Source organism: Streptomyces termitum (assembly GCF_014650175.1).
GTDB lineage: Bacteria > Actinomycetota > Actinomycetes > Streptomycetales > Streptomycetaceae > Streptomyces > Streptomyces termitum.
Map to the genome: position 1 here is coordinate 1 of NZ_BMUL01000013.1, position 189,206 is coordinate 189,206.

145 protein-coding genes, 1 pseudogene and 1 CRISPR repeat array are annotated in these 189,206 nt (G+C 73.7%); of the genes and pseudogenes, 104 read left to right on the forward strand and 42 right to left on the reverse strand.

The window, feature by feature from the left end:
• Both IE219_RS32310 and IE219_RS23055 read left to right on the forward strand, forming a co-directional pair.
• Nucleotides 1-3,684: RHS repeat-associated core domain-containing protein (locus tag IE219_RS32310; RefSeq protein ID WP_189980554.1), on the forward strand; the 3,684-nt coding region annotated here is incomplete at its 5' end.
• Between the two features lie 16 nt (nt 3,685-3,700).
• Nucleotides 3,701-4,513, forward strand: a complete 813-nt coding sequence (locus tag IE219_RS23055) for a DUF4253 domain-containing protein (protein ID WP_189980556.1) — start codon at nt 3,701-3,703, stop codon at nt 4,511-4,513.
• 122 nt (nt 4,514-4,635) lie between these two features.
• On the opposite strand, the gene IE219_RS23060 is transcribed toward IE219_RS23055, so the two are convergent.
• On the reverse strand, nt 4,636-6,021 hold the full coding sequence (locus IE219_RS23060) for an MFS transporter (protein ID WP_189980558.1): 1,386 nt from the start codon (nt 6,019-6,021) through the stop codon (nt 4,636-4,638).
• 186 nt (nt 6,022-6,207) lie between these two features.
• On the opposite strand from IE219_RS23060, the gene IE219_RS23065 reads away from it, so the two are divergent.
• Nucleotides 6,208-7,122, forward strand: a complete 915-nt coding sequence (locus IE219_RS23065; protein WP_189980560.1) for a LysR family transcriptional regulator — start codon at nt 6,208-6,210, stop codon at nt 7,120-7,122.
• A 238-nt stretch (nt 7,123-7,360) separates the two neighbouring features.
• Nucleotides 7,361-9,484, forward strand: a complete 2,124-nt coding sequence (locus IE219_RS23070; protein WP_189980562.1) for a tetratricopeptide repeat protein — start codon at nt 7,361-7,363, stop codon at nt 9,482-9,484.
• Nucleotides 9,485-9,525: 41 nt separating this feature from the next.
• Here the strand turns inward: IE219_RS23070 and IE219_RS23075 are convergent, their stop codons facing one another.
• On the reverse strand, nt 9,526-10,662 hold the full coding sequence (locus IE219_RS23075) for a hypothetical protein (RefSeq protein WP_308434040.1): 1,137 nt from the start codon (nt 10,660-10,662) through the stop codon (nt 9,526-9,528).
• 774 nt (nt 10,663-11,436) lie between these two features.
• Here IE219_RS23075 and IE219_RS32315 point away from each other — a divergent pair.
• The 12 genes from IE219_RS32315 (at nt 11,437) to IE219_RS23135 (ending at nt 27,451) form a co-directional block, all read left to right on the forward strand.
• Nucleotides 11,437-12,822 carry an FAD/NAD(P)-binding protein gene (locus tag IE219_RS32315; RefSeq protein ID WP_189980564.1) on the forward strand — a complete coding sequence of 462 codons (1,386 nt, stop codon included), beginning with the start codon at nt 11,437-11,439 and terminating at the stop codon, nt 12,820-12,822.
• 174 nt (nt 12,823-12,996) lie between these two features.
• Nucleotides 12,997-14,343 carry a salicylate synthase gene (locus IE219_RS23085; RefSeq protein ID WP_189980566.1) on the forward strand — a complete coding sequence of 449 codons (1,347 nt, stop codon included), beginning with the start codon at nt 12,997-12,999 and terminating at the stop codon, nt 14,341-14,343.
• Nucleotides 14,340-15,410 (forward strand): ketoacyl-ACP synthase III family protein, encoded by a 1,071-nt coding sequence (locus tag IE219_RS23090; RefSeq protein ID WP_189980568.1) that lies wholly within the window; start codon nt 14,340-14,342, stop codon nt 15,408-15,410. Before IE219_RS23085 ends, IE219_RS23090 begins: the two co-directional genes overlap by 4 nt.
• Entirely contained in the window at nt 15,410-17,194 is a 1,785-nt protein-coding gene (locus tag IE219_RS23095; RefSeq protein WP_229849956.1) for a (2,3-dihydroxybenzoyl)adenylate synthase, read from the forward strand. The genes IE219_RS23090 and IE219_RS23095 overlap by 1 nt, the downstream gene beginning before the upstream one ends.
• A 6-nt stretch (nt 17,195-17,200) precedes the next feature.
• The gene (locus IE219_RS23100; RefSeq protein WP_189980572.1) at nt 17,201-17,491 is read left to right on the forward strand and encodes a phosphopantetheine-binding protein; all 291 of its coding nucleotides are present in this window, start codon (nt 17,201-17,203) and stop codon (nt 17,489-17,491) included.
• Entirely contained in the window at nt 17,491-19,035 is a 1,545-nt protein-coding gene (locus tag IE219_RS23105) for an amidohydrolase family protein (RefSeq protein ID WP_189980582.1), read from the forward strand. Before IE219_RS23100 ends, IE219_RS23105 begins: the two co-directional genes overlap by 1 nt.
• Complete coding sequence (locus IE219_RS23110) at nt 19,032-19,802, forward strand: 2,3-dihydro-2,3-dihydroxybenzoate dehydrogenase (RefSeq protein ID WP_189980584.1); 771 nt, start codon at nt 19,032-19,034, stop codon at nt 19,800-19,802. Before IE219_RS23105 ends, IE219_RS23110 begins: the two co-directional genes overlap by 4 nt.
• Before the next feature lie 52 nt (nt 19,803-19,854).
• Nucleotides 19,855-20,517 (forward strand): isochorismatase family protein, encoded by a 663-nt coding sequence (locus IE219_RS23115; RefSeq protein WP_189980591.1) that lies wholly within the window; start codon nt 19,855-19,857, stop codon nt 20,515-20,517.
• Entirely contained in the window at nt 20,514-22,475 is a 1,962-nt protein-coding gene (locus IE219_RS23120) for an anthranilate synthase family protein (protein WP_189980594.1), read from the forward strand. Before IE219_RS23115 ends, IE219_RS23120 begins: the two co-directional genes overlap by 4 nt.
• A gap of 89 nt (nt 22,476-22,564) precedes the next feature.
• Nucleotides 22,565-23,587, forward strand: coding sequence for a ketoacyl-ACP synthase III family protein (locus IE219_RS23125; RefSeq protein WP_189980596.1), 1,023 nt, complete (start codon nt 22,565-22,567; stop codon nt 23,585-23,587).
• 356 nt (nt 23,588-23,943) lie between these two features.
• Nucleotides 23,944-25,047 (forward strand): 3-deoxy-7-phosphoheptulonate synthase, encoded by a 1,104-nt coding sequence (locus IE219_RS23130; protein WP_189980598.1) that lies wholly within the window; start codon nt 23,944-23,946, stop codon nt 25,045-25,047.
• A 52-nt stretch (nt 25,048-25,099) separates the two neighbouring features.
• The gene (locus IE219_RS23135) at nt 25,100-27,451 is read left to right on the forward strand and encodes a non-ribosomal peptide synthetase (protein WP_189980600.1); all 2,352 of its coding nucleotides are present in this window, start codon (nt 25,100-25,102) and stop codon (nt 27,449-27,451) included.
• A 90-nt stretch (nt 27,452-27,541) separates the two neighbouring features.
• Here IE219_RS23135 and IE219_RS23140 read toward each other — a convergent pair whose 3' ends face one another.
• Nucleotides 27,542-27,955 (reverse strand): VOC family protein, encoded by a 414-nt coding sequence (locus IE219_RS23140; RefSeq protein ID WP_189980603.1) that lies wholly within the window; start codon nt 27,953-27,955, stop codon nt 27,542-27,544.
• A gap of 92 nt (nt 27,956-28,047) precedes the next feature.
• On the opposite strand from IE219_RS23140, the gene IE219_RS23145 reads away from it, so the two are divergent.
• Nucleotides 28,048-29,004 (forward strand): helix-turn-helix transcriptional regulator, encoded by a 957-nt coding sequence (locus IE219_RS23145; RefSeq protein WP_189980605.1) that lies wholly within the window; start codon nt 28,048-28,050, stop codon nt 29,002-29,004.
• Nucleotides 29,005-29,068: 64 nt separating this feature from the next.
• Here IE219_RS23145 and IE219_RS23150 read toward each other — a convergent pair whose 3' ends face one another.
• Nucleotides 29,069-30,286 (reverse strand): FAD-dependent monooxygenase, encoded by a 1,218-nt coding sequence (locus tag IE219_RS23150; protein WP_189980607.1) that lies wholly within the window; start codon nt 30,284-30,286, stop codon nt 29,069-29,071.
• A 127-nt stretch (nt 30,287-30,413) separates the two neighbouring features.
• Nucleotides 30,414-31,871, reverse strand: coding sequence for an MFS transporter (locus tag IE219_RS23155; RefSeq protein WP_189980609.1), 1,458 nt, complete (start codon nt 31,869-31,871; stop codon nt 30,414-30,416).
• Between the two features lie 74 nt (nt 31,872-31,945).
• On the opposite strand from IE219_RS23155, the gene IE219_RS23160 reads away from it, so the two are divergent.
• Entirely contained in the window at nt 31,946-32,542 is a 597-nt protein-coding gene (locus IE219_RS23160; RefSeq protein ID WP_189980611.1) for a CGNR zinc finger domain-containing protein, read from the forward strand.
• A 74-nt stretch (nt 32,543-32,616) separates the two neighbouring features.
• Here IE219_RS23160 and IE219_RS23165 read toward each other — a convergent pair whose 3' ends face one another.
• From IE219_RS23165 to IE219_RS23200, 8 genes are all read right to left on the reverse strand, one after another.
• Entirely contained in the window at nt 32,617-33,762 is a 1,146-nt protein-coding gene (locus IE219_RS23165) for an acyl-CoA dehydrogenase family protein (protein WP_189980613.1), read from the reverse strand.
• Entirely contained in the window at nt 33,759-35,441 is a 1,683-nt protein-coding gene (locus IE219_RS23170) for an AMP-binding protein (RefSeq protein ID WP_189980614.1), read from the reverse strand. The genes IE219_RS23165 and IE219_RS23170 overlap by 4 nt, the downstream gene beginning before the upstream one ends.
• On the reverse strand, nt 35,438-36,406 hold the full coding sequence (locus IE219_RS23175) for a transketolase family protein (RefSeq protein ID WP_189980616.1): 969 nt from the start codon (nt 36,404-36,406) through the stop codon (nt 35,438-35,440). The genes IE219_RS23170 and IE219_RS23175 overlap by 4 nt, the downstream gene beginning before the upstream one ends.
• On the reverse strand, nt 36,406-37,332 hold the full coding sequence (locus tag IE219_RS23180; protein ID WP_189980618.1) for a transketolase: 927 nt from the start codon (nt 37,330-37,332) through the stop codon (nt 36,406-36,408). The genes IE219_RS23175 and IE219_RS23180 overlap by 1 nt, the downstream gene beginning before the upstream one ends.
• Before the next feature lie 49 nt (nt 37,333-37,381).
• On the reverse strand, nt 37,382-38,407 hold the full coding sequence (gene argC / locus IE219_RS23185; protein ID WP_189980620.1) for an N-acetyl-gamma-glutamyl-phosphate reductase: 1,026 nt from the start codon (nt 38,405-38,407) through the stop codon (nt 37,382-37,384).
• Entirely contained in the window at nt 38,404-39,267 is an 864-nt protein-coding gene (locus tag IE219_RS23190) for a RimK family alpha-L-glutamate ligase (RefSeq protein WP_189980622.1), read from the reverse strand. The genes argC and IE219_RS23190 overlap by 4 nt, the downstream gene beginning before the upstream one ends.
• 39 nt (nt 39,268-39,306) lie before the next feature.
• Complete coding sequence (gene lysW / locus IE219_RS23195; RefSeq protein WP_189980624.1) at nt 39,307-39,489, reverse strand: lysine biosynthesis protein LysW; 183 nt, start codon at nt 39,487-39,489, stop codon at nt 39,307-39,309.
• Between the two features lie 165 nt (nt 39,490-39,654).
• A complete protein-coding gene (locus tag IE219_RS23200) occupies nt 39,655-40,671 on the reverse strand; it encodes a LysR family transcriptional regulator (protein ID WP_229849957.1) in 1,017 nt (338 codons plus the stop codon).
• Between the two features lie 292 nt (nt 40,672-40,963).
• On the opposite strand from IE219_RS23200, the gene IE219_RS23205 reads away from it, so the two are divergent.
• From IE219_RS23205 to IE219_RS23250, 11 genes are all read left to right on the forward strand, one after another.
• Entirely contained in the window at nt 40,964-41,857 is an 894-nt protein-coding gene (locus IE219_RS23205) for a family 3 encapsulin nanocompartment shell protein (protein WP_189980626.1), read from the forward strand.
• A 61-nt stretch (nt 41,858-41,918) separates the two neighbouring features.
• Nucleotides 41,919-42,878 carry a sulfotransferase gene (locus IE219_RS23210; protein WP_189980628.1) on the forward strand — a complete coding sequence of 320 codons (960 nt, stop codon included), beginning with the start codon at nt 41,919-41,921 and terminating at the stop codon, nt 42,876-42,878.
• A gap of 4 nt (nt 42,879-42,882) precedes the next feature.
• Nucleotides 42,883-43,653, forward strand: coding sequence for an SDR family NAD(P)-dependent oxidoreductase (locus IE219_RS23215; RefSeq protein WP_189980630.1), 771 nt, complete (start codon nt 42,883-42,885; stop codon nt 43,651-43,653).
• A 232-nt stretch (nt 43,654-43,885) separates the two neighbouring features.
• A complete protein-coding gene (locus IE219_RS23220) occupies nt 43,886-45,745 on the forward strand; it encodes a M20/M25/M40 family metallo-hydrolase (protein ID WP_189980632.1) in 1,860 nt (619 codons plus the stop codon).
• Nucleotides 45,742-46,338 carry an adenylyl-sulfate kinase gene (gene cysC, locus IE219_RS23225; RefSeq protein ID WP_373298876.1) on the forward strand — a complete coding sequence of 199 codons (597 nt, stop codon included), beginning with the start codon at nt 45,742-45,744 and terminating at the stop codon, nt 46,336-46,338. The genes IE219_RS23220 and cysC overlap by 4 nt, the downstream gene beginning before the upstream one ends.
• Nucleotides 46,335-47,303, forward strand: a complete 969-nt coding sequence (cysD, locus tag IE219_RS23230; protein ID WP_189980636.1) for a sulfate adenylyltransferase subunit CysD — start codon at nt 46,335-46,337, stop codon at nt 47,301-47,303. Before cysC ends, cysD begins: the two co-directional genes overlap by 4 nt.
• Before the next feature lie 2 nt (nt 47,304-47,305).
• Complete coding sequence (locus IE219_RS23235; protein WP_229849958.1) at nt 47,306-48,637, forward strand: sulfate adenylyltransferase subunit 1; 1,332 nt, start codon at nt 47,306-47,308, stop codon at nt 48,635-48,637.
• A 125-nt stretch (nt 48,638-48,762) separates the two neighbouring features.
• Nucleotides 48,763-48,891 carry a hypothetical protein gene (locus tag IE219_RS32320; RefSeq protein WP_268256856.1) on the forward strand — a complete coding sequence of 43 codons (129 nt, stop codon included), beginning with the start codon at nt 48,763-48,765 and terminating at the stop codon, nt 48,889-48,891.
• A gap of 139 nt (nt 48,892-49,030) precedes the next feature.
• On the forward strand, nt 49,031-51,310 hold the full coding sequence (locus IE219_RS23240) for a TOMM precursor leader peptide-binding protein (RefSeq protein ID WP_189980639.1): 2,280 nt from the start codon (nt 49,031-49,033) through the stop codon (nt 51,308-51,310).
• A gap of 34 nt (nt 51,311-51,344) precedes the next feature.
• Nucleotides 51,345-52,826: a SagB family peptide dehydrogenase gene (locus IE219_RS23245; RefSeq protein WP_189980641.1), complete on the forward strand. Its 1,482-nt coding sequence runs from the start codon at nt 51,345-51,347 to the stop codon at nt 52,824-52,826.
• 143 nt (nt 52,827-52,969) lie between these two features.
• The gene (locus IE219_RS23250; protein ID WP_229849959.1) at nt 52,970-54,139 is read left to right on the forward strand and encodes a sensor histidine kinase; all 1,170 of its coding nucleotides are present in this window, start codon (nt 52,970-52,972) and stop codon (nt 54,137-54,139) included.
• 193 nt (nt 54,140-54,332) lie between these two features.
• Here the strand turns inward: IE219_RS23250 and IE219_RS23255 are convergent, their stop codons facing one another.
• The 6 genes from IE219_RS23255 to IE219_RS23280 form a co-directional block, all read right to left on the reverse strand.
• Complete coding sequence (locus tag IE219_RS23255) at nt 54,333-54,938, reverse strand: response regulator transcription factor (RefSeq protein WP_189980645.1); 606 nt, start codon at nt 54,936-54,938, stop codon at nt 54,333-54,335.
• 206 nt (nt 54,939-55,144) lie between these two features.
• The gene (locus IE219_RS23260; RefSeq protein ID WP_229849961.1) at nt 55,145-55,753 is read right to left on the reverse strand and encodes a YdeI/OmpD-associated family protein; all 609 of its coding nucleotides are present in this window, start codon (nt 55,751-55,753) and stop codon (nt 55,145-55,147) included.
• A complete protein-coding gene (locus IE219_RS23265; protein WP_189980647.1) occupies nt 55,750-57,636 on the reverse strand; it encodes an SRPBCC family protein in 1,887 nt (628 codons plus the stop codon). Before IE219_RS23265 ends, IE219_RS23260 begins: the two co-directional genes overlap by 4 nt.
• Nucleotides 57,637-57,693: 57 nt before the next feature.
• Nucleotides 57,694-58,182, reverse strand: coding sequence for an SRPBCC family protein (locus tag IE219_RS23270; protein WP_189980649.1), 489 nt, complete (start codon nt 58,180-58,182; stop codon nt 57,694-57,696).
• Entirely contained in the window at nt 58,179-59,768 is a 1,590-nt protein-coding gene (locus IE219_RS23275; RefSeq protein WP_189980651.1) for an aldehyde dehydrogenase family protein, read from the reverse strand. The genes IE219_RS23270 and IE219_RS23275 overlap by 4 nt, the downstream gene beginning before the upstream one ends.
• 166 nt (nt 59,769-59,934) lie before the next feature.
• Nucleotides 59,935-60,927 (reverse strand): LuxR C-terminal-related transcriptional regulator, encoded by a 993-nt coding sequence (locus tag IE219_RS23280; RefSeq protein WP_189980653.1) that lies wholly within the window; start codon nt 60,925-60,927, stop codon nt 59,935-59,937.
• Nucleotides 60,928-61,166: 239 nt separating this feature from the next.
• On the opposite strand from IE219_RS23280, the gene IE219_RS23285 reads away from it, so the two are divergent.
• The 15 genes from IE219_RS23285 (at nt 61,167) to IE219_RS23355 (ending at nt 77,686) form a co-directional block, all read left to right on the forward strand.
• Entirely contained in the window at nt 61,167-61,352 is a 186-nt protein-coding gene (locus IE219_RS23285; protein ID WP_189980655.1) for a hypothetical protein, read from the forward strand.
• Nucleotides 61,345-62,325 (forward strand): NAD(+) diphosphatase, encoded by a 981-nt coding sequence (gene nudC, locus IE219_RS23290; protein WP_189980657.1) that lies wholly within the window; start codon nt 61,345-61,347, stop codon nt 62,323-62,325. Before IE219_RS23285 ends, nudC begins: the two co-directional genes overlap by 8 nt.
• Nucleotides 62,326-62,499: 174 nt before the next feature.
• On the forward strand, nt 62,500-63,729 hold the full coding sequence (locus IE219_RS23295; RefSeq protein ID WP_189980659.1) for an ATP-grasp domain-containing protein: 1,230 nt from the start codon (nt 62,500-62,502) through the stop codon (nt 63,727-63,729).
• Nucleotides 63,726-65,024, forward strand: a complete 1,299-nt coding sequence (locus IE219_RS23300; protein ID WP_189980661.1) for an ATP-grasp domain-containing protein — start codon at nt 63,726-63,728, stop codon at nt 65,022-65,024. The genes IE219_RS23295 and IE219_RS23300 overlap by 4 nt, the downstream gene beginning before the upstream one ends.
• Nucleotides 65,025-65,131: 107 nt before the next feature.
• Complete coding sequence (locus IE219_RS23305; protein WP_189980663.1) at nt 65,132-66,424, forward strand: ATP-grasp domain-containing protein; 1,293 nt, start codon at nt 65,132-65,134, stop codon at nt 66,422-66,424.
• Nucleotides 66,425-66,450: 26 nt separating this feature from the next.
• Nucleotides 66,451-67,719: an ATP-grasp domain-containing protein gene (locus IE219_RS23310; RefSeq protein ID WP_189980664.1), complete on the forward strand. Its 1,269-nt coding sequence runs from the start codon at nt 66,451-66,453 to the stop codon at nt 67,717-67,719.
• Nucleotides 67,716-68,708: an asparagine synthetase A gene (locus IE219_RS23315; RefSeq protein WP_189980666.1), complete on the forward strand. Its 993-nt coding sequence runs from the start codon at nt 67,716-67,718 to the stop codon at nt 68,706-68,708. The genes IE219_RS23310 and IE219_RS23315 overlap by 4 nt, the downstream gene beginning before the upstream one ends.
• Before the next feature lie 89 nt (nt 68,709-68,797).
• On the forward strand, nt 68,798-70,075 hold the full coding sequence (locus IE219_RS23320; protein WP_229849975.1) for a glutamate synthase-related protein: 1,278 nt from the start codon (nt 68,798-68,800) through the stop codon (nt 70,073-70,075).
• Between the two features lie 22 nt (nt 70,076-70,097).
• Nucleotides 70,098-70,904 (forward strand): HalD/BesD family halogenase, encoded by an 807-nt coding sequence (locus IE219_RS23325; protein ID WP_189980669.1) that lies wholly within the window; start codon nt 70,098-70,100, stop codon nt 70,902-70,904.
• 29 nt (nt 70,905-70,933) lie between these two features.
• The gene (locus IE219_RS23330; RefSeq protein ID WP_189980671.1) at nt 70,934-72,112 is read left to right on the forward strand and encodes a fatty acid desaturase; all 1,179 of its coding nucleotides are present in this window, start codon (nt 70,934-70,936) and stop codon (nt 72,110-72,112) included.
• Nucleotides 72,109-73,458: a phosphoribosylamine--glycine ligase gene (gene purD / locus IE219_RS23335; protein ID WP_189980673.1), complete on the forward strand. Its 1,350-nt coding sequence runs from the start codon at nt 72,109-72,111 to the stop codon at nt 73,456-73,458. Before IE219_RS23330 ends, purD begins: the two co-directional genes overlap by 4 nt.
• A 61-nt stretch (nt 73,459-73,519) precedes the next feature.
• Nucleotides 73,520-74,884: an aspartate aminotransferase family protein gene (locus IE219_RS23340; protein WP_189980675.1), complete on the forward strand. Its 1,365-nt coding sequence runs from the start codon at nt 73,520-73,522 to the stop codon at nt 74,882-74,884.
• The gene (locus IE219_RS23345; RefSeq protein WP_189980676.1) at nt 74,881-75,498 is read left to right on the forward strand and encodes a rhodanese-like domain-containing protein; all 618 of its coding nucleotides are present in this window, start codon (nt 74,881-74,883) and stop codon (nt 75,496-75,498) included. Before IE219_RS23340 ends, IE219_RS23345 begins: the two co-directional genes overlap by 4 nt.
• A gap of 356 nt (nt 75,499-75,854) precedes the next feature.
• Nucleotides 75,855-76,325 (forward strand): cobalamin B12-binding domain-containing protein, encoded by a 471-nt coding sequence (locus IE219_RS23350; RefSeq protein ID WP_189980677.1) that lies wholly within the window; start codon nt 75,855-75,857, stop codon nt 76,323-76,325.
• Entirely contained in the window at nt 76,325-77,686 is a 1,362-nt protein-coding gene (locus IE219_RS23355) for a methylaspartate mutase (RefSeq protein WP_189980679.1), read from the forward strand. Before IE219_RS23350 ends, IE219_RS23355 begins: the two co-directional genes overlap by 1 nt.
• 73 nt (nt 77,687-77,759) lie before the next feature.
• Here IE219_RS23355 and IE219_RS23360 read toward each other — a convergent pair whose 3' ends face one another.
• Entirely contained in the window at nt 77,760-79,076 is a 1,317-nt protein-coding gene (locus IE219_RS23360; RefSeq protein WP_189980681.1) for an MFS transporter, read from the reverse strand.
• 581 nt (nt 79,077-79,657) lie between these two features.
• On the opposite strand from IE219_RS23360, the gene IE219_RS23365 reads away from it, so the two are divergent.
• The 14 genes and pseudogenes from IE219_RS23365 (at nt 79,658) to IE219_RS23430 (ending at nt 96,893) form a co-directional block, all read left to right on the forward strand.
• On the forward strand, nt 79,658-80,644 hold the full coding sequence (locus IE219_RS23365) for an ArsR/SmtB family transcription factor (RefSeq protein ID WP_189980684.1): 987 nt from the start codon (nt 79,658-79,660) through the stop codon (nt 80,642-80,644).
• A gap of 129 nt (nt 80,645-80,773) precedes the next feature.
• The gene (locus IE219_RS23370) at nt 80,774-81,862 is read left to right on the forward strand and encodes a GHMP family kinase ATP-binding protein (protein WP_229849962.1); all 1,089 of its coding nucleotides are present in this window, start codon (nt 80,774-80,776) and stop codon (nt 81,860-81,862) included.
• A 62-nt stretch (nt 81,863-81,924) separates the two neighbouring features.
• Nucleotides 81,925-83,163, forward strand: coding sequence for an aminotransferase-like domain-containing protein (locus IE219_RS23375; protein WP_189980686.1), 1,239 nt, complete (start codon nt 81,925-81,927; stop codon nt 83,161-83,163).
• Nucleotides 83,164-83,232: 69 nt separating this feature from the next.
• Entirely contained in the window at nt 83,233-83,676 is a 444-nt protein-coding gene (locus IE219_RS23380; RefSeq protein ID WP_189980688.1) for a cell division protein SepF, read from the forward strand.
• Nucleotides 83,677-84,181: 505 nt separating this feature from the next.
• Nucleotides 84,182-85,324, forward strand: a complete 1,143-nt coding sequence (locus IE219_RS23385) for an AAA family ATPase (RefSeq protein WP_189980690.1) — start codon at nt 84,182-84,184, stop codon at nt 85,322-85,324.
• Between the two features lie 137 nt (nt 85,325-85,461).
• The gene (locus IE219_RS23390; RefSeq protein ID WP_189980837.1) at nt 85,462-85,839 is read left to right on the forward strand and encodes a nucleotide pyrophosphohydrolase; all 378 of its coding nucleotides are present in this window, start codon (nt 85,462-85,464) and stop codon (nt 85,837-85,839) included.
• Nucleotides 85,840-85,965: 126 nt separating this feature from the next.
• Nucleotides 85,966-86,451 (forward strand): annotated as a pseudogene (locus tag IE219_RS23395) (DUF6099 family protein); the annotation flags it as partial.
• 343 nt (nt 86,452-86,794) lie between these two features.
• Nucleotides 86,795-87,718 carry an LLM class F420-dependent oxidoreductase gene (locus tag IE219_RS23400; RefSeq protein ID WP_189980692.1) on the forward strand — a complete coding sequence of 308 codons (924 nt, stop codon included), beginning with the start codon at nt 86,795-86,797 and terminating at the stop codon, nt 87,716-87,718.
• 4 nt (nt 87,719-87,722) lie between these two features.
• The gene (gene mmuM, locus IE219_RS23405; protein WP_189980695.1) at nt 87,723-88,652 is read left to right on the forward strand and encodes a homocysteine S-methyltransferase; all 930 of its coding nucleotides are present in this window, start codon (nt 87,723-87,725) and stop codon (nt 88,650-88,652) included.
• A 138-nt stretch (nt 88,653-88,790) separates the two neighbouring features.
• Entirely contained in the window at nt 88,791-90,341 is a 1,551-nt protein-coding gene (locus IE219_RS23410; protein WP_189980697.1) for a 3' terminal RNA ribose 2'-O-methyltransferase Hen1, read from the forward strand.
• On the forward strand, nt 90,338-92,896 hold the full coding sequence (locus tag IE219_RS23415; protein ID WP_189980699.1) for a polynucleotide kinase-phosphatase: 2,559 nt from the start codon (nt 90,338-90,340) through the stop codon (nt 92,894-92,896). The genes IE219_RS23410 and IE219_RS23415 overlap by 4 nt, the downstream gene beginning before the upstream one ends.
• A gap of 62 nt (nt 92,897-92,958) precedes the next feature.
• On the forward strand, nt 92,959-94,191 hold the full coding sequence (locus tag IE219_RS23420; RefSeq protein WP_189980701.1) for an arginine deiminase: 1,233 nt from the start codon (nt 92,959-92,961) through the stop codon (nt 94,189-94,191).
• A gap of 111 nt (nt 94,192-94,302) precedes the next feature.
• Nucleotides 94,303-95,316, forward strand: coding sequence for an ornithine carbamoyltransferase (gene argF / locus IE219_RS23425; protein WP_189980703.1), 1,014 nt, complete (start codon nt 94,303-94,305; stop codon nt 95,314-95,316).
• Between the two features lie 134 nt (nt 95,317-95,450).
• The gene (locus tag IE219_RS23430) at nt 95,451-96,893 is read left to right on the forward strand and encodes an amino acid permease (RefSeq protein ID WP_229849963.1); all 1,443 of its coding nucleotides are present in this window, start codon (nt 95,451-95,453) and stop codon (nt 96,891-96,893) included.
• On the opposite strand, the gene IE219_RS23435 is transcribed toward IE219_RS23430, so the two are convergent.
• The 3 genes from IE219_RS23435 to IE219_RS23445 form a co-directional block, all read right to left on the reverse strand.
• Nucleotides 96,853-97,386 carry an ATP-binding protein gene (locus IE219_RS23435; protein ID WP_189980707.1) on the reverse strand — a complete coding sequence of 178 codons (534 nt, stop codon included), beginning with the start codon at nt 97,384-97,386 and terminating at the stop codon, nt 96,853-96,855. The two genes, IE219_RS23430 and IE219_RS23435, sit on opposite strands and share 41 nt — an antisense overlap.
• Nucleotides 97,387-97,645: 259 nt before the next feature.
• Nucleotides 97,646-98,467 carry a PaaX family transcriptional regulator gene (locus IE219_RS23440; protein WP_189980709.1) on the reverse strand — a complete coding sequence of 274 codons (822 nt, stop codon included), beginning with the start codon at nt 98,465-98,467 and terminating at the stop codon, nt 97,646-97,648.
• 9 nt (nt 98,468-98,476) lie between these two features.
• A complete protein-coding gene (locus IE219_RS23445; RefSeq protein WP_189980711.1) occupies nt 98,477-100,177 on the reverse strand; it encodes an AMP-binding protein in 1,701 nt (566 codons plus the stop codon).
• 663 nt (nt 100,178-100,840) lie between these two features.
• Between IE219_RS23445 and IE219_RS23450 the strand changes: the two genes are divergently transcribed.
• From IE219_RS23450 to IE219_RS23495, 10 genes are all read left to right on the forward strand, one after another.
• Nucleotides 100,841-102,397, forward strand: a complete 1,557-nt coding sequence (locus tag IE219_RS23450; RefSeq protein WP_189980713.1) for an MFS transporter — start codon at nt 100,841-100,843, stop codon at nt 102,395-102,397.
• 390 nt (nt 102,398-102,787) lie between these two features.
• Nucleotides 102,788-102,955, forward strand: a complete 168-nt coding sequence (locus tag IE219_RS23455) for a plantaricin C family lantibiotic (protein WP_229849964.1) — start codon at nt 102,788-102,790, stop codon at nt 102,953-102,955.
• Between the two features lie 101 nt (nt 102,956-103,056).
• Nucleotides 103,057-106,032: a type 2 lanthipeptide synthetase LanM family protein gene (locus tag IE219_RS23460; protein ID WP_189980716.1), complete on the forward strand. Its 2,976-nt coding sequence runs from the start codon at nt 103,057-103,059 to the stop codon at nt 106,030-106,032.
• Complete coding sequence (locus tag IE219_RS23465) at nt 106,032-108,176, forward strand: peptidase domain-containing ABC transporter (RefSeq protein WP_189980717.1); 2,145 nt, start codon at nt 106,032-106,034, stop codon at nt 108,174-108,176. Before IE219_RS23460 ends, IE219_RS23465 begins: the two co-directional genes overlap by 1 nt.
• Nucleotides 108,177-108,226: 50 nt before the next feature.
• Nucleotides 108,227-109,144, forward strand: coding sequence for an ABC transporter ATP-binding protein (locus IE219_RS23470; protein ID WP_189980720.1), 918 nt, complete (start codon nt 108,227-108,229; stop codon nt 109,142-109,144).
• On the forward strand, nt 109,141-109,878 hold the full coding sequence (locus tag IE219_RS23475) for an ABC transporter permease (protein ID WP_189980722.1): 738 nt from the start codon (nt 109,141-109,143) through the stop codon (nt 109,876-109,878). Before IE219_RS23470 ends, IE219_RS23475 begins: the two co-directional genes overlap by 4 nt.
• 223 nt (nt 109,879-110,101) lie before the next feature.
• Nucleotides 110,102-110,275 carry a class II lanthipeptide, LchA2/BrtA2 family gene (locus tag IE219_RS23480; RefSeq protein ID WP_167346869.1) on the forward strand — a complete coding sequence of 58 codons (174 nt, stop codon included), beginning with the start codon at nt 110,102-110,104 and terminating at the stop codon, nt 110,273-110,275.
• A 245-nt stretch (nt 110,276-110,520) separates the two neighbouring features.
• The gene (locus tag IE219_RS23485) at nt 110,521-112,749 is read left to right on the forward strand and encodes a peptidase domain-containing ABC transporter (RefSeq protein WP_189980724.1); all 2,229 of its coding nucleotides are present in this window, start codon (nt 110,521-110,523) and stop codon (nt 112,747-112,749) included.
• Nucleotides 112,746-115,565 carry a type 2 lanthipeptide synthetase LanM gene (gene lanM / locus IE219_RS23490; RefSeq protein WP_189980726.1) on the forward strand — a complete coding sequence of 940 codons (2,820 nt, stop codon included), beginning with the start codon at nt 112,746-112,748 and terminating at the stop codon, nt 115,563-115,565. The genes IE219_RS23485 and lanM overlap by 4 nt, the downstream gene beginning before the upstream one ends.
• Before the next feature lie 41 nt (nt 115,566-115,606).
• Nucleotides 115,607-116,563, forward strand: a complete 957-nt coding sequence (locus tag IE219_RS23495; RefSeq protein WP_189980728.1) for an LLM class flavin-dependent oxidoreductase — start codon at nt 115,607-115,609, stop codon at nt 116,561-116,563.
• Here the strand turns inward: IE219_RS23495 and IE219_RS23500 are convergent.
• Both IE219_RS23500 and IE219_RS23505 read right to left on the reverse strand, forming a co-directional pair.
• A complete protein-coding gene (locus IE219_RS23500) occupies nt 116,536-117,072 on the reverse strand; it encodes a hypothetical protein (protein WP_229849965.1) in 537 nt (178 codons plus the stop codon). The genes IE219_RS23495 and IE219_RS23500 overlap by 28 nt on opposite strands.
• On the reverse strand, nt 117,069-117,854 hold the full coding sequence (locus tag IE219_RS23505; RefSeq protein WP_229849966.1) for an AfsR/SARP family transcriptional regulator: 786 nt from the start codon (nt 117,852-117,854) through the stop codon (nt 117,069-117,071). Before IE219_RS23505 ends, IE219_RS23500 begins: the two co-directional genes overlap by 4 nt.
• 350 nt (nt 117,855-118,204) lie before the next feature.
• Between IE219_RS23505 and IE219_RS23510 the strand changes: the two genes are divergently transcribed.
• The gene (locus tag IE219_RS23510) at nt 118,205-119,206 is read left to right on the forward strand and encodes a helix-turn-helix domain-containing protein (protein WP_229849967.1); all 1,002 of its coding nucleotides are present in this window, start codon (nt 118,205-118,207) and stop codon (nt 119,204-119,206) included.
• Nucleotides 119,207-119,219: 13 nt separating this feature from the next.
• On the opposite strand, the gene IE219_RS23515 is transcribed toward IE219_RS23510, so the two are convergent.
• From IE219_RS23515 to IE219_RS23530, 4 genes are all read right to left on the reverse strand, one after another.
• Nucleotides 119,220-120,011 (reverse strand): TrmB family transcriptional regulator, encoded by a 792-nt coding sequence (locus tag IE219_RS23515; protein WP_189980730.1) that lies wholly within the window; start codon nt 120,009-120,011, stop codon nt 119,220-119,222.
• A gap of 94 nt (nt 120,012-120,105) precedes the next feature.
• Nucleotides 120,106-120,288 (reverse strand): hypothetical protein, encoded by a 183-nt coding sequence (locus IE219_RS23520; protein WP_189980732.1) that lies wholly within the window; start codon nt 120,286-120,288, stop codon nt 120,106-120,108.
• A gap of 164 nt (nt 120,289-120,452) precedes the next feature.
• On the reverse strand, nt 120,453-121,982 hold the full coding sequence (locus IE219_RS23525; protein WP_189980734.1) for a helix-turn-helix domain-containing protein: 1,530 nt from the start codon (nt 121,980-121,982) through the stop codon (nt 120,453-120,455).
• A 79-nt stretch (nt 121,983-122,061) separates the two neighbouring features.
• The gene (locus IE219_RS23530; protein WP_189980736.1) at nt 122,062-122,439 is read right to left on the reverse strand and encodes a VOC family protein; all 378 of its coding nucleotides are present in this window, start codon (nt 122,437-122,439) and stop codon (nt 122,062-122,064) included.
• A 280-nt stretch (nt 122,440-122,719) separates the two neighbouring features.
• Between IE219_RS23530 and IE219_RS23535 the strand changes: the two genes are divergently transcribed.
• The 21 genes from IE219_RS23535 to IE219_RS23635 all read left to right on the forward strand — a co-directional run bounded on the left by IE219_RS23535 (nt 122,720) and on the right by IE219_RS23635 (nt 156,308).
• Entirely contained in the window at nt 122,720-123,595 is an 876-nt protein-coding gene (locus tag IE219_RS23535; protein ID WP_189980738.1) for an SDR family NAD(P)-dependent oxidoreductase, read from the forward strand.
• Nucleotides 123,596-123,714: 119 nt separating this feature from the next.
• On the forward strand, nt 123,715-124,710 hold the full coding sequence (locus tag IE219_RS23540; RefSeq protein WP_189980740.1) for a hypothetical protein: 996 nt from the start codon (nt 123,715-123,717) through the stop codon (nt 124,708-124,710).
• A 114-nt stretch (nt 124,711-124,824) separates the two neighbouring features.
• Nucleotides 124,825-125,376, forward strand: coding sequence for an NUDIX hydrolase (locus IE219_RS23545; protein WP_189980742.1), 552 nt, complete (start codon nt 124,825-124,827; stop codon nt 125,374-125,376).
• A gap of 171 nt (nt 125,377-125,547) precedes the next feature.
• Entirely contained in the window at nt 125,548-128,262 is a 2,715-nt protein-coding gene (gene acnA, locus IE219_RS23550) for an aconitate hydratase AcnA (protein ID WP_308434041.1), read from the forward strand.
• 1,385 nt (nt 128,263-129,647) lie between these two features.
• Nucleotides 129,648-134,261: a type I-E CRISPR-associated protein Cse1/CasA gene (casA, locus tag IE219_RS23555; protein WP_189980746.1), complete on the forward strand. Its 4,614-nt coding sequence runs from the start codon at nt 129,648-129,650 to the stop codon at nt 134,259-134,261.
• Between the two features lie 58 nt (nt 134,262-134,319).
• Complete coding sequence (gene casB, locus IE219_RS23560) at nt 134,320-135,081, forward strand: type I-E CRISPR-associated protein Cse2/CasB (protein ID WP_189980748.1); 762 nt, start codon at nt 134,320-134,322, stop codon at nt 135,079-135,081.
• Nucleotides 135,082-135,159: 78 nt separating this feature from the next.
• A complete protein-coding gene (cas7e, locus tag IE219_RS23565) occupies nt 135,160-136,386 on the forward strand; it encodes a type I-E CRISPR-associated protein Cas7/Cse4/CasC (protein ID WP_189980750.1) in 1,227 nt (408 codons plus the stop codon).
• On the forward strand, nt 136,383-137,117 hold the full coding sequence (gene cas5e / locus IE219_RS23570) for a type I-E CRISPR-associated protein Cas5/CasD (RefSeq protein WP_189980752.1): 735 nt from the start codon (nt 136,383-136,385) through the stop codon (nt 137,115-137,117). Before cas7e ends, cas5e begins: the two co-directional genes overlap by 4 nt.
• Nucleotides 137,117-137,833 carry a type I-E CRISPR-associated protein Cas6/Cse3/CasE gene (cas6e, locus tag IE219_RS23575; protein ID WP_189980754.1) on the forward strand — a complete coding sequence of 239 codons (717 nt, stop codon included), beginning with the start codon at nt 137,117-137,119 and terminating at the stop codon, nt 137,831-137,833. Before cas5e ends, cas6e begins: the two co-directional genes overlap by 1 nt.
• 3 nt (nt 137,834-137,836) lie before the next feature.
• Nucleotides 137,837-138,787, forward strand: a complete 951-nt coding sequence (gene cas1e / locus IE219_RS23580) for a type I-E CRISPR-associated endonuclease Cas1e (RefSeq protein ID WP_189980756.1) — start codon at nt 137,837-137,839, stop codon at nt 138,785-138,787.
• A complete protein-coding gene (cas2e, locus tag IE219_RS23585; RefSeq protein WP_189980758.1) occupies nt 138,784-139,146 on the forward strand; it encodes a type I-E CRISPR-associated endoribonuclease Cas2e in 363 nt (120 codons plus the stop codon). The genes cas1e and cas2e overlap by 4 nt, the downstream gene beginning before the upstream one ends.
• 156 nt (nt 139,147-139,302) lie before the next feature.
• Nucleotides 139,303-142,015: direct repeats of the CRISPR family, unit length 29 nt; unit sequence GTGATCCCCGCGCACGCGGGGTTGGACCC.
• A 948-nt stretch (nt 142,016-142,963) separates the two neighbouring features.
• A complete protein-coding gene (gene ngcE / locus IE219_RS23590; RefSeq protein ID WP_189980760.1) occupies nt 142,964-144,412 on the forward strand; it encodes an N-acetylglucosamine/diacetylchitobiose ABC transporter substrate-binding protein in 1,449 nt (482 codons plus the stop codon).
• A gap of 100 nt (nt 144,413-144,512) precedes the next feature.
• Nucleotides 144,513-145,442: a carbohydrate ABC transporter permease gene (locus tag IE219_RS23595; RefSeq protein ID WP_189980762.1), complete on the forward strand. Its 930-nt coding sequence runs from the start codon at nt 144,513-144,515 to the stop codon at nt 145,440-145,442.
• Between the two features lies 1 nt (nt 145,443).
• Nucleotides 145,444-146,376, forward strand: coding sequence for a carbohydrate ABC transporter permease (locus IE219_RS23600; protein WP_189980764.1), 933 nt, complete (start codon nt 145,444-145,446; stop codon nt 146,374-146,376).
• A 140-nt stretch (nt 146,377-146,516) separates the two neighbouring features.
• The gene (locus IE219_RS23605) at nt 146,517-147,728 is read left to right on the forward strand and encodes an ROK family transcriptional regulator (protein WP_189980766.1); all 1,212 of its coding nucleotides are present in this window, start codon (nt 146,517-146,519) and stop codon (nt 147,726-147,728) included.
• A 121-nt stretch (nt 147,729-147,849) separates the two neighbouring features.
• Nucleotides 147,850-148,914, forward strand: coding sequence for a sugar ABC transporter substrate-binding protein (locus IE219_RS23610; RefSeq protein ID WP_189980768.1), 1,065 nt, complete (start codon nt 147,850-147,852; stop codon nt 148,912-148,914).
• Nucleotides 148,915-149,214: 300 nt separating this feature from the next.
• Nucleotides 149,215-149,994 carry an ATP-binding cassette domain-containing protein gene (locus tag IE219_RS23615; protein WP_189980770.1) on the forward strand — a complete coding sequence of 260 codons (780 nt, stop codon included), beginning with the start codon at nt 149,215-149,217 and terminating at the stop codon, nt 149,992-149,994.
• Complete coding sequence (locus IE219_RS23620; protein WP_189980772.1) at nt 149,991-151,292, forward strand: sugar ABC transporter permease; 1,302 nt, start codon at nt 149,991-149,993, stop codon at nt 151,290-151,292. Before IE219_RS23615 ends, IE219_RS23620 begins: the two co-directional genes overlap by 4 nt.
• Nucleotides 151,293-151,522: 230 nt before the next feature.
• Complete coding sequence (gene dxs, locus IE219_RS23625; protein WP_189980774.1) at nt 151,523-153,442, forward strand: 1-deoxy-D-xylulose-5-phosphate synthase; 1,920 nt, start codon at nt 151,523-151,525, stop codon at nt 153,440-153,442.
• A gap of 212 nt (nt 153,443-153,654) precedes the next feature.
• Nucleotides 153,655-155,133 (forward strand): amino acid permease, encoded by a 1,479-nt coding sequence (locus tag IE219_RS23630; protein ID WP_189980776.1) that lies wholly within the window; start codon nt 153,655-153,657, stop codon nt 155,131-155,133.
• 98 nt (nt 155,134-155,231) lie between these two features.
• Nucleotides 155,232-156,308 (forward strand): PLL family lectin, encoded by a 1,077-nt coding sequence (locus tag IE219_RS23635; protein WP_189980778.1) that lies wholly within the window; start codon nt 155,232-155,234, stop codon nt 156,306-156,308.
• A gap of 97 nt (nt 156,309-156,405) precedes the next feature.
• Here IE219_RS23635 and IE219_RS23640 read toward each other — a convergent pair whose 3' ends face one another.
• Nucleotides 156,406-157,488, reverse strand: a complete 1,083-nt coding sequence (locus IE219_RS23640; RefSeq protein ID WP_189980780.1) for an LCP family protein — start codon at nt 157,486-157,488, stop codon at nt 156,406-156,408.
• Between the two features lie 237 nt (nt 157,489-157,725).
• Here IE219_RS23640 and IE219_RS23645 point away from each other — a divergent pair, with 237 nt between their 5' ends.
• From IE219_RS23645 to IE219_RS23670, 6 genes are all read left to right on the forward strand, one after another.
• Nucleotides 157,726-159,303, forward strand: coding sequence for a hypothetical protein (locus IE219_RS23645; protein WP_189980782.1), 1,578 nt, complete (start codon nt 157,726-157,728; stop codon nt 159,301-159,303).
• A 201-nt stretch (nt 159,304-159,504) separates the two neighbouring features.
• The gene (locus IE219_RS23650) at nt 159,505-160,947 is read left to right on the forward strand and encodes a CDP-alcohol phosphatidyltransferase family protein (RefSeq protein ID WP_189980784.1); all 1,443 of its coding nucleotides are present in this window, start codon (nt 159,505-159,507) and stop codon (nt 160,945-160,947) included.
• Complete coding sequence (locus IE219_RS23655; protein ID WP_189980786.1) at nt 160,944-165,383, forward strand: glycosyltransferase; 4,440 nt, start codon at nt 160,944-160,946, stop codon at nt 165,381-165,383. The genes IE219_RS23650 and IE219_RS23655 overlap by 4 nt, the downstream gene beginning before the upstream one ends.
• Nucleotides 165,384-165,414: 31 nt before the next feature.
• On the forward strand, nt 165,415-166,179 hold the full coding sequence (locus IE219_RS23660; protein WP_189980787.1) for a rhamnogalacturonan acetylesterase: 765 nt from the start codon (nt 165,415-165,417) through the stop codon (nt 166,177-166,179).
• Nucleotides 166,176-166,904, forward strand: coding sequence for a hypothetical protein (locus IE219_RS23665; protein WP_189980789.1), 729 nt, complete (start codon nt 166,176-166,178; stop codon nt 166,902-166,904). Before IE219_RS23660 ends, IE219_RS23665 begins: the two co-directional genes overlap by 4 nt.
• Entirely contained in the window at nt 166,897-168,177 is a 1,281-nt protein-coding gene (locus tag IE219_RS23670) for a phosphodiester glycosidase family protein (RefSeq protein ID WP_229849968.1), read from the forward strand. Before IE219_RS23665 ends, IE219_RS23670 begins: the two co-directional genes overlap by 8 nt.
• A 78-nt stretch (nt 168,178-168,255) precedes the next feature.
• Here the strand turns inward: IE219_RS23670 and IE219_RS23675 are convergent, their stop codons facing one another.
• The 5 genes from IE219_RS23675 to IE219_RS23695 all read right to left on the reverse strand — a co-directional run bounded on the left by IE219_RS23675 (nt 168,256) and on the right by IE219_RS23695 (nt 174,879).
• Entirely contained in the window at nt 168,256-170,394 is a 2,139-nt protein-coding gene (locus tag IE219_RS23675) for a 3-hydroxyacyl-CoA dehydrogenase NAD-binding domain-containing protein (protein ID WP_189980791.1), read from the reverse strand.
• Nucleotides 170,391-171,605 (reverse strand): thiolase family protein, encoded by a 1,215-nt coding sequence (locus IE219_RS23680; protein WP_189980793.1) that lies wholly within the window; start codon nt 171,603-171,605, stop codon nt 170,391-170,393. Before IE219_RS23680 ends, IE219_RS23675 begins: the two co-directional genes overlap by 4 nt.
• Before the next feature lie 201 nt (nt 171,606-171,806).
• A complete protein-coding gene (locus IE219_RS23685) occupies nt 171,807-173,090 on the reverse strand; it encodes an HRDC domain-containing protein (RefSeq protein WP_189980795.1) in 1,284 nt (427 codons plus the stop codon).
• An 81-nt stretch (nt 173,091-173,171) separates the two neighbouring features.
• Nucleotides 173,172-173,837 (reverse strand): response regulator transcription factor, encoded by a 666-nt coding sequence (locus IE219_RS23690; protein ID WP_015037008.1) that lies wholly within the window; start codon nt 173,835-173,837, stop codon nt 173,172-173,174.
• Nucleotides 173,838-174,177: 340 nt separating this feature from the next.
• Nucleotides 174,178-174,879, reverse strand: coding sequence for a DUF3000 domain-containing protein (locus IE219_RS23695; protein ID WP_189980797.1), 702 nt, complete (start codon nt 174,877-174,879; stop codon nt 174,178-174,180).
• Between the two features lie 90 nt (nt 174,880-174,969).
• Here IE219_RS23695 and hemE point away from each other — a divergent pair, with 90 nt between their 5' ends.
• Complete coding sequence (gene hemE / locus IE219_RS23700) at nt 174,970-176,046, forward strand: uroporphyrinogen decarboxylase (protein ID WP_373298877.1); 1,077 nt, start codon at nt 174,970-174,972, stop codon at nt 176,044-176,046.
• Nucleotides 176,047-176,064: 18 nt separating this feature from the next.
• On the opposite strand, the gene IE219_RS23705 is transcribed toward hemE, so the two are convergent.
• Nucleotides 176,065-177,438 carry an FAD-dependent oxidoreductase gene (locus tag IE219_RS23705; RefSeq protein WP_189980799.1) on the reverse strand — a complete coding sequence of 458 codons (1,374 nt, stop codon included), beginning with the start codon at nt 177,436-177,438 and terminating at the stop codon, nt 176,065-176,067.
• A 9-nt stretch (nt 177,439-177,447) separates the two neighbouring features.
• Nucleotides 177,448-178,494, reverse strand: a complete 1,047-nt coding sequence (locus IE219_RS23710; protein ID WP_229849969.1) for a DUF4349 domain-containing protein — start codon at nt 178,492-178,494, stop codon at nt 177,448-177,450.
• Nucleotides 178,495-178,629: 135 nt separating this feature from the next.
• On the opposite strand from IE219_RS23710, the gene hemG reads away from it, so the two are divergent.
• Together hemG and hemQ are read left to right on the forward strand one after the other, a co-directional pair.
• On the forward strand, nt 178,630-180,102 hold the full coding sequence (hemG, locus tag IE219_RS23715; protein ID WP_189980801.1) for a protoporphyrinogen oxidase: 1,473 nt from the start codon (nt 178,630-178,632) through the stop codon (nt 180,100-180,102).
• Nucleotides 180,103-180,119: 17 nt separating this feature from the next.
• Nucleotides 180,120-180,833, forward strand: a complete 714-nt coding sequence (gene hemQ, locus IE219_RS23720; RefSeq protein ID WP_189980803.1) for a hydrogen peroxide-dependent heme synthase — start codon at nt 180,120-180,122, stop codon at nt 180,831-180,833.
• 178 nt (nt 180,834-181,011) lie between these two features.
• Here the strand turns inward: hemQ and IE219_RS32325 are convergent, their stop codons facing one another.
• The 3 genes from IE219_RS32325 to IE219_RS23735 all read right to left on the reverse strand — a co-directional run bounded on the left by IE219_RS32325 (nt 181,012) and on the right by IE219_RS23735 (nt 184,294).
• Nucleotides 181,012-182,010, reverse strand: a complete 999-nt coding sequence (locus tag IE219_RS32325) for a TIGR04222 domain-containing membrane protein (RefSeq protein ID WP_189980805.1) — start codon at nt 182,008-182,010, stop codon at nt 181,012-181,014.
• 5 nt (nt 182,011-182,015) lie between these two features.
• A complete protein-coding gene (locus IE219_RS23730; RefSeq protein WP_189980807.1) occupies nt 182,016-183,518 on the reverse strand; it encodes an MbnB/TglH/ChrH family RiPP precursor modification enzyme in 1,503 nt (500 codons plus the stop codon).
• Between the two features lie 74 nt (nt 183,519-183,592).
• Nucleotides 183,593-184,294 carry a peptidyl-tRNA hydrolase gene (locus IE219_RS23735; RefSeq protein ID WP_229849970.1) on the reverse strand — a complete coding sequence of 234 codons (702 nt, stop codon included), beginning with the start codon at nt 184,292-184,294 and terminating at the stop codon, nt 183,593-183,595.
• Between the two features lie 133 nt (nt 184,295-184,427).
• Between IE219_RS23735 and IE219_RS23740 the strand changes: the two genes are divergently transcribed.
• Together IE219_RS23740 and IE219_RS23745 are read left to right on the forward strand one after the other, a co-directional pair.
• A complete protein-coding gene (locus IE219_RS23740; protein WP_189980811.1) occupies nt 184,428-184,607 on the forward strand; it encodes a hypothetical protein in 180 nt (59 codons plus the stop codon).
• A 64-nt stretch (nt 184,608-184,671) separates the two neighbouring features.
• On the forward strand, nt 184,672-185,373 hold the full coding sequence (locus IE219_RS23745) for a bleomycin resistance protein (RefSeq protein ID WP_189980813.1): 702 nt from the start codon (nt 184,672-184,674) through the stop codon (nt 185,371-185,373).
• A 7-nt stretch (nt 185,374-185,380) separates the two neighbouring features.
• Here IE219_RS23745 and IE219_RS23750 read toward each other — a convergent pair whose 3' ends face one another.
• Together IE219_RS23750 and IE219_RS23755 are read right to left on the reverse strand one after the other, a co-directional pair.
• The gene (locus IE219_RS23750) at nt 185,381-186,274 is read right to left on the reverse strand and encodes a polysaccharide deacetylase family protein (protein ID WP_189980815.1); all 894 of its coding nucleotides are present in this window, start codon (nt 186,272-186,274) and stop codon (nt 185,381-185,383) included.
• Between the two features lie 133 nt (nt 186,275-186,407).
• Nucleotides 186,408-187,433 (reverse strand): helix-turn-helix domain-containing protein, encoded by a 1,026-nt coding sequence (locus IE219_RS23755; RefSeq protein ID WP_189980817.1) that lies wholly within the window; start codon nt 187,431-187,433, stop codon nt 186,408-186,410.
• 171 nt (nt 187,434-187,604) lie between these two features.
• Between IE219_RS23755 and IE219_RS23760 the strand changes: the two genes are divergently transcribed.
• The 3 genes from IE219_RS23760 to IE219_RS23765 all read left to right on the forward strand — a co-directional run.
• On the forward strand, nt 187,605-187,898 hold the full coding sequence (locus IE219_RS23760) for a hypothetical protein (RefSeq protein ID WP_189980819.1): 294 nt from the start codon (nt 187,605-187,607) through the stop codon (nt 187,896-187,898).
• A gap of 358 nt (nt 187,899-188,256) precedes the next feature.
• Nucleotides 188,257-188,385, forward strand: coding sequence for a hypothetical protein (locus tag IE219_RS32330; protein WP_268256858.1), 129 nt, complete (start codon nt 188,257-188,259; stop codon nt 188,383-188,385).
• A gap of 32 nt (nt 188,386-188,417) precedes the next feature.
• Nucleotides 188,418-189,206, forward strand: a 789-nt coding sequence (locus IE219_RS23765) for an NlpC/P60 family protein (RefSeq protein ID WP_506004931.1), incomplete at its 3' end; no start/stop codon positions are given.

The following is a 189,206-nucleotide window of genomic DNA, read 5'->3' on the forward strand; positions in this document are numbered from 1 at the left end:
ACCGAGGTGAGCCGCGGTTTCGACGCGTACGGGATGGTCTCCACGGAGTCCTCCACCGGCGACACCGCCAAGCCCGGCGACGAACAGTGCGTCACCACCACCTACGCCCGCAACACCGGGGCGAACATCCTGACCCCGGTCAGCCGGGTCGAGACCGTCGCCGTCGCCTGCGGGGCCGCCGTCTCCCGCCCCGCCGACGTCATCGACGACACCCGCACCTCCTACGACGGCGGCACCTTCGGCGCCGCGCCCACCCGGGCCATGGTCACCCGCACCGAGCGGATCAACGGCAAGGGCGACGGCTACGACGTCGTCACCAGCGTGCCCAGCACCTGTGGCGCCGACGCCAAGCAGCTCTGCCTGGACGTCTATGGACGCACGCTGGCCTCCGCCGATGTCTATGGAAAGGTCACGACGACCTCCTACACCCCCGCCACCGGCGAGGTGCCGGTCAGCTCGGTGGTGACCAACCCCCGCGGCCAGGCCGTGACCACGACCGTCGAGCCCCTGCGCGGCCAGACCACGCAGACCTCCGACGCCAACGGCAAGGTCACCACCACCGCGTACGACCCGCTCGGCCGCACCACCAAGGTGTGGCTGCCGACCCGCTCGGCCGCCACCTACCCCGATTCCCCCAACTACGCCTTCGACTATCTGGTCCGCAAGGACGGCCCCGCCGTCACCACGACGAAGACCCTGGCCCACGACTCCACGTACCGCACGGCCTACACCTTCCAGGACGGCCTTCTGCGGACGCGGCAGACCCAGGAACCGTCGCCCGACGGTGCCGGGCGTCTGGTGACCGAGACCTTCTACGACACGCGCGGCCAGGCCTGGCGCAGCTCGGGCAGGTTCTTCGCGACCGGTGCCGCCGAGCCCGTCCTGGTCACCGGGCAGGACCTGAACTACCCGGCCTCGGCGGACACGGAGTTCGACGGCGCCGGCCGCGTCACGGCCGTGGTCAACAAGCGGTTCGGCGACGAGGTGTCCCGGATCACGACCACGTACACCGGTGACACCAAGACGGTCGTCCCCCCGCAGGGCGGCACCGTCGTCACCACGGTCGAGGACGCGCTGGGCCGTCCGGTGACCCAGCGGCAGTACACCAGCGCCGACCGCACCACCTCGCAGGCGACCTCGTTCGGCTACGACAAGCGCGGCCGGCTGTCCCAGGTGGAGGACCCCTCCGGGGCCGTCTGGAAGTTCACCTACGACGTCCGCGGACGCCAGGTCCAGGTGGACGACCCGGACAAGGGCACGTCGAAGTACACCTACGACCAGGGCGACCGGCTCACGGACCTCACCGACGCCCGCCTGGTGACCCTGCACACCGACTACGACGAGCTGGGCCGCAAGACGGCCGTGAAGAAGGGCTCGACCCTCCTCGCGACGTGGACGTACGACACCGCCACCAACGGCAAGGGCCTGGTCGGCAAGTCCGTGCGCTGGGTGAACGGCCAGCCGTACGAGACGGCCATCACCTCGTACAACAGCTTCTACCAGCCGGTGCTGCAGCAGGTGACGATCCCGGCCGCCGAGGGCCTGCTGGCCGGCACCTACAAGTGGACCAACTCCTACAACCTCAACACCGGCCAGGTGATGTGGACCATGCAGCCCGCCGTGGGCGGACTGCCGGCGGAGAAGGTCGCCAACACCTACCAGGCGGGCTCCGGCCTGCTCAACACCGTCGGCGCGGGCTCCGACCCGATCGTGTCGGCGAACACCTACGACCACTACGGCCGCAACACCCGCAGGGAGTACGGCGCCTTCGCCCAGCACCTCTGGGAGAGCAAGGAGTACGACGAGCACACCGGCCTGCTGGGCCGCTCGTACCTGGACCGTGAAGTGGCCCCGCAGCGCGTGGAGGACGTGAAGTACTCCTACGACGCGGTCGGCAACGTCACCTCGATCGCCTCGGCGTTCGGACAGGACGCGGGGCGGACCACGGACACCCAGTGCTTCGCGCTGGACGCCCTGCGCCGGATCACCGAGGCGTGGACCAACACCGGCACGACCTGTGCCGCGGCTCCCTCCGCCTCCGTGGTGGGCGGCCCGGACGCGTACTGGACCTCGTACACCTACGACGCCGTCGGCAACCGGAAGACCGAGACCAGGCACAAGACGCCCTCCGGTCCCACCGCCGACACCGTCCGCACCTACGCGGCCCCGGCCGCCGGTACGCACAACCTGCCCAAGGTCACCCAGACCGGCACCAGCCCGCACGAGGCGGTCTTCACCTACGACGCGGCGGGCAACACCAGGACCCGCCAGATCGGTACCGCCACGCCGCAGACCCTCACGTACGACGACGAGGGCCACCTCGCCTCGGTCGCCCAGGGGGCGAACACCAGCTCGTACGTGTACGACAGCGAGGGCGGCCGCCTGATCCGCAAGGACTCCACCGGCACCACTCTCTACCTGCCCGGCGGCAACGAGGTCAGGCTCAACAAGGCCGGCACCGCCGTCACCGGCACCCGCTACTACAAGATGGGCGGCGAGACCGTCGCCCTGCGCACCGGCGGCAAGCTGACCTTCGTGTTCAGCGACCGCCACGGCACCGGAACCACCCAGATCTCGGCCGACGCCGCCCAGACGGTCACCCGGCGCAAGACCGGCATCTTCGGTGACGAGCGCGGGCCCCAGCCGACGGGCTGGCTGGGGGAGAAGGGCTTCGTCGGCGGCACCAAGGACGCCGACACGGGCCTGACCCACCTCGGCGCCCGTGAGTACGACCCCGCCATCGGGCGCTTCGTCTCCGTCGACCCGATCATGAACCCGGCGGACGCCCAGCAGATGCAGGCGTACGCCTACGGGAACAACAACCCGGTCACCCAGAGCGACCCCTCGGGCCTGTACGGCGCCTGGTGCGTCACCCTGGCCTGTGTCGAGGGAACCGGCGGCACCGACACCGCACCGACCAGCAGCTGGGAGCAGATCAAGAAGGACACCTCGACCCAGGCGAACCAGCGGACCAAGGACAACAGCTCCTCCGACCGCACGCTCCGCAGCACCCACACGAGCAAGCCGCTGGCCAAGAAGCAGCGCGAGGTCCGCGTCAAGCAGATCATGGCCGGCAAGTTCTGGCTGGGCCGGATGATCGACAAGATCGACGACGCCAACGAGCGGGCGTGCAGGATGACCCCCGGCCCCGAGAAGGCCGGCTGCCAGTTCAACCGCATGGCCAACCGGGACGGGGTGAGCCTCTTCGGCCTGGAGTACGGCGGCATGGAAGGACAGGTCGAGAAGCTCCTGGAGCGCATCGACGAATCCTGGCTGTCCCGGGACTCCGAGGAGGTCGACGGGGTCCGGATGGGATTCAACAACGACGAGTTCGAGATCGCCCTCCGCCTCGCCTACGAGGGCAAGGAGGTCGTGGCCCAGGGCTCGAACACGGGTGTCGGCGGCGGCAGGAACGCCAAGGCCTTCGACGCCTGGGTCGACGGCGTACGGTCGGAGTTCAAGGCCCCGACCAGCGAGCGGGCCATCAAGACCCGCCTGAACAAGGCCGACCAGCAGGGCGCCGACGCCGTCTACCTCAAGATCAGCAACGTGAGCAGGGAGCAGGCGCTGTACAACGTCAAGACCAACGTCTGGAAGAACCCGAGCAATCTCACCATGGTCCGCGCCTTCGGCGGGGAGGACACCGAGCCGTGGTTCACCGTCGAGCGCCGGTTCGAGGACTAGGAGGACGAGCACCATCATGAGCAGCGATTCCGTCGTGCGGTTCATCGAGGACCGGATGGCCTCCAGCGGACTGACGGACCCCGTCGGCGTGACCTCCGTGGTCCTGCCCGGGGGCGCCCGCCTGAGCGGCTTCACCGTGCGGCCGCACCAGGCGGAGGCCGTCTGGCGGTACTGGCGCGCCCTGCGCCCGGTCACCGGCTGGACGCCCGTCGTCACCACCTGGACCGGTCACGAGAAGCTGGGCGACCTGCTCCGGGTGGAGGGCGCCGGCTCCGAGGCGGCCCCCGAGCCGGCCGGGACCGGCGCCCGGGTGGCCGCGACCGTGCGGCGGATCATCGAGGCGGTCGTCGCGGGGACACCCGAGCACGACCGGGAGGAGGAGCGGGAGGTGACGGACCCGCAGCGGCTCGTCCACCACCTGCGCGGCCCCTGGGGCGAAGTCCTCCCGGGCGACCCGCTGGCGTTCACCCGCCGGTGGAGCGGCCGCCTCACCCTGCTGCTGGCCGAGACGGAGGGCGGGTACCAGCTGCCCCTCTTCGTCCCCGGCCTCCTGCACAACACCAACAGCGCGGCCTCACCGACCGCCGTGGACCTCTCGCCCCGGGACCACCACGCCTTCCTGCGCCACTGGTACGACCGGTACGGCGCCGAGGTGTTCTTCATCAACGGGACCGAGGTCCAGCTCCTCGTCGACCGCCCGCCGGTCGATCCCCTGCCGGCCGCCCGGCTGGCGGTGGAGCACTACGCCTACGCCGACGAGCTGATGGACGTCGTGGAGCTCGGCGACCGACAGGTCCGGTCCGACGTGTGGTCCTTCTGGTGGGACTGACGGACGGCTGAGTCGCGAGGGACACCGGTGCCCCGGCGGACCATTCCGCCGGGGCACCGGTGCGTCCGCAGCCGCCGCGACGACGCGAGCGAGGCTTCCGGCCGTACGGAGAGCCCGCCCGGTCACCGCTTCCCGCGCGCCGGGCGGTCCAGGGACGTGGCCACCACGGCGGCCGCGGTGAGGAGGGCGAGCGCGGCGGTGAGGAGGGCGGTGGGGGTGGGGAGGGCGCCGAGGACGGCCACGCCCAGGGCGGCGCCGGTCTGGCGGGAGGCGTTCAGGGCGCCGGAGGCGGTGCCGGTCCGGTGTGCGGGGGCCGCGCCCAGGACCGCGGTCATCAGCGGGGGGAGGGCGAAGGAGACGCCGAAGCCGAGGAGGGCCAGGCCCGCACCCGTCGGCACCGGCGAGGTGGTGAAGGCCGGCACGAGGGTGCCCGCGCCCATCATCAGGAAGCCGGCGACGGCGGGGCCCCGGGCGCCGGTCCGGGCCACCAGGCGGCCGGTGAGGAGCGGGTTGAAGGCCGTCGGCAGGGTGAGCGGCAGGAAGGCGAGACCGGTGGCGAAGGCCGTGTGACCGCGCTCCTGCTGGAAGGAGAGGGAGAGGACGAACAGGACGCCGGAGAGGCCGAAGTTCGCCAGGAGCCCGGCCACCAGCCCGGCGGACAGGGTCCGTTCGCGGAACAGGGACAGCGGGAGCATGGGGGCGTACGCCTCCGACTCGGGGCGGCGCTCCGCGTACAGGAACAGCGCCCCCGCCGCCGCGAACACCGCGCCCCCGGCGAGGACAGGGGGCGACCACCAGCCCTCGGGGCGGCTCTCGACCAGGGCGTAGGTCAGCCCGGTGAGGGCCAGGGCGGCGGTGCACTGCCCGAACGGATCGAGGCCCTTGGCGGGGCCGGGCGGGTCGGACGGCGCGTACCGCGTGGTGAGGACGAGGCCGGCGAGCGCGACCGGGACGTTCAGCAGGAAGACGGACCGCCAGCCGAACGCGTCGGTGAGCACGCCGCCGGCCAGGGGGCCCGCCGCGAGCGCGGTGCCGGTGATCGCGGCCCACGCGCCCATGGCCCGTGCGCGGGCCGCCGGATCGGTGTGGACGCGGGCGACGATCGCCAGCGACGCCGGCAGGAGCAGCGCGCCCGCCGCGCCGAGCAGGACGCGCAGGAGGATCAGGGCGCCCATCGAACCGGCCGCCGCCGACAGCCCGGAGAGGACGGCGAACAGCCACAGCCCGGTCAGGAGGACCCTCCGGCCGCCGTAGCGGTCGGCGAGGGCGCCGGCGGTGAGGAGCAGGGCGGCGAAGGCGAGCGTGTACCCGTTCGACACCCATTGCAGTCCGCCCAGCGAACCCGACAGGTCCGCGCCGATGGCGGGCAGCGCCACCGTGACGACCGTGGTGTCCAGCAGGACCATGAAGTAGCCGAGGGACAGGCCCAGGAGCAGCGTGCCGCGCCCTTTCGGGCGGGCGGGTGGCGTATCCGTCGCGGGGGACGGGAGGAGGGGGAGGCGGGGCATGGCGGTGCTCCTCGGGGGAGTGCGCGGGCGGTGGGGGCGGGCGTCGGCGACCGGCGGCGCGGGACGTCGCCGGGGCCGGTTGTGGGGGAGCGGGGATGACTGGAATCCTCGCGGCGGGGAGCCGGCGGGGGAAGCGGGCTCTCCCGATGACGATGATCGGCGGGCCCGATCGGAAGGGCGGAAGCCGTGGAACTGCGCCATCTCCGGACGTTCAGCGCGGTGGCGCGCACGCTCAACTTCACCCGGGCCGCGGCCGAGTTGAACTACGCGCAGTCGAGCGTCACCGAGCAGATCCAGGCCCTGGAGGCCCGGCTCTCCGTCAAGCTGTTCGACCGCGCCCACCGGCGGCTGGCGCTCACCCCGGCCGGGGAGCGCCTCGTCGCGTACGCCGACCGGATGCTCCTCCTCGAACGCGAGGCGCTGGCCGCGGTGGAGGACGACGCCCGGGAGCCCGGCGGGCCGCTGACCGTCGGCGGCCTGGAGACCCTGTGCGCGCACCGGCTCCCGCCGGTCCTCGCCCGCTACCGGCGGCTCTTCCCGAAGGTCCGGATCACCCTGCGCGAGGGCGGGCGCGGCGAACTCCACGACGAGGTGCGGCGCGGCGGGATCGACGTGGCGCTCGCCTTCGGGACGGCGCCCGGCGACGGACTCCTCGCGAGCGAGACCCTGGCCCGCGAACGGCTCGTGGTCGTGACGCCCCCCGGGCACCGGCTCGCCGCGCACGCGCGGATCGACGGCCCCGAACTGCGCGGGGAGTCCTTCCTCGCCACGCCCCCGGGCTGCGGCTTCCGGGAGATGCTCGACGGCCTGATCGACTCGCTGGGGGCGGCCGCGCCGACCGTCGATGCCCAGGTCGCGAGCATGGCGGCGCTGTGCCGGTGCGCGGCGGCGGGCATGGGCTGCGCCCTGCTCCCCGAGACCGCGGCGTCCGGACCCGCGGCGCGCGGCGAGGTGGCCGCCGTGCCCCTGACGGGCGCCGCGGCACGGACCGGACTCACGATGACCTGGCGGCACGGGACGGAACAGCGGCCGAGCATACGGGAGTTCCTCGCCACGGCCCGCTCGGTGCTGGGGGAGGCGGGGGGCGGGGGAGACCTCTGACGGGTCCGTCCGGGACCTGGAGGCTCGGGGCAGGCGGTCGGCTCGGGTGGGTCGAGTGAGGTGACAGAGTCGGCGCGGGCGATGGCGTACCGCTCGCCTTTTCGAATCGAATGCGCCTCGGTGCCACATGTATCCGGTCACGCAGGGGAGTTGCCGGGGCGCGGGTGTTTCCATGATCTGGAGGCACGGCGATACAGTCCGGCAGGAACCGGGCCGGTGAGCAGGGGGAGGGGCCGACGTGTTGGAGGTCGTGGCGCTCAGTGCGCTGACCACGTTCCTGCTGGGGGTGGGGAACGGGGCCGCCGGGGAGATCGGCAAGAACCTGACCCTGTCGGCGGGCGCCCTGGTGCGGCGCACCCTCGGGCGGGAGACCCCGCTGCCGGACGGCGCGGAGGAGCGCCGGGAGCTGGCGGGGCGCGTCCACGCGGAGCTGGGCGGCGACGCCCGGCGGGCCGGCGAGTGGGCGCGGCTCCTGGAGGACTCCCCGTACGCGGAGGCCGAGCCGTCCCACGGGGTGATGCCCCCGGCGCCGTGGGCGTTCACGAACCAGGAGAAGGTGCTCAAGCAGCTGGTGCGGGAGGCCGACCGGCCCTGGGAGGGGCGGCCCCGGACGGTCCTGCTGTCGGGCCCGGCGGGCAGCGGTTCCACCTCGGTGGCGCTGCGGCTGGGCGCGGAGACCCGGGACCGGTTCCCCGACGGGCAGCACTACGTCGATCTGCGCGGCGCGGCCGGGGGGACCGGTCCTGACTCGGCGGGCGTCCTGCTGCGGCTGCTGCGCGAGATGGACGTGGACCCCGATCTGGTGCCGGCCACGGAGGCGGGCCGCGAGCGGCTGTACCGGCGGTTCACCTCGGGGCGGAAGGTGCTGGTGGTGATCGACCACGTCACCTCGGCGGCGCAGATCCGGGCCCTGGTGCCGTCGACGCCCGACGTGCTGCTGGTGGTGGTCGTGTCCGGGCCGCCGCCGCTGCTGGAGGCCGAGCGGGTGGCCGTGCCGCCGCTGGCCGACCGGCACGCGAAGCGGCTGGTGCGGAAGGTCGCCGGGCCGGAGCACGCGGCGCGGGTGAAGGCGGAGCTGCCCGGCGTGCTCGAACGCTGCCGGGGCAATCCGTTCGCCCTGCACGCGGAGGCCCGGCTGCTGACCCGGGCCGGGGCGGGACCCGTGTCCGGGGGACGGCCGGAGCATCCGGTGCGGGCCGCCGCGCACGCGGCGTCGCTCCGGCTCGGCCCGGAGGCGCTGCGCCTGTGCCGGCTGACGGCGCTCGGCGGCTGGCCCTCCGTCAGCGCGGGGCTCGCGGCGGCCGCCGCGGGTGTCGACGCGGCGACGGCGGCCCGGCTGCTCGACGAGGCGGTGGAGGTCGGCCTGCTGGAGCCGCTGCCCGATCTGCGGTACCGCTTCCGGCCCGAGGTCCGGCGGCAGCTCGCCGAGACGGCCACCGCCGCGTATGGGGTCGCGGCGTGCGCGGACGCGGTGGCCCGGGTCCTCGACGCGCTGCTCGCGCTCGTGCTGCCCGCGTCCCGCGCGGCCCTGCCGGAGAGCTGGCGGACCGAGGTGCCGGCGGAGCACCAGGAAGCCTCCGGGGCCGTTCCCGACGGGCTCGCGGTGCTGGCCGCCGAGGTCGCCAACGCGGCCCGGGGGGTCGTCGTGGCCGAGGAGCACGGGCGGATCGACACCGCGCTGTGGCTGGCCCGCGCGCTGTGGCCGCTCCAGCTGAAGGCGGGCCACTGGGACGAGGTGCTTCCGGCGCTGCGGGACGCGGCGCGGTGCGCGGAGGAGCGGCGGGCGGACGAGCGGACGGCGGCGGCCCTGCACTTCCAGCTGGCCCACTGCCTGGGCGAGACGGGCCGGTGGGAGCGGGCCGCGCGGGCGGCCCGCGCGGCCGTCACGTACGAGCGGGCGGCCGGCCACCTCCGGGGCGAGGCGTCGGCGGTCGAACTGCTGGGCCTGTTGAGCCTGAACCGGTGGGAGTACGAGGAGGCGTACGCGCGGTTCGCCGAGGCGGAGGCCGTCTACCGGCGGATCGGGCCCGGCGAGGAGGGCGCGGCGGACCTGCCGAGGGCCCTCGCGCTGATCGAGCGCCACAAGGGGCGGGCCCTGCGCGGCACGGGCCGGCTGGACGAGTCCCGCCGGTTCCTGGAGCGCGCGGTGGACTTCTTCGCCGGCCGCACCGGGGCGCCCCCGGAGGCGTACAACCGGGCCCGTGCCCTCACCGACCTGGCCGAGACCCTGCACGAGGCCGGGGACGACGCGGCGGCCCTGGACCGGATCGCCGAGGCGGAGCCGCTGCTGCCCGCCTCCGCCGCCCCGCACCGCGCCTACCTCGCCGGTCTGCGGCGTCGGTGCGCGGCGGACAGGGCCTAGGCGGCTGGGGGCCCGGTCGGGAGGGACCCGGTCGACCGGAGTCAGTCGGCCGGGACGGCCCGGAACGGGTGCGTGGTGCCGGCCGTGCGCATCCGCAGGACGGTGCCCCGGGCGGGGACCGTCCCGCCGTACGCCAGCCACGCGTGCAGGGCGGAGGCGTACGCGGCCGGGTCGGCGTCCGCCCCCGGCCCGGCCGCGAGCCGGAACGCGCCGTGCGTCCGGCTGCGGACGAAGCAGCCGTCCGGGTCCGTCACGTACACGGCCGTCGCGCAGTGCGGGTGCAGGCGCAGCACCTCGGCGGTCCACGCGCCGGGCCCGCCGAGGCGGGGGTCGTCGGCCGGGCCGTCCCGGGTGATCACGTCCGCCGTGTCGAGGTCGCCGGGGTGCCGGGTCTCCTCGTGGACGGCGAGGTGCGCGTCGCCCGCGGCCCCGGGCGGATGCCCGGCGGACCGCTCGACCACGAGCTCCGCCCCCTCCGCGCGGGTCCGCACGAAGAGGGGCGCCGTCGTCCTCCCCGGGGCGTACGGGGGGAGCGGGAGCGGCTCCAGGGAGGCGGGGCCGGGCGGTTCGGGCAGGTCCATCAGGGCGTAGAAGTGCCGCCGCAGCAGCGCGGCCGACCGGCCGGGATCCGAGGTGACGAACCCGGCGTGGGCGGGGTCCGGCCGGTGGGCGGCGATGCCCCGCTCCACCTGGGGCAGCAGCGGGCCGTGCGGGTCGAGGCGGGGCGCGTGCCGGACGAACCGGGCGAGCGGCGCCTCGTCGTCGAGCACCCCGGCCCCGTCGGCGGCCAGCAGGACCGGTGTGCCGAGGGCGGCGGCGTAGTAGGAGACCGCGCCGAAGTCGCCGAGGACGAGGTCGGCGGCGAGGAGGGCCTGCCGCCACGCGTGGACGGGGTCGATCAGGGCCAGTCCGTCGCGCCGGGCCCGGTCCAGCCAGGCGCGGACCTGGCCGGGGCCGTGCCCGTACCAGATGTTCGGATGGAGGACGGCGGCCAGGCGGTAGTCGTCGGCGGGCAGTTCGGCGGCGAGCCGGGGGAGGAGGCCGGGCAGGAGGTCCCCGCCGCCGCTGCCGAACAGGCCCTCGGGGTTCCAGGTGGAGTTCAGGACGACGAGCCGCTGCCCCCGGCGCACGCCCAGCGCGCGCCGGAACCTGTCCCGGTACGGGCGCGCGGCGAGCATGCGATCGAAGCAGGGGTCTCCGGCGAGGACGGCCGAGGGGAGCGCCTCCGGGCAGACCCGGCCGAGGCGTTCACGCTGCTCGGGGTGGGAGAGGACGAGCCCGTCGGCGAACGGCTTCCCGCCGGACAGGAGCCAGTCGGGCGACAGCCCGAACGTCGGCGTCCCGGCTCCCGGCTCCCGGCTCCCGGCTCCCGGCTCCCGGCTCCCGGCTCCCGGCTCCCGGCTCCCGGCTCCCGGCTCCCGGCTCCCGGCTTGCCCAGTTTCTTAGTGTATCCGACGCCGTGGGAGAGTACGGTCAATTTCCCCTGAATCATGGGGAGTTCGCCGCCGAAGCTGGCGGAGATCGCCAGGTCCACCGGGGTCGAGAGGGCCTGTTTCCAGGGGAGTTCGGGAATCTGGAGGTCGTGGAAGAGGGCGCGGGTGCCGTCCTGGAAGGCGGACGAGCCGGTCGAGGAGACCAGGAGCTGGACGCGGAAGTCGTCGTGGAACAGCGGCAGCAGATCCAGCAGGCGGCCGGCCGAGGTCACGTTGTGGACCACCAGGAGGACGCGCCGCCGGACGGTCCGGCTCGTCCACCGGTCGGACCCCTCCCCGACCGGTACGCGAATCGCCGGGGGTTCTGGCCCCACTCGTGACCTCCTGGGCGGGCATGGCGTCGTTGTGCCAACACCCTATCCGGGCCCGACGTGTTGCCGGACGGGCGCGGCGGCGGGGGACGTCCGGGAGGATGGGGCGGGTGGTCCGGGTGGCGGGCCGTGGACGGACGGGGGCTTCATGGGGCGGCGGCGGACGGTCGTGGTGGTCGGGGTCGGGGCGGCCGGGGCGATGGTCGCGGTGCGGATCTGCGAGGGGGCGGTGCGGCGGGGGCGGGCGCTGGACCTGGTGCTGGTGGAGCCGGGGGCCGTGGCGGGGCGGGGGGTGGCGTACGCGACGGACGATCCCCGGCACCGGCTGAACGTGCCCGCCGGGAACATGAGCTGCCGCGCCGAGGAGCCGGGGGACTTCGTGCGGTGGCTGTGCCGGCACGGGGTGCCGGAGGCGGCGGCCGCGGACTTCGTGGAGCGGCGGCGGTACGGGGCGTACCTCGCGGACACGCTCGGGCGGGCGATCATCGGCGCGCGCGGGACCGTCCGGGTGCGGCGGCTGCGGACCCGGGTGGCCGGGTGCCGGTGGCGGGGCGCGGGCGCGGGTGCGCGGGTGGAGCTGGCCGACGGCGGGACGCTGGACGCGGACTGCGTGGTGCTGGCGACCGGCGCGGGGCCGGTGGCCGTGCCGGGGTGGGCCTCGGAGGGGCTGCGGGCGAGCGGGCGGTTCGTGGTGGACCCGTGGGCGCCGGGGGCGCTGGACGCGGTGCGGGGGGACGTGCTGCTGGTGGGGAGCGGGCTGACCGCGGTGGACGTGGCGCTGCGCCTTGACCGGGTCGGGCGGACCGTGCACGCGGTGTCCCGGGGCGGCCGGCTGCCCCGGGCGCACGCCGAGCACCCCCGGCCGGCGGCGGTCTGCGAGGACCCGCTGGACGGGCTGCCGCTGGCGGGGCTGCGGGCCGCCGTCCGCCGGCACGTCGCGCGGGTGCTGCGCGCGCAGGGCGACTGGCGGCCCGCCGTGGACGGGCTGCGGCCGCTGACCGCGCGGCTGTGGGCGGCGCTGTCGGAGGAGGACCGGGCGGCGTTCGTGGAGCGGGACAGCGCGCTGTGGAACGTGCACCGGCACCGGATGCCGCCGGTGACCGCGCGGGCCGTGTCGCGGATGCGCCGGACGCGGCGGCTGCGGCTGCGGGCCGGCCGGGTCGAGGGGTTTTGGCCGGGGGCGGACGGGGGTGTCGTCGCCGCGCTGGCGACGGCCGGGGGCACGGAGGAGCTGGCGGTGGGGTGGGTGGTGAACTGCACCGGGACGCACCCGCCGGTGGCGGAGGGCCGCGACCCGCTGTGGCGGGGGCTGCTGGCGGACGGCGAGGCCGTCCCCGGCCCGCTCGGGATGGGCGTGGCCACCGACGGCGGGCGGCTGCGCGGCGCGGACGGGCGGGCCGCCCGCGCCCTGTGGACCCTCGGGGCGCCCCGGCGCGGCGAGTTGTGGGAGACCACCGCCGTCCCGGAGATCCGCGTCCAGGCGGCGGCCGTCGCCGAGGCCGTCCTCGACCACCTGGGGGAGGACGGGTCCTGAGGGCCCCCGACGCCTTCCCGTACGACTCCGAGCGCCACCTCAAGGGCCGCCTTCCGGGCGGCCCTTCGGCATGTTCGCACTTCGATCAGGAGGCGTAATCGATCGGCCCTGGGGCGACCGGTGTTACCTCCGTATCGTTTTTGAAGGTAACCGCCCTGGAGGAGGAGAACCCCGATGAGCCCCATCGCCCCGCGCCACTACTTCGAGACCCAGCTCCCGCTCACCGAGGACCCGCTGCTGGTCGCGGCGCGCCTCGCGGACTCCGGTCTGCACGAGTCGTACGTCGTCTACGAGAACGGCGGCAGCTGGTCCTACGCGGGCGGCGTGCGCGCCGAACTGACGCTCGACCGCACCGGTGCCCGGCTGACGCAGGAGGGCGGCGCGGACGCCTTCCGCCCCTGGGACGGGCAGCCGCTGCGGCTGGTCTCGGACCTGCTCGGCACCGTCGCCGTGCCCTACTGGCGGGCCTACGGCTGGGCCGCCTTCGAGCTGTCCTACGCCAAGGACGGCGACCTCGACGGCATCGGCGACGGCCGCCTCATGCACCTCATCGTGCCGCGCGCCGAGGTCCGCTTCGAGGCCGGCCACGCCCTGCTGCGCGCCGCCGACCAGGCCACCCTCGACGCCCTGCTCACCACCGTCTCCACCACCGCCCCGGCCGCCGCCGGACAGCCCCGGCCGCTGGACGTGCACGCCACCGGCGGCACCCAGTACCGCGAGGCGGTCCGCCGGGCCGTCGCCGAGATCAACGCCGGCGAGCTCCACAAGGTGATCCTGTCCCGCGTCGTCGAGGTCGACGAGGAGGTCGACCTGACCGGCACCTACGTCGCCGGCCGCCGGGGCAACAACCCGGCCCGCTCCTTCATGCTCAACCTCGGCGGCACCGAGGCCATCGGCTTCAGCCCCGAGATCGTCGTCCAGGTCTCCGAGGACGGCCGGGTCGTCAGCCAGCCGCTGGCCGGCACCCGCGCCCTCACCGGCGACCTGCTCACCGACGAGGGCCTGCGCGCCGACCTCTTCGGCTCCCCCAAGGAGGTCTACGAGCACGCCATCTCCGTCAAGGTCGGCGCCGACGAGCTGGTCGACGTCTGCGTCGCGGGCTCCGTCGAGGTCCCCGAGTTCATGGCGATCCGCGAGCGCGGCAGCGTGCAGCACCTCGCCTCCCGGGTGGCCGGCCGGCTCGCCCCGGGCCGCGAGGCGTGGGACGCCTTCGGCGCGGTCTTCCCCGCCGTCACCGCCTCCGGCGTGCCGAAGTCCGCCGCGTACGACTCCATACGCCGCCACGAGCCCGAGTCCCGCGGCCTCTACAGCGGCGCGGTCCTCACCGTCGACCACACCGGCTCCATGGACGCCGCCCTCGTGCTGCGCAGCGCCTACCGCAAGGACGGCCGCACCTGGCTCCGGGCCGGCGCGGGCATCGTCGGACACTCCACCCCCGAGCGCGAGTTCGAGGAGACCTGCGAGAAGCTCGACAGCGTCGCCCGGTTCCTCGTGCCCGCAGGCGCGGGCGGCGCCCGATGAAGGTGACCGCCGAGGTCCACCTCGCCGGGATCGGCGGCTGGCTGCCCCCCGAGGTGCCCACCGCCGACGCCGTCGCCGACGGCCGCTACGGGGAGGCGGACCGCAGGGCCTCCGGGATGCTCGCCGTCCGCGTCGCCGACGCGCTGCCCGCCCCCGACATGGCCGTACGGGCCGCCGCCACCGCCCTGCGCCGGGCCGCCCGCACCGGCCTCACCGCCGACGACTACGGCGCCCTGCTGCACTGCGCCACCTACCACCAGGGACCCGACGGCTGGTCCGCGCCCCACTACGTCCTGCGCCACACCCTCGACCGGCCGGTCGGCGCCGCCCAGATCGGCCCCGGCTGCCTGGGCATGCTCACCGCCCTGGAGATGGCCGTCCACCGGCTCGCCGCCGACGACGCCGCGGACGCCGTCCTGCTCACCGCCGCCGACAACTTCTCCCCGGCCGTGGTGGACCGCTGGAACGCCTCCCGGCTGTTCCTCCTCGCCGACGGCGCCGCCGCCGCGGTGGTCTCCCGGCGCGGCGGCTTCGCCCGGCTGCTGTCGGTCGGCTCCGTCTCCGCCCCCGCCATGGAGGAGCTGCACCGGGGCGGCGAGGAACTCTTCCCGCCGGGGATCACCGTCGGCCGCTCCCTCAACTTCGAGGAGCGCAGCGACCACTGGCGCCGCCGGTGGGCCGAGGGCGCCGCACCGCCGCGCACCCACCTCGGCGACGTGGTCGCCGCCGCCGTCGACCGGGCCCTGGAGGAGGCCGGCACCGGACTGGAGAAGATCGCCCGCATCTGCCACACCGGCTACTCCGAGGGCGCCCTCCACACCATCTACCTCGACCCGCTCGACGTCGAAGCGGCCGACGGCACCTGGGACTTCACCCGGCACATCGGGCACGTCGGCGCCGCCGACCCCTTCCTCGGCCTCGAACGGCTCTGGACCCGGGGCGAGGTCGTCCCCGGCGACCGCGTGCTGCTGCTCGCGGCCGGCCCCGGCATGGAGGTCGCCTGCGCCGTCGTCGAGATCACCGCGCCCTACCAGCCCGCCACCGCACGACAGGAGGAAGACCTGTGATGCTCGAAGGATGCACCCCCTGGCCGGCCGAGACGGCCGCGCGCTACCGCGCGCAAGGGGTGTGGAACGGCACCGACCTCGGCTCGCTGCCGCGCGCCTGGGCCGCCCGGTACGGCACCGCCACCGCCCTGGTCGCGGGCGAACGGCGGATCTCCTACGCCGAGTTCGCCGACCGCGTGGACCGCAGGGCCGCCGGCTTCGTCCGCGAGGGCGTGCTGCCCGGCGACCGGATCGTCCTCCAGCTCCCCAACGTCCCCGAGTTCGTCGAGGTCGCCTTCGCCCTCTTCCGGGCCGGCGCCAAGCCCGTCTTCTCCCTCACCTCGCACCGGGCCAACGAGATCCGCCACCTGTGCGCGCTGTCCGGCGCCTCCGGCTACGTCGTCCCCGGCGTCTTCCGCGGCTTCGACCACACCGCCCTCGCCCTGGAGATGGCCGCCGAACTCCCCGCCCTGCGCAGGATCTACGCCCAGGGAGCCACCGCCTCCGGCGCGGTCGTCCCGCTGGAGTCCGTCGACGCCGACCCGGTCGACCTGCCCGCCAACGACCCCGCCGACACCGCCTTCTTCCTGCTCTCCGGCGGCACCACCGCCCTGCCCAAGCTGATCCCGCGCACCCACGACGACTACGCCTACCAGACCCGCACCGTCGCCGCCCTCTCCGGCCTGACCCCCGACGACGTCTACCTGGCCGCGCTGCCCGTCGAGTTCAACTTCACCTGGGGCTGCCCCGGCGTCGTCGGCACCCTCTCCACGGGCGGGACCGTCGTCCTCGCCCCCGACCCCACCGCCGACGACTGCTTCCGGCTGATCGAGCGGGAGCGCGTCACCCTCACCTCCGTCGTCCCCACCGTCGCCCGGCTCTGGCTCGACGAGCGCGAGTGGTCCGACGCCGACCTGTCCAGCCTCCGCACCCTCCAGATCGGCGGCGCCCGCCTCGAACCCGAACTGGCCGCCCGCGTCGGACCCGAACTCGGCTGCCGGCTCCAGCAGGTCTTCGGCATGGCCGAGGGACTCCTCACCATGTCCCGCCCCGAGGACGGCCCCGACAGCGTCCTGCACACCCAGGGCCGGCCCGTCTCGCCCGCCGACGAGGTCAGGATCGTCGACGAGCGCGGCGACGAGGTGCCCGCCGGGACCACCGGAGAACTCCTCACCCGGGGGCCGTACACCCTGCGCGGCTACTACCGGGCCCCCGAGCACAACGCCCGCGCCTTCACCGAGGACGGCTTCTACCGCACCGGCGACCTGGCGAGCCTCACCGAGGACGGCCGGCTGGTGGTCCGGGGACGGCTCAAGGACGTCGTCATCCGCGGCGGCGACAAGATCGCGGCCGGCGAGGTGGAGGCACACCTGCTCGCCTGCCCGGGGATCGCCGCGGCGGCCGTGGTGCCGGTCCCGGACGAGTTCCTCGGCGAGCGGATCTACGCCTTCCTCGTCGCCCGCGCCGACCGCGAGGAACCCGGCACGGGAGCGGAGGCCGGTGCCGGAGCGGAGGCCGCCACGGGCGCGGAGCCCGTATCCCCGGCGTCTTCGGCCGCCCCGCCCGCGCTGGCCGAGCTCAAGGCGGCGCTGCACGCCCGGGGGCTCGCCGACTACAAGCTGCCCGACCGGGCCGAGTTCGTCACCGACCTGCCGCTCACCCCGCTCGGAAAGATCGACAAGAAGGTCCTCGCCGCCGCCGCGGCCGACCCCGCGCTGCCGCGCGACTGGAAGCCGGCCGAGAGCCCCGACGCCCCGCCCGTCCCCGCCCTGTCCGCCCCCCTCCCCTTCTCACCGCAGAGGTGAACCGCCATGGCCGCCACACGTGCCGCCCGTACCGCACCGCGCACCGCGCCGCTCTCCGCCGCCGAACTCCGGCAGGAGGTGGCCGCCGTCCTCGGCGCCCTCCCCGATGCGCTTCCGGCTGACGCGCACCTCGTCCACCTGGGCCTCGGCTCGCTGGAGATGATGCGCCTGGTCACCCGCTGGCGCCGGCAGGGACTGCCCGCCGACTTCGCCGAACTCGCCGCCGCGCCCACCCTCGACGACTGGCACCGCCACCTCACCCTTGCCTGGCACGCCCGGACCGGGGAGGTGGCCTGATGGACGAGCTGCTGGTCAAGGGCGGCTGCCTCTACCCCGCCGACGCCACCGAGCGGGTCGTCCCCGACGGGGCCGTCCTCGTCCGGGACGGCGTGGTCGCGGCCGTCGGGCCGACCGCCGAGGTCGAGGCCGGCATCGAGCCGGGACGGCGCGCCGGACTGCGGACCATCGACGCCCGGGGCCGGATGATCCTGCCCGGCTTCGTCAACCCGCACTGGCACGAGATGTTCGCGATGCGCTTCCCCTTCAAGGGAGCCCTGCGCGACCCCTCCGACCGGGACGACAAGCCGGTCTTCATGGCCCTGGGCGGCGACGTCCCGCAGATCTCCATGATCTTCGACTCCTTCCACGGCCAGGTCGACCGGCTCACCCCCGACGAGGCCCTCGCCATCGCCCGCTACTCGCTGTGGACCCAGCTCCGCTCGGGCGTCACCGCGCTCGGCGACGTCGGCTCCCTCAACAAGCCGGAGGCGCTCGCCCGCGCCGCCCGCGAACTCGGCATGCGGCTCACCGTCTCCACCTGGGCCTCCGACGCCGTCTGCGCGCCGGGCGACAGCCGCTTCCGCCGCACCCGGGACGCGGACGACGAGCTCCAGCGGATCGAGAAGCTCCTGATCGACTGCGAGGCCGACCCCGAGGGGCTGGTCCGGGCCTGGCCCACCGCCGTCTACGGCACCAACATGACCGACGAACTCGGCGCCGGATTCGCCGAACTGGTGGCCCGCTTCGATGTCCCCTTCGCCGCGCACGTCGGCGCGCTGCGCAACGAGGCCGAGGTGATGCTCGCGTACCACGGCTCGACCCCGGTCCGCCGCTTCGCCGACCTCGGACTGCTCTCCGAGCGGTTCATGGCCGTGCACTGCGCCTTCGCCGACCCCGGCGAGCGGGCCCTGCTGATCGGCGCCGGCGCCCACATCAGCCACTCGCCGGCCAAGTACGGCCCGGCGGGCGAGGCGTCCCTCACCGAGACCCGGCTGTTCCCCGAGTTCCGCCGGGCCGGACTCGACGTGTCGCTCTCCACCGACGGCGCCGCCATGCCCATCGGCGGCATGGCCGAGGCGATGCGCGCCGTCTGGCAGGTCTACAACGAGATGTACGCCGACCCCACCGAGGTGCTGCCCACCGACGCGCTCGCCATGGCGACCCGCATCCCCGCCCGCGGCCTCGGCCAGGGCGACCGGATCGGCAGCCTGGAGCCGGGCAAGCAGGGCGACCTGCTGCTGGTCCGGGCCGACGACTGGCGCTACCTGCTCAACCCCCGCCCGCTGGAGGGCTTCCTCGCCCTCGGCGGCTCCATGGACGTGGAGACCGTCGTCGTCGCGGGGCGGGTCCTCATCGACGACGGCCGGGCCGCCCACCTCGACGAAGAGGCCCTGGAGGCCGAATACCTGGAGGCCCTCGGCTCCTTCACCGTCCGCTGCCTCGGCGTGGACGCCGACGCGGTCGACGCCCGGCTGCGGCAGCGCACCGAGGCCCTCGCGGCCCGCCGCCTCGACCGGGCCCGCAGCACCCTCCTCTCCTCCGACCGGAAGGAACGGCGATGAACACGAAGACGGCCCTGGTCACCGGTGCCGCCGGCGGCATAGGAGCGGCGGTGGCGCGCGCCCTCGCCGCGGACGGCACCCGGGTCGCGCTCCTGGACGCCGACCCGGCCGCCCTGGAACCGCTCACGAAGGAGCTGCGGACCGAGGGCGCGGCGGTCCTCGCCCTCGGCGTGGACGTGCGCTCCAGCGGCGAGGTCGACGCCGCCGTCGACCGCACCGAGCGCGAACTCGGCCCCATCGACCACCTGGTGAACGCCGCCGGAGTGCTGCGCACCGGCGAGGTCGCGGGCTTCAGCGACGAGGACTGGGACACCACCTTCGCGGTCAACTCCACCGGCGTCTTCCACGTCAGCCGGGCCGTCGCCAACCGGATGGTGCCGCGCCGCTCCGGCGCCATCGTCACCGTCGCCTCGAACGCGGCGGGCATCCCGCGCTGGAACATGGCCGCCTACGCCGCGTCGAAGGCCGCCGCCACCAGCTTCACCAAGACGCTCGGGCTCGAACTGGCCCGGTTCGGCATCCGCTGCAACGTGGTCGCCCCCGGCTCCACCGAGACGCCCATGCTGACCTCGATGTACGCCGACGGCGACGCCACCCGCCCCTCCGTGGAGGGCTCGCCCGCCACGTACCGGCTCGGCATCCCGCTCGGCCGGCTCGCCCAGCCCGAGGACATCGCGCACGCCGTCCTCTTCCTCCTCTCCGACCGGGCCGCGCACATCACCCTGCACGGCCTGACCGTGGACGGCGGCGCCGCCCTCGGCGTCTGAACCGCCTTCCCCCGCACCCCCCTTCCCTCCGCCTCTTGTCAATGGAGCCACCATGGCGATCCCGCTGATCGACTCCTATCCGATGCCCGCCGAGGACGAACTGCCGCGCAACACGGCCCCCTGGACCGTGGACCCCGCCCGCGCGGTCCTCCTCGTCCACGACCTCCAGAACTACTTCCTCAGCCCCTTCGGCCACGGCGGCCCCGACACCGGCCGCCAGCCGCTGACCGACCTCATGGACCACACCGCCGCACTGCGCTCCGCCTTCGCCGAGGCGGGCGCCCCGGTCGTCTACACCGCCCAGCCCGGCGGCATGACGGACCGGCAGCGCGGCCTGCTCAAGGACTTCTGGGGCGCCGGGATGAGCGCCGACCCCGACCACCGGGCCATCCCCGAGCGGATCGCGCCGGCCCCCGGCGACCAGGTCTTCACCAAGTGGCGGCCCAGCGCCTTCTGCCGCACCGACCTGCTCGGCCTGCTCCGCCGCACCGGCCGCGACCAGCTCGTCATCTGCGGGGTGTACGCCCACGTCGGCATCCTGATGACCGCCCACGAGGGCTTCTCCCACGACATCCAGACCTTCGTGGTGGGCGACGCGGTCGCCGACTTCTCCGCCGAACGGCACCGCGAGACCCTGGAGTACGTCTCCACCCGCTGCTCCGTCACCGTCTCCACCCGCGCCGTGCTCGCCGCCCTGGACGGAGGCGCGCGATGAGCCCCCACCCGCTGCTCGACCGGATCCTCGGCGCCGACCCACCGCCCTTCGCGCTGCTGCACCGGCCCGGCGCCACCGGGCCCGACCGGATCGACCTGATCGTCGGCACCGCCGCCGAGCGGGAGCTGATCGCCGACATCCCGCTGCCGTCCGGCGGAGGGGACGGCACCGGGGACGGCGGCGGCGCCCGGCACGAGGTGCTCGCCCTGCTGCCCTACCGGCAGATCCGCGAACGCGGCTACGCCTGCCCCGACGACGGGGCGCCGCTGCTCACCCTCACCGTCGAGGACCAGGCCGTGCTGCCGCTCGGCGAGGTGCTGGCCGCCCTGCCCGACCTGCCGATCCGGATGGACGAGGGGCGCTTCGACGCCGACGACGAGGAGTACGCGGCCCGGGTGCGGCGGGTGCTCACCGAGGAGATCGGCCGGGGCGCCGGGGCCAACTTCGTCATCAAGCGCTCCTTCACCGCCCGGATCGACGACTGGTCCGCCGCCACCGCCCTGTCCTTCTTCCGCCGGCTCGCCGGCCGCGACCCCGGCGGCTACTGGACCTTCGTCGTCCACACCGGCGGCCGCACCTTCGTCGGCGCCTCCCCGGAGCGGCACATCAGCCTGGACGCGGGCCGGGTCGTCATGAACCCGATCAGCGGCACGTACCGCTACCCGGCCGGCGGACCCGATCCGGACGGGGTGCTCGCCTTCCTCGCCGACCCCAAGGAGGCCAACGAGCTGTACATGGTCCTCGACGAGGAGCTCAAGATGATGGGCCGGGTCTGCGACCGGGGCGGCCGGGTCACCGGCCCCACCCTCAAGCAGATGGCCCGCCTCGCCCACACCGAATACCACATCGAGGGCCACAGCTCCCTGGACGTCCGGGACATCCTGCGGGAGACCCTCTTCGCGCCCACCGTCACCGGCGGCCCGCTGGAGAGCGCCTGCGAGGTCATCAGCCGGCACGAGCCCGAGGGCCGCGGCCACTACGCCGGGGTCGCCGCGCTGATCGGGCGGGACGAGGACGGCGCCCGCCGCCTGGACTCCGCCATCCTCATCCGTACGGCCGAGATCTCGCCCGGCGGACGGGTCCGCATCCCGGTCGGCGCGACCCTGGTGCGCGACTCCGACCCGGCGGGCGAGGCGGCCGAGACCCGGGCCAAGGCGGCCGGGCTGATCGAGGCGCTGCGCTCCCCGGCGGGGGAGACGGCCGGACCGGTCCCGGTGGCCCGGCTGGCGGACCGGCCCGAGGTGCTGCGGGCGCTGGCCGCGCGCAACGAGCCGCTGGCCGACTTCTGGTTCCGGCCGCCCGAGGAGCGGGGCCGCCCGGTGCCGGCGCTGGCCGGCCGGCGGGTGCTGGTGATCGACGCGGAGGACACCTTCACGGCGATGGCCCGCCACCTGCTGGAGGCGCAGGGCCTGCGGATCGTGGTGAAACGATTCGACGAGGACTTCCGGCTGGACGCGCACGACCTCGTCATCGTCGGCCCCGGCCCCGGCGACCCGCGCGACGCCCTCGACCCCAAGATCGCCCGGATGCGCGAGGTGACCGCCGAACTGCTGCGGCGCGGCATCCCCTTCTTCTCCGTCTGCCTCGGCCACCAGGTCCTGAGCACCCTGCTCGGCCTCCCGCTGGTGCGCCACGCGCTGCCCACCCAGGGCGTCCGGCGCACCGTCGACTGCTTCGGCCGCCGCGAACCCGTCGGCTTCTACAACACCTTCGCCGCCCGCTCCGGGAGCGACCTGATCGACTGCCCGGCCCGCCCGGGGGCCGTCCGCGTCTTCCGCGAGGCCACCGGCGAGGTGCACGCGCTGCGCGGCCCCGGCTTCGCCTCCGTCCAGTTCCACCCGGCCTCGGTGCTGACCCGGCGCGGCGGCGAACTGCTCGCGGACATCGTCTCCGGGCTGCTCGGAGAGGTAACGGAGCTTTATCGGGAGGCCGTTGCCGCCACCGCGATACCTGCATAGCTTAATAACCGGTAACGGAAGTCCGGGCCCGCACCACGGCCGGCCGCCCCGCCCCACCCGCCCGCCCCCACCTGGAAAGGACCTGCCCGATGCGCTTCGACGACATCTGGATCGCCGGCACCGGAGGCACCCTCGGTGACCTCGTGCCGGTGGCCGAGGCGGTGGCCGACGGCTCCTACGCGGCCGACGCCGCCGCGAGCACCGGCATGATCAGCTACTCCCGCTCCGCCGAGGCGCCCCCGGAGATGGCCGTCACCGTCGGCCGCCAGGCCGTCAAGGAGGCCGCGGAGAAGGGTGCCCGGGTCGACGCCGACTCCCTCGTCCTGCACAGCCACGGCCACTTCCAGGGCATCGACATGTGGCCCGCCGCCTGCTGGATCGCCCGCGAACTCCTCGGCCCCACCCTCAACAGCATGCCGATGACCGTCGCCGCCTGGTCCAACGGCTCCCTCGCGAGCCTCGACGTCGCCGCCTCCACCCTCCTCGCCCGCCCCGACGTGCCGTCCGCCCTGCTCACCCTCGCCGACCGCTTCGCCCCGCCCAGCGACCGCTGGTACACCTCGCCCGGCATGGTCTTCGGCGACGGCGCCGCCGCCGCCGTCGTCACCCGCGGCTCCGGCCGGCTCCGCCTGCGCTCCCTGGTCAGCGAGACCGACACCGTCCTGGAAGGACTCTCCCGGGGCGCCGAACCCTTCCGCACCGCCCCCGGCGAGAAGCCCGACATGCGCCGCAGGACCCGCGAGTTCCTCGCCACCGGCGAGGTCTCCCTGCGCGACGTGCAGAACCGCTCGGTCGAGCGCACCCGCAGCGTCGTCGGCCGCGCCCTCGCCGAGGCGGACGTCGCGCCCGACGCCGTCGACTGGCTGGTCACCCCCTTCGTCGGCCGCACCCTGCACCGCGAGAGCTTCGTCCGCCACCTCGACATCGCCCCCCGCGACTCCCTGCACGAGCTGGGCCTGACCATCGGCCACCTCGGCCCCTGCGACCAGCTCTACGGCCTCGACCACCTGCTCAAGAACGACCTCCTGAACCCCGGCGACCGGATCCTCGTCATCGGCACCGGCATGGGCTTCACCTTCTCCGCCGCGGTCCTCACCGCCGACGGCGTCTGACCGGCCCGCGCCCCTCTTCGCGCCGCTCTTCGCGCCTTTCCTCACGCCGACCGCACGCCGCGCCACCCGCACCCCACGCGCCGGTCGCACCGACGCGCACCCCCTGAACCCCTGCGCCACTCGCACCACCTGCGTCCCGCACACCCCTAGTGCCCCACACGCCACCCGCACCACCCGCGCCCCCCTCCCGTACGGCCTCCGCACCCGCCGACGGCCCGCGCGTCCTCCGCGCCCCGCGCACGGCCCGTACCGCCGGGCACCGCACCCTCCGCACGCGCCCCTCGCGTGCCGTCGTGCCCCCGGACCGGACCCGCACCCACCGCCCGCCGCCACCCTCCAGGAAGGGACACCCACCCATGAGCACCGTCAGCGCACCGGCCACCTTCACCCTCCCCGCCACCGGGGCCACCGCCGCCGCCCGGCTGCCCACCCCCGCCGAGCTCCGCGAGGAGATCCCGCTCCCGCCGCTCGCCCGCAAGACCGCGCAGAGAGCCCGCCGCGAGATCGCCCGGATCCTCGAAGGCCGCGACGACCGCCTCGTGGTCATCGCGGGCCCCTGCTCCGTCCACGACCCGGCCGCCGCCCTCACCTACGCCGAGCGGCTCTCCGCGCTCGCCGCCGAGCAGCGCGACCGGCTCCTCGTCGTCATGCGGGTCTACGTCGAGAAGCCCCGCACCCGCACCGGCTGGAAGGGCCTGCTCAGCGACCCCCGCCTGGACGGCTCCCAGGACCTGCCCAGCGGACTGCGGCTGGCCCGCGGCCTGATGGCCCAGATCGCGGGCAGCGGCCTGCCCGTCGCCTGTGAGTTCCTCGACCCGCTGGTCCCGCACTACCTGGCCGACGCCGTCTCCTGGGGCGCGATCGGCGCCCGTACCGTCCAGAGCCAGGTGCACCGCCAGGTCACCAGCGGCCTCGGCATGCCGATCGGCTTCAAGAACGCCACCGGCGGCGGCGTCGAGGACGCGGTGGACGCCATCGTCTCCGCCTCCCACCCCCACGTCTACCCCGGCATCGGCGACGACGGCCGCGCCGCCGTGGTCAGCACCGCCGGCAACCCCGACGGGCACGTCGTGCTCCGGGGCGGCAGCGCCGGACCCAACTACGAGGCCGGGCCGGTCGCCGACGCCCTCGCCCAGCTCGCCGCCGCCGGCCTGCCGCAGCGACTGGTCGTCGACGCCAGCCACGGCAACAGCAACAAGGACCACGAGCGCCAGCCGCTCGTCATCGACGACATCGCCCGCCGCGTCGCCGACGGCGAGGAGGGCGTCGCCGGCGTCATGATCGAGAGCTTCCTGGCCGCCGGCCGGCAGGACCTCACCATCGGCCGCACCGACCTCCTCACCTACGGCCAGAGCGTCACCGACGCCTGCGTCGACTGGCAGGAGACCGCCCGCATGATCGAGAAGCTGGCCGCCGCGGTCGACGCGCGCCGCGCCCGCCCGCAGGGACCCCGGCACTGACCCCCGGACCCCCCGACCGACTTCGCGAACCACCCGAGAGGAATGAACAACCGTGGCAGTCAACACCAGTTCGACCCTGCCCCTGGCCCGCGTCCTCGACGGCGCGCGGACCGCCGCCCCGCACCGGCACGCCCTCGCCGTCCCCGCCGCCGCCGCGGCCCGCCCCGAGGCGTACGCCACCGCCGCCCTGGCCGCGCTCGTGCACCGCTACACCGGGGAGACCGAACTCCTCGTCGGCCGGCTCCGGCGCCCGGACGAGGACGGGACGGTCGCGATACGCGTGGCCGGCGACACCACCGCCGCCGCCCTCGTGGACGCCGCCGCCGGGGCCACCGCCCCCGAGGACGCCGGCACCGGCCGCCCGCCGCACGCCGCCGTCGCCACCGCGGGCCGGCCCGAGCGGGCCCCCGCCGCCCTCACCCTGCTCCTCTCCGCCGAAGGAGGCTTCGAACTCCACCTGGACAGCGAGGAGTTCGACGAGCGGGCCGCCCTCCAGTACGCCCGCCACCTGGAGCGCGTCCTCGCCGCCCTCGCCGCCGACCCGGACGGCACCGTCCACGACATCGCCCTGCTCACCGAGGAGGAGACCCACCGCACCCTCGTCGAGTGGAACGACACCGAGGGCCCCGTCCCGGCCCCCTACTTCCACGAGCGGGTCGCCGAGCACGCCCGCCGCACCCCCGACGCCCTCGCCGTCATCCTCCCCGGCGTCCGCCTCACCTACCGCGAGCTCGACGAGCGGGCCAACCAGCTCGCCCACCGGCTGACCGCCCGCGGCGTCCGGCCCGGCGACCGGGTCGGCGTCTGCTTCCCGCGCTCCGCCGAGAGCCTGATCGCCCAGCTCGCCTGCTTCAAGCTGGCCTGTGCCGCGATCCTGCTGGACAGCGACTTCCCGGCCGAGCGCATCCGCTTCATGATCGAGGACGCCGGGGCCGCCGCCGTCCTCACCCTGGCCGCGCACGAGCCGAAGGTCGAGGGCCTCGCCCCGGTCCTCTCCCTCGACACCGACGACTGGCGCGAGGAGCCCGTCACCGGGGTCAGCGAGCCGGTCGGCCCCGACGACCTCATCCACATCTGCTACACCTCCGGCTCCACCGGCGCCCCCAAGGCCGTCATGGTCCGCTTCGGCGCGGCCCGCAACCTCATCCACAGCATGGCCGAACTGTGCGGCATGGACGCCTCCTCGCAGGGCACCTGGCTGGCGGCCCCCGGCTACGGCATGATCGAGGTCGAGTGCTTCCCGGTCCTCGCCGTCGGCGGCACCGTGCACATCCCGGACGTCTCCGTCGTCGCCTCCGAGTACCGCCTCCAGGAGTGGTTCCTGCGCGAGGGCATCACCACCACCCTGCTCATGAAGCCGATGGCCGAGCGGCTGTGGCGGCTGGAGTGGCCCGAGGACACCCCGCTGGAGAACATCCGGGTCTGCGGCGAGCGCATCCAGTCCTGGCCGCCGGCCGGCCTGCCCTTCCGCCTGATCAACCTGTACGGCTCCGCCGAGGCGACCGTCGTCGCCGCCTGCGACATCACCGAACTGGGGGAGCGGCTCGGCGCCGAGGGCCGCGAGCGCCGGCTGCCGCCGATCGGCCGCCCCACCACCAACGTCACCATCTACGTCCTCGACGAGGACTTCCGGCCGCTGCCGCCCGGCGTGGTCGGCGAGATCGGCATCGCCGGCGTCAGCCTCTCGGCCGGTTACCTGGGCCGCCCGGAGGCCACCGCCGAGAAGTGGATCGCCAACCCGATCGACCCGGCCCGGCACCCGGTCATGTACCGCACCGGCGACCTCGCCCGGTACTGGCCCGACGGCAGCATCGAGATCGTCGGCCGCACCGACAACCAGGTCAAGGTGCGCGGCAACCGCGTCCACCTCGGCGAGATCGAGGTCGTCCTCACCACCCTGCCCGGCGTGCGGCAGGCCGCCGTGCTGGCCCGCCAGGACGGCCAGGGCGACGTCCAGCTCACCGCCTACATCGAGCCCGGCGCCGGAGCCGCGCCCTCGGTCCGCGACGTGCGGCGCGGCCTCGGCCGCCGCCTGCCGGCCTTCATGGTCCCGGCGGCGTACGTCATCGGCGGCCTGCCCACCACCACCAACGGCAAGATCGACCGCACCGCGCTCCCCGAGCCGCCGCGCTCCCGCCCCGAGGTGGACACCGCCTACCAGGCCCCCGCCGGCCCGCTGGAGGAGTCCCTGCACGGGCTGTGGACCAAGACCCTGGAGCTGGACGGGGTCGGCGTGCTCGACAACTTCTTCGACCTGGGCGGCGACTCGCTCCGGGCCGCCCGGCTGGCCGAACTGGTCCGCGAGCGGCACGGCGTGGAGCTCGAACTGGTCGACCTCTTCGACGAGCCGACGGTCCAGAAGATGGCCGAACTCGTCGCCCGGACGGTCGCCGCCGCCGGCTGAGCATCCCCCCTCGGCCCGCGACCGCGACCTGAGCAGTGGCCCCCACGCGCCCGTGGGGGCCACTGCCGTGTGCCGGGCGCGGGCCGTGCGTCAGGGGCGGGCCGCCAGCATCTCCAGGTAGTGCTCGTTGTGCATGATCCCCAGGACGTTGCCGAAGGGATCGGTCACCGAGGCCGTGACGAAGCCGGGGCCGTACTCGGTCAGCGGCGTGTACGGCTCCGCCCCCAGGGCGAGCAGCCGGTCCAGGGCGCCCTTCACGTCGTCCACGTGCCAGTGGCCGATCGCCCCGCCCGGGACGTCGGGCAGACCGGGCGGCGCGAACCGCCGGTCGATGAGGCCCAGCTCGGTCTGGTGGTCGCCGACCCGGAACTCGTAGTAGGCGACCGGGCCGCCCTCGGCCGGGCTCTGGAAGTACGGCTCCACGCCGAGCAGTTCCACGTACCAGTCCTTGGCTGCTTCCACATCGTCCGCGTAGAAGTTGACGGTGGCGAGTCCTCGCAGCATGGGGGGTTCCTTCCGTGCGTTCTCTGTACAGGTTCCATCTTCCGCTTCAAAGTGCTCACCTATGGAGCACTTTCCGAGAGAAGGCCGGAAACATGCGCGCTGACCGACTTGTCGCGGCCCTCATGCTGTTGCAGACCCGGGGCCGGACGACCGCCGCCGAGCTGGCCCGGGAGCTGGAGGTCTCCGTCGCCACCGCCCGCCGCGACCTGGAGGCGATGGCCGCCGCGGGCATACCGGTCTATCCGCAGCCGGGCCGGGGCGGCGGCTGGGCGCTGGTCGGCGGGGCCAGGACCGACCTCAGCGGCCTCTCCGCCACCGAGGCACAGGCGCTGTTCCTGCTGGTCGGCCCGGCCGCGGAGGTCTCCGGACCGGCCAAGGCGGCGCTGCGCAAGCTGCTGCGGGCGCTGCCGCGGACCTTCCGCGCCGACGCCGAGGCCGCGGCCGGCGCCACCGTGGTCGACCCCACCCCGTGGGGCGAGCGGGACCGGCGGCGGCCCGAGCTTGTCGACCGGCTCCAGCGGGCGGTGGTCCGCCGCCGCCGGGTCCGCCTCGTCTACACCGACGGCGCCCGGGAGCGAACCGAGCGGCTCGTCGACCCGTGGGGCCTGGTCGACAAGGACGACGCCTGGTACCTGATCGCCGGCACCGAGCGGGGCCGCCGCACCTTCCGCGTCGACCGCGTCGAGGAGGCCGAGGAGAACGGCGAACCGGCCGAGCGGCCCGACGACTTCACCCTGGCCGAGGCGTGGCGGGAGGTCGTCGGGGACGTCGAGCGGCGGCGCGCCCGGACCTGGGCGACGGTCCTCGTCGACCCCCGCCACCTGGCCGTCCTCGGCGACCGCTTCGGCCGGCACTGCCACCCCGACGGCACGGCCGCCGACGGCCGGGCCCGGGTCCGGCTCGCCGCCCCCACCCCGCTCGACCTGGCCCGGAACCTGGCGGGCTGGGGCGGCCTGGTCGAGGTCCTCGAACCCGCCCCGGTCCGTGCGGAGCTGGGCCGCATCGGCGCCGAACTGGCCGCCCGGTACGCCGCCGGGCCCCGCCCGTGACGACGGCCCCGCCCCTCCGGAGAGGGAACGGGGCCGTCGTCGGGCGCGGGGCCGGGGGAGCGGGTCACGCGAGGGCGGGCTCCGGGGCCGCGGGGACGGATTCCGGGGCCTCGGTGAAGGAGGTGCTGCCGTGCAGCCAGGCCACCGCCCCGCGCAGCTCCTCGGGGGAGAGCCCGGCGAGGAGCGCGTCGCGCTCGGCGGCCCCGGCCCCGGCCGGGTGGTAGAACCGCTCGCCCAGCATCCGCGCCGTCAGGGTGGTGCGGGCGGTGCGCTCCCGCCGCAGGGCGTTGTACTCCACCAGCCGCTCCGGGACCCGGCGCGGGTCGCCGTCCAGCAGCCGGCCCAGCACCACCGCGTCCTCCAGGGCCATGCAGGCGCCCTGGGCGGCGTACTGGAGCATCGGGTGCGCGGCGTCGCCGAGCAGCGCCACCCGCCCGTCGGTCCACTCCTCGACCGGGTCCCGGTCGCACAGCACCCAGATCCGCCAGTCCCGCCCCAGCTCCAGCAGCCGCCGGGCCTTGGGGCACAGCCCGGGGAACTCGCCGAGCACCCGGCCGCGTTCGGCCGCCGCCCCGGCGATCTCCTCGCGCGCCCCGTCGTCGCGGGTGGCCGCGAGGTTGAGGAAGGCGCCGCCGCCGATCGGATAGTGCACGAAGTGCCAGCCCGGCCCCGCCCACAGGGCGACGGCCTTCTGCCGCAGCTCCGGCGGCACCTCCGCCATCGGGATCACCGACCGGTAGATGGTGTGCCCCGAGACGCGCGGCCCGCCGTCGCCGACGAGCTGCGCCCGGACCGCCGAGCGCAGCCCGTCGGCGCCGACCAGCACGTCGGCGGAGAAGACCGCGCCGTCCTGGGTGAGCGCCGTCACCCGGTCCCCGGCCCGCCGGTAGCCGGACACCCGGTGCCCGGCCAGCAGCTCCACCCCCGCCTCGCGGCAGCCGTCGAGGAGCGCCCGGTGCAGGTCGCCCCGGTGGACCACGGCGTACGGGCCGCCGAACCGGGCCCGGTAGGCGCCGGCCAGCTCCAGGGCGGCCAGCCGCCGCCCCGACGTGCCGTCCAGGAGGCGCAGTTCGTCGATGAAGTCGGCCCGCTCCGCCACCCGGTCGCGGACGCCGAGCACGCCGAGGGCATGGAAGGCGTTGGGCGCCAGCTGGATGCCCGCGCCGATCTCCGAGAACTCCGGCCGGCCCTCCAGGACCGTCACCCGGTGTCCGGCCCGCGCCTGGGCCAGCGCGGCGGCGAGTCCGCCGATGCCGCCCCCCGCGACGAGTACGTGTGTCATCGCCTGCTCCTCTTCTCCTGGTTCCTGGTTCCTGTGCGGTGGTGGGTGCGGGCCGGGCCCGGGAAGCACCGCGGCGGCCGGCCCCGTCGCCACGGGGCCGGCCGCCGGGAGCCGGGCCGGGTGGTGCCTACTTGGCGGCGGCCGTCGCGGGGGCGGCGGCCGGAGCCTTCTGCGGGGCGGCGGCGGCCGGGGCCGCGGCGGCGACGGCGGTGCGCCGCAGACCGAGGACCGAGACCGCGACGATCGCGACGGAGAGGGCGGTGGTGAACCAGAAGGCGCCCTGGAAGCCGCCCACCGGGATGGCCGCGGCGGTGCCGTGGACCACACCGGCCAGGGCGACGCCGACGGCGAGGCAGAGGCCGACGCCGAGCTGGCGGCTGGAGTTGAACAGACCGGAGGCCAGACCCATCTGCGGGCCGCTGACGCCGCTGGTGCCGGCGATGGCGGTGGCGATCATCATGACGGTCACGCCGAGGCCGAGCAGCACGCCGCCGGGCAGCACGCCGAGCAGGTACGAGCTGTCCGCCGTCACCCGGGCCAGCAGGCCCGAACCGATCGCGAGCAGCACGCCGCCGGCGATGAGCACGTTGCGGGCGCCGAGCCGGTGGGTGAGCTTGACGACCGGCAGGCTGAACAGGAAGACCACGAACGCCTGCGGGAAGAAGCCCATGCTCGCCTTGAGCGCGGAGTACCCGAGCACCTGCTGCATGTACATGGTGATGAAGAAGGTGGACACCGACATCACGCCGCCGGACAGGAACGCGATCCCGTTGCCCGCCGACAGCGCCCGGTTGCGGAAGATGGAGAGCGGGACGAGCGGCTGGGCGACCTTGGTCTGCACGATCAGGAAGGCGATCAGCAGGACCGCGCCGCCGCCCAGGGCGGTGAGGACGGGGGTCGCGCCCCAGCCCTTGTCGGAGGCCGCGGTGAGACCGTAGGTGAGGGCGCACATCGCCGAGGTGACCAGGACCGCGCCGGGCAGGTCCAGGCTGGTGGAGCGGGTGGCCCGGTGGTCGGCGGTCAGGCGCTTGGCGGCCAGGGCGACGAGCAGGACGCCGACCGGGACGTTGACGAGCATGACGGCGCGCCAGGTGAGGTACTCGGTGAGCAGACCGCCCGCGACGACACCGCCGGTGAAGCCGGCCGAGGAGACCGCGCCGAAGACGCCCATCGCCTTCACGCGCTCCGGACCCTCCGGGAAGCCGCCGGCGATCATCGCCAGGACCGCCGGGGAGACCGCCGCCGCCGACAGGCCCTGCACGGCGCGCGCCAGGACGAGCAGCCACGGCTCGTGGGCGAGGCCGCCGGCCAGCGAGGCGAGGGTGAAGACGGCCAGGCCGCCCACGAACATCCGCTTGCGCCCGAAGACGTCACCGGCCCGCCCGCCCAGCAGCAGGAAGCCGCCGTAGAAGAGGGCGTAGGCGCCGACGACCCACTGGAGGCCGCCGGCCGAGAAGTCCAGGTCGCGCTGCATGGCGGCCAGGGCGACGTTCACGATGGCGAAGTCGAGCACGAGCATGAACTGCGCCGCGCACAGCAGGAGGAGCGGCGGCCGGGCGCCGGCCGCGGCGTTGGTGCTGGTCATGATGTTCCTTTCATGGGGGGTGTGATGAACGTGGGGGATACCGGCGCGTCCGATGGGCCGGTAGGGTCCGTGGGATGACCGAACCCCAGCGCGTGCGTCAGCCGGGCGACCGCGAGGTGGCCCCGGGCCGGCTCGCCCTGGTGCAGTCCTTCGTCAACAGCGTCAACGTCGAGTTCGGACCGGACGCGTTCGCGTCCGTGCCCGCCCTGGTCCGGTGGATGGAGCGGAACGGCTTCCCCGCGGGGGCCGGGGCCCCCACCGAGGCCGACCGCGCGGAGGCGGTCGCGGTACGGGAGGCGCTGCGCGCCCTGATGCGGGCGAACAACGGCGCCGGGGACGACCCGGAGGCCCGCGCCCTGATCGAGCGCGTCGCCGCCGGCTGCCCGCTGGTCCTGGGCTTCGGCGCGGACGGCGCCCCCGGACTCCGGCCGGCCGGCACCGGCACCCGCGGCATGATCGCCCGGGTCCTCGGCATCGTCGTCGAGGCCGTCCACGAGGGCACCTGGCCGCGGCTGAAGTCCTGCCACGAGCACCGCTGCGAATGGGCCTTCTACGACCGGGCCCGCAACCGCAGCGGCCGCTGGTGCTCCATGGCCGTCTGCGGCACCCGCTCCAAGATGCAGGTCTACCGCCAGGGGCGGCGCGCCGCCGCGTCCGCCGGCGCCCGCTGACAGCAGGGCCGCGACCGACCGGACGGCGTCCGCCGACCGTAACGCCCCCGCCGGGACCTCGGCCGCCGGGGCGGTCACGGCGCGTGCTCCTTGCCGAGCAGCAGCCGGGCCACGGTCAGCTTGGTGGCCGCCGCGGTGCCGTCCGCGAGCTGGAGGCCGATGACGTCCCGCAGCCGCTGGGCCACCGGACCGTCCTCGCTCCACCCCTGGTGGCCCAGGGTCAGCAGGGCCTGGTGCACGGCCTCCACCGCCGCCTTCGGGGCCCACCACTTGGCCATGTTCGACGGGATGCGGGGGTCCTCGCCCTCGTCCGCCCGCCACAGCGCCTCGAAGCACACCAGCCGCGCCGCGTGCATCAGGGTGGTGTGCTCCACCAGCGGGAAGACCACCGACTGGAAGCGGCTGATGGGCTGCCCGAAGGCGGTCCGCTCCGAGGCGTGCGCGTACGCCGCCGCCAGCGCCGCGTCCGCGACGCCGATGGCCATCAGCGCGATCAGCGCCCGGGACACCCCGAAGCCGCGCATCACCGCCGCGAAGCCGCCGCCGACCGCCCCGACCAGGTCCTGGGGGCCGACCCGCAGCCCGTCGAAGAGGAGCCGGCCCCGGCCGCCGGAGCGGCAGCCCAGGTCGGTCAGCCGCTCCTTGCGGACGTGCTCGCCGTCCACCCGGACGTAGAAGGCGCTGATGCCGTGCGCGCCCTCGCCGCCGGTCCGCGCGAAGACCAGCGCGTGGGTGGCGTACGCGGTCACCATGATCGAGGTCTTCTCGCCGGACAGGATCCAGCCGTCGCCGTCGGGCTCGGCCCGCATGCCGATGCCCGCCGCGTCCGTGCCGTGCCCCGGCTCGGTCAGGGCCAGCGCCACCAGCGCCTCGCCCCGCGCGATCGGCGGCAGCCACCGCTCCAGCTGCTCCGGGGCGCCGCTGGCGGCCAGCACCCCGCCGATGAGCGCCGCGTTGAGCACCGGGAAGCACACCGACAGGTCGGCCGCCGCCAGCTTCTCCAGCGCGATGCCCGCGCTCACGGCGTCCAGACCGAGACCGCCGTACGCCTCCGGGACGCGCAGCGCGAACAGGCCGGCCTCCGCCATGTCCCCGATCAGCTCCGGGTGGTAGGCCCCGCGCCGGTCGTTCTCCCGCCGGTGCGGCGCCACCCGCTCCTCGGCGAAGGCCCCTATGCGCTTGCCGAGCTCCTCCTGCTCCGCGGTGAAGCCGAAGTTCATGAGACCGTCTCTCCTTCCCGGGCCCGGAGCCGGTCCCGCAGCGCGAATTTCTGGATCTTTCCGGAGGGGGTGCGGGGCAGCGCCGGCACCAGTTCCAGCCGCTCGGGCCAGTACGTCCGGGCCATGCCGAGCCCCGCCAGGTGGGTGCGCACGTCTTCCAGGCCGGGGGCGTCGCCGGTGGTGACGAGGAAGGCGCAGGCCCGCTCGCCGAGCCGCGCGTCCGGGTAGCCGACCACCGCGACGTCCTTGACCGCGCGGTGCCGCAGCAGCGCCGCCTCGACCTCCAGGACCGGGATGTTCTCGGCGCCCCGCATGATCACGTCCTTGACCCGGCCGGTGATCCGTATCCCGCCCCGGCCGTCGTCGCGGGCCAGGTCGCCGGTGTCGAACCAGCCGTCGGCGGTCACCGAGGCGGCGTACACCTCCGGCCGCCGGAAGTAGCCCAGGCACTGGGCGGCGCCGCGCACCTGGAGCAGCCCGGGGGTGCCCGGCGCCACCGGCGTGCCGTCCTCCGCCACGATGCGGACCTCCATGCCGGGCACGGCGGTCCCGTCGCTCTCCGCCGCCCGCAGCACCGGCTGCCCGGGCCGGGTGACGGTGACGCAGCCGTTCTCCGTCATGCCCCACAGGGCGTACACCCGGCAGCCGAGGACCTCGTCGGCGTCCTCCACCAGCAGCGGCGCTATCGGCGCGCTGCCGGTGGCGAAGCTGTGCAGCGCCGACAGGTCGTGCGGGGTCTCGCGCTGGGCGTCGATCAGGTCGGACAGGAAGGTCGGGGCGCCCATGAAGAAGGTCACCCGCCGCTCCTGGAGCACCCGCAGCATCAGCCGCGGGTCCCAGCGGTCCACCTGCACGGCGGTCGCGCCGAGCAGCATCGGCATCACGAAGTTCCAGGTGAAGCCGGCCTGGTGGGTGGTGGGGGAGCCCATCGCGGTGACCTCGGAGCCGGTCAGGCCGAGGGTGTCGGCCTGCGCCCGGTTCATCGCGTACAGGGTGTTGTGGCTGTGCAGCACGCCCTTGGGCTCGCCGGTGGTGCCGGAGGTGAACATGACCTGCGCGGGGTCGTCGGGCCCGGCCTCCAGGGCGTCCAGCGAGGCCAGCAGCTCCGGCTCGGGCTCCGGCCCGTACAGATCGCGCACGAAGTCCAGCGCGCCGTCCGCCCCGTCCCCGCCCAGCAGCACCCGGTGGCGCAGCGTCGGGACCTCGGCGGCGACCTCCGCGCTCATCTCCGCGTAGGAGAAGCCGCGGAACTCGGCGGCCGCGATGTAGACCAGGCTCTGGGTGAGCCGGGTCATGAACGCGACCTCGCGGCGGCGCATCACCGGCACCACCGGGCCGGCGACCGCGCCGACCCGGGCGGCGGCCAGGCAGAGCGCCACCAGCTCCCAGGAGTTGGGCAGTTGCAGGGTGACCACGTCGCCGGGGCGGACCCCGAGGCGGAGCAGGCCGACCGCCAGCCGGTCGACCCGGCGGGCCAGTTCGGCGTAGCCGACGGTCTCGGCCTCCTCGCCCCGGTAGCAGACCAGGGCGGGCGTGTCGGGCCGCTCGCGGGCCCAGCGGCGCAGGTCGTGCAGGATCGTCGTGTCGCGCCACCAGCCGGCGGCGCGGTAGGTCTCCCCGGCGCCGGACCCGGTGCCCGGCGCGGCGGGGGAAGCGGTGGTGTCGTACGCGGTGCTCAACGGGGGCCTCCCGGGCCGGTCTCGACGGAGGCGCGGGCGCGCGCGGCGATCTCCCGGGCGCTGACCCCGCCCCGTTCCAGCAGATAGCGCTGGCTGCCGGCGACGGGGACGAACTCGTCCGGCAGCGCGATCCGGTGCACCCGCACCGGGCGGACGGCGCTCAGCGCCTCGGCGACCGCCGAGCCGAAGCCGCCGGACCGCCAGTGCTCCTCCACCGTGATCACCGTGTCCCGCACGCCGAGCGCGCTCAGCAGCGCCGGGGTGTCCAGCGGCTTGACGGTGTGCAGGTGCAGCACGGTCGCCGAGATCCCCTCGGCGGCCAGCAGGTCGGCGGCCTCCAGCGCGGCCAGCACCGGGTAGGGCCCGCACGCCGCCAGGGTGACGTCGGTGCCCTCCCGCAGCCGCTGCGCCCTGCCCAGCCGCAGCGGCGGCCCGGCTGGCAGGTCCGGGGTGGCGCCCCGGCCCATCCGCAGGTAGACGGGGCCGCCCAGGGTGAGCGCCTGGCGCAGCAGCTCCTCGGTGCCCGCCGCGTCGCCCGGGACGACCACGGTCATGTGGGGCAGCGCCCGCATCACCGCGATGTCCTCCAGGGCGTGGTGGGTCGGGCCCAGGTGGCCGGCCGAGACGCCGCAGTGGGTGGCCGCGATCAGCACCGGCAGGTTGCCCATCGCGATGTCGATCTTCACGGCCTCCACGGCGCGCGACGAGGCGAACGCCCCCATCGTGTTGACCAGCGGGATCCGGCCCTCCCGGGCGAGGCCGGCCGCCGCCCCCATCAGGGTGTGCTCGGCGATGCCCAGGTTCAGGTAGCGGTCGGCGGCGGACCCGAAGTCCACTCCGCCGAAGAGGCCGGTGTCGCTGTCCAGGACGACGAGCCGCGGCTCGCCGGGCAGCAGCGCGGCCACCGTGTCGCGGTACACCTCGCGGGCGGACCGGGCCGGGGCGGGCGCCAGGGCCGTCGCCATCACCGCTCACCGCCAGCCGAGGCGCGCACCGCGTTGAGCGCCCGCAGGTGCTGGCGCCCGCTCAGCCGCGCGTAGTGGCTGCGCGCCTGGCCCTCGATGAACGGCACGCCCTTGCCCTTGACGGTGCGGGCGAGGACCACCGTGGGCCGCACCGGGTCGGCCGGCCGGGTCAGCGCCCCGGTCAGCGCGGCGGCGTCGTGGCCGTCGACCTCCAGGACCCGCCAGCCGAAGGACCGCCAGCGGTCCGGCAGCGGCTCCAGCGAGTTGACCGTCTCGGTCCCGCCGGTGATCTGCAGGCCGTTGCGGTCCACGATCGCGGTGAGCCCGGCCAGCCGGTGCGCGGACGCCACCGAGGCCGCCTCCCACACCGAGCCCTCCTGGAGCTCGCCGTCGCCCATCACCACGAAGCAGCGGCGGTCCGAGCCGTCCAGCCGGTTGGCCAGGGCGTAGCCGACGCCGAGCGCCAGGCCGTGGCCGAGCGAACCGGAGGCGATCTCCACGCCGGGGATCTCCGGGTGCGGGTGGGCCATGAAGTGGCTGCCGGGGCGGGCGTACTCCTCCAGCGCCGAGGCCGGGAAGTAGCCGGCCTCGCAGAGCGTGGCGAACAGGGCGATGCCGCCGTGGCCCTTGCTGAGCAGCAGCACGTCGCGGTCGGGCAGGCCGGGGAAGCGCGGGTCGTGCCGCATCACCCGGAAGTAGAGGACGGACAGGATCTCGACGAGCGACATCGATCCGCCGAGGTGGCCGCCCTCCGGGCCGGCGCACATGGCGACGACGTGCTCCCTGATCCGCCCGGCGACCGCCGCGAGCTCCGCGGCGTCGAGGCCGCGCGGGGCGGGGCCGGCGAGGCCGGCGAGATCGGTGCGGGCGGGGCCGGTGAGGTCCGTGCGGGCGGGGGCGCCCCGCAGCAGAGGCGGGCTGCTCATGCCTGGGTCCTTTCGCTGGGTCCGTGGTGGAGGGGAGGGGCGGGGGCGGTCAGTTGGGGTGCAGGCCGGTGAACTCCAGGCCGCGCTCCTCGGGCTCCCCGAAGCGCACGTTCATGCACTGCACGGCGTTGCCCGCGCCGCCCTTGACGAGGTTGTCCAGCGCCGCGATCACGGTGACCGTGGAGGCGCCCCGGTCCAGGGCGAAGCCGATGTCGCAGAAGTTCGAGCCGGAGAGGATCTTGGCGTCGGGGAAGCGGTGCAGTCCGCGCCGGGCGGCGACGATCCGGACGAAGGGCTCGCCCGCGTACCGGCTGCGGTAGGCGGAGCGGATGGCCCGCTCGTCGACCCCCTCGGCGAGGTGCGCCCGGGAGAGCAGCTGCACGCCGCGTACCGCCTCGACGCCGGTCGCCGACATCCGTACGGTGTGCCCGGTGGCCTGGGCGATCTCCGCCTCGTGCCGGTGCCGGGTCGGGGCGAACACCCGCAGTGCGCCGCTGCGTTCGGCGTGCAGGTTCTCCGCGCCGGCCTTGGCGCCGGAGCCGCTGGAGCCGGTCCTCGCGTCGACCGTGACCTCGCCGGTGATCAGCCCGGCCTCGGCCAGCGGCACCAGGGACAGGATGCCCGCGGAGGCCATGCAGCCCGGCACGGAGATCCGGTCGGCGGTGCGCAGCCGCTCGCGGTGCAGCTCGGGCAGCCCCTGCACGAAGGAGTCGAGGAGGCCGGTGGCCTCGTGGGCGGTGCCGTAGTAGTCCTCGTAGACGTCCGGGTCGCTCAGCCGGAAGTCGCCCGACAGGTCGATGACCACGCCGGCCTTCTCCAGGAACTCCGGCATCCGCTGCATGGTCTCGCGGTGCGGGGTGGCCAGGAACAGGACGTCGCAGCGGCCCAGTTGGTCCTCGGCCGAGAAGGTCAGCTTGGTGCGGTGCCGCAGGTTGGGGTGGACGCCGTCCACCTGGCGGCCCTGGAGGGTGCGGGAGGTGGCGGCGACCACCTCGACCTGGGGGTGGCCGACGAGCAGCCGGAGCAGCTCCCCGCCGATGTAGCCGGCGGCCCCCACCACTGCTGCGCGGATCATGACTCTGCCTTCGCTGTCAGGAGGGCGGCGATGAGCTCCGCCACATCGAGGTCCGTTCCGTACGTCGACTGCAGGCCGCGGAACTCGACCCGGTCGTTGACCTCCAGGACGGTGAGCCGGCCGCCCGGCTCCTCCAGGAGGTCCACCCCCGCCAGGCAGGCGCCGACGGTCTCTGCCGCCGCCACCGCGAGGGCGGAGAGCTCCCCGGTCAGCGGGCAGCGCTCGCTGACCGCGCCGCGCGCCACGTTGGTGCGCCAGTCCTCGCTCCTGCGGTACGTCGCCCCGACCGCCCGGCCGTCGACCACGAGGACCCGGATGTCCCGGTCCGCCTTGGCGACCTCGCGCTGGAGGTAGACGACGTGCGACTGGGGGGAGGGCAGGGCGGCGACGTGTTCGAGCACCGCCTCCGCCATCGCCCGGTCGGTGACCCGGGTGACCAGCCGGCCCCAGGAGCCGACCAGCGGTTTGATGACGGCCGGATAGCCCAGCTCCTCCAGGGACTTGAGGGCCGCCTCCGGGGTCAGCGCCAGGAGCGTCTCGGGGGTGGGCACGCCCCCGGCGACCAGGGCCGCCGAGGTCTGCCACTTGTCCCCGCACAGGGCGGTGGCGGCGGCGCTGTTGAGCACCGTCACGCCCGCCGACTCCAGCGCGGCGGCCGCGTACAGGGCCCGGTAGTGGCCCACTTCGCGGTTGAGCACGGTCCGCGGCCCGTCCCAGGGCTCACCGGCCCGGACCGACAGGGTGCGGGGGTCGACGTGTTCGCAAGCGACGCCGCGCCTCTCCAGCGCGGTCAGGATGTTCTTCTCCTCGAACCTGACCCGGGAGGCGAGGACACCGAGTCGCGCGGCCGCAGGGCTCATCAGGGTGATCTCCTTATCGATCGGTGGTGACCGGGACCGCTACTCGCCCCAGTCCTCCTCGACCTCGGGCGCGAGGATCAGCTGCGGCGGCTCCACCGAGGCGATTTCCAGTTCCAGCCGGCATTCGGGGCACTCGACGATCTCGCTGACCCGGATGTCCTGTCCGAGCGAAATCTCGGCGTCGCACTCGGGGCACGCGGAGGCGATCAACGTTTCCTGCATGGCTATTTCCTCAATTCTTCCGTGGGATGGTGAATCGGGAATTACTGTAGTGCTGCATTTCGGCCCGGCCGGATCCGATTCCATGAATGCTCTGGATCGGAACCGGGGCCCGTGCTTATGGGGCGGGAGCGGCGGGGGAGCGGTACGGGACGGACCGGGCGGCCGTCAGGCGGGGACGCCCGCGAGGACGTGGCCGGGACGGGCGGCACCGCCGCCGTCGGCCGGGACCCCGTGCGCCGTGCCGGCGGCCTCCGTGCCGCCGGCCGCCGGAGCGCCGGGACCGGCCTCCGTACCGCCGGCGTCCGGGGCGACCAGCGGATACGGCCGCAGGGCCTGCCGGAACGCCTTCGCCGCGATCGCCGTGAACTCCTCCGGGACGGCCGCCCCGGACGCCACCGCCATCGACACCGGCAGCGGCTCGGGCGGCGCCGGGAGCCCGGGGCGCACCGCGGGGGTCAGCCCCCACAGCTCGTCCCCGTTGGCGATCAGGCAGGTCATGCCCAGCCCCGCCTTGGCGGCCGAGCGCAGCCCGATCAGCTCCCCGCTCTCGTAGGCGATCCGCCACGCGACCCCCGCCGCGTCGAGGCTCTCGCGGACCCGGCCGCGCAGGGTGCACGGCTCCGGGAAGAGCGCCAGCGGCAGGGCCTCCCGCTCGCCGTGGGCCGGCCGGCCGAACCAGGCCAGCCGCATCCTGCCCAGTTCCAGGCAGTCCGTGCCGGGGCCCGGCGGATCGGCCTGGAGCAGCAGCGCCGCGTCGAGCTGGCCGCCGGTCAGCTGCGCCGCCAGCTCCTCGCTCGCCCCGGTCCGCACGCTCAGCTGGACCTGGGGCATGCCCCGGTTCAGCACCCGGAGGAACTCCGGCAGCACCTCGCCGAGCTGGCTCGCCACGCCCACCGAGAGCATGACGTGCCCGGCCTGCGGGATGAACCGGTCGACCGCCTCGTCGTTGAGCGCCACCATCCGGCGGGCGTACCGCAGCAGCTCCTCGCCCCGCGGACTGAGCCGCAGGTTGCGTCCCGTGGAGGCGAACACGGGACTTCTGATGAGCCCGCTCAGCTGGCGTATCTGCTGGCTGACCGCGGGCTGGGTGATGTGCAGGGACTCCGCCGCCCGGCGGAAGCCGCCGAGTTCGACCACGGCGACCAGCGTCCTCAGCCTGTTGATCTGCAAGTCGTGATGCATGCTCCCACCCACATCGTCGGGGACGTTCCGTCTTCCGCGTTCCGTGTTCCGTACCGCGTGTTCCGTGAGGTCTGCGAGAAGCGTAGGACGGGCTCTTCGGCCACCGCCACGGATGGGGTCACGGACCCGATATGACATCGTCATGCCGCCGGTATGCACCCCTCAGGAAGGGGGAATCAAGCCGTCTTATGAGACCCATCAGAACGCGCCATGGCTTTTCCTCCCCACCATTCCCGCAGGTGCCTAATGTGAATGGCCCGACGAAAGATTCCACGGAACACGAGGAGACGTCATGCTGGCAGCAACCGCCGATTCCGCAGTGCAGCAGGGTGTGCAGATACAGCTGGCCGACCCGGCCCTCGCCACCCGCAGCCCCGGCGAGGAGTTCGCCTGGTCGGTGCGGACGGCCGGCCCGGACCAGGACCACACGGTGCCCTTCCGGGCCCACCTCCCCGCCGTCTTCCCGCTGTTCGCGACCCGCCCCCGCTACGCGGTCCGCCACCTCCTGAAGACCGCCTCGGTCGCCGACGCGCCGGTCACCTTCGTGCACGAGCCGCCCGCCGCCAAGCTGGCCGCCGCCGGCACCTCGTACCGGGCCACCCCCGAGGGCGCCTTCGCCCCCCGCCTGGAGGAGGCCGAGCTCACCGACCTCACCGTCCGCGTCCCGCTCCCCGACGGCCTCCTCGACCAGCCCGCGCTGCTCGCCTCCTTCGTCGACTACCGGGTCCTCGTCCGGCTCTCCGTCGTCGAGAACGAGACCCTCCTGCACGGCAGCGCCGACAAGGCGATCTCCGGCCTGCTCAACCTCCCGGAGATCCGGCGCGGCACCCTCGGCGAGGACGTGTACGCCTCCATCACCGAGGCCGCCGCCGAGGTCGAGGAGACCGGCGGCTCCTGCGACGGCATCGTCGTCCACCCCTTCACCTACTGGGAGCTGGTCCGCGCCGGCGTCCTCGGCCAGCTCGGCGCCGCCGGCATCACCGTCTCCCGCACCCGCATGATCCCGCGCGGCCAGGTCCTCCTCGGCGACTTCCGGGCCGCCGTCACCCTCCTCGTCCCCGGCGTCGCCTCGCTGGCGCTGCGCCGCGGCGCGGGCCCCGGCGGCTCCGACGCCATCGAGGCCACCAGCCGCATCGGCCTCGCCGTCCACCTGCCCCAGCACTTCCTGCTGCTGACCCGCGACTGACGCGCGACCGACCCGCCGGCCGCGGACGACCGCGCCCACGGCACCACGAAGGGACCCCACCATGACCGGCCCCGCCCCGGCAGGCCGCCCCCCGCGCGTCCTCTACATCACCGGATGGATGCGCAGCGGCAGCACCCTGCTCGGCAACGTCCTCAACGAGATCCCCGGCGTCCGCCACGTCGGCGAGCTGTACTACCTCTGGCGCAACGGCGTCCTCGGCGCCGGCACCAACTCCAGCTGCGGCTGCGGCAGTCCGGTCCGCTCCTGCCCGCTCTGGTCGGAGGTCCTCGGGGAGCTGCCCGAGGGCACCGTCGAGGCCACCGCGCACCGCGTCACCACCCTCCAGCAGGCCCTGCTGCGCACCCGGCACACCGCCGCCCGGCTCGCCGAGGCGCGCGGCGAGCGGGCCCCCGCCCCCGGCGTGACCGAACTCCTCGACCGGTCCGCCGCCGTCTACCGGCGGGTCGCCGCCCTCGGCGCCGACCGCCTCGTCGTCGACGGCTCCAAGTACCCGGCGGAGGCGGCGGCCCTCCTCGGCCGCCGCGACCTCGACGTGCGGGTCCTGCACATCGTGCGGGACCCGCGCGCCACCGCCCTCTCCTACCGCAGCGCCAAGGCGTACATCGACCCCATGTCCCCGGCCCGCAGCAGCGGTTACTGGACCGCCTTCAACCTCGCCTCCGAACTCGTCGGCCGCACCGCCGGCGGCCGCTACCTCCGGGTCCGGCACGAGGACCTGTCCCGCGACCCGCGCGAGGTGACCGCCCGGGTGCTGCGCTTCGCCGGACTCGACGACGAGTCCCCGGTGGACGCCGCCGGACGCATCCCGCTCGGTGCCAACCACACCGTCACCGGCAACCCCGACCGGCTGCGCCGCGGCGTCACCCAGATCCGGCCCGACGAGCGCTGGCGCACCGCCCTCCCGGGCACCGCCATCGCCGCCGCGACCGCCGCCGCCGCGCCCCTGCTCTCCCGCTACGGCTACCCGCTGGCCCCCCTGCGGCCCGCCCTCGCGGGGTGACGGCATGGACCTGGGACTCTCCGGACGGGTCGCGCTGGTCGCGGCCTCCAGCAGCGGCATCGGCCTCGCCGTGGCCCGCGTCCTGGCCGCGGAGGGCGCCAACGTGTCGCTCTGCGGCCGGGACCCCGAACGGCTCGCCCGCGCCCACCGGGAGGTGGACGCGGCCGGCCCCGGCCGGGTGCTGAGCACCCCGGTCGACCTCCGCGACGAGGACGCGGCGGCGGCCTGGGTACGGCGCACGGCCGAGGAGCTCGGCGGCCTCCACGTGGTGGTCACCAACTCCGGCGGGGTGCCCTTCGGCCCCGTCGAGGACTTCGAGGTCGCCGAGTACCGCCGCGCGGTCGACGCCAACCTGCTGCCCCACGTGTCGCTGTCGCTGGCCGCCGCGCCCTACCTGCGGCGGGCCGGCTGGGGCCGGATCGTCATGATCACCTCCGAGTCGGTGCGCCAGCCCCACCCGGGCAGCGGCCTGTCCTCGGTGGCCCGGCTCGGCGTCCTCGGCTTCGCCAAGGGCCTCGTCCACGCCTTCGGCCCGGCCGGAGTGACCGTCAACGTCCTGGCGCCGGGCTTCCACCGCACCCCGATCCTCGACGTGCAGTACGGCGACAAGGTCGAGGAACGGCTGGCCGAGGTGGCCGCCGGCATCCCGCTCGGCCGGATCGGCCGCGCCGAGGATCTGGGCGCCCTGGTCGCCTTCCTCGCCAGCGAACAGGCCGGCTACGTCACCGGCGGAGTCCTGGTCGCGGACGGCGGCAACACCCGGGGCATCGGCTGACCCACCCCCTCCCGTGCGCCCCCCGCGCCCCCGCCCGCGCGCCCGGCCCCTTTCCCGTACGCGCCCGACCAGGCCCCGCACCCCCTTTCCCGTACGCGCCCGGCCCGGCCCCGCCCACTCCTTTCCCGTACGCGCTCCGCGCCGCCTCCGCCCGGACCCGCGCCCGTCCCCGTACGCACCCCGCCGCCCCGCCCCGCCCGCCCACCCCCACGCATCCGAAGGAGTCCCGTCCATGCAAGCCCTCGGGGAAGTCGCCAGCTCACGCGAGGCCGCGCTCTACGTGGTCAAGCTGGGCAGCGCCACGCTGCTCCACGACCAGGTCTTCGACGAACTGCTCGAACTCAGCCGGCGCGGCGCGCGCCTGCTGGTCATCGCCGGGGGAGCGGCCGGCATCGCCGAGCACTACCGGCGCACCGGCCGCGAGATCCGCACCCTCACCTCCCGCAACGGCGACGAGATCCGCTACTGCCCGCCGGAGGAGATGCGGCACATCGTCGCCGCGTACGAGGAGGTCACCCTCCCCCTGGTGGAGGAGGAGCTGACCCGCCGCGGCCTCTCCGTCTTCGCCGCCGTCGCCCGCACCGGCGCCCTCGTCAAGGCCACCGCCAACGGCCCGATGCGGGTCCTGGAGGACGGCAGGACCCGGCTCGTCCGCGACCACCGGGCCGGCACCGTCAGCTCCGTGGACGTGCCCCGGCTCAGCGGCCTGCTCGCCACCTTCGACGTGGTCTGCCTCTCCCCGCCGGTCGCCGACGCCGACGGCGGCACCCCGCTCAACGTCGACGCCGACGTCCTCGCCGCCGAGGCCGCCCTCGCCCTCGACGCCGACCACCTCCGCCTGGTCACCGGCACCGCCGGACTGCTCACCGACCCCGCCGACCCCGCCAGCAGCCTGCGCCACCTCACCGAGGGCGAGGGCCGGCGGTACGCCAAGGGCCGGATGCGGCAGAAGGTCCGGGCCGCCGAGATCGCCCTGAAGGGCACCTCCGACACCGCCATCACCGGCCCGCACACCCTCTCCGCCGCCCACGCCACCTGGTTCTGGCGGGCCCCGGCCCCCGCCCCCGACCTCGAACTCCTCTCCCGCACGGTCGAGTTGTCCTCCGTCTCGCGCGACGAGCACGAGATCGCCGGGTTCCTCGTCCGCTGGTGCGCCGACCACGGCATCAAGGCCGAGACCGACGCCGCCCACAACCTGGTCGCCACCAAGGGCGCCGGCCCCCGGCGGCTGCTGATGCTCGGCCACCTCGACACCGTCCCGCACCGCTGGCGGGCCCGCTGGGACGGCGAGGTGCTCTCCGGGCGCGGCTCCGTCGACGCCAAGGGCAGCCTGGTCGCCTTCCTCCAGACCCTCGCCGAGGTCGACCCGCCCGAGGGCGTCGAGATCACCGTCGTCGGCGCGGTCGAGGAGGAGATCACCGGCGCGGGCGCCTTCCACGTCCGCGACTCCCGGCCCGTCGCCGACGCCGTCATCGTCGGCGAACCCAGCGGCGCCGAGGCCCTCACCCTCGGCTACTACGGCCTGGTCAAGGTCCGCTACAGCGTCCGGGAGGCCACCGGCCACACCGCCGGCGAGGGCGTGCGCACCGCCGGAGACAGGATGGTCGACACCCTCGCAGGACTGCCCGCCGCCGTCGCCCGGCTGCACCCCGACGCGCTCACCGCCGTCCTCGGCGTCCGCGCCCTCAACCAGGGCGACGCCCAGACCGGCGAGGCCGTCGTCGACGTCCGCGTCCCGCCCGGCCTGGACGTGGACGCCACCGTGGCCGCCCTGCGGGAGCTCGCCGCCGACCCGGTCCGCTTCGAGGTCCTGCGCGCCACCCCCGGCGTCGCCACCCGCCGCACCAGCCCCCTGGTCAAGGCCTTCCAGCGGGCCTTCCGCACCGAGGAGGTCACCCCCCGCTACCTGATGAAGAAGGGCAGCAGCGACATGAACACCCTCGCCACCACCTGGCGGGACGTGCCCATGGTCGCCTACGGCCCCGGCGACGCGAAGCTCGACCACACCCCAGACGAACACCTGCACGCGGACGAATTCCGGCGCGCCCAGCGCCTGCTGACGGCCGCGGTCCGAGAATGGAGCTCGATGTGACCGTCCTGACGGCCGCCCCCGTGCGGGATGCCGCGGCCCCACCCGTCCACTGCGCCTGCTTCCCCGGCTCGACCATCTGGCTGACCGGCCTGCCCAGCTCCGGGAAGACCACCCTCGCCCACGCCGCCGCCGGAGTCCTGCGCGAGCGCGGCCGGCGCGTCGAGGTCCTCGACGGCGACGAACTGCGCCAGACCTTCTCGGCCGGCCTCGGCTACTCCCGCGCCGACCGGCGCAGCAACGTCGAGCGCATCGGCCGGGTCGCCCAGGTCCTCTCCCGCAACGGCGTCACCGTCCTCGTGCCCGTCATCGCCCCGTACGCCGACGCCCGCGCCCTGGTCCGCTCCTGGCACCGCGCCGGCGGCACCGACTTCCTGGAGGTCCACGTCGCCGCCCCCCTCCCGGTCTGCTCCGTCCGCGACGTCAAGGGCCTGTACGCGCAGCACGCCGCCGGTGAGATCACCGGACTGACCGGCGTCGACGACCCCTACGAGGAGCCCCTCGCACCCGACCTGAGGATCGCCTCGCACACCCAGACCGTCACCGAGTCCACGCGGGAGCTGCTCGCCCTGCTGGCCGAAAGGGGGCTGGCATGACCGCCACGACCTTCACCACGACGACCCCGCCCACCGCCGCCGCGTCCCCCGCCTTCCGCCCCGGCGACGCCTACGGCCTCACCCACCTCGACGCCGTCGAGTCCGAGGCGGTGCACATCTTCCGCGAGGTCGCGGGCGAGTTCGAGCGGCCGGTGATCCTCTTCTCCGGCGGCAAGGACTCCATCGTCATGCTCCACCTGGCGCTCAAGGCGTTCCGCCCCGCGCCGCTGCCCTTCACCCTCCTGCACGTCGACACCGGCCACAACTTCCCCGAGGTCCTCGCCTACCGCGACCGCGTGGTCGCCGAGCACGGACTGCGCCTCCACGTCGCCTCCGTCCAGGACTTCATCGACGACGGACGGCTGCGCGAGCGCCCCGACGGCACCCGCAACCCGCTCCAGACCGCCCCCCTCCTCGACGCCATCACCACCGGCCGCTACGACGCCGTCTTCGGCGGCGGACGGCGCGACGAGGAGAAGGCCCGCGCCAAGGAGCGGGTGTTCTCGCTGCGCGACGAGTTCGGCGCCTGGGACCCGCGCCGCCAGCGCCCCGAGCTCTGGTCCCTCTACAACGGCCGACACGCCCCCGGCGAGCACGTCCGCGTCTTCCCGCTCTCCAACTGGACCGAGCTGGACGTCTGGCAGTACATCCAGCGCGAGGCCATCGACCTGCCCCCGATCTACTACGCCCACCACCGCGAGGTCTTCGCCCGCGACGGCATGTGGCTCGCCCCCGGCGACTGGGGCGGCCCGCGCGGCACCGAACGCCTGGAGACCCGCTTGGTGCGCTACCGCACCGTGGGCGACATGTCCTGCACCGGCGCCGTCGACTCCGACGCCGTCACCGTCGAGGCCGTCATCGCCGAGATCGCCGCCTCCCGCCTCACCGAGCGGGGCGCCACCCGCGCCGACGACAAGATGTCCGAGGCCGCCATGGAAGACCGCAAGCGCGAAGGGTACTTCTAGCCGTGAACCCCACCCAGACCCCCGCCATCGCCCCGTACGGCCCCGGCACCGCGGCCGACACCCTGCGGTTCGCCACCGCGGGCTCCGTCGACGACGGCAAGTCCACCCTCGTCGGCCGGCTCCTGCACGACTCCAAGTCGGTCCTCGCCGACCAGCTGGAGGCCGTCGAGCACGCCTCCCGGCGGCGCGGCCAGGAGGCCCCCGACCTCGCCCTCCTCACCGACGGGCTGCGGGCCGAGCGCGAGCAGGGCATCACCATCGACGTCGCGTACCGCTACTTCGCCACCGCCCGCCGCCGCTTCATCCTCGCCGACACCCCAGGCCACGTGCAGTACACCCGCAACATGGTCACCGGCGCCTCCACCGCCGACCTCGCCCTCGTCCTCGTCGACGCCCGCAACGGCGTCGTCGAACAGACCCGCCGCCACCTCGCCGTCGCCGCCCTCCTCCGCATCCGCCACGTCACCCTCGTCGTCAACAAGATGGACCTGGTCGACTGCTCCGAGGAGGTCTTCGCCCGCACCGCCGCCGCCTTCGCCGACTGCGCCGCCGCCCTCGGCGTCACCCGGGTCACCGCCATCCCCATCTCCGCCCTCGCGGGCGACAACGTGGTCCGCCCCTCCGAGCGCATGGACTGGTACGCCGGACCCACCGTCCTCGAACACCTGGAGTCGGTGCCGGTCGGCGCCGACCCGCACACCGAGTCCGCCCGGCTCCCCGTCCAGTACGTCATCCGCCCGCAGACCGCCGCCCACCCCGACTACCGCGGCTACGCCGGCCAGATCACGTCCGGCGTGCTCCGGGTCGGCGAGCGGGTCACGGTCCTCCCGTCCGGCGCCACCAGCACCGTCGTCGGCATCGACACCCTCGACGGCACCGCCGCCGACACCGCCTGGGCCCCCCAGTCGGTCACCGTCCGCCTCGCCGACGACCTCGACATCGCCCGCGGCGACCTGCTGGCCCCCGCCGCCACCGCCCCGCGCCCCGTCCGCGCCCTCACCGCCACCGTCTGCCACCTCGGCGAACAGCCCCTGCACACCGGCCGGCAGGTGCTGCTGCGGCACGCCACCCGTACCGTCCGGGCGGTCGTCACCGAGGTCTCCTCCCGGCTCGACCTCCAGACGCTGGCCGAGCGCCCCGGCCCGGACAGCCTCGGCGTCAACGACATCGGCCGGATCACCGTGCGCACCGCCGAGCCCGTCGCCCTCGACGGCTACGCCGACTTCCGCCGCACCGGCTCCTTCCTCCTCGTCGACCCCCTCGACGGAGCCACCCTCACCGCCGGGATGGCCGACGCCCCGGCCGCCGCGACCACCGTGGAAGGAGGGGTGTGACGCCCTCGCGGGATGACCATGAGAACTTCATGCCGACCCGGTGACACCGGCACTGTCGGCCCTTCCCCCCGGCGGCGCAGACTCTTCCTCGTCAGCAAGCCGCGAACGCACCGGGAAGGGCCGACATGAACCTCGACATCGCCACCGCCGCCGCCGTCACCGAGGACCTGGTCATCGAGGACTTCTGCGCCGCCGCCGACTCCTACCAGCCCAGCACCTGCATCTGCTGGACCGGCGAGGCCCACGCCGAGTAGCACCGCCCGGCGACACCCCGCACGGCGGGCACCCGCACCGCAGGAACACGGCACGGCAGGAACACGGCACGGCAGCACGTCCGGCGCACGACACGCACCCGAGCACGGTCCACAGGCCGCACACCATGAGGAGGAAACGGTGGCACAGCGCCAGGGCACCACGCGCGGACTCGGCTTCAAGCCCCATCTGAAGGCCGAAGTAGTCCCCGGGGAAGGCGTGTACCTCATATCCGAACGCGGAGTCACCGCGCTGCGCGGATCCTGCGTCACCACCCTCGCCCCCCTGCTCGACGGCACCCGCACCCTCGACCGGCTGGTCGCCGACGCGGGCACCCTCCCCGCCGACCAGGTCAAGGACGTCGTCACCCGGCTCCTGGGCTCCGGACTCCTCACCCACCGGGCCCCCGCCCCCACCGCCGCAGGCGACGCCGGCCAGGCGTTCTGGGAACTCGCCGGAGTGGACGGCGACGAAGCCGCCCGCCGCACCGGCAGCGGCACCGTCACCGCCACCGGCCGCGGCAGCGAGGCCGGCGCCGGAGCCGAGGAACTCCTCACCGCCCTGGGCGCCGCCGGACTCCGCGTCCACCGGCCCGGCCACGACACCGAACCCCCCGGCCTCGCCCTCGTCCTCTGCGACACCTACCTCGACCCCGCCCTCGCCGACCTGGACGCCGCCCACCGCGCCACCGGCACTCCCTGGCTTCCCGTCCGCCTCACCGGCGAACAGCCCTGGATCGGACCGGTGTTCCAGCCCGACGACGGCCCCTGCTGGCACTGCCTCGCCGAACCGCTGCGCCGCAACCGCCCCGCCGAGGCGTATCTGGGCCGCGCGCTCGGCCGCCCCGTCAGCGTCCCGCCCTCCGGCCTGGCCGCCGGCCGCGCCGCCGGACTCCACCTCGCCTGCCTCGAAGCCGTCAAATGGATGGCCGGCCACCGCCACTCCGGCCAGAACGCCCTGTGGACCCTGGACACCCTCACCCTGGCCGGCCGCCACCACCCCGTGCGCCGCCGCCCCCAGTGCCCCTCCTGCGGCGACCCCGGCGTCACCGCCCGCCGCGTCTGGGCCCCGGTCCACCCGGCCAGCCGCCCCAAGACCGCCACCGGCACCGGCGAACGCTCCCTCACCCCCGAGGAGATGCTCGACCGGTACGGCCACCTCGTCGACGACCTCACCGGCGTCGTCAAGGAGGTCCGCCGCGACCGCCGCGACCCCGGCTTCCTCAACTGCTACCACTCCGGCCACAACCCGGCCTCCTCGCCCACCGGCCTCGCCGCCGTCCGCGCCGGACTGCGCAGCCACAGCTCCGGCAAGGGCACCACCCCGCTCCAGGCCCGCGTCAGCGCCCTCTGCGAAGCCGTCGAACGCCACTCCGGCTACCGCCAGGGCGACGAACCCACCCTGCGCGCCACCTACCGCGAGGTCGCCGACCGCGCCGTCCACCCCGACGCCGTCCAGCTCTTCCACCCCCGCCAGTACGCCGACCGGGCCGCCTGGAACGCCGAACACGCCCCGGCCCACCGCGTCTGCGCCCCCTTCGACGAGGACACCCCCGTCGACTGGACCCCCGTCTGGTCCCTCACCGCCGGCCGGCACCGGCTGCTGCCCACCGCCATGCTGTACTACGACGCCCCCTGCGCCACCGGCTCCTTCACCGCCCATTCCAACGGCACCGCCGCAGGCAGCTCCCGCGAGGACGCCATCGTCCAGGGCTTCCTCGAACTCGTCGAACGCGACGCCGTCGCCCTGTGGTGGTACAACCGCACCCGCCAGCCCGGCGTCGACCTCGACTCCTTCGCCGACCCCTGGACCGACGGCATCCGCACCGCCCACCGCGGCCTCGACCGCGAGCTGTGGGTCCTCGACCTCACCAGCGACCTCGGCATCCCCGTCTTCGCCGCCCTCTCCCGGCGCACCGACAAGCCGGCCCAGGACATCACCCTCGGCTTCGGCGCCCACTTCGACCCCCGGGTCGCCCTGCGCCGCGCCGTCGCCGAACTCAACCAGATGCTCCCGCCGGTCGTCGCCGCCACCGCCGACGGCGAGGGCTACACCTGCGACGACCCCGTCCCGCTGCACTGGTGGCGCACCGCCACCACCGACAACCAGCCCTACCTGCTGCCCGACCCCGAGACCCCCCGCCGCACCGCCGCCGACCTCCCGTACACCCCCCGCCCCGACCTGGCCGCCGACGTGGCCGCCGCCGAGGAGCTCGCCCGCGGCCTCGGCAGCGAACTCCTCGTCCTCGACCAGACCAGAGCCGACGTCGGCCTGCCCGTCGTCAAGGTGATCGTGCCCGGACTGCGCACCTTCTGGACCCGCTTCGCCCCCGGCCGCCTCTACGACGTCCCGGTCCGCCTGGGCCGCCTGACCGCCCCCACCCGCTACGAGGACCTCAACCCGGTCCCCCTCTTCCTGTGACACGGCCGTCGCGCCACCCGTGAGGTCCCCCGCCATGACGTCATCCGCCCCGCCCGCCCCGCGGGCCCCCCGCCTCGTCGAACTCTGGTCGCTCCGTGAGGACACCACGGTCCGGACGGCGGCGGACGACGCCGGGACCGGCCTGGTCAGCACCCTCTGGGAGGACATCAAACTGCCGATGGCCGACCCGGTCGTCCACCGGGCCCTGGAACGCATGACCTACGGCCCGGTGTCGCTCGACAACGTCCTGCCCGGCTTCAGCGGCCCCGCCTCCCCCGGCGACCCGCGCCGCGCCGCCCTGCGCTCCACCCTGGAGGCGGTCGGCCACGCCGTCATCCGCACCCTCGCCACCGGCGACGGCACCCAGCAGCTCTCCGTGGTCCCCATGGTCCGCGAGGCCCGCTTCGCCCCCCGCCGGCCCGCCCCCGACGCCACCCACCGGCTCTCCCGCTTCGCCACCCTGCGCGTCGGCACCGGCGACATGCTCCTCGAATCCCCGCTCAGCGCCCACCGGGTGCTCCTCCACACCCCGCAGGCCATGTGGCTGGTCAGCTGTTACGTCCGCCCCGCCTCCGTCCGCGAGACGGCCCGGCTCCTCGACGTCCCCCTGGAGGTGGTCCGCACCGCGGTCGGCTACCTGGAGGCGGCCGGCATGCTGGTCCCCGGCACCGGCGGCCCCGGCCCCCTCTCCTTCGCCGAGGACCGCGACCCCGCCCTGGAACACTGGTCGCCACGCGAGCTGATGCTGCACAACCGCAGCCGCCCCGGCCTCCACGACGAACCCCTCGACCCGGCCCGCGCCGAGCCCGCCCCCGAGCCCGACGGCCCGGGGGAGCCCCGCCCGGCCGCCGGTGCCCCGCTCGCCCTGCCGGTGCCCGACCTCGACCGGGTCCTCGCCACCGACCCGCGCCTGACCACCGCCCTCGAAGCCCGCCGCTCGGTCCGCGCCGACGACGGACTGCCGCTCTCCCTCGCCCAGTTGGGCGAGCTGCTGTTCCGCTCGGCACGGGCCAGGCCCGCCGCCGGACGGCCCTACCCGAGCGTCGGCTCCGTCTACCCGCTGGAGCTGTACGTCACCGTCACCGGCTCCGGCGAACTGCCGCGCGGCTCCTACCACTACGACCCCGCCGCCCACGCCCTGCACCCGCTGGGCAGCCCGCCGTCCCTGGTGGACGCGCTGCTCGGGGAGGCCGGCGCCACCGCGGGACTGAGCGCCGAACCGCCCGTCCTGATCAGCATGACCGCGCGCTTCCGCCGGATCGGCGCCGCCTACCCGGGCCTCGCCTACAGCGCGCTCCTCAAGGAGGTCGGCGCGCTCCAGCAGACGCTCTACCTGGTCTCCACGGCCATGGGCATCGGGCCGTGCGCGCTGGCCTTCGGCGACACCGCGACCTCGGCCCGCGCCTTCGGACTGGACTGGCGCGCGGAGTCGGGCGTCGGGGAGTTCGTGCTGGCCGCGCTGCCCGGCGGCGGGCCCCTCACCGAGCACGACCGAATCGGTACGAGATACCCCTGAACGAAAAATACCGAACACCCCCGGGGCCGTCTATGCTGCACTCCAATCCGTGCCGCACCGTGGTCGAGTAGGGGGCTCCTGTGGGATGGTCTCGGTCCGCAGATCCTGGCGCAGTTCACCACCGCCCGGTCGAGGGAGGGGAGTTGGCGCCCAGGGTCGCCGGCACCATCACCCTCGTCGTCATCCTGTGCTTCTTCGGCGTGGGGCTGACCTACGCGGCCGGCGCGGGCATGGGCGCGGGCGAACTCTCGCTGTGCTGCGCGCTGATGGCGGTCCTGCTGGTCCTCCAGCTGAACCACTCCTTCCCGGGGTGGATACCGTGGGCGGCCCACCGCCGCGGTCCGACGCTGGCGCTCCAGGCCGTCCTCACCTTCGTCCCGTTCACCCTCTTCGGCTCCGCCTGGCTCGGCATGCCCGGCTTCCTCGCCGCCTCCGCCCTGCTCGTCCTGGGCGCGGCCTGGGGCTGGGCGGTCTTCGCCGGCGTGGTCGTCGCCACCGGCTTCATCCAGTTCGCGGTGGGCTACGGGATGGGCCAGCTGGCCTACAACAGCCTGGCCACCGTCCTCACCGGCCTGGTCGTCTACGGCCTCAGCCGGCTCTCCGGGCTCGTCCGCGAGGTCCAGCGGGCCCGTGAGGAACTGGTCCGGCTCGCCGTCACGCAGGAACGTCTCCGCTTCGCCCGCGACCTGCACGACCTGCTCGGCTTCAGCCTCTCCACCATCACCCTGAAGTGCGAACTGGCCCACCGGCTCATCCGGGTCCAGCCGGAGCGCGCCGAGATGGAGCTCACCGAGATCGTCCAGACCGCCCGGCAGGCGCTCACCGACGTCCGCTCGGTGGCGAGCAGTTACGTGCAGATGGCGCTGAACCGGGAGGTGGCGTCGGCCGCCTCGCTGCTGCGCGCGGTGGGCATCCGTACCGACATCAAGGTCACCGAGGCCCCGCTGCACGCCTCCGTCGACACCGTCCTGGCGACGGTGCTGCGCGAGGGCGTCACCAACCTGCTGCGCCACAGCAAGGCGCAGAACTGCGTGGTCGAGGCGCGCACGGACGAGAAGCACGTGTACTTCTCCATCGCCAACGACGGCCTGGGCGAAGCCGGTTCGCTCCACTGCGAAAGCGACGGCGACAGCGACGGCGACGAGAGCGGGAGCGACTGCGTCACGGGCGGGGTGGGACTGCGCAGCCTGACCATCCGCGCCGAGGCCCTCGGCGGCCGCCTCGACTGGCGGGTGCGCCCGGACGGCTGGTTCGAGCTCACCGCCGCCCTCCCGCTGCGCCCCGCCACCGACACCTCCCCGACCGTGGGCTAGGCCCTGTCCGGCGGATCTTCGCGGGCCCGCGACGCCTGGCACGCTCTCTCGCCGCACGCCCGGATCGCCCGAGTACGTCCAGTACGAGGGCGACCCAGGTGCACGCCGAGAGCACGCACCAGACGCCGCGGGCTGATCCGCGAAGATCCGCCGGACAGGGCCTAGAGCCGATCGGGGGAAGAGCCGGCCGGGGTCAGAGCCAGCCGGCCTCCTGGGCGATCCGGACGGCGTCCATGCGGTTGCGGGCGTTGAGCTTGGTGACCACCGTGGTCAGGTAGTTCCGCACGGTGCCGGGGGAGAGGAAGAGCTTCCGCGCGATCTCCGGGGCGTCCAGACCCCGCGCCGCCAGGCGCAGCACCTCGGTCTCCCGGGCGCTCAGCGGATTGCTGTCGGCCTGGAGGGTGGCGAGCGCGAGCTGCGGGTCCACCACCTGCTCCCCGGCGACCACCTGCCGTATGGCGGCGGCGAGCCGGGTCGGGTCGGTGTCCTTCAGCAGGAAGCCGGACACCCTGGCCTCCAGCGCCCGGCGCAGGTTCCCGGGCCGGCCCAGGCTGGTCAGGATGATCGTCCGGCAGGAGGGCAGCTCCCGGCTCAGCCGCTCCGCGGCCCGGATGCCGTCGATGCCGGGCATGTCGATGTCGAGGACGGCCACGTCCGGCAGGGTCTCCAGGGCGACGGGCACCACCTGGTCGCCGTCTCCGGCCTCGCCCACCACCTGGAGGTCCTCCTCCAGCTCCAGCAGCGAGACCAGGGCCCGCCGGAGCATCAGCATGTCGTCCGCGAGCATGACTCTGATCACTGTGCGTCTCCCCCCGAGGGTCCCCCGCGGAACCCGTACGAAAGGTGAATGCTACTGGGGACGGCGGGAGTTGGCGGGTTCTCGACGCCGGTTCGGTCCGCCGTCCGGGCCCGCACCGGCCCGACGTGCGCGGCGGGACCGCGACGCGGGCCGGCGGGTGGCCGGTTCCGTACGCTCCGGGGACGGCGGTCCCCCGGGGGCGGGGCTCACGCGCCGCGCCGGGGCCCGTGCGGCGGCTCGCCGGCCGCCAGCCGGGCCACGTACCCGTCGATCCGGCGCGCCCGGGTCTCCGGCCGCACGGCCTTCGCCACGTTCAGCAGGATCTGGTACCGGCCGCTGCGGGTCAGCGTCTCGTAGCCGGCGGCCGCGGCGGGGGAGGCGTCGAGCGCGGCCCGCAGGTCGTCGGGGACCTCCGCCGTGCTCTGCGGGGCGTACGCGGCCTCCCACCGCCCGTCGGCCCTGGCCAGCTCGATCTGGGCGAGGCCGGCGGGCCGCATCCGGCCCTCGGCGATCAGCCGGTGGGCCTTGGCCCGGTTGATCCGGGACCAGGGGCTGCGCCGCTTGCGGGGCGAGAAGCGCTGGGCCCACCAGCCGTCCGGTACGTTCCCGGAGTACGCCTTGCCGTCGATCCAGCCGTAGCACAGGGCCACGTCCAGGGCCTCGTCGCGGGTGACCGAGGCCGCCGGGGTGCCCTTCTTCGGCAGCGCGACCCACACCTCGTCCGCGTCCCCGTGGTGCTCCTCCAGCCAGGCGGCGAACGCGGCGGGGGAGTCGCAGTACAGGCTCCCGTCGGTCATCGTGGCGCCGCCGTTCACGCGGCGGTCTCCACGTCCACCGGGGCGGCGGCCCGCGCGCCCTGGCGCAGCTCCACCGGGGCCTGCCGCTCCTGGAGTTCGGCGGCTGCCTTGACCCGCTCCAGGGTGGTGTGGATGCCCTGGCGCAGCTCCTCGGTGTGGTTCTCGTAGCCGCCCAGCATCATCTTCGCGAAGGACGCGGTCCGCTTGCGCTGGCCGGTGTTCTGCCCGGTGACGTCCCAGCGCTCGGTGAGCAGGGTGCCGCCGGCGCCGTCGGGCTCCATGCGGTAGCCCCAGCGCACCCCGTTGGTGGTGGTGTGGAAGGCGAAGGCCCTGCCCCGCTCCCACTCCTCGACCGTGTTGGAGGTGACCCAGCGGACCCGGCCGCGGCGGTTGTGGCCGGTGAAGCGGGCGCCGACGCCGCGCTCCTCGCCGCGCCAGGCGCAGCGGCGGCACTCGGGGCTCCAGTCGCCCATCCGCGTCACGTCGCTGACGAGGTCCCAGACCGTCTCGGGCGAGGCGGCGATCCGGACGGTCACCTCCTCCGGCGGGGCGACCGGCGCGAGGCCCTTGCGGAGCGCCCGGCGGGCCAGCCGGGCGCCCTCGCGGCGGGCGCCGCGCAGCTCGGCCAGGTAGGGGTAGTGGTCCACCTGCATGGTGTGCCGCTTGGAGGTCACGTACCGCTTGGCGAGCTTCTCCTTGTACCGGGTGATCTCCCGCAGCATCGCCTCCTTCGGGGGCAGTGCCGCCCGGCCCTGGAGCAGGTCGGCGATCCAGTGCGACTGGGCCTCGGCGAGCACGGTGGTGGCGCCCAGCGGCTGGAAGAGGCCGACGAAGTACAGCCCGTCGTGGTGGGGGTCGGCGACCCGGTGGAAGAGGGAGACGTCGTTGTCGGTGGGGGCCATCACGGAGGCGTCGAGGAAGGGGAAGCTGACCTTGTAGCCGGTGCTGTAGACGACGGCGTCGATCTCCTCGCTGCTGCCGTCGGTGAAGTGGACGGTGCCGCCGTCGAAGCGCTCGATGTTCGGCTTGACGGTGATCCCGCCGTGGCCGAGGCGCGGCAGCAGGGTCTCGGAGACCGTCGGGTGGGAGTTGAACAGCTTGGCGGTGGGCTTCGGCAGGCCGAAGTCGGTGACCTTGCCGATGGACATGCGCAGCAGCGCGGCCATCACCCAGCGCTGCGTCTCGCGCGGCATGACCCGGGTGATGAAGGGGCTGATCATGTCGTCGCCGGGCTTGCCGAACATGTACTTGGGGAAGACGTACCCGCCGCTGCGGACGGAGAGGAAGGTGCGCTCGGAGACGGCGGAGGTCTCCACCGCGATGTCGGAGGCCGAGTTGCCGAAGCCGAGGACGAGGACGCGCTTGCCCGCGTACTCCTCGGGGGTCCGGTAGTGGTGGGAGTGGGTCTGGGTGCCGGTGAAGGTGTCGGCGCCGGGGAAGGCCGGCTCGGGGTCGCGCGGGTCCCAGTGGTGGCCGTTGGCCACGAGCACCGAGCCGTAGCGGCGGGTGGTCTCCTCGCCGGTGTCGCGCTGCCGGGAGGTGACGTCCCAGCCGCCGCCCTCGGCGGGCTCCACGTGGGTGACCAGGGTGCGGAAGGAGATCGCGTCGCGGAAGCCGAAGTGGTCGACGTAGTCGTCGAGGTAGCGGGCGATGCGGGCGTGGTCGGGGTAGTCGGGGTAGTCGGCCGGCATGGGGTAGGCGCGGTACTCGGACAGCTTCCTGGACGTGTTGATGTGCAGCGAGCGGTAGCCGGAGGACATGCCGTTGTCGTTGCCGTAGCGCCAGTTGCCGCCGACCTCCGAGCCGGCCTCGTAGCAGTCGAAGGCGATGCCGCGCTCGTGCAGGACCTGGCAGGAGGCGAGCCCCGACCAGCCCGCGCCGATGATGCAGACGTTCTCCATGGTGTGCTTCTCCTTGGGGGATGTACGGGGCGGGGCGGGGTGCCCCGGGGGGAGCGGTCAGGCGCGCCGGACGTACGCGGCCGGGTCGCCCAGCCAGTGGGCGCCGCCGGTGACGCGGACCTCGCCGCCCGCCACCGCGGACAGCGCCTGGTGGGCGGCGCGGACCAGGACGACGCCGACGGCGGAGTCGATCGCGCCGGCGAGGTGGGGGACGGAGGTGCGGTAGCCGACGGTGAGGACGACCTCGCTGCCGCCGGGGACGTCGACGGCCGTCCAGGCCCCCTCGTACTCCTGGAAGTCCCCGTCGGTCTGTGTGAAGCCGAGGCGGTACGGGGTCCCGTCGGGGCCGCCGGTCCGCTCGACGCGCTGCGTCCAGCGGGCGGTGCCGCCGCGGAAGGCGAGCTCCCAGCTCTGGAGCCCGTCGCCGGTGTCGGAGACGGACCGGACGTCCGCGGCGTGGGCGGTGAGGAACGCGCCGTCCGCGAGGCGCTCGACGACCTCGGCGGCCGGGGCGGCGACGGTGGCCTTCAGGGTGCGGGTCGTCATGACGTGGGCTCCTTGTCGGCGGCCGGACGGAGGATGCTGACGGCCTGGAGCCGTGTGGTGCGCAGCATGGGGTGGCTGGCCTCCCCGAAGGCGCCGCCGGTGAGGCCGGGGCCGCCCTGGTTGGGCAGGAACGGCAGGAAGCCGCTGTGCGAGTCGTTGATCTTGAGGTTTCCGGCGTTGGTGACGCCGTCGAGGAAGCGGTCGGCGGTCGGGCCGTCCTGGGTCCAGACGGAGTTGCGCAGCCCGTACGCGTTCGAGTTCACGAAGGCCAGCACCTCCTCCAGGAGCTCCTCGTCCGAGGCGCCCGGCTCCGGCACGATGACCGGCAGCAGCGGGAAGAAGGTCTCGTCGCGGACCACGGAGAGCGACCGGGCGTCCTTGAGGCCCTCGACGCGGACGATGCTCGGCTCCACGAAGAAGCCGGTCTCCGACGGGGTGCCGTCCACCTCCAGGCGGCGGCCGCCGTGGACGAGGGTCGCGCCCCGGGACAGCGCCTCGCCGAGGCAGCCGTAGAACCAGTCGACGCCGAGGACGGGGGTGAGGACGACGCTCGGGTCGTCGGGGAAGCCGGGCCGGATCTCCCGGGTGACGGCGGTCAGCCGCTCCAGGAGCTCGTCGGCGATCGCCGGGTGGGCGACGACCTGGTTGGGCACGTTGCAGATCTGGCCGGAGTTCAGGAAGAACTGGGCGATGGTCTCGACGGCGGCGTCGAGGTCGGCGTCGTGCCAGACCACGCAGCAGTCGTTGCCGGCCAGTTCCAGGACGGGCTTCTTGCCCGCGGCGATCGCGTCGGCCTCGAACTCCATGCCCTTCTTGCTGCCGCCGAAGTAGAGCACGTCGTCGACGTGCTCGCTGGCCAGCCAGGTCTCCAGGGCGGGCGCCCCGCAGTAGGCGTTGACCGTGCCGGCGGGGGCGCCCATCTCCTCCAGGACCGGGGCGACCACCTCGCGCATCGCGTACATGCAGCTGAGCGCGACCCCGCGCGGGGCCCGCACCACGACGGTGTTCCCGGCGATCAGGGCGGCGAGGCCGTTCAGCGCGTTGACGGTCGCCGCGTTCTGCGGCGGGTTGATGCACACGACCCCGTCCGGGACGCGGCGCAGGATCATCTCCCGCTCGCCGTCCGACCGCCGGAACTCCAGCTGCTCGCCGCACCATTCGAGCGTCTCGCGGCTCCAGCTGGTGAAGGGGATGCCGGTGAGCATCCCCTCGGCCGCGGACCGGGGCGTGCCCTCCGCGACCAGGATCTCGACGAGCGGCTCCCGGTGCTCCAGCAGCCGCTCCCCGATCCGCCGTCCGATCTCCAGGCGCCGCGCGAGCGGCACCCGGCGCCACTCCCCGGCGGCCCGCGCCGCCGCCTCCAGGGCCCGCGCCGCCACCTCCTCGTCGGCGACGACGCAGGCGCCGACGACGGCGTCGCCGGCGGTGGCGGGATCGACGGCGCCGCTGTCGAGGTCCTGCTTGAGGCGCAGGCCCGCGAAGGTGTCCTCGATGAGGAAACGCGCGGTGACGGTGTGCACGTGACGGGGATCGTCACCGGTGACGTCCCGCCCGCCGATGTAGGCCGGATAAACCCCGAACTTCATGTCGCCCCCTTCGGTCAGACCCCATGCGGCTGACGTGTGCTCTCACGCTAGGGCGGCGCCGGGGACCGGGACATGAGTCCGTGATCAGGGCTTCTTATCGGCGTGATGGGCCGGGGAGGGGGCTGCGCGCGGGGCCCGCCGCCGGGGCGATCGGCGGCGGGGGAGGTCAGGGCGCGGGGGAGAGGGTCAGGGTGTCGCCGAGGAGGCCCCGGGTGGCGATGAGGTAGCCGAGCTGGGCGCGGCTGGTGCTGCCGAGGCGGCGGGAGAGCCGGCTGGTGTGGTCGGCGACGGTGCGGCGGCTCATGCCGAGGTCGCGGGCGATCTTCTCCTCGGTGTAGCCGGTGATGAGCATGCGGGCGAGGGCCCGTTCGAGGTCGGAGGCGACGAGCTGGGGGCGGCGGTCGTGGGAGGGGGTGGCGGGGATGCCGCGGGCCCAGGCGTGGTCGAAGACGTTGGAGAGGAAGCGGACCACGGCGGGGTCGCGGATCTCCAGGGCCTCCTGCTCGTAGGAGGAACTGGTGGGAATGAACGCGACCGTCCGATCACAGATGATCAAACGGTCAAACATTTCGTCGAGTGTGCGCACCTCGCCGCCCGCGTCCACGATCGTGCACATGTACTCGAAAGTCGGCTGGTGCATGCGGACCGCGTGCTGGTAAAGAGTGCGCTGGCACACTCCGCGTTCGATGAGCTCGATATTGCTCCGGAGTGAATTCTCCAGTATTTCGACGGGTCTTCCGCCGCCGGGCTGGGCCGTCATGAGTTCCGTCGTGCAGGCACCGACGGCGGCGTCGATGGCCGCCTCGATCAGCGAGGTCCCCCGCAGCAGGGTCAGCCGGGGCTGCCGGGAGTCTGTCACCTCGCTGTAGGCCTGCTCGACGACGTCGAAGGCCGCCGTCAGTTCCTCGATCAGCCGGGTCCTGGCCGCCATCTCCTCGCGGTGCGGCCGGAGGGCCAGGGACGAGGCCACCGCGGCGGGCACCGGGACCAGCCCCTCTCCGTCCGGGGACTCCTTCAGCAGTCCCAGCCGGAGCAGACAGGGCGGTGCGGAGGAGGGGTCGGTGGACTCTCCCGTCGCGACCGCCGAGCGGTAGTGCGCCAGACCCCGGGTGCAGGGCTGTTGCCGACCGCAGTCGTCCGATTCACATACTTCTGGCATGCTATGAACCCCCGCGTGAGTGTGCGATGCGTAGTCATGCTAGGGCGCTCGGTTGCACCGCTTCCAGCGCCTTGGGCAGACTTCCGGTGTCGAAGCACGGGGGTGCGGAAACGGGACGGCGGCCGACAGGGGCCGCTTCTCCCGAAAATTTCCGCAAAGGAATTCTGATTTCCGGGAAACGCCCGTGCGACACCTTCGGCCCGCCGCCGGAGGAATGCGCAGACCTGGATAACGGAGAAATGATGAAGACGCGTTCGCTGTCCCTGATCCGCCGGTCGGGCACCGGTGCTCTCCTCGCCGCCGCACTGTTCACCGCCGTCGTGCACGCCGCCCCCGCCACCGGCGCGGTCACGGCGACCGTGGCGGACCACGGCTGGGGCCCGGCGCCCTCGCCGAACCCCGACGCGGGCCGCCCCCTTGCCTGACGCGCCCCCCGGCCCCGCCGGACGGTACGACGGACTCGCGTACAACGACCCGCCGCGCGGCGGATCCCGGTACGCCTCCGAAGGCCCGTCGGCACCCACCGCCGACGCCCTCCTCGTCCCGCTCCACCGAGACCGCTGCCTCACCCGCGGCGGACAGCCCCTGCTGCCCGCCGCGAGCCCCGGGGGCCGTGCCGTCCTCGCCGCCGCCCACCAGCTCGTCCTGCTCTCCGCCGACCGGAGCGGGACCGGCGACCGGAGCGGGACCGACGGAGAGGACGGGACCGACGGAGGGGCCGGGGGCGAGGTGTGGGGGGCCGACCTCTCGCACCTCCCCGAGGAGACCGCCGCCCGGCTCGCCCAGGACGCCGAACCCATCGGCGTGCGCGGACTCTTCGGAACCCTGCCGGGCGCGCGGGCCGGACTGCTCGCCCGCGCCTCGGGCCTGCTGCACTGGCACCGCACCCAGCGGTACTGCGGCACCTGCGGCGCCGCCACCCGCTCCCGCCCCGACGGCTCGTACCGCGAGTGCACCGGCCCCGGCTGCGGGAAGGAGCTGTACCCGCGACTGGAACCCGCCGTCATCGTCCTCGTCGAGGCCCCCGGCCCCGACCCCGCCTGCCTGCTCGCCCGCCACCGGGGCGCCGGGCCCGACCACTACTCCCTCGTCGCCGGCTTCGTCGAGGTCGGCGACAGCCTGGAGGGCGCGGTCCGCCGCGAACTCGCCGAGGAGGCGGGCGTCACCGTCGACCGCGTCGTCTACCAGGCGTCCCAGGCGTGGCCCTTCCCCGCCGGCCTCATGGTCGGCTTCCGGGCGGTGGCCCGCACCCGGGACACCGCGGTCGACCACGACGAACTGCTCGAAGCACGCTGGTTCTCCCGCGCGGAGGTCCGCCGCCGCGCCCTCGAAGGGCCCGGCCTGGGCCCCGCCGACTCCATCGGCCACGCCCTGCTGACCGCCTGGCTGGCCGAGTAGCACCGCCACCACCCCGCGCCCCGCCCCGGGGCCGTCGTGCGCGCGCCGACCCGCTCGGCGCGCCGCACCCCCTCGCCCTGCCCGAAACGGGCCCGCCCGCCGCATGCCCGCCATGCCCGCGGACCCGCACGCCCGCACACCCGTATGCCCGCCCCCGAGCGAGAGTTGAGTGCCGTGGAAACCATCCTGATCGTCGGCGGACGTCCCGAGACCCTGGTCAAGGCCAAGGCGCTCGGCCTGCGCGTCGTCTTCCTCCAGCACCGCGACCGCATGATGGACGGACACGTCGAAGCCTCCGACGCCCTGTTCATGGTCGACTACACCGACTGGGAGCAGACCCGCCCGATCGTCGACGCCGTCCACCAGGTCTACAAGTTCACCGCCTGCGTCTCCCTCGGCGAGCAGGCCATGGAGACCGTCGGCCGCATCAACGACCGCTACGGCCTCGGCGGCACCCCCGAAGCCGTCTCCACCCTCTACAAGGACAAGCTCCTCATGCGCGCCCACCTCGCCGAGCGGGGCGTCCCCAGCGCCGCCGCCGCCGAGGTCGACAGCGCCGCCGCGATCGGGGAGTTCGGCCGCGAGCACGGCTACCCCGTCGTCCTCAAGCCCGTCGACAACACCGCCAGCCGGGGCGTCGTCGTCATCGAGCGCGCCGAGGACGTCGCCGCCGCCTGGGAGGACGCCGTCGGCCTGCGCCACCGCGACGACCTCGTCCTCGGCCAGTTCTTCCCCGTCGGCCGCTACATCGTCGAGGAGTACCTCGACGGCCCCGAGTACAGCGTCGAGTCCTTCTCCTTCGGCGGCCACCACGCGATCGTCGCCATCACGGAGAAGTACACCATCGGCGTCGTCGAGGACTCCCACGCGCTCCCCGCCCGCCTCTCCCCCGAGGTGGACGCCGAGGTCGCCGCCTACGTCCGCGACTTCCACACCGCCATGGGCCTGCGGGACGGCGTCGCCCACACCGAGATCAAGATCACCTCCAAGGGGCCGCGGGTCATCGAGTCCCACGACCGGCTCGGCGGCGAGCGCATCGTGGACCTCGTCATCGACGCGTACGGCATCGACCTGGAGCAGTACGCCACCGCCGCCCCCTTCGGCCTGCTGCCCGTGCTGCCCGAGCGGCCCACCGCCCGGCGCGGCGCCGCCACCGCCTTCTTCCGCGCCGTCCCCGGCGTCGTCACCGGCTTCAGCGGCACCGAGGCCGTCCTGAACGACCCCGACCTCCTCGACCTCGACGTCTTCGTCCGCCCCGGCGACCGGGTCGACGAGGTCGTCGACAACTTCGGCCGCAGCGGACAGGTCCTCACCACCGGACCCGACACCGACACCGCGTTCGCCACCGCCCACCGGCTCGCCTCCCTCATCACCGTCGAGACCACCCCGGAGCACCGCCCGTGACGGCCCGCGACGACCGCGCCCCCGGCGGCCCCGCCCCCGCCCACCTCGTCTTCGTCGAGTGCAACACCAGCGGCTCCGGCTTCGAGGCCCTCGCCGCCGCCAAGCGCCTCGGCCACCGCGTCTCCTTCCTCACCACCGGCCTCGCCGCCTACACCGACGGGGCCGGGGAGGGACTCGACCCCGCCCTCCTCGACCGGGTCGTGCCCTGCGACACCGACGACACCGACGCCGTCGTCGCCGCCGTCCGCGCCCTCCACCGCGAGCACCCCGTCCACGCCGTCCTCACCATGAGCGAATGGCACGTCCTCGTCACCGCCGAGGCCGCCCACCGGCTCGGCCTGGCCGGCTCCGGGCCCGAGGCCGTCGCCGCCGCCCGCGACAAGTCCCGCACCCGCCGCCTCTGCCGCGCCGCCGGCGTCCCCGTCCCCGGCTTCCGCCGCGTCGAACGCGGCGAGGCCCTCGACGAGACCGCCCTCCCGCTGCCCTGCGTCGTCAAGCCCGTCGACGAACTCCTCTCCATCGGCGTCAAGCTCTGCCACACCGCCGCCGAGGCCCGCGCCCACGTCCACCACCTCCTGGAGGAGCGCGACCAGACCTACCGGGGCCGGGCCCGCACCCCCGCCGTCCTCGTCGAGGAGTACCTCGACGGACCCGAGTACAGCGTGGAGACCCTCACCTACGAGGGCACCACCCGGGTCCTCGCCGTCACCCGCAAACTGCTCTCCCCGCCGCCCGCCTTCGTCGAGACCGGGCACGCCGTCCCCGCCCCGCTCACCGACGAGGTCCGCGCCGCCTGCGAGAAGGTCGCCGCCGACGCCCTCGCCGCCCTCGGCTACACCTTCGGCTCCGCCCACGTCGAACTCCGCGTCACCGCCGAAGGACCCCGGCTCATCGAGGTCAACTGCCGCCCCGGCGGCGACCGGATCACCCGCCTCGTCACCCTCGCCACCGGTGTCGAACTCGTCGCCGAACAGATCGGCATGCACCTCGGCCGGCCGCCCGTCGCCGCCGGCCGCGCCGCCGGACGGGGCGCCGCGATCGTCTTCCTGCCCTCCGTTCCCGGCCGCGTCGACGCGATCACCGGCACCGCCGCCGCCCGCGCCGCCGAAGGCGTCGTCGACGTCGGGATCTACGTCGCCCCCGGCACCGAGACCGGCAGCAGCGGCGACAACACCGACCGCTTCGGCCACGTCATCGCCGTCGGCCCCACCTCCACCGTCGCCCTCGCCCGCGCCGAGGCCGCCGCCCGCACCCTCGCCCTCACCGTCGCCGCCCCCGCCGCGGCCCTGAACTGACCCACCGGCACCCGCCGCCCCGCACCCGCCCGCGCCCACCGGCCCCGCGCGCCCGCCCGCACCCGCCCGCGCCGGCGCGCCCCTCCGCGCCCGAACAGGAAGCCTCCATGACTCCCACCTTCGTCATGCTCGAAATGCTCAACCCGATGCTGGAGGTCGCCCGCGCCGCCAAGGCCCGGGGCCTGCGCATCGTCGTCGTCAACAACACCCCGCTCCAGACCGAGGGCCCGTACGCCGTCCCCGAGGGCTTCGTCGACGAACTCGTCACCGTCGACTCCTGGGCCGACCCGCTGGAGATCGAGAAGGTCCTCCTCGACGTCCACCGCCGCCACCACGTCGTCGGCACCTACGCGGGCTTCGAGCCGGTCCTCCCGTACGACGCCGTGCTCCGCGAACTCGCCGGACTGCCCCACACCGGCGCCGACGACCTCCGCGCCCTCCTCGACAAGAACCAGGTCCGCGACCGGCTCCGCGAGCACGGCCTCACCACCCTCGGCTCCGCCACCCTCGACGAGGCCCTCACCTGGACCGAGTGGCCCTGGGCCGGACGCGCCGTCCTCAAGCCCGCCAACGGCACCGGCAGCGCCCTCTGCTTCATCGTCGACGGCCTCGACCAGCTGAGGAAGGCCGTCGACACCTTCGACGAGGTCGAGATCGCCCACCCCCTCATGCGGGAGTACATCACCCGCACCCGCGGCTACGTCCTGGAGGAGGAGGCCAAGGGCGAACTGCTCTCCGTCGAATCCCTCGTCTGCAAGGGCGAACCCCACCCCATCGGCCTCATGGGCCGCTACGTCCTCGCCAAGGACCCCGTCGTCGAGATGGGCTTCCAGTTCCCCTACCACCACCCCCGCGCGGCCGAGATCTTCGAGAAGGCCAAGGACATCCACCGCGTCATGGGCTTCCACAACGGCGCCACCCAGATCGAGATGATGGTCCCCGACGAGGGCCCCGTCGAACTCATCGACTTCAACCCCCGGCTGGCCGGCACCGCCTCCATGGTCCTCTTCGGCGAGGCGTACGACCGCCCCTACGCCGAACTCCTCGCCGCCCTCGGCCTCGGCGAGGACATCGACTTCGGCTTCATCGGCGACACCGTCCGCTACGGCTCCGAGATGATCCTGCTGCCGCCGCCCGGACTCACCCGCTACGAGTCCGTCGACTTCCCCGAGCCGACCTTCTGCCACCGCCGCTCCCGCAAGCCCGGCGACGAACTCTCCGGCCGCGCCGACCAGCTGGACGGCATCGGCATGTTCGTCATCACCGCGCCCACCGCCGCCGAACTCCACACCGCCGCCCTGCGCGCCCGGCGCGAGACCCGGGTCAACGGCGACCCCCTCGGCGACAACGAGAACAACGTCCTCGCCGCCTCCCCCCACATCGGCCGGGACCTCGCCTGACCACCCCCGAAGCCTGGAGCACCCCTGTGAAGACCGCCGTCATCCTCTCCGCCCGCGGCATGCCCATGTTCCGCCCCGACCTCGTCGAGGACCCCGACGCCAAGCGCCTCGTCCTCATCGTCTCCGAGGTCGAGTGGGCCGCCACCCCCGAGCACGTCCGGGGCTACTTCGACCGGGTGTACGTCGAGCCCTGCGCCTACGACGACCCGCCCGCCCTGCTGACCTCCGCCGTCGCCCCGGACGCCGTCCGCCGCGCCCTCAAGGAGGTCACCTCCGACCCCGGCGCGGGCACCGTCACCCTGCACTGCTACGACGAGCTCTTCATGATGTTCGCCGCCGAACTCCGCGAGGAGTTCGGGCTCGGCGGCCCGCACCCCGCCGACATGCTCCCCTACCGCGACAAGTGCGTGATGAAGGAGAAGCTCGTCGGCTCCGGCGTCCGCTTCCCCCGCTTCCACCGCTTCGACAAGGAGCACCACGCCCGCGACCGGGCCGGCCACTTCACCTGGATCGTCGCCGAGGTCGGCCTCCCCTTCATCCTCAAGCCGGTCGACTCCGCCGGCAGCGAGGGCGTCCGCCGGATCGACTGCCGCGCCGACTTCGCCGCCCTCCCCGAGGAGCTCGAAGGCGCCTGGGAGGTCGAGGAGTTCGTCACCGGCACCATGTACAGCGTCAACCTGGTCACCGAGGGCGGCCGGACCGTCTTCGGCGGCGTCACCGAATACCTGGTCAACACCCTCGAAGTGGTCCAGGGCCGGGTCAACGCCGACATCAACCTGCACGACGACGATCCCCGCGTCGCCCGCATGGTCGCCTTCGCCGAGCAGGCCCTCGACGCCCTGGGCCGCATCGACGGCTCCACCCACCTCGAACTCTTCCTCACCCCCCGGGACGAACTCGTCTTCCTGGAGGTCGGCGCCCGCTTCAAGGGCCTCGCCGGACTCGCGGCCATGCAGCGCAACTACGCCGCCGCCATCGTCAACATGACCCTCCAGGCCGAGTCCGGGATCACCAGCCGCCCCTACCCGCACCCGCCGGAGTACTGCTTCGACGCCGTGATCCCCAAGCGGGCCGGCCACGTCGAGGCGCGCAACGAACCCGTGATCGAGAGCCCCTACGAGATCACCTGGAAGGTCCGCGAGGGCGACGAACTCGCCTCCACCGACTCGCTGTTCACCGCCGGAGGCACCTTCCTGGTCTGGAACGAGGACTACGAGGTCCTCTACCGCGACTTCTACGCCCTCGCGGACTACCAGCCCCTCACCTACCGCCAGCCGAAGGACGAGCCCGCGTGACGACCACCGCCCCCACCGCCCCCGCAGGCACCCGCGCCCACCTCACCTCGGACGCCACCCGCGCCGTCCTGCGGATCCAGCAGCGCATCCTCGCCGCCACCCGGACCCTGCTCACCGGCGACGGCTTCGCCGAACTCCTGCCGCCCGTCATCGGCCCCGTCACCGACCCCGGCGCCCGCGGCGCCAAGCAGGTCGACATCGACTACTACGGGCACCGCTGGAAGCTCATGACCAGCGGCATCCTCTACAAGCAGGCCAGCCTGCTCACCTTCGACAAGATCTTCAACGTGGCGCCCAACGTCCGCCTGGAGCCGCTGGAGACCGCCACCACCCACCGCCACCTGGTCGAGTTCCACCAGATCGACGTGGAGATCGCCGGGGCGACCCGCGAGGACGCGATGGCCGTCGCCGAGAAGGTCGTCGCGGGCGCCGCCGCCGCCGTCCTCGCCGACCTCCCCGCCGAACTCGCCCTCCTCGGCCGCGACACCGACGCGCTCGCCCGCATCGCCGAGGGCGGCTTCGGCGTCCGCCGCCACGACGAGGCCACCGCCGCCCTGCACGGACTGGGCCACCCCCAGGACGACCACGCCGAACTCGACTGGACCGGCGAGGAACTCCTCTCCCGCCACGCCGACCGGGGCTTCTTCGTCACCGACTACCCCAAGGGCTCGCGCGGCTTCTACGACCGCGAGGACGAGGACCGCCCCGGCGTCCTGCGCAACTTCGACCTGGTCCTCCCGGAGGGCTTCGGCGAGGTCATCAGCGGCAGCGAGCGCGAGTCCGACTACGCCCGGCTGCTCACCCGCATCCGCGAGACCGGCGAGAACCCCGCCAAGTACAAGTGGTACCTCGACCTCGCCCGCGAGGGCCTCCCGGCCAGCGCCGGCTTCGGCATCGGCCTGGAGCGCCTCACCCGCGCCGTCGCCGGACTCGACGCCGTCTGGCAGGCCACCGCCTTCCCCAAGCTGCCCGGCGTGGTGTCCCCGTGACCGTCCACGCATCCGATACGGCTCCGGCGCCCGGTACGGCCCCGGAGCCCGGGGACGGCTCCGTCGCCCGGCTCTCCGCACCCGGCTGGGTGGAGGGGGCCGTGCGGGAGCGGGCACGGCGGGGCGCCGCCGCCGTCTTCCCCGACCCGGCCGGCTACGGCAGCGTGCTGCACGGCGCCCCGGCGTCCGCGCCCGCCCCCGCCGACCAGCTGGACGCGCTCCGGCTGGTGCCGCCGGTCTTCGTGCCGCACCGGCTGGAGCGGATGCTGGAGCTGGGGGAGGAGCCGCTGCCCCAGCACGTGGACCTGGAGACCGGCGTCGGCGGCTTCCGCGCCCCGCTGCCGGTGTACGTGAGCGCCTTCGGGTCCACCCGGGTCGCCGCCTCGGACCTCGGCACGGCCGTGGCCCGGCAGGCCGGCCGGCTGGGCGTCCCGATGGTCATCGGCGAGAACGTCGTCCCGGTCGGCGGCTACGGCCGGCTCGACGGGGAGCGCGCGCACGGCTCCCTGCTCGCCCGGATCACCGCCTACCGGGAGGCGGCCCGGGACACCGGCCTCGGCGGCGTCGTCGTCCAGCAGTCCACACAGGACGCCGACGCGGAGGTGTGGAACCTGGTCTACAGCGACCCCACCGCCTCCGGCCTCCTCGACGAGGGCCGCCTCGCCTTCGAACTGAAGGTGGGCCAGGGCGCCAAGCCCGGCCTCGGCGGCCTCACCCTGCTGAGCCGCTCCGACGCCGCCCGGCTCGCGGAGCAGTACCGCAGCGAGGAGCTGTACGGCCCCGGCTCCGACACCGTCCTGCGCCACGGCACCCCCGGCACCTTCACCGAGGAGATCCTGCGCCAGCAGGTCCGCCTGATGCGCAACAACTACCCGCGCGCCCGGGTGTGGGTGAAGCTCCCGCCCGGCCGCGACGTGGGCGAGGCCGCCCGGACCGCCTGGGAGGCGGGGGCCGACGCGGTCACCGTCGACGGCGCCGAGGGCGGCAGCGGCTGGGCCCCGACCGCCTTCCTGGACCAGGTGGGGCTGCCGCTCGCCGAGTGCCTGTCCCGCGTCCCGGCCCGCGGCGGCGCGCTGCTGGCCTCCGGCCGGATGTGGGAGGGCGGCCGGGCGGTCAAGTGCCTGGCGCTCGGCGCCCGCGCGGTCGGCCTGGGCCGGGCCGCGCTGCTGGCCGCCGACGAGGACCCCGAGGAGGGCCTGGTCCGGCTGCTGGACGCGCTCGCCCTCGAACTGCGGCTGCTGCTCAGCGCCCTCGGCAAGTACCGCCCCGGGGACCTGGCCGCCGAGGATCTGTGGCTGCCCCAGCCGCCGTTCCTCCCGGCCCCGGCCCCGGCCTTCCCTCCGTACGACCCGTTCACCACCCGCTGAACCGAGCACTGGAGACATGGACATGACCCTGACCACCGACCAGTCCGCCCCCGCCGGGCGCGTGACCGCGCGCACGCTCGGCACCCTGCTGGAGGAGCACCTGCGGGAGCGGTACACGGCCGCCGACCGCGCGGAGCTGAAGGAACGTTTCGACAGCGACCACCTCGTCCCGCTGCGCGGCTTCCTCTCCCCGGAGCTCCTCGACGCCTTCCGCGCCGAAGCCTTCGGGATCATGGACGGGCACGGCGTGCAGCGCGACCTCGTCCTGAAGATCACCGACGGCACCCCCCGCCACATGCGGACCGTCGGCCAGCCCGTCATCAAGGAGCACGGGCCGCTCATCGACGCCTTCTACTTCTCCGCCGCCACCAAGGACTTCATGTCCGAGGTCGTCGGCGAGGAGGTCTTCACCTGCCCCTACGCCGGCGAGCACTACGTGATCAGCCGCCTCGACCGCAGCGGCGACACCCACGGCTGGCACTGGGACGACTACACCTACGGCTTCATCCTCGTCCTGGAGGCCCCCGAGTACCGCGACGGCGGCTTCGTCCAGGGCGTCCCGCACACCTCCTGGGACAAGGAGAACCCCGACGTGTACGGGGCGCTCCTCAACAGCCGCGTCCACTCGTACCACATGGCCGCCGGCGACGCGTACATCGTCAAGACCGACACCACGATGCACCGCGTCCACCCCATCCGCGGCGAGGCCCGCCGCACGATCGTCAACATGACCTGGGTCTCCGCCGAGGACCTCACCGTGGCCCGCACCCACGAGACCAACGACATCCTCTTCGGCGGGGCCGGTGCGGACCCCGTCTCCGAGAAGTGACAGCGCGGCGAGAAGGGCGACGCAACACCATGACGACGCACGACACCACCCCCCGCACCGACGAACCCGCCACCACCCCGAGGACCACCCCCCGGGAGACCATGCGCGGACTTCCCGGCATCCTCCAGCCCTACCTCACCTGGGTCACCGGCACCCCCCTGGAGGGCGGCCGGCAGATCATCGCCTGGAGCCCCAACAAGGCGGGACTCCTCGGCCTCGTCCAGATGGCCGGCGGCATCGCCCTCGGCGCCTGGAGCCTCCACCCGCTGACCGGCTGGTCCATACCCCTGCTGGTCCTCGCCACCCTGCTCACCACCGGCGGCATGCGCCGCCTCGACGTGGTGATCGTCCACCAGACCCTGCACCGCATGTTCGCCCGCTCGCACGCGGTCAACCGGATCGTCGGCGAGGTCATCACCACCGTCTTCTGGCGCAGCCCGTACGACGAGAACCGCAAGGAGCACCTGCTCCACCACCAGTTCCCCTGCTCCATGAAGGACGGCGACACCCTCTACCTGCTGTCCACCGGCATGCGGCCCGGCATGTCCCGCTCCGAGTACCGGCGCTACCTGTGGTGGAACCTGGTCTCGCCCAAGCACCACGGCTCCTTCACCTACAACCGGTTCAAGGGCAACTTCTTCGGCCCGATGCCGCTCTACCGCCGCGTCATGGCCCTGGTCTGGCTCGCCGCCACCGTCGCCTTCGTCGCCCTCACCGGCTGGTGGGCCGAGTACCTGATCCTGTGGGTCCTCCCGCTCACCTACTGCTTCCAGAGCGCGACCTTCCTCTACACCCACACCGAGCACCGCTGGTGGATCTTCTCCAACGCCGAGAAGCTCACCAAGAAGGAACGCGACCACCTCACCTTCGGCCGCATGTGCGGCGAGCCCGTCCCCGGCCCCGACGTCACCGGCGGCGGCCGCCGCGCCGCCGCCTGGACCACCTGGTGGTTCCGGATGCTCGTCGTCCACCCCGCGTACCGGATGTTCGTCCTCGTCGGCGACACCGTCCAGCACGACCTGCACCACATCCACCCCAACTGCGACTGGGCCAACTCCGCCTACGTCCGCAGCCACGACATCGCCGAGGGCTCCGACCGCTACAGCGACGTCTGGGGCTCCCTCGTCGACCACCTGCACGAGGCCGGCATGGTCGGCCAGCCCCTCGACCGGCTGCTGACCCCCGAGCGGATGAGTGAGAAACGATGACCACCGACCACCCGACACCGGGGACCGGCCGCCGGATCCTCGTCCTCGACGGCACCGGCCGCGGCCACGCCGTCTGCGAACTCTTCACCCGCACCGACCCCGAGGCCGTCGTCTACTACGCCCCCGGCTGCGACGTCGTCGAGCACGACCGGATCGTCCCGGTCGGCTCCCTGTCGCTGACCAACCCCCGGCCGACCCTCGAATTCCTGGCCCGCAACCCGGTCGACCTCGTCTTCGTCTCCCACATCGACGCCCTCTCCCGGGGCTTCGTCGAGATCCTCCGGGCCTTCGGCCACCGCGTCATCGGCCCCTCCTCCGAGGCCGCCGCCCTGGAGGCCAGCAAGGAGCGCGGCAAGCGCTTCTGCCTCGACCACGGGCTGCCCACCGCCGCCCACCGGTCCTTCACCGACCCCGAGGCCGCCAAGGCGTACATCCGCTCCCTGCCGTACGCCTGCGTCGTCAAGATCGACGTCCTCACCCCGGACGGCGACGGCGCCGTCGTCTGCGACACCGAGGCCGAGGCGACCGCCGCCGTCGACGCCTTCGCCCGCGCCTACGGCGACGCGTTCAAGGTCGTCGTCGAGGAACGCCTCACCGGCCGCGAACTCTCCGTCTTCGCCCTCCTCGACGGCGAGAGCGCCCTCCTCTTCCCGACCGCGCTCGACTTCAAGCGCACCCTGGACCAGGACGCCGGCGGCAACTGCGACGGCATGGGCTCCGTCGCCCCCCACCCCGCCGCGAGCGAGGCCCTCCAGCAGGAGATCCGCACCGTCCTGCTGGAACCCCTCATGCGCGGCATCGCCGCCGACGGCCTCGACTACACCGGCTTCGTCTACCTCGGCACGATGATGACCGACGACGGACTCAAGGTCATCGAGATCAACGCCCGCTTCGGCGACTCCGAGGCCGAGGTCGTCCTGCCCTCCGTCACCAGCGACTTCGGCGCCCTGTGCGAGGCGGTCCTCGACCGCCGCCTGCACCTCGCGGAGCTGCGCACCGACGGACTCGCCCGCTGCTCCGTCGCCCTCACCCAGGGCTGCCTCGACCCGGCGGACCCGCAGGCACCGCCCGGCTGGCCGTTCGGCGCCTTCGAGACCGGCCAGGAGGTCCACGGCCTCGACGCCGTCGACCCCGCCGAGGCCGATGTCTTCTACGCCAACCTGCGCCGCGACGCCGACGGTCGCCCCGTCACCTCCGGCGGCCGGGTCGTCCACGTCGTCGGCCGGGGCACCACCGCCGACGAGGCCCGCCGGGCCGCGTACCGGCAGGTCGGGCACATCTCCTTCCGCGGCATGCGCCACCGGGACGACATCGGGGCCGAACCCGCCGTCGTCGTCCACCACTGACCCTGTCCCGAGCCCTGGAACCCCAGGCGGTTAGGCGGTAACACCCATGACAGTCACGACCATGACGGCGTCCCCCGGGGCCCTGGAGGTCCCGGCGACCCCGCCGGCCGCCCCGGCGCCGGTCCCGGCCGGCGCCGCCGCCGCGGCGACCGTGGAGCGCCACGAGTCCCGGGTCCGCTCGTACGCCCGCTCCTTCCCGGACGTCTTCACCTCCGCCAAGAACGAGGTGCTGCGCTCCGCCGACGGCACCGAGTACCTCGACTTCCTCGCCGGAGCCGGGACCCTGAACTACGGGCACAACCCCGAGCCCGTCAAGCAGCTCCTCATCGACTACCTCCAGAACGACGGCCTCACCCACGGCCTCGACCTGGTCACCGCCGCCAAGGCCGACTTCCTCGACGCCTTCTCCCGGTACGTCCTCGCCCCCCGCGGCCTCGACCACCGGGTCCAGTTCGCCAGCCCCTCCGGCACCAACGCCGTCGAGGCCGCCCTCAAGCTCGCCCGCCTCACCACCGGCCGCGCCCCCGTCGTCGCCTTCGGCGGCGGCTTCCACGGCGTCAGCACCGGCGCCCTCGCCGCGACCGGCTCCGCCCACTACAAGCAGGGCCTCTACGGCACCCTGCCCACCACCGTCCACCTGCCCTACCCGGACTCCCCGCTCGGCGCGTTCGACTCCCTCGACCTGCTCCGCCGCCTCGTCGAGGACCCCTCCGCGGGCATCGAGAAGCCCGCCGCGGTCCTCGTCGAGACCGTGCAGGGCGAGGGCGGCGTCTACGTCGCCTCCGACGCCTTCCTGCGCGGCCTGCGGGAGTTCTGCGACCGGCACGGCATCCTGCTGATCGTCGACGACATCCAGGCCGGCTGCGGCCGCACCGGCGCCTTCTTCTCCTTCGAGCGCGCCGGGATCGTCCCCGACCTCGTCACCCTCTCCAAGGCGATCGGCGGCTACGGCCTGCCCATGGCCGTCGTCCTCATCAAGCCCGAGCACGACATCTGGCTCCCCGGCCAGCACAACGGCACCTTCCGGGGCAACCAGCTCGCCTTCGTCGCCGCCGCCGCCGTCCTGCGCCACTACTGGGCCGACGGCACCGAGGGCGCCTTCGTCCGGGACGTCCGCGCCAAGGGCGCCGCCGCCCGCGAGCACCTCGCCCCGCTCGCCGCCCGCCACGGCATCGCCGTCCGGGGCCTCGGCCTCATGCTGGGCCTCGACTTCACCCGCGCCGCCGCCGGCGTCACCGCCGCCGAGGTCTCCCGCGCCTGCTTCGAGGAAGGGCTGATCGTGGAGACCTGCGGCCGGGCCGACGAGGTCCTCAAACTGCTGCCGCCGCTGACGGTCACCGACGAGAACCTGCGGCGCGGCCTCGACACCGTCGTCCGCGTCGTCGACCGCCTCGCGGCCCGCGACGCCGAGGCGGTGACCGCGTGAGCCAGGACACCGACCGCGCCCTGTGGGCCGAACTCTCCGACGAGGAGAAGCGGGTGCTCGCCATCCGCCCCGCCGACCCCGCCGAGGCCCTGGCCCACTTCACCGGCCGGCTCCGCTTCGAGACCGACCCGTACGACGTGGCCGCCGACCAGCGGGCCGGACACGGCGGCTTCACCGTCCTCGACGTCCGCCGCCGCCCCGCCTACGACGCCGAACACGTCGCCGGAGCCGTCCACTTCTCGCACCACGACATGACGCCCGAGGCCCTCGCCGCCCTCGACCCCGACCAGGTGTACGTCACCTACGGCTGGGGCCCCGGCTGCAACGGCGGCATCCGGGGCGCCGCCAAACTCTCCGCGGCGGGCCTGCGCGCCAAGGAGATGATGGGCGGCCTGGAGTACTGGAAGCGGGGCGGCTACCCGACCTCGGGCACCGCCGCCGCCGAAGAGCCCGCCGGGGCCGCGGACGGCGACACGGCCGTCACCGGACCCCCGTCCGCCGCCACGACCGATTCCCCGGCCGCCGCCACGGCCCCGTCCGCCGCCGCCGCGGCGGCAGCGGCCCGCGCCGCCGCGGACGCCGCCCCGGCGCTCCGCAACGGCTGCTGCATCTGACCCCGCCCGGCGCCCGCTGCCGCCGCCACACCGCACCCGGAGTGGCGGCGGCAGCGGTCTGTCCGGCCCCCGCCGACCCGCCCCGCCGCACCGAGCGGCCGGACGGACGGCGGCCCCGCCGGTCCTTCCACCCGCCCCACCCGCACCGTCCGCTCCACCCGTTCCACTCACCCCACCCACCCCACCCCACTCACCCCACCCACCCCACTCACCCCACCCGCACCGTCCACCCGGACGGACGGCCCGTCCGCTTCCCGGTCCGCCGGACGGGCGGACGACCCCGCCCGCACCGGCCGCCCGGACCGCCCGGCCCGCCGGTCACCCCGGCCCGCCCGCTCCCGAGAGGAACCGCACCCATGAGAGCGCAGCTCTCCCCGACCCCGACCGGCCGCCGCATCCTGCTGTCGACCGTCTCCTCGGACGCCCACACCTGGAACCTCGTCTTCCTCCAACTCCTCCTCGAAGAACTCGGCCACGAGGTCGTCAACCTCGGCCCCTGCGTCCCCGACGACCTCCTCGTCGAGACCGCCGCCGCCGAACCCTTCGACGCCCTCGTCATCAGCACCGTCAACGGCCACGGCTGCCTCGACGGCGCCCGCCTCGCCCGCGCCCTGCGCGCCGACCCCCGCACCGCGCACCTCCCCGCCATGATCGGCGGCAAGCTCTCCACCCGGGGCCCCGACGACACCTCCTACGTGCGGGAACTCGCCGAGGCCGGCTTCGACGCGGTCTGCGTCGACGGCGCCCCCGAAACCCTCCTGCACTCCTTCCTCGGCGCCCTCCCGCCCGCCGCGCCGGTCCGCGCCCTGCCCTCCGGGACCTCCTGATGAACACACCCGCCGTCTTCCCGGCCCCCGCCGCGCCCGCCGCCCCCGGCGGCGCCGACCTCGGGGAGTACGTCCGCCGCCACGCCGCCGCCGACCTCGTCGTCCAGCCCCGCATGGGCATGTCCGACCCGGAGGAGATGGCCGCCGGGGTACGGGCCGTCGCCGGCGCCCGCGCCCGTACCGTCGCCACCCTCACTATTGACAGCTACACCCGGGTCGGCGACGAGTCCGGCGCCCGCGACGCGCTCGCCCGCCAGGGCCGCATCAACGGCTACCCGATCACCGTCCACGGCCCCGAGCGGACCGCCGCCGTCGCCGCCGCGGCGGGCGACCGGCCCGTCCAGGTCCGGCACGGCTCCGCCGCCCCCGGCCCCATCTTCCGCACCCTGGTCCGCGCCGGGCTCTCCGCCAGCGAGGGCGGCCCCGTCTCGTACTGCCTGCCCTACGGCCGCGTCCCGCTCGCCGAGTCCGTCGCCCACTGGCGCGACGCCACCGAGCGGCTCGCCGGGGAGTGCGACGCCCTGGGCCGCCGCGCCCACCTGGAGACCTTCGGCGGCTGCATGCTCGGCCAGCTCTGCCCGCCCTCCCTGCTCCTCGCCCTGAGCGTGCTGGAATCCCTCTTCTTCGTCCGGCACGGCGTCCGCAGCGTCTCCCTCAGCTACGCCCAGCAGACGCACCCGGTCCAGGACCTGGAGGCGCTCGCCGCGCTCCGCCGCCTCGCCGACCGCCACCTGCCCGGCGAGATCGACCGGCACCTGGTGCTCTACACGTACATGGGAGTCTTCCCGGAGACCCGCGACGGCGCCGAGCTCCTCAACGAGCACAGCGCCGAACTCGCCGCCCGCGCCGGGGTGGAGCGGCTCATCGTGAAGACCCCCGCCGAGGCCCACCGGCTGCCGACGGTCCCGGAGAACGTCCGCGCCCTGCGCCGCGCCGCCGACGCCGCCGCCCGCGCCCGCACCTCCTCGCTGCTGCCCCGCGCGCACGACACCGACCACGGCGCCGTCCTCGAAGAGGCGGACGCGCTGATCGGGGCCGTCCTGGAGCTCTCCGACGACATCGGCACCGGCCTGCTGCGCGCCTTCGAACAGGGCCTGCTCGACGTGCCGTTCTGCCTCCACCGCGACAACCGGGGCGCCACCCGCACCGCCGTCGACCCCACCGGCCGCCTGGTCTGGGCCGACCCCGGCGCCCTGCCGCTGCCCCGCCGCACCGGCCCGTCGGCCCCCCGCCGGGTCCGGGCCGCCGAACTCCTCGGCATGCTCCGCTACACGGCCGACCGGTACGACTCCCTGGGCGCCCTGCACACCCGCCCCCGGCCGCTGCCCCGCATCCGGGAGTCCCTGCTCACCGCCTCCTGACCCCCGGCCGGAGCACGGAGAAGGGCCCGGAACACCGAAGTGTTCCGGGCCCTTCGCCGTCCGCTCCGCCGCCTCAGGCCGCCGCGCCCGCCGGCACCGGCGCCCCGGCGGCCGGCTCCTCCGCCGGCTTCGGTGACATCCGCTCCAGGAGCAGCAGCGCGGGGACCGCGAGCAGCGCCAGCGCCATCAGGAACAGCCACGGCCAGCTCGACCCCAGGTCCAGCAGGACCGTCAGCAGCAGCGGGGCGACCGTCTGCCCGAAGGTCCAGGACAGCTGGTAGACCGCCAGGTACCGGCCGCGCAGGTGCTCCGGCGCCAGCGACACCGACAGGTCCTCGGAGAACGGCGTCGCGACGGTCTCCGCCAGGTTGTACAGCACCATCGCCACGAAGAGGCCGACCACCGCCACCCAGCCGGGGACCAGGCCGAGGAGCGCGAAGAGACCGAACGCCAGCGCGTTGACCAGGCTGCCCGCCGCGATCACCCGGATCGGCCGGTAGCGCTCCAGCCGCCGGTTCACCAGCGTCTGCGTCGCCGCCACCTGCACGCTGTTGAGGACCAGCAGCGCGCCGCCGATCCACGCCGCCTGCCCCAGGCCCTCCGTCACGAAGACCGCGACCAGCAGGCTCAGCACGAGCGCCGCGAAGACGAAGTTGACATTGATGCCGACGAGCAGCATGTACCGCCGGTCCCGCAGCACGGTCCCGTAGCCGACCTTGGCCTTCGGCTCCGCGTCCTTCGCCTCCTCTTCCTTCCGCGCGGCGGGCGCGGGCGCGGCCGGCGGGTGCCAGAGGCCCAGCAGCACGGCGGCGCCCAGGTAGCTCACCGAGTTGGCGACGACCAGGATGTGCAGACCGGTCGTGCCGTCGTAGCCGACGAGCAGCGCGCCGAGCGCGCCGCCGATGCCCAGACCGCTGTTCCGCAGCATGTGCAGCAGCGCGAACCAGCGCGGACGGCGCTCCGGATCCGCCGCCAGCACCACCAGGCCACTGCTCGACGTCCAGTACGCGGCGCCGCCGATCTGGGTCAGCCAGGCGACCACGGCGATCTGCCACAGGTCGTCCGAGATCAGGAAGCCGGTGTACCCGACCGCCGAGACCACGTTGCCCACCAGCGCCACCATCCGGGCGCCGAAGCGGTCGATCAGCGGCCCCACCACCATCGCCGTCGGCACCGCGAGGAACCGGGCCAGCGTGAGCGCGCCACCGATCGCGGGCAGCGAATAGTCCGTGGTGCGGGCGAAGTAGACCAGGATGAACGCGAGGATGAGACCGGAACCGACACTGTCGATCACGGCGGCGTTGACGAACTTCCGGTTGCCCCGCATGTCGGGCAGACCGAGTCTGCGCTGGAGGAAGCCCTCCTGCGCGGGGGCGGCGGTGTCGGGCATGACGGAAGAACCTTTCGGCGGGAGGGACGCGGCCACATGAGGACGACGACGGGACGGAACACAGCGCCGGGCCCGGGGCCACGGAGCGGACCGACGGGGCCTGGGGTACGGAGTGGGCCGACGGGGCCGGGGGTATGGAGCGGCCCGGTGGGGTCAGGGGTACGGAGTGGGCCGGCGGGGCCGGGTGGACGGCCCGGTCCGGTGGGAACAGGGGTGTGGACCGGGCCGGTGGAGCCGGTGGAACCTGGGATACGGAGTGGACCGATGGGGCGGGATGGACGGCCCGGTCCGGTGGAAGCAGGGGTGTGGACCGGGCCGGTGGAGCCGGTGGAGCCTGGGATACGGAGTGGACTGATGGAGCAGGTGGTACGGGACGTGCGGCTGGTGCGGGTGGTACCGGCGGCACCGGGGGAGTGGGTCGTGCCGCCGGTACCGGCCGCTTCGGCCGCCCCGGCCGCCCCCGTGGGGGACCGTCGCGGCGGGCCGTACACCAGACTGCGCCCGCCCGTGCGCGGCGCCAATGGATTCCATCTGGATGGAATCCACGCCCCCGACCGGCCCGGAAGGCGGGCCGCCACCCCGTGCTGAACCTCGAATTCTCCGCCGGGGACCTCGCCCGCTCCCGCTTCGCCCGCTCCCCCCTCTGGGAGGTCGTCACCAGCGTCGAGTCCCTCAAGGACCCCGGCCGCCACGCCCTCCACCTCGCCTGGTCCCGCGAGACCCGCGACCGGCTCGCCGCCGCCCGCGTCCGCTTCCCGCTCCTCTCCGCCCTGGTCCCGGCCCCCGCCGCGTACGTACCGGACTTCCTCACCCCCGTCCCCGAGACCGGCGAACCCACCCTGGAGGAGGAGCTCGCCGGACTCCTCGGCACCCGCGCCGACGCCGTCCGCGCCGACCTCGCCCGCGTCGGCACCCCGCTCGCCCCCGAGGCCGCCGCCCTGTACGACGACCCGGTGGGCGGCCTCGCCCGGCTCGCCGACGAGATCCGCGCCTACTGGGACACCGCCCTCGCCCCGCACTGGCCCCGGATGGCCCGGCTCCTTGACGGGGAGGTGCTGCGCCGGGGCCGGCTCATCGCACGCGGCGGCACCGAGGCCCTCTTCGCCGACCTGCACCCCTCCGTCACCTGGCACGACGGCGTCCTGCGGATCGCCCACCCCGGTTACGAGGCCCGCCGCACCCTCGACGGCGGCCAGGGGCTCGTCCTCGTCCCCTCCGTCTTCGTCTGGCCCGGCGTCTTCTCCCAGAGCCGCCCCCCGGCCCAGCCGGGCCTGGTCTATCCGGCCCGGGGGATCGGCACCCTCTGGGAGCGGGGCCGCGCGCCCGTGCCCGAGGCCGTCGCGGGGGTCGTCGGCCGCTCCCGGGCCCGCCTCCTCGCCGAACTCGGCACCCCCGCCTCCACCACCGAACTCGCCGAGCGCACCGGCATGCCCGCCCCCACCGTCTCCCACCACCTGACGGCCCTCCGCGCCGCCGGCCTCGCCGTCTCCCACCGCACCGGCCGCAGCGTCCTCTACCTCCGCACCACCCTGGCCGAACAACTCCTGGCAGGCCCGGCCTCCCCCTGAGCCGAGCCCCGAGGGCAGGCCGGACCACCTCCTGAGCCGAGCCCCGAGGGCAGGCCGGACCACCCCCTGAGCCGAGCCCCGAGGGGAGGCGCCGCCCGCACCGGAGAACCGCGACGAGAAACTTTCCCCGTGACCACGCACCACCCCGCCCCGCCCCCACCCACGGCCTCCGGCGCCCCCACCACCCGGCCCACCCCCGCCCCCGTTCCCATCCCCATCCCCATCCCCATCCCCGGCACCGGCACCGGCACCGGCACCGGCACCGGCACCGGCACCGTCCCCGGCACCGGGCGCGTCCCCGCCCCCGGCACCGGGCGCGCCCCCTCCCACCACGGCGAGCTCCTCCAGGGCCACTTCGCCGACGCCGGAGGCCGTCCGCGCGCCGCGCTCGTCACGCTGCCCGTGGCGGAGCCCGGCACCCTCGCCGTCTACACCCCCCGCCCCGGCACCCCGCCCGACGCGATCACCGTCACCCCCGCGGGCCGTACCAAGGCCGTCCGGGCCGCCCGGCTCGCCGTCGCCGCCTGCGCGGCCCGCACCGGCCGTCCCGCGCACGGCGGCGCGCTCCGCCTCACCGGCACCGTCCCGCTCGGCCTCGGCCTCGGCAGTTCGACCAGCGACGTCCTCGCGACGGTCCGCGCCGTCGCCGACGCCCACGGCGTCCGCCTCGACCCGGCCGCCACCGCCCGGCTCGCGGTCCGCGCGGAGGGCGCCAGCGATCCCCTCATGCTCGACGGCCGCCCGGTCCTCTTCGCCCAGCGCGAGGGCGAGGTCCTCGACGTCCTCGGCCCGGCCCTGCCGCCGCTCCTCGTCGTCGGCTGCCTCCTCGGCGGCGGCGCCCCCGTGGACACCCTCGCCCTGCCGGTCCCCGCGCCGACCGGGGCCGACCTCCGCGCCTGCGCCCGCCTCCTCGACGGGCTCCGCCGGGCCGTCGCCGACCAGGACGCCGCGCTCCTCGGGCGGGTCGCCACCGCCAGCGCCCGCCGTGCCCAACGCGTCCTGAGGCAGAGCGAGTTCGAGACCGTCGCCGCCGTGGCCCGCCGTACCGGGGCGGTCGGCGTCCAGATCGCGCACAGCGGCTGCGCCGCCGGCGTCCTCTACGACCCCGCCGCCCCGGACGCCGCCGCACGCGCCGCCGCCGGCCGCCGCGCACTGGCCGCCCACGCCGTCCCGTACACCCGCACCTTCACCGCAGGCGGCCCCAACCCCCTTGCCTGACAAGGAAGTCGACGTGCGTCCGCATCCTGGACAGCGGCCCCCCGCTCTCTATGCTGACCGTCATGCCTCCCGCCACCCCGCACCCCGGCCCCGCCCCCACGCCCGCCCCGGCCCCCGGCCCCTCCACCCCCACGCCCCCCGTCGCCGCCCGTCTGGGAAACGTCGCCTCCTCGCCCGTGCGCGAGATCCTGGCGCTCACGGCCCGCCCCGAGGTCATCTCGTTCGCCGGCGGCCTGCCCGCCCCCGAACTCTTCGACACCGACGGCATCCGCGCCGCCTACGCGGCCGTCCTCACCGACCTGCCGCAGCACGCCCTCCAGTACTCCACCACCGAGGGCGACCCCGCCCTCCGCGAGGCCGTCGCCGCCCGGTACACCGCCCGGGGCCTCCCCACCGGCGCCGACGACCTCCTCGTCACCACCGGCTCCCAGCAGGCCCTCACCCTGCTCACCACGGCCCTCGTCGAACCCGGCTCCGTCGTCCTCGTCGAGGACCCCTGCTACCTCGCCGCGCTCCAGACCTTCGGCTTCGCCGGCGCCCGCGTCGTGCCCGTCCCCACCGACGACGACGGCATCCTCCCCGAGGCCCTCGACGAGATCGCCGCCCGCGAGCGGCCCACCCTGCTCTACATCATCCCCACCTTCCAGAACCCGACCGGCCGCACCCTCCCCGCCGCCCGCCGCGCCGCCGTCGCCGAGGCCGCCGCCCGGCACGGCTTCTGGATCGCCGAGGACGACCCGTACGGCGAACTCCGCTACGACGGCGACCCGGTCCTCCCGATCGCGGCCCACCCCGCCGCCGCCGACCGCACGGCCCTCCTCGGCTCCTTCTCCAAGGTGATGGCGCCCGGCCTCCGCCTCGGCCACCTGCGCGCCCCGGCCACCCTGCGCCGCGCCTGCGTCATCGCCAAGCAGGCCGCCGACCTGCACACCTCCACCGTCGACCAGGCCGCCGCCGCCCGCTACCTCCGCGACAGCGACCTCGACGCGCACATCGCCACCATCCGCGAGGCGTACCGCGCCCGCCGCGACGCCCTCCTCGACGGGCTGCCCGCCGCGCTCCCCGAGGGCAGCCGCTGGAACCGCCCCGACGGCGGCATGTTCGTCTGGGCCACCCTCCCCGAGGGCCGCGACGCCACCGCCCTCCTCGCCACCGCCGTCGGCCACTCCGTCGCCTACGTCCCCGGCGCGCCCTTCTTCTCCGGCACCCCCGACCCGGCCGCGCTCCGCCTCTCCTTCACCACCCACGCGCCCGACGAGATCGCCGAGGGGCTCCGCCGCCTCGCCAAGACCTTCGGCTGACCCCACCCGTATCGTTCCCCACCCGTGTCGTTGTTGGGCCGAACGGGTGAGGAGCGGGAGGATGGGGCCATGAGTAGGTACGAGAGGTACGACGTCACCGACGAGCAGTGGGAGGGCCTCGCCCAGGTCCTCCCCCTGCGCGGGCGCGACGAATGGCCGTCCAGGGTCGATCACCGCACGAGCCCCGAGCAGTACGAAACCGCCGAGCAGCGCCGCATGATCGTGCTGCGGGTCCAGGTCTTCGCCGACGCCCGCGAGGTCGCCGAGTACCTCATCGCCCAGGTCCCGGTCCTCCTGGACCTCACCAGCGCCGACCCCGAAGTCGCCAAGCGCGTCCTCGACTTCAGCAGCGGCGTCGTCTTCGGCCTCGGCAGCGGCATGCACCGCGTCGACCGCAACGTCTTCCTCCTGGCCCCGCCCGGGACCGAGGTCGAGAGCACCGGCGACGGCCCCTCCGTCCCCGAGGACGAGGAGCCCGTCGGCTCCCCGAGGGCCCGCGTCCCCCGATCGTAGGAAGGTCATCCCGGCGGAACGGTTCGCCAGCACCACCCCTGCATACGGTCCCCCCATGGACCCCACCACACCCCCCACCCCACCCCCCACCACGCCCCGGACCGCACCACCGAACGCACCCCGGAGCACCGCTCCGGGTAAGGCCAGGGGCACGGCCCCGGGTGCGGAGCGGGTGACGTCTCCGAGCACGGGCAGGGCCACGACTCCGGGGACGGCCGGAGGCCGCCACCGCACCGGCCCGGCATCCGGCCCGGGGTACGGGCCGGGGTACGGCCCCGGGCGCGGAGCCGGCGCCCGTACGGGCACGAGCACGGATACGGGCAGGGACACGGGTACGGGCAGGGGTACGGGTACGGCGGCCGGGCCCGGGGCCTTAGCCGGGCCCGGGTCCGGGCCCGCCGCCGGGGCCCGGTCAGGCGCCGGACCGGCAGGCGCGGCGGCCGAAGAGGCGGCGTACGACGGCGCGGCTGACCGGGACGCGGCGGGGGCGGCGTACGGAGGCGCGGTGCCCCGGGCGGACGGCGGCGGCGCGGCGCGGCCCGTCGTGACCGAGTTGCGGCTCTCCGCCTTCGCCGGACGGCGCGGCGCCACGTACCGCCTCGGCCCCGTCACCCTCTTCACCGGCCCCAGCGGCAGCGGCAAGTCCACCGTCCTCGCCGCCTACGAGGCCCTCGCCCGGCTCGGCGCGGGCGATTCCCTCGCCGAGGTCTTCCCCCACCCCGGCGACCTGGTCCCCGACCGCGCCCGCCCCGACCCGCAGGGCCGCCGGGGTTTCCGCATCGGCTGCACGGTGGACGGGCCCGCCGGACCGGTCCGGCTCGACCTCGCCGTCCAGGCGGAGCCCGAACTCCGCATCGTCGGCGAACGCCTCACCCGCCACGGCCGCACCCTCCTCACCACCGCCCTCCGCGACCCCGGCCGCACCACCGTCCAGGCGGCCTGGCTCACCGCCGGCGCCACCCCCGTCACCCGCGCGCCGCTCCCCGACGACCTCCTCGGCACCGCCCTGCTCCCGCTGCGCGTCGCCGGTGCCACGGAGGGGCAGCGGGAGGTCCTGGCCGCCGCCGAGCAGACGGTCCTCGGCCTCCGCTCCCTCTTCCCCTGCGCCCCCGTGCCCGAGCGGATGCGCGCCCCGGTCCCGCCCGGCGAGGGCCGGCTCCGCCGTGACTGCGCCAACCTCGCGGAGGTCCTCCACCGCACCCGGGCCGCCTGCCCGCGCCGCCACCAGCGCCTGGTCGCCGTCGCGGGCGCGGGCTGCGCCGGGCCCGTCACCGGCCTCGGCGTCCAGGAACTCCCCGACGGGACCGTCCGCGCCGTCCTCGCCCGCGCCGCCCGCCCGCCGGTCCCGCTCGGCCGCCTCGGCGACGGCGAACTCCGCTACCTGGCCCTCGCCCTGACCCTCCTCACCGGCCCCGGCGTCCTCGCCACGGACCGCATCGCGGAGGTCCCGGACGCCATGCAGTGCCTCACGCTCCTCGCCGACGACCTCGACCGGGGGCTCGACGCCCGCCAGACCAGCGGCCTCCTCGGCCTGGCCGCCGCCGTCGCCGCCGACGGCCACATCCGGCTCGCGGGCTCCGTGGGCGAACGGGTGGCGGCGGAAGCCCGCCGGACGCCGGGGACGACGGTGGTAGACCTGTCCCCGTGACCGACCACGATCAGCACCCCACCCCCGGCCCCGACCCTGGCCCCACCCCCGGCCTCGACTCCGGCCCCGGCCCCGCCCCTCACCACGGCCGGCAGCGGCCCTCGTCCCCCGCCTCCGGCGCCCCGGCCGCGCTCGACGTGGCCGGACTCCAGCGCCGCCTCGCGGACTTCGCGGCCGCCCGCCGCTGGGAGCCGTACCACACGCCCAAGAACCTGGCGGCGGCCCTCAGCGTCGAGGCGGCCGAACTCCTGGAGATCTTCCAGTGGTCGACGCCCGAGGAGGCGGCCCGGGTCATGGACGACCCCGCCTCCGCGCACCGCGTCACCGACGAGGTGGCCGACGTGCTCGCCTACCTCCTCCAGTTCTGCCAGGTGCTCGGCGTGGACCCGCTCGCCGCGCTCGACGCCAAGATCGACCGGAACGAACTCCGTTTCCCCGCCCCGAAACGCCCCGGAGCACTGGGGGAAGCGGGCCCCGGGGACACCGCACCTGACGATCGTCACTCTTCGGAGTGATCGCTTTTTCGCGATCCGGACGGCTGTCCACAGATTTCCGACTTCCTCTGGTGCGGCGGCTCGCTCGGCCTCACTCTGGGTAGTGGATGAGAACAGCGGTACGTCGCACGAACGGGGGATGAGTTGATGGAAGCGGAGCGACTCGTCGCGGCCGGCCTGCGGGCGCTGGCCGCGAGCGGCACGGCACACGACATCGTGGCGGAAGCCTGGCAGGCCCGGGCCCTCGCCCAGGCCATGGGGAGCCACCTCGCCCTCTGCGGACCGCTCGAACTGCGGGGCGAGGCACGGGGGCTCAGCGAGGCGGGGGAGTATCCGGCGTGGGGCGCGGCCGGACCCCGCGCGGCCCGGCTCACCGAGGTCGGGGACCCGCGCTCGGCGCTGACGGCCCTCGCCGAGCTCCTCGGGGAAGTGGGCATCGCCCTCGTCGGCGTGGCCTCGGTCACCGACGAGGAGGGCCTGTACTGGCAGTGCATGGAGGCCATCGACGCGGCCGACGAAGCATGCGACCGGGTGCGGGGGATGCTCCGCCGCCTCGACGTCCGCGAGCAGGGCCAGGGCCAGGGCCGTCCGCCCGACCCGCCCCGGGAGCGGGAGCCCCGCCGCCCCGCCCCGGCGCCCACCCCCCACTTCCGCACCCCCGAACCGGCCCCGCTCCCGGCCCAGGACACCGGCACCGATCCCGGCCGCGAGCGCGAGCGGGTCCGGGACCAGACCCAGGCCCAGGACCGGGGCACGGACCGGGAACAGGACCGGAGCCGCCGCCCCGAGCACCTGCGGGAACCACTGCCGGAGCAGTGCCCGGAGCCGCGGCGGGAACAGGACCAGGACCCGGAGCGGGGCCGGGCCCGCGACCGGTGAGGCCCCGGGCCCGGAGCGGATGTTCACCCGACCGTGCCGGACGCCCCCGGGCGCTGACGCACGGCCCGACACGCACCCCCGGGTGCAGGATGGAGGCATGGACCTTCGCATCTTCACGGAACCCCAGCAGGGCGCCGACTACGACACCCTCCTCACGGTCGCCCGCGCCACCGAGGACCTCGGCTTCGACGCCTTCTTCCGCTCCGACCACTACCTCCGCATGGGCGGCGGCGACGGGCTGCCCGGCCCGACGGACGCCTGGATCACCCTCGCGGGCCTCGCCCGCGAGACCCGGCGGATCCGCCTCGGCACCCTCATGACCGCCGCCACCTTCCGGCTCCCCGGCGTCCTCGCCATCCAGGTCGCGCAGGTCGACCGGATGTCCGGCGGACGCGTCGAACTCGGCCTCGGCGCGGGCTGGTTCGCCGAGGAGCACACCGCCTACGGCATCCCGTTCCCGAAGGAGAAGTTCGGCCGGCTGGAGGAGCAGCTGGAGATCGTCACGGGCCTGTGGGGCACCGAGACCGGCAAGACGTACTCCTACGAGGGGAAGCACTACCGGCTCGCCGACTCGCCCGCCCTGCCCAAGCCCGCCCAGACCAAGGTCCCGATCCTCGTCGGCGGCCACGGCGCGACCCGCACCCCCCGGCTGGCCGCCCGCTACGCGGACGAGTTCAACATCCCCTTCGCGTCCCTGGAGGACACCGAGCGGCAGTTCGGCCGGGTCCGGGCCGCCGCCGAGGAGGCCGGCCGGGCCGCCGGCTCCCTCGTCTACTCCAACGCCCTCGTCGTCTGCGTCGGCCGGGACGACGCCGAGGTCGCCCGCCGCGCCGCCGCCATCGGGCGCGAGGTCGACGAGCTGAAGGCCAACGGCCTGGCGGGCTCGCCCGCCGAGGTCGTCGACAAGCTCGGCCGCTACGCGGAGGCCGGCTCCTCCCGGGTCTACCTCCAGCTCCTCGACCTGGACGACCTGGACCACCTGGAGCTGATCTCGGCCCAGGTCCAGGCGCAGCTGGGCTGATCCGGTGGCACCGGCCCGGACGTTCGCCGAGGCGCTCGCCGCCGGGGTCCTCGTCCTCGACGGCGGACTCTCCAACGAGCTGGAGGCGCGGGGCGGCGACCTGACGGACCCGCTCTGGTCCGCCCGGCTGCTCGCCGACGAGCCCGAGCGGATCGAAGCCGCCCACACGGCCTACGTCCGGGCCGGGGCCCAGGTGCTGATCACCGGCAGCTACCAGGCCACCTTCGAGGGCTTCGCCCGGCGCGGTCTCGGCCGCGCGGAGACCGCCGGGCTCCTCGCCCGCTCCGTCGCCCTGGCCCGCCGGGCGGCGGAGCGGGGCGGGCCGGGGCGCGGGATCCTGGTCGCGGCCTCCGTCGGCCCGTACGGGGCGATGCTCGCGGACGGCAGCGAGTACCGGGGGCGGTACGGCCTTTCGGTGCGGGAGCTGGCCGCTTTCCACCGCCCCCGGGTGGAGGCGCTCGCGGCGGCGGGCCCGGACGTGCTGGCCCTGGAGACGGTGCCGGACGCCGTCGAGGCGGAGGCGCTGCTCCGGGCGGCCGAGGGGTGCGGGGTGCCGGTCTGGCTGTCGTACACGGTGGCGGACGGCCGGACCCGGGCGGGGCAGCCGCTGGCCGAGGCGTTCGCGGTCGCGGCGGGGAACGGCCAGGTGGCGGCGGTGGGCGTGAACTGCTGCGACCCGGCCGAGGCCGCCGACGCCGTCGCGGTGGCCGTCGCCACGACCGGCCTGCCGGGCGTCGTCTACCCGAACTCCGGCGAACGCTGGGACGCGGCGGCCCGGACCTGGCGGGGCCCCGCCACCCTCGGCCCGGCCACCGCCCCGGCCCTCGCCGCCGCCTGGACCGCCGCAGGCGCCCGCCTCACGGGCGGCTGCTGCCGAGTCGGCCCCCCGACCGTCTCCGCCCTCGCCAGGACCCTGTCCTGGGGGAACGGCTAGCGGGCGGGGAACCAGCGGGGCACGGGAGGACGAGGGACGGGAGACGCGGAGGAGGGGAGGGGAGGGAGGGGGAGGGGGAGGGGGCGGGGCCCGGAAAATGCGTGGTCGGGGTGGGTGGGGGTGCTCATACTCGATCGTGTGTTCCTGACGATCAGTACCACCGGCATCCCGGAGCGACCCGCGACCGATCTCGGTTTCCTGCTGCACAAGCATCCCGAGAAGGCGCAGGCGTTCTCCACGTCCTACGGCACCGCCCACGTGTTCTATCCCGAGGCGGGTCCCGAGCGCTGCACGGCGGCGCTGCTGCTTGAGGTGGACCCCGTGGCGCTGGTGCGCCGGGGGAAGGGGAAGGGCCGGGGCGGTGCTCCGGACGCGGCGCTCGCGCAGTACGTGAACGACCGTCCGTACGCGGCGTCCTCGCTGCTCGCGGTGGCCCTGGCGCAGGTCTTCAAGACGGCCCTGCACGGGGTGTGCCGGGCGCTGCCGGAGCGGGCGGCGCGGCCGCTGCCGCTGCGGATCGAGGTGCCGGCGCTGCCCGCGCGCGGCGGTTCCGAGCTGGTCCGGGAGCTGTTCGGGCCGCTGGGCTGGACGACGGTCGAGGCGGAACCGGTGGCGCTGGACGCGGAGTTCCCCGCGTGGGGCGACTCGCGGTACGTGCGGCTGGTGCTGGAGGGCGACGGGCTGCGGCTCGCGGACGCGCTGAACCAGCTGTACGTGCTGCTGCCGGTGCTCGACGACGCCAAGCACTACTGGGTGGCGCCGGACGAGGTGGACAAGCTGCTGCGGGCCGGTGACGGCTGGCTGGCCGCGCACCCCCGGCGCGAGCTGATCACCACCCGCTATCTGGCGCGCCGCCGGAGCCTGGCCCGGGAGGCGGCCGAGCGGCTGGAGCTGGTGCGGCTCGCGGAGGCGGACGGGCTGGACGTCGGGGACGTGGACAACGCGGTGGACGAGGCGAGCGACACGGAGGAGCGGCCGGTGCCGCTGGCGGTGCTGCGCCGGGAGGCGATCCTCGCCGCGCTGCGGGCGTCCGGCGCGGCCCGGGTCCTCGATCTGGGCTGCGGGCAGGGCCAGTTGGTGCAGGAGCTGCTGAAGGACGTCCGGTTCACGGAGATCGTGGGCGTGGACGTGTCGGCGCGGGCGCTGTCCGTGGCCGCGCGGCGGCTGCGGCTGGACCGGATGGGCGAGCGGCAGGCCGCCCGGGTCACGCTGACGCAGGGCTCGCTGGCGTACACGGACAAGCGGCTCGCCGGGTACGACGCGGCGGTGCTGAGCGAGGTGATCGAGCACCTGGACCTGCCGAGGCTGTCGGCCCTGGAGTACGCGGTGTTCGGCGCGGCCCGGCCCCGGACGGTGGTCGTGACCACGCCGAACGTCGAGTACAACGTGCGCTGGGAGTCGCTGCCGGCCGGGCACGTGCGGCACGGCGACCACCGCTTCGAGTGGACCCGCGCCGAGTTCCGTGCGTGGGCGGAGGGGGTGGCCGGGCGGTTCGGCTACGGGGTGGAGTTCGCGCCCGTCGGCGAGGACGACCCGGAGGTCGGCCCGCCGACGCAGCTGGCCCTCTTCACCCGCACCGCGCCGTCCGGTCCCGGAGAAGCGCACCCGCACGACCGCACGCACGCGAGCACGCATGCGAACGAGAACAAGCACGAGCACACGCACGAGAAGGAAGGGGCACGGACATGAGCGCCGAGAGCGTCACCACCACCGGGGAGCGCCGGGTCCTGCCCGTCACCGACCTCTCCCTCGTCGTCCTCGTCGGCGCGACCGGCTCCGGCAAGTCGTCCTTCGCGCGCCGCCACTTCAAGCCGACCGAGGTGGTCTCCTCGGACTTCTGCCGGGGGCTGGTCGCGGACGACGAGAACGACCAGTCGGCGTCCGGGGACGCCTTCGACGTGCTCCACTACATCGTCGGGAAGCGGCTCGCCGCCGGCCGGCTGACCGTGGTGGACGCGACCAACGTGCAGCGGGAGGCGCGCCGGCGGCTGGTGGCGCTGGCCCGGGAGCACGACGTGCTGCCGATCGCGATCGTGCTGGACCTGCCGGAGGCGGTGTGCCGGGAGCGGAACGCGCTCCGGCCGGACCGGTCCGGCATGCCGCCGCATGTGATCCCCCGTCATCGGCGGGAGCTGCACCGGGGGTTGAAGGGCCTGGAGCGGGAGGGCTTCCGCAAGGTCCACGTGCTGCGGTCGCCGGACGAGGTGGACGCGGCCGAGGTGGTGCGCGAGCGCCGCTACAACGACCTGCGGCACCTGACCGGTCCCTTCGACATCATCGGTGACGTGCACGGCTGCCGGTCCGAGCTGGAGACGCTGCTCGGGCGGCTCGGCTATGTGGACGGGGCGCACCCGGAGGGGCGTACGGCGGTCTTCGTCGGCGACCTGGTGGACCGGGGCCCGGACTCGCCGGGCGTGCTGCGCCGGGTGATGGGCATGGTGGCGGCCGGGACGGCGCTGTGCGTGCCGGGCAACCACGAGAACAAGCTGGGCCGCTGGCTGAAGGGCCGGAAGGTGCGGGAGACGCACGGTCTGGCGGAGACGATCGAGCAGCTGGGGCGGGAGCCGGAGGAGTTCCGTACCGAGGTGCGGGAGTTCATCGACGGGCTGGTGAGCCACTACGTGCTCGACGGCGGGCGGCTGGTGGTGTGCCACGCGGGTCTGCCGGAGAAGTACCACGGCCGGACCTCGGGCCGGGTGCGGTCGCACGCGCTGTACGGCGACACGACGGGGGAGACCGACGCCTTCGGGCTGCCGGTGCGCTATCCGTGGGCGGAGGACTACCGGGGCCGGGCGGCGGTCGTGTACGGCCACACGCCGGTGCCGGTGACGTCCTGGCTGAACAACACGCTGTGCCTGGACACGGGGGCGGTCTTCGGCGGCCGGATGACGGCGCTGCGCTGGCCGGAGCGGGAGATCGTGGACGTGCCGGCCGAGCGGGTCTGGTACGCGCCGGCCCGCCCGGCGGCCTCGGAGGCGCCCGGCGGGCACCAGGGCCGGCCGCTGGACCTGGCGGACGTGCGCGGCCGGCGGACGGTGGAGACCCGGCACCTGGGGAACGTGGCGGTGCGGGAGGAGAACGCGGCGGCGGCCCTGGAGGTCATGAGCCGTTTCGCGGTCGATCCCCGGCTGCTGGCCTATCTGCCGCCGACGATGGCGCCGGGGCCGACCGCGCGGGCGGAGGGCTTCCTGGAGCACCCGGCCGAGGCGTTCGCCCAGTACCGGGCGGACGGGGTCGGGCGGGTCGTGTGCGAGGAGAAGCACATGGGTTCGCGGGCGGTGGCGCTGGTCTGCCGGGACGCGGCGGCGGCCCGGGAGCGGTTCGGCGTGGACGGTCCCACGGGCGCCCTGCACACCCGGACCGGCCGGCCGTTCTTCGACGGTCCGGAGGTCACCGAGGAGGTCCTCGGGCGGCTGCGGGCCGCGATCGGCGCGGCCGGGCTGTGGGAGGAGCTGGAGACGGACTGGCTGCTGCTCGACGGCGAGCTGATGCCGTGGTCGCTGAAGTCGATGGGGCTGCTGCGGGCCCAGTACGCGGCGGTCGGCGCGGCGTCCGGCGCGGTCCTGCCGCAGGCGGTGCGGGCGCTGGAGACGGCGGCCGCCCGGGGCGTCGAGGGCCTCGGCGGGCTGCTGGCGGCGCAGCGGGAACGGGCTGCGGACGCGGGCGCGTTCACGGAGGCGTACCGCCGCTACTGCTGGCCGACGGACGGGCTCGACGGGGTGCGGTTCGCGCCCTTCCAGCTCCTCGCGGCGCGCGGCGCCTCGCTCGCCGGGGTGCCGCACGACCGCCAGCTGACCTGGCTGGACCGGCTGGTGGCGCACGATCCGACGGGTCTGCTGCGGGAGACGCGGCGGATCGTCGTGGACACCGGCGACGGGGCGTCGGTCCGCGCGGGCACCGACTGGTGGCTGGAGCTGACCGCCGCCGGTGGCGAGGGCATGGTGGTCAAGCCGCTGGCCGCGCTGGTCGAGGACGGCTCGGGCCGCCCGGTGCAGCCGGGCGTGAAGGTGCGCGGCCGGGAGTACCTGCGGATCGTGTACGGCCCCGAGTACACCCGCCCGGAGAACCTGGAGCGGCTGCGGCAGCGGGCGCTGGGCCACAAGCGGTCGCTGGCGCTGCGCGAGTACGCGCTCGGTCTGGAGGCCCTGGCGCGGCTGGCGGACGGCGAGCCGCTGTGGCGGGTCCACGAGGCGGTCTTCGCGGTGCTGGCGCTGGAGTCGGAGCCGGTGGACCCGAGGCTGTGACGGGCGGGACGGGTTCGTGCGCGTCCCACGCGCACGGCCGTCCGCTCCGTCAGGATGGGCGCATGGGATTCCATGTCGACTCAGAGACCGGCCGGCTCCGCCGCGTGATCCTCCACCGTCCCGATCTGGAGCTGAAGCGGCTGACCCCGACCAACAAGGACGCCCTGCTCTTCGACGACGTGCTGTGGGTGCGCCGGGCCCGGCAGGAGCACGACGGGTTCGCGGACGTGCTGCGCGACCGGGGGGTGGAGGTGCACCTCTTCGGCGATCTGCTGCGGGAGGCGCTGGAGGTTCCGGCGGCGCGGGCGCTGGTCCTGGACCGGGTCTTCGACGAGAAGGAGTACGGTCCGCTCGCCGCCGACCACCTGCGGGCGGCCTTCGACTCGCTGGACGCGGGCGCGCTGGTGGAGGCGCTGGTGGGCGGGATGACGAAGCGGGAGTTCCTGGCGGCGCACCGGGAGCCGACGTCGGTCCGCTTCCACGCGCTGGACCTGGACGACTTCCTCCTCGGGCCGCTGCCGAACCACCTCTTCACCCGGGACACCTCGGCGTGGATCTACGACGGGGTGTCGATCAACGCGATGAAGTGGCCGGCGCGGCAGCGCGAGACGGTGCACTTCGAGGCGATCTACAAGCACCATCCGCTGTTCGCCGGCCCGGAGGCGGGGCCGTTCCACCACTGGTCGGAGGGGCAGGCGGACTATCCGTCGACGATCGAGGGCGGCGACGTCCTGGTGATCGGGAACGGCGCGGTGCTGATCGGGATGAGCGAGCGGACCACGCCGCAGGCGGTGGAGATGCTGGCGCGGGGGCTGTTCGCGGCGGGTTCGGCGCGGACGATCGTGGCGCTGGACATGCCGAAGCGGCGGGCGTTCATGCACCTGGACACGGTGATGACGATGGTGGACGGGGACACCTTCACGCAGTACGCGGGCCTCGGGATGCTGCGCTCGTACACGATCGAGCCGGGCGACGGGGGCAGGGCGCTGCGGGTGACGGACCATCCGCCGGAGCGGATGCACGACGCGATCGCCGCCGCGCTGGGCCTGCCGGAGGTGCGGGTGCTGACGGCGACGCAGGACGTGCACGCGGCGGAGCGGGAGCAGTGGGACGACGGGTGCAACGTGCTGGCGGTGGAGCCGGGGGTGGTGGTGGCGTACGAGCGGAACGTGACGACCAACACGCACCTGCGGAAGCGGGGCATCGAGGTGATCGAGATCCCGGGCAGCGAGCTGGGCCGGGGCCGGGGCGGACCGCGCTGCATGAGCTGCCCGGTGGTGCGGGACGCGGTGTGAGGGGTGCCACGGGAACCCTCTGTATAAGCATGCTGGGGTGTGTATAGACTTCCAGCGTCCCGCCGTACCCGTTCCCGTCCCCGTTCCGATCGCATCCCAAGGAGCGCCGCCATGCCCCTCGACCTCTCCGGCCGCCACTTCCTCAAGGAGCTGGACTTCACCGCCGAGGAGTTCCGCGGCCTGGTGGAGCTGGCCGCCGAGCTGAAGGCCGCGAAGAAGGCCGGTGCCGAGGTCCAGCGGCTCCGCGGCCGGAACATCGCCCTGATCTTCGAGAAGACCTCCACCCGCACCCGCTGCGCCTTCGAGGTCGCCGCCGCCGACCAGGGCGCCTCCACCACCTACCTCGACCCCTCCGGCTCCCAGATGGGCCACAAGGAGTCGGTGAAGGACACCGCCCGCGTCCTCGGCCGGATGTTCGACGGCATCGAGTACCGGGGCGACAGCCAGGCCACCGTGGACGAGCTGGCCGCCTTCGCCGGCGTCCCCGTCTTCAACGGCCTGACCGACGACTGGCACCCCACCCAGATGCTTGCCGACGTGCTCACCATGACCGAGCACAGCGACAAGCCGCTGGACGGCATGGCCTTCGCCTACCTCGGCGACGCCCGCTTCAACATGGGCAACTCCTACCTCGTCACCGGCGCCCTGCTCGGCATGGACGTGCGGATCGTCGCCCCCGAGGCGTACTGGCCGTCCGACGAGGTCGTCGCCGCCGCCCGCGAGCTGGCCGACAAGAGCGGCGCCACGATCACCCTCACCGAGTCCATCGCCGAGGGCGTGCGCGGGGCCGACTTCGTCCTCACCGACGTGTGGGTGTCGATGGGCGAGCCCAAGGAGGTGTGGGACGAGCGGATCGCCGCCCTCGCCCCGTACGCCGTCACCATGGACGTGCTGCGCGCCACCGGGAACCCCGGCGTGAAGTTCATGCACTGCCTGCCCGCCTACCACGACCTCGGCACGGTGGTGGCCCGCGAGGTCCACGACCGGCACGGCCTGACCGAACTGGAGGTCTCCGAGGAGGTCTTCGAGTCGGAGCACTCCGTCGTCTTCGACGAGGCCGAGAACCGCCTGCACACCATCAAGGCCGTCCTCGTCGCCACCCTCGCGGGCCCCGTCGCGGCATAGTTTTGCGCCCGATTGGGTGAATATGCGTCCTGCGGTCTACGATCGCTTCGTTCAGGGGGGTCCGGGCATACATGCCCGGACCCCCCTGACGCATGCACGACCGGACATGCAAGACCAGAGATGAGAACCCCCGCATGTTTTCGCGGATCAAGTCCCCCCGGCAGCTGATCGCCGAATCAGGCGCCGACCTCGAAGGCCACCACCTCAAGCGCACCATGGGCCTCTTCCAGCTCGTGTGCTTCGGCGTCGGGGCGATCGTCGGCACCGGCATCTTCGTCGGCCTCTCCGACAGCGTCGCCGCGGCGGGACCCGCGGTCGTCGTCTCCTTCGTCCTCGCCGCGATCACCTGCGTCTTCACCGCCTTCTCCTTCGCGGAGCTGGGCGGCGCCATCCCGGTCTCCGGCTCCTCGTACTCCTTCGCCTACGCGGGCCTCGGCGAGCGGGCCGCCTTCCTCGTCGGCTGGTGCCTGCTCCTGGAGTACGGCGTCTCCGTCTCCGCCGTCGCCGTCGGCTGGAGCCAGTACCTCGACGAGCTCCTGCACAGCCTCACCGGCCTGCGGATCCCCGACGCGCTCGCCGCCGGACCCGCCGAGGGCGGCGTGATCAACCTCCCCGCCGTCGTCGTCGTCCTGATGGCCGCGACCCTCCTGGTCCGGGGCGTGCGCGAGAGCGCCCGCGCCACCGCCGCCATGTCCGTCCTCAAGATCGGCATCCTGATCGCCTTCTGCGCGATCGGCTTCTCCGCCTTCCAGGCCGGGCACCTGTCGCCGTTCGCCACCGACGGCATGGGCGGCATCACCGCCGGTGCCTCGGTCGCCTTCTTCTCGTACATCGGCTTCGACGCCATCACCACCGCCGGCGAGGAGGTGAAGGACCCGCGGCGGAACATCCCGCTCGCCATCCTCATCTGCATCGGCCTCGTCACCGTGCTCTACTGCGCCGTCGCCCTCGCCGCGATCGGCGCGCTCGGCGCCGACGAGGTCGCCGACCGGCCCGCCGCGCTCTCCGCCGTCGTCGACCAGGTCACCGGCTCCTCGGCGGGCGGCGGGATCATCGCCTTCGGCGCGGTCGTCGCCATCGCCTCCGTCGTCCTCGCCGTGATGTACGGCCAGACCCGCATCCTCATGTCGATGTCCCGCGACGGCCTCATGCCCCGCGTCTTCGAGCGGGTCTCCCCGAAGACCTCCACCCCGGTCGCCAACACCTGGATCGTCGCCGCCGTCTTCGCCGTCCCGGCCGCCTTCGCCCCGCTCGACGTGGTCGTCGGCCTCACCACCATCGGCACCCTCGCCATCATGGTCGTGGTCAACCTCGCGGTGATGGTGCTCCGGCGCCGCGAGCCCGGCCTCGCCCGCTCCTTCCGGGTCCCGCTGTACCCGCTCAGCCCGGTCCTCGGCATCGGCTTCTGCCTCTGCCTCATCTGGGGGACCGGCTGGCACACCTGGGTCCAGTTCGCCGTCTTCCTCGCCGCCGGAGCCGCGCTCTACCAGTTCTACGGGCGCCACCGCTCCCGGCTCGCCGCCGCCGGGGAGCCGGTCAGTCCGGGTGCCGCGGGCCCGGGACCCGGGGGAGCGTGAACCAGACGGCCTTCCCGTCCTCGGTCGGCCGGTGACCGCAGCCGCTGCTCAGCGCACGGATCAGCAGCAGCCCCCGCCCGTGCTCCTGCCACGGGTCCACCTCGGCGTCCGGATCGGGGCAGATCAGCTGCCCCGGGCGGGCCGGGTCCGGGTCGCGCACCTCGATCTGGCAGCCGTCGGGCGCCGCGAACAGCTCCACGACCAGCTCGATCGGGCCCTCGCCCGAGGTGTGCTCCACCGCGTTGGCGACCAGCTCGGCGGTGAGCAGCTCGGCCGTGTCCCGGTCCGGCCCCCCGGGGCCGATCTCGTCGAGCGCGGTCCGCACCAGCGCGCGGGCAACCGGCACGGCGGCGGTGCTGTGGGGCAGCCGGACGCGCCAGGAGGCCCCGGGCCCGGTGGGCAGGCCGCGCGGGACGCGCGGGGCGCCAGGGGTGCCGGGGGCGTCCGGCGGTGGACACGCGGGGTCCTGTGGGGTGTCGACGACATCGGGCATGGGGGCGGGCTCCCTTCGCCTGGAGGGTGGCGGTCGGACCGGACGGACCGGGCACCGGCGACCGAGACGTCCTGGTTTCAACCATAGGAGGCGTACGCTTTCTTCCCAGAGGCGCCCCTCCTTCCTCGCCCGGGACCCAGGTCCCCGCCGCCCCGGGACCTTGGCACGCCGCGCGCGGCCGTCGCCCCCGGCCGCACCCGCCGACCGCCGGGCCCTTCCCGCGCGCCGCGCCCCCGCCGCCTACACGCGCCCCCGCCGCCTACAGGTCCTTCTCGACGCCCCGCACGTACTCCGCGCCGCGCTCCCACAGCAGGTCGTGCAGGGCCGCGAAGACCTCCGCCGAGCGCCGCCCCGGCCAGTCCGCGGGCAGCAGCGCGGCCGGCAGCACCGGGTCCGCGTACGGCAGCCGGCGCCAGGCGTCGAGGGCCAGCAGGTAGTCCCGGTAGGCGTCCTCGTCCGTGCCCGGCCCGGCGCGCCGGGCCGCGAGGACCGGCTCGTGCGCGGCCAGGAACTCCTCGTGCAGCCGGGCCAGGGCGGGCAGGTCCCACCAGCGGGCCACCGCCTCCGCCGTCGCCGCGTACCCCAGGTGCTCGCCGCGGAAGAAGTCCACGTACGGGGAGAGCTCCAGCCGCTCCAGCGCGCGGCGGGTCTCCTCGTAGTGCCGCCCCGGCGCGATCCACACGCCGGGCGCCGCCGTCCCGAAGCCCAGCCGCCCCAGCCGGGACCGCAGCAGGTGCCGCTTGTGCCGCTCGTGCTCCGGCACGGAGAAGACGGCCAGCACCCAGCCGTCCGCCTCCGACGGCTCGGCCCGGGGATGGATCCGCCGGTCCCCGTCCTCCAGGAGCCGCCGGGCGTCCTCGGACAGCGCGTATCCGGCCGCGCCGTCGACGGTCCGGCGGGCCAGCAGCAGCCCGCGCCGCTTGAGCCGCGACACCGAGGACCGCACCGACGGCGCGTCCACCCCGACCGCCCCGAGCAGCCGGACCAGCGCGGCCACCGGCATCGGCGCGTCCTCGCGCGGGCGGCCGTAGGCGCCGTAGAGCGAGACGATCAGGGAACGGGGGGTGTGCTGCTCGGCCACGTGATCATTTTAGGCCGTGGACCGCGCCCCCGACGGCCCCGCGACCGGCCCGTTCCCGTCTTCGCGCCCCCGCGCGCGCAGCCGCCCGCGCCGGAGCTTCCCGGTGGCCGTGCGGGGGAGCACGTCGAGGAAGACGACCTCGCGGGGCGACTTGTACGGGGCGAGGCGGGCGCGCACGAAGGCCCGCAGCGCGGCGGCGGTGGCCGCGTCGCGCGGCACCCCGTCCCGCACCACCGCGTAGGCCCGCACCACCTGGCCGCGCAGCGGGTCCGGGCGGCCCACGACGGCGGCGTCGACCACGTCCGGATGGCCGAGGAGGACCGCCTCCACCTGGGGCCCGGCGATGCTGTGACCGGCCGAGACGATCATGTCGTCGGCACGGGCGACGTACCGGAAGGAGCCGTCCGGCTCGCGCACGCACCGGTCGCCGGTGAGGTTCCAGCCGTCCCGCACGTACGCGGCCTGGCGGGCGTCCGGGCCCGCCCCGCCGTCCTCGGCCAGATAGCGGCAGCCGACCGGGCCGCGCACCGCGAGCAGCCCCGGCCGCCCGTCCGGGACGGGCCGGCCGTCCGGCCCGAGGACGGCGGCCCGCCACCCCGGCACCGGCCGCCCCGCGCTCCCCGGACGGCTGTCGCCGTCGGCGGCGGAGAGGAAGATGTGCAGGAGCTCCGTCGCGCCGACGCCGTTGATCAGCCGCAGCCCGGTCCGGGCGTACCAGCCGGTCCAGACGGACCCGGGCAGGTCCTCGCCCGCCGAGACGCAGCGGCGCAGCGACGACAGGTCGGCGGGCGAACCGCCGTCGAGCAGGCCGAGCATCCCCCGGTAGGCGGTGGGCGCGGTGAAGAGGACCGAGACCCGGTGCCGGCCGATCGCGGCGAGCAGCCGGTGCGGCCCGGCCCGGTCCAGGAGCAGGGTGGCGGCCCCGGCGCGCAGCGGGAAGACCAGCAGCCCGCCGAGGCCGAAGGTGAAGGCGAGCGGCGGGGACCCGGCGAAGACGTCGCCGGGGCGGGGCCGCAGGACGTGCGCCGAGAAGGTGTCGGCGGCGGCCAGCACGTCCCGGTGGAAGTGCGCGCACCCCTTGGGGCGGCCGGTGGTGCCGGAGGTGAAGGCGATCAGGGCGACGTCGTCGGCGGCCGTGTCGACCGCCGCGTAGGGCCGGGCGGTCGCCCGCCGGGCGCGCGCCAGGAGGTCGCCGCCGGTGCCGCCGCCGTACGGGGTGACGGCCAGGCCCGGGACACGGGCGGCGGCCAGCTCGCCGAGCGCGCCCGCCTCGCACAGGGCGTGCGAGCAGCCCGCCGCCCCGGCCAGCGCGGCGAGTTCGGGCGCGCGCTGGTCGACCGGCACGGTGACGGCGATGCCGCCCGCCTTCACCACCGCGAGCCAGCAGGCGGCGAGCCAGGGCCCGGTGGGCCCGCGCAGCAGCACCCGGTTGCCGGGCCGCACCCCCAGCTCGCCGGTGAGCACGTGCGCGATCCGGTCCACCCGCGCCCGCAGCCCGGCATAGCTCCAGCTGCCGCCCTCCCCGTCGAGCACGGCGACCCGCCCCCCGTACCGCTCCGCCCCCCGGTCGAGCAGCTCGGCCGCGCAGTTGAGCCGTTCGGGGTACGCGAGCCCGGGCAGCTCGAAGAGCAGCCGGGGCCACTGGGCGACGGGCGGCAGCCGGTCCCGCGCGAACCCGTCGACATGCCCGGAACCCGCCCCGGCCCTCACCGGCCCGCCCGGCGCCGGTGCCGTTCCTGCCCGCCCCCGGGACGCCCCACCCCGCCGTCGGGGAGTCCGGGCCGGCCCCCGGGCAGCTCCGCCCCCGTCCCTCCGGCGAAGCGGCCCGCGCTTCTCGGGCGTATCGTGTATGTGACGGAGGTCATCGATCCGCGACAGGGCGGGGGTGGCGCGCCGCCGGGTCCGGGCCGGTGGTGACGGCCGGGACGCCGCAGGGCGTTCGGGAAGGCCCACATGCCCGCATTCTCACCTGAACCGGAAGATCCGGCAGGGGCCGCGCGGGACCCCGCCGAGGAGGAGCGAGGAGCCCGCACCGCCACGACCCCCCGAGGAGAAGCGGGGACCCCGCACCGCCACGACCCCGCCGGCACTCGCCCGGGTCGCCGTCCACACCGCCGACGTGGCGGCCTGCCGCGAGAAGGCGGCCCAACCCGGCCGGATCCGGCGGCGGATGGCGGGCCGCGACCACCCGGGGCCGGGGCCGTACGGCTCCGGGGTGAACGGGCCCGCGTCGAGCCCGACGGCTTCGCGGTCCCGGACGGACCGGGCCGCCCTTGATCGACTGGTCGCCCCCAGGGGCCGGGCTTAGTGTCGAAAGGTGGACCGACCGGCCCACGGCCCCTGTGGTGAGGGCGCGACGCGCCATGAACGACCATGACTAGCAGTGCACCGAAGCCGACGACCCCGACCGCTCAGCCGCCGCCGGGCCGCCGCGACGGCAAGGGCATCGCCCTCTTCGTCATCGCCTCCTGCCAGTTGATGGTCGTCCTCGACATCACCATCGTGAACATCGCGCTCCCGCACATCCAGAGCGCCCTGGACTTCTCGACCACCAGCCTCTCGTGGGTGGTCAACGCCTACACGCTGACCTTCGGCGGCCTGCTGCTCCTCGGCGGCCGGGCGGGCGACATCCTCGGCAGACGCCGGGTGTTCGTCTTCGGCGTCCTCCTCTTCGGCCTCGCCTCCCTCTTCTGCGGCCTCGCGCAGAACGAGTGGCAACTCCTCGCCGCCCGCTCCCTCCAGGGAGTCGGCGGCGCCATCGCCTCGCCCACCTCGCTCTCCCTGATCACCACGACCTTCGACGAGGGCCCGGAACGCAACCGGGCCTTCGGCGTCTTCGCGGGCGTCTCGGCGGGCGGCGGCGCGATCGGCCTGGTGGCGGGCGGAATGCTCGTCGAATGGCTCGACTGGCGCTGGATCTTCTTCGTGAACGTGCCGATCGCCCTGCTGATCGCCTTCCTGACCCCCCGTCACGTCAAGGAGTCGGCGCGGCACCCGGGCCACTTCGACCTGGCCGGCGCGCTGACGTCGACGCTCGGCATGGTGGCGCTGGTGTACGGCTTCATCCGCGCCGCGCAGGAGGGCTGGCGCGACCCGTACACGATCGGCTCGTTCTGCGCGGCCGTCGTGCTCCTGGGCCTGTTCGTCCTGGTCGAGCGCCGCTCCCGGCAGCCCATCACCCCGCTGCACATGTTCGCGGACCGCAACCGCGCCGGCACCTACGTGATGATGCTCTGCCTGGCGGCCGCCATCTTCGGCATGTTCTTCTTCCTCACCCTCTTCGTCCAACAGGTCCTCGGATTCAGCCCCTTGAAGGCCGGTCTCGCCTTCCTGCCGGTCAGCGCCATCATCGCGGTCGGCGCGGGCCTCACCTCCAACCTGCTGCCGAGGTACGGCCCGAAGCCCTTCATGGTGACCGGCTCGGCCCTCACCGCCGTCGGCCTCTCCTGGCTGACCCTCACCGACGTGCACTCCACCTACGCCGGCAGCATCCTCGGCCCGCTCCTCGTCTTCGGCATGGGCATGGGCCTGATGTTCGTCTCGCTGACCATCACCGCCCTGTCCAACGTCGAGCAGCGCGAGTCCGGCGCGGCCTCCGGCCTCCTCAACTCCATGCAGCAGGTCGGCGGTTCGCTCGGCCTCTCCATCCTCGTCACCGTCTTCGGCACGGCCAGCCGCAACGAGGCCGAGACCCAGGTCCCCGCCTTCCTCGCCCAGGCCACCCCCCTCCAGAAGGCCCGCTTCGCCGAGACCGGCCAACTCCCCTCCCCCTGGGGCGACCAGGTCCTCACCTCCGGCGTCTCCGCCGGCTTCGTCACCGCCGCCGCCTTCGCCGTCGTCGGCGTCCTCGTCGCCCTCTTCGTCATCAGGATCACCCCCTCGGACATGGAACGCCTCAAGGGCGGCGGGGCGATGATGCCGGGCGGCTGAAACCCGGGAAAAGAATTCGGTCCAGGGGGCTTCCCGCGCGGAAATTGGCCGATCGCATTCGGGCGGCCGATTCCCGCGCATGCCGTGCGCATTCGTCGCGCATACACCGGTGCATGAATTCCGTGGAACTCTCCCTGCATCAAGCTGCCACCGCCGTGGCAGGATTCGGCCACACGTACCAGAGCCGCAGATCAGAGGTGTCGCTCGGGTCGGTCGCGGCCGTGCTCGAACAATTTCCTGAGTATTGGATCCGATCGACGGGTTGTGGACCAGCCAGCGGCCCGCATAGCTTTTGCCCGTCGCTCGGTCGAGCGGCAGACAAAGGGCTGCGGATCCTCCGCGAAAAAGCCCTAGGAAACTTTTCGGCCGGATTGGATGTGAATTCCCGTGATGAACTACGACGGTGACATCTCGCTCATCGAGGAGATCGCCGAGCAGGACTTCGACGGCGTCGCCTACGGCGCGTGCTCGACCAACACGTTCTCGCTCTCCGACTTCCTCGGAAACCACGGCGGCTGGTGCACGCTGACCAAGGAGTGCCAGCCCAACTGCAACTGAGCCCGAGGGCCGGGCACGGACCAGGGGCGGGGAGCGGCTCATGCTCCCCGCCCCCGGCGCAACGTGGAAATCTATCACCATCCGCGCAGGGAGCCGGAGCATTGATCTCGCCCGCGAAGCTTTATCCAGAACTCGACAGTGTCGAGATCCGCGAAACCATCGAGCCCCTCGGCGCCTTCGCGTCCGCCGTCCACGGCACGCTCTCGGCCCCGGCCGCCGCCGCTCCGCAGGCCCCCTCGGCCGCCGCGCTCGCCTGGGCGCTGGAACCGGAGACGTACCCCTTCCAGCACGTGATCCGGCGACTGGCACTCCCGGCGGCCGACCGGCTCCTCCCCGAGGACCTCGCCCGCACCGTGGCCGACCCGGACGCCTTCGCGCGCCAGGTGCTCGGCAGGGCGGAGGCCCGGCTCCGCGACGCGGCCACCCGCACCCTGGTCGCCGCCGTCAACCAGGCGTCCGGCGAGGGGGCGTTGCGCGGGAGCACCCCGGAGGCCCGCTACCAGGACTTCGTCACCCGGGCGTGGAGCGAGGCCGTGGAGCCGTTCCCGGTGCTCCGCTCCGCCGCCGGCCACGTCGTCCGCAACGCCCGCGAGGCCGCGCGCGACATCGTCCGACGGCTCCACGCCGACCGCGAGGCGGTCTCCCGCTCCTTCGGCATCGCCCCCGGCGACCCGCTGCTCTCCATCGGCGGCGCCGACGGCGACTCCCACGCCCACGGCAGGGCGGTCGGCATCCTGACCTTCGCCTCGGGCGCCCGCCTGGTCCACAAGCCCCGGGACGTCTCCTGCGAGGCGGCCTTCGAGACGGTCGTCGCGCACGTCAACGCGGAGGCCGGCTGCGCCCTGCCCGCCGCCCGCACCCTGGTCCGCGACGGCTACGGCTACGTCGAGTACGTCGAGCGGCAGGACGTCGGCGACGACAGCGTGCCCTTCATGCGCGCCTGCGGCCAACTGGCCGCCGTGTTCTACCTGCTGGACGCGCGCGACATGCACTTCGAGAACATCCTGCCCACCCGGCGCGGCCCGGTCGCCATCGACCTGGAGACGCTGCTGCACCCCGCCCGGGTGCACACCGGCCCCACCCGGGAGGCCGAGGGGAACGCGTACGACGAGATCGGCCGCAGCGTCTACGGCATCGGTATCCTCCCGCTGGTCCTGGCCGGCAAGGACGAGGACTCCGGCCACGTCGACCTCGGCTTCCTCGGCGGCGACAACCAGGGCGTCTCCCCGTTCAAGACGATGGTCTTCGAGCACCCCTTCACCGACCGGGTCAGGGTCCACCTCCAGGCCCGCCCGGCCGAACAGCGCTCCACCGTGGTCCGGGAGACCACGGAGCGGGAGATCCACGCCCTCGCCGGGCAGATGGCCGACGGCTTCCGGCAGGTCTGCGAGGCGGTCATGGCCCGCCCCGCCGGATGGACCGGCCTCCTCCGGCGCATCGCGCCCTCCCTGCGCCTCCGCTACATCCACAACCCCACCTCGCAGTACGCGCAGATCCTGCGGATGACGGCCTCCGCCGCCGCCATGGCCGACCCGGAACTCGCCCGCGCCCTGCTCCACCGGATCGCCATCCCCTCCCGGTTCTCCGACCGCCGGCTGATCGGCTCGGAACTGCGGCAGATGGCCGAACGCGACGTCCCCTACTTCACGGTCCCCGCCACCGGCACCGCCGTCCACGACTGCGACGGACGGGACACCGGCGTCCGCGTCGACCGCACCCCGCTCTCCCGGGCCCTCGCCAAGGCCGCCGCGCTCGACGAGCACGTGGTGCGGCGGCAGCTCCGCCTGCTCCACTCGGCCTTCTGCTCCCGCTTCCCCGACAACCACCTCTCCGGCGGAACCCCCTGGAGCGGCCGGGCCGCCGCGGGCGAGCGCACCGGCCTGGAGCGGCTCGCCCGGACGGTCGCCGACGCCCTCACCGCCGGCAGCCTCCCCGACCAGTACGGCCACCTGCCGACCACCTGGATCGGCCCGCTGGCCTCCGCGCAGGCCGCCCGGCCCTGGCCCTCCGGAGTCCTGGGCTACGACCTGTACACCGGCCGCACCGGCCCCGCCCTCGCCCTCGCCGCGGCCGCCGTCCACTTCGGCGACGAACGGTACGCACGGGTGGCCCACGAGGTCTTCGCGCGCAGCGCCGGCATCCTCACCGACGGCCTCTACGAGCTCCGCAGCATCCGGCAGAGCGGCGCCGGCGCCTACACCGGCACCACCGGCCTGCTGTACGCCCTCGCCGAGGCCGGACGGATCCTGCGGGAACCCGGCTGGGTGAAGGCGGCCCAGGACGCCGTACCGCTCGTCGTGGAGCAGATCGGCCCCGGCGACACCCCGGAGGTGATCTCCGGGATCTCCGGCATCGCCACGATGGTCGCCGCCATCGGAGGCGACCACCGCGCCGGCACCCTGGACGCGCTCACCGACCGGCTGCTGCGCCACACGGCCGACCCGACGGGCTCCTGGTGGGAGCAGTCGGGCTTCGCGCACGGCGTCTCCGGCGTCCTGTACGCCCTCGCCACCCTGCGGGACCACGCCGGGAGCCGGGTCGACGAGGCGATCGGACACCTGACGGACCGTCTGGAAGCCTTCTACGTCCCCCGGGAGCGGAACTGGTCCACCAACTCCGCCTTCCCCGACCGGTTCTCGACCGGCTGGTGCCACGGCGCCGCCGGCATCGCCATGGGGCTCTGCGCGGCGGCCTCCCGCACCGGGGACGAACGGGCCGCGGAACGCCTGGAGACGGCCCTCGACCAGACCTTCCGGCAGGGCTTCGGACGCAACCTCACCTGGTGCCACGGCGACCTCGGCAACATCGACATCGTCCGGCGGATCGCCGGCGCCGGCCGCGACCGGGGCCTCCTCGACCGGGGCCTCCTCGACCAGGACCTCCTCGACCGGGCCGACGCCGTCGAGGCGAGCCGCCTCGGCCCGGACGTCATCGCGGAGAAGCTCGCCGACACCGGCTCCCGCTACGCCCACACCGACAGCGCCATGGTCGGCTCCTCCGGAGTGCTGCTGCACCTCCTCGGCCGCCTCGACGGCACCCGGCCCCGGGTGTCGCCGATCTGGCACGGAACCCTCTGATGGGACGCCGGGTCCCGTCCGTCACCCAGGTCACCCAGACCGAGTGCGGACTGTGCTGCTGCGTCGCGGTGCTCGGCCACCACGGCCGCACCGAGGACTTCGCGACCGTACGGGAGGACCTGGAGGCCGGCCGGGACGGTCTCGGCGCCAAGCAGCTCGCGGACTTCCTGCGCTCGCGGGGCATGGATGTCAAGGTGTTCCGGGCCCGGAGCGTGGAGGCCCTGCGGGGCTTCACCGAACCGGTGATCCTCTTCTGGGAGGACTACCACTTCCTCGTCCTGGAGCGCTTCGACGGCACGACGGCCTGGGTGATGGACCCGGCCGTCGGCCGCAGGCGCCTCACCCGCGACGAGCTGGAGGCCGGATTCTCCCAGGTGGTCATCGCCGCCTCCCCGGGCCCCGGCTTCGTCCGGCAGTCCCTCCCCGCCTTCCGGCACTGGCGGTCGCTGCCCCTGGTGCCGGCCGGCGCCGGCCGCCGGATCACCCTGGTCGCCCTGCTGTCCCTCGGCTCCTACGGGGCGGTCCTGGGCATCCCGGCCCTGACCAAATGGGCCGTCGACCGCGACGACGCCTGGAGCGACCTCTCCCAGACGGGCCTGGTCGCGGCGGTCGTCGCGGCCGCCGCGACCGGCTACCTGCTGCTGTGGATGCTGCGCACCGCCGCGCTGGCGGGGCTGATCGCGGTGATGGGCCGCCACCTGATGAGCCACGTCTTCAGAAGGCTCCTCTCCCTGCCCTTCAAGTTCTTCGCCACCCGCCAGCCCGGCGAACTGCTGTTCCGCCTGAACACCGTCAACAGCGTCCGGGACCTGCTCTCCTCGCGGATCGCCCAGGGCGTCCTCGACGTGGGGACGCTCGCCTGCATCGGCGCCTACCTGTTCGTCACCGAATGGCGCATCGGCCTCCTCGCGCTCGGGCTGCTCCTGCTGAACGCCGGCGTCCTCCGGCTGAGCCGGCACCGCGTGAAGGAGGTGACGGACACCGAACTCGCCCTGCTCTCCCGCTCCCAGTCCACCCAGCTCGACGCCGTCGTCTCCGTGCCCACCATCAAGATGGGCGGCTACGCCGACCGGTTCGCCGACGAATGGGAGGCGACCTACCGGGCCTCGCTGGACGCCCTGCGCGCCCGGATGCGGATCCAGCAGGGCTGGATCGCCGGGGTCGCCGCCACCACCCAGATGTTCGGCCCGCTGGCCCTGCTCCTCGCCGGCCTGCACTTCGTGTCGCGGGGGACCGTGACCGTCGGCTCCGCCATCGCCGTCCAGGCCGTGGCGGGCACCTTCTTCGCCCTGAGCAGCTCCGTCTTCCAGATGCTGACGGAGATCACCGAGACCTCCCGCTACGTGAGCCGGCTCAGCGACATCACGGCCCACGAGAGCGAACCGGAGGGCGGCCCCCTCACCGAACTCCCCGACGCCTCGATACGGCTCCGGGACGTGTCGTTCCGGTACACCCGGCACAGCAGGCCGGTGCTCGACGGCCTCTCCCTGGAGATCCCGGCCGGCGCGAAGGTGGCGTTCGTCGGCGCGTCCGGGTCCGGCAAGTCCACCGTCGGGCGCGTCGTCTGCGGCCTCCACCGGCCGACCGGCGGCACCGTGGAGTTCTGCGGCCGGCCCATGAGCGACTACCGGACCGACTTCCTGCGCGGCCGGATCGGATACGTCCCCCAGGAGGTGCACCTGCACAACCGGACCGTCCTGGAGAACCTGACCCTGGGCCAGTCCCTCGACGAGGCCACGGTCCGGGAGTACTGCGCGGCCGTGGGCATCCTCGACTTCGTCGACGAACTCCCCATGGGGCTGCGGACCCTGGTGTCCGAGATGGGCGCGAACTTCTCCGGCGGCCAGCGGCAGCGCCTCGCCATCGTGCGGACCCTGCTGCAACGGCCGCGGATCATCGTCATGGACGAGGCGACCGCCTCGCTCGACACGGTCAACGAGCGCCGGGTCTCCCGGATCATCGCGGAGACCGGCGCCACGCAGATCGTCATCGCGCACCGCCTCGCGACGATCCAGGACGCCGACCTGATCCACGTCCTCGACCGCGGCCGGATCGTGGAGCGGGGCACGCACGAGGAACTGCTGGCCCTGGACGGGGTGTACGCGGGGCTGTACGCGGAGCCGGTGGCGACCCGGACCGGGTGAGACCGGCGGCGGACAGGGCCCAGTCCCTCCGTAGAACGAAAGGTGCAGTGATGATCGAGGTCCGGAACCTCACCAAGCGGTACGGCGCGAAGACCGCCGTGGACGACCTGTCGTTCACCGTGGCCCCGGGGAAGGTGACCGGGTTCCTCGGCCCCAACGGCGCCGGCAAGTCCACCACCCTGCGCATGGTCCTCGGCCTGGACGAGCCCACGTCCGGCCGGGCCACCGTCTGCGGCGTCCCCTACCGCGACCTGGCCCGCCCCCTGACCCGGGTGGGCGCGCTGCTCGACACCGGGGGCGCCCATCCGGGCCGCACCGCCCGCGACCACCTGCGGGTCCTCGCCGCCTCCCACGGCCTGCCCGCCGGCCGGGCCGACGAGGTCCTGGAGCAGGTCGGCCTGGCCGGGGCGGCCCGGCAGCGGGTGCGCGGCCTCTCCCTCGGCATGGGCCGGCGGCTCGGCGTCGCGGCGGCCCTGCTCGGCGACCCCGAGGTGCTGGTCCTCGACGAGCCGGTCAACGGGCTCGACCCGGAGGGCGTCCGGTGGATCCGGGAGCTGATGCGGGCGCTGGCCGCGCGGGGCCGGACGGTGCTGGTCTCCTCCCACCTGATGAACGAGATGGCGGTGACCGCCGACCACCTCGTGGTCGTCGCCCGGGGCAGACTGCTCGCGGACACCTCCGTGGACGCCTTCGTCGCCGCCCACTCGGACGTCACCGTCCTCGCCCGGGTGTCGGACCCGGAGGGCATGCGGCGGGCGCTGCGGGAGCGCGGCATCGAGTCCGCGCGCCGGGACGACGCGACGCTCGCGGTCAGCGGCGCCTCGGCGGAACAGGTCGGGCGCGTCGCGGGCGCCGAGAACATCACCGTGCTCGGGCTGACCGAATCCGGCAGTTCGCTGGAGGAGGCGTTCATGAGGCTCACCCGGGAGCACGCCGAATACCGGGCCTCTACCGGAGGGATTCGATGAAGCACGCAGTGGCCGCCGAATGGGTCAAACTGACGACCCTGCGGTCCCCGAAATGGTCCTTCGCGGTCTATCTCGGCCTGATGGTCGCGCTGGCATGCGTCTACGGGACCCTGTCCGGCGAGAAGACGCTCACGGCACCGGGATTCGACCCGGTGGGCCTCGGGCTCTCGGCCGTGCCGCTCGGGGCGATCGTCCTCGTGGTCATGGGGATCCTCGCGGTCACGGGCGAGTACGCCTCGGGGTCGATCAGGACCAGCCTGCTGGCCGTCCCCGACCGGGCCCGGTTCTACTACGCCAAGGTCGGCCTGGTCAGCCTGGCCGGCGGAGTGCTGGCGGTGGCCGGCGTCGTACCGGCCTTCCTGATCGTGCAGTACGGCATCGGGGAGCACGCGGCGCCCGCGGCGGCGGCCACGGTGGGCCACGTCCTGGGCGCGGTGCTGTACACGGCGCTCCTGGTGGCGTTCTCCATGGGCGTGGCGACGCTCCTGCGCTCCGGCGCGGCGACGCTCTCCCTGCTGCTCCCGCTGTTCTTCATGCTCTCCACGATCCTGAGCAACGTCCCGGTGGTGGGCGAGGCGGCGCGGTTCCTGCCGGACGTCGCCGGGGCGCGGGTGCTCAGCGGCGCGGAGCCCGAAGGGGCCCTCGGGCCGTGGACGGGGCTCGGCGTGCTCGCCCTGTGGACGGCCGGCGCGGTGGGCGCCGGCCGGTGGGCGACCGTGCGGCGCGACGTCTGAGAAGGCTCCGCGACGAGGCCCCCGCGCGCACGCGCGGGGGCCTCGTCGCTTTTCTCTTTGAATTCCGGTGTGTGCGCCCGGTGTCGCCAGGTCTATGCGTTCGGCGAATGCGGGGAGGACAGGATGGGATCGTCCTCCGGAGACGGAGGACGGCGCGTTCGGGATTTCGGAATTCGAGTAATTCCCGGACGTTTTCCATTCGTTTCCCACGAAGGAGAAGACCATGGAGAAGATGCAGGCCGACGTCCTCGGCGGCTACGACGAGTTCGAGCTCGTCGAGATGGGCGAGGCGGACGTGTACGGCGGTACGACCTGGAGCTGCGCCATCGTCACCGCCGTGGCGACCCTGGTGTCCGCCTCCGCCTGCCCGACCACCAAGTGCACCAGCCAGTGCTGAACCGCCTGGCGGCTCTGATACGCGCGGCCGGCTGAGCCGGACCGCACCGTCGGCCAACGCCGGACGGGGCGGGCCGGGCCGGTCCGGGGTCCCACGACCACGGACCCGCCCCCGCTCCTCCGCCCCGTCCGGCGTCCCGGCCGCGCGACACCCCTCCCCCTTCCCGCCCGACAACCCACGACCCACGACCCGGAGGTGCGGTAGCCATGGGCGCTCGCCCGGAAACACGCCGGACCGCGCGACGCGTGCCGGCCGTCACCCAGGTCGCCCAGACCGAGTGCGGTCTCTGCTGCTGCGTCTCCCTGCTCCGCTACCACGGACGGGACGAGGGCGTCTCCGAGGTCCGGGAGGACATGGACGCCGGACGGGACGGCCTGAGCGCCCGCCAGCTGTCGCGGTTCCTGGAGTCCCGCGGCATGCGCAGCCGGCTGCTGAGCGCCCGGAGCGTCGCCGCGCTCACCCGCTTCACCTCGCCCGTGATCCTCTTCTGGGACGACCACCACTTCGTGGTCCTGGAGAGCTTCGACGGCGAGCGGGCCGTCGTCATGGACCCGGCCGTCGGCCGCCGCCGGCTCACCGGGGACGAACTCGCCGAGCACTTCAGCGGCGTCGTCGTCACCGCCGAGCCCGGACCGGAGTTCCGCCGGCTGCGCCGCCGGCCCTTCGCCGACTGGCGGACGATGCCCCTGCTGCCCGAGGGCGCGGGAGGCCGGATGGCCGGGGTCGGCGTCCTCTCCCTGGCCGCCTACGCCGCGGTCCTCGGCATCCCGGTGCTCACCGAGTGGTCCGTCGACCGGTTCTCCGGCTGGACGGAACTCGGCGACCACCTGTGGGTCATCGGCATGGTCGTCGGCGCCGCCCTCGGCTACTACCTGCTGCACCTGCTGCGGATCGTGCTGCTGTCCTCGCTGGTGTCCCTGCTCGGACGGCACCTGATGGACCACGCGTTCAGCCGGCTCCTGTCGCTGCCGTACCGCTTCTTCACCACCCGCCAGCCCGGCGAGCTGCTCTTCCGGCTCGGCAGCGTCAACGCCGTCCGCGACATGCTCTCCTCCCGGGTGGCCCAGGGCGTCCTCGACATCGGCACCATGGTCTGCGTCAGCGGCTACCTGCTGCACGCCGAATGGCGGCTGGGGCTGATCGCGCTCGTCCTGGTGGCGGCCAACGCCGGCTACCTCGCCACCACCCGGCAGCGGGTCCTCGAAGCCGTGGACATGGAGATCACCCACCTCGGCCGGAGCCAGTCGCTCCAGCTCGACGCCATCGTCTCCATCCCGACCATCAAGATGGGCGGTTACGCCGACCAGTACCTGGAGACCTGGCGCGAGACCTACGCCGAGTCGCTGGAGGCGATGAAGGCGCGGATGCGGCTGCAACAGGGCCGGGTGTCCGGGGTCGCGGCCACGATCCAGATGTTCGGGCCGCTGGTGCTGCTGCTCGCCAGCCTGTACTTCGTGGGCCGCGGGACCATCACCATCGGCGGGGCGATCGCGGTGCAGACCGTCTCCGCCACCTACTTCGCGATCTCCACCTCGGTCTTCCAGGCGTACGCCGAGTTCACCGAGACCAGCCGCTACATGTCCCGGCTCAGCGACATCACCCGCACCGAGCCCGAGGGCCCGGGCGGCGAGCTGAAGGAACCGCCGTCCCCCTCGGTCGAGCTGGACCGGGTCTCCTTCCGCTACACCCGGCACAGCGAACCGGTGGTCCGCGACGTCACCATGGACATCCCGGCCGGCGCCCGCGTCGCCCTGGTGGGCGCGTCCGGCTCGGGCAAGAGCACCCTCGCCCGGATCGTCTGCGGGCTCCACGAGCCCACCTCCGGCGCGGTGCGCTTCGGCGGCCGGGACGCCGCCGCGTACGACCGGGACTCCCTGCGCCGGGTGATCGGCTACATCCCGCAGGAGGTCCACCTGCACAACCGGTCGATCCTGGAGAACCTCACCCTGGGCCAGGACATCCCCGAGGAGACGGTCCGGGAGTTCTGCCGGGAGGTCGGCATCCTGGGCTTCCTCGACGACCTGCCGATGGGCCTGCACACCCTGGTCGCCGAGATGGGCGCCAACTTCTCCGGCGGCCAGCGGCAGCGGCTCGCCATCGTGCGGACCCTCCTGCAACGGCCCTCCATCCTCGTCATGGACGAGGCCACGGCCTCCCTGGACACCGTCAACGAACGCCGGGTGACCCGGCTGATCGAGAGCATCGGCGCCACCCAGATCGTCATCGCGCACCGTCTGTCGACCGTCGAGACCGCCGATCTCATCTACGTCTTCGACCAGGGCCGGATCGTCGAGCAGGGAACACATTCAGAACTGATGGACGGAGGCAGCGTGTACCGGGATCTGTACGCGGCGACGGCCGAGGAGAACGGCCCCACGCCCGAGGACGGCGGCCCGATCGCCGACGGGACCGGCCTCGCGGCCGGGACGGCCGGCCGGACGGCCGAACTGCTGGCGGGAGGTGCCGGGGCATGAGCGAGAGCGCGGTGGCCGTCGAGGCATTCCTCCCCTTCTACACCCATGTGGCACCCCGCGCCGAGGTCGCCCGGGAGCTCGGCGGACCGCTGCTGCGGACCGCCGCCCCGGACCGCCGCGACACCGTGGTGGACCAGGCCCACGACGCCCTGCTGCGGATGGTCGAGACCCAGTCCTACCGGGCGCTCATCGGGGCCTTCCACACCTTCCGCGAGGGCCTCGGCCTGCCGATGGAGTCCGGCACCGACACCGCCCTGCGCCGCTTCACCGCCCACCTGGCGGAGCCCGGCGTCCCGGCCGCCCTGCTGGCGAAGTACCCGGTGCTCCAAGGCCGGCTGGCCACGATGCTGGCGAACTCCCTCGACGCGTACCGGGAGTTCCTCACCGCCTTCGCCGACGACCGGCCGCTCCTCGCCGAAGCCGGCCTCCTCGGCGACCCGGACGGCGGCGGCAGCCTGCTGGCCGGGCTCTCGCCCAGCGGATCCGACCTGCACAACGACAACCGCCAGGTGCACATCCTCCACCTGGCCGACGGCACCCGGCTGGTGTTCAAGCCGCGGCCGCTCACCGCCGACGACTTCGTCCGCGACGTGTACCGGGCGGTCGATCCGCACCTGGAGCACTCGCTGTCCCGCTGCGTCCCCCGCTCGCTCACCGTGGGCACGCACGGCTGGCAGGAGTTCACCGTGCCCGCCCCCATGACGGAGGCGGACCAGCCGGGCCGCTACTTCTACCGGATCGGGGCGCTCGCGGTGCTCTTCGGCGCCATCGGCGCCACCGACCTGCACGACGAGAACCTGCTGGCCCGCGGCGAGCACCCGTGCGTCATCGACACCGAGACCATGCTCCGGCCGGACGCCGGCGTCGGCGACGTCGAACTCCCCGACGTGCTGATGAACCACACCAAGCTGTCCGTCGCCTCCACCATGCTCGTGCCGATGGTGAACCCGACCTCGCCGGTCGACTTCATCATGGCCGGCGTCGGCGTCGCGGGCGACCAGCAGTCCGCCATGACCAGCGCCGTGATCCGCGACCCCGGCACGGACGCCATCGCCGTCTCGCGGGAGCCGTTCAGCTACCGGCAGGGCGACAACGTGCCCCGCGTCGACGACCGGCACCTGGCCGCCACCGACTGGTTCGACGCCATCCTGGCCGGCTGCCGCGCCGCCCTGGGAGCTCTCAGGGACGGCGCCGTCACCCGCGTCATCGACGCCCACCCCGAGGTCCCGGTCCGGCTGCTGCTGCGCTCCACGATGATCTACGGACGGTTCGCCGACGCCTCCACGCACCCGAAGTACCTCACCGACCCCCAGGAGGCCGAGCGGCTGTTCGGGCTCCTGAAGATGCACCAGGACTACCTCTCCCCGGAGGCGGAGCGCTTCGCGTCCGAGCAGGAGCGGGCCTCGCTGCGCGTGGGGAACGTGCCCTACTTCGTCACCCGGGGCGACTCCGACGCCCTCGGCACGGTCACCGGCTCCACCCCCGGGGTGTACGCGGCGACCGCGTCCGACTTCGCCCGGCGCGGCGTCGCCCACAACGCGGCCCGGAGCGACGCGTACCACCACTTCCTCCTGGAGGAGTGCTTCGGCGAGCTGTGCGGCGAGGACACCCCCGGCGGGCTCTCCGCCTCCGGGGTCTTCGGCGGGCGGCTCCTGGACGAGGCCGGGACCGGCGGCTGGTGGCGGGGGATCGCCGCCCGGATCGCCGAACTGCGCGTCCCCGCCACCGGCCCCGACGGCCGGGAGGAGTGCGGCTGGGTCGGCGGCATCGGCCCCGACCGCGACGCCTCCACCATCACCCCGGGCAACTTCGTCTCCTTCCACGACACGGCCGGCGTGGCCGCCTTCCTGGGCCGCGCCGCCGCCCGCGACGCGGACCTCGCCGCCCCGGCCGGCAGCGCCGACCGGGGGCTCACCACCCTGCTCGACCGGTACGGCGAGGCGCTGCTGCAACGCCCCGAGTCGGTGTTCACGGGTGCCGCCTCGCTGCTCCTCGTCCGTCCGGAGGACCCGGCGACCGAGTCCGCGCGGCTGGCCGGCCTGCTCGCGGCCCTGGAGGAGCGCGCGACGGAGGGCGAGCTGGAGACCGACCTCTCCAACGGCCCGGCCGGACTGCTGATGGTCCTCCTCGACCGCCTCCGCCGCGACGGCTCCGCCCTCCCCGCCGACACCGCCACCGTCGAGCGGCTGACCGACCTGACCCTGTCCCACCTGGGTCTCGAACGGGAGGCCCACTGGTCGGACCTGGCCCACGGCGAGCTGGGACTGCGCTGGGCGGCCGCCCGCACCGGCTCCGTCCTGGGCCTCGAACGGCCCGCCAAGGAAGCCGCGGACTGGCTGATCGACCACTGGGAGCGCGACGGCCTCCCGGACGAGCACGGCTGGTGCAAGGGCGCCGCCGGCCTCCTCCTCGCCGGCTCGGAGATCCTCGCCGCGGCGGGCCGGACGGAGTGGCTCGCCGGGCCCCGGCTGGCCGGAGCGCTCCGCCGGGCGACGGCCCTGCCGGCCGGCCGCGCGGTGGACCTCTCCGCCTGCCACGGCAGCAGCGGCGTCGTCCAGTGCCTCATCGGCGCGGGCCGCACCCTGGAGCGTCCGGAGCTCTACGAGCGGGCCGCCGCCCACCAGGGCGAGGTCCTCGACCGGATCCGCGAGGACGGCTGGTTCACCGGCGCGGCGGGCCGGACCTCGCTGATCGGCTACATGCTCGGCTGGGCCGGCGTGGGCGACACCGACCTGATGCTCGACGCCCTCCTCGGCGGCGCCGACCCGGCCGGACTGCGCCTCCCCCTGGAGCTGTCCGCCCCCTCCCGGGGCTGACCGCCCCTCCACCGTTCCCCCTCGTCGAAAGGGCTGCCGGGATGCGGCACTCGATCCTCCTCCCCGTCAACGCCACCCGTCCCGAGCAGGTGATCCCCTTCGCCAACCTCGTCCGGTGGGGCGGCGCGGCCCGGCTGTGGCAGGGGCAGGGCCTCGTCCTGGAGAGCCACCAGATCGTGAACTGGCTGGCCGGGGCCGGCATCAGGGTGTCCGCCGGCTTCGGCGTCTCCCTGATGCCCTACCGCTCGCCGTACAACGCGGCGGTCGAGGCCCGGTCGGTGGCGCTGGCCACCGGGCACGAGGTGGTGGCCGGCTACGGTCCGGGCTCGCTCGCCGCGCAGACCTGCGCCATGGGGCGGCCGTACGCCGGCCAGCTCACCGCCTGCCGGGAGTACCTCACCATCGTCCGGGACCTCCTCGACGGCGGGATCAGCGACCGCGAGGGGGAGTACTTCTCCGCCAAGGCGCAGCTCCTGCCGTTCCACAGGCCGGAGGTGTCGCTGGGCCTGGGCGTGCTGCGCGAGCGGATGGCGGGACTCGCCGGAGAGCTGGCCGACACGGCCATCACCTGGCTGGCCTCGGCGGCCTACCTGGAGGAGGTCCTGATCCCGGCGCTGCGGGGCGCGAAGGAGCGGCGCCCGGAGGAGCCCGCCAAGGTCGTCGCGTACGTCCCGGTGGCGCTGGCCGGCCCCGACCGGGACAGGGAGAAGCTGCTGAGGGCGACCGTCGGGGGGCACATCCAGTTCCCCCATTACCAGGCCGCCCTGCGGCGGGCCGGAATCCGGATCACCGGCGACGGCGGGGCCGACGACGTCCGCGCCCTGGTGGACGGCGGGATCTTCCTCCACGGGACGGCGGAGGAGATCCACCAGCGGCTGGACGCCTACCGGGCGATCGGCGTGGACGAGGTGGTCCTCAACGTCACCGGGGTCGCCGCCGTGCACGGACCCCGGGCCGCCGCGTCCGACCTCTACGAACTCCTGAAGGCCGCGCCCTGACGGGACTCCCGCCGGGCCCGCTCCAGGTCGCGGGCGAGATGGGCCCGGCGCCGGCCGTTCACGCGGCGGCTGCGCCGGTCCTCGGGCGTGCTGTACATCAGCTGGGTGTGGAAGTAGTTCACGTGCTCCAGAACGGCGAAGAGGGCGAACAGCAGGCCCGGGACGCTCCCGGTGCCGGGGTCCTCGACCACCATGAGCGCGGTCAGCGGCACGCCGAGCCCGAGCAGCACCGTGTTCGCCGTCCGGGCGGCGGCGAACCAGGCCGCCCCCGGCAGCGGCGCCCCGGCACCGGCGGACAGGGTGCGGAGTTTGACCGTCCAGTACGCGGCGCCTTCGAGGAGGAGCAGGACGACGAGACCGAACCCGAGGAGGTTCGCGGCGGTCGCCGGCACGCCGGCCACCCCGAACCAGACGGCCGTCTGCAACGGGACGTTGACCAGTTCCCCGGCCGCGAGCGAGAGGAGCCGCCGCCTGGCCCCGGCCCTGCCCGGCAGGACCCCGGCCCTCACCGGCGCGCCATCTCGGCCACCAGGCGGTGCGCCCGGTCGGTGTCCCAGGACAGGGCGGCGGCCCGGATGGCCTCCACCCCGGGAGGGACGTCCAGGCCCAGTTCGTCGGCGAAGACGGCCTGACATCGCCCGACCACGCCCAGCGCGCCCGCCACGTCGCCCTGCGCGCAGTAGGTGGCGGCGAGCAGCTGCCACAGCTTCTGCCGGTAGGGGGCCTCGGCGAGGACCGTCTCGATGCGGTACGCCAGCATCTCGGTGCGGTGGCTGAGGAGGGAGGCGGTGAAGAAGTCCTGACAGGCTTCGAAGCGGGTGTTGCCGAGGCCCACGGTGTGCGCGTGGAACCACCGGGTGGCCGGGAGCCGCTGGCCGAAGGGGCCGCGCCAGAGGGCGAGGGCCTCGTCCAGGACGTCGACCGCCGTCTGGTGGTCGCCGGCGGCCAGCAGTTCCCGGCCCCGGCGGGCGAGTTCCAGGAAGCGCGCCAGGTCGAGTTCGGCCGCGTCGACGGTGAGGGCGTACCCGGTCTCCGCGCCCCGGCTGGTGGTCAGCCGCTCGCTCAGTCCCGGCCGCGCGGAGTCCAGGCCGCGGCGGAGTCCGGTGAGGTGGCTCCTGATGTTGGCCACGGCGGAGCTCGGCGGCTCGTCCCACAGCAGCTCGGTCAGCTCACCCATGCCGACGAACTGTCCCCGGCGCAGCAGCAGCGCGGTGAGCAGGGCGCGGCGGGCGGCCGACTGTATCTCGGCACCGCCCGCGATTCTCACAGGACCCAGCAGTCGGAAAAGCATCTGGCTCTGTCACCTCTCGTGTGGGTGCTGAGGCGTGGACCGGCCCGGACCGACGGGGGATCGCCGCCGACGGCCCGTGTGCCCCGGCGGCGTGTGATCGGCACCACGCCTGCCTCGGGGCCGAATATGGCAGTGCCTCCGGCGGGGAGGAACAAGACCCGCTGGCCGCATCCGGCCAACCCGGTGCAGCATCCGGCCCGTTCGGGTGTTTCCCGAGGATCTCACGGCGCGGGCCTCCGCACCCCCTGGCGAAACCTTTACCCTTCGCGCACGGGCCTTCTACAATCCGTGCGTCACGTGCCGACCGGACCCCTCCCCCTCCCCACCTGCCTTCTCCCGCGGAGTGCCTCTTGATCGTTTACTACATGGCGGTCCTCGGTCTCAGCACGGCGGAAGAGGAGGTCTACCGGCACCTGTTGCGCAATCCCGGGGTCGAACTCGACGACGTACACGTTCTGTTACGGCAGGATCCGCGCGTCTCGGACGCGGCGGTGCGGCGCCTGCGGGAGCTGCGGATCATCCACGAGGACGGCGGCAGGATGTGGCCGCACAAGCCGGAGCTGGTGGTCAACCGGCTGGCCCAGCAGCGCCTGGACGAGCTGTACGGCACCATCCGCACGCTCTCCGACCCGACCCCGCTCGTGGACGCCCTGAGACGCGAGGCGCACGACCGCGGGGCGAGCGCCGAACAGGCCCCGGTGGAGCGGCTGATAGGGCTGTCGGCCATCCGCGAGCGCCTGGACGAGCTGGCCTTCTTCGCCCGGACGGAAGTCCTGTCCTCCGAGCCCTACGACGCGCTCACCCCGGAGAACATCGAACGCTCCCGCGAGCTGGACCTGCGCTGCCTGCGCCGGGGCGTCGTCCTGCGCAGCCTGGTCCGCGCCACCGCGGTGGCCGACGACACCACGTGCGCCTACCTCCAGGAACTGACCGCCGCCGGGGCCCGGATCAGGGTGCTCGACGGCCTGAGCGAGCTGATGATCGTCTACGACCGCCACACCGCGCTGGTCCCGGTGGACCCGAAGGTCACCTCCCGGGGGGCCCTCTGCTCCAGCGAGGAGGGGATCGTCACCGCCGTCGTCAACAACTTCGAACGGCTGTGGGCGGGCGCCGCCGACTTCGCCGACGCGGCCGGCCAGGGGGACGGCCCCCCGGACGAACCCCGCCTGACCGACCTTCAGGTGCAGGTGCTGCGGGCGATGTGCACGGTGGCCAAGGACGAGACGGGCGCCCGCCAGGTGGGCTCCGCGCTGCGCACCTACCGCCGTCACATATCGGAGCTGATGCGGCTCCTCGGCGCGGAGAACCGCGCCCACGCGGCCCTGCTGGCCCGCGAACGGGGCTGGGTCTGAGGGGTGGCCGCGGTCAACCGCCCCCGAACTCCCGGGCGTCCGCCCACAGCCGTTCGAAATGGTTGACGACCATGCTCACCAGACCGGGTTCCCCCGCCACGAACGCGCCCCTGCCGCTGTCCGAGGAGACGACCGGCACCAGCACGGTCCCGCCGTCGTACACCACCATCGGGCCCTCGGAGGAGGGCAGCACCCGCACCCGCGCGCCCGCGCCGGCCAGTCGGCGCAGATGCGCGACGACCGCGGGGGAGCCGAGCGCGGACCGCCACACCAGGAGGCGTACGGCGACACCGCGGTCCAGCATGTCCAGGCACAGCGGCACGGTCACCCACGGGGCCCCGAGGCCCCTCTCCCCGCAGAGCCCGCCCGCGAGGAGCTCGGAGCGGGTGCCCCGGGCGAGTTCCTCCACCCGGGCGCGCAGCGCGGCGGCATCGGTGATCCGCTCCACCGTCCCGCCGTCCGGCGGCGCTCCGGCCCCGCCGTTCCTGCCGCAGGCGGCCTCGTCCCGCAGGGAGCGCACCATCGGATAGACTTCGGAGAGCCCCCGCGTGAGGGCGTGCAGCTCGGTGAGCAGCCGCTCCGTCAGCCGTCCCGCCACCAGCTCCGGCTTCTCCGGCCACAGCGCGCCGCCGTTCTCGACGACGGCCCCCAGCTCCTTGAGCCGCCGGACGACGGCGGCGCCGTCCCCGTCCGGCTGCCAGGGCGCCGCGACGACCTCCTCGGCGCTGCTGCCGGGGTGCCTCAGCAGATGGCGGTACGTCTTCTCCTCCGCCGGGGTGACCCCCAGGAACTGCATGCGGTGCATCGGTGGCGCTCCACATTCGGTCGGTGACGAGTATGGAGAGGCGGTGGTCCGGGCGCGGCGCGCGCCGCCCGGACCACCGGGCCGGCCTCCGGAGTCAGTTGTTCGGTTTCGCCTGCCAGCCGTTGACCGGCCCGCATCCGGTGGGGGCGCCGAGACAGGGATCCTCCGCCAGGACGGCGTGGCCGGCCCCCGCGCCGGCCGCGCCCACCGCCGCCGACACGGCCAGCGCCGCCGCCGCGATCCCCAGGGCGGCTCTGCCGATGATGGTGCGCGTCATGGTTTCCCCCTCCTCGGCGCGTGGGCGCCGAATCCTCGGAAGTGCCCGGGACGGGATACCCGGCCACCCCGGAAGCATCCCAGCGATCCTCCGCCCCCCACAGCCCCCCGGTTGGCACGCTCCTGCCTCGCCGCCGTGCACGATCCTGCCAACCGGGGCGCGCGTCAGATGTCCCGGAAGATCTCGATCTGCGCGCCGACCGAGTTGAGCCGTTCGGCCAGGTCCTCGTAGCCGCGGTTGATGACGTACACGTTCCGCAGGACCGAGGTGCCCTCGGCGGCCATCATGGCGAGGAGGACGACGACGGCGGGGCGGAGGGCGGGCGGGCACATCATCTCGGCGGCGCGCCAGCGGGTGGGGCCCTCGACGAGGACGCGGTGGGGGTCGAGGAGCTGGAGGCGGCCGCCGAGGCGGTTGAGGTCGGTGAGGTAGATGGCGCGGTTGTCGTAGACCCAGTCGTGGATGAGGGTCTGGCCCTGGGCGGTGGCCGCGATGGCCGCGAAGAAGGGCACGTTGTCGATGTTGAGGCCCGGGAAGGGCATCGGGTGGATCTTGTCGATCGGCGCCTCCAGTTTGGAGGGGCGGACCGTGAGGTCGATCAGGCGGGTGCGGCCGTTGTCGGCGGCGTACTCGGCGGTGCGGTCGTGGTCGAGGCCCATCTCCTCCAGGACGGCGAGCTCGATCTCCAGGAACTCGATCGGCACCCGGCGGATGGTCAGTTCGGACTCGGTGACGACGGCCGCGGCGAGCAGGCTCATCGCCTCGACCGGGTCCTCGGAGGGGGAGTAGTCGACGTCGGTGTCGATCTCCGGGACGCCGTGCACGGTCAGGGTGGTGGTGCCGATGCCGTCGACGCGGACGCCCAGCGCCTCCAGGAAGAAGCACAGGTCCTGGACCATGTAGTTGGAGGAGGCGTTGCGGATGACGGTGGCGCCGTCGTGGCGGGCGGCGGCCAGCAGCGCGTTCTCGGTGACGGTGTCGCCGCGCTCGGTCAGGACGATCGGGCGGTCGGGGGAGATCCCGGGCTCGACCTGGGCGTGGTACTGGTTGTCGGTCGCGGTGATGTCGAGGCCGAACCGGCGCAGCGCGATCATGTGCGGCTCGATCGTGCGCGTACCGAGGTCGCAGCCGCCGGCGTACGGCAGCTTGAAGCGGTCCAGGCGGTGCAGCAGCGGGCCGAGGAACATGATGATGGAGCGGGTGCGGATGGCGGCCTCGGCGTCGATGGACTCCATGTCCAGCTCGGCCGGGGGCACGATCTCCAGGTCCACGCCGTCGTTGATCCAGCGGGTGCGCACCCCGATGGAGTTGAGCACCTCCAGGAGGCGGAAGACCTCCTCGATGCGGGCGACCCGGCGGAGCACCGTGCGGCCCTTGTTGAGGAGGGACGCGCAGAGCAGCGCCACGCAGGCGTTCTTGCTGGTCTTGACGTCGATGGAGCCGGAGAGGCGGCGGCGGCCGACGACGCGCAGGTGCATCGGGCCGGCGTAGCCGAGGGAGACGATCTCGCTGTCGAGCGCCTCGCCGATGCGGGCGATCATCTCAAGGCTGATGTTCTGGTTGCCGCGCTCGATCCGGTTGACGGCGCTCTGGCTGGTGGCCAGGGCTTCGGCGAGCTGCGTCTGTGTCCAGCCGCGGTGCTGCCGTGCGTCACGGATGAGCTTGCCGATGCGTACGAGGTAGTCGTCTGCCATGGCGTCACGTTATCTCAGATATGAGATGGTCTGGATCATCGGGGTGGTGCGTCCGGGTGATGGTGCATGATGTTTGTACCTATTTGGCGGGATTGGCGGGGTCGGGGAGGTCGAGCGCCGTGGGATGACGGGGCTCGTACAGCGGGACCTCCGTGCCGCTCGGCAGCCGTACCGCCGCGAGCAGTCCCCACTCCTGCTCGGTGATGGCCCGTGAGATCTCCGCGCCCCGGTCCTCCAGGGCGGTGAGGGTACGGGTCAGGTCCTCGCACATGAGGTAGACCTCGGGCCTCGACCCGGCGTCCCCCAGCGGCAGCACCGCGACCTCGGCGGGCGGCAGCCGGAAGACCAGCAGCCCCTGCCCGGCGTCCACGGCCGGCAGCCCGGCGACGTCCCGGAGAAAGGCCCGATCGGCCTCCGCGTCCCGGCTGTAGAGGGTGATGTGCGCGCCGCTGAACATGGCCCGATCCTCGGCCCGCCCGCCGCCCCCGGCAACGCGGGCGCGGCCGGACGGGTGGGGGTGCGGGTGAGGCGGGGCCCTTCCCGCTTCCGGCCCCGCCCGCCCCCGCCGCCGCGGCGGGCAGGATCCGTCCGCCTCCCCCGCGCGGACGGCGGGGTGGGGGCCGTGAGTCCGCCGCGTTCGGCGGTGCCGGGGGCGGGCGGGCCGGAGCCAGCATCGAAACCAGCGGCGAAAGCCGTGGAGGGCGCGAACGCGCTCAGGTGAAGAGAGTGAGCACGTCATGAGTTGGCCGGCAGGAGAAACGGCGTTCGTCACCGGTGCGGCGTCGGGGATCGGACTCGGGATCACCAGGGCACTGGTCGCCGCGGGGGCCCGGGTGGCGCTCGCGGACATCGACGGCGCGCGGTCGGCGGAGGCGGCCCGGGAGCTGACCGCCGCGGGCGGCACGGTCACCGCGGTGGAGCTCGACGTCAGCGACGCCGGGCAGTGGGAGGCCGCGGCCGACCGGGCGGAGGCGGAGCTCGGTCCGGTCTCGATCCTGTGCAACAACGCGGGCGTCACCGGCGGCGGGCCGATCGAGCAGACGTCCCTGGAGCTCTGGCGCTGGATCCACCGGATCAACATCGAGGGCCAGTTCATCGGGGTCTCGGCCTTCCTGCCCCGGATGCGCGACCGCGGTGGGCGCGCGCACATCGTGAACACCGCCTCGATGACCGCCCTGCTGCCGACCGCGGGCCTGGGCGCGTACACCTCCTCGAAGATCGCAGGCGTCGGCTTCTCGGCGGTGCTGCGCGACGAGCTGCGCGGGACGGACATCGGCGTCTCGGTGCTGTACCCCGGCACCGTGGCCACCCGGATCAACCGGACGGCCGGCGCCGCGCAGGCGAAGCTCCTCGGCAGCGGGCCCGACGCCGCGCTCACCGAACAGATGGGTGCCGTCCTGGCCCAGGGGGCGGACCCGGACGTGGTCGGCGAGCAGGTGCTGGAGGCGATCCTGGAGCGGCGCTTCCACATCCTCACCCACCGCGACTTCGCGCCGCTGGTCCGCGAGGTGCACCGCGAGCTGGAGGAGGCGTTCGCCGGCATGACCGACCGGCACGGCCCCGACCCGTCCGCGCGGATGCTGTCCGGCGGGCAGGCCCCGCTGGCCTCGTAGCCGCCGGTCCGTCCGTCCGCACGTCCCTGCCCGTCCGCCCCCGTCCGTACCCACGCCTCCGTCCGTCGCCCGGGTCCCGCGCCGCTGTACGCTGGCACTCCGGTGACGGGAGCGGGCGGATGCGGGAACACGTCGGACGGACGGGTGGTCCGGAGGCCGCCGAGATCCTGGAGGTGGTCGCCCACTTCGACGCGCTCGTCCTGGCCGGCACCGGACCGGACGGGCTGCTGCGCGGTGCCGCCGTGCTGTCCGGCGTCGTCGCCGGCGCCGAACGACGGGGCCGGGTCAGCCGGCGCGACCCCGACGGCCGGGCCCCCGCCGACGAGCCGCCGGTCCGTGCGGCCGAACGGTCCTGCGCCACCGGGACGGTGTGGCTGGAGCGGGTCGGCCCGCCGCACGCCACCGACGCGCTGATCGCCGAACGCCTCGCCGTCGCCCTCGACCTCACCGAGGCCCGCCGCCATCCGCCCGGCACCCTGCAGACCGTCATCGACCCGGCCCGCCCCCGGGACGAACGGATCGCGGCCCTCGCCGGGCTGGGCCTCACCCCGGCCACCCCGATCCGGATCGTCGCGACCCGGGCGGACGGCACCCCGGCGGCCGGCCCCGCGACGGCCGTTCCGACCCGGTACGGGCTGCTGCGCGCGGAACTGCGCCGCGCGGACGCGTCGCCCCCGGGCGGCCCCGCCGGGCTGGGCCCGTGGGTGCGGGCCGACCACGCCCCCGACTCCTGGGAGAGCGCGGTGATCGCGCTGCGGCTCACCGAACCCGCGGTCCCCGTGGTCGACGCCACCGACCTCGGCGCGCTGCTCATGCTCGCCCGGGCCCACGACCCGGGGGACCCCCACCCCGACGTCGCCGCCCTCGCCCGGCTGGACGCCCGGACGGCCCGGGTGCTCCAGGTCCTGGTGGAGGCCGAGAGCCTCCGTGCCGCCGCGGTGACCCTCGGCATGCACCACTCCACCCTCCAGGCCCGGCACGGGACGCTGATCCGCGACCTCGGCTACGACCCGCGCACCGCCACCGGCAAGGTCCGCTACGCGGCCGCCGAACTCCTCCTCCGCCTCACCGACCGGAACCCCCAGGGGGACGGGAAAGGGACGGCGGAGCGCTGAGCGGCCCCGCTGTCGGTGCCCGCGGGCAGGATCGAGGCCATGACACCGTCATTTCCTTCCACGGGCCCCGCGGGAAAGAGGGATAAGAGTGGCAAGAGGGACAAGAGGGGCGAGATGGATGAGAGAGGCGAGAGAGGTGAGGGGGGCGGGGGAGGCGGGGGAGGCGAGAAGGTCGAGCGGGTGGACGAGCGGGACCGGGTCGTGGCGGTGGTCGGCCGGGCCGAGGCCGTCCGCAGGGGCTGGCCGCACCGGATCGCCGTGACGGTGTGCCGGGACCGGGAGGGCCGGATCCTCGTGCAGCGCCGTGCCGGGCACCTCGACCGCTTTCCCGGGCACTACGAGGCGATGTCCGGCGGCGCCGTCGCCGTGGGCGAGACCTACGGGGAGGCCGCGGCGCGCGAACTGGTCGAGGAGCTGGGCGTGCGGGCACCGGTCCGCTTCGTCGTGAAGTTCCTGAGCCGCGGCGGGCTCAGCCCGCATTGGCTCGCCGTGCACGAGGCCGTCCTGTCCGAGGCTCCGGACCCCGACCCGGACGAGGTGGCGTGGCACGGCTGGCTGTCGGAGTCCGAACTCCTCCGGGCGGTGCGGGAGGACCCGTTCACCCCGGACACCCGGGAGGCCCTGGGCCGCTACTTCGCCGCGGTGGATCGGGCGGGCCGGACATGACCGATCGCCGGGGATGCATTAGAGTTATCTCGACATCGAGATAACTGCTTACGGCGTACTGCTGCCACCCGGCGGTAAGGGTTACCTAACTAAGCCCTACCTTAGCGGATCGGCGAGGGGTCGTGGCGGCAGCATGACGGTAGTACGCGCACTTTGATGAAGGAGACTGTCGTGTCGGCGAACAGCTTCGACGCCCGCAGCACGCTGCACGTGGGTGACGAGTCGTACGAGATCTTCCGGCTGGACAAGGTGGAGGGCTCCGCGCGCCTTCCCTACAGCCTGAAGGTGCTCCTGGAGAACCTGCTCCGCACCGAGGACGGCGCGAACATCACCGCCGACCACATCCGGGCGCTCGGCGGCTGGGACTCCCAGGCCCAGCCCAGCCAGGAGATCCAGTTCACGCCGGCGCGCGTGATCATGCAGGACTTCACCGGTGTCCCCTGCGTCGTCGACCTCGCCACCATGCGCGAGGCCGTCGCCGCCCTCGGCGGTGACCCGGCGAAGATCAACCCGCTCTCCCCGGCCGAGATGGTCATCGACCACTCCGTCATCGCCGACAAGTTCGGCACCAACTCCGCCTTCGCGGAGAACGTCGAGCTGGAGTACGGCCGCAACAAGGAGCGCTACCAGTTCCTGCGCTGGGGCCAGACCGCCTTCGACGACTTCAAGGTCGTCCCCCCGGGCACCGGCATCGTCCACCAGGTGAACATCGAGCACCTGGCCCGCACCGTCATGGTCCGGGGCGGCCAGGCGTACCCCGACACCCTTGTCGGCACCGACTCCCACACCACCATGGTCAACGGCCTCGGTGTGCTCGGCTGGGGCGTCGGCGGCATCGAGGCCGAGGCCGCCATGCTGGGCCAGCCGGTCTCCATGCTCATCCCGCGCGTCGTCGGCTTCAAGCTGACCGGCGAGCTGCCGGCCGGCACCACCGCCACCGACCTGGTGCTCACCATCACCGAGATGCTGCGCAAGCACGGCGTCGTCGGCAAGTTCGTCGAGTTCTACGGTGAGGGCGTCGCCGCCACCTCGCTCGCGAACCGCGCCACCATCGGCAACATGTCGCCCGAGTTCGGCTCCACCGCCGCGGTCTTCCCGATCGACGACGAGACCCTGAACTACCTGCGCCTGACCGGCCGTTCGGCCCAGCAGGTCGCGCTCGTGGAGGCGTACGCCAAGGAGCAGGGCCTCTGGCTCGACCCGAAGGCGGAGCCCGACTTCTCCGAGAAGCTGGAGCTCGACCTCTCCACCGTCGTCCCGTCGATCGCCGGCCCGAAGCGCCCGCAGGACCGCATCGTCCTCGCGAACGCCGCCGCGCAGTTCGCCCAGGACGTGCGCAACTACGTCGCCACCGCCGACGAGGCCGGCCAGGAGTCCTTCCCGGCCTCCGACGCCCCGGCGGTCTCCAACGGAGTCCCGTCGAACCCGGTCCAGGTCACCGCCCCCGACGGCTCGACCTACACCCTCGACCACGGTGCGGTGACGGTCGCGGCCATCACCTCCTGCACCAACACGTCGAACCCGTACGTCATGGTCGCCGCCGCGCTCGTCGCGAAGAAGGCCGTGGAGAAGGGCCTGACCCGCAAGCCGTGGGTCAAGACCACCCTCGCCCCGGGCTCGAAGGTCGTCACCGACTACTTCGACAAGGCGGGCCTCACCCCGTACCTCGACAAGGTCGGCTTCAACCTCGTCGGCTACGGCTGCACCACCTGCATCGGCAACTCCGGCCCGCTGCCGGAGGAGGTCTCCAAGGCGGTGAACGACCACGACCTGGCCGTGACCTCGGTCCTCTCGGGCAACCGCAACTTCGAGGGCCGCATCAACCCCGACGTCAAGATGAACTACCTGGCCTCCCCGCCGCTGGTCGTCGCGTACGCCATCGCGGGCTCCATGAAGGTGGACATCACCAAGGACGCGCTCGGCACCGACACCGAGGGCAACCCGGTCTACCTGACGGACATCTGGCCCACCGAGGCCGAGGTGAACGACGTCGTCGCCAACGCCATCGGCGAGGACATGTTCAACAAGTCCTACCAGGACGTCTTCGCGGGCGACGCCCAGTGGCAGGCGCTCTCCATCCCGACCGGCAACACCTTCGAGTGGGACGCCGAGTCGACCTACGTCCGCAAGCCCCCGTACTTCGAGGGCATGACGATGGAGACCACCCCGGTCACCGACATCACGGGCGCCCGCGTGCTCGCGAAGCTCGGCGACTCGGTCACCACCGACCACATCTCCCCGGCCGGTGCCATCAAGGCCGACACCCCGGCCGGCAAGTACCTCACCGAGCACGGTGTGGAGCGCCGTGACTTCAACTCCTACGGCTCGCGCCGCGGCAACCACGAGGTCATGATCCGCGGCACCTTCGCCAACATCCGCCTGCGCAACCAGATCGCGCCGGGCACCGAGGGCGGCTTCACGCGTGACTTCACGCAGGACGGCGGCCCGGTCTCCTTCATCTACGACGCCTCGCAGAACTACCAGGCCGCCGGCACCCCGCTGGTCATCCTGGGCGGCAAGGAGTACGGCTCCGGCTCGTCCCGCGACTGGGCCGCCAAGGGCACCGCGCTCCTCGGCGTCAAGGCCGTCATCACCGAGTCGTACGAGCGCATCCACCGCTCGAACCTCATCGGCATGGGCGTCCTCCCGCTCCAGTTCCCGGCCGGCCAGACGGCCGACTCGCTCGGCCTGACCGGCGAGGAGACCTTCTCCATCGCGGGCATCACCGAGCTGAACGAGGGCACCACGCCGAGCACGGTCAAGGTCACCACCGACACCGGTGTCGAGTTCGACGCGGTCGTCCGCATCGACACCCCCGGCGAGGCCGACTACTACCGCAACGGCGGCATCATGCAGTACGTCCTGCGGAACCTGATCCGCAACTGACGCACCGCACCCGCCGGGCCCCGACCCGGCGCGCAACGGGCCCCGCCTCTCGCGAGAGAGGCGGGGCCCACGCGCTCGACGGGGCGGAAGACACGCAGGCGACCATGAACGCATGCGGATCCGTTCCCGGGGCGGAGTCGAGCATCCCAAGACGACGAAGAGCCTCGCACCTGGGTGCTTGACTCCACCAGTTCAAGCGACTCCGCACCCGCTACGAGCGTCGCGCCGATCCGGCAGGGACTACTTGACCTCGCTTGCAGATGCGTCGACGAGATCCATCTGTAGGCTGGCCCCACCCCTGTGGGGCGTGCACTCGCCCTTCCGTGTCCGCGTAGCCGTGGACGAACGCACAGAGGAGACCGTCCCCGCCGCTGTGGGGCTGACCCCCATGAACCTCTGGGGTGCCTGTGCTCCCCGCGCCCGCGGGGCTGGATCGATCTTCAATCTGCGTGGCCAGTCGGCGATCGCTCCTAGTCCTCAACCATGAACCTCTCGTCTGTCTACTCCGATCACCTGAGGAGCGTGGCCCCTTGGGGGAATGCGGGCCGCTCGATCTGGCGTCAGCCACTCTACGGATGCGCTAAGTTACTTGGTGTGATGAGGCGGCCCCCGGTCCAGGGGGATCAATCGGCCCGTCGCACGGGCGAGTTCTGCCCTCCTCCCGTCCTCATCGGTGAGCACCTCTCAGGGGAACAACGTGGCGAACAGTCATAACCAGGGCGACGGCCGCGATCGGCGCGGGGCGGTGGTCGCGCTGCTCACGGCAGTGGTCGCGTCGGCACCCCTTGCTCCCTCGCCCGTCACGACGTGGGTCTGGGGCATCGCGGTGGTCGTGGTCGTGGTCGTCGTCGCTAGGGGACAGAGGGGCAGAGGCCTCGGCCCCTGCTCCTCCGCTCATGGCGTCTAGCCGATTCCCGGCTCCGCAGGCGCCCTGATCCTCGCCTGGTTCGGCGTTTGAGCCCAGCGGCCCTCGTGCTCATTGACCGACCCGACAAGTTGGACCGTTGGGGTGGGGAGTCCGCTCGGGGGGCCGACCAGGGAGAGCCTCCGCGGTGAACTGCCGGGCCGGGGCGGCAGTTGTGTGGATGTTGCCGCAGTCCGGCCCTCCCGGGAGCAAGACGCCCACGCACCGGTGGCCTGCGCAAGCGACAGGGAGACCGGCGCCCAGCGGCCACGAGGTGGTTCACACCGGACCCGTTCCAAACCCTTGTGGAACACGCTGTCCCCATGTCGGCACTCGCCCTCGGACGGCTACGGCCCCCCGGGGCTGTCGACGACCGAGCCCATTACGCGCGCGGGCCTTCGAAAGCGCGACCGTCCAGACCCGACTTCAGTCTCTTTACGGACTCATTCGGAACACCACAGCCCGGCGGGGGTATGCAGCCATGCCATATTCAGTACCGAGTGCGAACGATCCCGGCTCCGGGTCGCCCTTCGATCTCCTTTCCCCCGCCGCCAGGCGAGCCTGGGGAAAGCACGACAGGCAGACCGAAGAGTGGCTCCCCCTATGGCGCCACATGGCGGACAGTGCCGCCGTGGCGGGGGTGTTGTGGGATGAATGGGTACCCCACCGTGTGAAGACACTTGTCGCCGAAGTGCTGCCCGGGGGCGCCGACGACGCACGTCGCCTGATGGTCTTCCTCGCCGCCACCCATGACGTCGGGAAGGCAACGGTGGCCTTTGCCTGCCAGGTGGAGGGTCTGGCGGATCGTATGCGGTCGGCCGGGCTGGAAATGCCGTATCAGAAGCAGTTCGGCACCGACCGGCGCATGGCTCCGCACGGGCTGGCGAGTCAACTCCTTCTCCAGGAATGGCTTTCCGAGCGGTTCGGAATGGCCGACCGCTTCTCCGGGCAGTTCGCCGTGGTGGCCGGTGGCCATCACGGGACGCCGCCGGACCACCAGCAGATCCACGATCTCCGGCTCCGCCCCCGGCTGCTCCGGACCCCGGGGACGAGCGAGGACACATGGCGTTCCGTGCAGTACGAGTTGATGGACGCCTGCGCCCAGGTCGCCGGGGTCACGGACCGGTTCCGGCACTGGTCGTCGGTGCGCCTGCCGCAGACGGTGCAGGTGGTGCTGACAGGCCTGGTGATCGTCTCCGACTGGATCGCGAGCTCAACGGAGTTGTTTCCGTACGACCCCTCGTCCTGGTCGCCGCGGGGCCCGGAGGGAGAGGCCCGGCGCCTGTCGGCGGCGTGGGCCGGGCTCGACCTGCCGGGGCCTTGGACGGCGGCGGAACCGGAGGGTACGGCGGCCGAGTTGTTCAGGGATCGCTTCGCACTGCCGGACGGTGCGGTGATCCGGCCGGTGCAGGAGGAGGCGGTACGGATGGCCCGGGCGATGCCCGCGGCCGGGCTGCTGATCATCGAGGCGCCGATGGGCGAGGGCAAGACGGAGGCGGCCTTCGCGGCGGCGGAGATCCTTGCGGCCAGGACCGGGGCCGGTGGCTGTCTGGTGGCGCTGCCGACCCGGGCCACGGGAGACGCGATGTTCCCGCGTCTGCTGAGCTGGCTCGACCGCCTTCCCCCGGACGGCCCGCGCTCCGTCGTACTGGCACACGCGAAGTCGGCGCTCAATGAGGTCTGGGCAGGACTGATGCGTGCCGGGGACCGTACGATCGCCGCCGTCGAGCCGGACCGTACGGATGCCGTGCCCAGTCCCGGGGCGGCCGTCCGCTCCGGCCCCTCGGGACTCCACGCGCACCAGTGGCTGCGGGGGCGGAAGAAGGCTCTGCTCTCGTCATTCGCGGTGGGGACGATCGACCAGGTGCTCTTCGCCGGGCTCAAGAGCCGGCATCTGGCGCTGCGGCATCTGGCGGTCGCGGGCAAGGTCGTCATCATCGACGAGGTCCACGCCTATGACGCCTATATGAACGCCTACCTCGACCGGGTGCTGGAATGGCTGGCGGCGTACGGAGTACCGGTGGTGCTGCTGTCGGCGACGCTTCCCGCGGGCCGGAGGAGGGAGCTCGCGGCGGCCTACGCGGGAGAGGAAGCGGGTCACCCGGGGGGCGTCACGGACGTACCGGAGGACGCGTACCCGCTGCTCACCGCTGTGGCCCCCGGGGCGGCCGTGACGACCGCGTGCCCGGACCCGGCCACGGGCCGCCGCACCGAGGTGCTGCTGGAGAGAGTGGACGACGATCTGTCGCTGCTGGTTCGGCGGCTGGCGGACGAACTCCGGGACGGCGGCTGCGCACTGGTCGTACGGAACACCGTCGACCGGGTGCTGGAGGCCGCGGAACGGCTGAGGCTTCACTTCGGCGCCGACGCCGTGACCGTGACGCACTCCCGGTTCCTCGCGGCCGACCGGGCGGGCAAGGACACCGAGTTGCGTGAGCGTTTCGGTCCGGACGGGGAGCGTCCCACCGGGCCGCACATCGTCGTGGCCAGTCAAGTGGTCGAGCAGTCGCTCGACATCGACTTCGATCTGCTCGTCACAGACCTGGCGCCGGTGGACCTGATGCTCCAGCGCATGGGGCGGCTGCACCGCCATCCGCGCTCCCGCCCGCCCCGGCTGGCCCGGGCCCGGTGTCTGGTCACCGGCGCCGACTGGCGGGCCGACCCTCCCGTGCCCGTGCCCGGCTCGCTCGGCGTCTACCGGGGGCCGCACACGCTGCTGCGGGCGCTCGCGGTCCTCGGCCCGTATCTGGACGGGGCTCCGCTCGTCCTGCCCGACCACATCAGCCCGCTGGTCCAGTCCGCCTACGGGGACGGTCCGGTCGGCCCCGGGCACTGGGCTTCCGCGCTGGCCGATCACCGTCGCGCGTACCTCAACGGCCTCGCCGCGAAACGGGAGAACGCCGATGCCTTCCGTCTGGGACCCGTCCGCCGGGCCGGACGCCCGGTGATCGGCTGGCTCGACGCGAACGCGGGCGACGCGGACGACACCCGCGAGGGGCGCGCTCAGGTACGCGACAGCGAGGAGAGCCTGGAGGTGCTGGTCATCCAGCGCCGCCGGGACGGCCGGCTGACCACCGTCGACTGGCTCGACGGCGGAAGGGGCGGGCTGGAGCTGCCCGAGCACGCGCCTCCGCCGCGCTGGGCCGCCGAGGCCGTCGCCGCGAGCGCTCTGACACTGCCCTGGCAGTTCTCCAAGCCGTGGGCGATCGACCGGACCATCGCCGAGCTGGAGCGATTCGCCGTTCCGGCCTGGCAGGTCAAGGAATGCCCTTGGCTGGCAGGGGAGTTGCTTCTCGTCCTGAACGAGGATCGGCAGACCCGTCTGACAGGCTTCGACCTCCGATACAGCCGTGCCGACGGACTTCGGGTGACTCCCGTCGGCACACCGGAAGCAAAGGTGCCTGATCCCGTGCCGAACTCATTCGACCTGGTCTCCCGGCCGTGGCTGCCGGTCCAGCGCCTCGACGGCACCATGGCGGAACTCTCGCTGCTGGAGGTTTTCGCACACGCCCGTGATCTGCGGCGTCTCGTGGGTGATCTGCCCACACAGGAGTTCGCGCTCCTCCGGCTGCTGCTGGCGATCCTCCACGACGCGGTGGAAGGACCCGCGGAGATGGAGGACTGGGAGGAGCTGTGGCATGCGGCGGACCCCTTCTCCGCTGTGCCCGGGTATCTCGCCCGGCATCAGGACCGGTTCGACCTGCTCCACGCCGAGCGCCCCTTCTTCCAGACGGCGGGCCTGCACACGGAGAAGAACGAGGTCGCCTCACTGAACCGGATCGTCGCCGACGTTCCGAACGGGGACCCCTTCTTCGCCATGCGCCGCCCCGGTGCGGACCGGCTCTCTCTCGCCGAGGCCGCCCGGTGGCTGGTGCACACACACGCCTTCGACCCGTCGGGGATCAAGTCCGGTATGGCCGGTGACGACCGGACCACGGGCGGCAGGGTCTACCCCCAGGGCACCGGCTGGGCGGGCAACCTCGGTGGTGTCTTCGCCGAGGGAGAGTCCCTGCACGAGACCCTGCTGCTGAACCTGATCCCCACGGACGAGGACCTGCTCACCGTCGACCGGCGCGGGGACATGCCGGTCTGGCGCCGGGAGGAGGCGCCGGGCCCCGGCCGGATCGCGGAGGACCCCGAGGTCCGCCGGCCCTCCGGCCCCCGCGATCTCTACACCTGGCAGTCACGGCGTGTCCTCCTGCACACCGAGGACGACGCCGACCGCGCCGGCCTCGCCGTCACCGGGGTCGTCCTCGGCTACGGCGACCCGCTCACCCCGCACGACCGGTGGAAGTCGGAGCCCATGTCCGGCTGGCGCCGCAGCGCCCCCCAGGAGAAGAAGCTGGGCCGTCCGCTGGTCTACATGCCGCGGCAGCACGACCCCACCCGCGCCGCGTGGCGGGGGCTCGGCAGCCTGCTGTACGCGCAGCGCTCCCCGTCGGACGGAACAGGGCGCGGCACCCCGCAGACTCTTCCTTCGGGAGTCGTGAAGTGGCTCGCCCTGCTCACCACCGAAGGTGTGCTGCCGCAGGGCGCCCTCATCCGGGTACGACTGGTGGGGGCGGTGTACGGGACTCAGCAGTCCGTCGTGGACGAGGTCGTCGACGACGGGGTCACGCTGCCCGTCGTCCTGCTCCACGAGGAGCGGCCGTTCCACGGCGCCGCGGCGGTGGACGCGGTCTCGGACGCGGAGCAGGCGGTGACCGCGCTGGGACACCTCGCGGGCAATCTCGCGCGCGCCGCAGGATCGGACCCGGTCCCACTGACGGAGATCGCCCGAGACCTGGGGTTCGGGGCGCTGGACGGTCCCTACCGGCAGTGGCTGCGGAACCTCGGGAGGAGCGACGACCCGGTCGCCGACCGTGCCTCATGGCAGGTGACCGTGCGGCGGATCGTCCATCGCCTCGGCCGGCAGCTGCTCGACACCGCGGGCCCGGCCGCGGCGGAAGGGCGCATCATCGATCTCCCGCGAACGGGCAAGCGCTGGGTGGACGACGCCCGCGCGGATCTGTGGTTCCGGACCAGGATCAACAAGATCCTTCCGGTGGGCGATCCGCTGCCGGAAGCCGGTGCTCCCCCGCGACCGCCCACCTGACAAGCCGTTCACTCCCCTGCGAACACCACCCTCGCACCGACGCCACGGAGCACTCCGCATGACCACGATGGAACAAGAACCCGCACCCCGGCAGCCCGCCGGTCAGTCCCCGGTCCGGCGGCAGCACGGGCCCGGTCCGGCGGGCGTAGCCGCTGCCCGCTGCGTCTCCCGGCTTCAGCGCGGCTACCGCCAGGACAACCCGGCCGCGGTGGCGGAGCTCGCCCGGCTGCGGCGCGGCGCCGGGCAGACCGCGCACACGGTGCAGGACCACTGGGGCCTGGGAGGACTGGAGGAACTGGGCGACGCCCTCGCGGAAAGCAGCATGCGCGTACGCCGGGAACACGCCGAGGAAGCGGTGTACCTGGCGGTGACGCTCTGGGCCCTGCACCAGCAATCCGTCCGCGACAGCGACATGCACAGAACCGGGGCGACCTTGGGGGGCGCGGTCCGGACGCTCATCCGGAAGCGGACGGAAGAGAAGCCCGGCTCCGACGACGCGGAGAACGAACCGCTGCGCAAGCGGCTCGTCCGGGTCGGTACCGCCGATTCCATCGCGTCGGTGGCCGTCCGGCTGCGGGAGATCGTGCTGTTGCTGCGCGGAGGGCAGGTGCCGCTCGACTACGGGCGCCTGGCCGATCAGCTCTGCCGCTGGCAGACGCCGTCGGAACGCGCGGCAGTGCGGCGCGAGTGGGGCCGGGAGTTCCACCTCGCCGCCCCCCGCCGCGGAAGCACAGCGCGGAACGGGGGCGACGGGAGCGACGCGATCGACCCGTCCCTGAGCTCCGGCAGCACGGACGACGACTACGGCCCGGGGGACTGATCACCCCGTGTCCCTGCCGTCCCCTTCCCTCTCCCCTTGTCCTTTCCTTCGTCGAGCACACAGAGGAACCGAGCGTTCATGAACCGGACCATCATCGACATCCACGTTCTCCAGACCGTCCCTCCGAGCAACCTCAACCGGGACGACACCGGTACGCCGAAGTCGGCCGTCTACGGCGGCAGGCGCCGGGCCCGGGTCTCCAGCCAGGCATGGAAGCGTGCCACCCGCACGGCCTTCTCCGAACTGCTCGACCCCTCCGAGCTGGGGGTCCGGACGAAGCGGGTGGTCGAGGTACTGGCGGAGAGGATTTCCGTCCTGGACACGTCGCTCTCCCCGGCAGCGGCCGAGGAGTTGGCCGCGGAGACCCTGGCGACCGCGACGGGAGTGAAGCTCGCGGTCCCCAAGCGAAGGAAGGGCGGAGGCGGAGATGAGGCCGAATCCGCCCCGGAATCGACCTATCTGATGTTCCTGAGCAGCCGTCAGTTCGACGCGCTGGCCGCTCTCGCCGTCGAAGGCGCGGCGGACGGCGATCTCAAGACGCTCAAGGAGTTCTTCAGGACCAGGGAGAACAAGGCACGCGCCCGCCGGTCGGTGGACACCGGGCACTCGGTGGACATCGCCCTCTTCGGCCGTATGGTGGCGGACTCGACCGATCTCAACGTCGACGCGGCAGCCCAGGTGGCCCATGCCCTGAGTGTGCACGCGGTCGAGGTCGAGTCGGACTACTTCACGGCCGTCGACGATAAGAACACGGACGCCGAGACGGGCGCCGGCATGATCGGCACCGTCGACTTCAACTCGTCGACCCTCTACCGCTACGCGGCGGTCGACGCCAACCAGCTCCAGGAGAACCTGGGTGGTCTGAGCGAGGACCGGACACCGTCCGCGGACCCCACCAGGCGGGCCGTGGAGGCCTTCATCGAAGGATTCATCACCTCGCTCCCCACCGGGAAGATCAACACCTTCGGCCATCACACGTTGCCCGCGGCGGTGATCGTCAAGCTCCGTACCCGGCGCCCGATCAGTTTCGTCGGGGCCTTCGAGGAGCCCGTGGAGACGGCTGAGGAGGGCGGCTTCCTGCGCCGGAGCTGCGAACGGCTCGCCACGTACGTACCCGAGCTGGAGAAGGCGTTCGGGCTCACGGACAAGGGAGGGACCTGGGTGCTGCGGGTCGGTCAGGACACCGAAGCTCTCTCCTCCCTGGGCGAAGAGCTGGCTCTTTCCGAACTGGTGACGGCCGTGGGAGCGGCGGTGGCCGCCCGGCTGAAGGCCGGGGAGAGCACCCAGCCGGAGACCGGAGCATGAGCGTGCTGCTGCTGCGGCTCGCGGGGCCCCTCCAGGCCTGGGGTTCGGCGGCCCGCTTCACCCGCCGCACCACCGAGAACGCACCCACCAAGAGCGGCGTCCTCGGGCTCCTGGCCGGTGCCCAGGGGCGTTCCCGGGAGGCGGATCCTTCCGATCTCGCCGCGCTGGAGTTCGGTGTACGGATCGATCAGCCCGGCAGCCGGATGCGTGACTTCCAGACCGCGCACCACGCCGACTCGGGCAAGTCCATGCCGCTCTCCGAACGCTTCTACCTCGCGGACGCGGTCTTCGTCGCGGGCGTCGCGGGCGAGCCCGGACTCATCCGGGCGCTGTACGAGGCGCTGCTGGACCCGGTCTTCCTGCCCTACCTCGGCCGGCGCTCCTGCCCTCCGGCACAGCCGATTCCGATGTCGGAGCCGCTGGAGACGAGCCTCAAGGACGCGTTGGAGAGAGCGGAATGGCAGGCGTCGAGGTGGTACCGGAATCAGTTCTCCGGCGACAGGCGCCCGGAGAGGGTTCCGGGCACCGGGCCGGAGCCGCTGGAGGTTCTGCTCGACTGTCCGGCCGGAGAGACCCCGGACGTCACGCTCCGTGACCTTCCGCTGAGTTTTGATTCCCGCCACCGGCGCTACGGACTGCGCGGTGTGCGCTGGGGCGAGCCGGTGCCCGTACGGCCACCGGCCCACGATCCGACCGAGGGGCTTTCGCCCGCAGCACCGAGGACCACCTGATGTATCTGACCCGCTTCCGCGTCAACACCGCCCGATCCGATGCCCGGCGACTCCTCGGCTCACCGCATCTCCTGCACGGCGCGGTGAACATGTCCTTCCCGGTGCCTCCGCCGCGGGACGGATCGGGCCCCCGGGTGCTCTGGCGAGTGGACCACGACACCCCCACCGAGACCCGGCTGTTCATCGCCAGTCCCACCCGCCCCGACCTGACCCATCTGGTCGAGCAGGCGGGCTGGCCCGCCGCCGGTGAACCCGGCTGGACCACTTTCGAGTACGGGCCGTTCCTCGACGCACTCGCCGAGGGGGACACCTGGGGCTTCCGGCTCACGGCGAACCCCGTGCACAACATCCATCACCAGCACAGCGCCGAGGGCGAGGAGACGAAGCGAGCCGCGCACCGGACTCCACGGCATCAGACGCGCTGGCTCATCGAACGCCAGGAGCGGGCGGGGTTCGAGGTGGTGCGGAAGCCGGTGGAACGGCAACTCGTGGAACGGGGTGACGAACACGAATTGATCGTCCGCGATCAGCGCGCCCTCCAGTTCCGCAGGTCTCCCGCCAGGTCCGGCCGTGACGACGTACGCATCACCAGGGCCACCTTCGACGGCCGGCTGCGCGTCACGGACCCGGACGTCTTCCGCCGCACACTCACCCACGGCCTGGGCAAGGCCAAGGCGTACGGCTGCGGTCTCATGACGCTCGCCCCGGTGCGGTGAACGATGGGCACCATCGGCCGGCGGGGAGCCTCCTCGCCACGCGAACTCGCCAGGATCGGTGACCGCATCTCATTCGTCTATCTGGAACGGTGCACCGTGCACCGGGAGTCCAACGCCATCACGGCGGAGGACGCCGACGGGGTGACGCATATCCCGTCCGCCACCATCGGCACCCTGCTCCTCGGGCCGGGAACGCGCATCACCCATCAGGCCATGTCCGTCCTCGGCGATTCCGGCGCCGGCGTGGCCTGGGTCGGCGAGCACGGGGTGCGCTACTACGCGGGCGGCCGGGCCCTCACCCGCTCCTCCGGCCTGGTCGAAGCACAGGCCACGGCCTGGGCCAACCGGCGGACACGGCTGGACGTGGCGCGGGCCATGTACCGGCTCCGGTTCCCCGACCAGGACCCGGCAGGCCGCACCCGCCAGGAACTCCTCAGCATGGAGGGAGGGCGCGTCAAGGCCCGTTACCGCGAGGAATCGGTCCGTACCGGCGTGCCCTGGGTCCGCCGGGAGTTCCACCGCGACGACTTCTCCGCGGGCGACGCCCCCAACCAGGGCATCACCGCGGCGGCCCAGTGCATGTACGGCATCGCCCACGCCGTCGTCGCGGCGCTCGGCTGCTCACCTGGTCTCGGTTTCGTCCATTCCGGACACGAGCGCTCGTTCGTGCTGGACGTGGCCGACTTCTACCGGACCGAGATCGCCATCCCGGCCGCCTTCGACGCGGCCGTCGAAGGCGAGGAGGATGTCGCGGCCCGCACGCGACGGCTGCTCCGCGACCGCATCAACGAGACGCGCCTGCTGGACCGTTGTGTCCGGGACATCAAGGACCTCCTCGGATTCGACGGCACCCGCGACACGGGCGATGAGGCCGAGGACCGTGTCACCCTCCAGTCCGACGGGGACGTACATGTCCAAGGCGGCCGCAACTACGGCAATGAGATCATCTGGTGACCGTCATCGTTCTCACCAACTGCCCGGTCGGCCTGAGAGGGTTTCTCACCCGCTGGCTTCTGGAGATCTCTCCGGGAGTCTTCCTCGGCTCTCCCTCGGCCCGCATCCGCGAGGCGCTCTGGAACGAGGTCCGTCAATACGCCGACCAAGGCCGTGCTCTGCTCGCCTATCAGACGAACAACGAGCAGGGCTACACCTTCGAAACCCACGATCACGCGTGGCACCCCACCGACCACGAGGGGCTGACACTGATCCGCCGCCCGAACCCCGCCTCGGGCCGCCCGGCGCAGCGAACGCCTGCGGTTCCCCAGCAGGGGTGGAGCAAGGCGTCCAAGCGCCGCAGATTCGGCGGCAGATAGGAGACGGCACCCTTGGGGAGGTCCGGAGCGGCAGGCATGGGCATGCAGAATAGAGGTTCATCGAAATCCGCTATGCGAGATAAATGCTCAATGTCGCAATCCTGGGAAGTAAGCAAAAACAGGCACCTGACCGGATAAAGCCGCTGGTCAGCTCCTGTGATCCCCGCGCACGCGGGGTTGGACCCATGGAGGCGGCGAGCGCGTCGGTCGTGCGGATGTGATCCCCGCGCACGCGGGGTTGGACCCTTCGCAGACAGGGTGAGGACCTGGGCCGAGCCGTGATCCCCGCGCACGCGGGGTTGGACCCGACTACGCCGGCCGCATCGACGCGGCGCACAAGTGATCCCCGCGCACGCGGGGTTGGACCCGGCGGCGTACGAGCCGGCGAATCCGATCCCGGGTGATCCCCGCGCACGCGGGGTTGGACCCGGGGGATGGAAGGGCCCCGTGCTGGGGGTCGTGTGATCCCCGCGCACGCGGGGTTGGACCCTCCACGCCCTCGACATCGCGTCCGGTCAGAGGGTGATCCCCGCGCACGCGGGGTTGGACCCCGCTGATGCTGCCGCTGGAGGCGATCGAGCTGGTGATCCCCGCGCACGCGGGGTTGGACCCTCCGCTTCCCGCAGTTTCACGGGATTCGGTTCGTGATCCCCGCGCACGCGGGGTTGGACCCGCCGCTGCGGCGCCTGGCGGACACCGCCGGTCGTGATCCCCGCGCACGCGGGGTTGGACCCTGCACGCGTTCATGGCGGCCGCCGGCTTCCAGGTGATCCCCGCGCACGCGGGGTTGGACCCCGGTTCCAGGTGGCGGCCGGCGGTGATGCTCGGTGATCCCCGCGCACGCGGGGTTGGACCCGACTCGCCTACACCCTCGCCGCGCCCGTGCTGGTGATCCCCGCGCACGCGGGGTTGGACCCTGGCCAAAGGCCATGTGGTGTCGAAAGACGGCGTGATCCCCGCGCACGCGGGGTTGGACCCCTGTACGAGTCCGCCGGGGCGCCGCCCTTGGAGTGATCCCCGCGCACGCGGGGTTGGACCCTGCTGATCGACGACGCCAAGCAGGCCGTCGCCGTGATCCCCGCGCACGCGGGGTTGGACCCTTCATCAACGCGGAGAAGTCCGGGGACGGGGGGTGATCCCCGCGCACGCGGGGTTGGACCCGCTCTCCTGCGCGTCGACGGCGAGCAGCCGTTGTGATCCCCGCGCACGCGGGGTTGGACCCGCGTACTTCGACAGGTTGCCCTCGCCTCGCTGGTGATCCCCGCGCACGCGGGGTTGGACCCGTCGGCGGCCGCCTGGTCGTCATCTCCAAGCCGTGATCCCCGCGCACGCGGGGTTGGACCCGAGGCCGCCGGGGCGCCGACCCTGAACACGCTGTGATCCCCGCGCACGCGGGGTTGGACCCATCCGCTGGGTCCTGGTCGCGTCCGGCGCGATGTGATCCCCGCGCACGCGGGGTTGGACCCTGGATCGACACCTTCCTCGCCGCGCTCACCACGTGATCCCCGCGCACGCGGGGTTGGACCCGACCAGCTCGTCAAGCGGAAGATGGGCGGCGAGTGATCCCCGCGCACGCGGGGTTGGACCCTCCTACTTCGACGCGCACCCCCAGTACGTCCTGTGATCCCCGCGCACGCGGGGTTGGACCCGGATCTCGGTGAACCTCCCGCACGCCCTCGGTGTGATCCCCGCGCACGCGGGGTTGGACCCTCCGCCGGCTGGAGGCGCTGCTCGCCGAGGCCGTGATCCCCGCGCACGCGGGGTTGGACCCAGATAGTCGATCCCGGTGTCCTCCAGGAAGACGTGATCCCCGCGCACGCGGGGTTGGACCCGCGATGCGAGCCTGACCCTTACCCAGATCGAGGTGATCCCCGCGCACGCGGGGTTGGACCCGAACCGGAGCCACCGACGGAACTCAGTACGGTGTGATCCCCGCGCACGCGGGGTTGGACCCCGCGCCTGGGGGGAGTCGAAACGGACGACGGTGTGATCCCCGCGCACGCGGGGTTGGACCCGCCGAGCCGATGGCGAGGACGGGCACGAACGGGTGATCCCCGCGCACGCGGGGTTGGACCCTCTCTTCTGAAGCCGCTGCTGTGCCACGCTGAGTGATCCCCGCGCACGCGGGGTTGGACCCCCAAGTATGTCGTTACTCCTGCGCGTTCAGGGGTGATCCCCGCGCACGCGGGGTTGGACCCGACTCCGCCCAGTTCCTGGAGACCCGCAAGCTGTGATCCCCGCGCACGCGGGGTTGGACCCCACATGCCGCAGACATTCACAGGTCCCTTACAGTGATCCCCGCGCACGCGGGGTTGGACCCGAGCAGACCCGGTGCCCGAGGTGGTACCGGCCGTGATCCCCGCGCACGCGGGGTTGGACCCGCCTCGGCGTCGGAAACCTCGGGGTGCCAGTGGTGATCCCCGCGCACGCGGGGTTGGACCCGCCTCGGCGCGAGAGGCGGCCATCCTTCATGCGTGATCCCCGCGCACGCGGGGTTGGACCCTACCGCTCTACACCTTCATCGACGAGGGCGGCGTGATCCCCGCACACGCGGGGTTGGACCCTACGACGAGGTCGTCGTGACCGAGGCCGGAGGGTGATCCCCGCGCACGCGGGGTTGGACCCGTGTAACGATGAGGGCGTCTCCGGCGTGCCCGGTGATCCCCGCGCACGCGGGGTTGGACCCGAGATCGACGTCCCCGAGGGCGATGTCGGCGAGTGATCCCCGCGCATGCGGGGTTGGACCCCGTGAGGCGGCCGACTGGTACGCGCCGACGGCGTGATCCCCGCGCATGCGGGGTTGGACCCCCGGCGCTCGACTCCCGGGTGACCGACACCCTGTGATCCCCGCGCATGCGGGGTTGGACCCCGGCCGCCCTCGGCGGACCGGGGCCTCTGGCAGTGGTCCCCACGCACGCGGGGACCACAGGTCGTTGATCGTGTCGTTCGGGAGCCAGCGGGGTCCAACCCCGCGTACGCGGGGATCACGCCGAGGTTGAAGGGGAGGACGAAAACGCCAGAGGTCCAACCCCGCGTGCGCGGGGTTGGACCCACGCGCTGCGCCTCCTCTGAGATCTCTTACCGGCGACAAGTGCCGGTGAAGCACGTTCACTCATCCGTGCCGCACGTTTCGAGGTGCTGCGTTAGCGGTTGGAAAGCTCGGCCAGATGCGCTTCCCTCGCCCCTAAACCATGGTCATTATGGCGTTCTGACGCCATATCGCTGCCAGAACGCCATTGCCCCTCGAACCCCACCAAAACTACGCGCAGCGGATGTGTGTCTCAGTACGTCCTACGGAACCTGATGCCCGGCTGACGCACCGCGTCCGCCGGACCGGGGCCCGGCGGACGCGGGCCGCGGCGCGGCCCGGTGGTTTTCCGCCGTTCTTTCCGGCCGTCCGGTGGTTTTACGGGTGGAAGGAAGACGGTGCCCGGAAGCGTCGGGTTGCCCCGGTCGCGGGACTTCCTTCCCGTGGCGTCCGCTTCGCCGGAATGGGGCGGGACCATTCAGCTTGTGAAGGCACTCGGGAAGGGTCCGCCGGCCGGCCGGGGAAGCTCCCCTTCCGGTGCCTCCGGGGAAAAGCCCGAGGTCTCAACTCGGGAAAGATGGCTGACGAATGCTGCTTTCGATCTTGCTCCCGCCGGGAGAAGTGGACTATACCTGTCGCGTCCAGCCGGTCGGATCCCTCCGCCGGCCCGACGCCCGCACGACCCAGCTGCAAATGACCGCGGTGGCGGAGCCCTTCGTTCGTTGACGAGACGAAGTTACGGGCGACCGGTACACCGCCTGAGTCCTGAATGAAGGCGAGGACTTGAGCATGGGATCCACCTCCGCCCACTCGAACGAGGGCGGCCTCGGCCGTCGTGATCTGATCAAGCGTTCCGCCGCTCTCGGTCTGGTCTCGGTACCGGCCATGGGCTTCCTCTCCGCCTGCGCCAGCGGCGGCGGCCAGAGCAACGACAAGGTCGAGAAGGGCGTCAAGTCCGACAAGAACCCGCTCGGCGTCAACGAGTCGGCCGCGCTCGACTTCGTGCTCTTCGACGGCGGTTTCGGCCAGCAGTACGCCAAGGACGCGATCAAGCTCTACGAGACGCGCTACCCCAAGGCGAAGGTCAAGTTCACCCCGACCCAGAAGATCACCACCGAGCTCCAGCCGCGCTTCAACGGCGGCAACCCGCCGGACCTCATCGACAACTCCGGTGCCGAGCAGATGGACATGGGCGTCCTCGTCGGCCAGAAGCAGCTGACCGACCTCACCCCGCTGCTCGACGCGCCCTCCATCGACGACCCGTCGAAGAAGGTCCGCGACACCCTGCGCCCCGGCATCATCGAGATGGGCCAGTTCGACGGCGAGCCCTGCTGGATGCTCAACTACGCGTACACCGTCTACGGCGTGTGGTACTCGCAGAAGCTCCTGGACTCCCTCGAGGTCAAGTACCCCGAGACCTGGGACGAGATGCTGGCCGTCTGCGCGAAGGCCAAGAGCAAGGGCATCGCGCCTTGGACGTACGCGGGCAAGTACCCGTACTACCTCCCCTTCTCGCTCTACCCGATGATCGGCAAGGTCGGCGGCCGCGAGGTCCTCGACGCGATCGACAACCTGGAGCCGAAGGCGTGGGAGCACCCCGCCGTCAAGGCGTGCTTCGAGGCGTACTACGAGCTCCAGCGCAAGGGTTACATCCTCCAGGGCACCCCCGGCCTCGACCACATCCAGTCGCAGACCGCCTGGACCGAGGGCAAGGCGCTGTTCATCCCGAACGGCTCCTGGGTCGAGAACGAGGCCGCGAAGACCATGCCGGCCGACTTCGGCCTCGCGGTCTCCGCCCCGACGGGCCTCGACGCCTCCGACAAGATGCCCTTCGGGACCATCTGGGCGGCCGGCGGCGAGCCCTTCATCGTCCCGGCGAAGGCGGCCAACCCCGAGGGCGCCATGGAGCAGCTGCGCGTCATGCTCAGCGAGGAGTCCTCCAAGGCCTTCACGCAGTCCGTGAAGTCGCTGAGCGCCCTCAACGGCGGCGTCAAGGGCCTTGAGCTCTCCCCGGGCCTCAAGTCCGGTGTGGCGGCCCTGGACAAGGCCGGCACCAACGTCGTCAACCCGCGCCTCCAGGACTGGTACGTCGCCCTCCAGAAGGAGAAGATCGGCACCGCCGGTCTCGGCGAGATGATGGCCGGCCGCGCGACCCCGGCGGAGACCATCAAGAAGATCCAGAAGTTCGCCGACGACGCGGCGAAGGACCCGAACATCAAGCACTACAAGCACCAGTGAGCAGTGCCGGGGCCCCTTCCCGCCGACCGGGAGCGGGCCCCGGCCCTTCGGCGCGCGGCGCCGGCGGCGCGCCCTTCGCCCGAGATCGGGGTCGGTAGGAATGCAGCACGGCAAGTACCGTTTCATCGTGGGGTTCCTGGCGGTCCCCCTGGCGCTGTACGCGCTTTTCGTCGTCTGGCCGTTCATCCAGTCGATCTACTACTCGCTCACGAACTGGAGCGGCCTCAGCCCCGAATTCGAGTTCATCGGATTCGACAACTACACCCGGATGTTCCAGGACGAGGTGTTCTGGAAGTCCCTTCAGCACAGCCTGACCTTCGCGGTCGTCCTTCCGCTGATATCGGTCGGATTCGCGCTGTTCCTGGCCTTCATGCTGAATGTGGGCGGTCGGCGCCGCAAGGGAGCCGCCATCGCGGGTGTCCGCGGCTCGGCGTTCTACAAGATCGTTTATTTCTTCCCGCAGGTCCTGTCGATCGCGATCGTCGCCCTGCTCTTCCAGTTCGCGTACAACCCGAACAGCGGAGCCATCAATTCCGTCCTCAAGGCGGTCGGGCTGGGCAGCATCCAGCCGCAGTGGCTCGGCGACCCGAACCTCGCCCTCATCTGCGTGATGGCGGTCCTCGTCTGGTCGACGGTCGGGTTCTTCGTGGTCCTCTTCTCCGCCGGCATGGCCTCCATCCCGCGGGACTTCTACGAGGCGGCGCTGCTCGACGGCGCGAGCCGCTTCACCACCTTCTTCCGCATCACCCTGCCGCTGCTGTGGGACACCGTGCAGTCGGGCTGGATCTACATGGGCATCCTGGCGCTCGGCGCCGAGTCCTTCGCGGTGGTCCAGATCATGACCGTCGGCCCCAACGGCGGCGGGCCCGACTACTCGACCATCGTCCTGCCGCTGTACGTGTACCAGAAGGCGTTCCGGGACGGTCAGGCCGCCTACGCCACGACCATCGGTGTCGCGCTCCTCCTCGTCACGCTCGCCTTCGCCGCGGTCGTGATGAAGCTGGGCCGGCGCGAGCGGTTGGAGTTCTGAGATGAAGACCACCGACACCCCGCCCACCGGGAACGCGCTGATCCCCGGCCCCCGCGAGCCCCGGTCCACCGGAGCCGCGAAGACCGCCGCCCGCACGGAGAACGGCGGCGAGGGCAAGGTCCTCAACGTCTTCTCGCACGGCGTCCTGATCATCTGGGCGATCATGGTGGTGATGCCGCTGCTCTGGGCGGTCATGACCTCCTTCAAGAGCGACAAGGCGATCTTCACCTCGCCCTGGTCGCTGCCCGACTCGCTGCGGTTCGAGAACTGGTCGCGCGCCTGGTCCCAGGCGCACATGAGCGACTACTTCCTGAACACGATCCTGGTGGTCGGCGGCTCGCTCGTCGGCACCCTGCTCCTCGGCTCGATGGCGGCCTACGTCCTGGCCCGCTTCGAGTTCCCCGGGAACCGCTTCCTCTACTTCCTCTTCATCGGAGGAATGAGCTTCCCGGTCATCCTGGCGCTGGTGCCGCTCTTCTACGTCATGCAGAGCATGGCGCTGCTCAACACGATGCACGGCCTGATCCTGGTCTACATCGCGTACTCGCTGCCCTTCACCGTCTTCTTCCTGACGGCCTTCTTCCGGACCCTGCCGACCTCGGTGGCGGAAGCGGCCTTCATCGACGGCGCCTCGCACACCCGCACCTTCTTCCAGGTGATGCTGCCGATGGCCCGCCCCGGCCTGATCAGCGTCGGCATCTTCAACTTCCTGGGCCAGTGGAACCAGTACCTGCTGCCGACGGTGCTCAACACCGAGCAGGACCAGAAGGTGCTCTCCCAGGGCCTGGTGCAGCTGGCGGTCAGCCAGGGGTACAAGGGCGACTGGTCCGGCCTCTTCGCCGGCCTGGTGATGGCGATGCTGCCGGTGCTCGCCGCGTACATCATCTTCCAGCGGCAGGTGGTGGCCGGCCTCACCGCCGGTGCCGTGAAGTAGCACCGCTCCCGCTCCCCGAGGGCCCCCGCACGCGACGGCGTGCGGGGGCCCTCGCGCGCTCCAGGTCTTGACGCGGGCGAGGCGAAAAGCGTCCCCTTAGGGTTCACATGTTGGAGAAAACGGTGGGAGTGGGAGAGTCGATGGAGACTCCGGGGTCGCAGACGTCTCTGCACAGGGCCAATCTCGAACGGGTCGTGCGGGCGGTCCGCATGGCGGGCTCGCTGACCCAGGCGGAGATCGCCCGGACGACGGGGCTGTCCGCGGCGACGGTCTCCAACATCGTCCGGGAGCTGAAGGACGGCGGCACCGTCGAGGTGACGCCCACCTCCGCGGGCGGCCGGCGGGCCCGCAGCGTCTCGCTCTCCGGCGACGCGGGCATCGTCATCGGGGTCGACTTCGGCCATACGCACCTGCGGGTCGCGGTCGGCAACCTCGCGCACCAGGTGCTGGCCGAGGAGGCCGAGCCGCTGGACGTGGACGCCTCCGCCGCGGACGGCTTCGACCGGGCGGAGCGCCTGGTCAACCGGCTGATCGAGGCCACCGGCATCGGCCGCGACAAGGTGATCGGGGTCGGCCTCGGCGTCCCCGGCCCCATCGACGTCTCGTCCGGGACGCTCGGCTCCACGTCGATCCTGCCGGGGTGGAGCGGCATCAATCCGGCCGAGGAGCTGTCGGCCCGGCTCGGCGTTCCCGTCCACGTCGACAACGACGCCAACCTGGGCGCGCTGGGCGAGCTGGTGTGGGGGAGCGGCCGGGGCGTGCGCGACCTGGCGTACATCAAGGTGGCGAGCGGCGTCGGGGCCGGTCTGGTGATCGACGGGCGGGTCTACCGGGGGCCGGGCGGCACCGCAGGCGAGATCGGCCACATCACCCTCGACGAGTCGGGCCCGGTCTGCCGCTGTGGCAACCGCGGCTGCCTGGAGACCTTCACCGCCGCCCGGTACGTGCTGCCGCTGCTCCGGCCGAGCCACGGCCCCGACCTCACCATGGAGCGGGTGGTGCAGCTGGCGCGGGAGGGGGACCCGGGCTGCCGCCGGGTGATCGCCGACGTCGGCCGGCACATCGGCAGCGGTGTCGCCAACCTTTGCAATCTCTTGAACCCGAGCCGGGTGGTGCTCGGCGGCGACCTGGCCGAGGCGGGCGAGCTGGTCCTCGCCCCGATCCGGGACTCGGTCGGCCGGTACGCCATCCCGAGCGCGGCCCGGCAACTCTCCCTGGTCCAGGGAGCTTTGGGTGGCCGGGCCGAGGTGCTGGGAGCGCTGGCGCTGGTGCTGAGCGAGATGGGCGATTCGACCCTGTTGGAGGGATCTCTGCCGAGAACGGCCCCGACCGCGACGCCTGCCTTCACTTAGAGAACGGTGACCTCCGTTGTCATCTCGTTAAGGATTTACTTCTTGACGGCGGTGTGACGGCCGAGTTGACTTCGTGCCACCTCGGCCGCAACGTCGCGGCCTCGTCAGGGAGGCAACCCACATGAACGCAGTGACGCGACGCGTCGTCATAGGCACGGCCGCGGTCTCGATGGCCCTCGCGCTCTCCGCCTGCGGCAAGGCCGGTGGCGACGACGCCGGGGACAAGGGCAGCTCGACCAAGATCGGCCTGCTGCTGCCGGAGAACAAGACGGCGCGGTACGAGGCCCTGGACAAGCCGCAGTTCGAGAAGGCGGTCGAGGCCGCCTGCGGCGACTGCGAGGTCGTCTACAACAACGCGGTCGCCGACGTGGTGAAGCAGAAGCAGCAGTTCGACCAGCTCGTCGCGGACGGCGTGAAGGTCATCGCGCTCGACCCGGTCGACTCGGCCAAGGCCGCCGGCTGGGTCAAGGAGGCGCAGGGCAAGGGCGTCAAGGTCGTCGCGTACGACCGCGCGGTCGAGGGCGCGGACGCCTACGTCAGCCACGACAACAACAAGGTCGGCGAGCTCCAGGGCCAGGCGCTGATCGCCGCCCTCGGCGCCAAGGCCGCCACCGCCCAGGTCGTCATGATCAACGGCGACGAGAAGGACCCGAACGCCGCCCTCTTCAAGAAGGGCGCCCACACCGCCCTGGACGGCAAGGTCGGCAAGATCGCCTACGAGGCGTCCGGCGAGTGGGACCCGAAGATCGCGGGCGAGAAGATGGCCGCCGCCGTCTCCTCCGTCGGCAAGGACAAGATCGGCGCGGTCTACTCCGCCAACGACGGCATGGCGGGTGGCATCGTCACCTCCCTGGAGAACGCCGGCATCAAGGGCATCCCGGTCGGCGGCCAGGACGCCGAGGCCGCGGGCATCCAGCGGATCATCGCGGGCACCCAGACCTTCACCATCTACAAGAGCCCGCTCCAGCTCGCCCCGGAGGCCGCCAAGTTCGCGGTCAACCTCCTCAAGGGCAAGGACCTGGGCGCGCAGGGCGAGACCGACGGCGTGAAGTCCACGCTCTTCGCCCCGGTCGTCGTCGACAAGACCAACATCCAGTCCACGGTGATCAAGGACGGCATCTACGCCGCCGCCGAGATCTGCTCCGCGGACCTCGCCGCCAAGTGCGCCGAGCTGGGCATCAAGTAGCCCTGGGGGGCACGGGTTCCCGTGCCCCGAAGAAACCTTCCTGCTGGGCCTCGGGCCCGGCGGGAGAGCGGACCCCGCCCCGCCGCCCGCGGCCCCGAGCCCGCGCGGCGCGCCCCCGCCCGTACCGGCGTGCCACCGGTACGGCGCCCGGCGGACCGCCCCACGACCCGTCCGGTCCCGGCCAGGCCCAGACCCCGCTGCCTGCCGGGGCCGGACGAGCACAGCCCCCCTCGAACTCGGCGCCGCACGGCGCGACATGCCGCCGCCCCGGCACCCCGGGCGGCGAAGGAGTTGGTTCACGTGTCCCAGACGCCTGTCCTGGCGTTGCGCGGGATCTTCAAGCGATTCGGAGCGGTCCAGGTCCTCTCCGGCGTCGACCTCGAAGTCCACGCGGGCGAAGTCGTCGCCCTGGTCGGCGACAACGGCGCCGGAAAGTCCACGCTGGTGAAGACGATCGCCGGCGTCCACCCCATCGACGAGGGCCGCATCGAGTGGGAGGGCCGCCCGGTCGGCATCTCCCGCCCGCAGGACTCCCAGAGCCTCGGCGTGGCCACCGTCTACCAGGACCTCGCCCTCTGCGACAACCTCGACGTCGTCGCCAACCTCTTCCTCGGCCGCGAGCTGAAGAAGGGCGGCGTCCTCGACGAGGTCGCCATGGAGAAGCGGGCCAAGGACCTCCTCTCCACCCTCTCCATCCGCATCCCCAGCGTCCGCATCCCCGTCGCCGCCCTCTCCGGCGGCCAGCGGCAGGTCGTCGCCATCGCCCGCGCCCTGGTCGGCGACCCGAAGATCGTGATCCTGGACGAGCCGACCGCCGCCCTCGGCGTCGAGCAGACCGCCCAGGTCCTCGACCTCGTCGAGCGGCTGCGCGAACAGGGCCTCGGCACCATCCTCATCAGCCACAACATGGCCGACGTCAAGGCCGTCGCGGACACCGTCGCCGTGCTGCGCCTCGGCCGCAACAACGGCACCTTCCCGGTCGCCACCACCACGCACGAAGAGATCATCGCCGCGATCACCGGCGCCACGGACAACGCCGTGACCCGCCGGAAGGCCCGCACCACGGAGGCGACCCAGTGAGCACGACCCCCGAGGCGACCGGCCAGGCGCCCGTGCCCGAGCCCCGTACCCCCGACACCGCCGCCCCGGCCGCCGGCGCCGTCCCCGCCGTCGACCCCCGCCTCCTCGTCCGCGAGAAGGGCTTCAAGGGCTACGCCGAGGAGTTCGTCCGCCGGCTCCGCTCCGGCGAGATCGGCTCGCTGCCGGTCGTCGTCGGCCTCATCGTCATCGGCGTCGTCTTCCAGCTGCTGACCGGCAACTTCATCACCTCGTACAACCTCGACCAGATCACGCTGTACGCGACCGGCCCCGGCATCATGGCCGTCGGCATCGTCTTCGTGCTGCTGCTCGGCGAGATCGACCTCGCGGTCGGCTCCGTCGCGGGGCTCGCCGGCTCGGTCTGGGGCGTCTTCGCCACCGACCTGCCGGACTCCGTCGCCATCCTCCTCGGCATCTTCTCCGGCGCGCTGCTCGGCGCCTTCCACGGCGTGGTCTTCGCCAAGATCGGCGTCCCCGCCTTCGTCGTCACCCTCGCCGGCTTCCTCGGCTGGGCCGGCCTCCAGACCTGGGTGATGGGCGAGCGGTCCACCATCCCGACCCCCATCGGCAGCTTCGTCGGCGACCTGACCAAGTACTACTTCTCCGACGTCGCCGCCGCCTACGGCCTGGCCGTCGTGGTCGTCGCCGCCTTCTACCTCGCCCAGGCGCTCGACTCGGGCCGCCGCAAGGCCGCCGGGCTGCCGTACCGCCCGCAGAGCGAGATGCTGCTGCGCACCGGCGTCCTCGCGGTCCTCGTCCTCGTCGCCGCGTACGGCTTCAACCAGGAGAAGGGCCTGCCCCTCTCCCTGGTGATCTTCCTGGCGATCCTGCTGGTCACCGACTTCGTGCTGCGCCGCACCACCTACGGCCGCCAGGTCTTCGCGGTCGGCGGCGGCATCGAGGCGGCCCGCCGGGCCGGCATCAACGTCGACTGGATCCGGATCTCGGTCTTCACCATCTCCGGCACCCTGGGTGCCGTCGGCGGCCTCTTCCTCGCCTCCGCCACCGGCGGCGCCGACCGCTCGCTCGGCGGCGGCAACCAGCTGATGATGTGCATCGCCGCCGCGGTCATCGGCGGCACGTCCCTCTTCGGCGGCCGCGGCAAGGTCTGGTCGGCGCTGCTGGGCATCCTGGTGCTCCAGTCCATCGTCCAGGGCCTCAACCAGCTCAACCTGCAGTCCAACGCCATCCAGTACATGATCACCGGCGCGGTGCTCCTCATCGCCGTGATCATCGACTCGGTCTCCCGCCGCACCCAGAAGTCGGCCGGACGCGCTTAGTCCGCCCGCTCCGGCGGGTAGGCGTGGGGGACGTGGACTCCACCGAAGGTAAGAAACGCCACACCAGCCCGGCACCGGGAAACCGGTGCCGGGCCCCGTCGCGTCCGGAGCAGTACATCGCCCGTCCGGGTGACAGCCCTCGGGCTGGCCCGGTGCCCGCGATCCAGGACGGAACATTAGACTCGGCAAAATCGGCAAGCTCGACCAGCTCAGAACGCAAGGAGGCACGGGTGGCCCTGCTGACCCGTATCAGGACACCGCGCGACCTGGACCGGCTCTCCCCGGAACAGCTGGACCAGCTGGCCGCGGAAGTCCGGACCTTCCTCGTCGACGCCGTCTCCAAGACCGGCGGCCACCTCGGCCCCAACCTGGGCGTGGTCGAACTGACCATCGCCCTGCACCGCGTCTTCGACTCCCCGAAGGACAAGGTCCTCTGGGACACCGGACACCAGAGCTACGTGCACAAGCTCCTCACCGGCCGCCAGGACTTCTCCAAGCTGAAGATGAAGGGCGGCCTCTCCGGCTACCCCTCGCAGGCGGAGTCCGAGCACGACGTGATCGAGAACTCGCACGCCTCCACCGTCCTCGGCTGGGCCGACGGCCTCGCCAAGGCGAACCAGGTCCTCAGGAAGGACGACCACGTCGTCGCCGTCATCGGCGACGGGGCCCTCACCGGCGGCATGGCCTGGGAGGCGCTCAACAACATCGCCGCCGCCAAGGACCGCCCGCTCGTCATCGTCGTCAACGACAACGAGCGCTCCTACGCGCCCACCATCGGCGGCCTCGCCAACCACCTGGCCACCCTGCGCACCACCGACGGCTACGAGCGCTTCCTCGCCCGCGGCAAGGACATCCTGGAGCGCACCCCGGTCGTCGGGAAGCCGCTCTACGAGACCCTGCACGGCGCCAAGAAGGGCCTGAAGGACTTCATCGCCCCGCAGGGCATGTTCGAGGACCTCGGCCTCAAGTACGTCGGCCCCATCGACGGCCACGACATCGAGGCCCTGGAGTCCGCGCTCACCCGCGCCAAGCGCTTCGGCGGCCCGGTCATCGTGCACTGCCTCACCGAGAAGGGCCGCGGCTACCAGCCCGCTCTCCAGGACGAGGCCGACCGCTTCCACGCCGTCGGAAAGATCCACCCCGACACCGGTCTGCCGATCGCCACCTCCGGCGCCGACTGGACCAGCGTCTTCGGCCAGGAGATGGTCGCGCTCGGCAAGGAGCGCGAGGACATCGTGGCGATCACCGCCGCCATGCTCCAGCCGGTCGGCCTGGACAAGTTCGCCAAGGAGTTCCCGGAGCGGGTCTTCGACGTCGGCATCGCCGAGCAGCACGGCGCGGTCTCCGCGGCCGGCCTCGCCACCGGCGGCCTCCACCCGGTCTTCGCGGTCTACGCGACCTTCCTCAACCGCGCCTTCGACCAGGTCCTCATGGACGTGGCCCTGCACAAGTGCGGCGTCACCTTCGTGCTCGACCGGGCCGGCGTCACCGGCACCGACGGCGCCTCCCACAACGGCATGTGGGACATGTCGATCCTCCAGGTCGTGCCCGGCCTCCGGCTCGCCGCCCCGCGCGACGCCGACCAGGTCCGCGCCCAGCTCCGCGAGGCCGTCGAGGTCACCGACGCCCCCACCGTGGTCCGCTTCTCCAAGGGCGCGGTCGGCCCCGCCGTCCCCGCCGTGGGCCGGGTCGGCGGCATGGACGTGCTCCGCGAGGCCGGCGCCGACCGCCCCGACGTCCTGCTGGTCTCGGTCGGCGCGCTCGCCCCGATGTGCCTGGAGATCGCCGACCTGCTCGACCGGCAGGGCATCTCCACCACCGTCGTCGACCCCCGCTGGGTCAAGCCGGTGGACGAGGCCCTCGCCCCGCTCGCCGCGCGCCACCGGGTCGTCGTCACCGTCGAGGACAACAGCCGCGTCGGCGGCGTCGGCTCGGCCGTCTCCCAGGCGCTGCGCGACGCGGGCGTCGACGTGCCGCTGCGTGACTTCGGCATCCCGCCGGTCTTCCTCGACCACGCCTCCCGGAGCGAGGTCATGGCCGAGATCGGGCTGACCGCCCCGGACATCGCGCGCCAGGTCACCGGCCTGGTCTCGCGTCTGGACGGCCGCTACGAGACGGCGCAGCAGGCCGTGGAGCCCGCGCACGACTGACCCCGCGCCACCCCGATCCCTCCGGAATGGATCACTCCGCGTCACCATTGGGCCGGTCGGTTCACCCTCCCGGGTGCCGACCGGCCCTTTCGCGTGCATCCTGGCCTGACCGGGGCAGGCGTCTTCCACGGCGGGTGCTCCGGACCCGACGTCACGGACGACGCGGAGGTACGACGGTGAGCACGGATCAGCACCCACGGGCCCGCACGAGCGTGTTCCGGACCAAATCGGTGGAGCAGTCCATCCGGGACACCGAGGAACCGGAGCACGCGCTCCGCAAATCGCTCTCGGCCTGGGACCTCACGGTCTTCGGCGTCGGCGTCATCATCGGCACCGGCATCTTCGTCCTGACCGGCAAGGTCGCCAAGGAGAACGCCGGACCCGCCACCGCCCTCGCCTTCGTGGCGGCCGGCATCGTCTGCGCCCTGGCCGCCCTCTGCTACGCGGAGTTCGCCTCGACGGTGCCGGTGGCGGGATCGGCGTACACCTTCGCGTACGCCTCCATCGGCGAGCTGCCGGCCTGGATCATCGGCTGGGACCTGGTCCTGGAGTTCGCGCTGGGCACGGCGGTGGTGGCGGTCGGCTGGTCCGGCTACGTCCGCTCGCTGATGGACAACATCGGCTGGCACCTGCCCGCCGCCCTGGAGGGGCCGGACGTGCCGGGCGGCACCTTCGACATCCTCTCCTTCCTGCTGGTCCTGGTGCTCACCGCGGTCCTCGTCCTGGGCATGAAGCTCTCCGCCCGGATCACCTCCGTGGTGGTGGCGATCAAGGTCACCGTCGTCATGATCGTGATCGTCGCGGGCCTGTTCTTCATCACCGGATCCAACTACAAGCCGTTCATCCCGCCGGCCGTCACCCCGCCCGGCGGCGGCTCCGACTGGACCGCGCCCCTGGTCCAGTTGATGTTCGGCTACCAGCCGACCAACTTCGGCGTCATGGGCATCTTCACGGCCGCCTCCATCGTCTTCTTCGCCTTCATCGGCTTCGACGTGGTCGCCACCGCCGCCGAGGAGACCAAGCTGCCGCAGCGGGACATGCCCCGGGGCATCCTCGGCTCGCTGATCATCTGCACCGTGCTGTACGTGGCGGTGGCCCTGGTCGTCACCGGCATGCAGCACTACACGGAGCTGTCCGTGAGCGCCCCGCTCGCCGACGCCTTCAAGGCGGCCGGGCACCCCTTCTACGCGGGCGTGATCAGCTTCGGCGCGGCCGTCGGCCTCACCACGGTCTGTCTGATCCTGCTGCTGGGCCAGACCCGGGTCTTCTTCGCGATGAGCCGGGACGGGCTGCTGCCCCGCTTCTTCTCCCGCACCCACCCGCGCTTCAGGACCCCGTACCGGCCGACCATCCTGCTCGGCGTGATCATCGCGGTGGTCGCCGGCTTCACCAGTATCAACGAGCTGGCGACCCTGGTGAACATCGGCACCCTCTTCGCCTTCGTGGTGGTCGCCGTCGGCGTCATGGTGCTCCGCCGCACCCGCCCCGACCTGCCGCGGGCCTTCCGCACCCCGTGGGTGCCGGTGCTGCCGATCGTCTCGATCGCGGCGTCGTTCTGGCTGATGCTCAACCTGCCGGGGGAGACCTGGTTCCGCTTCGCGGTCTGGATGCTGATCGGCTTCGCCGTGTACTTCCTGTACGGGCGCAAGCACAGCCGGTTGGCGGAGCGGAACGACTCCCCGGCCTCCTGACCGGACGAGGGCACGGGTGGACGGAAGACGCCAGGTCCGGGCGGATACAGTCGGGTCCGAACCGTTCCCCGACACGACCCGGAGCGCTGGATCCCCCCATGGTGAACCGAAAGTACGCCCCCGACGACCCCGCCAACGGCTCGCCGGGAGCCCCGAGAATGCACGGCGTCTGGCTGGCCCGGGGTGCCGAGGGGCGTTTCAGCGTGTACGTCCCCCGGGACGGCGGGGTGATCCGCTGGACGGAGGGCGCGGACGGGCGCTTCACCGGCCCCGTCCCGCTCGGCGGGGGCGGTGAGCTGTGGCCGTACCTGGGCGTCGGGCAGGGCCCGGACCGGTACGTGCACATGGTCGGCATCCGGCCCACCGACACCGGCGACGGCCACGTCGAGCTGGTGTACAGCGCGCAGTTCCAGACCGGCCGGCCCAACGTGGAGTGGAAGTCCTTCGGCCACTCCAACACGAAGGCCCCCTGGTACGGCAACCCGGCGGTGGCGGTGGACCCGCAGGGCCGGGTCTACGTCTTCACCCGCAACGGCGGCGGCGGGGTGAGCTGCCGGGCCCGCAAGGACAACGGCGCCTGGCACCCGTGGTGGGACCTGAAGGGCAACAACACCGACCGCAACCCGGTGGCGATGATCACCGGCGCCGGCCTGGTCGAGCTGTACACCTCCACCCACCAGGGGCTGCGGCGGTACATCCAGAAGGAGTCGGGGGCCATGCCGGTCGCCGAGGACGTGCTGCTCACGCCGCTGGTGCAGGGCACCCTCGCCGCGGTGACCGGCCCGTCCGGGCACGTCACCGCCTTCTACGCGGACGGGCTGGGGAAGATCTGCGCCTGGTCGCCGGGGCGCGGGCTGGCCCCGACCGCCTTCGCCGACGCGATCGGCACCGGTCCGATCACGGCCGTGAACTGCCTCATCGACGGGTACGAGTGCACGCTGCTGGCCCAGTGCGACGAGCAGGGCCGCACGGCCTTCGCGGCGTATCTGACGGAGCGCGAGGAGACCGGGCTGAACTGGACCGTCTCGGGTCCGCCGGTGACCAACCCGCCGGTGCTGACCACGGACGCGGCCGGTGCGGCGGTGGCCGCCGCGCTGACCCCCGACGGCGGGGTGGTCGTCACCCGGCAGAAGGACGAGCCGGGGCTGGCGCTGGAGGCGTGGACCCGGATCTGACCGCTCCGGCGGTGCGGACGGACGAAGGCCGGTGGCCCGGCCCCCTGAGGTGAGGGGGCCGGGCCACCGGCCTTCACGCCGTACGGACCCGGGGAGGTCAGCCGCCGGTGGCGGGGGACTTCTTCGCGGACTCCGGGATCTCGGCGTCCTCCCGGATCGCCTTCCACAGCTGGGACGCCTGCGGCTCGGCGGCGACCACCCGGTTCCTGTCGATCTTGTCGTAGGCGACCGGCAGCATGATGGTCTCCATGTTCTGCGGGTCCACGCCGTTCAGGCTGCGGCCGAACTCGCTGAGCGAGGAGAGGGAGGCGAGCGCCGCGTCCGTGGTGAGGGCCTTGGTCGCCGAGTCGGCGATCTTGTAGGACTTGGCGGGGCTGCTGAGCAGGTCCTGCTTCTTGACCTCGGTGAGCAGGGCGGTGAGGAACTGCTGCTGGAGGCTGATGCGGCCCAGGTCGGAGCCGTCGCCGACGCCGTGCCGGGTGCGGACGAAGGCGAGCGACTGGGTGCCGTCCAGGCGCTGGCGGCCGGCCTCCAGTTCGAGCCCGCTCTGCTTGTCGTGGATGGGCTGCTTCACGTCGACGGTGACGCCGCCGAGGGTGTCGACCAGGTCCTTGAAGCCGGCGAAGTCGATCTCCATGTAGTGGTCGAGGCGGACCCCGGAGAGGGACTCCACGGTCTTGGCGACGCAGGCGGGGCCGTACTGGGCGTACACGGAGTTGAACATCACGCGCTTGGCGGAGGGGCCGGTGGTGCCGTCGGCGCGCGGGCACTCGGGCCGGGTGACCAGGGTGTCGCGCGGGATGCTGACGGCGACGGCCTGGGTGCGGCCCTCGGGGATGTGCACGACGAGGGCGGTGTCCGAGCGGCCGCCGCCGACCGCGCCGCCGACCAGGTCGCCGTTGTCGCCGGCGCGCGAGTCGGAGCCGAGGACCAGGATGTTCTGGCCGCTGGTGGGGAGCTTCTCCGGGCGGTTGTCGCCGAGCGCCTTGTCGATGTCGACGGCCTTGATGTTGCCGTCGAGGCTGCTGTAGCCCCAGTACAGGGCGCCGCCGGCGGCGAGGACCAGGACGAGCAGGGTCAGCAGGACGATCCGCCCGGTCCTGCGGCGCTTGCGGGCCGGGCGCGGGGTGGGTCCGGAAGGCCCGCCGACGGCGTCGGGCGTGCGTATGTCCTGGCTCATGGTGCTGTGATTCCTCGCATCTGATGGCCGCGTCGGGCGATGGGGAACCCGGTGTCCCCCCGGGTCGCGCAGGGGCCATGGGCGCCTGTGACCGTGCAGTATAGGCCGCGATCAGACATCTGTACGACTGGGACGGATTTTCCCGGCCCGGCGGCCCCCGTTATCGTTCCGGGGAGACGTGGATCGAAAGCGTGATCGACGGCACGGGGAACGGCAGTCGGCGAACAGGGGGCGGAGATGGCGCGAGGCACCGACCGGCGGGCACGGTCCGGGCGCTCCTCGGGCCCCTCGGGACCGGGCCCGGCGGGCCTGCTGCTCCTGGTGGCGGCCACCCCCGCCGACGCCGTCGCGCCGCTCGCCGCCGAGCCGCCCGGCGCGCCCGTCGCCGTGGCCTGCCTCGGCCGGGGCGGCCCCGGCGAGGCGGAGGCGCTCGGCTCCGCCCTGGCCGCCGCGCGCGAGCGCGGCCACCGCGTCACCGGCGAGCCGTACGTGCTCGACGTCCGGGGCGACGCCGACGCGCGGCTGCTCGACCTCTTCCTCGACCTCGCCCCGGCCCGGATCGGCACCCCCGACCCGGACCCGGAGAGCGTCGCCGTCGAGGGCTCCGACCGGAAGTACGCCGTCGTCGAGCCGCCCGCCCGGGGCGCCGCCGCCCGCGCCGCCCTGCGCGCGGCCCGCGCCTACCAGGAGCGCACCGGCCGCCCGGTCCAGGTGGACTGCCGCCGCGCCGCCGCCGATCCGTACGCCTCCGTCGAGGCGGCCTCCCGCTACCCCCGGCAGAGCGGCTGGCTCACCCGGGGCGAGGACGGGCGGCTCTCCGTCCACCTGATGTCCGCCGGTGGCGTGCTGCGCTGGACCGAGACCGTGCCGGGCGGCCCGGAGTGGGACGGCCCCGAGGCGCTGGAGGCGCCGGCGGAGCTGATGCCGGGCCTCACCGTGCTCCAGGGCGCCGACGGCTACGTCCGCCTGCTGGGCCTGCGCCGGGCCGACGACAAGGGGGGCGAGGCGCTGGAGGTCGTCACCGCCGTCCAGTACCAGAGCGGCCGGCCGCTGGCCCCCTGGCAGTCGATCGGCAATCCGAACGCGCGCGAGTGGGAGCGGGCGAGGCAGCTCGGCTTCCCCGTCGCCGCCCTCGACACCACGGGCACCCTGCACGTCTTCGTGCGCAACGTCGGCCGGGGCATCAGCACCCGGCGCCAGGACCGGGCCGGGAACTGGACCGGCTGGGAGCATCTGCGCGGCCGGCGGATCGCCGACGAGCTGGCCGCGCTGCCCGGCCCGGACGGCCGGGTCGATCTGGTGGCCCGGCGCCGCGAGCGCGCGGAGGCCGTGCACTGGGCCTACGACCCGGCGGCCCGGAGCTGGACGGAGGACCGGACGGTCCCGGTCCGCCTGGTTCCGGGCAGCCTCGCCGCCGCCCCCGAGGCCGGTGGCTTCCGCTTCCGCTACGCCGACACCAACGAGCTCTGTCTCTGGCGGCCGGGCGCGCCCGCGCCGGAGGCCCTGGGGGCCGCCGACGGGACCGGCGCCGCGACCGGCGCGGCCGGCGCGCTGGTCCAGGGCTGGTCCTGCACGGTGCTGGTCCGGCCGGGCGGCGACGGGGCGGTCGCGATCGGGGTGCACGCCGACGGGCGGCCCGACACGGGCATCTGGTGGGCACCGGGCGGCGAGCGCTCCCTGAGCGCGCCCGCGGTGGCGCTGGACGCGGCGGGGCGGGCGGTGGTCGCGGTGCTGGGGGTGGACGGGAGACCCCGGGTGATGCGCCAGCGGCACGGCGCGGAGGGGCTGGAGTTCGACCCCTGGCACGTGCTTTGACGCAGGTGGGGCCCCTGGGCCCGTTCTATACGAACTTTTGAACATCGATCGTGTTTGCTAAACTCACGCCGTCTTTATGTGAACCACGGGTGGACCACATGTGTGGATCGCGTGGACGGCCCCCTGACGCGGGCGCTTCGTGAGCAGGCCAATGGCTGCCCTGCCACGTCAGATGTCCGTGCGCCGACGACTGAGGGGCTCATGCACAAGCTGTCACTCCGGGCTGTCCAGAAACTCACCTGCAAGAAGCGTGACGCCTGGTGGACCGTGCTCCTCGTGGACCCCGTGGCCACCCGCCTCGTCTGCCTCTTCGCCCGGTTCAACTGGATCACCCCGAACCGCGTCACCTGGGCCGCCCTCTTCGTCGGCCTCGGCGCGGCGGGCTTCTTCCTCAAGGGCGACTACGCCTCGCTCGCGATCGGCGCCGGCCTCTACCACATCAGCTTCATCCTCGACTGCATCGACGGCAAGCTCGCCCGCCTCAAGGGCAACGGCTCCGTCTTCGGCGGCTGGCTCGACTACGTCTTCGACCGCATCCGGGTGCTGTTCTGCGCCCTGGCCCTGATGGGCGGCCAGTTCCTCCGCACCGACGAGCCCGTCTTCCTGCTCGCCGCCCTCGTCGTCGTCTTCCTCGACATGCTCCGCTACGTCGACGCCCTCCAGATCTACAAGATGCGCATGTCCATGCGCTCCAAGATCGAGGCCGTCACCCTCGCCCGGCAGGCCGAGGCCGGCGTGAGCGAGGAGGAGCAGAAGGTCCTCTTCATGGAGGACCTGCTCCGCGAGAACCCGCTCGCGGAGAGCGAGACCCTCAAGGCCGCCGCCACCACCCGGCCCGGCCAGCCCGAGGTCATCGACCTCCACCAGCAGTTCCGCGAGAGCTTCCCCTGGTACGCGCGGTTCCGCCACGCCCTCCTGCGCACCCGCATCCGGCCGCACCTCATCAGCGGCATCGAGTTCCAGATGTTCATCTTCATCGTCGGCCCCCTCATCGGGCACGTGCTCCTGACGACCGCCGTCTCCGCGGTCCTCCTGGGCGCCTTCGAACTGGTGATCATGTTCAAGTTCTGGCTCTCCACCCGCGACTTCACCCGCACCATGGAGCGCCTCGCCCCCGACAGCGTCCCCACCCGCGCCGGCTCCATCTCGCCCCACCTCCAGGCCGGCCGCCACCGCCGCCGCGAGGACGAGGACGAGGAGCAGTACGCGTACGAGGCCGGGGAGGCGTACGAGAACGGGACCGGGCACGCCGGCCCCGCGCCGGAGGCGTGGCCCGCCCCCGACCAGCGGTACGCCCCCCAGGACGGCTGGACCGCCGCCGGCCCCGCCCCGGCCGCCCGCACCGGGCAGGACGCCTGGGTCGAGCAGGCCGCGTGGATGGACCAGCGCTTCCCCGCGCCCGAGCCCGACGACGACCCCGGCTTCCAGCCGTACCCCCACCCGTACCCCGCCGGACACGACGTCCAGGGCGAGTTCGGCGAGTTCCAGGGCGCCCACGACCCCCACGGCGCCCACCAGGGCGGCCGGGCCACCCAGGGCACGCAGGACCAGACCGCCTGGCTCCCGCGCATCCCCGCCCAGCCCCACCCCGGGCAGCCGCACCCCGGACAGAACCGCGCGGACTCGGGGCAGAACTGGTCATGAGCGTCCCGCCCGACATCACGCAGTACTGCGTCAGCATCGTCGTGCCCGCGTACAACGCGAGCGCGACGCTCTCCCGCGCCCTCCAGTCGGCGCTCTCCCAGACCCACCGCAACGTCGAGGTCCTCGTCGTCGACGACCACTCCGCCGACGGCACCCTCCTCACCGCCCGCCAGTTCGCCCAGGACGACCGGGTCCGCGTCATCGAACGGCCCGAGAACAGCGGCGGCTGCGGCGCGCCCCGCAACAACGGCATCGAGGCCGCCACCGGCGAGTACGTGATGTTCCTCGACGCCGACGACGAGCTGCCCCTCAAGGCCGTCGAGGAACTCCTCTCCTCCGCCCTCACCACCGGCTCCGACATCACCGCCGGCCGCGCCCTGCGCGTCAACCTGGGCACCGACGAGGTCACCGTCTGGCAGCCGCAGCTCTACGCCGCCGACCAGACCGTCGCCGGCCTCGGCGCCCTCCCCGAACTCTTCGACGACCCCATCGCGGCCGGCAAGCTCTACCGCCACGACTTCCTCGACGACTTCGGCATCCGCTTCCCCGAGGGCGTCTTCTTCGAGGACACCTACTTCTCCACCGTCGCCAACTTCCGGGCCCGCTCCCTCACCCTCCTCGCCACCCCCGTCTACCGGTGGATGTGGGAGCGCGAGAGCGACCAGCCGTCCATCACCAACCGCCGCCACGAGCTCCGCAGCATCCGCGACCGGATCCTCGTCCACCGGTACACCGACCACTTCCTCGCCGAGGTCGGCCGCCCCGACCTGCTCGCCCACAAGGGCGCCAAGTTCCTCACCCACGACCTGCGCCTCTACACCCCCGAGCTGCGCACCGGCGGCGAGGACTACCGCCGCGGCTTCGTCCGCGCCGTCGCCCCCTACCTGGAGGGCCTCGTCCCCCAGACGTACGAGCTGTGCGGCCCCATGGAGCGGATCCGCGCCTTCGGCCTCCTGCACGGGCGCACCGACATCGCCGTCTCGGCCGCCGACTTCACCCGCCGCCGCAGCGTCATCAGCTCCGACGTCGTCGCCCGCGACGGCCGCGTCTTCTGGTCCGGCTCGATGCTCGGCATCGCCGATGCCGAACGCTTCCTCGACGTCACCGACCTCGAACTGACCGGCACGAAGCTCGCCGACGCCCGGCTCTACAACGAGGCGTCCCGCGTCGAGATCATCGGCGACCGGATGCACATCACCGGCGCCATCCGCAACCAGTTCGGCCGCGTCGACCCCGAGGGCAAGACCGAACTCGTCGCCGTGCTGCGCCGCCGCAGCACCAAGACCGACCACCACTTCCCCGCCACCGGCGTCGAGGTCGACGAACACTGGATCCGCTACCACGCCACCCTCGACCTCGCCGCCACCCTCGGCAAGGCCGACCGCCCCGGCCACTGGAACTTCTTCGTCCAGCTCCGCCACGGCGGCGAACGCGCCTCCACCGCTCTCAGCATCAGCCGCGTCGACACCCAGGACCTGCGCCACACCACCCCCGCCGGGACCTACGAGGTCTACGAGACGGTCAGCGGCAACCTCGGCCTGCGCCCGCAGACCACCGAGAGCCGCACCCGGGTCGAACCCCGCGGCACCCCGTGGCTGTGGTGGCAGCAGACCCCGCCGGCCGAGACCGTCGCCGCCCCCGGCGGGCGGTACGGCGCCGCGGTCGTCGTCCACTGCCGCAACGACGAGTACGACCTCCCCGATTTCCTCGGCTCCCTCGCCGCCCAGGAGAACTTCCCCGGCATCGAGGTCGTCTTCGTCGACGACGGCTCCACCGACGCCACCCCCCAGCTGCTCGCCGCCTTCACCGCGTACCACCCCCACACCCGGGTGATCACGCAGTACAGCCTCGGCCTGCGCTCCTCCTTCGACCACGGCCTCCAGTACGTCACCGCGCCCTACGTCATGTTCGCGCGGGCCCGCGACATCCTCGGCGAGGCCGCCGTCGCCCGGCTGCTGGCCGCCGCCCGCCGCGTCGACACCGGCGTCGACGTCGTCGTCGGCCGCGCCGACAACTTCCCCGGCCCGGCTCGCAACGACGAGGAGCCCTGGCAGCGGTACTTCAAGGAGACCGCCGCCGTCGACCGCCTCGACGACGCCCCGTACCTGGTCTTCTCCACCGCCCTCGGCGGCAAGCTGTTCAAGACCTCCTACGTCCGCGACCGGCGCTTCCGCTGCGGCCCCGGACCCGGCTTCGAGGACGACTGGTTCACCGTCCCCGCCCTGCTCCGCTCCCGCCGCGTCGCCGTCGCCCGCGGCGCCCGCTTCTACGAGCGCGACGAGGAACTGCGCGGCTCCCTCTTCGACCGGCCGTGGAACGACCCGGTCAAGACCCAGGAACTCGTCCGCCTCGCCGCCCACGTCCTCACCGCCGTCCAGGACCAGCCCGAGCGCACCGTCCGCCTCGCCCAGCGCTTCGTCGTCCGCTCGCTCCAGCCCTACGTGCGCAACATGCACCGGGTCATGAGCAAGCCCGAGATCGCCGCCGTCCTGCCCTGGCTGCACAACATCTACCGGGACATCCCGGCCGACCTGATCCTCCAGTACACGACCCAGCCGCTGGCCCGGCTCCAGCACCACGCCATCCTCACCGGCGACCTGGACCTCTTCGCCGACCCCCGCACCACCCCGGACTACCTGCCGACCCTCCACCTCGACGACGAGGGCGTCTACCGCCGCCTCGCCGGCGACCCGGTCGACACCACCCTGCTGCGCGTCCCCCGGATCAGCGCCGTCCTGGAGACCTTCGACTGGACCGGCGGCGAGATCGAGTTCCAGGGCCTCCTGGTCCTCGCCGCCACCGACATCGACCGCCCCTTCACCAACCGCGTCGACCTGGTTCTCTCCGACGGCCGGCGCGAACACGCCGTCCCGATCGAGCAGGTCTACCGGCGCGACCGCTGGCGCACCCGCAAGGACCAGGACATGTACGCCGGCTGGCGGGCCCGCGTCCGCACCGACGCCCTGGCCGCCGCCGTCGCCAACGCCGAACTCGGCCTCGCAGTCCGCATCCACGACGAGAACGGCCGGCACCACGACACCCCGCTCTCCGCCCGCCAGATGCTCCACCGCTTCAAGGGCGTCCACACCCGCGGCAAGGAGCGCTTCGTGCTCTCCGTCGCCGACGACGAGACGCCCACGGTCCGCTGGGTCCGCGGCTTCCGCGCCCGCCGCAAGGACAAGCGCCGCCGCTTCTTCCGCGAACTGCGCGCCTCGCTGCCCGGCCGCCCCGGCTGGCGCACCCGCCTGATGTACTGGCTGACCCACCCGGTCCTGCACCGCAAGGGCATCTGGATCATCGGCGAGCGCGAGGACACCGCCCAGGACAACAGCTACCACCTGTTCAAGTGGATCCGGCAGAACCAGCCCCGCCGCAAGGTCTACTACTCCATCAACCGCACCTCCGCCGACTGGGACAAGCTCGCCCCGCACGGCCAGGTCATCGACCGCCTCTCCTGGCGGCACCGCGCCTACCTGCTGCACGCCGAGCGGCTGATCAACGCCTACGACCTGGAGGCGTACCTCGGCTTCCCCGGCCTGCCCAAGCGCGCCTTCCTGCGCGGCTACGGCGACCTCCTGCGCTACAAGCGGGTCTTCCTCCAGCACGGCGTCGTCTACAACGACGTGGTCGCCTCCATCCACGCCCAGGCCACCAACGTCGACATGGTGCTCACCACCGGCCGCAGCGAACGCGCCTACTTCGCCGAGCACTGCGGCTACGGCTACGACCGGGTCGCCGCCACCGGCCTGCCCCGCTACGACGCCCTCGACCCGGTCCCCGGCCTGCGCCGCGTCCTCGTCATGCCCACCTGGCGGCGCGACATCGTCGCCCCCTCGTACAACAAGGCGGCGAAGCCCGAGATCCCCTTCGCGGCCTCGCAGTACTACCGCTTCTTCTCCGCCCTGCTGCGCGACGAGCGGCTCCTCACCGCCCTGGAGCGGTACGGCGTGGAGCTGGAGTTCATGCCGCACTACGAGATCCGGCCGTACCTCAAGCACTTCACGATCGACCACCCGTCGATCACCGTCTCCACCACCGGCCGGGACGTCCAGCTCGCCATGCGCGAGTGCTCCATGCTGGTCACCGACTACTCGTCCGTGTTCTTCGACGTCGCCTACATGGGCAAGCCGATCGTCTACACGAACTTCGACGACGAGGAGTTCTACCGCAAGCACTACAAGCGCGGCTACTTCGACCTCGCCCGGGACGGCTTCGGCCCCGCCTGCGGCACCGTCGAGCGCGCCGTCGACGAGATCATCGCCTCCATCGCCCGCGGCTTCCAGGTCGAACCCGAGTACCAGCGGCGCGCGGCCGACTTCTTCGTCCTGCGCGACACGGCGAACTGCGAGCGCGCGTACCAGGTCATCGAGACGCTGGACGCCTCGATCGTGTCCGACCCCGGCTTCGAGGCCCATCGCGGGGTGCGGATTCCATGAACCGACGGGTCAGGCACGTAGGAACGGGCGGATGAGAAGAATCTTCATCGCGGGCGGGTCGGGAGCCTGCACGCGGCAGACCAGCATGGCACCGATGGCCGGCTGGGGGCAGGTGCTGCACCTGTACACCCAGGGCGTCGAGGTCGTCAACGCCGCGCGCGCGGGCGCCAGTTCACGCAGCTTCTACGAACGCGGCCGACTGGCCTGGATCCTGGAGAACATCGCCCCCGGCGACCTGCTGCTGATCTCCTTCGGCCACAACGACATGCGCGCCGAGGACGGCCGGTTCACCGCCCCGTTCAGCGACTTCCAGTACTACATGCGCAAGTACACCGACGGCGCGCGCGCCCGGGGCGCCCACCCCGTCCTCGTGCCCGGCGTGGAGCGGCGCGTCTTCGACGCGCACGAGAACATGCGGCGCAGCCTCGGCGTCTACCCCCAGGCCATCCGCGAACTCTCCCGCACCATCTCGGTCCCCCTCATCGACCTGCACGACTTCACCAGCGGCTGGTGGGAGCAGCTCGGCGCCGAGGAGAGCAAGAAGGTCTTCCTCTACCTCCGGCCCGGCGAGAACCCCAACTATCCCGAGGGCGTCGAGGACAACAGCCACCTGCGGCCGCACGGTGCCCTGGAGTGCGCCCGCTTCGTGGCCCGCGGCATGTACGCCCAGGGCCTGCTGCTGCCCGAGTACTTCCGGAACCTGGAGGCGCCCGCGCCCGAGCAGGAGGTCACCTGGCTCCCGGACGACGTCTTCGAGCACCTGACCAAGTCCCGCGTGAGCGAGGTGGCGGAATGAACGACTGGTACCCGCTGACCCGGGCCTCGGTGACCCACCCGGAGAGCCCGCGCCACGGCGGCCGCCTGGAGCTGTTCAGCGACGCCGACCCGGCGCTGCCGCTGGCCCCCGGCCGCCGCTTCCAGCTGATGCTCTCCATCACCCCGCAGGACGCCCCGTACCGCGTGTACGGCTACCTCCTCCCCGACCTCTTCGAGGGCGTCCTCGGCGTCGTCCGCCACCAGGGCCTCGGCAAGATGGCCAGCGGCCGGTACGCCACCTACGCCTCCGGCGCCGAACCGCGCGCCGTCACCATGACGGTGAAGGTCGCGGACGACGCGCCCGAGGGCTCGTACTTCCTGCCCCGGATCGTGGTCGGCGTCAAGCGCACCGAGGAGGAGCGGCTCGTCGCCTCGATGGCCAACTCCCACCTCGGCTTCCGGGTCCGCTGGCACTGGCTGGCCGGCCACGTGATGATGCTCGAACCCGGCGGCCGCTTCACCGTCCCCGCCGACTACCGCCCGGTCGAGGGGCTGCGCTTCACCGGCAGCACCTTCCCCTCCCGCGGCACCCTCTTCCACGTGCCCGGCGGCGGCCTCACCTACCAGGCCGACCCCGAGTTCCGCGGCTACGACTCCTTCGCCTGCGAGTTCGAGGACGCCGAGGGCCACCGGGTCCGCCAGGAGATCACCGTCCACGTCGGCGGACTGGGGGACTCCCCGGGAGCCCTGCCGGCGGATGGCTAGCCGGCCGGGCCGCCGCCGGGCCGTCGCCCTCGCGGCCGTCCTCGCCCTGTCGGCGGGGACCGGGGCCTGCACCCGGGCGGCGGAGCCCGGCATCGCCGCCACGCCCTCCGGCCCCGTCACCGAGCGGCGGCTCGCCCCCGGCGTCGGCTACCAGGAGTCCGTCCACCGGGGGCCGGCCGGACCGGTCCGGATCGCCGTGCTGCGGATCGCCCCGGACGCGCGGGCCCGGATCACCGGCGCGCACGGCGCGAACATGGCCGTCACCCAGACCGTGCGCCAGGCCGCCCGCCGGGCCGGGGCGCTCGCCGCCGTGAACGCCTCCTACTTCGACATCAAGGGCGGCAAGGCGTTCAGCGGCTATCCCGGCGACCCCGTCGGCCTGTACGTCGAGGACGGCCGGGTCCTCAGCGAGGCCCGCGACGACGGCGCGGCGCTCCTCCTCGGCCGCCGCGACGGCCGGCTGTGGGCCCGGATCACCCAGGTCGCCACGCCCGGCCGGGTCACCGCCGCCGACGGCACCGAGCGGCGGCTGGACGGCGTCGACCGGGTCGCCGGCCGGCTCCGGCCCTGCCGGGGCACCGACCGGGACCGGCTGGAGGCCGAGGGCCGCAGCTGGCGCGAGGACCCGCGCACCGGCCTGTGCGCCGACCCCGACGAGATCGTCGAGTTCACCCCCTCCTGGGGCGTGGACACCCCGCAGGGCCGCCGCGGCAGCGTCGAGGCGCTGCTGGACGCCGACGGCACGGTGCGCCGGCTGCGCTCCCCGGCCGGCGGCCCGGTGCCGAAGGACGGCCGGACCCTGTACGGGACGGGCGAGGGCGCCGACTGGCTGCGCGAGCACGCCGGACCCGGCACCGTGCCGTCCCTCGCGATGCCGCTGACCGACCTCTCCGGCACGGACCTCACGGCCGGCGTGGAGACGGCGGTGGGCGGCGGCCGGCGGCTGCTCGACGGCGGCCGGGTCGCGCTCGGCCCGCGCGACCTGGCGGCGACCGACCGCCCGCCGCGCACCCTGGCCGGGGTCACCGCCGACGGCTCGGTCCTGCTGGTCACCGTGGACGGGCGCGACCCGGGCGCGAGCGAGGGCGCCACCCTCTCCGAGGCGGCCGGGCTGCTGCGCTCCCTCGGCGCCGTCGACGGCATCAACCTCGACGGCGGCGGCTCCACGACGATGGTCGTGGACGGCGAGCTGCGCAACCGCCCCCGGGAGGCGGTGGGCGACCCGGTGGGCGAGCGCAGGGTGGCCACGGTCCTCGCGGTCCTGCCCGGCTGAGGGACATCGCGCCAGGACGCGGGAAGGGGCCGGTGGCAGTCGCCACCGGCCCCTTCCGCCGTTACGGGTCCCCGGGTGTTACGCCGGGACGCTCGCCACGCCCTGCGCGAGGAACCGCTTGCCGTTGACGCGCTCGGAGACGCCCTCACGATCCAGGTACGGGGTGATGCCGCCCAGGTGGAAGGGCCAGCCCGCACCGGTGATCAGGCAGAGGTCGATGTCCTGCGCCTCGGCGACGACACCCTCCTCCAGCATGAGGCCGATCTCCTGCGCCACCGCGTCCAGGACGCGGTCGCGGACCTGCTGCTCGGTGAGGACGGTGTCGCCCTGCTTGAGCAGCGCGGCGACCTCGGGGTCGAGCTCCGGCTTGAAGCCGTTCTCCGGCTTGTAGACGTAGAAGCCGCGCTTGCCGGCCTCGACGACCGCCTTCAGGTTGGGGGAGACCGTGAAGCGCTCCGGGAAGGCCCGGTTGAGGGTCTCGGAGACGTGCAGGCCGATCGCCGGGCCGACGAGCTCCAAGAGCACCAGCGGGGACATCGGCAGGCCGAGCGGCTCCACCGCCTTCTCCGCGGTCTCGACGGAGGTGCCCTCGTCGATGACGTTCTGGATCTCGCCCATGAAGCGGGTGAGGATGCGGTTCACGACGAACGCCGGGGCGTCCTTGGTGAGGACCGCGGTCTTCTTCAGCTTCCGGGCGACGCCGAAGGCGGTGGCCAGGGAGGCGTCGTCGGTCTGCTCGCCGCGGACGATCTCCAGGAGCGGGAGGATCGCGACCGGGTTGAAGAAGTGGAAGCCGACCACGCGCTCCGGGTGCCGGAGCTTCGACGCCATCTCGGAGACCGACAGCGAGGAGGTGTTGGTGGCGAGGATCGCGTGCGCCGGGGCGACCGCCTCGACCTCCGCGAACACCTTCTGCTTGACGGACATCTCCTCGAACACGGCCTCGATGATGAAGTCCGCGTCCGCGAAGCCCTCGGCCTTGTCGAGGACACCGGAGACCAGGCCCTTGAGGCGGTTGGCCTTGTCCTGGTTGATACGGCCCTTGCCGAGCAGCTTCTCGATCTCGCCGTGGACGTAGCCGACGCCCTTGTCCACGCGCTCCTGGTCGATGTCGGTCAGGACGACCGGCACCTCCAGGCGGCGCAGGAACAGCAGCGCGAGCTGGGAGGCCATCAGACCGGCGCCGACGACGCCGACCTTGGTGACCGGGCGCGCCAGCGACTTGTCCGGGGCGCCGGCGGGGCGCTTGGCGCGCTTCTGCACCAGGTTGAAGGAGTAGATGCCGGAGCGCAGCTCGCCGCCCATGATCAGGTCGGCGAGGGCCTGGTCCTCGGCGTCGAAGCCCTTCTGGAGGTCGCCGTCCTTGGCGGCCTCGATGATCTCCAGGGCGCGGTAGGCGGCCGGGGCGGCGCCGTGCACCTTGGAGTCGGCGATCGCGCGGCCCTTGGCGACGGCGGCGTCCCAGCCCTCGCCCCGGTCGATCTCCGGGCGCTCGACGGCGACGGAGCCGTTGAGCACGCCGGCGGTCCAGACGAGGGACCGCTCCAGGAAGTCGGCGCCCTCGAAGATCGCGTCGGCGATGCCGAGCTCGAAGACCTGCTTGCCCTTGAGCTGGCGGTTCTGGTTCAGCGAGTTCTCGATGATGACCTGGACGGCCTTCTCGGCGCCGATCAGGTTCGGCAGGAGCGCGCAGCCGCCCCAGCCGGGCACCAGGCCGAGGAAGACCTCGGGGAGCGAGAAGGCCGGGAGGGCCTTCGACACGGTGCGGTAGGTGCAGTGCAGGCCGACCTCGACGCCGCCGCCCATGGCCGCGCCGTTGTAGTAGGCGAAGGTCGGCACGGCGAGCGCGGAGAGGCGCTTGAAGACGTCGTGGCCGCCCTTGCCGATGGCGAGGGCCTCGTCGTGGTTGCGGAGCAGCTCGACGCCCTTGAGGTCGGCGCCGACGGCGAAGATGAACGGCTTGCCGGTGATGCCGGCGGCGACGATCTCACCGCGGGCGGCCTCGGCCTCGACCTGGTCGATCGCGGCGTTCAGGTTGGCCAGCGACGCGGGGCCGAAGGTGGTCGGCTTGGTGTGGTCGAAGCCGTTGTCCAGCGTGATCAGCGCGAACCGGCCCGCGCCGGCGGGCAGCTCGAAGTGCCGTACGTGGGCGCTGGTGACGACCTCGTCGGGGAAGAGCTCGGCGGCGCCCTTCAGAAGCTCGGCGGTGGTGCTCACTTGCCCTCCCAGTGGGGGTTCTCCCAGATGACCGTCGCGCCCATGCCGAAGCCGACGCACATGGTGGTGAGGCCGTAACGGACCTGCGGCTGCTCCTCGAACTGGCGGGCCAGCTGCGTCATGAGGCGGACGCCGGAGGAGGCGAGCGGGTGGCCGTAGGCGATGGCGCCGCCGTACTGGTTGACGCGGGCGTCGTCGTCGGCGATGCCGTAGTGCTCCAGGAAGGCGAGGACCTGGACCGCGAAGGCCTCGTTGATCTCGAAGAGGTCGATGTCCCCGATGGACAGGCCGGCCTTGGCGAGGGCCTTCTCGGTGGCGGGGATCGGGCCGTAGCCCATGACCTCGGGCTCGACGCCGGCGAAGGCGTACGAGACGAGGCGCATCTTGACCGGGAGGCCGTTCTCGCGGGCGAACTCCTCGGAGGCGATGATCGAGGCGGTGGCGCCGTCGTTGAGACCGGCCGCGTTGCCCGCGGTCACGTTGCCGTGGACGCGGAAGGGGGTCTTGAGGCCCTCCAGCGACTCCAGGGTGGTGCCGGGGCGCATCGGCTCGTCGGCGGTGACCAGGCCCCAGCCCGTCTCGCCGGTGGAGGCGTCGGTGCGGCGGACCGAGACCGGCACCAGGTCCTGCTGGATCTTGCCGTCGGCGTACGCCTTGGCGGCCTTCTCCTGCGAGCGCACGGCGTACTCGTCGGCGCGCTTCTTGGTGATGCTCGGGTAGCGGTCGTGCAGGTTCTCGGCGGTCATGCCCATGAAGAGGGCGGACTCGTCGACCAGCTTCTCGCTGACGAAGCGCGGGTTCGGGTCGACGCCCTCGCCCATGGGGTGGCGGCCCATGTGCTCGACACCGCCGGCGATGACGGCGTCGTACGCGCCGAAGGCGATGGAGCCGGCGACCGAGGTGACGGCGGTGAGGGCACCGGCGCACATGCGGTCGATGGAGTAGCCGGGCACCGACTGCGGGAGCCCCGCGAGGATGCCGGCGGTACGGCCGAGGGTCAGGCCCTGGTCGCCGATCTGGGTGGTCGCGGCGATCGCGACCTCGTCGATCTTCGCCGGGTCGAGGGCCGGGTTGCGGCGCAGCAGCTCCCGGATGGCCTTCACGACGAGGTCGTCGGCGCGGGTCTCGTGGTAGATGCCCTTCGGGCCCGCCTTGCCGAACGGGGTGCGGACGCCGTCGACGAAGACGACGTCCCTGACGGTACGAGGCACGATGGCTCTCCTCCAGGTGCGGGACGGCACTGCTGCGGCGCACACCACTAAGCGTGCGCTTGCTTCCCCCATGCTACTTGTGGGTAACCAAGCTGCCCACCCCCTGGCGTCCAAGCGGCGAAGGTCACACACCCCGGACGCGCGGGAGCCCCCCGCGCCACGGGGGCGCGGGGGGCTCCGAAAGCGGTGCGGGGCACCGGCTCACGCCTTCGCGGCCAGGGCCTTCGCCAGGATCGGGCTCACCAGGGAGACCTGCCAGTGCCGGGCGCCGTGGGCGGTCAGGGCGGCGGCGACCGCGTCCGGGTCGGCCGGGGCCGGGGGCTCCCAGCAGATCCGGCGCACGGTGTCCGGGGTGATCAGGTTCTCCTGCGGCAGGTGCAGCTGCTCGGCGAGGGCCGAGACGGCGGTGCGGGCGGCCGCGAGGCGGGCGGCGGCGGCCGGGTCCTTGTCCGCCCAGGCGCGCGGCGGGGGAGGGCCGGCGACGGCCTGGCCGGGCTGCGGCAGCTCGTTCTCCGGCAGGGCGCGGGCCCGGTCCACGGCCGCCTGCCACTGTTCGAGCTGGCGGCGGCCCATCCGGTGGCCGAAACCGGGCAGGGCGGTGAGCGCGGCGACGTTCACCGGGACGGCGAGCGCCGCCTCGACGATCGCCGCGTCGCTCAGGACCTTGCCGGGGGAGACGTCGCGGCGCTGGGCGACCCGGTCGCGGGCCGTCCACAGCTCCCGTACGACCGCCATCTGGCGGCGGCGGCGCACCTTGTGCATGCCGGAGGTGCGGCGCCAGGGGTCCTTGCGGGGCGGCGCGGGCGGGGCGGTGGCGATGGCCGCGAACTCCTCGTGGGCCCACTCCAGCTTGCCCTGCCGGTCCAGCTCCTTCTCCAGCTCGTCGCGCAGGTCGACCAGGAGCTCGACGTCGAGGGCGGCGTAGCGCAGCCAGGGGTCGGGCAGCGGGCGGGTGGACCAGTCGACGGCCGAGTGCCCCTTCTCCAGGGCGTAGCCGAGGACGGACTCGACCATGGCGCCGAGGCCGACCCGGGGGAAGCCGGCGAGCCGGCCGGCCAGCTCGGTGTCGAAGAGGGAGGTGGGGCGCATGCCTATGTCCCGCAGGCAGGGCAGGTCCTGGGTGGCGGCGTGCAGGATCCACTCGGTGCCGTCGAGGGCCTGCCCCAGACCGGAGAGGTCGGGGCAGCCCACCGGGTCGATGAGCGCGGTGCCCGCGCCCTCGCGGCGGAGCTGGACGAGGTAGGCGCGCTGCCCGTAGCGGTAGCCGGAGGCGCGTTCGGCGTCGACGGCGACGGGCCCGCGCCCGGCGGCGAAGGCGGCGGTCACCTGGGCGAGGGCGTGTTCGCTCGCGACGACCGGCGGGATTCCCTCCCGCGGCTCCAGCAACGGGATCGGAAGCCCATTCACAGGGACGTCGTCGTCCGGGGGGCCGCCCCCGGTGGTGCGCAGTGCGGTGTCAGCTGCGGTCTCTTGGGCGTCGGTCACCTGTCAAGGGTATCCGCCGACGGCAAGCGCCCGCCGACGGAACGTTCCGTCGGCGGGCGCCGCGTTTCGCGCGGGCCGGTCTCAGTGGATGATGCCGGTCCGCAGGGCGACGGCCACCATGCCGGCCCGGTCGCCGGTGCCCAGCTTGCGGGCGATCCGGGCCAGGTGGCTCTTCACGGTGAGCGCCGAGAGCCCCATGGAGACGCCGATGGCCTTGTTGGACTGGCCTTCCGCGACCAGCCGCAGGACCTCGACCTCGCGGCCGGAGAGCTCGCGGTAGCCGCCCGGGTGGCTCGGGGCGCCCGGGGGGCGGCGGTGGCCGAGCCGGGCGGCCGCGGCGCCGATGGGGGCGGCGCCGGGACGCGTCGGATGGCCGATATTGGTCCGCGTGCCGGTGACGACGTAGCCCTTCACGCCGCCGGCGAGCGCGTTGCGCACCGCGCCGATGTCGTCGGCGGCCGAGAGGGCGAGGCCGTTGGGCCAGCCCGCGGCGCGGGTCTCGGACAGCAGGGTCAGACCACTGCCGTCGGGGAGGTGGACGTCGGCCACGCAGATGTCGCGCGGGTTGCCGACGCGGGGGCGGGCCTCCGCGATGGACGACGCCTCGATCACGTCCCGTACGCCCAGTGCCCACAGGTGGCGGGTGACGGTGGAGCGGACGCGCGGGTCGGCCACGACGACCATGGCCGTCGGCTTGTTCGGGCGGTAGGCGACCAGGCTGGCGGGCTGCTCGAGCAGAACGGACACTCGGCCTCCTGATGAAGGGGGAAGGAGCGGGACGGGAGCCGACTCGGGGAGAAGCCGGGGGTGAACCCCTGCTGCCGAAGGGGTCACCGAATGTTTCGGCAGCGAGGCCGCCCGCCTTTAGGGAAAGATCACGATTTAGTGAGTAACAATTCGGGCAATTCAGACATGTGATCGATCATCCTACGAGCGGCCCCCGCCTCCTCACCCGCACGGGGGACCCCACTGGATCCCCCGTGCGAACACTTCCGGCCCCCTCGGGCGGCCCCCGGCCCGGGCCGCCGCGAAGGTCCTCGCCCGGACCCGGGCGGGCGGTCGCCCGCACCGCGCCCCGGGCCGCCGCTCAGGCCCCCTGCGGGCCGCGTCGCTGGGGCAGCGAGACGACCCCCGCGCCCGACACCGTCCCCGCCCCCGGGCCTGGCGGGTCCGCCGGGGCCGGCGGCAGCCCCGCGATCTGGCACAGCAGGTCCGACCAGGCCGCCAGGTGCGCCGCCGTGTCCGGCACCCCGCCCAGCCCCTCCCGGGGCGTCCAGGACGCCCGGATCTCGATCTGGGTGGCCGGCCGCCGCTCCGCGAGCCCCCCGAAGTAGTGCGAGCCCGCCATCGTCACCGTCCCGCCCGCCTCCCCGTAGGCCAGTCCGCGCGCCTCCAGCGCCCCGGTCAGCCACGACCAGCACACCTCCGGCAGCAGCGGGTCCGCCGCCATCTCCGGCTCCAGCTCCGCCCGTACCAGCGTGACCAGGCGGAACGTTCCCTTCCATGCCTCGTGGCCCGCCGGGTCGTGCAGCAGCACGAGCCGCCCGTCCGCGAGGTCCTCCTCGCCGTCGACGACCGCCGCCTCCACCGCGTACGCGTACGGCGCGAGCCGCTGCGGCGGACGGGTCGGCTCGACCTCCATCTCGGGCCGCAACCGCGCCGTCCGCAGGGCGTCCACCGCCCGCCGGAACGCCGGCGGCACCGGGGTCCCCGCCGTACTCTCCGCCTTGTCGCCCGTCCCTCGAATGCCGTCGGAATGATCGGAAAAATGTCCCTGAGCCGCAGCCATGCGGGGAAGAGTAGGCGGAACGGAGCCGCCATGCGGGGAGGGACACCCGCCCGGCACGAGCGGCTTCCGGCCACATGCGAAGATTTGGGCGTGAGTGCCATGGACAGCCCGACGGGCCAGCAGACGAAGCAGCAGCCGCGGACGTACGACTCCGCGTTCCTCAAGGCGTGCCGGCGCGAGCCCGTGCCCCACACCCCGGTCTGGTTCATGCGGCAGGCGGGCCGGTCCCTCCCCGAGTACCTGAAGGTCCGCGAGGGCATCCCCATGCTGGAGTCCTGCATGCGGCCCGAGCTGGTCAAGGAGATCACCCTCCAGCCCGTCCGCCGGCACGGGGTCGACGCCGCCATCTACTTCAGCGACATCGTCGTCCCGCTCAAGGCCATCGGCCTCGACCTCGACATCAAGCCCGGCGTCGGCCCCGTCGTCGCGGACCCGATCCGCACCCGCGCCGACCTCGACCGGCTCCGCGACCTCACCCCCGACGACGTCCACTACGTCACCGAGGCCATCGGGATGCTCACCGAGGAGCTCGGCGACACCCCGCTCATCGGCTTCGCCGGCGCGCCCTTCACCCTCGCGAGCTACCTCGTCGAGGGCGGCCCGTCCCGCAACCACGAGCACACCAAGGCGCTCATGTACGGCGACCCGCAGCTCTGGGCCGACCTCCTCGACCGCCTCGCCGGGATCACCTCCGCCTTCCTCAAGGTGCAGATCGAGGCCGGCGCCTCCGCGGTCCAGCTCTTCGACTCCTGGGTCGGCGCCCTCGCCCCCGCCGACTACCGCCGCTCGATCCTCCCGGCCTCCGCCAAGGTCTTCGACGCGGTCGCCGGCTACGGCGTCCCCCGCATCCACTTCGGCGTCGGCACCGGCGAACTCCTCGGCCTCATGGGCGAGGCGGGCGCCGACGTCGTCGGCGTCGACTGGCGCGTCCCGCTCGACGAGGCCGCCCGCCGCGTCGGCCCCGGCAAGGCCCTCCAGGGCAACCTCGACCCCGCCGTCCTCTTCGCCTCCACCGAGGTCGTCGAGGCCAAGGCCGACGAGGTCCTGGCCGCCGCGAAGGGCCTGGAGGGGCACGTCTTCAACCTCGGCCACGGCGTCATGCCGTCCATGGACCCCGACGCCCTCACCCGCCTCGTCGCCCACGTCCACGAGCGCACCGCCGTCTGACCGGCCCCGGGCGGCGGCTCAGCCCGCCGCCCGGACCGCCGCCACCGCCTTCCGGGCCGCGATCAGGACCGGGTCCCACACCGGCGAGAACGGCGGCGCGTACCCCAGGTCCAGGCCCGTCATCCCCTCCACCGTCATCCGGGCCGTCAGCGCCACCGCCGCCACATCCACCCGCTTCGCCGCGCCCTCCCGGCCCACGATCTGCACGCCCAGCAGCCGCCCGGTGCGCCGCTCGGCCAGCATCTTCACCGTCATCGCCGCCGCCCCCGGGTAGTAGCCCGCCCGGCTCGTCGACTCCACGGTCACCGCCACGTACTGGAGCCCCGCCTCCCGGGCGTCCTTCTCCCGCAGCCCGGTCCGGGCGATCTCCAGGTCGCAGACCTTCGACACCGCCGTCCCCACCACCCCGGGGAAGGTCGCGTAGTCGCCGCCCACGTTCGACCCGATGACCTGCCCCTGCTTGTTGGCGTGCGTCCCCAGCGGCACGTGCCGCTCCCGGCCCGACACCAGGTCGAGGACCTCCACGCAGTCCCCGCCCGCCCACACGTTCCGCTGCCCCCGCACCCGCATCGACGGGTCGGTCAGCAGCCCGCCGTGCGCGCCCAGCGGCAGCCCCGCCGCCCGCGCCAGCGAGGTCTCCGGCACCACGCCCGTGCCCAGCACCACCACGTCCGCCGGATACTCCGCGTCCTTCGTCGCCACCGCCCGGACCCGGCCGTCGGCCCTGGTGAGGACCTCCGTCACCGGGGACGCGCCGACCGTGCGGATGCCGAGCCCGTCCATCGCCGCGTGCACCAGCCGGCCCATGTCCGGGTCGAGCGTCGCCATCGGCTGCCCGCCCCGGTTCAGCACCGTCACCTCGTAGCCCCGGTTCAGCAGCGCCTCGGCCATCTCGACGCCGATGTACCCGGCGCCGACCACCACCGCCCGCCGCCCCGGCGCCCCGGCCAGCGAGTCCAGCAGCGCCTCCCCGTCCTCCAGGGTCTGCACCCCGTGCACCCCGGCCGCGCCGATCCCCGGCACGTCCGGCCGGCGCGGCCGCGCCCCGGTGGCGATCACCAGCTTGTCGAAACCGGTCCAGGACTCGGTGCCCAGCGCCAGGTCCCTGGCGCGTACCCGCTGCCCCGCCAGGTCGATCTCCGTCACCTCGGTCCGGGTCAGCAGGTCGATGCCGCGCGCCCGGTGCTCCTCGGGGGAGCGGGCGATCAGCTCGTCCCGGCCCGCCACGTCCCCGCCCACCCAGTACGGGATCCCGCACGCCGAGTAGGACGAGAAGCGGCCCCGTTCGAAGGCCGTGATCTCCAGTTCCCCGGGCCCGCGCAGCCGGCGCGCCTGGGACGCGGCGGACATCCCCGCCGCGTCGCCCCCGATGACCACCAGTCGTTCGCTCATGCGCCCACGCTACGGGGCCGGGGCCTCCCCGTCCGGACCGGCGCCCGGCTCCCCGGCGGGCAGCGGCTGCCCCGCCGCGCCCACCGGCGCCGCGGGACCCGGCACGCGCGCGGGCGCGGGGACAGGCGCGGACACGGCCGTACGGGGGCGGCGCCGGGGCCGTACGAACCGCCACCACACCCCGTACGCCGCCAGGGCCACCACCAGCCACGGCGCGAGCGCCGCGAGGACCACCAGGACCCACGCCACCGAGGACACCAGCGCGCCCCAGCCGCCGCCCAGCGCGTCCAGGAAACCGGGCCGGTCCGGCTCCTCCGTCCGCTCGTCCGGGACCGTCACCCGCTCCTTCTCCCGCAGGTTCACCGTGATCGTCGCCAGCGAGGTCCGGTCCTTCAGGGACGCCTGCCGGGCCAGCAGCGCCTCCAGGTCGGCCTGCCGCCGGCTCAGCTCCGACTCCAGCGCGACCACGTCCTCCAGCCGCTCCGCCCGCTCCATCAGCGCCCGCACCCGCGCCACGCTCGCCCGCTGGGTCGCGATCCGGCTCTGCGCGTCCACCACCTGGTCGGTGACGTCCTGCGCGGCCGCCTCCCGGCTCAGCAGCGTGCCCGCCCCGGCCAGCCGGTCGAGCAGGGCGTCGTACCGGTCCTGCGGCACCCGAAGCACCAGGGTCGAGACGGGGGGCCGGCCGTCCGGGCGCGCGGTGTTCTCCGACTCCACCCGGCCGCCCGCCGCCAGCACCTCCCGGCGGACGTCCCCGGCGGTCCGCGCCACCTCCTTCACCTCCAGCGACAGCGAGGCGGTGCGGACCAGCTGCCGCGCCGCCTCGGGCGCCGCCGCGCCGTTCTTCGCGGGGGCGGCGGAGGACCCGGAGGAACCGGCCGCGTCGGAACCGGCCCCGCCGGTCGCCACCGCCGCCTTCCCGCTCGCCCCCCGGTCCCCGTCCGCCCCGCACCCCGCCACCGTCAGCGCCAGCGCGCCCGCGAGGAGCAGCGCCGCCCCCGCCCGGCCCGCTCCCGCCGCTCTTCCGCGCCCGCCCGTACCCGTCGTCGTCCGCACCGTGCCCCCAAGGCCGTAGGAATACTGCCTCTAGGACGTGGCGGGGAGCCGTACCGGTTTGCCTCCGCCGGTAGCGATGCGATCACGGTCCGGCCTCGGAACGGGACCGCGCGGGCGATTTGAGAGAGTGGTCCCATGAACGCGGACACCACGGGAACCCAGCGCGCCCCCCACGCCGTCGTCGTCGGCGGCGGCATCACCGGCCTCGCCGCCGCCCACCGGCTCCTCGCCGCCGGTCTGCGCGTCACCCTCCTGGAGTCCGGGGGGCGGTTCGGCGGAAAGCTGCTCGCCGGGGAGATCGCCGGGGCGCCCGTGGACCTCGGCGCCGAGTCCCTGCTCGCCCGCCGCCCCGAGGCCGTCGCCCTCGCCGAGGCCGCCGGACTCGGCGACCGGCTCCAGGCCCCCGCCACCACCACCGCCTCCGTCTGGTCGCGCGGCGGCCTCGTCCCCATGCCCAAGGGCCACGTCATGGGCGTCCCCGGCGACCCCGCCGCCCTCGCCGGACTCCTCCCCGAGGAGGCGCTGCGCCGCGTCGCCGGGGACCTCGACCTGCCGCCGACCGAGATCGGCGACGACACCGCCATCGGCGCGTACGTCGCCGCGCGCATGGGCCACGAGGTCGTCGACCGGCTCGTCGAGCCCCTCCTCGGCGGCGTCTACGCCGGTGACGCCTACCGCATCTCCATGAAGGCCGCCGTCCCCGCCCTCTTCGAGGCCGCCCGCCGCCACCCCACCCTCACCGCCGCCGTCCACGCCGTGCAGGCCGCCGGGGCGGCCGTCCCCGACGACGCCGCGGGCGCCGCCACCGGCCTCGGCGGCTCCGTCTTCGCCGGTATCTCCGGCGGCGTCGGCACCCTCCCCGGCGCCGTCGCCGACACCGTCCGCGCCGCCGGCGGCACCCTCCTCACCGGCGCCCCGGCCACCGCCCTGCTCCGCGAGGGCGCCGGCTGGCGGGTGGTGACCCCGGAGCGCGTCCTCGACGCCGACGCCGTCGTCCTCGCCGTGCCCGCCCCCGCCGCCGCCGGCCTCCTCGGCGGCCACGCGCCGCGCGCCGCCGCGCTCCTCGACACGATCGAGTACGCCTCCATGGCCCTGGTCACGCTGGCCTTCCGGCGCGCCGGCCTGCCCGCCCTGCCCGGCTCCGGCTTCCTCGTCCCGCCCGTCGACGGCCACACCATCAAGGCGTCCACCTTCTCCAGCCAGAAGTGGCGCTGGGTCGGCGAGGCTGCGCCCGACCTCTTCGTGCTCCGCACCTCCGTCGGCCGGCACGGCGAGGAGGCCCACCTGCACCGCGACGACGAGGACCTGGTCGCCGCCTCCCTCAAGGACCTCGGCGCCGCCACCGGCCTCGCCGCCCGGCCCGTCGCCACCACCGTGACCCGCTGGAACGGCGGCCTGCCGCAGTACCCCGTGGGCCACCTGGACCGGGTCGCCCGCCTCCGCGCGGCCCTCGCCGGGCTGCCCGGCCTGGCCCTCGCGGGCGCCGCGTACGACGGCGTCGGCATCCCCGCCTGCGTCGCCTCCGCCCACCGCGCGGCCGACGCCGTGGCCGGGGAGATCCTCGCCACGTCGAAAAGCACCCACCCCGGTGCGGGGCACTCCTCGTGAAGGGCGAGAATAGGCGTATGAGTGCGCCCGAAAAGATCCCGAACGCCGGTAAGAAGGCGAAGGACCTCAACGAGGTCATCCGCTACACCCTGTGGTCCGTCTTCAAGCTGCGCGACGTTCTGCCCGAGGACCGGGCCGGTTACGCCGACGAGGTCCAGGAGCTGTTCGACCAGCTCGCCGCCAAGGACGTCACCATCCGGGGCACGTACGACCTCTCCGGTCTGCGCGCCGACGCCGACGTCATGATCTGGTGGCACGCCGAGACCAGCGACCAGCTCCAGGAGGCGTACAGCCTCTTCCGCCGCACCCGGCTCGGCCGCGCCCTCGAACCGGTCTGGTCGAACATGGCGCTGCACCGCCCCGCCGAGTTCAACAAGTCGCACATCCCGGCCTTCCTCGCCGACGAGACCCCCCGCGACTACGTCTCGGTCTACCCCTTCGTCCGCTCCTACGACTGGTACCTGCTGCCGGACGAGGACCGCCGCCGGATGCTCGCCGACCACGGCAAGATGGCCCGGGGCTACCCCGACGTCCGCGCCAACACGGTCGCCTCCTTCTCCCTCGGCGACTACGAGTGGATCCTCGCCTTCGAGGCCGACGAGCTGCACCGCATCGTCGACCTCATGCGGCACCTGCGCGCCTCCGAGGCACGCCTGCACGTCCGCGAGGAGATCCCCTTCTACACCGGCCGCCGCAAGGACGTCGCGGACCTGGTGGCGGGCCTGGCCTGACGGCCCCACGACCTGGTGGCGCCCCGGCATCCCGCCGGGGCGTTCGCCCCTCGACCCGGAAGATCAGACGGTGGCCACGCCATGGTCCGCCGCTCCAGCGACACCGGGTCCGGCTCCGGGTGCGGCGCGCTTCCAGCGCGCCGCACCGGCGTCTTTCCGGGGTCGTTCCCCCCGGTCCTCAGCCGCTCGATCCGCAGGACGAGCCGCACGAGGACGACGAGGACGAACCGCACGACGAGGACGACGAACCGCAGGACGACGAGGAACCGCACGAGGACGACGAGCCGCAGGACGAGCCCGGCCCCGTGTCCGCGCCGGGGTCCGAGCCCCAGCCGTCCCCGCCGCCCGACGCGCCGCCCCCGCACCACAGCATCAGGGCCGCCGCCGTACTCGTGTCCGACGACGTGTTGCGGTACGACCCCGATCCCGCCGTCCGGGGGCCCTGGGCCCGCGCCGCGTCCCGCAGGTGCTCCCGCAGCTCCCGGTCCGGCAGCGCCCTGACCCCGTGCAGGGCCACCATGGTGACCGCGTCGCCGCCCGGCCCGTACGTCCTCCGGTACGCGGCCAGCGCCGCCTTCCCGGCCCCGCTGAGCGGCCCGGAGGCCCCCGCCAGACAGATCGCGGCGGTCACGAAGCCGCCGAAGAACAGCGGCAGGACCAGCACGAAGAACGGCACGCCCTCGTGGTCGCCCGAGGCCCACAGCACGACGCTCGCCACCCCCGCCAGCGGCAGCAGCAGGAACGAGGCCACGAGCAGGCAGACGGCCCAGATCCGCACCGGGCGGCGGTGCTCCGGCCGGGTCACCAGGCCGCGCGCGGCGAGCCGGTGGCCGATCTCCTGGACCGCCGGGCGGAGCATCACGCTCAGCCGCACGTGGTGCAGGGCCCCGCTCGGGGCGTCCGCGTGGGCGTCGAGCACCGTCCGCTCCACCGGGTCGTGGGCGATCCGGTGGACGACCGCGACCACGCCGGGCCCGCCGACGGCCAGCCGCCCGTCGGCGTGCATCGCGGCGAGCGCCGCGTCCGCGACCCGGCCGGGACCGCCGCCGAGGAACGCGGCCTCGTACACGTCGAGGACCGGCCCGCCGGGGCCGCCCCGCGCGCGGCGGGAGAGGACGACGAGCCGGGCCAGCGCGGCGAGCCCGGCGGCGTACAGCAGCACGAGGAGCACGGTCATGCCGGTCACCGCCCCAGCGCGTGCCGGGCGGCCCGCAGGACGCGGCCCGCGAGACCGGGCGGACGGACGTCGGCGCGCTCCCGCCACCAGCGGGTCAGCTCCCGCCGCTCCGGGTGCCCGGCCAGGAGCAGCCCCTCGACGAAGTCGAGCGCGTCCCGCCGGTAGCTCCCGGGCATCGGGCGGCTGCGCGCGTACGCGGCGAACGCGGGCCGGAACCCGTCGCCGAGCAGCTCCGGCAGCTCCGGCGCGATCCGCGCCACCACCGAGGCCCGCTTCCCGACCAGCGCCCGGCTCTGCACCCTCAGCCGCCGCACGTCGAAGCCCTCCGGCGCGGGGGTCCCGGCGACCAGCGCGGACAGCAGTGCCGCCTGCGCGAGCCCGACCCGCTGCCGGACCGCCTCCCCGCCGCGCGCCGGTACGGCGGGGGCGGCGGGGGCGGTCGCCGTGGGGCGCGGCTTCGTTCGGACAGCCGTCGCGGCCGTCGCAGCCGTCGCAGCCGTCGTGGCGGGCACGGCGGCCGGGAGCGCGGCCGGGGCCGGGCGGGGGGACGGCATGAGGCCGCCCGAGACGCGGGCGCCCGCGCCGATCAGGAGCGGCTCGCCGCCGGCCAGGGCGCGGCCCGCGCGCAGGGCCGCCGCGCCGACGCCGTGCCGGGCGGCCGCCGGTACGCGCGCCGGGGCGCGCCGGGCCGAGGCCACCGTCGTACGGATCGCGGCCAGCTCGGCGGCGAGTTCGTCCGCAGCCGGGAAGTGGTCGTCCCGCTCCAGCAGCACGCCGGGCGGGGCGACCCGTCCGGCCAGGTCGGCCAGCACGTCCAGGACGGCCTCCGGCACCGGGTGCGCGTGGGTGTCGTGCCAGACCCCGTCCCGCTCGATCCCGCCCGCCACGTGGACGTACGCGATCGCCTCCACCGGCAGCTCGGACAGCGCGCGCGCCGGGTCCTCGCCCCGGTTGACGCGGTTGGTGTGGAGGTTGGCGACGTCGATGAGGAGCCGCACCCCCGTGCGCTCCACCAGCTCCGCCAGGAAGCGGCCCTCCGACATCTCCTCGCCCGGCCAGGAGAACAGCGCGGCGATGTTCTCCAGGGCCAGCGGCACCGGCAGGGACTCCTGCGCGATCCGCACGTTCTCGCAGAGCACGTCCAGCGCTTCCCGGGTGTGCGGGACCGGCAGCAGGTGCCCGGCCTCCAGCGCCGGGGACGCGGTCAGCGGCCCCCCGGCCCGGACGAACGCGATGTGCTCGGTGACCAGCGGCGCCCCCAGCGCCTCCGCCTTCGCGGCCAGCGCGGCGAGCCGCTCCGGGTCCGGCCGGTCCGCGCCGCCGAGTCCCAGCGACACCCCGTGCGGCACCACCGTGACGCCCCGCTCGCGCAGCCGGACCAGCGGGTCGGGCAGGTGGCCGGCGCAGATGTTCTCCGCGACGACCTCCACCCAGTCGATGCCGGGCAGTGCCTCGACCGCGTCCGCGATCTCGGGACGCCAGCCGATGCCGATGCCGAGTTCCGTCATGTCCCCCTCCTTCGTTCCCCCGTCCCCCACGTGATGACCGCCGCGCCCCCGGACGAACCGCGTCCGGGGGAGGTTCAGAGCTTGATTTGAGGTTCCAGCACACCGGGGAAGGCCGACACCACCGTGCAGCTCCCCGGGGCGATCTCCGTGAAGCCCGCGTCGCGGACCACCGGCAGGCCGCTCGCGGCCAGCGCGGGCCAGTCGGCGGGGGCGGCGGCGCGCACCGAGAGCGGAAAACCGGCCGCGCGCCACGCCGTCCGGGCCGGCTCGTCCAGCGCCCACCACAGCAACTGCGCGCCGTGCCCGGCCTGGGCCATCTCCTTGCCCGCCGACATCCCCAGCTCCGGGTTGGTCCACAGGACGGCGCCGCCGCCGTCGGCCGGGCCGGGCGGGGCCGGGTCGTCGAGGTCGGTGCCGGACACCTGGAGGCGCGCCAGGTCCTTGGGCCAGCCGTCCAGCGGTACTGGCGGGAAGACCCGTACCTCCGCCTCCCGGCCGGTCACCGTGATGCCGGGCAGCGCCTCGGCCCGCCGCCACTCCGCCCCGCGCGCCCGCCGCACCACCTTGCGGATCCGGGCGTCCTCCCACGCCGCGACCGACTCGGCCCACTCGCCCCCGTCGAGCGCCCGCTCGTCCGTCAGGAGCCGGAGCACCGCCCGCGCGGCGGTCTCCAGGGCGTCGGTACGGGCCGGCGGCGCGTCGCGCTCGATGCGGACCACGAGGGGCAGGACGTACTGCGGCTTCTCGTCGCGGGGATCGGTGTCGTTGCTGCTCACCCGGCCAGTCTGCCACCGCTGTGGGGGGAGCTTGGATCCCACCTCCTGGGGCCAATATCCGGGATCCAGCATCCAAGATCCCGGATATTGGATCCCGGATCCAAGATCCAGCCCCCGGAGTAGCCTCGGTCCCATGACCGAGGAATCCTGCGCCCCCGCGCGCGAGCCGCTTCCGCCGAAGGCGGCCGAGGGGCCGTACGCGCGCTGTGTGCTCTGCCTGGAGCCGACCGAGTACGCGGAGTCCGTGAAGGGCGTCGTGCTGTGCCCGGTCTGCGAGTGGCAGGAGGCGCAGCGCAACGCCTGCTCGGACTGACCCGTCCGACGGGAGGAAGCCGTTTCCCTTCGCAAGCTAGTCAAGTTTGATTAGAGTGGGGCGCATGGCCGAGCGAACCGTTCCGATCCTCCCGTGTCCGACGCTCCAGCCCGTCCTCGACTTCTACGAGGCCCTCGGGTTCGAGACCACCTTCCGGCAGAAGAGTCCCACCCCGTACGCGGTCGTGGTGCGCGGCGGCATCGAGCTCCAGTTCTTCGGGGTGAAGGGGTACGACCCCGCCGCCTCCCTGAGCACCTGTTACGTCGTCACCGACGACGTCGACGCGCTGCACGCCGCCTTCCGCGCGGGGCTCAAGGCCGCGTACGGGCGGGTCCCGGTCCGGGGGCTGCCGCGCCTCGGGGCGCTCAGGGACACCTCGTACGGCGTGCGGCAGTTCCTCGTGACCGACCCCGGCGGCAACTGCGTCCGGGTCGGGCAGCCGGTGCGGGACGAGCACCACCACACACCGGCCCCGGCGGAGACCTTCGCCCGCGCCCTGCACCACGCCGCGCTCCTCGCGGACTCCAAGGAGGACCCGGCCGGGGCGGCGCGGATCATCGACCGGGCCCTCGGGCTGCCGGACGAACGGCCCGCGCCGGCGCAACTGCTGCGGCTCCTGGTGCTCCGCGCCGACGTCGCCGGGCGGCTCGGCGACGAGGAGGCGGCCCGGACCGCGCTCGCCGGGGCCGCCGCGGTGCCGCTCACGGCGGCGGACCGGGAGGCGGTCCGCGACGAACTCGGACGCCTGGCGGAACTGCGGGACTGACCCCGGATCAGCGCGTTCGCATCAGTTCGGAGACCTTCACGAAGCGGTAGCCGCGGGCGCGGAGTTCGGGGACGACGCGGCGGATCGCCCGCTCGGTGGCGGGGGCGGCGCTGCGGGTGCAGTGCAGGACGACCAGGGAGCCGGGCCGCACGCCGGAGAGGACCTGTTCCGCGACCGCGTCGGGGTCCTTCGCGAAGGCGTCGCCGCCGACGACGTCCCACTGGACGGCGGTGACGCGCGCCGGGGCGAGGGCGCGCCGGGCGGTGTCGTCGTAGCAGCCGCCGGGGAAGCGGAAGTAGGGGACGACGTTGACCGCCCCGGCGTCCCGGAAGGATTCGAAGGCGCGCCGCACGTCGGAGGCCATGTCGGGGACGGCGACGGTCGGCAGGCCGTAGCAGGGCTCGGCGAAGGCGTAGTGGCTGTAGGAGTGGTTGGCGATCTCGAAGCGGGGGTCGGTGCCGATCGACCTGGCCTGGTCGGGGTACTCCTCCGCCCAGCGGCCGGTCATGAAGACGGTGGCGTCGACCTTCAGGCGCCGCAGGGTAGCGATCAGTTCGGGGTTGTCGAAGTGCTCGCCGGCGGCGGCGCGGGGCCCCTGGTCGGCGGTCATGTCGGCGTCGAAGGTGAGCGCGACGACCTTCTCCGCGCTCCGGTCGGTCCGCCGCTCGTAGACGGGCGTGAGGCCCTGGGGCCCGGGCGCCAGGGTGGGGACGGCGGCGGGCGCGTGCTTCGGTCCGGCGGCGGCGGTGGGCCGCGCGCCCGGCTCCGTGCCCGCCGTGCCCGCAGTGGCCGACGCGCCCGCCGTGGCCGTCACCGGGGCGGGCCCGACCGAGGTGGAGGAGGTGGCGGGGCCTCCGCCGCAGCCGACCAGAACGGCACCCAGCAGACCGTAAACCGCCATTTTCCGTGCAGGAATGTTCACGATCGGAAGTTATACGACCAAAGTATCGAACGCTCGTGACGTGGCAGGGGCGAGCCCCGAGACCACGCGGCCGGGCCCGACGCCCCGTGCCCGGTCGCGTGTCCGGCAGCCGTCAGGCGGCGGGGTCGGGAGCCGTGCCGCCCGGAGCGTCCGGGACGGTGAGCCAGCCCCGCCGTGAGGCCAGTGCCCCGGCCTGGAAACGGCTCCGCGCCCCCAGCGTCTCCATGATCCCGGCCACCGTCCGGCGCGTGGTGCGGGTGGAGACGCCGAGCCGCTTCGAGATGACCTCGTCGGTGTGCCCGTGCTCCAGGAGCCGCAATGTCTCGCGCTCCTGCGAAGTCAGCCCCCGCTGGTCGCGCTCCCGCGCCGAGCCGAGCCGGTCGGCCCGGTCCCAGGCGAGGTCGAAGAGGGTGCACAGGGCGGTGAGGGTGCCGTCCCCCGTCAGCAGGACGGCGCTGTGTCCGCTGTTCTCGCCGTGCACGGGCAGGATGGCGATCCGCCGGTCGAGGATGGTCATGCGGACCGGCACGTCGGGGGTGGTGCGGACCTCGCCGCCCCGGGACGCCAGCCAGTGCGCGTACTCCGTCCCGGCCGGGACGTTGCGCAGGGACTCGGGGTAGAGGGTGCGCATCCGGATCCCGCGGTCCAGCGTCTCCGCGTCCAGCGGCTTGGCCGCCGCGATGTTCTGGGCGTCGGGCGCGTCCGGCACGAACGCCATGATCTCGTGCTCGATGTGGCGGCTCAGCTCCGCGAGCCGGTCGCGGATGCGGTCCACGCCGACCAGCGTCTCCACCCCGGCGGAGTCGGCCGGGGGCCGGTGCCCGACCCACTCCGCGATGAGCTGGGCGGCGGCGGCCCGGGACGCCTCCAGTCTCTGCTGCTGAGCGAGGAGTTCCGCCTTCTGCCGGGCGAGCAGCGACTCCATCGCCAGCTCGGGGCTGACCGGGTGGAGCCGGCTCCGTTCGGTGGCGGAGGGGCGGAGGAGAGAGAGCTCGCTGAGCCGGTCGAACGCCTCCCGGACGACCTCCTCGGGCAGGGCCAGGGCGGCCGCCAGTTCCGCGATGCCCCAGTCGGAGTGCTGGAGCAGCGTCCGATAGATGCTTTCTGTTCGTGTGTCGATCCCCAGTGCGTCAAGCAATGTGTACCCCCCATAGATACGTGCACGCATCATCACACGGTGCGGACCCGGTGGGGGACTTCTCCCCCTCTGGAAAAGGGTGTGCTCCGAGCGTGTCCGCTTGCGGCCAAGTCCGCTTTGGGACAATGGAGATGGCGGAAAACGACCGGGGCGAGCCGGGACCATCGGGGGATGTATCTGATCCATGTGCGGCTGTGCCGTCCCGCGGACGGCGAACCGCTCGCGGAGATGCCGGGGAAGATTCTCTCCGAGGCGCTGCCGGGCGAGGGCGTGGAGCACGCCACCGTCCACCGCCTTTCCGGCCGCGAGGTCGTCGTCGGCCTTTTCCTCCGCCTGGACGGCCTCGCGGTCGCCGAGGAGACCGCGCTGGGGGTCTGCTCCCGCGTACTGGACCGGCACGCGGCCGGAGGATTCGCCGTCGTCTCCGCCTCCGCCGTGCCGATCTGGCCTTTTCTGGACCTCTAGGGCGTGTTTCGAAAGTAGCGTCGTCTGCCCGAAGGGCAGGCCTGGCGGCGTCTGGTGCGTGCGATCGCAAGGCGGAGGGTCGCCCCGATACTGGTTGTATCGGGGTGATCCCGACAACGCGGCGAGCGTGCGTGCCAGGCGTCGCCAGGCAGGCGGGACTTTCGAAACACGCCCTAGGAGTCCCGCGCCGCCCGGAGTTCCGCGCGGGTGCCCGCTCCCGGGCGGCGTGAGTGTCATGAAGCGGTCGTGTCCCGATGAGGACAGGGGGAATCGCTTCACCGGGCGCGGAGCCTGTTGCAGGATTCATTCATCCGGATTCCGGTCCGTCGAATTCTCCCTCTCCGCAAAGGAATCGGTCATGAAGCGTGCCCGTGTCGTCGTCGTCCTGCTGCTCGCGTTCGCCTTCGCCGGCACCGGCACCGGTGCGATGGCGGACAGCCCGGCGGCGGACAGCCCGGTGACCAAGGACACGCTCGGCTGGCAGTGAGTGAATTCCCCCTCCCCGGACCGGACTCCCCGATGGAAGACCGCATTCTCGAAAGGCAGAAGATGAGCAGGATGAGAAGCCCCCGCCGTGTCACCGTCGCCCTCTGCGCGGCCACCGCGCTCGGACTCGGCGCCACCGGCGCGGCCTTCGCCCAGACGCCCGGCCCGGCGGCCGGGAGCCAGTCCGGGCGGACCAGCGGGTCCGACAAGGCCGAATACCCGGGTGCGGGGCAGGGCAAGGTCACCCCCGTGCCCGACGAGTTCCGCCGGGGCGCCGGTCAGCGGAGCCTCGCCGCAGCGGCCGGGATCACGCGCAGCGAGGTCATCGCTCGGGCCAAGTCCTGGGTCGGGAAGGGCCTGGACTACAGCTGGACCAACTATTACAAGGGCTACCGGATGGACTGTTCCGGATACGTCTCGATGGCGTGGGGCCTGAGTACTTCGCTGGCCACCCCCGGATTCGTCCCGGGCACGGCCGAATGGATAACGAAGGCCGAACTCAAGGCCGGTGACGCCCTGCTGGACGACGATTCCGGTGCCGACGGCCACATCGTCCTCTTCGAGGAATGGGCCAGCAGCGACAAGTCGTCCTACTGGGGTTATGAGTTCACCCCCAGCGGTGTTCACCACCGCATTCTCCCCTACCCCTACTACAGCGGTAAGGGGCCTTTCGCCCCGGTCCGGCTGAAGAACATCGTCGACGACCCGATCCCCGAGGTGGCGGCCCCGAAGGAGGACACCTCGTCGCGGGTGAACGCGGACTTCAATGGTGATGGCCGGGACGATGTGGCGGCGTTGTACGGGTATGCCGATGGTTCGGTG

Excerpts from the sequence above, each read along its gene's own strand:
- IE219_RS23055 (WP_189980556.1), top strand. The coding sequence starts at position 3,701 with ATGAGCAGCGATTCCGTCGTGCGGTTCATCGAGGACCGGATGGCCTCC.
- IE219_RS23060 (WP_189980558.1), bottom strand. The coding sequence starts at position 6,021 with ATGCCCCGCCTCCCCCTCCTCCCGTCCCCCGCGACGGATACGCCACCC.
- IE219_RS23075 (WP_308434040.1), bottom strand. The coding sequence starts at position 10,662 with ATGCTCGCCGCGCGCCCGTACCGGGACAGGTTCCGGCGCGCGCTGGGC.
- IE219_RS32315 (WP_189980564.1), top strand. The coding sequence starts at position 11,437 with ATGGGGCGGCGGCGGACGGTCGTGGTGGTCGGGGTCGGGGCGGCCGGG.
- IE219_RS23085 (WP_189980566.1), top strand. The coding sequence starts at position 12,997 with ATGAGCCCCATCGCCCCGCGCCACTACTTCGAGACCCAGCTCCCGCTC.
- IE219_RS23090 (WP_189980568.1), top strand. The coding sequence starts at position 14,340 with ATGAAGGTGACCGCCGAGGTCCACCTCGCCGGGATCGGCGGCTGGCTG.
- IE219_RS23095 (WP_229849956.1), top strand. The coding sequence starts at position 15,410 with ATGCTCGAAGGATGCACCCCCTGGCCGGCCGAGACGGCCGCGCGCTAC.
- IE219_RS23100 (WP_189980572.1), top strand. The coding sequence starts at position 17,201 with ATGGCCGCCACACGTGCCGCCCGTACCGCACCGCGCACCGCGCCGCTC.
- IE219_RS23105 (WP_189980582.1), top strand. The coding sequence starts at position 17,491 with ATGGACGAGCTGCTGGTCAAGGGCGGCTGCCTCTACCCCGCCGACGCC.
- IE219_RS23110 (WP_189980584.1), top strand. The coding sequence starts at position 19,032 with ATGAACACGAAGACGGCCCTGGTCACCGGTGCCGCCGGCGGCATAGGA.
- IE219_RS23115 (WP_189980591.1), top strand. The coding sequence starts at position 19,855 with ATGGCGATCCCGCTGATCGACTCCTATCCGATGCCCGCCGAGGACGAA.
- IE219_RS23120 (WP_189980594.1), top strand. The coding sequence starts at position 20,514 with ATGAGCCCCCACCCGCTGCTCGACCGGATCCTCGGCGCCGACCCACCG.
- IE219_RS23125 (WP_189980596.1), top strand. The coding sequence starts at position 22,565 with ATGCGCTTCGACGACATCTGGATCGCCGGCACCGGAGGCACCCTCGGT.
- IE219_RS23130 (WP_189980598.1), top strand. The coding sequence starts at position 23,944 with ATGAGCACCGTCAGCGCACCGGCCACCTTCACCCTCCCCGCCACCGGG.
- IE219_RS23140 (WP_189980603.1), bottom strand. The coding sequence starts at position 27,955 with ATGCTGCGAGGACTCGCCACCGTCAACTTCTACGCGGACGATGTGGAA.
- IE219_RS23145 (WP_189980605.1), top strand. The coding sequence starts at position 28,048 with ATGCGCGCTGACCGACTTGTCGCGGCCCTCATGCTGTTGCAGACCCGG.
- IE219_RS23150 (WP_189980607.1), bottom strand. The coding sequence starts at position 30,286 with ATGACACACGTACTCGTCGCGGGGGGCGGCATCGGCGGACTCGCCGCC.
- IE219_RS23155 (WP_189980609.1), bottom strand. The coding sequence starts at position 31,871 with ATGACCAGCACCAACGCCGCGGCCGGCGCCCGGCCGCCGCTCCTCCTG.
- IE219_RS23160 (WP_189980611.1), top strand. The coding sequence starts at position 31,946 with ATGACCGAACCCCAGCGCGTGCGTCAGCCGGGCGACCGCGAGGTGGCC.
- IE219_RS23165 (WP_189980613.1), bottom strand. The coding sequence starts at position 33,762 with ATGAACTTCGGCTTCACCGCGGAGCAGGAGGAGCTCGGCAAGCGCATA.
- IE219_RS23175 (WP_189980616.1), bottom strand. The coding sequence starts at position 36,406 with ATGGCGACGGCCCTGGCGCCCGCCCCGGCCCGGTCCGCCCGCGAGGTG.
- IE219_RS23180 (WP_189980618.1), bottom strand. The coding sequence starts at position 37,332 with ATGAGCAGCCCGCCTCTGCTGCGGGGCGCCCCCGCCCGCACGGACCTC.
- argC (WP_189980620.1), bottom strand. The coding sequence starts at position 38,407 with ATGATCCGCGCAGCAGTGGTGGGGGCCGCCGGCTACATCGGCGGGGAG.
- IE219_RS23190 (WP_189980622.1), bottom strand. The coding sequence starts at position 39,267 with ATGAGCCCTGCGGCCGCGCGACTCGGTGTCCTCGCCTCCCGGGTCAGG.
- lysW (WP_189980624.1), bottom strand. The coding sequence starts at position 39,489 with ATGCAGGAAACGTTGATCGCCTCCGCGTGCCCCGAGTGCGACGCCGAG.
- IE219_RS23200 (WP_229849957.1), bottom strand. The coding sequence starts at position 40,671 with ATGCATCACGACTTGCAGATCAACAGGCTGAGGACGCTGGTCGCCGTG.
- IE219_RS23205 (WP_189980626.1), top strand. The coding sequence starts at position 40,964 with ATGCTGGCAGCAACCGCCGATTCCGCAGTGCAGCAGGGTGTGCAGATA.
- IE219_RS23210 (WP_189980628.1), top strand. The coding sequence starts at position 41,919 with ATGACCGGCCCCGCCCCGGCAGGCCGCCCCCCGCGCGTCCTCTACATC.
- IE219_RS23215 (WP_189980630.1), top strand. The coding sequence starts at position 42,883 with ATGGACCTGGGACTCTCCGGACGGGTCGCGCTGGTCGCGGCCTCCAGC.
- IE219_RS23220 (WP_189980632.1), top strand. The coding sequence starts at position 43,886 with ATGCAAGCCCTCGGGGAAGTCGCCAGCTCACGCGAGGCCGCGCTCTAC.
- cysD (WP_189980636.1), top strand. The coding sequence starts at position 46,335 with ATGACCGCCACGACCTTCACCACGACGACCCCGCCCACCGCCGCCGCG.
- IE219_RS32320 (WP_268256856.1), top strand. The coding sequence starts at position 48,763 with ATGAACCTCGACATCGCCACCGCCGCCGCCGTCACCGAGGACCTGGTC.
- IE219_RS23245 (WP_189980641.1), top strand. The coding sequence starts at position 51,345 with ATGACGTCATCCGCCCCGCCCGCCCCGCGGGCCCCCCGCCTCGTCGAA.
- IE219_RS23265 (WP_189980647.1), bottom strand. The coding sequence starts at position 57,636 with ATGGAGAACGTCTGCATCATCGGCGCGGGCTGGTCGGGGCTCGCCTCC.
- IE219_RS23270 (WP_189980649.1), bottom strand. The coding sequence starts at position 58,182 with ATGACGACCCGCACCCTGAAGGCCACCGTCGCCGCCCCGGCCGCCGAG.
- IE219_RS23275 (WP_189980651.1), bottom strand. The coding sequence starts at position 59,768 with ATGAAGTTCGGGGTTTATCCGGCCTACATCGGCGGGCGGGACGTCACC.
- IE219_RS23280 (WP_189980653.1), bottom strand. The coding sequence starts at position 60,927 with ATGCCAGAAGTATGTGAATCGGACGACTGCGGTCGGCAACAGCCCTGC.
- IE219_RS23285 (WP_189980655.1), top strand. The coding sequence starts at position 61,167 with ATGATGAAGACGCGTTCGCTGTCCCTGATCCGCCGGTCGGGCACCGGT.
- IE219_RS23305 (WP_189980663.1), top strand. The coding sequence starts at position 65,132 with ATGACTCCCACCTTCGTCATGCTCGAAATGCTCAACCCGATGCTGGAG.
- IE219_RS23325 (WP_189980669.1), top strand. The coding sequence starts at position 70,098 with ATGACCCTGACCACCGACCAGTCCGCCCCCGCCGGGCGCGTGACCGCG.
- IE219_RS23330 (WP_189980671.1), top strand. The coding sequence starts at position 70,934 with ATGACGACGCACGACACCACCCCCCGCACCGACGAACCCGCCACCACC.
- purD (WP_189980673.1), top strand. The coding sequence starts at position 72,109 with ATGACCACCGACCACCCGACACCGGGGACCGGCCGCCGGATCCTCGTC.
- IE219_RS23340 (WP_189980675.1), top strand. The coding sequence starts at position 73,520 with ATGACGGCGTCCCCCGGGGCCCTGGAGGTCCCGGCGACCCCGCCGGCC.
- IE219_RS23350 (WP_189980677.1), top strand. The coding sequence starts at position 75,855 with ATGAGAGCGCAGCTCTCCCCGACCCCGACCGGCCGCCGCATCCTGCTG.
- IE219_RS23355 (WP_189980679.1), top strand. The coding sequence starts at position 76,325 with ATGAACACACCCGCCGTCTTCCCGGCCCCCGCCGCGCCCGCCGCCCCC.
- IE219_RS23360 (WP_189980681.1), bottom strand. The coding sequence starts at position 79,076 with ATGCCCGACACCGCCGCCCCCGCGCAGGAGGGCTTCCTCCAGCGCAGA.
- IE219_RS23375 (WP_189980686.1), top strand. The coding sequence starts at position 81,925 with ATGCCTCCCGCCACCCCGCACCCCGGCCCCGCCCCCACGCCCGCCCCG.
- IE219_RS23380 (WP_189980688.1), top strand. The coding sequence starts at position 83,233 with ATGAGTAGGTACGAGAGGTACGACGTCACCGACGAGCAGTGGGAGGGC.
- IE219_RS23400 (WP_189980692.1), top strand. The coding sequence starts at position 86,795 with ATGGACCTTCGCATCTTCACGGAACCCCAGCAGGGCGCCGACTACGAC.
- IE219_RS23415 (WP_189980699.1), top strand. The coding sequence starts at position 90,338 with ATGAGCGCCGAGAGCGTCACCACCACCGGGGAGCGCCGGGTCCTGCCC.
- IE219_RS23420 (WP_189980701.1), top strand. The coding sequence starts at position 92,959 with ATGGGATTCCATGTCGACTCAGAGACCGGCCGGCTCCGCCGCGTGATC.
- argF (WP_189980703.1), top strand. The coding sequence starts at position 94,303 with ATGCCCCTCGACCTCTCCGGCCGCCACTTCCTCAAGGAGCTGGACTTC.
- IE219_RS23430 (WP_229849963.1), top strand. The coding sequence starts at position 95,451 with ATGTTTTCGCGGATCAAGTCCCCCCGGCAGCTGATCGCCGAATCAGGC.
- IE219_RS23435 (WP_189980707.1), bottom strand. The coding sequence starts at position 97,386 with ATGCCCGATGTCGTCGACACCCCACAGGACCCCGCGTGTCCACCGCCG.
- IE219_RS23450 (WP_189980713.1), top strand. The coding sequence starts at position 100,841 with ATGACTAGCAGTGCACCGAAGCCGACGACCCCGACCGCTCAGCCGCCG.
- IE219_RS23455 (WP_229849964.1), top strand. The coding sequence starts at position 102,788 with ATGAACTACGACGGTGACATCTCGCTCATCGAGGAGATCGCCGAGCAG.
- IE219_RS23465 (WP_189980717.1), top strand. The coding sequence starts at position 106,032 with ATGGGACGCCGGGTCCCGTCCGTCACCCAGGTCACCCAGACCGAGTGC.
- IE219_RS23470 (WP_189980720.1), top strand. The coding sequence starts at position 108,227 with ATGATCGAGGTCCGGAACCTCACCAAGCGGTACGGCGCGAAGACCGCC.
- IE219_RS23475 (WP_189980722.1), top strand. The coding sequence starts at position 109,141 with ATGAAGCACGCAGTGGCCGCCGAATGGGTCAAACTGACGACCCTGCGG.
- IE219_RS23480 (WP_167346869.1), top strand. The coding sequence starts at position 110,102 with ATGGAGAAGATGCAGGCCGACGTCCTCGGCGGCTACGACGAGTTCGAG.
- lanM (WP_189980726.1), top strand. The coding sequence starts at position 112,746 with ATGAGCGAGAGCGCGGTGGCCGTCGAGGCATTCCTCCCCTTCTACACC.
- IE219_RS23495 (WP_189980728.1), top strand. The coding sequence starts at position 115,607 with ATGCGGCACTCGATCCTCCTCCCCGTCAACGCCACCCGTCCCGAGCAG.
- IE219_RS23505 (WP_229849966.1), bottom strand. The coding sequence starts at position 117,854 with ATGCTTTTCCGACTGCTGGGTCCTGTGAGAATCGCGGGCGGTGCCGAG.
- IE219_RS23515 (WP_189980730.1), bottom strand. The coding sequence starts at position 120,011 with ATGCACCGCATGCAGTTCCTGGGGGTCACCCCGGCGGAGGAGAAGACG.
- IE219_RS23520 (WP_189980732.1), bottom strand. The coding sequence starts at position 120,288 with ATGACGCGCACCATCATCGGCAGAGCCGCCCTGGGGATCGCGGCGGCG.
- IE219_RS23525 (WP_189980734.1), bottom strand. The coding sequence starts at position 121,982 with ATGGCAGACGACTACCTCGTACGCATCGGCAAGCTCATCCGTGACGCA.
- IE219_RS23530 (WP_189980736.1), bottom strand. The coding sequence starts at position 122,439 with ATGTTCAGCGGCGCGCACATCACCCTCTACAGCCGGGACGCGGAGGCC.
- IE219_RS23535 (WP_189980738.1), top strand. The coding sequence starts at position 122,720 with ATGAGTTGGCCGGCAGGAGAAACGGCGTTCGTCACCGGTGCGGCGTCG.
- IE219_RS23540 (WP_189980740.1), top strand. The coding sequence starts at position 123,715 with ATGCGGGAACACGTCGGACGGACGGGTGGTCCGGAGGCCGCCGAGATC.
- IE219_RS23545 (WP_189980742.1), top strand. The coding sequence starts at position 124,825 with ATGGATGAGAGAGGCGAGAGAGGTGAGGGGGGCGGGGGAGGCGGGGGA.
- casA (WP_189980746.1), top strand. The coding sequence starts at position 129,648 with ATGCCATATTCAGTACCGAGTGCGAACGATCCCGGCTCCGGGTCGCCC.
- casB (WP_189980748.1), top strand. The coding sequence starts at position 134,320 with ATGACCACGATGGAACAAGAACCCGCACCCCGGCAGCCCGCCGGTCAG.
- cas7e (WP_189980750.1), top strand. The coding sequence starts at position 135,160 with ATGAACCGGACCATCATCGACATCCACGTTCTCCAGACCGTCCCTCCG.
- cas5e (WP_189980752.1), top strand. The coding sequence starts at position 136,383 with ATGAGCGTGCTGCTGCTGCGGCTCGCGGGGCCCCTCCAGGCCTGGGGT.
- cas6e (WP_189980754.1), top strand. The coding sequence starts at position 137,117 with ATGTATCTGACCCGCTTCCGCGTCAACACCGCCCGATCCGATGCCCGG.
- cas1e (WP_189980756.1), top strand. The coding sequence starts at position 137,837 with ATGGGCACCATCGGCCGGCGGGGAGCCTCCTCGCCACGCGAACTCGCC.
- ngcE (WP_189980760.1), top strand. The coding sequence starts at position 142,964 with ATGGGATCCACCTCCGCCCACTCGAACGAGGGCGGCCTCGGCCGTCGT.
- IE219_RS23595 (WP_189980762.1), top strand. The coding sequence starts at position 144,513 with ATGCAGCACGGCAAGTACCGTTTCATCGTGGGGTTCCTGGCGGTCCCC.
- IE219_RS23600 (WP_189980764.1), top strand. The coding sequence starts at position 145,444 with ATGAAGACCACCGACACCCCGCCCACCGGGAACGCGCTGATCCCCGGC.
- IE219_RS23605 (WP_189980766.1), top strand. The coding sequence starts at position 146,517 with ATGGAGACTCCGGGGTCGCAGACGTCTCTGCACAGGGCCAATCTCGAA.
- IE219_RS23610 (WP_189980768.1), top strand. The coding sequence starts at position 147,850 with ATGAACGCAGTGACGCGACGCGTCGTCATAGGCACGGCCGCGGTCTCG.
- IE219_RS23635 (WP_189980778.1), top strand. The coding sequence starts at position 155,232 with ATGGTGAACCGAAAGTACGCCCCCGACGACCCCGCCAACGGCTCGCCG.
- IE219_RS23640 (WP_189980780.1), bottom strand. The coding sequence starts at position 157,488 with ATGAGCCAGGACATACGCACGCCCGACGCCGTCGGCGGGCCTTCCGGA.
- IE219_RS23645 (WP_189980782.1), top strand. The coding sequence starts at position 157,726 with ATGGCGCGAGGCACCGACCGGCGGGCACGGTCCGGGCGCTCCTCGGGC.
- IE219_RS23650 (WP_189980784.1), top strand. The coding sequence starts at position 159,505 with ATGCACAAGCTGTCACTCCGGGCTGTCCAGAAACTCACCTGCAAGAAG.
- IE219_RS23655 (WP_189980786.1), top strand. The coding sequence starts at position 160,944 with ATGAGCGTCCCGCCCGACATCACGCAGTACTGCGTCAGCATCGTCGTG.
- IE219_RS23660 (WP_189980787.1), top strand. The coding sequence starts at position 165,415 with ATGAGAAGAATCTTCATCGCGGGCGGGTCGGGAGCCTGCACGCGGCAG.
- IE219_RS23665 (WP_189980789.1), top strand. The coding sequence starts at position 166,176 with ATGAACGACTGGTACCCGCTGACCCGGGCCTCGGTGACCCACCCGGAG.
- IE219_RS23670 (WP_229849968.1), top strand. The coding sequence starts at position 166,897 with ATGGCTAGCCGGCCGGGCCGCCGCCGGGCCGTCGCCCTCGCGGCCGTC.
- IE219_RS23695 (WP_189980797.1), bottom strand. The coding sequence starts at position 174,879 with ATGGCTGCGGCTCAGGGACATTTTTCCGATCATTCCGACGGCATTCGA.
- IE219_RS23705 (WP_189980799.1), bottom strand. The coding sequence starts at position 177,438 with ATGAGCGAACGACTGGTGGTCATCGGGGGCGACGCGGCGGGGATGTCC.
- hemG (WP_189980801.1), top strand. The coding sequence starts at position 178,630 with ATGAACGCGGACACCACGGGAACCCAGCGCGCCCCCCACGCCGTCGTC.
- hemQ (WP_189980803.1), top strand. The coding sequence starts at position 180,120 with ATGAGTGCGCCCGAAAAGATCCCGAACGCCGGTAAGAAGGCGAAGGAC.
- IE219_RS32325 (WP_189980805.1), bottom strand. The coding sequence starts at position 182,010 with ATGACCGTGCTCCTCGTGCTGCTGTACGCCGCCGGGCTCGCCGCGCTG.
- IE219_RS23730 (WP_189980807.1), bottom strand. The coding sequence starts at position 183,518 with ATGACGGAACTCGGCATCGGCATCGGCTGGCGTCCCGAGATCGCGGAC.
- IE219_RS23740 (WP_189980811.1), top strand. The coding sequence starts at position 184,428 with ATGACCGAGGAATCCTGCGCCCCCGCGCGCGAGCCGCTTCCGCCGAAG.
- IE219_RS23745 (WP_189980813.1), top strand. The coding sequence starts at position 184,672 with ATGGCCGAGCGAACCGTTCCGATCCTCCCGTGTCCGACGCTCCAGCCC.
- IE219_RS23750 (WP_189980815.1), bottom strand. The coding sequence starts at position 186,274 with ATGGCGGTTTACGGTCTGCTGGGTGCCGTTCTGGTCGGCTGCGGCGGA.
- IE219_RS23760 (WP_189980819.1), top strand. The coding sequence starts at position 187,605 with ATGTATCTGATCCATGTGCGGCTGTGCCGTCCCGCGGACGGCGAACCG.
- IE219_RS32330 (WP_268256858.1), top strand. The coding sequence starts at position 188,257 with ATGAAGCGTGCCCGTGTCGTCGTCGTCCTGCTGCTCGCGTTCGCCTTC.